The 230686-nt window shown below is 69.5% G+C and carries 199 protein-coding genes and 1 tRNA gene (2 of these 200 cut by a window edge); 71 read left to right on the forward strand and 129 right to left on the reverse strand.

Translation table 11 applies throughout. The annotated features are described in order from the left end of the window. Positions 1 to 140, reverse strand: partial view of a bifunctional nuclease family protein gene (locus VPH61_RS01320; RefSeq protein ID WP_332061719.1) — the beginning only. 364 nt of this gene lie to the left of the window's left edge; 140 of the gene's 504 nt are visible here — the first part of the coding sequence; its start codon is at positions 138 to 140; the stop codon falls past the left edge of the window. Positions 141 to 280: 140 nt separating this feature from the next. Here VPH61_RS01320 and VPH61_RS01325 point away from each other — a divergent pair, with 140 nt between their 5' ends. Then, positions 281 to 1420 carry an acyl-CoA dehydrogenase family protein gene (locus tag VPH61_RS01325; protein ID WP_332061720.1) on the forward strand — a complete coding sequence of 380 codons (1140 nt, stop codon included), beginning with the start codon at positions 281 to 283 and terminating at the stop codon, positions 1418 to 1420. Positions 1421 to 1441: 21 nt separating this feature from the next. Here the strand turns inward: VPH61_RS01325 and VPH61_RS01330 are convergent, their stop codons facing one another. The 4 genes from VPH61_RS01330 to VPH61_RS01345 are packed head-to-tail and all read right to left on the reverse strand — an operon-like array spanning position 1442 to position 5477. Next, positions 1442 to 2086, reverse strand: a complete 645-nt coding sequence (locus VPH61_RS01330) for a TetR/AcrR family transcriptional regulator (protein WP_332061721.1) — start codon at positions 2084 to 2086, stop codon at positions 1442 to 1444. Between the two features lies 1 nt (position 2087). Further along, complete coding sequence (locus tag VPH61_RS01335) at positions 2088 to 3698, reverse strand: cytochrome b/b6 domain-containing protein (protein WP_332061722.1); 1611 nt, start codon at positions 3696 to 3698, stop codon at positions 2088 to 2090. A 6-nt stretch (positions 3699 to 3704) separates the two neighbouring features. Next, positions 3705 to 4691, reverse strand: a complete 987-nt coding sequence (locus VPH61_RS01340) for an electron transfer flavoprotein subunit alpha/FixB family protein (protein WP_332061723.1) — start codon at positions 4689 to 4691, stop codon at positions 3705 to 3707. Positions 4692 to 4700: 9 nt separating this feature from the next. Further along, positions 4701 to 5477, reverse strand: coding sequence for an electron transfer flavoprotein subunit beta/FixA family protein (locus VPH61_RS01345; RefSeq protein ID WP_332061724.1), 777 nt, complete (start codon positions 5475 to 5477; stop codon positions 4701 to 4703). Between the two features lie 165 nt (positions 5478 to 5642). On the opposite strand from VPH61_RS01345, the gene VPH61_RS01350 reads away from it, so the two are divergent. From VPH61_RS01350 to VPH61_RS01360, 3 genes are all read left to right on the forward strand, one after another. Next, positions 5643 to 7439 (forward strand): acyl-CoA dehydrogenase, encoded by a 1797-nt coding sequence (locus VPH61_RS01350; RefSeq protein WP_332061725.1) that lies wholly within the window; start codon positions 5643 to 5645, stop codon positions 7437 to 7439. A 181-nt stretch (positions 7440 to 7620) separates the two neighbouring features. Then, positions 7621 to 7989, forward strand: coding sequence for a hypothetical protein (locus VPH61_RS01355; RefSeq protein WP_332061726.1), 369 nt, complete (start codon positions 7621 to 7623; stop codon positions 7987 to 7989). 131 nt (positions 7990 to 8120) lie between these two features. Beyond that, the gene (locus VPH61_RS01360; protein ID WP_332061727.1) at positions 8121 to 8936 is read left to right on the forward strand and encodes a TspO/MBR family protein; all 816 of its coding nucleotides are present in this window, start codon (positions 8121 to 8123) and stop codon (positions 8934 to 8936) included. Here VPH61_RS01360 and VPH61_RS01365 read toward each other — a convergent pair. The 6 genes from VPH61_RS01365 to VPH61_RS01390 all read right to left on the reverse strand — a co-directional run bounded on the left by VPH61_RS01365 (position 8933) and on the right by VPH61_RS01390 (position 13958). Beyond that, on the reverse strand, positions 8933 to 9847 hold the full coding sequence (locus VPH61_RS01365) for a lytic transglycosylase domain-containing protein (protein WP_332061728.1): 915 nt from the start codon (positions 9845 to 9847) through the stop codon (positions 8933 to 8935). The two genes, VPH61_RS01360 and VPH61_RS01365, sit on opposite strands and share 4 nt — an antisense overlap. Before the next feature lie 147 nt (positions 9848 to 9994). Further along, the gene (locus VPH61_RS01370) at positions 9995 to 10753 is read right to left on the reverse strand and encodes a PspA/IM30 family protein (RefSeq protein ID WP_332061729.1); all 759 of its coding nucleotides are present in this window, start codon (positions 10751 to 10753) and stop codon (positions 9995 to 9997) included. After that, complete coding sequence (locus VPH61_RS01375; RefSeq protein WP_332061730.1) at positions 10750 to 11385, reverse strand: hypothetical protein; 636 nt, start codon at positions 11383 to 11385, stop codon at positions 10750 to 10752. Before VPH61_RS01375 ends, VPH61_RS01370 begins: the two co-directional genes overlap by 4 nt. Positions 11386 to 11527: 142 nt before the next feature. Then, a complete protein-coding gene (locus VPH61_RS01380) occupies positions 11528 to 12457 on the reverse strand; it encodes a sucrase ferredoxin (RefSeq protein ID WP_332061731.1) in 930 nt (309 codons plus the stop codon). Next, complete coding sequence (locus VPH61_RS01385) at positions 12454 to 13695, reverse strand: JmjC domain-containing protein (RefSeq protein WP_332061732.1); 1242 nt, start codon at positions 13693 to 13695, stop codon at positions 12454 to 12456. Before VPH61_RS01385 ends, VPH61_RS01380 begins: the two co-directional genes overlap by 4 nt. Then, the gene (locus tag VPH61_RS01390) at positions 13695 to 13958 is read right to left on the reverse strand and encodes a BatC protein (protein ID WP_332061733.1); all 264 of its coding nucleotides are present in this window, start codon (positions 13956 to 13958) and stop codon (positions 13695 to 13697) included. The genes VPH61_RS01385 and VPH61_RS01390 overlap by 1 nt, the downstream gene beginning before the upstream one ends. Positions 13959 to 14076: 118 nt before the next feature. On the opposite strand from VPH61_RS01390, the gene VPH61_RS01395 reads away from it, so the two are divergent. Next, a complete protein-coding gene (locus VPH61_RS01395; RefSeq protein ID WP_332061734.1) occupies positions 14077 to 14268 on the forward strand; it encodes a hypothetical protein in 192 nt (63 codons plus the stop codon). Here the strand turns inward: VPH61_RS01395 and VPH61_RS01400 are convergent. Beyond that, positions 14244 to 14801, reverse strand: a complete 558-nt coding sequence (locus VPH61_RS01400) for a PadR family transcriptional regulator (RefSeq protein ID WP_332061735.1) — start codon at positions 14799 to 14801, stop codon at positions 14244 to 14246. The genes VPH61_RS01395 and VPH61_RS01400 overlap by 25 nt on opposite strands. A gap of 107 nt (positions 14802 to 14908) precedes the next feature. Between VPH61_RS01400 and VPH61_RS01405 the strand changes: the two genes are divergently transcribed. Continuing rightward, on the forward strand, positions 14909 to 15553 hold the full coding sequence (locus VPH61_RS01405; protein ID WP_332061736.1) for an NAD(P)-dependent oxidoreductase: 645 nt from the start codon (positions 14909 to 14911) through the stop codon (positions 15551 to 15553). Beyond that, positions 15550 to 15951 (forward strand): hypothetical protein, encoded by a 402-nt coding sequence (locus VPH61_RS01410; protein WP_332061737.1) that lies wholly within the window; start codon positions 15550 to 15552, stop codon positions 15949 to 15951. The genes VPH61_RS01405 and VPH61_RS01410 overlap by 4 nt, the downstream gene beginning before the upstream one ends. Positions 15952 to 15976: 25 nt before the next feature. Here VPH61_RS01410 and VPH61_RS01415 read toward each other — a convergent pair whose 3' ends face one another. After that, positions 15977 to 16933 (reverse strand): LysR family transcriptional regulator, encoded by a 957-nt coding sequence (locus VPH61_RS01415; protein WP_332061738.1) that lies wholly within the window; start codon positions 16931 to 16933, stop codon positions 15977 to 15979. A 107-nt stretch (positions 16934 to 17040) separates the two neighbouring features. On the opposite strand from VPH61_RS01415, the gene VPH61_RS01420 reads away from it, so the two are divergent. The 4 genes from VPH61_RS01420 to VPH61_RS01435 all read left to right on the forward strand — a co-directional run bounded on the left by VPH61_RS01420 (position 17041) and on the right by VPH61_RS01435 (position 20873). Next, a complete protein-coding gene (locus VPH61_RS01420) occupies positions 17041 to 17487 on the forward strand; it encodes a winged helix-turn-helix transcriptional regulator (protein ID WP_332061739.1) in 447 nt (148 codons plus the stop codon). 101 nt (positions 17488 to 17588) lie between these two features. Then, a complete protein-coding gene (locus tag VPH61_RS01425) occupies positions 17589 to 19340 on the forward strand; it encodes an L-aspartate oxidase (protein ID WP_332061740.1) in 1752 nt (583 codons plus the stop codon). Positions 19341 to 19491: 151 nt separating this feature from the next. Further along, positions 19492 to 20049 carry an HdeD family acid-resistance protein gene (locus VPH61_RS01430; protein WP_332061741.1) on the forward strand — a complete coding sequence of 186 codons (558 nt, stop codon included), beginning with the start codon at positions 19492 to 19494 and terminating at the stop codon, positions 20047 to 20049. 35 nt (positions 20050 to 20084) lie between these two features. Continuing rightward, positions 20085 to 20873 (forward strand): tyrosine-protein phosphatase, encoded by a 789-nt coding sequence (locus tag VPH61_RS01435; protein WP_332061742.1) that lies wholly within the window; start codon positions 20085 to 20087, stop codon positions 20871 to 20873. Between the two features lie 19 nt (positions 20874 to 20892). Here VPH61_RS01435 and VPH61_RS01440 read toward each other — a convergent pair whose 3' ends face one another. The 10 genes from VPH61_RS01440 to VPH61_RS01485 all read right to left on the reverse strand — a co-directional run bounded on the left by VPH61_RS01440 (position 20893) and on the right by VPH61_RS01485 (position 33564). Then, a complete protein-coding gene (locus VPH61_RS01440) occupies positions 20893 to 22989 on the reverse strand; it encodes an FUSC family protein (RefSeq protein ID WP_332061743.1) in 2097 nt (698 codons plus the stop codon). After that, a complete protein-coding gene (locus VPH61_RS01445) occupies positions 22970 to 23881 on the reverse strand; it encodes a multidrug DMT transporter permease (protein ID WP_332061744.1) in 912 nt (303 codons plus the stop codon). The genes VPH61_RS01440 and VPH61_RS01445 overlap by 20 nt, the downstream gene beginning before the upstream one ends. A 2-nt stretch (positions 23882 to 23883) precedes the next feature. Continuing rightward, complete coding sequence (locus VPH61_RS01450; RefSeq protein ID WP_332061745.1) at positions 23884 to 25545, reverse strand: cation:proton antiporter; 1662 nt, start codon at positions 25543 to 25545, stop codon at positions 23884 to 23886. Positions 25546 to 25557: 12 nt separating this feature from the next. Beyond that, on the reverse strand, positions 25558 to 26229 hold the full coding sequence (locus VPH61_RS01455) for a GAP family protein (RefSeq protein ID WP_332061746.1): 672 nt from the start codon (positions 26227 to 26229) through the stop codon (positions 25558 to 25560). Next, positions 26229 to 27275, reverse strand: coding sequence for a hypothetical protein (locus VPH61_RS01460; protein WP_332061747.1), 1047 nt, complete (start codon positions 27273 to 27275; stop codon positions 26229 to 26231). The genes VPH61_RS01455 and VPH61_RS01460 overlap by 1 nt, the downstream gene beginning before the upstream one ends. Beyond that, positions 27272 to 27910: a hypothetical protein gene (locus VPH61_RS01465; RefSeq protein WP_332061748.1), complete on the reverse strand. Its 639-nt coding sequence runs from the start codon at positions 27908 to 27910 to the stop codon at positions 27272 to 27274. Before VPH61_RS01465 ends, VPH61_RS01460 begins: the two co-directional genes overlap by 4 nt. A gap of 127 nt (positions 27911 to 28037) precedes the next feature. Next, positions 28038 to 29441, reverse strand: a complete 1404-nt coding sequence (locus VPH61_RS01470) for a glutamate decarboxylase (RefSeq protein ID WP_332062512.1) — start codon at positions 29439 to 29441, stop codon at positions 28038 to 28040. A 77-nt stretch (positions 29442 to 29518) separates the two neighbouring features. Continuing rightward, complete coding sequence (locus tag VPH61_RS01475) at positions 29519 to 31471, reverse strand: YhgE/Pip domain-containing protein (RefSeq protein ID WP_332061749.1); 1953 nt, start codon at positions 31469 to 31471, stop codon at positions 29519 to 29521. Then, positions 31468 to 32250 carry an ATP-binding cassette domain-containing protein gene (locus tag VPH61_RS01480; protein WP_332061750.1) on the reverse strand — a complete coding sequence of 261 codons (783 nt, stop codon included), beginning with the start codon at positions 32248 to 32250 and terminating at the stop codon, positions 31468 to 31470. Before VPH61_RS01480 ends, VPH61_RS01475 begins: the two co-directional genes overlap by 4 nt. 60 nt (positions 32251 to 32310) lie before the next feature. After that, a complete protein-coding gene (locus VPH61_RS01485; protein WP_332061751.1) occupies positions 32311 to 33564 on the reverse strand; it encodes a metal-dependent hydrolase family protein in 1254 nt (417 codons plus the stop codon). Positions 33565 to 33804: 240 nt separating this feature from the next. Between VPH61_RS01485 and VPH61_RS01490 the strand changes: the two genes are divergently transcribed. From VPH61_RS01490 to VPH61_RS01505, 4 genes are all read left to right on the forward strand, one after another. Continuing rightward, positions 33805 to 34053 (forward strand): LapA family protein, encoded by a 249-nt coding sequence (locus tag VPH61_RS01490; RefSeq protein WP_332061752.1) that lies wholly within the window; start codon positions 33805 to 33807, stop codon positions 34051 to 34053. A gap of 208 nt (positions 34054 to 34261) precedes the next feature. Beyond that, positions 34262 to 35827 carry a helix-turn-helix transcriptional regulator gene (locus tag VPH61_RS01495; protein WP_332061753.1) on the forward strand — a complete coding sequence of 522 codons (1566 nt, stop codon included), beginning with the start codon at positions 34262 to 34264 and terminating at the stop codon, positions 35825 to 35827. Continuing rightward, positions 35811 to 37136, forward strand: coding sequence for a threonine/serine ThrE exporter family protein (locus VPH61_RS01500; protein WP_332061754.1), 1326 nt, complete (start codon positions 35811 to 35813; stop codon positions 37134 to 37136). Before VPH61_RS01495 ends, VPH61_RS01500 begins: the two co-directional genes overlap by 17 nt. Beyond that, positions 37133 to 38254, forward strand: a complete 1122-nt coding sequence (locus tag VPH61_RS01505) for an AI-2E family transporter (protein ID WP_332061755.1) — start codon at positions 37133 to 37135, stop codon at positions 38252 to 38254. Before VPH61_RS01500 ends, VPH61_RS01505 begins: the two co-directional genes overlap by 4 nt. Before the next feature lie 54 nt (positions 38255 to 38308). Here VPH61_RS01505 and VPH61_RS01510 read toward each other — a convergent pair whose 3' ends face one another. Next, complete coding sequence (locus VPH61_RS01510) at positions 38309 to 39133, reverse strand: alpha/beta fold hydrolase (protein WP_332061756.1); 825 nt, start codon at positions 39131 to 39133, stop codon at positions 38309 to 38311. Positions 39134 to 39196: 63 nt separating this feature from the next. Here VPH61_RS01510 and VPH61_RS01515 point away from each other — a divergent pair, with 63 nt between their 5' ends. The 3 genes from VPH61_RS01515 to VPH61_RS01525 all read left to right on the forward strand — a co-directional run bounded on the left by VPH61_RS01515 (position 39197) and on the right by VPH61_RS01525 (position 43578). Next, positions 39197 to 41821: a winged helix-turn-helix domain-containing protein gene (locus tag VPH61_RS01515; RefSeq protein ID WP_332061757.1), complete on the forward strand. Its 2625-nt coding sequence runs from the start codon at positions 39197 to 39199 to the stop codon at positions 41819 to 41821. A gap of 102 nt (positions 41822 to 41923) precedes the next feature. Further along, entirely contained in the window at positions 41924 to 43105 is a 1182-nt protein-coding gene (locus tag VPH61_RS01520) for a hypothetical protein (RefSeq protein ID WP_332061758.1), read from the forward strand. An 86-nt stretch (positions 43106 to 43191) separates the two neighbouring features. After that, positions 43192 to 43578, forward strand: a complete 387-nt coding sequence (locus tag VPH61_RS01525; RefSeq protein WP_332061759.1) for a TIGR03618 family F420-dependent PPOX class oxidoreductase — start codon at positions 43192 to 43194, stop codon at positions 43576 to 43578. A gap of 9 nt (positions 43579 to 43587) precedes the next feature. Here VPH61_RS01525 and VPH61_RS01530 read toward each other — a convergent pair whose 3' ends face one another. After that, positions 43588 to 44187 (reverse strand): TetR/AcrR family transcriptional regulator, encoded by a 600-nt coding sequence (locus tag VPH61_RS01530; protein ID WP_332061760.1) that lies wholly within the window; start codon positions 44185 to 44187, stop codon positions 43588 to 43590. A gap of 62 nt (positions 44188 to 44249) precedes the next feature. Between VPH61_RS01530 and VPH61_RS01535 the strand changes: the two genes are divergently transcribed. Further along, entirely contained in the window at positions 44250 to 45047 is a 798-nt protein-coding gene (locus tag VPH61_RS01535) for an SDR family NAD(P)-dependent oxidoreductase (RefSeq protein WP_332061761.1), read from the forward strand. 71 nt (positions 45048 to 45118) lie between these two features. Here the strand turns inward: VPH61_RS01535 and VPH61_RS01540 are convergent, their stop codons facing one another. The 12 genes from VPH61_RS01540 to VPH61_RS01595 form a co-directional block, all read right to left on the reverse strand. After that, positions 45119 to 45598 (reverse strand): peptidoglycan-binding domain-containing protein, encoded by a 480-nt coding sequence (locus VPH61_RS01540; RefSeq protein ID WP_332061762.1) that lies wholly within the window; start codon positions 45596 to 45598, stop codon positions 45119 to 45121. 206 nt (positions 45599 to 45804) lie between these two features. Next, positions 45805 to 46860, reverse strand: a complete 1056-nt coding sequence (locus tag VPH61_RS01545; protein ID WP_332061763.1) for an ABC transporter permease — start codon at positions 46858 to 46860, stop codon at positions 45805 to 45807. Further along, positions 46857 to 47951, reverse strand: coding sequence for an ABC transporter permease (locus VPH61_RS01550; protein WP_332061764.1), 1095 nt, complete (start codon positions 47949 to 47951; stop codon positions 46857 to 46859). Before VPH61_RS01550 ends, VPH61_RS01545 begins: the two co-directional genes overlap by 4 nt. Beyond that, positions 47948 to 49579, reverse strand: a complete 1632-nt coding sequence (locus tag VPH61_RS01555) for a sugar ABC transporter ATP-binding protein (RefSeq protein WP_332061765.1) — start codon at positions 49577 to 49579, stop codon at positions 47948 to 47950. The genes VPH61_RS01550 and VPH61_RS01555 overlap by 4 nt, the downstream gene beginning before the upstream one ends. Before the next feature lie 263 nt (positions 49580 to 49842). Beyond that, a complete protein-coding gene (locus VPH61_RS01560; RefSeq protein WP_332061766.1) occupies positions 49843 to 50838 on the reverse strand; it encodes an ABC transporter substrate-binding protein in 996 nt (331 codons plus the stop codon). A gap of 189 nt (positions 50839 to 51027) precedes the next feature. Further along, on the reverse strand, positions 51028 to 52572 hold the full coding sequence (locus tag VPH61_RS01565) for a sugar ABC transporter ATP-binding protein (RefSeq protein WP_332061767.1): 1545 nt from the start codon (positions 52570 to 52572) through the stop codon (positions 51028 to 51030). After that, entirely contained in the window at positions 52569 to 53597 is a 1029-nt protein-coding gene (locus VPH61_RS01570; RefSeq protein WP_332061768.1) for a LacI family DNA-binding transcriptional regulator, read from the reverse strand. Before VPH61_RS01570 ends, VPH61_RS01565 begins: the two co-directional genes overlap by 4 nt. 186 nt (positions 53598 to 53783) lie before the next feature. Then, a complete protein-coding gene (locus VPH61_RS01575; RefSeq protein WP_332061769.1) occupies positions 53784 to 56135 on the reverse strand; it encodes a family 43 glycosylhydrolase in 2352 nt (783 codons plus the stop codon). A gap of 185 nt (positions 56136 to 56320) precedes the next feature. Further along, on the reverse strand, positions 56321 to 59254 hold the full coding sequence (locus VPH61_RS01580) for a carbohydrate binding domain-containing protein (protein ID WP_332061770.1): 2934 nt from the start codon (positions 59252 to 59254) through the stop codon (positions 56321 to 56323). Between the two features lie 41 nt (positions 59255 to 59295). Next, entirely contained in the window at positions 59296 to 60339 is a 1044-nt protein-coding gene (locus tag VPH61_RS01585; RefSeq protein ID WP_332061771.1) for a hypothetical protein, read from the reverse strand. Between the two features lie 98 nt (positions 60340 to 60437). Continuing rightward, positions 60438 to 61067 (reverse strand): hypothetical protein, encoded by a 630-nt coding sequence (locus VPH61_RS01590; RefSeq protein WP_332061772.1) that lies wholly within the window; start codon positions 61065 to 61067, stop codon positions 60438 to 60440. Between the two features lie 280 nt (positions 61068 to 61347). Beyond that, a complete protein-coding gene (locus VPH61_RS01595) occupies positions 61348 to 65568 on the reverse strand; it encodes a beta-L-arabinofuranosidase domain-containing protein (protein WP_332061773.1) in 4221 nt (1406 codons plus the stop codon). Positions 65569 to 65797: 229 nt separating this feature from the next. Between VPH61_RS01595 and VPH61_RS01600 the strand changes: the two genes are divergently transcribed. The 5 genes from VPH61_RS01600 (at position 65798) to VPH61_RS01620 (ending at position 71937) form a co-directional block, all read left to right on the forward strand. Beyond that, the gene (locus tag VPH61_RS01600; RefSeq protein WP_332061774.1) at positions 65798 to 68776 is read left to right on the forward strand and encodes an immunoglobulin-like domain-containing protein; all 2979 of its coding nucleotides are present in this window, start codon (positions 65798 to 65800) and stop codon (positions 68774 to 68776) included. A gap of 107 nt (positions 68777 to 68883) precedes the next feature. After that, on the forward strand, positions 68884 to 69915 hold the full coding sequence (locus tag VPH61_RS01605) for a hypothetical protein (protein WP_332061775.1): 1032 nt from the start codon (positions 68884 to 68886) through the stop codon (positions 69913 to 69915). An 82-nt stretch (positions 69916 to 69997) separates the two neighbouring features. After that, positions 69998 to 70423, forward strand: coding sequence for an ArsR/SmtB family transcription factor (locus tag VPH61_RS01610; RefSeq protein WP_332061776.1), 426 nt, complete (start codon positions 69998 to 70000; stop codon positions 70421 to 70423). A gap of 18 nt (positions 70424 to 70441) precedes the next feature. Beyond that, positions 70442 to 71119 (forward strand): SRPBCC domain-containing protein, encoded by a 678-nt coding sequence (locus VPH61_RS01615; protein WP_332061777.1) that lies wholly within the window; start codon positions 70442 to 70444, stop codon positions 71117 to 71119. Positions 71120 to 71187: 68 nt separating this feature from the next. Next, positions 71188 to 71937 (forward strand): SDR family oxidoreductase, encoded by a 750-nt coding sequence (locus tag VPH61_RS01620; protein ID WP_332061778.1) that lies wholly within the window; start codon positions 71188 to 71190, stop codon positions 71935 to 71937. A gap of 13 nt (positions 71938 to 71950) precedes the next feature. On the opposite strand, the gene VPH61_RS01625 is transcribed toward VPH61_RS01620, so the two are convergent. Both VPH61_RS01625 and VPH61_RS01630 read right to left on the reverse strand, forming a co-directional pair. Next, the gene (locus tag VPH61_RS01625; protein WP_332061779.1) at positions 71951 to 72697 is read right to left on the reverse strand and encodes a formylglycine-generating enzyme family protein; all 747 of its coding nucleotides are present in this window, start codon (positions 72695 to 72697) and stop codon (positions 71951 to 71953) included. A gap of 60 nt (positions 72698 to 72757) precedes the next feature. Then, positions 72758 to 73390, reverse strand: a complete 633-nt coding sequence (locus VPH61_RS01630; RefSeq protein ID WP_332061780.1) for an isochorismatase family protein — start codon at positions 73388 to 73390, stop codon at positions 72758 to 72760. Between the two features lie 127 nt (positions 73391 to 73517). Here VPH61_RS01630 and VPH61_RS01635 point away from each other — a divergent pair, with 127 nt between their 5' ends. Further along, positions 73518 to 74465 (forward strand): GlxA family transcriptional regulator, encoded by a 948-nt coding sequence (locus VPH61_RS01635; RefSeq protein ID WP_332061781.1) that lies wholly within the window; start codon positions 73518 to 73520, stop codon positions 74463 to 74465. Position 74466: 1 nt separating this feature from the next. On the opposite strand, the gene VPH61_RS01640 is transcribed toward VPH61_RS01635, so the two are convergent. From VPH61_RS01640 to VPH61_RS01650, 3 genes are all read right to left on the reverse strand, one after another. Beyond that, positions 74467 to 75339 carry a hypothetical protein gene (locus VPH61_RS01640; protein ID WP_332061782.1) on the reverse strand — a complete coding sequence of 291 codons (873 nt, stop codon included), beginning with the start codon at positions 75337 to 75339 and terminating at the stop codon, positions 74467 to 74469. Positions 75340 to 75422: 83 nt separating this feature from the next. Beyond that, positions 75423 to 76562, reverse strand: coding sequence for a peptidoglycan-binding domain-containing protein (locus VPH61_RS01645; RefSeq protein WP_332061783.1), 1140 nt, complete (start codon positions 76560 to 76562; stop codon positions 75423 to 75425). A 76-nt stretch (positions 76563 to 76638) separates the two neighbouring features. Beyond that, positions 76639 to 77115 (reverse strand): DNA alkylation repair protein, encoded by a 477-nt coding sequence (locus tag VPH61_RS01650; RefSeq protein ID WP_332061784.1) that lies wholly within the window; start codon positions 77113 to 77115, stop codon positions 76639 to 76641. 11 nt (positions 77116 to 77126) lie between these two features. Between VPH61_RS01650 and VPH61_RS01655 the strand changes: the two genes are divergently transcribed. Then, entirely contained in the window at positions 77127 to 77534 is a 408-nt protein-coding gene (locus tag VPH61_RS01655; protein WP_332061785.1) for a VOC family protein, read from the forward strand. Positions 77535 to 77774: 240 nt separating this feature from the next. Here the strand turns inward: VPH61_RS01655 and VPH61_RS01660 are convergent, their stop codons facing one another. From VPH61_RS01660 to VPH61_RS01690, 7 genes are all read right to left on the reverse strand, one after another. Further along, positions 77775 to 78653 carry a restriction endonuclease gene (locus VPH61_RS01660; protein WP_332061786.1) on the reverse strand — a complete coding sequence of 293 codons (879 nt, stop codon included), beginning with the start codon at positions 78651 to 78653 and terminating at the stop codon, positions 77775 to 77777. A gap of 2 nt (positions 78654 to 78655) precedes the next feature. Beyond that, the gene (locus tag VPH61_RS01665; protein WP_332061787.1) at positions 78656 to 79759 is read right to left on the reverse strand and encodes a ParB N-terminal domain-containing protein; all 1104 of its coding nucleotides are present in this window, start codon (positions 79757 to 79759) and stop codon (positions 78656 to 78658) included. 55 nt (positions 79760 to 79814) lie between these two features. Next, on the reverse strand, positions 79815 to 80837 hold the full coding sequence (nrdF, locus tag VPH61_RS01670) for a class 1b ribonucleoside-diphosphate reductase subunit beta (RefSeq protein WP_115958650.1): 1023 nt from the start codon (positions 80835 to 80837) through the stop codon (positions 79815 to 79817). A 72-nt stretch (positions 80838 to 80909) separates the two neighbouring features. Then, the gene (gene nrdE / locus VPH61_RS01675; protein ID WP_129231131.1) at positions 80910 to 83015 is read right to left on the reverse strand and encodes a class 1b ribonucleoside-diphosphate reductase subunit alpha; all 2106 of its coding nucleotides are present in this window, start codon (positions 83013 to 83015) and stop codon (positions 80910 to 80912) included. Between the two features lie 32 nt (positions 83016 to 83047). Beyond that, positions 83048 to 83464, reverse strand: a complete 417-nt coding sequence (gene nrdI, locus VPH61_RS01680; protein ID WP_332061788.1) for a class Ib ribonucleoside-diphosphate reductase assembly flavoprotein NrdI — start codon at positions 83462 to 83464, stop codon at positions 83048 to 83050. 60 nt (positions 83465 to 83524) lie between these two features. Further along, positions 83525 to 83758 carry a glutaredoxin-like protein NrdH gene (nrdH, locus tag VPH61_RS01685; protein WP_026481845.1) on the reverse strand — a complete coding sequence of 78 codons (234 nt, stop codon included), beginning with the start codon at positions 83756 to 83758 and terminating at the stop codon, positions 83525 to 83527. A gap of 364 nt (positions 83759 to 84122) precedes the next feature. Beyond that, positions 84123 to 86864, reverse strand: coding sequence for an AAA family ATPase (locus VPH61_RS01690; protein WP_332061789.1), 2742 nt, complete (start codon positions 86862 to 86864; stop codon positions 84123 to 84125). 105 nt (positions 86865 to 86969) lie between these two features. Between VPH61_RS01690 and VPH61_RS01695 the strand changes: the two genes are divergently transcribed. The 3 genes from VPH61_RS01695 to VPH61_RS01705 all read left to right on the forward strand — a co-directional run bounded on the left by VPH61_RS01695 (position 86970) and on the right by VPH61_RS01705 (position 89708). Further along, the gene (locus VPH61_RS01695; RefSeq protein ID WP_332061790.1) at positions 86970 to 87944 is read left to right on the forward strand and encodes a hypothetical protein; all 975 of its coding nucleotides are present in this window, start codon (positions 86970 to 86972) and stop codon (positions 87942 to 87944) included. After that, positions 87944 to 88819 carry a hypothetical protein gene (locus VPH61_RS01700; protein ID WP_332061791.1) on the forward strand — a complete coding sequence of 292 codons (876 nt, stop codon included), beginning with the start codon at positions 87944 to 87946 and terminating at the stop codon, positions 88817 to 88819. The genes VPH61_RS01695 and VPH61_RS01700 overlap by 1 nt, the downstream gene beginning before the upstream one ends. A gap of 91 nt (positions 88820 to 88910) precedes the next feature. Next, positions 88911 to 89708, forward strand: coding sequence for an alpha/beta fold hydrolase (locus tag VPH61_RS01705; protein ID WP_332061792.1), 798 nt, complete (start codon positions 88911 to 88913; stop codon positions 89706 to 89708). Here the strand turns inward: VPH61_RS01705 and VPH61_RS01710 are convergent, their stop codons facing one another. After that, positions 89709 to 92897, reverse strand: coding sequence for a family 20 glycosylhydrolase (locus VPH61_RS01710; protein WP_332061793.1), 3189 nt, complete (start codon positions 92895 to 92897; stop codon positions 89709 to 89711). Between the two features lie 151 nt (positions 92898 to 93048). On the opposite strand from VPH61_RS01710, the gene VPH61_RS01715 reads away from it, so the two are divergent. Next, positions 93049 to 96423 carry a glycosyl hydrolase family 95 catalytic domain-containing protein gene (locus VPH61_RS01715; protein WP_332061794.1) on the forward strand — a complete coding sequence of 1125 codons (3375 nt, stop codon included), beginning with the start codon at positions 93049 to 93051 and terminating at the stop codon, positions 96421 to 96423. A gap of 18 nt (positions 96424 to 96441) precedes the next feature. Here VPH61_RS01715 and VPH61_RS01720 read toward each other — a convergent pair whose 3' ends face one another. Beyond that, positions 96442 to 97017, reverse strand: a complete 576-nt coding sequence (locus VPH61_RS01720) for an HhH-GPD-type base excision DNA repair protein (protein ID WP_332061795.1) — start codon at positions 97015 to 97017, stop codon at positions 96442 to 96444. A 141-nt stretch (positions 97018 to 97158) separates the two neighbouring features. On the opposite strand from VPH61_RS01720, the gene VPH61_RS01725 reads away from it, so the two are divergent. Further along, on the forward strand, positions 97159 to 97542 hold the full coding sequence (locus VPH61_RS01725; protein WP_332061796.1) for a glyoxalase superfamily protein: 384 nt from the start codon (positions 97159 to 97161) through the stop codon (positions 97540 to 97542). A gap of 110 nt (positions 97543 to 97652) precedes the next feature. Here VPH61_RS01725 and VPH61_RS01730 read toward each other — a convergent pair whose 3' ends face one another. From VPH61_RS01730 to VPH61_RS01780, 11 genes are all read right to left on the reverse strand, one after another. Further along, positions 97653 to 98606, reverse strand: a complete 954-nt coding sequence (locus tag VPH61_RS01730; protein WP_332061797.1) for a type IV toxin-antitoxin system AbiEi family antitoxin domain-containing protein — start codon at positions 98604 to 98606, stop codon at positions 97653 to 97655. A 218-nt stretch (positions 98607 to 98824) separates the two neighbouring features. Next, positions 98825 to 99946, reverse strand: coding sequence for a LacI family DNA-binding transcriptional regulator (locus VPH61_RS01735; RefSeq protein ID WP_332061798.1), 1122 nt, complete (start codon positions 99944 to 99946; stop codon positions 98825 to 98827). 12 nt (positions 99947 to 99958) lie between these two features. Then, a complete protein-coding gene (gene araA / locus VPH61_RS01740) occupies positions 99959 to 101482 on the reverse strand; it encodes an L-arabinose isomerase (protein ID WP_332061799.1) in 1524 nt (507 codons plus the stop codon). A gap of 68 nt (positions 101483 to 101550) precedes the next feature. Further along, entirely contained in the window at positions 101551 to 103185 is a 1635-nt protein-coding gene (locus tag VPH61_RS01745; RefSeq protein ID WP_332061800.1) for a xylulokinase, read from the reverse strand. Beyond that, positions 103182 to 103922, reverse strand: coding sequence for an L-ribulose-5-phosphate 4-epimerase (locus VPH61_RS01750; protein ID WP_332061801.1), 741 nt, complete (start codon positions 103920 to 103922; stop codon positions 103182 to 103184). The genes VPH61_RS01745 and VPH61_RS01750 overlap by 4 nt, the downstream gene beginning before the upstream one ends. Positions 103923 to 104123: 201 nt before the next feature. Next, on the reverse strand, positions 104124 to 105386 hold the full coding sequence (mmsB, locus tag VPH61_RS01755) for a multiple monosaccharide ABC transporter permease (RefSeq protein WP_332061802.1): 1263 nt from the start codon (positions 105384 to 105386) through the stop codon (positions 104124 to 104126). A gap of 26 nt (positions 105387 to 105412) precedes the next feature. Next, entirely contained in the window at positions 105413 to 106942 is a 1530-nt protein-coding gene (gene mmsA / locus VPH61_RS01760) for a multiple monosaccharide ABC transporter ATP-binding protein (protein ID WP_332061803.1), read from the reverse strand. A gap of 96 nt (positions 106943 to 107038) precedes the next feature. Then, positions 107039 to 108115, reverse strand: a complete 1077-nt coding sequence (gene chvE / locus VPH61_RS01765; protein ID WP_332062513.1) for a multiple monosaccharide ABC transporter substrate-binding protein — start codon at positions 108113 to 108115, stop codon at positions 107039 to 107041. Positions 108116 to 108280: 165 nt separating this feature from the next. After that, a complete protein-coding gene (locus VPH61_RS01770) occupies positions 108281 to 109003 on the reverse strand; it encodes an L-ribulose-5-phosphate 4-epimerase (protein ID WP_332061804.1) in 723 nt (240 codons plus the stop codon). After that, positions 109000 to 109122 carry a hypothetical protein gene (locus VPH61_RS01775; protein ID WP_332061805.1) on the reverse strand — a complete coding sequence of 41 codons (123 nt, stop codon included), beginning with the start codon at positions 109120 to 109122 and terminating at the stop codon, positions 109000 to 109002. Before VPH61_RS01775 ends, VPH61_RS01770 begins: the two co-directional genes overlap by 4 nt. 156 nt (positions 109123 to 109278) lie before the next feature. Further along, positions 109279 to 110235, reverse strand: coding sequence for a LacI family DNA-binding transcriptional regulator (locus VPH61_RS01780; protein ID WP_442879036.1), 957 nt, complete (start codon positions 110233 to 110235; stop codon positions 109279 to 109281). A gap of 291 nt (positions 110236 to 110526) precedes the next feature. Here VPH61_RS01780 and VPH61_RS01785 point away from each other — a divergent pair, with 291 nt between their 5' ends. Next, a complete protein-coding gene (locus tag VPH61_RS01785) occupies positions 110527 to 111147 on the forward strand; it encodes a hypothetical protein (protein ID WP_332061807.1) in 621 nt (206 codons plus the stop codon). On the opposite strand, the gene VPH61_RS01790 is transcribed toward VPH61_RS01785, so the two are convergent. From VPH61_RS01790 to VPH61_RS01800, 3 genes are all read right to left on the reverse strand, one after another. After that, positions 111140 to 112606, reverse strand: a complete 1467-nt coding sequence (locus VPH61_RS01790; RefSeq protein ID WP_332061808.1) for an MFS transporter — start codon at positions 112604 to 112606, stop codon at positions 111140 to 111142. The genes VPH61_RS01785 and VPH61_RS01790 overlap by 8 nt on opposite strands. A 106-nt stretch (positions 112607 to 112712) precedes the next feature. Further along, entirely contained in the window at positions 112713 to 114077 is a 1365-nt protein-coding gene (locus VPH61_RS01795) for a phytase (protein WP_332061809.1), read from the reverse strand. 83 nt (positions 114078 to 114160) lie between these two features. Continuing rightward, positions 114161 to 114991, reverse strand: a complete 831-nt coding sequence (locus VPH61_RS01800; RefSeq protein ID WP_332061810.1) for an aldo/keto reductase — start codon at positions 114989 to 114991, stop codon at positions 114161 to 114163. Between the two features lie 144 nt (positions 114992 to 115135). On the opposite strand from VPH61_RS01800, the gene VPH61_RS01805 reads away from it, so the two are divergent. Next, a complete protein-coding gene (locus VPH61_RS01805) occupies positions 115136 to 115783 on the forward strand; it encodes a LysE family translocator (protein WP_332061811.1) in 648 nt (215 codons plus the stop codon). A 54-nt stretch (positions 115784 to 115837) separates the two neighbouring features. Here VPH61_RS01805 and VPH61_RS01810 read toward each other — a convergent pair whose 3' ends face one another. Together VPH61_RS01810 and VPH61_RS01815 are read right to left on the reverse strand one after the other, a co-directional pair. Then, positions 115838 to 116767, reverse strand: coding sequence for a cyclase family protein (locus VPH61_RS01810; RefSeq protein WP_332061812.1), 930 nt, complete (start codon positions 116765 to 116767; stop codon positions 115838 to 115840). Beyond that, the gene (locus tag VPH61_RS01815; RefSeq protein WP_332061813.1) at positions 116764 to 118173 is read right to left on the reverse strand and encodes an APC family permease; all 1410 of its coding nucleotides are present in this window, start codon (positions 118171 to 118173) and stop codon (positions 116764 to 116766) included. The genes VPH61_RS01810 and VPH61_RS01815 overlap by 4 nt, the downstream gene beginning before the upstream one ends. A 93-nt stretch (positions 118174 to 118266) precedes the next feature. Between VPH61_RS01815 and VPH61_RS01820 the strand changes: the two genes are divergently transcribed. From VPH61_RS01820 to VPH61_RS01830, 3 genes are read left to right on the forward strand one after another with little or no spacing between them, the layout of a single operon-like run. Further along, entirely contained in the window at positions 118267 to 119268 is a 1002-nt protein-coding gene (locus VPH61_RS01820) for a hypothetical protein (RefSeq protein WP_332061814.1), read from the forward strand. 15 nt (positions 119269 to 119283) lie between these two features. Then, the gene (locus tag VPH61_RS01825) at positions 119284 to 120456 is read left to right on the forward strand and encodes a sensor histidine kinase (protein ID WP_332062514.1); all 1173 of its coding nucleotides are present in this window, start codon (positions 119284 to 119286) and stop codon (positions 120454 to 120456) included. Then, entirely contained in the window at positions 120453 to 121103 is a 651-nt protein-coding gene (locus VPH61_RS01830) for a response regulator (protein ID WP_115958690.1), read from the forward strand. Before VPH61_RS01825 ends, VPH61_RS01830 begins: the two co-directional genes overlap by 4 nt. Positions 121104 to 121111: 8 nt before the next feature. Here the strand turns inward: VPH61_RS01830 and VPH61_RS01835 are convergent, their stop codons facing one another. The 3 genes from VPH61_RS01835 to VPH61_RS01845 all read right to left on the reverse strand — a co-directional run bounded on the left by VPH61_RS01835 (position 121112) and on the right by VPH61_RS01845 (position 124661). Continuing rightward, complete coding sequence (locus VPH61_RS01835; protein WP_332061815.1) at positions 121112 to 121903, reverse strand: slipin family protein; 792 nt, start codon at positions 121901 to 121903, stop codon at positions 121112 to 121114. Between the two features lie 134 nt (positions 121904 to 122037). Continuing rightward, entirely contained in the window at positions 122038 to 123252 is a 1215-nt protein-coding gene (locus VPH61_RS01840) for a cystathionine gamma-synthase (protein ID WP_332061816.1), read from the reverse strand. Between the two features lie 41 nt (positions 123253 to 123293). After that, complete coding sequence (locus tag VPH61_RS01845) at positions 123294 to 124661, reverse strand: cystathionine beta-synthase (protein ID WP_332061817.1); 1368 nt, start codon at positions 124659 to 124661, stop codon at positions 123294 to 123296. 235 nt (positions 124662 to 124896) lie between these two features. On the opposite strand from VPH61_RS01845, the gene VPH61_RS01850 reads away from it, so the two are divergent. After that, positions 124897 to 125580 (forward strand): DUF3105 domain-containing protein, encoded by a 684-nt coding sequence (locus tag VPH61_RS01850; RefSeq protein WP_332061818.1) that lies wholly within the window; start codon positions 124897 to 124899, stop codon positions 125578 to 125580. Continuing rightward, entirely contained in the window at positions 125577 to 126329 is a 753-nt protein-coding gene (locus tag VPH61_RS01855; protein WP_332061819.1) for a DUF305 domain-containing protein, read from the forward strand. Before VPH61_RS01850 ends, VPH61_RS01855 begins: the two co-directional genes overlap by 4 nt. A gap of 27 nt (positions 126330 to 126356) precedes the next feature. Here the strand turns inward: VPH61_RS01855 and VPH61_RS01860 are convergent, their stop codons facing one another. The 8 genes from VPH61_RS01860 to VPH61_RS01895 all read right to left on the reverse strand — a co-directional run bounded on the left by VPH61_RS01860 (position 126357) and on the right by VPH61_RS01895 (position 137745). After that, entirely contained in the window at positions 126357 to 127019 is a 663-nt protein-coding gene (locus VPH61_RS01860) for a response regulator transcription factor (RefSeq protein ID WP_332061820.1), read from the reverse strand. Beyond that, positions 127019 to 128314, reverse strand: coding sequence for a sensor histidine kinase (locus tag VPH61_RS01865; protein ID WP_332061821.1), 1296 nt, complete (start codon positions 128312 to 128314; stop codon positions 127019 to 127021). The genes VPH61_RS01860 and VPH61_RS01865 overlap by 1 nt, the downstream gene beginning before the upstream one ends. A gap of 147 nt (positions 128315 to 128461) precedes the next feature. Next, positions 128462 to 129889, reverse strand: a complete 1428-nt coding sequence (locus tag VPH61_RS01870) for a mechanosensitive ion channel family protein (protein WP_332061822.1) — start codon at positions 129887 to 129889, stop codon at positions 128462 to 128464. Positions 129890 to 129892: 3 nt separating this feature from the next. After that, on the reverse strand, positions 129893 to 132151 hold the full coding sequence (locus tag VPH61_RS01875) for an adenylate/guanylate cyclase domain-containing protein (protein WP_332061823.1): 2259 nt from the start codon (positions 132149 to 132151) through the stop codon (positions 129893 to 129895). Positions 132152 to 132261: 110 nt separating this feature from the next. Beyond that, positions 132262 to 134205 carry an ABC transporter ATP-binding protein gene (locus tag VPH61_RS01880; RefSeq protein WP_442879038.1) on the reverse strand — a complete coding sequence of 648 codons (1944 nt, stop codon included), beginning with the start codon at positions 134203 to 134205 and terminating at the stop codon, positions 132262 to 132264. 113 nt (positions 134206 to 134318) lie between these two features. Beyond that, on the reverse strand, positions 134319 to 135308 hold the full coding sequence (locus VPH61_RS01885; protein WP_332061824.1) for a carbohydrate ABC transporter permease: 990 nt from the start codon (positions 135306 to 135308) through the stop codon (positions 134319 to 134321). Then, a complete protein-coding gene (locus tag VPH61_RS01890; protein ID WP_332061825.1) occupies positions 135305 to 136270 on the reverse strand; it encodes a carbohydrate ABC transporter permease in 966 nt (321 codons plus the stop codon). Before VPH61_RS01890 ends, VPH61_RS01885 begins: the two co-directional genes overlap by 4 nt. Before the next feature lie 116 nt (positions 136271 to 136386). Beyond that, entirely contained in the window at positions 136387 to 137745 is a 1359-nt protein-coding gene (locus VPH61_RS01895; protein ID WP_332061826.1) for an ABC transporter substrate-binding protein, read from the reverse strand. Between the two features lie 268 nt (positions 137746 to 138013). On the opposite strand from VPH61_RS01895, the gene VPH61_RS01900 reads away from it, so the two are divergent. After that, on the forward strand, positions 138014 to 139036 hold the full coding sequence (locus VPH61_RS01900; protein WP_332061827.1) for a LacI family DNA-binding transcriptional regulator: 1023 nt from the start codon (positions 138014 to 138016) through the stop codon (positions 139034 to 139036). 112 nt (positions 139037 to 139148) lie between these two features. Here VPH61_RS01900 and rplL read toward each other — a convergent pair whose 3' ends face one another. The 3 genes from rplL to VPH61_RS01915 form a co-directional block, all read right to left on the reverse strand. Beyond that, positions 139149 to 139526, reverse strand: coding sequence for a 50S ribosomal protein L7/L12 (rplL, locus tag VPH61_RS01905; RefSeq protein WP_332061828.1), 378 nt, complete (start codon positions 139524 to 139526; stop codon positions 139149 to 139151). Positions 139527 to 139575: 49 nt separating this feature from the next. Continuing rightward, positions 139576 to 140061, reverse strand: a complete 486-nt coding sequence (gene rplJ / locus VPH61_RS01910) for a 50S ribosomal protein L10 (RefSeq protein ID WP_332061829.1) — start codon at positions 140059 to 140061, stop codon at positions 139576 to 139578. Positions 140062 to 140413: 352 nt separating this feature from the next. Next, a complete protein-coding gene (locus tag VPH61_RS01915) occupies positions 140414 to 142345 on the reverse strand; it encodes a M64 family metallopeptidase (RefSeq protein ID WP_332061830.1) in 1932 nt (643 codons plus the stop codon). A gap of 280 nt (positions 142346 to 142625) precedes the next feature. On the opposite strand from VPH61_RS01915, the gene VPH61_RS01920 reads away from it, so the two are divergent. From VPH61_RS01920 to VPH61_RS01935, 4 genes are all read left to right on the forward strand, one after another. Further along, positions 142626 to 144371: an MDR family MFS transporter gene (locus tag VPH61_RS01920; RefSeq protein ID WP_332061831.1), complete on the forward strand. Its 1746-nt coding sequence runs from the start codon at positions 142626 to 142628 to the stop codon at positions 144369 to 144371. A gap of 1 nt (position 144372) precedes the next feature. Further along, positions 144373 to 144825 carry a MarR family winged helix-turn-helix transcriptional regulator gene (locus VPH61_RS01925; RefSeq protein ID WP_332061832.1) on the forward strand — a complete coding sequence of 151 codons (453 nt, stop codon included), beginning with the start codon at positions 144373 to 144375 and terminating at the stop codon, positions 144823 to 144825. Positions 144826 to 145007: 182 nt separating this feature from the next. Beyond that, a complete protein-coding gene (locus VPH61_RS01930; protein WP_332061833.1) occupies positions 145008 to 146099 on the forward strand; it encodes a WxL protein peptidoglycan domain-containing protein in 1092 nt (363 codons plus the stop codon). Further along, positions 146096 to 146623 carry an OmpL47-type beta-barrel domain-containing protein gene (locus tag VPH61_RS01935; RefSeq protein WP_332061834.1) on the forward strand — a complete coding sequence of 176 codons (528 nt, stop codon included), beginning with the start codon at positions 146096 to 146098 and terminating at the stop codon, positions 146621 to 146623. The genes VPH61_RS01930 and VPH61_RS01935 overlap by 4 nt, the downstream gene beginning before the upstream one ends. A 121-nt stretch (positions 146624 to 146744) precedes the next feature. Here VPH61_RS01935 and VPH61_RS01940 read toward each other — a convergent pair whose 3' ends face one another. From VPH61_RS01940 to VPH61_RS01955, 4 genes are all read right to left on the reverse strand, one after another. Continuing rightward, positions 146745 to 148595 (reverse strand): Xaa-Pro dipeptidyl-peptidase, encoded by a 1851-nt coding sequence (locus VPH61_RS01940; protein WP_332061835.1) that lies wholly within the window; start codon positions 148593 to 148595, stop codon positions 146745 to 146747. A gap of 167 nt (positions 148596 to 148762) precedes the next feature. Continuing rightward, positions 148763 to 149977 (reverse strand): PucR family transcriptional regulator, encoded by a 1215-nt coding sequence (locus tag VPH61_RS01945; RefSeq protein WP_332061836.1) that lies wholly within the window; start codon positions 149975 to 149977, stop codon positions 148763 to 148765. 53 nt (positions 149978 to 150030) lie between these two features. Next, on the reverse strand, positions 150031 to 151596 hold the full coding sequence (locus VPH61_RS01950) for a sensor histidine kinase (protein WP_332061837.1): 1566 nt from the start codon (positions 151594 to 151596) through the stop codon (positions 150031 to 150033). Continuing rightward, positions 151593 to 152339, reverse strand: a complete 747-nt coding sequence (locus VPH61_RS01955; RefSeq protein ID WP_332061838.1) for a response regulator transcription factor — start codon at positions 152337 to 152339, stop codon at positions 151593 to 151595. Before VPH61_RS01955 ends, VPH61_RS01950 begins: the two co-directional genes overlap by 4 nt. 126 nt (positions 152340 to 152465) lie before the next feature. On the opposite strand from VPH61_RS01955, the gene VPH61_RS01960 reads away from it, so the two are divergent. Then, complete coding sequence (locus VPH61_RS01960; protein WP_332061839.1) at positions 152466 to 153164, forward strand: amidase domain-containing protein; 699 nt, start codon at positions 152466 to 152468, stop codon at positions 153162 to 153164. Positions 153165 to 153228: 64 nt separating this feature from the next. After that, on the forward strand, positions 153229 to 153954 hold the full coding sequence (locus tag VPH61_RS01965; protein ID WP_332061840.1) for an amidase domain-containing protein: 726 nt from the start codon (positions 153229 to 153231) through the stop codon (positions 153952 to 153954). Here VPH61_RS01965 and VPH61_RS01970 read toward each other — a convergent pair. From VPH61_RS01970 to VPH61_RS02005, 8 genes are all read right to left on the reverse strand, one after another. Beyond that, positions 153933 to 154379 (reverse strand): DUF1294 domain-containing protein, encoded by a 447-nt coding sequence (locus tag VPH61_RS01970; protein WP_332061841.1) that lies wholly within the window; start codon positions 154377 to 154379, stop codon positions 153933 to 153935. The two genes, VPH61_RS01965 and VPH61_RS01970, sit on opposite strands and share 22 nt — an antisense overlap. A 22-nt stretch (positions 154380 to 154401) precedes the next feature. After that, the gene (locus VPH61_RS01975) at positions 154402 to 155439 is read right to left on the reverse strand and encodes a sugar phosphate isomerase/epimerase family protein (protein ID WP_332061842.1); all 1038 of its coding nucleotides are present in this window, start codon (positions 155437 to 155439) and stop codon (positions 154402 to 154404) included. Then, positions 155436 to 156305, reverse strand: coding sequence for a sugar phosphate isomerase/epimerase family protein (locus VPH61_RS01980; protein ID WP_332061843.1), 870 nt, complete (start codon positions 156303 to 156305; stop codon positions 155436 to 155438). The genes VPH61_RS01975 and VPH61_RS01980 overlap by 4 nt, the downstream gene beginning before the upstream one ends. A 164-nt stretch (positions 156306 to 156469) precedes the next feature. Next, a complete protein-coding gene (locus VPH61_RS01985) occupies positions 156470 to 157675 on the reverse strand; it encodes a substrate-binding domain-containing protein (protein WP_332062516.1) in 1206 nt (401 codons plus the stop codon). After that, complete coding sequence (locus VPH61_RS01990) at positions 157675 to 158847, reverse strand: ABC transporter permease (RefSeq protein ID WP_332061844.1); 1173 nt, start codon at positions 158845 to 158847, stop codon at positions 157675 to 157677. The genes VPH61_RS01985 and VPH61_RS01990 overlap by 1 nt, the downstream gene beginning before the upstream one ends. After that, positions 158844 to 159926 (reverse strand): ABC transporter permease, encoded by a 1083-nt coding sequence (locus VPH61_RS01995; protein WP_332061845.1) that lies wholly within the window; start codon positions 159924 to 159926, stop codon positions 158844 to 158846. Before VPH61_RS01995 ends, VPH61_RS01990 begins: the two co-directional genes overlap by 4 nt. Continuing rightward, positions 159923 to 161521 (reverse strand): sugar ABC transporter ATP-binding protein, encoded by a 1599-nt coding sequence (locus VPH61_RS02000; protein ID WP_332061846.1) that lies wholly within the window; start codon positions 161519 to 161521, stop codon positions 159923 to 159925. Before VPH61_RS02000 ends, VPH61_RS01995 begins: the two co-directional genes overlap by 4 nt. Beyond that, complete coding sequence (locus tag VPH61_RS02005; protein ID WP_332061847.1) at positions 161518 to 162624, reverse strand: Gfo/Idh/MocA family protein; 1107 nt, start codon at positions 162622 to 162624, stop codon at positions 161518 to 161520. The genes VPH61_RS02000 and VPH61_RS02005 overlap by 4 nt, the downstream gene beginning before the upstream one ends. Before the next feature lie 115 nt (positions 162625 to 162739). Between VPH61_RS02005 and VPH61_RS02010 the strand changes: the two genes are divergently transcribed. The 3 genes from VPH61_RS02010 to VPH61_RS02020 all read left to right on the forward strand — a co-directional run bounded on the left by VPH61_RS02010 (position 162740) and on the right by VPH61_RS02020 (position 165527). Beyond that, positions 162740 to 163927: an ROK family transcriptional regulator gene (locus VPH61_RS02010; RefSeq protein WP_332061848.1), complete on the forward strand. Its 1188-nt coding sequence runs from the start codon at positions 162740 to 162742 to the stop codon at positions 163925 to 163927. Positions 163928 to 163993: 66 nt separating this feature from the next. Further along, the gene (locus VPH61_RS02015) at positions 163994 to 164644 is read left to right on the forward strand and encodes a YqaJ viral recombinase family protein (RefSeq protein WP_332061849.1); all 651 of its coding nucleotides are present in this window, start codon (positions 163994 to 163996) and stop codon (positions 164642 to 164644) included. Between the two features lie 82 nt (positions 164645 to 164726). Continuing rightward, positions 164727 to 165527, forward strand: coding sequence for an alpha/beta hydrolase (locus VPH61_RS02020; protein ID WP_332061850.1), 801 nt, complete (start codon positions 164727 to 164729; stop codon positions 165525 to 165527). Positions 165528 to 165557: 30 nt separating this feature from the next. Here the strand turns inward: VPH61_RS02020 and VPH61_RS02025 are convergent, their stop codons facing one another. Next, on the reverse strand, positions 165558 to 166244 hold the full coding sequence (locus tag VPH61_RS02025; RefSeq protein ID WP_332061851.1) for a Pr6Pr family membrane protein: 687 nt from the start codon (positions 166242 to 166244) through the stop codon (positions 165558 to 165560). Positions 166245 to 166345: 101 nt separating this feature from the next. On the opposite strand from VPH61_RS02025, the gene VPH61_RS02030 reads away from it, so the two are divergent. Further along, a complete protein-coding gene (locus VPH61_RS02030) occupies positions 166346 to 167308 on the forward strand; it encodes an NADP-dependent oxidoreductase (protein ID WP_332061852.1) in 963 nt (320 codons plus the stop codon). A gap of 105 nt (positions 167309 to 167413) precedes the next feature. On the opposite strand, the gene VPH61_RS02035 is transcribed toward VPH61_RS02030, so the two are convergent. Continuing rightward, on the reverse strand, positions 167414 to 168373 hold the full coding sequence (locus tag VPH61_RS02035; RefSeq protein WP_332061853.1) for an ArsR/SmtB family transcription factor: 960 nt from the start codon (positions 168371 to 168373) through the stop codon (positions 167414 to 167416). 95 nt (positions 168374 to 168468) lie between these two features. Between VPH61_RS02035 and VPH61_RS02040 the strand changes: the two genes are divergently transcribed. Then, entirely contained in the window at positions 168469 to 169866 is a 1398-nt protein-coding gene (locus tag VPH61_RS02040) for an MFS transporter (protein ID WP_332061854.1), read from the forward strand. Between the two features lie 64 nt (positions 169867 to 169930). After that, the gene (locus VPH61_RS02045) at positions 169931 to 171319 is read left to right on the forward strand and encodes an ATP-binding protein (RefSeq protein ID WP_332061855.1); all 1389 of its coding nucleotides are present in this window, start codon (positions 169931 to 169933) and stop codon (positions 171317 to 171319) included. 5 nt (positions 171320 to 171324) lie between these two features. On the opposite strand, the gene VPH61_RS02050 is transcribed toward VPH61_RS02045, so the two are convergent. From VPH61_RS02050 to VPH61_RS02075, 6 genes are all read right to left on the reverse strand, one after another. After that, positions 171325 to 171909: a GNAT family N-acetyltransferase gene (locus VPH61_RS02050; RefSeq protein ID WP_332061856.1), complete on the reverse strand. Its 585-nt coding sequence runs from the start codon at positions 171907 to 171909 to the stop codon at positions 171325 to 171327. Between the two features lie 164 nt (positions 171910 to 172073). Beyond that, the gene (aceB, locus tag VPH61_RS02055; RefSeq protein WP_332061857.1) at positions 172074 to 173783 is read right to left on the reverse strand and encodes a malate synthase A; all 1710 of its coding nucleotides are present in this window, start codon (positions 173781 to 173783) and stop codon (positions 172074 to 172076) included. A gap of 57 nt (positions 173784 to 173840) precedes the next feature. Beyond that, on the reverse strand, positions 173841 to 175163 hold the full coding sequence (gene aceA / locus VPH61_RS02060) for an isocitrate lyase (protein WP_332061858.1): 1323 nt from the start codon (positions 175161 to 175163) through the stop codon (positions 173841 to 173843). A gap of 401 nt (positions 175164 to 175564) precedes the next feature. Continuing rightward, complete coding sequence (locus VPH61_RS02065; RefSeq protein ID WP_332061859.1) at positions 175565 to 176284, reverse strand: hypothetical protein; 720 nt, start codon at positions 176282 to 176284, stop codon at positions 175565 to 175567. 399 nt (positions 176285 to 176683) lie between these two features. Then, positions 176684 to 177961, reverse strand: coding sequence for a sensor histidine kinase (locus VPH61_RS02070; RefSeq protein WP_332061860.1), 1278 nt, complete (start codon positions 177959 to 177961; stop codon positions 176684 to 176686). Then, positions 177954 to 178622: a response regulator transcription factor gene (locus VPH61_RS02075; protein WP_332061861.1), complete on the reverse strand. Its 669-nt coding sequence runs from the start codon at positions 178620 to 178622 to the stop codon at positions 177954 to 177956. The genes VPH61_RS02070 and VPH61_RS02075 overlap by 8 nt, the downstream gene beginning before the upstream one ends. A gap of 153 nt (positions 178623 to 178775) precedes the next feature. On the opposite strand from VPH61_RS02075, the gene VPH61_RS02080 reads away from it, so the two are divergent. From VPH61_RS02080 to VPH61_RS02095, 4 genes are read left to right on the forward strand one after another with little or no spacing between them, the layout of a single operon-like run. Then, the gene (locus VPH61_RS02080; RefSeq protein WP_332061862.1) at positions 178776 to 179357 is read left to right on the forward strand and encodes a hypothetical protein; all 582 of its coding nucleotides are present in this window, start codon (positions 178776 to 178778) and stop codon (positions 179355 to 179357) included. After that, the gene (locus VPH61_RS02085) at positions 179354 to 180517 is read left to right on the forward strand and encodes a peptidoglycan-binding domain-containing protein (RefSeq protein WP_332061863.1); all 1164 of its coding nucleotides are present in this window, start codon (positions 179354 to 179356) and stop codon (positions 180515 to 180517) included. The genes VPH61_RS02080 and VPH61_RS02085 overlap by 4 nt, the downstream gene beginning before the upstream one ends. Then, positions 180514 to 181239, forward strand: coding sequence for an ABC transporter ATP-binding protein (locus VPH61_RS02090; protein ID WP_332061864.1), 726 nt, complete (start codon positions 180514 to 180516; stop codon positions 181237 to 181239). The genes VPH61_RS02085 and VPH61_RS02090 overlap by 4 nt, the downstream gene beginning before the upstream one ends. Next, positions 181236 to 182423: an ABC transporter permease gene (locus VPH61_RS02095; RefSeq protein WP_332061865.1), complete on the forward strand. Its 1188-nt coding sequence runs from the start codon at positions 181236 to 181238 to the stop codon at positions 182421 to 182423. The genes VPH61_RS02090 and VPH61_RS02095 overlap by 4 nt, the downstream gene beginning before the upstream one ends. 60 nt (positions 182424 to 182483) lie before the next feature. Here VPH61_RS02095 and VPH61_RS02100 read toward each other — a convergent pair whose 3' ends face one another. Beyond that, the gene (locus tag VPH61_RS02100; RefSeq protein WP_332061866.1) at positions 182484 to 182966 is read right to left on the reverse strand and encodes a hypothetical protein; all 483 of its coding nucleotides are present in this window, start codon (positions 182964 to 182966) and stop codon (positions 182484 to 182486) included. A 165-nt stretch (positions 182967 to 183131) separates the two neighbouring features. Here VPH61_RS02100 and VPH61_RS02105 point away from each other — a divergent pair, with 165 nt between their 5' ends. Continuing rightward, the gene (locus VPH61_RS02105; protein ID WP_332061867.1) at positions 183132 to 183680 is read left to right on the forward strand and encodes a cysteine hydrolase family protein; all 549 of its coding nucleotides are present in this window, start codon (positions 183132 to 183134) and stop codon (positions 183678 to 183680) included. Between the two features lie 61 nt (positions 183681 to 183741). Here VPH61_RS02105 and VPH61_RS02110 read toward each other — a convergent pair whose 3' ends face one another. Genes VPH61_RS02110 through VPH61_RS02120 form a run of 3 tightly spaced genes read right to left on the reverse strand, consistent with a single transcriptional unit; the run spans position 183742 to position 185592 of the window. Beyond that, entirely contained in the window at positions 183742 to 184311 is a 570-nt protein-coding gene (locus VPH61_RS02110) for a DUF3618 domain-containing protein (protein WP_332061868.1), read from the reverse strand. Further along, positions 184308 to 184814, reverse strand: coding sequence for a phage holin family protein (locus tag VPH61_RS02115; RefSeq protein ID WP_332061869.1), 507 nt, complete (start codon positions 184812 to 184814; stop codon positions 184308 to 184310). Before VPH61_RS02115 ends, VPH61_RS02110 begins: the two co-directional genes overlap by 4 nt. Next, entirely contained in the window at positions 184804 to 185592 is a 789-nt protein-coding gene (locus VPH61_RS02120; protein ID WP_332061870.1) for a hypothetical protein, read from the reverse strand. The genes VPH61_RS02115 and VPH61_RS02120 overlap by 11 nt, the downstream gene beginning before the upstream one ends. 370 nt (positions 185593 to 185962) lie before the next feature. On the opposite strand from VPH61_RS02120, the gene VPH61_RS02125 reads away from it, so the two are divergent. From VPH61_RS02125 to VPH61_RS02145, 5 genes are all read left to right on the forward strand, one after another. Further along, positions 185963 to 186925 (forward strand): TIGR03557 family F420-dependent LLM class oxidoreductase, encoded by a 963-nt coding sequence (locus VPH61_RS02125; protein ID WP_332061871.1) that lies wholly within the window; start codon positions 185963 to 185965, stop codon positions 186923 to 186925. Positions 186926 to 187067: 142 nt separating this feature from the next. Then, positions 187068 to 188552 carry a helix-turn-helix domain-containing protein gene (locus VPH61_RS02130; protein WP_332061872.1) on the forward strand — a complete coding sequence of 495 codons (1485 nt, stop codon included), beginning with the start codon at positions 187068 to 187070 and terminating at the stop codon, positions 188550 to 188552. A gap of 119 nt (positions 188553 to 188671) precedes the next feature. Further along, positions 188672 to 190120, forward strand: coding sequence for an NAD(P)/FAD-dependent oxidoreductase (locus VPH61_RS02135; RefSeq protein ID WP_332061873.1), 1449 nt, complete (start codon positions 188672 to 188674; stop codon positions 190118 to 190120). Further along, the gene (locus VPH61_RS02140) at positions 190117 to 190491 is read left to right on the forward strand and encodes a cupin domain-containing protein (RefSeq protein WP_332061874.1); all 375 of its coding nucleotides are present in this window, start codon (positions 190117 to 190119) and stop codon (positions 190489 to 190491) included. The genes VPH61_RS02135 and VPH61_RS02140 overlap by 4 nt, the downstream gene beginning before the upstream one ends. Positions 190492 to 190515: 24 nt before the next feature. Further along, entirely contained in the window at positions 190516 to 191892 is a 1377-nt protein-coding gene (locus VPH61_RS02145) for an NAD-dependent succinate-semialdehyde dehydrogenase (protein WP_332061875.1), read from the forward strand. A 16-nt stretch (positions 191893 to 191908) separates the two neighbouring features. On the opposite strand, the gene VPH61_RS02150 is transcribed toward VPH61_RS02145, so the two are convergent. The 3 genes from VPH61_RS02150 to VPH61_RS02160 all read right to left on the reverse strand — a co-directional run bounded on the left by VPH61_RS02150 (position 191909) and on the right by VPH61_RS02160 (position 194910). Then, entirely contained in the window at positions 191909 to 192637 is a 729-nt protein-coding gene (locus VPH61_RS02150) for a winged helix-turn-helix transcriptional regulator (protein ID WP_332061876.1), read from the reverse strand. 11 nt (positions 192638 to 192648) lie between these two features. Further along, entirely contained in the window at positions 192649 to 193110 is a 462-nt protein-coding gene (locus tag VPH61_RS02155; protein WP_332061877.1) for a VOC family protein, read from the reverse strand. 114 nt (positions 193111 to 193224) lie between these two features. After that, positions 193225 to 194910: a PucR family transcriptional regulator gene (locus VPH61_RS02160; RefSeq protein ID WP_332061878.1), complete on the reverse strand. Its 1686-nt coding sequence runs from the start codon at positions 194908 to 194910 to the stop codon at positions 193225 to 193227. 111 nt (positions 194911 to 195021) lie between these two features. Between VPH61_RS02160 and VPH61_RS02165 the strand changes: the two genes are divergently transcribed. The 3 genes from VPH61_RS02165 (at position 195022) to VPH61_RS02175 (ending at position 199724) form a co-directional block, all read left to right on the forward strand. Further along, positions 195022 to 196602 carry a CoA-acylating methylmalonate-semialdehyde dehydrogenase gene (locus tag VPH61_RS02165; RefSeq protein WP_332061879.1) on the forward strand — a complete coding sequence of 527 codons (1581 nt, stop codon included), beginning with the start codon at positions 195022 to 195024 and terminating at the stop codon, positions 196600 to 196602. Positions 196603 to 196627: 25 nt separating this feature from the next. Then, positions 196628 to 198040 (forward strand): aspartate aminotransferase family protein, encoded by a 1413-nt coding sequence (locus VPH61_RS02170; protein WP_332061880.1) that lies wholly within the window; start codon positions 196628 to 196630, stop codon positions 198038 to 198040. A 157-nt stretch (positions 198041 to 198197) separates the two neighbouring features. Then, positions 198198 to 199724, forward strand: a complete 1527-nt coding sequence (locus tag VPH61_RS02175) for a flavin monoamine oxidase family protein (protein WP_332061881.1) — start codon at positions 198198 to 198200, stop codon at positions 199722 to 199724. On the opposite strand, the gene VPH61_RS02180 is transcribed toward VPH61_RS02175, so the two are convergent. From VPH61_RS02180 to VPH61_RS02215, 8 genes are all read right to left on the reverse strand, one after another. Then, positions 199621 to 200394: a Pr6Pr family membrane protein gene (locus VPH61_RS02180; protein WP_332061882.1), complete on the reverse strand. Its 774-nt coding sequence runs from the start codon at positions 200392 to 200394 to the stop codon at positions 199621 to 199623. The two genes, VPH61_RS02175 and VPH61_RS02180, sit on opposite strands and share 104 nt — an antisense overlap. Positions 200395 to 200403: 9 nt before the next feature. Further along, positions 200404 to 201219: an amino acid ABC transporter ATP-binding protein gene (locus VPH61_RS02185; RefSeq protein WP_332061883.1), complete on the reverse strand. Its 816-nt coding sequence runs from the start codon at positions 201217 to 201219 to the stop codon at positions 200404 to 200406. Continuing rightward, positions 201206 to 201868, reverse strand: coding sequence for an amino acid ABC transporter permease (locus VPH61_RS02190; protein WP_332061884.1), 663 nt, complete (start codon positions 201866 to 201868; stop codon positions 201206 to 201208). The genes VPH61_RS02185 and VPH61_RS02190 overlap by 14 nt, the downstream gene beginning before the upstream one ends. A 119-nt stretch (positions 201869 to 201987) precedes the next feature. Next, the gene (locus tag VPH61_RS02195; RefSeq protein ID WP_332061885.1) at positions 201988 to 202803 is read right to left on the reverse strand and encodes an amino acid ABC transporter substrate-binding protein; all 816 of its coding nucleotides are present in this window, start codon (positions 202801 to 202803) and stop codon (positions 201988 to 201990) included. Positions 202804 to 202993: 190 nt separating this feature from the next. Further along, positions 202994 to 208654 carry a LamG-like jellyroll fold domain-containing protein gene (locus VPH61_RS02200; RefSeq protein WP_332061886.1) on the reverse strand — a complete coding sequence of 1887 codons (5661 nt, stop codon included), beginning with the start codon at positions 208652 to 208654 and terminating at the stop codon, positions 202994 to 202996. Positions 208655 to 208942: 288 nt separating this feature from the next. Continuing rightward, complete coding sequence (locus tag VPH61_RS02205) at positions 208943 to 210490, reverse strand: aldehyde dehydrogenase family protein (RefSeq protein WP_332061887.1); 1548 nt, start codon at positions 210488 to 210490, stop codon at positions 208943 to 208945. A 24-nt stretch (positions 210491 to 210514) separates the two neighbouring features. Continuing rightward, positions 210515 to 211711: an acyl-CoA dehydrogenase family protein gene (locus VPH61_RS02210; protein WP_332061888.1), complete on the reverse strand. Its 1197-nt coding sequence runs from the start codon at positions 211709 to 211711 to the stop codon at positions 210515 to 210517. After that, positions 211708 to 212928: a CaiB/BaiF CoA transferase family protein gene (locus VPH61_RS02215; protein ID WP_442879039.1), complete on the reverse strand. Its 1221-nt coding sequence runs from the start codon at positions 212926 to 212928 to the stop codon at positions 211708 to 211710. Before VPH61_RS02215 ends, VPH61_RS02210 begins: the two co-directional genes overlap by 4 nt. 216 nt (positions 212929 to 213144) lie before the next feature. Between VPH61_RS02215 and VPH61_RS02220 the strand changes: the two genes are divergently transcribed. From VPH61_RS02220 to VPH61_RS02230, 3 genes are all read left to right on the forward strand, one after another. Further along, positions 213145 to 213915: a FadR/GntR family transcriptional regulator gene (locus VPH61_RS02220; protein ID WP_332061889.1), complete on the forward strand. Its 771-nt coding sequence runs from the start codon at positions 213145 to 213147 to the stop codon at positions 213913 to 213915. Further along, entirely contained in the window at positions 213896 to 214702 is an 807-nt protein-coding gene (locus tag VPH61_RS02225; protein ID WP_332061890.1) for a hypothetical protein, read from the forward strand. The genes VPH61_RS02220 and VPH61_RS02225 overlap by 20 nt, the downstream gene beginning before the upstream one ends. Positions 214703 to 214784: 82 nt before the next feature. After that, positions 214785 to 216149, forward strand: coding sequence for an NAD-dependent succinate-semialdehyde dehydrogenase (locus tag VPH61_RS02230; RefSeq protein WP_332061891.1), 1365 nt, complete (start codon positions 214785 to 214787; stop codon positions 216147 to 216149). Positions 216150 to 216246: 97 nt separating this feature from the next. On the opposite strand, the gene VPH61_RS02235 is transcribed toward VPH61_RS02230, so the two are convergent. The 6 genes from VPH61_RS02235 to VPH61_RS02260 form a co-directional block, all read right to left on the reverse strand. Further along, entirely contained in the window at positions 216247 to 216603 is a 357-nt protein-coding gene (locus VPH61_RS02235; protein WP_332061892.1) for an iron chaperone, read from the reverse strand. A 22-nt stretch (positions 216604 to 216625) separates the two neighbouring features. Continuing rightward, positions 216626 to 217390: an aspartate/glutamate racemase family protein gene (locus VPH61_RS02240; protein ID WP_332061893.1), complete on the reverse strand. Its 765-nt coding sequence runs from the start codon at positions 217388 to 217390 to the stop codon at positions 216626 to 216628. Between the two features lie 5 nt (positions 217391 to 217395). After that, positions 217396 to 218160: an amino acid ABC transporter ATP-binding protein gene (locus VPH61_RS02245; protein WP_332061894.1), complete on the reverse strand. Its 765-nt coding sequence runs from the start codon at positions 218158 to 218160 to the stop codon at positions 217396 to 217398. Next, the gene (locus VPH61_RS02250; protein WP_332061895.1) at positions 218157 to 219071 is read right to left on the reverse strand and encodes an amino acid ABC transporter permease; all 915 of its coding nucleotides are present in this window, start codon (positions 219069 to 219071) and stop codon (positions 218157 to 218159) included. The genes VPH61_RS02245 and VPH61_RS02250 overlap by 4 nt, the downstream gene beginning before the upstream one ends. An 80-nt stretch (positions 219072 to 219151) precedes the next feature. Further along, positions 219152 to 220114 (reverse strand): ABC transporter substrate-binding protein, encoded by a 963-nt coding sequence (locus tag VPH61_RS02255; protein WP_332061896.1) that lies wholly within the window; start codon positions 220112 to 220114, stop codon positions 219152 to 219154. A gap of 67 nt (positions 220115 to 220181) precedes the next feature. After that, positions 220182 to 221726: an amidohydrolase gene (locus tag VPH61_RS02260; protein ID WP_332061897.1), complete on the reverse strand. Its 1545-nt coding sequence runs from the start codon at positions 221724 to 221726 to the stop codon at positions 220182 to 220184. A gap of 158 nt (positions 221727 to 221884) precedes the next feature. On the opposite strand from VPH61_RS02260, the gene VPH61_RS02265 reads away from it, so the two are divergent. Then, positions 221885 to 222808, forward strand: a complete 924-nt coding sequence (locus VPH61_RS02265; RefSeq protein WP_442879040.1) for a LysR family transcriptional regulator — start codon at positions 221885 to 221887, stop codon at positions 222806 to 222808. A 13-nt stretch (positions 222809 to 222821) separates the two neighbouring features. On the opposite strand, the gene VPH61_RS02270 is transcribed toward VPH61_RS02265, so the two are convergent. Continuing rightward, positions 222822 to 224012, reverse strand: a complete 1191-nt coding sequence (locus tag VPH61_RS02270) for an amidase (RefSeq protein ID WP_332061899.1) — start codon at positions 224010 to 224012, stop codon at positions 222822 to 222824. Between the two features lie 221 nt (positions 224013 to 224233). Here VPH61_RS02270 and VPH61_RS02275 point away from each other — a divergent pair, with 221 nt between their 5' ends. After that, complete coding sequence (locus tag VPH61_RS02275; RefSeq protein ID WP_332061900.1) at positions 224234 to 225754, forward strand: APC family permease; 1521 nt, start codon at positions 224234 to 224236, stop codon at positions 225752 to 225754. 98 nt (positions 225755 to 225852) lie between these two features. Here the strand turns inward: VPH61_RS02275 and VPH61_RS02280 are convergent, their stop codons facing one another. Then, complete coding sequence (locus VPH61_RS02280; RefSeq protein ID WP_332061901.1) at positions 225853 to 226080, reverse strand: hypothetical protein; 228 nt, start codon at positions 226078 to 226080, stop codon at positions 225853 to 225855. 83 nt (positions 226081 to 226163) lie between these two features. On the opposite strand from VPH61_RS02280, the gene VPH61_RS02285 reads away from it, so the two are divergent. Next, positions 226164 to 226433, forward strand: coding sequence for an acylphosphatase (locus tag VPH61_RS02285; protein ID WP_332061902.1), 270 nt, complete (start codon positions 226164 to 226166; stop codon positions 226431 to 226433). Between the two features lie 139 nt (positions 226434 to 226572). Here the strand turns inward: VPH61_RS02285 and rplA are convergent, their stop codons facing one another. From rplA to VPH61_RS02310, 5 genes are all read right to left on the reverse strand, one after another. Next, complete coding sequence (gene rplA, locus VPH61_RS02290; protein ID WP_332061903.1) at positions 226573 to 227262, reverse strand: 50S ribosomal protein L1; 690 nt, start codon at positions 227260 to 227262, stop codon at positions 226573 to 226575. 99 nt (positions 227263 to 227361) lie between these two features. Further along, positions 227362 to 227790, reverse strand: a complete 429-nt coding sequence (rplK, locus tag VPH61_RS02295) for a 50S ribosomal protein L11 (RefSeq protein WP_022891467.1) — start codon at positions 227788 to 227790, stop codon at positions 227362 to 227364. A gap of 160 nt (positions 227791 to 227950) precedes the next feature. Then, positions 227951 to 228877: a transcription termination/antitermination protein NusG gene (nusG, locus tag VPH61_RS02300; protein ID WP_332061904.1), complete on the reverse strand. Its 927-nt coding sequence runs from the start codon at positions 228875 to 228877 to the stop codon at positions 227951 to 227953. A 64-nt stretch (positions 228878 to 228941) separates the two neighbouring features. Further along, entirely contained in the window at positions 228942 to 229217 is a 276-nt protein-coding gene (gene secE / locus VPH61_RS02305) for a preprotein translocase subunit SecE (protein WP_056007694.1), read from the reverse strand. Between the two features lie 40 nt (positions 229218 to 229257). Continuing rightward, positions 229258 to 229330, reverse strand: a tRNA-Trp gene (locus VPH61_RS02310). Between the two features lie 274 nt (positions 229331 to 229604). On the opposite strand from VPH61_RS02310, the gene dgt reads away from it, so the two are divergent. Then, positions 229605 to 230686, forward strand: partial view of a dGTP triphosphohydrolase gene (dgt, locus tag VPH61_RS02315; RefSeq protein WP_332061905.1) — the 5' portion only. 436 nt of this gene lie beyond the right edge of the window; the window shows 1082 of its 1518 coding nt (coding positions 1-1082); it begins with the start codon at positions 229605 to 229607; its stop codon lies off the right edge, out of view.

Below are 230686 nucleotides of genomic sequence, written 5' to 3' on the forward strand. Positions count from 1 at the left end.
AGGATCGAGGTCGCCTCCTGGAGGCCGATCCAGACCGGCAGCACTCGCCCCGTGCCCGGCTCGTCGAGCACCGGCTTCAGCAGCACGATGTGCTGTTGCGCCGCGTCGAGCGCGATCCCGAGCACGCGGACCTGGGCCATGGGCCTCCTCAAGGGTCGACACTGTCATCGTACGACGGGCGGCGTTGCGCGGCATTCCCGCGCACCTGCGAGCGCATCCGATACCGAGCAGGATACGTTGGGCTTGCACCGAAGCACTCACCCGCACGATGAGGTGAACCATGGCGAACGCACTCACCGAAGACCAGCTCGCGATCGTCGGCGCGGTCCGCGACTTCACAGCCGCCGAGCTCGCCCCCTTCGCGAACGAACGCGACCAGACGAAGACGTTCCCGGTCGAGACGCTCGAACACGCCGGCCGCCTCGGACTCGGCGGGATCTACGTGCACGAGGACGTCGGCGGCTCGGAGCTCGGCCGCTTCACCGCCGCACTGATCTTCGAGGAACTCGCCCGCGGCGACACCGCGATCGCGGCCTACGTCTCGATCCACAACATGGTCGCGTGGATGATCGACCGCTACGGCGACGAGCGGCAGCGCGAGCAGTGGCTTCCGGCGCTCACCACGTTCGTGAACCGCGGCAGCTACTGCCTCACCGAGCCGTCGGCGGGGTCGGATGCCGCGGCGATCACGACGACCGCCAGGCGCGAGGGCGATGACTACGTGGTCAACGGCGTGAAGCAGTTCATCTCGGGCGCCGGGGCGGCCGCGGTCTACCTGGTCTTCGCCCGCACCGGGGAGCGCGGGCCGCGCGGCATCAGCGCGATCATCGTGCCCGCCGCGGCATCCGGTCTCTCATTCGGCCCCGACGAGAAGAAGATGGGCTGGAATGCGCAACCGACACGGCAGGTCGTGCTCGAAGACGTGCGGGTGCCCGTGGGCAACCGCCTCGGCGCAGAGGGCGACGGCTTCGGGGTCGCCATGTCGGGGCTCGACGGCGGGCGCGTGAACATCGCCGCATGCTCGATCGGCGGCGCGCAGTGGGCGCTCGACCAGACGATCCGCTACGTGAAGGAGCGCGAGACCTTCGGGCACGCGCTCGCCGACCACCAGTCGGTCGTCTACACCCTCGCCGACATGGCGACCGAGCTGCACGCCGCCCGCCTGCTCGTGCACGACGCCGCCGACGCGCTCGATGCCGGGCATGCCGATGCCACCTCGAGATGCGCGATGGCGAAGCGCTTCGCAACGGATGCCTCGTTCACCGTCGCCAACAGCGCGTTGCAGCTGCACGGCGGCTACGGCTATCTCGCCGAGTTCGGCATCGAACGGGTCGTCCGCGACCTGCGCGTGCACCAGATCCTCGAGGGTACGAACGAGATCATGCGCATGATCGTCGGCCGGCGGTTGCTCGGCCGCTGAGGTCAGCCGACGGCGTCGGCGTCAGCCGACGGCGTGAACGCCGACGGCCGGCGATTCGGGCAACGGCGAGCCCGACTCGGGCTCGTCCGTGAGCATGCCGCGGTGCAGCAGGTCGAGATAGTTCGCGCTCACGCTCGCCGCGGTGTGGCTGCCTCCCGGCCGGAACCAGAACACCGTCGACCACACGGCGTCGCGGATGAACCGGAATGCGAGGCGCGGATCGATCGAGTCGCGGAACACGCCGGCGGCCTGCCCCTCGCGGATCTGCTCGAGCCAGATCTCCTCGATGCGCGCGGCCCCCTCGGCGAGGAACTCGAACCCCGGCTGGGTCATGAGGAACCCGGTCTCGTTCTGGTAGATGCGCACGTCGTCGGGCCGCTGCTCGATCGTGAGGAACGAATGGGTGATCAGCTGATCGAGCCGCTCGCGGGCGCTGCCCCCGCTCGCGGCGATGCGCTCGAACGCCGAGAGCGTGTCGTGCTGGAACCCGTGCAGGATCTCGTGCAGCACCGCCTCCTTCGAGGCGAAGTGGTGGTAGAGGCTGCCCGAGAGGATGCCGGCCTCGTCGGCGATGTCGCGCACCGTCGTCGCCGAGTAGCCGCGCGCGGCGATGAGCCGCGTCGCGATGACGACGATCTGGTCGCGCCGTTCGGAGCCGTCGCCCACTTCAGCGCCCGCTGACCTTGCCGAAGAGCCGGGCGATCGGCGCGAGCACGAGCGGCCGCGCGGCGACCCACACGGCGGCGATCACGACGAGCGAGGCCACGAAGATCCAGAACCCGGTCCAGTTCACGACGTCTTGACTCGCGTACATGTGGTTCAGGTTGCGCAGCGCCCCCGTCGCGAACACGAGGCCGACGTGCACGATGATGAACAGCACGAAATAGAGCATCACGGGGAAGTGCACGGCGCGCGCCCACTCCACCGGGTAGATGCGGTTCAGCGTCTTGGCGTTCTTCGGCCAGAGGCCCGACATGCGCACGCCCGTGATGACGGCGAGCGGTGCGGCGACGAAGACCGTGACGAAGTAGGCGATCTGCTGCAGGCTGTTGTAGTTCACCCAGCCGTTCTCGGTCGGCCAGTCGAGCGAGAGGTACTGCAGCATCGCCGACACCGCGTTCGGGAAGACCTCCCAGCTCGTCGGCACGATCCGCATCCACTGCCCGGTCACGAACAGCAGCACGACGAACACCGCGCCGTTGACGATCCACAGGATGTCGAGCGACTGGTGGAACCAGAGCGAGAGGCTGATCTTGCGCTTCGCGTTCCAGCGCGGAGACCAGAACGCGGTCGGCCGCTTCTGCGTGCGCACCTCGAGACCCGAGCGGATGATGAGCACGATCAGGAACACGTTGAAGAAGTGCTGCCAGCCGATCCACGCCGGAATCCCGACCGGCGCCGATTCGGGCAGGTGGTACTCGCCCGGGTAGCGCGCGATGAAGTCCTGCATCGGCGCGAGGCCGAGCAGCCAGTTGACGACGACGACCACGCCGGTCGCGGCGAGCAGCAGTCCGAAGCCGCCGATGACGAGCGCGCCGGCCCACTCCGCACGGGTGTACGGCCCGTACAGCTTGGGCCACGGCTCGGCGGCAGGGCGAGCGGATGCCGCGGCGACCGCGGCCGGGCGACGCGGCGGCTGCATCGGGGTGCGCCGAGGTGCCGGCGCGGCGGCGGCCACGGGCGCGGCGACCGGTTCGGGGATCGCGACCGGTTCGGGTGTCGCGAGCGGTTCGGGTGCCGGCTGTGGGGCTGCCGCGGCCACGGATGCCGCGGCCACGCGCTCGGGCCTCGCCGGCGCCGATCCGGCGGGCGGCCAGGGCTCGCCGTCGGGCGTGCGCGGGAGCCCTCGGCGGAGCGCAGCGCCACCGGCGGCCGACGACACCGGCGCCGCGGTCGCCGCTGCCGTGAGCGGTTCGACGGGCGCAGCGGCGGCTGGCATACCCGTTGCGGTCGTCACCGGTGCTTCGGCCGCAGCCACCGTCGCCAAGACCGGAGCCGCAGAGGCCGGCGGCCACGGCTCGCCGCCGGGCACGCGAGGCAGTCCGCGCCGCATCGCCCGAGCGGTCGGTGCCACCGCGTCGACGGCAACAGCAGCCGGAGCGACGGCGGCAGTCGCCGCCACCGTTTCCGAGACCTCCGCGACCGGCACCGGAGCGCTCGGCTCGGCGGGCGCTGCCGGAGCCGCAGCTCCGGCCTCGATCTCGAACACGGGGGGCCAGAGCTCACCGCCGGCGACGCGGGGCAGGCCCTGCCGTGTCGTTCGCCCGTACGTCGCCATCGCCCGCTACGCCTTCCGCGCCTCGAGCGCCGCGATCAGCTGCGGCACGACCGTGAACAGGTCGCCGACGATGCCGAAGTCGGCGATCTCGAAGATCGGGGCGTCGGCGTCCTTGTTGATCGCGACGATCGTCTTCGCGGTCTGCATGCCGGCACGGTGCTGGATCGCGCCCGAGATGCCGAGCGCGATGTAGAGCTGCGGCGACACCGAGACGCCGGTCTGGCCGACCTGGTGCGACTGCGGGATGTAGCCCGCGTCGACCGCGGCGCGCGATGCGCCGACGGCGGCGCCGAGCACGTCGGCGAGCTGGTCGACGAGTGCGAACTTGTCTTCCGAGCCGAGTCCGCGACCGCCCGAGACGACCTTCGCCGCACCCCGCAGCTCGGGGCGCGACGACGCCACGACCTCTTCCTCGAACGCGCCGATGACGGCGGCCTTCCGACCGGATGCCGCGACCTCGAGTCGCTCGACCGAGGCGGGCTGCGCCTCGGCACGGGCGTCGATCGAGCCCTCGCGCACGGTGATGACGGGCGCACCCCACGTGACGGCGGAGTCGACGTTGTAGGCGCCGCCGTACACCGAGTGGTGGGCGACGATGCCCTCGGCGTCGCGCGAGACCCCGACCGCGTCGACCGCGATGCCCGACCGCGAGCGGGCGGCGTAGCGAGCGGCGACCTCGCGGCCCTCGATCGAGTTCGACACGAGGATCGCGTCGGGTCGCACGAGTTCGGCGGCCGCGGCGAGCGCGTCGGCGCCCGGCACGGTGAGCGCGGTGCCGGCCTCGGCGTGCTCGGCGACGAGCACGTGGGCGGCGCCGAAGGCGGCGGCATCCGCTGCTGCCTGCTCACCCTCGCCCGGGGCCGCGACGATCAGGGCGACGGGGGTGCCGACACCGGCGGCGGCGCCGAGAAGGCCGGCGGCGCTCTTGGCGAGCGTGCCCGACGGCGTGACGTCGAGGAGCACGAGGATCGAGTCTGCGGAGTAGTCAGTCATCGTGGTCCCTTACGCGAGCCGGTTCTGGATGAGGTACTCGGCGAGGCGCTCGCCGGCGTCACCCTCGTCGACGATCTTGGTGCCCGCCGAACGGGGCGGCTTCTCGCCGAGGGAGATCACGATCGAACGCGACGCCTCGATGGTCTCGGCGTCGACGCCGAGGTCGGCGAGCGAGAGCGTCTCGAACGGCTTCTTCTTGGCGGCCATGATGCCCTTGAAGTTCGGGAACCGGGCGTCGGGCAGGGCCTCGGTGATGGAGATCACCGCCGGCAGCGACGCCGACACCTGCATCGTGCCGTGATCGGTCGCTCGTTCGCCGCGGAGTTCGGCGCCGTCGATCTCGACCGAGTTCAGGCTCGTCGCGTTCGGCACGTCGAGGAGCTCGGCGATCATCGCCGGGAGCACCCCGCCCGAACCGTCGGTCGACTGGTTGCCGGCGATCACGAGGTCGAAGCCGATGCGCTGCAGCGCCGCCGCGAGTACCTCGGCGGTGAGGCCGAGGTCGGCGCCGAGGAGCGCCTCGTCGACGACCTGCACGGCGCCGGCCGCGCCCATCGCGAGGCCCTTTCGCACAGTGGCCGCGGCAGACCCGGGCGACATGGACAGCACCACGACCTCGGTATCGGGGTGGGAGTCGGCGTACGAGAGCGCCACTTCGAGCGCGCGCTCGCTGATCTCGTCGAGCACCGTCTCACTCGCCGCGCGATCGGCGAGGCCGGTCTGCAGGTCGAGCTTCCGATCCCCGTACGTGTCGGGGACTTCCTTGACCAGGACGACGATCTTCATTCCGCTCCTTCGACGAGTTGCCTCATCCTAACCAAGCACTTGCTTGCCCGAAAGGAGGCCTGATTTGTGGGATGCCGCCAAACCGGCCCGCACACCGCTCGCTCGCGATCGTGGAACCCGCACAGTTCCCGCCGTGTTGCGAGGTGCCGGGCTTACGCTGCGGGCATGAGTGGATTCCGACCCCCTGTTGCAGATATCGCCTTCGCCCTCGAGCATGTCGTCGACTACGACGCCGTGGCACAGCTGCCCGGATTCGAGCACGCCGACCTCGAGACCGTCACCGAGATCCTCGACGAGGCCGGCAACTTCATGGCCGAAGTCGTCGCTCCGACCAACCGCGCCGGCGACCTCGAGGGGTCGAAGCTGAACCCCGACGGCACCGTCACCACGGCCACCGGGTTCAAGGAGGCCTACTCGGCCTACGTCGACGCAGGCTGGGGCTCGGTGCCGCTGCCCGAGGCGTTCGGCGGCGGCGGGTTCCCGCGCACCGTCGGCCTCGCGCTCCAAGAGCTCATGGCGACCGCCAACATGGCCTTCGCACTCGCACCGCTGCTCACGCAGGGCGCGATCGAGGCGCTGCTGCACTACGGCAGCGACGAGCAGAAGCAGCAGTGGCTGCCGAAGATGGTCTCCGGGGAATGGGCCGGCACCATGAACCTCACCGAGCCGCACGCCGGCACCGACGTCGGCGCCCTCACGACGAAGGCCGTGAAGCGCGACGACGGCACCTACGGCATCACTGGCCAGAAGATCTTCATCACCTTCGGCGACCACGACCTCAGCGAGCAGATCGTGCACCTCGTGCTCGCCCGCACCCCCGATGCGCCGGCCGGCACCAAGGGCATCTCGATCTTCATCGTGCCGAAGTTCCTCATGAACGCCGACGGCTCGCTCGGCGAGCGCAACGGCGTGCACACCGTCGGTGTCGAGCACAAGATGGGCATTCACGGCTCGCCCACGTGCGTGCTGTCGTACGAAGACGCGACCGGCTACCTCGTCGGCGAAGAGAATATCGGCATGCGCATCATGTTCGTCATGATGAACAGCGCCCGCCTCTCGGTGGGCATGCAGGGCCTCGCGGTCTCCGAGCGCGCCTACCAGCAGTCGCTCGACTACGCCCGCGAGCGCATCCAGGGCCGCGCGATCGGCGCGACCCAGGACTCCCCCATCATCGACTTCCCCGACGTGCGCCGCATGCTCATGACGCAGAAGGCGTACATCGCCGCGATGCGTCGCATGATGCTGCTGACCGCGACCTACACCGACGTGTCGACGCACCACCCCGACGCCGCCGTGCGCGCCCGGGCGACCGAGATCGTCGGCCTGCTCACCCCGATCAACAAGTCGTTCGGCACCGACCTCGGCAACGAGCTCACCTCGCTCGCGCTGCAGATCCACGGCGGCATGGGCTTCATCGAGGAGACGGGTGCTGCGCAGCACTACCGCGACGTGCGCATCGCGGCGATCTACGAGGGCACGAACGGCGTGCAGGCCGCCGACCTCGTCGGCCGGAAGCTCCCGGTTCGCGACGGTGCATCCGCTCTCGAGTTCATCGCCACCATGCGCGAGCTCGACGGCGAACTGGCCGGCGCGGGCGAGGAGTTCGCGTCGATCCGCACGCAGCTGAACGCCCAGCTCGACGCGCTCGAGCAGACGACGGCGTGGATGCTCCGCACCGGCGCCACCGATCCGAACGCCGTGCTCTCGGGCTCGACCCCGTACCAGCGCATCTGGGGCCTCGTCGTCGGTGGGTGGCTCATGGCCAAGTCGGCGCTCGCCGCTCGCGGCCTCGACGGCGACGGCATCGCCGAGACGCAGCTGCCGCTCGCCCGGTTCTACGCCGAGCAGCTGCTGCCGCAGGCCTCGGGCCTCGCCGGTGCAGCCACCGCCGGTTCGCGCGACCTCTTCGCCCTCGACGCCGACGCGCTCGGCAACGTCGCGGCTCGTGGAGCTCGCGTCTGAGTCGACGCGCGCCTCAGTCGCCGGCTCGTCCCATGGACGGGCCGGCGACGTGTTTCAGCCTCACGCACCGGATCGACCCGTTGCCGCTGCCGCCTCCCAGGTCAAGCCCCTGACGCATCGCGACTCGGCGTGTTGGACTGTTCTCGGCCCGATCGACGAGATCGAGCGCACGGGGGTTCACATGAAGTTGCTCATCAATCGGCTCGGTTCCTTCCTCACCGGTGATGATCTCGCCGACGCCGTTCTCGACTATGGCCTCGCCCTGGCGCGTCAGCGGCAACTCGATCTCGTCGAAGTCCCGTATCGCGGCGACGACGGCTCCATCGCCCGCGTGCGAATGACCGTCGGATGGTGCGCCGACACGACCTCGGTCGAGTCCGCGTCGTCGCGTGAGGCCCACGACGATGAGCTCGTCGAGCCCGACACGACCCTCGCGATGTACGACAAGGCGGCGAAGGCGGCGTCGGTCGGCGCGATCCGCGCGACGGCGTTCTCCACAGCGGATGCCACCCAACTCGACTGGGACGTGGATCTCTCGCAACAGCTCTGACACTCCGGGTCCTTGGCAGGCAGGGGCCATGTCAAGCCCCATGGTGTTGCTTGCGCACCCGTCGAACGGGCAATACGGTTCCTCCAACCGGCCCATCACGGTCGGGTACGCGTGACCCACCCGGAGCGACAATGACGAGCACCTCGGCAGAACTGTCCACGCCCCGCGGCGACCTCACGCGGCAGATCACGGTCGCGGCGAGTGCAATCCTCGCGGTGATCGGAGCGTTCGTGGGGTCGGGCGCAGCCGGCGGCACGCGGATCCAGGATGCCTCGGGCGGGGCGCTCGCCGCCGATGCGACGCTCCTCGCGCCGGGCGGCGGTGCCTTCAGCATCTGGTCGGTCGTCTACGTGGGGCTGGTGGCGTACGCGGTGTGGCAGTTCCTCCCGGCACAGCGCACCGAAGAGCGGCAGCGCCGTGTCGGGTACCTCGTCGCCGCATCGCTCGTGCTGAACGCCGCGTGGATCCTCGCGATCCAGTTCGACCAGCTCGCGCTCAGCGTTCCCGTCATCGTGGCGCTGCTCGTCGTGCTCATCATGGCGTTCCGGGGCTGCCTGGCGACCCGTGCGGCCGGCCTCGTCGAGATCGTGCTGACGGATGGCACGATCGGCCTCTATCTCGGCTGGGTCTGCGTCGCCACCGCGGCGAACCTCACCGCCGTGCTGGTGGCGGCCGGCTTCGACGGCTGGGGGCTCCCGCCCGAGGCGTGGGCCGTCGCGGTGCTCGCCGTCGTCGGCGTCATCGGGGCCTGGCTCGCCGTCTGGGACCGTGGCCGCATCGCCCCGACCCTCTCACTGGCCTGGGGCCTGTCGTGGATCGCGATCGCCCGGCTCACGGACGCGCCGCCGTCGACCTTCACCGCGGTCATGGCGATCGCGGCGGCGGTGGTCATCGTCGGCGCGACGATCTGGAGCCGGCTCGCCGCGATGAGGGCACGAGCCCGCTAGCCGACCGACTCCGCGAACTCGAGCGCGACGGTGGCGACTTGGTCGACGTAGTCGTTGTCGTGGTTGTACGAGTAGACGGCCGCTCGCCAGCCTTCGGAGCTCGTCATCGAACCCGACGCGCAGAGGTACCGCGCGGTCGACAGGGCCGCGTCGTCGATCTGGTGCGGGTCGGCGGCACCGTCGCCGTTCGCGTCGGCGCCCCACTTCTCCCAGGCCGACGGAATGAACTGCATCGGCCCGACGGCGCGGTCCCACGTGGTGTCGCCGTCGAGCGCACCCCCGTCGGTGTCTTCGATCTTCGCGACGTTCTCGCCGCCGTCGAGCGCGGGGCCGATGATCGCGGGCTTCGTGAGGCCGTCGTCGCCGAGCTTCGACGAGCCATGGCTGCCATGCTCCGATTCGATCGCTCCGATCGCGGCGATCGTCGCCCAGTCGAGGCCGCACTCGGCTTCCTCCTCGGCGATCATGACGTGCGCGAGTGCGTAGGCCGAGAGTGCTCGCTCGGGAATGCCGGTGGCGTCGGCGATGCTCGCGATCCACTCCGGATCGACCGACGACAGAGGTGCGAGCTTCGAACCCGAGAGCCCGGTCGGCTCCTCGAGCGTCTCGGTGCCGGTCGCGTCGGCGACTTCGGTCTGTTCGCCGTCGTCGTCGGCGCCGGACAGGGTGGTCACGGGCGGCATCGCGACCGCCGGTCCATAAGCGTCGGGCGCCGCGAACCCGGCGGGGTTCGCCGCCGTGCCGACGAGATTCACCGCGAAGACCGCACCGACCACGAGGGCGATGGCCCCGACCACGACGCCGATGTAGGCCGCGGCGCGTCGCACGAGCCGCCACTTCGAGACCGGCGCTCGATTCGGGCGACGCTCGCCGTACTCGTCGTCGTCGTCGAAATCGTCATGCCAGGACAAGGTGTCGCGCTCCGTTCAGGCGTGGGTGCAGGGTTCCCACCGGGTCGACGACCGTCGACTCGTTCGAGTCCGGTCGGCGACGACCCGCTCCTTCACAGTACCCGCGTGCAGCGACTGCCGCATCAGTCGTTCACGATGTGCAGACGATCATCCTGCTCGCCCGATGCTCAACCATCCGTCGGCCGCTGGCCGCTCGGTTGCGGTGCCGCCCTTCAGTGCCTGCAACTGTCGTTCGATCTCGGCCTGGGCCGAGACGGCGGCGAGCTGACGCTCGATGTCGGCGTCGGGCGCGGCCGTGAGGTCGGTCAGCGCGCCGCTGGCGAGCAGTTCGTCGGTCGCGGCCGCGCGGGCCTGCATCTGGGCGACGCGATCGCGCGCGCGATCGAGGCTCGAACCGACATCCGTGATCGTGTTGCTGATGCCCGACACTGACTCATTGGCGCGAACCTGCGCCTCGGAGGCCGTGTAGGTCGCCTTGATGGTCTCCTTCTCGATGCGGAACGCAGCCACCTGATCGGTCAGGCGTCGCTCCCGGTCTTGCAGCTGCGCCGTCTGGCGATCGAGGGCGGTGAACTGCTGCTGCAGTTGCGCGACCTGTCCTTCGAGCATGGCGCGACGCTCGAGTGCGGCTCGCGCCAGGTCTTCACGCCCCTGCGCGAGCGCTTCGGCGGCCTGCGAGCCGAGGCGCTGGTAGCGCGCGCCCATCTCCTCGCCCTGCAGCTCGATGCGCTTCTTCGCGGTCGCGACGTCGGCGACCGCCACCCGCACCTGCTGCAGCAGTTTCACCTGCTGGTCGTAGCTGTCGTCGAGCGTCTCCCGCGGATCTTCCATGCGGTCGAGCGCCTTCGTGGTCTTGCTGCGGAAGATCGTGCGCATCCGCGCCGAGTTGCTGTTGCTGGTGCTCATGGTCGGTTCCCCTCAGTTCGAACGGTGGAGGTCGTGGGTGGTCGCGGGGCGCCGACGCGGCCGTCGCGTCGGTTCAGTGCCTGCAGCTCGTCGATGCCCGCCTGCAGTGCCGCGACCTCGCGGTCGACATCGGAGCCGAGGGCGTGCAGTGCATCGTCGGTCGTGCCCGAGAGACCGGATGCCACGGCATCGCGCACCTGGCGGACGAGCGCCTCGACCTGTTCGACGCGGCGACGAGCCGCCGGGATCTCGTCGGCGAGCACGGCGGAACTCGTCTCGGACTCCATCAACCGCAGTTGCAGGTCGAGCACGCCGCCCTCGTCGTCGATGCGGCGGAAGAGTCGCAGCAGCTCGCCGCGCGAGCCGCGTGCCCCGCGCGGCTGACCGGTGAGCTCGACGGCGGCGCGTCCGCTGCTCAGCGCGTCGTCGAGTCGCACGCGCAACGCGAGCACCGATCGTGCCGGTCCGTGACTCACTCGGGCGCGGGCGCGAAGCGTCGTCGCCCCGAACGTTCGACTCCGGCGAACCCGGCGCACGAGTGCCCGCACGACGAGCACGACCGTCACCATCACGCCGATCGAGAGCAGCACGATCGCTCCGAGCCCGATCATGATCGCTTCGATGCCGGTCACGTGCATCACCCCGCCCCGTTGGTCGCCTTCGTCTACAACGCGATATAACGCGTGTCGCCAAGATACTCCGGAAATGCGGGAAACGTGAGTGCGGGGGCCGGATTCGCAGGCGGCACGCAGGAGCGCGGGCGGATCGACCGGCTCACGCAGCCACGCCGATCGAACGAAGCACGTACTGCCGCACCCGCACGAAGCGCGTCGCGGCGCACGTCGACAGCAGGGGTTCCGACTGCGCCTCGTCGACCTCGACGATGATGTCCTCGACCTCGCCGGCGGCGCCGTCAACCGCACTGGCGGCGCCGCCGGCGCCGGCCAGCCGAACCCGCCACCCCGTCTCGGTCGCCTCCTCGGCGATCGGCGTGTACGCCTCGATCCGCTCGTCGCCGTACGCCTCGCGGGCGAAGTGCTGCGCGGCCTGCACCGGATGCGTCAGGGAACTCCGCCCTCGATACCGCTCCGGCACGAGGCGGCCCGCGTCGAACGCGTCGGCGATGCGCACGGGGTCGCCGTCGTCGGCGTACCCGTAGTAGAGGCCGTGCGGGAAGACCACCATGGTTCCGGCGAACCGGTCGCCGCCGAGGTGCGAGCACTCCCACGTCTCGTCGGGGCGCGCCTCGGCGAGCGCGGCGACCACCCGCCGGCCCCGCACTGCGCAGCATCGGTCGTGCCGGGCGTGCGTGCAGACGCAGTAGACGGGCCGCGTCGAGATCGTGCCCGTCGATCCGTCGAGCGGCACGTCGAGCAGCGCCGCGGCATCCGCTACCTCGCCCCATACGACGCGCTCGTGACCCGGCCGCGAATCGACGATCGCCCATCGCTGCGTCGTCGGGGCGGCGCGCCGACCGGTGCGGCGGATCGCGAGCGGCCGCATGCCGGCGCCCTCGATGCGCCGCACCAGGGCGCGCCCGAGCTCACGGTCGAAGGGAGCGTCGAGCAGGGCGTTCTGCCCCCAACTGCCCGCCACCTCGATGAGGAACCAGCGCAGGCCGCGCGGGCCGGTGCCCACGAGCGGGTCGTGCCGCTCGCGAGCGCGATCGCTGCACGGGGCCCAGTGCTCGACGGCGAGGGTCACGCGGGCGCCACCACGAATCCCTCGCGCACGAGGCGGCGCACCACGACGATCGCACTCTCGGCGTCGAGGCCGGGCAGGTCGCCGGGCGTGACCGGTTCGCCCGTCGCGAGTCGGCGCACGGCCGGCTCCGCCTCGACCGGCAGCGACACCGTCTTCGTGCGCCCCACGATGCGCACCCGGTCGTCGAGCGTCGTGACGCGCACGGGCAGCGAGCCGCGCCACCGCACGGGCGTCGTCGCGGCGACGGTTGCGAGCGCGTCGAGCGTCGCGAGCGGTGCCACCGGTTCCGCTCGGGTCTCGGTGTCGAACCGGTTGCCGAGTACGACGGCCGGCCGCGCGGCATCCGTCTGCCGCAGTGTCTCGATCAGCGCCTCGACGGTCTGCGCGACGATCGGCGCGAGCGCCTCGGGGTCGCGCACGTCGATGCCGAGCGGCAGCGACTCGCGGAGCGCGGGGTTGTCGCCGACCTGGCGGAGCAGCGCGTCGACGAGGTCGGCACGCGTGTACGCCGACATGCCGACGGTCAGGTGCACGGATGTCGCGCCGAGCGCGGTCGCCGAATGGATCCAGCCGCGCGGCAGGTACAACGCGTCTCCGGGACGCAGCACGGCATCGATGACGGGCTCGCCCGCGGCCGCCCGCGCGACGGCGCCGCGATGCTGCTCCCACGGCTGGGTGCGCAGCGGATCGACGTGCACGGGTGCGTGGATGCGCCAGTGCTTCTCGCCCGAGATCTGCAGTACGAAGACGTCGTGGGTGTCGTAGTGCGGGTCGAACCCCTGCGACGACGGCGGGGTCACGTAGGCATTGACCTGCGCCGGATGACCCAGCTCGTCGACGAGCTCGCGCGTAAAGTCGATGATCGGCGGCCACAGCCGGTGCAGCCCCTGCAGCACGATCGTCGCGCCGCCGGCGAACTCGTCGAGCACCTTGTCGCTCGAGACCTGGTCGGCGATCTCGGCGCCGAAACCACCCGAGGCGGTGTACGCGGATGCCGCGAGCACCGAGCCCTCGTTCGCCATGCGGATGAACGGCGTGCGAACGCCGCGACGCGTGATGAGCTCGTCGACGGCGGCGACCGAGAAGAGGTCGTCGAAGCCGCGTTCGCCGTCGAGTTCGTTCGCCACCGAGAGCAGCGGCGCGCGGCCCCAGTGCCGTTCGGCGAACTCGTCAGCCGGCACCCGGATGCAGCGCGAAAGCGCGGGCCGCTCGACGGGCCCGCGCTCCGGCCTGTTCACTACGCCGAACCGTCGGCGCCGCCGTCGTGCCCGCCGGGGTTCGCGCCGCCGTCGGCGACCCCTTCGCCCGCGGAAGCGGACCCGTCGGCGCCGCCGTCGTGTCCGCCGGGGTTGGCGCCGCCGTCGGCCGTGCCTTCGCCGCCTTCGCCGCCGGCCGATCCGTCGGCCCCGCCGTCGTGACCCTTCGGGTTGGCGCCGCCGTCAGCGGTGCCTTCGCCCTCGGCGCCGGGCTCGAGGGTGATGTCGTCATCGTCGATCGTCATGAGAATTCCTCTCTTCGCCTGCACGCTCAGCGTATCGAGGCGACCCCCTCGGCGGAATGGGTTGACGGATCGCGTTCGACGCGGCCCGACCCGGCGCCCGGCGCACGACGAGGGGCGGATGCTGCAGGAGCGGCACCGTGCGCTCATCTCGATCCTCGCCGCGACGATCCGGAACCGGCGCGAGAGCGGGGCCGCGGCCGACGACGGCCTCACGCCCGAACACGCCGCCGCGGTCGTGGTCGCGACGTGGGAGGGCCTTGGCGAGGCGACGCGTCGCGTCGATGGTCAACCCTCACCTGCCATGACGTAAGCGCCAGATTCCAGTCGCCCGATGAGCGCCCGGGTCCAATCGAGGGCGCTGTCGGCGGTGTGGGCCCAGAGACGAATCGCCTCCACGTGGTGCTGCCAGTCGTCATCGGGCGCCCGCTCGTACGGTTCGACGACACGAGCTCGCCACTCCAGATATGAGCGCACGCGCGTGCGCAGCAGTTCCAGTGCGTGTTCCCGGGTCAGTTCCGTCATGAACCCGATGCCGGCGATCGTCATCGGCAGGTCTGCCTTGTCGGAGCTGAGGGCAGTTCCCAGGAGTTCTCGGAAGGCCTCTTCGCCGCGCGGGGTGAGCGTGTAGCTCGTGCGCGCCGGCCCGGCATCACCGCGCTCCGTCTCCGCTTGCCGCAGGAAGCCGTCGTCATGCAGCTTCCGGAGTCCGTGATAGACGGAACCCTGCTGAACACTGCCCCAGAGCTGCACGCCCCATGACTCCAGGTCGCGGCGGACCTGGTAGCCGTGCGCGCTCCCGCGCTCACGCACAGCTCCGAGGAGCAGCAGTCGAGTTGCCGTCATTTCCTCATCCTGATCTGCTCCCCGGTCGACGTCAAAAGCGATGTCAGTAGTCAAACTGTACTATTCGAATGAATGCCGTCGCATTCCTGAGCACCCTGGAGGGAAGAATGCATATCGTCGTCATCGGCGCGAATGGAAGAACCGGTCGGCTCGTCGTGGAACAGGCGGTGGGCGCGGGCCACCGGGTCACCGCGGTGTGCCGCAGCGCTCCAGGCGACCTGGCTGTCGAGGCTGAGATCCTGCACGCCGACGTTGTACGAGACGATGGCTTCACCTTGCCCTCCGGCACGGATCTCGTCATCTCCACTCTCGGGAAGAAGTCGAATCGCGACCGCACTCCCGTCTGCGCCGACGGCATGAAGCACGTGATCGCCGCAATGCGTCGAGCAGGGGCACGCAGGCTGATCGCCGCGTCGGCATCCCCAGTGCTCCGCACCGCCACCGGCGAACCCGTCTGGTTCAGAGCGACCGTGCGCCCCCTCGTCAGATGGACGGGACGGCGGTTGTACGCAGATCTGGAGCAGATGGAGGCGACCCTCAGGAGCAGCGCAGACGACATCGACTGGTCCGTCGTGCGACCCGGCTATCTGGTCGACCGCCCAGGCGGCGCCTACGAACTCGTGCAGGGCGCGAACGCGATGGGCGTGGTGCACCGGGCAGACCTCGCGAGCGCCCTTCTCGCCGTTGCCGATCATCCCGATGCCGCGGGCGCGGCGTATGGGCTCGCCAGCCGACCGAAGGATCGCTCATGAGCACTCGCGGCCCCGTCCGTGGCACCGCCAGTGGCCCACGAGCGATTGGCGCCGGGGTTCTCGCCGACGGATGCTTCAAGCTGGCGCTCGCCGCGGCCTATGGCGTGTTCGCGGTTCCGTTCGCCGGCTGGCTGGCCGCGCCGTACTGGCTCGTCCTCGTCACCGCACTCCTGCTTGTGACCTCCGGAGTCACCGAGATCCTCGCGAGCAGGCGCCCGGAGCGGAGGCACGTCGTCCTCCTTGCGACTTACGACATCGCATGGCTCGCCATCTCCATCGCGACGCTCATCATGGCGAGCCTGGGCGCCTCCGCAGCCGGGAGCGTGTGGCTCGCCTTCCAGGCCGTCGCCTCGGTCGCCCTCGCCGTGCTGTTCAGCGCCCGCCGTTCCGGGACGTAGCCAGCACAGGTCACCGGGAATCGCGTCAAGAACCGGCAGGCTGAGCCGCGAGCCGCATCGTCGCCCCGGCCCTGGCCGCGAACGCCGTGGCACTCTCGGTGATCGTGCGTCGCATGACCTCGACCGCCGCGGTCGGCGCGACATCGGCCGGGCGAGCGACGCTGATCGTGCGGTCGAGCGACGGCCGGTCCGGCGCAGGGGCACCGAGCCGCACCGAGCGCAGGCCCGGACGGTCGATGAGCACCATCGCCGGCACGACCGCGACGCCGAGGCCTCGCTCGACGAACCGCAGCACGGCGTCCATCTCCGCCCCCTCGAGCACCACGTCGGGCGTGAGCCCCGCCGCACGGAACGCCGCGTCGGTGGCGCTTCGCAGGTCGTAACTCGAGCTGAAGACGATCTGCGGCAACGCCGCGACATCCGCCAGCTCGATCGTGTCGCGAGTCGTGATCGGCGGCGCACCGGCAGACGAGATCACCACGAGCTCCTCGACGAGCAGCGGCGTCACCGTGAAGCGATCAGCGGAGGTCGCATCCGACGTGGTGATGAGCGCGAGGTCGAGCTCGCCGCTCGCGAGTTCGTCGAGCAGTCGTCGCGAGCCCTGTTCCGAGAGGTGCAGTTCGATGGCCGGATGCTCCGCGTGGAACGCGCTCAGCACCTCTGCGACGAGGCTGATGCAGAGGGTCGGCGTGGCTCCGAGCCGCACCCGACCGCGCTCGAGCCCGGCGAGCTCGGCGAGCTCGCGGCGCACCGACTCGGCGTCCGCGAGCATACGGCGGGCGAGGGGCAGCAGCGACTCCCCCGCCGTCGTCAGCGTGCTGCCGCCGCGGGCGCGGTGGAAGAGCTCGGCGCCGAGATCGTGCTCGAGCGCGGCGATCTGGCGGCTGAGCGAGGGCTGGGCGAGGTAGAGCTCTTCGGCGGCCCGCGTGAAGTTGCCGAACCGGGCCACCTCGACGAAGCTGCGCAGTTGCTCGAGGTTCATATCGACAACGTACGCGCATCGACACCGAGACATCCATGCGGTCGGCGGATGCATCGCCCCTCCGGTTACTCAGCGTGCGTCACGCACGAGCTGATAGCGTCCCGCCCATGACCACAGAACCCGCCAGAGCGCTCTCGACCGCACCTGTCGGGGCCGAGCCGGGGCACGAGGGCGTCGAGGCGTGCAGCGTCGACAACCCCGCGAGCCGCGTCATCCGCGAGACCCTCGCCCGCGTCGGCGATAAGTGGAGCATGCTCGTCATCGGCGTGCTGCACGACGGGCCGCTGCGGTTCACCGAACTGCAGCGCAAGATCGACGGCATCTCGCACCGCATGCTCACCCAGACTGTGCGGAGCCTCGAACGCGACGGGCTCGTCACGCGCACGAGCTATCCCGAGATCCCGCCGCGGGTCGAGTACGCGGCGACGGAGCTCGGCCGCTCGCTCTCGGTGCCGGTCATCGAACTCGCACGCTGGGCGGCCGCGCACCACGACGACATCCTCGACGCCCGCGAGACGTTCGATGACGAGCGCGAGGCATCCGCAACTCGTTGAGAGCGCCGGCAAGGAGCGCACCCGCTCGATAGCCGTTGCGCATCGACGCGACGACATATATGCATTGGAGTAATCCAATGCGCGAACCTAGCGTTGTCGGCATGAGCACCTCAGGCAATGTCCCGTCAGAACGCCAGATCTCCACGACCGTCCTCGTGATCGGCACGGGCGGTTCGGGCCTTCGCGCCGCCATCGAACTCGCCGAAGCCGGCGTCGACGTGCTGGCCCTTGGCAAACGCCCGAAGCAGGACGCCCACACCTCGCTCGCGGCCGGCGGCATCAACGCCGCACTGTCGACGATGGACCCCGACGACAGCTGGCAGCAGCACGCCGCCGACACGCTGAAGGAGAGCTACCTGCTCGCCGACCCGCGCACCGTCGTCACGGTGACCGAAGGCGCAGCGCGCGGCATCGACGACCTCGAGCGCTACGGCATGCCGTTCGCCCGTGAAGACGACGGCCGCATCTCGCAGCGCTTCTTCGGCGCCCACACCTATCGCCGCACGGCCTTCGCGGGCGACTACACGGGGCTCGAGATCCAGCGCACGCTGGTCAACCGCGCGGCACAACTGAACGTGCCGATCCTCGACACGGTGTACGTCACGCGCCTCCTCGTGAACGACGACGGCGCGGTCTTCGGCGCCTACGGCTTCGACCTCGAAGACGGCACCCGCTACCTCATCCACGCCGACGCGGTGATCCTCGCCGCGGGCGGCCACAACCGCATCTGGCGCCGCACCTCGTCGCGCCGTGACGAGAACACGGGCGACTCCTGGCGCCTCGCGGTCGAGGCGGGCGGCCGGGTGCGCGACCCCGAGCTCGTGCAGTTCCACCCGTCGGGCATCATCGAGCCCGAGAACGCGGCCGGCACCCTCATCAGCGAAGCGGCCCGGGGCGAGGGCGGCATCCTCACCAACGGCCTCGGCGAGCGCTTCATGGCGAAGTACGACCCCGAGCGCATGGAGCTCTCGACGCGCGACCGCGTGGCACTCGCCGCCTACACCGAGATCAAGGAGGGCCGCGGCACCCCCAACGGCGGTGTCTGGCTCGACGTCTCGCACCTGCCGCGCGAGACGATCATGCAGCGCCTCCCCCGCGTCTACCAGACGATGCTCGAGTTGCAGATGCTCGACATCACGAAGCAGCCGATCGAGATCGCGCCGACCGCGCACTACTCGATGGGCGGCGTGTGGGTGCGACCCGACGACCACGGCACCGACGTGCCCGGCCTCTACGCCATCGGCGAGGCATCCAGTGGCCTTCATGGCGCCAACCGACTGGGCGGCAACTCGCTCATCGAACTGCTCGTCTTCGGACGCATCGTCGGGCAGGCCGCGGCGTCGTACTCGCGCTCGCTCAGTGCGCAGCAGCGCTCGGCCGCCGCGGTGCAGACCGCTCGTGACGAGATCGACTCGCTGCTCGACTCCGACGGCACCGAGAACGTGCGCGCCCTGCAGCGCGCCATCCGCGACACCATGACCGAGCACGCCGGCGTCGTGCGCGACGAGCAGGGTCTCGTCGCCGGCCTCGCCGAGCTCGACGCGATCGAGGCCCGCATGGCCGAGATCGGCGTGCATCCCGACATCGCCGGCTACCAGGACCTCGCGCACGCCTTCGACCTGAAGTCGGCTGCGCTCGCCGCCCGCGCCACGATGGAGGCGGCGCGCGAACGGCGCGAGACCCGCGGCGCCCACAACCGCAGCGACTTCCCCGAGACGGATGCCGCGCTGCAGGTGAACCTCGTGTGGTCGCCCTCGACCGGCGTGACGCGCGAGGCGATCCCGCCGATCCCCGAGGAGATCGCGGCGCTCATGCGCGACGAGGTCTCGGTGGCGGGCAAGCTCGTCGAGTGACGCCCGAGGTGACGGGCCGGGTGATCTTTCACCCGACCGGGTGCGCGGTCACGGTTCGCTCGCCAAGCTGTCGTGACACGCCGCACGCGTGATCGACCCATGCGTGGTCCCCACGCCTGATCGGCTCGCTGAACCCGGAAGGACGTCACGAATGACGACAACGACCGACACCCCCGCCGCCGCCAACGTGGTCCGCACGTCCCTCGGCATCGCCGGAGTGCTCGCCCTCATCGTCGGAGTCCTGATCCTTCTCTGGCCCGCGAAGACGGCGATCGGCGTCACAGCGCTCATCGCCATCTACGCGATCGCCGCGGGGCTCGTCTATGCGGGCATCGGCATCTTCGTCCGGGGCAGGGGCGGCTGGTCGCGGGCCGGTCACATCGTGCTCGGCATCGTCTTCGTCCTCGCGGGCGTGATCGCCTTCATGAACCTCGCGCAGACGAAGGCCTGGCTCGCCGTGTTCCTCGGCATCGTCGTCGGCATCATGTGGATCGTGGAGGGCATCGTCGCACTGTCGTCGCTCCGTGACTCCGCGTCGAAGGGCTGGTCGGTCTTCTTCGCGATCGTCAGCATCGCCGCCGGCATCATGCTGTTGTTCTCGCCCATGTGGGGTGCCGCGGTGCTCTGGTGGCTGCTCGGCATCTCGCTCGTCGTGCTCGGCATCATCAACATCGTCCGGGCCTTCTCGTTCGGCAAGCAACGCGCCTGATGAGCCAGGCATCGCCCGATGAAAGGATGATCGCCATGCCCATCGACGGACTGTACAACTTTCGCGACACCGGCGGCATGCCGCTCGCTGCAGGCGGCACGACCCGCTATGGCGTGCTCTTCCGCTCCGAAGCCCTCGGCACCCTGACGCCGGCCGGAATCGACGACCTCGCGGCCACCGACATCGGCGTGATCGTCGACTTCCGCACACCGGGCGAGCGCGAGGCGGCACCTGACCGGGTTCCGACATCGCGGCCGTTCGAGCTCGTCGACCTGCAACTGCTCGAGGGCGCCATGGCCGACATGGCCCAGCAACTCCTGAAGGGCGGCGCCTCGACGTCATCGACACCCGAGATCGCCGACGCGATGGCGTCGCTGCCGACGCTGGGCGAGCTGTACGTGGGAATGCTGCAGCACGGCGCTCCCCAGTTCGCCGAGGTCGGCCGCCGCATCGCGGCATCGACGGATGACTCGCCCACCGCGGTTCTCGTGCACTGCACCGCCGGCAAGGACCGAACCGGTGTCGCCACCGCACTCATGCTCGATGCTGCCGGAGTCGAGCGCGCCGCCGTCGTGGCCGACTACGCGGCTTCGCAGGACAACCTCGCCGGGCCGTGGGCCGACGGAATGCTGCACATGGTCGCGTCGTTCGGCCTTCCCCTGACTCCCGAGCTGCGCACGTTCGTGACCGGCACCCCGCCCGAAGCGATCGAGCAGGCGCTCGCATGGATCGACGGCGAGCACGGAGGCGCAGCGGGCTATCTCCAGTCAGGCGGGCTCTCGGACTCCGAGCTCGCGGGGCTCCGCGCACGGCTCACCGACTGAGCCTCGGTACGACACTGCATCAGGCGGCCCCGTCCGGGGCCGCCGTTCCGTGCCGGTGATGCGTCCCCGACGTTCGGCCGTGAGGCGGCAACACCGCACGTGCCGTCGAGAGCGCGTCGCCGAGGCCGGTCAGAGGGCCCGTCGTCGGCACGGACACGGCGCCGGGCGGACGAGCCTCGACGATGGCAGCCGCCAGGTCGGCCAGCACCCTGCGCGACCCCTCGACGTCGCTTCGGTCGACCGCTTCACCTGTGGCCGCCGTGGTCGTCGCCGCCGCGGTGACGGCATCGGTCACCGCCTCCAGCGCCGTGATCTCCGGCATCCACGAGGCAGCGGCCGAGCTGATCGCCGGCGGTTCGGCCAGTGACTTCGCGACGCGCGTTCGGAGGTCGGACAGTTCGCGGTAGGTCGCCCGGCGGGCTGCGAGGCGCGCACGGTCGTCGTCTGGCCCGCCGGTCGCGGGAGCGTCGCTCACCGTGCCGGCTGCGGCCATCTCGGCCGGTCGACGGCCAAGGGCGATCCCCAGGTAGCGCTCGATCGACTGAACGGCGTCGGCGACCCCGGCGGCGAGGTGACGCGGCGCATGCCACGTCGACGGCCACAACAGGTACCCGAACACGAGCACGATGACGCACCCCACGAGCGTGTCGAGCAGCCGGGCCCCGACGATCTGGGCACTCGCACCGGCATGCACCTCGACGAGGATGACGGCGAGCGGTGTCGTGACGATCGAGTACAGGCCGTAGTTGCGCGGCATCATGATCGGGATGGCACCGGCGAGCACCGCGATCACGAGCACCTGCCATCCACCGCTCGGCACTACGACGACGACGAGGGAACCGATGACCACCCCGACCACCGTGCCCGACCCGCGCTGCACGGCGCGAGCGAAGACGGAGCCGAAGTCGGGCTTCATCACCTGGGCGACCGTGAGCATCACGAGGTACGGGCGATCGAGGTGCAGCACGAGGCACACCGCCTGCGCGAGCGCCATGCAGAGCACGAGCCTGAAGATCGCGAACCAGGTCTCGCTTCCGGTCGTGAGCGAGCGTTCCGCCCTGCGCAGTCGTTCGACGACCGACGGCTTCGTCGGGAGAGGGATGTCGCCCACCCGCCCATACCGTCGGCCGCTCGCCGCGGCGAGCTGTGCGGCGACGCGCACGGCACGGTCGACCGACGACCCGAGCAGTGCACGATCGGCGGTGGATGCCGCGAGCTCGAGCGAGGCGGGAGGATCGGGTGGCTCGGGCACTGGGCCCGTCGGGTTCTCGACCCAACGGGCGAGGGCCCGAAGGCACCCGATGGTCGCCTCGTCGGCGGGCGTCCCGTGCTGCGTCGACGCGATCATCGCGTCGACGACGGGCGCCGAGGCGTTCAGCATCGTCACGAGGGACTGCCAGCGCACATCGCGAGCCGCGATCGCCGTCTCGGCCGCGACCATGACGTCGTACGCCTCATCGAGCGCCGCGGTCACGGCGGTCGCCGCCGCCCGTCTCTCGCTCGCGCCGGTCGCCCCGAGTTGCCCGGCGATCGCCAGGTAGACCGCGGCGACGGCACGCCGCTCGGGCGAGAGCGTCCTCCCGACCGCGCCGGCGACCGCGACGGTCAGCAGCAGTCGCCACATCGCGCCGGCGAAGAAGATGAGGGGCGCCACCCACGGCGATCCGAGACCGAATTCGGCATTCGCCGCGGTGACCGCGTACATGAGGAAGAAGAGCCCGGCCCTCGACGCGGTGGCACTGATCGCACCGGAGAGGCCCGAGACCAGTGCGGCCCCGACCACCGCGATGAAGGTCGCCACCGAGTGACCGTAGACGAGCGTGCCGAGGGCGAATCCCAGCGCTGCCGACACGGAGGTCAGCGTCATCCGGTGCACGCGCTCGATGCCGACCGCGCCGACGTCGGTCGCTGAAGCGACGAGCGCCCCCATCGATGCGAGCGAACCCGCGCCCACGACGGCAGGCTCGTGCGGGGCGATGAGGAGTGCGATGCCGACCGGCGCGGTGATGCCGATCGAGGTGAGCACCACCCGATCCCATACGATGGGCGCGCGGTTCGAGCGAACGAGGGCGCGGAGCCATCCGCCCGCCGTGCCGTCAGCCTGGGGCGGCGACACGGCCGGCCTCCGCTCGCGACAGGGCGAAGACCCCGCCGATCGACACCGCACCGGCGACGACGAACGCGACGATCGCCCACGCCGGTGCGGAACTGGCCTCGCCGAGGATGGTGATGCCGAGCACGACCGCGACCGCGGGGTCGACGACGGTCAGGCCAGCGACGACGACCTCGGGGCGATTGGAGGCGTGCGCGCGCTGCACGAAGTAGATGGAGAGCGCCCCCGCGACGCCGATGCCGATGAGGCAGCCGATGGTGAGCAGGTTCGTCACGTCGAACGAGATCTCGCGCGAGGCGAGCGCCGCCTGCACCCGCAGGATCACCGTCTTGCCGAGCGTCGCGACGAATGCCGAGAACACGCCGCCGAGCAACACCCAGAAGACGGGTGGCGTCGGGCGGTTTCGGCCGACCACCAGCACGAGGCCCGTCGCCGCGAGCACGCTGACGAGCACCACGAGCACCGCGATGAGCTGCACGTCGGTGATGGAGTGCTGCGTGCTGACGAGTGCTGCGACGGTGACGAACGCCGCGACGCCCAGTACGCAGGTCGCGATCGCACGCACCACCTGCACGGTCGGTGCCCGCTTCGCGGCGATCGTGGTCAGCAGCACCGTGAAGACGAGCGCCGCGACCCCGATCGGCTGCACGATGATGAGGGGCGCGAACGAGAGACTGCCCATCTGCAGCACGATCGCCACGATCAGCATGAGCCCGCCGAGCACCCAGGCATGGTTGCGCACGAGTTCGATCACCTTGGACCCGTCGACTCCGCGGGCTGCATCGGCCTCCATCGAGCGCACACCTCGCGCCTGCAGCAGATTGCCGATCGAGAGTGCCGCCGCCGACACGACCGCGAGTCCGATGCCGATGAGCGGCGCCGAGTTCGGTTCCATGGTCACTTCTCGCTCTCGAGGTGGAGTTTCACGCTGATCTCGTACGCATCGAGCTCGTCGAGCACGTAGCGCAGCGCGGTCGTGCTGTGCCGCCCCGATCGGCCGAGCTCGTGGAGTCGTGCGCGCATCACCCCCACCACGGCGAGCTCGAACTCGAGCGCATCCGGCGCACCCTGTGCGTCATGCGGGTCGAGGGGCACGACGAATCGGGATCGCGGGAGCGAGTAGAGCTCGTCGGAGAATCCGGTCCGGTCGCCGCTCAGCAACGACCTGCTGTCGATCGCCGCCTCCGCGGCGTCGCGAAGCTGACCGTCGAGCGCACGGATCTCCTCGCGGGGCAGCCCGCTCCCTCCCGCCGAGCGGAGCCGCAGCAGGCGCGCGAGCACAGGAAGCGTGAGCCCCTGCAGCAGCAGGCTGCCCGCCGCCACGAGAAAGGCGATGAACACGAGCAGGTCCCGGGCCGGCGTGTCATCCGGCAGCGTCTGGGCCGCAGCCAGCGTGACGGCGCCGCGCATCCCCGCCCAGATGATGATCGTGTTGTGCTTCCATGTGAGCGGCGAGGAGTCGAAGTAATCGATGTCGGCACGCATCCGCCCGATGCGCTTCGGGCTCCGCTTTCGTTTCGCCGTGGTCGAGACGGCATCGAGCCGGCTCTGCACCTGGCGCGTCACTCGCTCGGAGTGTGCCCTGAGCATCGGGATGACGTAGGCGGCACGAACGACGATGAGGATCACGAACGCGAGTGCCGCGATCCAGACGCCGCGCAGGAGCCCCTCGTCGGCGGCGAGGTTGTTCTCCACGATGCCGTAGAGCTCGAGGCCCATCACGAGGAAGACCGCGCCCTCGAGGAGGAACTCGATCGTGCGCCAGTTGAGCTTGTCGGAGATGCGTTGCTCGGGTGTGAGCCATCTCACCGCCCCCTGGCCGCAGACCACGCCGGCGGCGACCGCCGCGACGAGACCCGAGCCGCCGACGGCTTCGGTGGGCAGGAAGGCGAGATAGGGAACTGTCAGGCCGAGCGCCGTGTTGGCCGTGGCGCTCGTCGTCCAGGCCCGCAGCCGCAGGGCGAGGAGGCCGGCCAGCGTTCCGATCACGAGCGCGGAGATGACGGCCCAGGCGAACGAGCCGAGGGTGGCCAGCAGTGAGAATCCGGATGCCGCGGCCACGATCGCCGTGCGGAGCAGTACGAGCGCCGTGGCGTCGTTGAGGAGGCTCTCGCCCTCGAGCACCGTCACCACTCGTCGAGGCACGCCGAGCTTGCGCACGATCGAGGTGGCGACCGCGTCGGTCGGGCTCAGGATCGCGCCGAGCGCGACCGCGAGCGGGAAGCCGATCTCGGGAATCACCCAGACGAACACGCACCCGAGCACGAGGGAACTGATGATGACGAGGAGCACCGACAGGCCGCTGATCGCACTGAGATCTCGGCGGAACTCGATCGCGGGAGCCGAGACCGCCGCCGAGAAGAGCAACGGCGGCAGCACTCCCGTCAGAACCAGTGCCGGCGCGATCGAGACCGCCGAGACCGCGGGTATGAAGCTGACCGCAACGCCCACGGCCAGGAGGATGAGCGGACCGGCGACGCCAGTGCGCTTCGAGAGCGAGTTCGCGAAGACGACCACGAAGACGCCCGCGATGACGACGACCAGCAGTTCCACCGACATCCTGAGCCTCCCTCAGCCGGCGAGATCGGCCACGCCGGAGCCGATCAGCTTGAAGCCGAGAATGACGAACAAGACGGTCATGATCACCGCGTGGTTCGAGACGAGCCAGGTGCGGGGGCCCGTCAGCCGCGCCTCAACGGTGCCGGGTGAGATGACGCTGAAGAGCCATGGCACCGCGACCGCAGCCACCCCGATGACCCCGAAGATGAGGATGACCCCCACCACCTCCTCGATCGGGAGGGCGGCCTGGGAGATCCGCCCTCCGGCCGCGGCGAGCAGGGGCAGGTCCTTCGGCGAGAGCGGACCCGAGATCAGGATGCCGACGAAGAACGCCTTCCACAGGGTCAGCCCGTCGAGGCTCTCCATCCATTTCGGGGTGCCGGTCGCCGACCTCTGCCGCCACTGCATGATGGCCAGCACGAGCAGGCCGACGCCGAGGACGATCTCGATGACGTCGATGGTGACGTGCGGGCCGCTGTCGGGTTCGTCGGCGCCGGCGGCACGTCCGATGATGACGAGCAGGCCGACGAACACGATGGCGAAGGTGTAGCAGCCGAGGATGAACGCCGTGCCGTTCGTGCGCCCCTTCCCGGCGGTCGCCATCAGGATGACGGCGACGATCGCGAGCGGGCTGATGGCGATCGCGATGCCGATGGTGAGCAGTTCGGCGAGCACCTGGAGCATCAGCGCACCTCCTCGAGCTGGGCGTTCGTCTGGACGTTGCGGAGGAACAGGATGATCCAGCTGAAGATCAGGAGCGAGGACACGAGCTCGACGGCGGTGAGGTTGTAGATGCCTGCCGCGAAGAGCACCGCCAGCACGACGACCACACCGACGTAGACGAAACCGAGCACCACGAAAGCCCTCGGCATGGTCGGGATGAGCCACGGCAAGCCGATGACCAACGCCGCGAAGGCGACGGCCATCCCGGTGGCGACCGTGTTGTGGATGAGGAAGAACCGGTCGACCGGGAAGATGCCGACGCAGGCCAGGAGCACGCCGATGAGCACGAACAGCACGCGGATCGTGGCTCGCCGACGACGCTGCACCGTCGTGCCCGACGGCAGCGTCGCCGTGCCGAACCTGGCGATCGTCGTGATGATGACGCCCGACACGATCAAGGTGAGATTGAAGGTGAGTGACGAGATGTCGTGGGTGATGCCGAGCGCGGAGAGGTTCATCTGCCACCAGAGCGGGTCGGCGGAGCTCAGCATCGCCGTGGTCACGCCGACGACGAGGAACACGGCGAGCACGAGCGAGAGCTGGCGCGGGGAGAGGTTCACTGCGCTCAGCACCGAGAGATAGGCCGACAACGCGGTCGCCGCCGAGGTGATCACGACCGCGGGCGAGGCGTAGACGGTCGCTCCGATGAAGCTGTGCTCCATGATGGTCGCGATGCCGATCCATCCGAGCAGTGCGATCGCGCCGTGGGCGAGCGAGAGCGCGACGAGGTCGAACCAGCGATAGCGTTCACGGCGGGCTACGGCGACGCCGGCACGCTCGCCGCGACGTGGCACCATTCGGGCGACGGCGAACGCGATCGAAGCCGCCGCGGCGCCGGCGATCGCCGTGAAGTCGCCCAGCGACCCTCGCCCGTCGATCGGGAGCTCGCGCCCCCAGAAGACGAACGCAGCGACCACCGCGGTGATCACGAAGGCGACCGCCCCCACGGCCAGTGCGAAGGACTCGTCGTCGAGGCCCCGACGACGCCGGTTCCTCAGCACGTTCATGCGATGGACTTCGAGCGGCGCCACTGCGGCAGCACGACGAGCGAGGCGAGCAGGAAGCAGATCGCCCCGATGAACGTGCCCCAGCTCGCAAGCGGACCGCTGAGGGAGCTGCCGTTCGCCAAGATGTACGAACCGACGGCCGAGATGCCGAACGCGACGCATCCGATGAAGTTGATGAGCACGGACCACCACCCCACCTTCCCCGGCTCCCAGAGGCGAGACACGCGTGAATACGCGACGAAGGCGAAGAAACCGCTCACGAGGAACGCGACCGAACCGCCGGCGTCGGGGTTCCAGACGAAGTGCTCCTGCGAGGAGATCGCCTTCGCGTACAGCGCGGCACTGGTGCTCACGTTGAACATGAGCGTTCCGAAGGACTGCGTCGCGGCGGTGAGCCATTCGGCACGCACCATCCGCCCGGGCGGGTACGGCACCGGTACCGCGACGGCCCCGCTCAGGAACAGCTGGATCAGACCCGCGGTGGTGAAGAACCACGCGCCGATGAAGAACAGGATGTTGGAACCTGCGGTGCCGAGCGCTTCGCTCAGGCCGGGCGCGGACCCGAGCGCGAAGAAGGCGGAGCCGATCATGAACCCCCAGCACTGCTTCGTCAGTGTCGGGATGAGGAACGACATTCGGTGCCGTTCCGTGCTCGTCGCTGCCACGCTCATGGTCGCGTGCTCCACCTCTCTCAAGTGCGTACCGTTCTCGATCCACCATGCGCGGGGAGGTCGTCGCGTCGACGCCTCCCCGCACCGGCGATCAATGGTGGAAGTGCGACCCGCTGCTCGCCTCCCGAGGCAGCGGCGCGGTCAGCGCCTCGAGGAACGCCACCTCGCCCCTGATGTCCGCGAGGAGGGCGGATGCCAGGTCTCGACTGAGTCCGACCTTGACCACGATGCGCTGCAGGGTCATGTCCGACAGGTTGTCGGCCATCGGATAGGCGGGCACGAGCCAGCCCTTCATCCGCAGTCGGTCGGCGAGGTCGTAGAGGCTCCACGTGTCGGTGTAGCCGTCCTTCAGCACCCATGCGAACACGGGGATGGTGTCGCCCTTGCTGACGAGCTCGAACGGACCGATCTTCTCGATCTCCGACGAGAGGTAGGTTGCGACGTCGATCGAGTTCTGCTGCACTTCCCGGTAGCCTTCACGGCCGAGGCGGAGGAACTGGTAGTACTGCAGCAGCACCTGCGCGCCGGGGCGGGAGAAGTTCAGCGCCAGGGTCGGCATGTCGCCGCCGAGGTAGCTGACGTGGAAGATCATGCTCTCGGGCAGCACGGCGGTGTTGCGCCAGATGACCCAGCCCACACCGGGATAGACGAGCCCGTACTTGTGGCCGGACGTGCTGATGGAGTTCACCCGGTCGATCTGGAAGTCCCACTTCAGCTCGGGCTGGCAGAACGGGGCCACCATGGCTCCGGATGCCCCGTCGACGTGGATCTTGACGTCGAGGCCCGTGTTCGCCTGGATCTCGTCGAGCTTCGCCGCGATGGCCTCGACCGGCTCGTAGGCACCCGTGAAGGTCTGGCCGAGGATCGCGACGACGCCGATCGTGTTCTCGTCGACGTACTTCTCCAGCTCGAACCCGTCGAGCACCATGTGCTCACGGGTGACCGGCACGTACCGGGGTTCGATGTCCCAGTAGTTGCAGAACTTCTCCCAGACCACCTGCACGGCGGCCGACATGATCAGGTTCGGCTTCTCGGTCGATTTGCCCTCGGCCTTGCGCTTCTCCTGCCACAGCCGCTTGAGCGCGAGGCCGCCGAGCATGCACGCCTCGGAGGACCCGATCGTCGACGTTCCGATCGTGTCGCTCGTGTCGGGCACGTGCCAGAGGTCGGCGAGCATCCGCCAGCAGCGATCCTCGATCGCCGCCGTGGCGGGGTACTCGTCCTTGTCGATCATGTTCTTGTCGGCGGCTTCGGCGTAGAGCTTCTTCGCCTCGTCGTCCATCCACGTCGAGACGAACGTCGCCAGGTTCAGCCGCGAGTTGCCGTCGAGGATCGCCTCGTCGTGAACGATCTGATACGCGGTCTCGGGCAGGCTGGGCTGCTCGGGCATCACGAACTTGTCGAACTCGGTAGCCTCACCGGGGCGGACGAATACCGGGTTCACACTGATCGTGGGGTCGATGTTGGTGTTCTGGCGCGCCTTGCTGGTGTTGATGGTCACTTTTCGCTCCTGATCTTGCGTGTACGACGTGCGTGGTTCGTGCGGATGGTCAGTTGTGCCTGATCGCCCTCCTAGACCTCGACCGGCGGGTAGAGGCGGTCCATGTTGTATTGGCGGTTCCGGCGGGCAGCCCACGTCGAGACGGCGATGAAGGCGACGGTGAGCACCAGGATCACGACGATCGACGTCCACAGCCTGGAGTCGACCCCGCCGAGGATCAGCTGCCGGAGACCCGTCACGGTGAAGGTCATCGGGTCGATCCAGTGCAGGTACTGGAACGGCACCGAGGTCACGGGAACCGGATAGATGCCGCCGGCCGACGTCAGCATGATCATGAGGAACACGAGTGTCGCCACCCTGCCGACGGCAGGACCGAACAGTGCGTTGAACATCTGTATCAGCGCCAGGAACATCGCGACCATCAGGAACATGAACGCGAGCGTTCCCCCGGCGTGCACCGGATGCAGCCCGAGGCCGAAGTACAGCACCAGGAACAGGATGAGTGCCTGCAGGATGCCGACGAACAGCGTCGGCGCGTAGGAGGCGAGCACGACGCGGAACGACCCGAGCCCCTGCGCGAGCGGTCGCGCCTGCAGCGGCGTGAAGAGCATCCACGCGATGAGCGAACCGACGAACAGCCCGAGTCCCATGAAGAACGGTGCGAAGCCGTACGCGAAGGTCTTCGCCTCGTTGTTGGTCACCTCTTCGAGCGCGACGGGATCGGCGAGCGCCTTGATGAAGTTGCCCTGCTCCTCTTTGCTCCAGGACGGGATGAACTGCATGCCCTCGTCGACCGCACCGGCGAGCTGGTCGGTGCCGGCCGCGAGGAGCGGCGTGCCTGCCGCGAGCTGGCTCGCGCCGTCGCTGAGCTGGACGAGCCCGGACGACAGCTCGTCGGCGCCCGAGCGAAGCTGACCGGCGGCGGCCCGCACCTCGCCGAGGTCGCGCTGCACTCCGCCGTTCTCGACCGAACGGAGGATGACGCTCACCCGGCTGTTCGGGTTGTCCAGCTCGGAGGCGATGAGGTCCACATCCTGCTGGATGGCGGCGAAGGTCAGCGCCAGATCCTGCGAGATCCAGTTGTCGAGGATGAAGTCCCGAACCTCCGTGAGGCGGTTCGCGACGTCCTGCTGCACCTCGTCGCCTGCGGCGAGCTCGGCGATGATCGTGTCCAGCCGATCGACGGCCTCATCCCTCGCCGAAGCGACCCGGTCGAGTGCGGCAGCAGCCTGATCGGTGTTCGCGGTCACGCGCTGCACGACCTGTCGCAGTTCGGTGCCCGTCATCCCCGAGCTGTCGACGATCGACTCGGCGCGGGTCACGGCGTCGTTCACGGCGTCGTCGAGCTCGTCGAGTGCGCCCGCGAGGGTCGCAGAGCCGTCCTTCGCCGTGACGAGGTTGTCGGCGAGCTCCTGCGCGCCCTCGTTCGCCGTCTGCATCCCGGCGTTGAGCTCGTCGACCTGGGCGGCCGCTTCCCGCAGCTTCGGAATCGTGCCCTCGGCGAGACCCAGCACGGTCTGGAAGACCTGCTCGCCGACCTGTGCGCTGACCTGGTTGATGGCTTCGGCCGCGGCATCCTGACCGATGACGGTCGCGAGGTAGTTGTTCGCATCGTTGTAGGTGAAGATCAGCTTCGCCTGGTGCGCATTGTCGGTCGCCGCCGAGGTCACCGATTCGCTGAAGTCCTCGGGAATCGTGATGGTGAAGTAGAAGCGCCCGTGCGCCAGGCCGTCGACGCCCTCCTGCTCGTCGACCTCGTGCAGATCGAGCTGCTTCGACGCGATGAGGCCCGTGACGACGTCGGCACCGGCATCGGTTCGTTGTCCGTCGACCGTCGCGCCCTCGTCGAGGTTGATGATGGCGACCGGCAGCTTGTTCACCTCGCCGAACGGGTTCCAGAACGCCCAGAGATAGAGCGCGCAGTACATCAGCGGCATGATGATGATCACGATGAGGGCGAGCCGGGGCATGCGGCCGCGGTAGTAGCGCTTGAAGTCGCTTCCGGGTGAGAATGCGGCGATCATCGGCTGAGAGCCTCCTGCTCGAGGGTGGCGAACTCCTGGTCCGTCAGATTCGGGACGTCGATGTACTCGCGCGCTCCGCTGCCGGGGAAGGCACCGTTCACGTCGGCCGTGATGACGGTCTGCTCGTGGCCGAGGGCCACGAGCCGTTCGAGCAGCTTGTGCGCGTTGCGAACGCTGTGGAGCGTGTCGATACCGCCGACGACGAGGATCTCGGGCTTCCTGATGTTCGCGACCGCGATACGGAAGAGCGCGGCGGTGAACTCCGGCAGCTCTTCGACCATGGCGTCCATCGTGGGGAGTGTGTAGTCGCCGAACACCGGGCGGCAGATGCGCTCCAGGTCGTCTTGCGTCGACTGCGGCACCCACCCGTACCACGGCGCAGCCCAGCGCACCTGCTCGGTCACGATGTCGTGGACGCGGATCGTCTGCGTGATCCCGTCGACCTCGTCGATGTTGGCCACGTTCGCCTGGTCGAAGAGGTGATGGGCGTCGTTCTCGCGGCCGAATGAGGTCAGTGTTCCGGTCGAGGGCTTCATCCGCCCGGCGAGGGTGAGGAGGAGCGACGTCCTGCCTCGCCCGCCGGCCCCGACCAGAACGGTCACGCCCTTCGCGCGAACGGTCAGGTCGATGGGGCCGTAGATGTGCCCCCACGACGCGTCGACGCCGATTCCGGATGCCTCCAGCAGCACGTCACCCGCCGCGACCCCCCGCCGCGTGGTGGCCTGCGAGCCGTTTCGTTCGATCGGGTCATCCCCTGTGGACCCTGTGGACGATGACATTCACTCTCCCCCTTCGAGCACTCGCCTGAGGGCGTTCGACGGCGTCGAACGCCCCCGGCGTCACAACGTGTTCTTGACGATCTGCCCGTTCTTGACGATGAGCTTGAAGTTCGTGTCGGGGTCGCCGATCAGCGAGATGTCGCTGGTGGGGTCGCCGTCGACGAGGATCATGTCGGCCCACGCGCCCTCGGCGATGACGCCGAGCTTGCCGCCGCGATACGTGTTGCGCTCGCCTGCGAGCTCGAAGAGCGACGCGTTGCCCGAGGTGAGCATCTTCAGCGCTTCGACGTTGCTGTAGAACTCGCCGAGACGAGCCGCCATCTCGCTCTGGCGTGGTGCCGATTGCGGCTCGAGCAGGAGGTCTGTTCCCCACGCGGTCTTGACACCGTGCTGCTTCGCCCAGCCGTAGACCTGCTCGGTCCCGTGGCAGATCTCGGTGTTCTTGCCGGCGCGCACGGGATCGGGATAGTGGTGGTCGTCTTCGGCGAACGGCTGCATCGAGAGCCAGATGTTCGCGTCCGCGACGCGTTTGATCGTCTCCTCGTCGGCGAGATGACCGTGCTCGATCGAGCTGACGCCGGCGTCGATCGCCCGGGCGATACCGGCGGGCGTGTACACGTGGGTCGCGACGTAGGTGCCGTAGTCGCTCGCCGCCTGCACGGCCGCCCGGATCTCGTCGGGAGTGTACTGCAGGGTGTTCAGCGGGTCGTACATCGAGGCGGCGCCGCCGCCGAGCGTGAGCTTGATCTGCGTGGCGCCCTGGCGAAGCTGTTCGCGCACGGCGGCGAGCACGCGCGGAACACCGTCGGCGATGCGAGTGAAGTGGATGTCATCGGTGCGGCTCGGCTTGCCGCCGAACTCCTCCGGCACGTCGTAGACGAAGGAGAAGTCCGCGTGGCCGGAGGTCTGGGAGATCATGGCCTGGCTCGGGAAGATGCGCGGGCCCTCGAAGCTCCCCCGATCGATGAGCGCCTTGATGGGCGCCGTGTCGCCGCCCATGTCGCGAACGGTCGTGAAGCCGCGGAGCAGCATCCGCTTCGCCTCGGCGATCGTGTTGCCGTAGAGCACGCCGGTCGGGCCCTGCAGGAAGTCCATCATGTTGTTGGCGTTGCCCATGAGGTGCACGTGGGCGTCGCTGAGCCCCGGCATGAGGAGCTTTCCGTTGCCCTGGATCTCGATGACGCCGTCGGACGCGTCGCCGGCCACGGGCGAGGTGGAGACTGCGAGGATGTGTGCACCCTCGACGAGCACATCCACGTTGTCGAGCGTGCGATCGCTGATTCCGTCGAAGACACGGACGTTGCGAACGATCATTCTCTGAGGCGCATGCGTTCCAGTGGTCATGGCGGCGACACTATGCCGGGGCGAAGAGGGCTTTCGGGAATCGCAACCGAATTCCCCCTGGGCGTCATCCGACGCGTCACCCCCCTCTCACCCGGCCTTCACCCGCGCAATTCCGGGGCTGGACGCCGGACGGCAGCGCGTTGATAGACTGCGCCGCAGGGCCGGATATACGCCCGGCGTTACGTCAGCAGAAGTGTTTCGGGGGGAAACATGAACAGCAAGGAACCTGTCATATCGGGGACGGGTAGTCAGAGCGCTTCGTCCAACGGCAAGGTCATCATCGCGATCATCATCGCCGTGGCTGCACTCACCTTCGTGTTCTCGAACGTTGCGCCCGCCACACTGAGCTTCCTCTTCCTGAACTTCACGATGCCCGCCTGGGGATGGTTCCTGGCAGTGCTTCTGGCCGGGGTTGCGATCGGATCGCTCTTCCCGTGGTTCCGACCGAGGAAGAAATAGGCCGGAGCCCGAGCGCTCAGCACTCGACGAGCTCTGCTCGCCCGAGTGGCTCATCTGTACCTTCTCCGCGGCGTATTCGAGGGAGCGGACCGGCCGCGGGGCTTCGCAGGATCGATGGTGTGAACCGGGGGAAGCACGAATGAATCTGACCGATGAAGTCAAGGCGCTGGACGAACTGGAACGAGCCACAGCCTCCGGTAACCCGGACATGATCGCGAGGGTCGCGGTGGCGAACATCCTGCCGCTGTACCACGAACACTACGAAGTGCTCGCGTCAGCGGTGGACGGGCTGCCCAGCAAGGTGCTCGAACGCTTCCCGATCCTTCGGTTCGGGCACCGCATGACCCCGGTGCTTGCTCGAACGACTCGCCCGTTCAAGCCGCTCATCGATCCCGATTCGGCGCGAACCATGAGCGCAGACGAACTCGACGTGTTCACGCTCATGCAGATGATCTCGTTCCGGTTCAGCGGCGACGTGGCGGCAGCACTCGTCTACGCCCGACGGCTCGAGGATCGAATCCTCGACATCCGCGTGGAATCGCGTGAACGAGCCGACGGACAGCTCTGGTTCTACCACTACGAGATCGGCTCCACCCTGCTCGCCTCGGGCGACTCCGCTCGCGCGCTGCTCGAATTCGGCACGGCACGCCAATTGGGCAAGCTGTCGAACCAGCGCCACGCCGAGCGGCTCGCGATCGGCCGCGCCGCGCTCGCCCACGCGCTTCGCGGCTCGCTCGACGAAGCGGACGTGGCTCTCGCCGAGGTCGCCGAACAACCGCCCCCGACCGGGTCGCACCGCACCGCGAGCGCGATGACCGAAGGAGTCGCAGCGGCGCTCATCGCGGTCGAGCGCATGTCGGATGACGTCGATCAGCGGCTTGCGGAACTCGAGCGGTACGACAGTGTGCTGATGACCTGGCCCTTCGCCCTCCTTGCTCGAGCGCGCTCCCTCTTGGCCGCGCAGCGGCCGGGCGAGGCCCTCGAAGCGATCCGGCTGGCCAATGACGCCCACCCGGTCCAGCATGGTTCCGTCGCCTCCGACGTGATCGCATCGACCTTCATCGAGGCGCTATGCGCCCTCGGCGACTCGACGGCCGCATGGGACATCGCGACGTCGAACGCGCGAACCGGCAACATGACGAGGTTCGCCGTCATCCGTCTGGCATTGCACGACTCGCGCTTCGATGTCGCAGCGAACGAGATCCGGCGGCTCGCCGGCGACCGCGCACTCAGCCCGAGCCAGCGCGCCAAGGCGACGTTGTTCTGGGGTTGGCTCGAAGTGGCGCAGGGCGCCGACCTCGATCAGCGCACCGCCGAACAGATCCAACGTCTGGCCGTCACGGGAAACATCCGCAGACTGCTCGCAACCATGCCGCGGCAGCTCATCGAGCACGTGAGGGCGCACCTCTCGAGTACGGAGCTCGCCGAGTTCGACTCCGCGACGCATGACCTCACGACCTTCGACCTGAAGACGCGCCCGATCCTGACGCCCGGCGAGCTCCGGGTGCTGAACGCACTGCCCACCCACCCGACAACGGCGGCCATCGCCTCCGCGTTCCACGTCTCCCCGAACACCATCAAGTCGCAGCTCAAGGCCCTGTACCGCAAGCTCGGGTGCTCCACGAGGGACGACGCGATCAGGGTCGCCAGCCGGCACCGTCTGTTCATCGGCGAGAATGCGGGTGTCGGCCTCGGGGCGAGCGGCAACGGTGACGACTTCGTCCGGCTCGCGCTCGGGTCGCAGAACGAGAAGCTGGATGTCGGGACTCGCTGATCGCATTCGTGCGGCAGCCTCCGCCTTCCGCAACGAGCCGGCGATCGAGGTCTCAGCGGGCGGCGTGATGGGCGTGCCCGAGATGCTCGGGGAGATCGGTGCAGCGCTGCTGGATTCATCGCAGGCCACGAGCGACGTCGAGGACATCCTGAAGCGCATCGCCGATCGCTATGGCCGACCCGAGCTCCGCGTGTTCGTGCTCCCGACACTGGTGCTCGTCGAGGACCCGAGCACGGCGCCGTCGCAGACCTCGATCTTTCCCGCGAACGAGAGTGCACTGCGGCTCGACCAGGCCGACGCCGTCGAGCGGCTCGTCCGGCACTCGGTCAGGGATCGCGCCGGTCCCGAGTCCGTCATCTCGTCGATCACGCAGATCAGGAGGGCGGATTCCCGGTTCGGCCCGGTACTGACCGTCGTCGGCTACACCCTGCTCACCGTCGGCTTCGGCTTGGTGCTCAACCCGACGGTGAGCGCCCTGCCGATCTACGTCGCGCTCGGAGCGGTCGTCGGCACCATCGTGCAGGTGGGTAGCCGAATCTCGACGCTCTCGCTCATCCTGCCGGCGTTCACGGCATTCGCCGTCACGCTGCTCGTCTCGCTGCTGATCGGCCCGCTCGTGCACGACGACGTGATCAGGCTCGTCGCACCTTCCCTCGTCTCGTTCCTGCCCGGGCTGACGCTCACCGTTGCCGCCGTCGAACTCACCTCCGGGCAGATGATGGCGGGCGCCAGCCGACTGGTCTTCGGCATCGCCCGCCTCGGGCTGCTCGTCTTCGGGGTCTTCGCGGGCATGTCAGTGGCGGGCGTCTCAGCTCCGAGCGGCGACACCCCGGTGCAGCTCGGCGCATGGGCGCCGTGGGCCGGCATCGCGCTGGTCGGGCTCGGCTACTACTTCTTCTCTGCCGCCCCTCGTCGTTCGCTCGCCTGGATTCTGTACGCCCTCGTCGTCGCCTACTCGGCCCAACTGCTCGGCAATCTCGTGCTCGGGCCCGAGTTGTCGGGATTGGTCGGCGCGCTCCTCGTGATCCCGGCCGTCAACCTGGCCGGACGACTGAAGGGCGCTCCTTCGAAGGGCATCATGCTCACGTGCGCGTACTGGCTGCTGGTTCCCGGTTCCATGGGCTTCATCGGCCTCAGCGAAGCGGCCTCGGGCACGGCCGGCGCGATGAGCACCATTCTCCAGACGTTCGCCTCGCTCATCGCGATCGCCATCGGAATGGTGCTCGGGGCCGGATTGAGCCGCGATGCCACCGCCATCGCCCGAGGCTGGCACTCGGTCGCGAAACGAGACGAGGATCCCCCGCGATGACTGACCCCGAGACCGTGGCTCCATCCACGATCACGACCGACACCGCTCCCGCCACGACGAAGACGACCACGACACTCAATCGCCCCTTCACCTCGGGTTTCATCGTGACGCTCGGCGGCCTGGTCGCCATCGCGGCGGGTACGGCGTTCTCCCAGTTGTCGACGGTGCTCATCTACGTGGCATTCGCCCTGTTCGCCGCCCTCGGGCTCGACCCCGTCGTGCGCTGGCTCGAACGACGCGGCGTGCGCCGCCCGTGGGGCATCGTCATCGTCTACGCCACGTTCGCGCTCATCGTCGTCGGGGTGACGTTCCTCATCGTGCCGACCGTGGTCGATCAGACCACGCAGATCATCGCCGACCTTCCGAAGACGATCCACGCCTTCGAGCAGTCGAGCGTCTACACCTGGCTGCACGACACCCTCGGCACCGAGGCGAGCAGCCTCATGCAGCAGGTCACCGCGTTCCTCACGCAGCCGACGCACATCGCGACGATCGGCAAGGGCGTGCTCCAGGTGGGGATGACGATCGCCTCGACCCTCTCGGGAGTGGTCATCGTGCTGGTGCTGAGCCTGTACTTCCTCGCATCGCTTCCGGCGATCAAGGCCGGTTTCAATCGCTTCGCACCCGCATACAGTCGAGAGCGCGTCGCATCGATGACCGAGCAGATCACCGATTCGGTCGGCGGCTATCTCATGGGCATGGTGGCGCTGGCATTCTGCAACGCGATCGTCGCGTTCGTGCTCCACCTCGTGCTGCAACTGCCCTTCCCGATGCTGATGGCGGTCATCGCGTTCTGCATCACCCTGATCCCACTCGTCGGGTCGGTGCTGTACTGGGGTCTCGCCACGGTGCTCGCGCTCTTCTCGGGCTGGCTGCCTGCCCTGATCTTCGCCGCGGTCTACTTCGCGTACATGCAGCTCGAGGCCTACGTGCTCACGCCGAAGGTCATGAACCGCGCGATCTCGGTGCCCGGCGCGCTGGTCGTCATCGGGGCGCTCGTCGGCGGCACGCTCCTCGGGCTTCTCGGCGCCTTGATCGCGATTCCGGTCACCGCCTCCGTCCTCCTCATCGTCAAGCAGGTCGTCATCCCGAAGCAGGATGCCAAACTCACGGAATGAGCCGCCATCGGCACCATGCGACGGATGCCTCTCACCCCGAGCCGTCGCACGGCATCACAGTGAGTCCCAGAACGCCTCCACCGCGTTCGCCGTGGCCTCGGGCTGCTCGACCTGCACGAGCGTTCGAGCGCCGTTGACGACCGCGGTCCTGGCGTTCGGGATGCGATCGGCCGCCTCCGCCATGATCTCGGGCGACCACTCCCCTCGGTCGTCTCCCGCCACCAGCAGGGCGGGCACGTGGATGCGCGGCAGGCGGTGCGTGGCATCCGTTCGATTGATGATGAACGAGGTCACGGTTCGTGCGAGCGCTTCGGGTTCGACGCCGGTCATCGCGTCGTCGATGATCGCGGTCATGTCTGCGTTGTGCTGATTCGCCTTCGTCAACTGCGCCCCGTGCACCGCGTGCCGCAGGTGCGCGATCGGTCCGAGGCGCGCCAGCGCGCCGCTCGCGATGATGAGCTTGAGTCTGAAGAAACGATCGATCGGCTCGACCGGCGAGCTGATCGCCACGAGTGATCGGAGCGAGCCCGGGAACAGTGCGGCCGCGGCCATGCCGACGTGCCCGCCCCACGCGGCGCCGAGCCAGTCCACCGGCCCGGTGCCGGGCAACTGGTCGACGATCTGCACGGCGACCTCGGCGCACTCCTCGATCGTGGAGAGGCGTTCGAGTGCGTCGCTCGCACCGTACCCCGGCGCATCGAGCACGACGAGCCGGCGACGCTGCCGCAAGCGGGGAATCACGGGATCCCAGCTTCGGCCGTCGACGAACATGCCGTGCCACAGCACCGCGATCGGGCCCTCGCCCGTCACACGGGCGACAACGCGGCCGAGCGACGTGTCGAAGGAGACGGCGGTTGTATCGTCATGAATCATCTGCATGACCACAGCCTGCGCGCCGGTGCTCCATTCGCGGGCGAACGAAGGCTCTGCAATGATTCTGCAATGATTCACGCGTCGCCCGCCACCGATCCGATCGTGCGCGTGCGCGCGTTCGGGACATTCTCGGCGAGTGTCGACGGCGACGACATCCCCCTCGGCGGACCCCGCGCCCGGGCGCTGCTTGCGGCCCTCGTGGCAGCGCGGGGCCGGCTCCGACCAGCCGAGACGCTGCTGCGCGAGGTCTGGGGTGAGTCATCGCCCGGCGTGCGCTCCGCCCTCCGTGCGAATATCTCGCGCCTGCGCTCGACCCCGCTCGGTCCGCACCTCCGGGGCGGGCGCCAGGGGTACCTGCTGCACGCGGGCCCGACCCTCGAGGTCGATCTCTGGTCGGTGCATCGGATCGCCGAGTCGTCCGCTGCACCTGGTGACGATGCGCTCGACGATCTCGTCACCGTGATCGGCGCGGTGGCGTTCGAGGGAGCCGGCACTTCGCCGTTCCTCCACGACGCGCGCGCCGAGGCGCGGACGGCGCTGCGCCGGGCCGTCGTGCGAGCGGTCGACGCGCACCCGGGCCATCCGCTCGCACCCGTCGTCGTGGAGCGTGCCCTGGCGCACGATCCCGATGATCCGGAGCTGCGAGCGCTCCTCCTCGCCGGTCGGGCGCAGGTCCGGCAACGAGGCATCGCGACCGGCGCGAGCGCGCACGATCTCTCTCCCGCAGCGGCCACGCGACGCATCGGGGTCCCGGCCCCGCTCGCCGCGTACCAGTCCCGACCGGAGGACGAGGCCCGCCTGGCCGCGGCCCTGCGGCTCTCGCGGCTCGTCACGCTGGCCGGGCCGGCCGGCGTCGGCAAGACCCGGCTCGTCGTCGAGTGGGCCCGCGGCACTGCTGCAGCCACGCAGGAGCACGTCTGGTTCTGCGCCGGCGGCGGGTGGTTGCGAGACCTGTCCCTCGCCGTCGGCGCTCGCGACGAGACGCTCGACAGCGTCGCCGCACGACTGAGACCGCTTCGCGGCACCATCGTCCTCGACGGCGCCGACGACGACGTGGAGACCACCGCTGCCGGCCTCGCCAGCCTGCTCGAACGATCGCCGGAGGTGACCGCCGTGGTCACCGCGCGCCGATCGCTGGGCGTTCCGGGCGAGAGCGTGCACCGCGTCGGCGCGCTGAGCCCCGCCGATGCGCGGGCGCTGTTCGCCCTTCGGTCGGGCCACGCCGCATCCCCCGGCGAGGCCGCCGAACTCTCCGAGCTGATGGCGGCGCTCGGCCACCTGCCGCTCGCGATCGAACTCGCGGCAGCGCGCGCGGCGCAGGCGCCGTTCGCTTCGGTGATCGACGAGCTGTCGCCGGCAGCCGGCGGCGATCGCGGCCCGCTGGCGACGGCACTCTCGGCCACGCTCGCCCTGCTCGCCCCCGGCCAGCGCGAGACGCTCGAACGCCTCTGCGACTTCCGCGGGCCGTTCACCCGCGAGAGCGCCATCGCCATCGCCGGCCCGACCGCACCGGCCGACCTCGACGCGCTCCTCGGCTGGTCGCTCGTGGCGGCCGAGTCGCGCGGCGACCTCGCGCTCTTCCGTGTCCCCGAGGTCGTGCATCGGCACGTGCATGCGCCGAACGACGACCCGACGAACGCAAACGGCCCGACCGGATCAGACGACTCGAGTGGCGCACGGGAGCGTCATACGAGGTGGTTCGCCGAGCGAACCCTCGCCGCATTCCACGAACTGACGACGAACGAGGCCGATGCGGCCAGGCAACGCATCGAGGCGGAGCGGGCCGACATCGCGGCGGCGTTCGAGCATGCGATCGACGACGGCGATCGCACGAGTGCGCTGTGCATCGCCGCGGGTATGGCGTGGATGGGTCTCACCTCGGGCGCACAGGCATCCGCTCTCACCGATGCGAGGCGAGCCGCCTCGGTGCCGGGGCGCGCACCGGCATCGGTGGAGTCGCAGGCACGACTCGGCCACGGAATCCTCGCGTACCAGCTCGGTTCGATGGACGAGGCGGCCACCGTGCTCGAAGAGGCGCTGGAGTGCTCGCGGGAGGCGCACGACGTCGGCCTCGTCGCGTTGTCGTTCGCGTTCCTCGCCTACCTCGCCACCTTGACCCCCGACGGCACCCGAGCCGCGGTCGAGCGCATCCGCAGCGCGCAGGATCATCTCGACGGAGCTCCGCCGAGCACGCAGGCGATGGTCGCCCTGATCGCCGCCCAGGTCTACCGCTCTCGCGGTGATCACGACGAGGCCCTGCGGTTCACGGCGTCGGCGCACACGCTCGCGGAGCGGTCGGGGCACGGCTGGGTGCTGCTGATGTCGGGAGTGGTCGCCGCGAAGGTCCACCTCGACGCGCGGTCTCCGCGCCGAGCGCTTGCGACGCTGCGGGCGGTGCTCACGTCACCGCATGTGCTCGCCGATCCGATCGCCGTGCTCATCGCGTCATCGGTCGCGGCCGGCGCGGCAGCGGGCACGGGGGCGGATGCCGCAGGCGCACGCATCATCGGCGCCGTCGACGCGATCGGCGCACGGTACGGCTTCGACCCGCGGGCGAACGAACCCGCCGACTTCGACCGCTATCGCGACCGGGTGCGACAGGGCCTCACGAGCGAGCAGTGGCGGGATGCCTCGACGCGCGGCGCCGCCTTCACCCTCGCCGAGCTCGTCGAGGAGGCGGTGCGGCTGGCCTGAGGCGATCCCGCTCCACCGCCCCATGCCGGCGGCATGATCTACTGGACGTTCGCCCCGCGCCGTACGCGACCTCACGGCCGTACGCAACCTCAGGACTGAGACATGAGCCACCCGCCGACTCGCGCCACCGAACTCGCCGCCACGATCGACGTGCGCTGGCTGCACGCTTCGGACGCGGAGGTGGCCGCCGCGATGGCGACCGTGCGGCGCGAGTCGCGGCCGAAGTGGGTGCCCACGAAGCGTCAGGTGCTCGTGCACGTCAACGACTGCCTGATCCTGTGGTTCCTCTTCATCGCCTTCGTGCGCACCGGTATCCGCGTCGACGTGTTCCAAGACGGTGCCGCCGGCGCCGCCGACATCGGTGAGCTGATCGCCACGGTCGCCGTGCTCGCCGCCTGGCTCTTCGGCGCGTTCCTGCTGCGGCGATGGGCATCCCGGCCGCCGTCGCCGCGAGCGCGGATGAGGGAGTGGCGGCAGACCCTGACCGCACTCGCCAACGGTTTCGAACCGAAGCCGAGCCCCGTGGCGACGTTCTCCTCGATCATCACGGTCGAGCGCACCGCCGTTCGCGAGTACCCGCGATTCGTCGCGCCGGGTGTCGAGCTCGGCAACCTCACCTCCCGCCGCTCGGGCCGCTCGGCCACCTGGCACTACCTCGCGGTCCGGTTGCCGGCACCGCTGCCGCACCTCATCCTCGACGCGACATCCGATGGCCGCCTCGGCGGCGACCTGCCCGTCGGCTTCGAACGCGAGCAGCGGATGTCGCTGGAGGGCGACTTCGACCGGTGGTTCCGGGTGTATGCGCCGCAGACGTACGGGAAGGAGGCGCTCTACGTGCTGACTCCCGATGTCATGGCGGCCCTCATCGACCGCGCCCACCTGTACAACGTCGAGATCGTCGACGACACCCTCGTCTTCTTCAGCCCGCGCGCCGCCGACTTCTCCGAGGCGGAGGTCTGGGAGTCCGCGCACGCGATCCTCACGGCAGTGGCTCCGCGCATCATCTCGAAGTCGCGGCGCTATCTCGACGAGCGCGTGCCCGGGCAGGACGTTCCGAGGGTGCTCGCCAAGATCGCGGCGAACCGCCAGAACCCGAAGATCGCGTGGGTCGAACCGCGACCGATCATCGGACCCGACGGCCGACGGCTCGGCATCCGCGATCGGCGCACCGGCGTGTGGTCGGTGCTCGGCGCCGTCGGCTGGTACGCCCTGCTCGCCTTCCTCTACGTCGTGCCGGGCCTCTTCGCGTTCGCGGGGTTCATGTCGGTCATCGACGGCTGGTGACGGCGGGTGCTCCGCGGCATCCGCTCGTTCGTAGACTTGGTGGGCGGGGCTGATCTCCCGCGATCCCCCTGCCTGAAAGGCGCGAAGTGCTGACCGACACCGCTCGAGAGTTCCTCTCGGAGTACCACCTCGCGACGCTCTCGACCCTCGACCGGCAGGGGCGCGTGCACTCGGTGCCGGTCGGCATCACCTATCTCGACGGGGTCGTGCGCGTCATCGGCGGTCGTGGTTCGCAGAAGTTCCTGAACGCCGAGCGCAGCGGGCGCGCCAGCGTCAACACGGTCGACGGCGGGCGCTGGATCAGCTTCGAGGGCCCGGCGCGCGTGCACGATGATCCTGAGGCGGTCGCGCTCGCGGTCGAGCTCTACGCCGCGCGCTACCGGCAGCCGCGCCCGAACCCGCAGCGGGTGGTGCTCGAGCTCACGGTCGAGCGGGTGCTGGGCTCGGCGGGCATGCGCGCGACCGACGCCTGACGGCGCGGGTCACGGCGCGTCGACACCGGTCAGCGAGCTGAGCACGGCATCGATCGTCGCCTCGGCGGCGTCACGCCAGTGCACCCCGTCGAGCAGGTCGTCGGTGGCGAGCGCGGCGACGCCGTGCACCGCGGCGAAGACGACGAGCGACTGGCGTTCGATGTCGCCCGATCGAACCTCGCCCCGCGCCTGCGCCTCGCCGACGAGTTCGTTCACGACGACCATGCTCGCCCGGCTGAGCGCAGCGAGTTCGGGCGATGCATCGGGGTGGTGCTTCGCCTTGTACATGAGGTCGAGGATCGCCGGGTGATCGACCGCGAACCCGATGTAGGCGAGGCCCGCGGCATGCAACTGCCCGGCGAACGTCGTTTCGCTCGTCACCGCCGCGGCGAGCGCGTCGTTCATGCGCGTGAAGCCCGTGACCGCGATGGCGTCGAGCAGCGCGGTGCGATCGGCGAAATGGCGAGCGGATGCCCCGTGGCTGACGCCCACGTCTCGTGCGAGCTGGCGCAGCGACAGGGCGTCGAGGCCGTCGCCGTCGATCGTCGCCCACGCGCGCTCGAGGAGCTCCTGACGCAGGTTGCCGTGGTGGTACGCACGTTCGGTCACTCGTGCACTCTATCCGAAAGTAGACATTGACAACAATGCTGTCACTGTCTACATTGGCTCACATGACCACTGACTTCACCGGAACCACTGCCCTGATCACCGGCGCGAGCTCGGGCCTCGGCGCCGAGTTCGCGATCGCCTTCGCTCGTCGTGGCGCCGACGTCGTGCTCGTCGCCCGCCGCGAAGCACGACTCCGCGAACTGGCCGAGCGCATCGAGCGCGAGCACGGCGTGCGCGCTACGCCGATCGCACTCGACCTCGCGCAGCCCGACGCCCACACCGCGCTGCGAGCGGCACTCCACGACCGGGGCATCCGGATCCAGACGCTCGTCAACAACGCCGGCTTCGGCGTCAAGGGTGCCTTCGTCGAGTCCGATGCGGGGCGCATCGCCGAGATGGTGCAGCTGAACATCGCCTCACTCGTGGCGATCACCCGCGAGTTCCTGCCCGACCTCGTCGCCGACGGGCGAGGCGCCCTCGTGAACGTCGCGAGCGTCGCCGCGTACCAGCCGTGCCCCGACATGGCGGTCTACGGGGCATCCAAGTCGTTCGTGCTGAACTACACCGAAGCGCTCGCCCACGAGACCCGCGCATCGTCGTTGCGGGTGCTCGCACTCAGCCCCGGCGCGACGAGCACCGAGTTCTTCGACGTCGTCGGCACCCGCGATGCCGCGGTCGGCCGCTTCCAGACGCCCGAGCAGGTCGTGGCACTCACCATGCGCCGTCTCGACCGGCGGCGGCCGCCGGCGAGCGTCGTCTCGGGCCGGGCCAACGCCCTCACCAGCACCCTCGTGCGGTTCATGCCGCGAAGCCTCGCGCTGGCCGTCAGCGGCCGGGTGCTCGCGGAGCCGGCGCGATGAACGCGTCGCTCGGTTGAACGCCGGAGGGCGGGTGGCGCGCGCCACCCGCCCTCCACACGTCGACGTGGCGACTAGTACTTCGAGATGGTGACGTACCCGGGCGATCCCGAGGCGGGCTTCTCGACGTAGCATCCGGCGTCGTACGCGGCCTGCCACGCCGTGCGCTTCGCCGCACTCGAGCCCGCGTAGGCGAAGTTGACCTGACCGGCGTACGAGCAGAGCGTGTTCCACGTGTTGCGTCCGACGATGCCGTCGGAGGTGATGTGCACCCAACTCTGGAACCTGCGCACCTGCGAATCGGTGGCGGGGCCGAACGAGTTGTCGACGGCGAGGGCGCTGCCCAGGCCGTACGCCGACTGCACTCCGTTCAGCATCCGCTGGAGCTGACCGACGCACGTGGCGTAGCCGCCGCGCGAGTACTGATAGGCCGTGCAGCCCTTGCCCGTCGTGCCGCTGTAGGCGGTCGCAGCGGTCGCCGGCGCGATGGCGCAGAGGCCTGCGATCGCGAGCGCCACCGCGCCTCCGGCAATTCCCCGTCGGAACTTCTTCATGTTCGCATTCCCCAATCTCGAGCGCCGGAGCGGCGCCGGCGTCTGTTGCGCCCCTTTCGCGCACGCCGATCACACCACGCGCAGCGGCGCCGGGAGAATGGGCAGCACTCCCCATCGATCGCGGTCGTCGAGTCGCCCAGTCGCCGTGGTTCGACGGAAGGGCCGGATGCCACGAGGCATCCGGCCCTTCTTCACGGGAACTGCGGCTAGGTATGCCGCTTCGACGTCACTGCACGCTGCAGCAGCACGAAGACCAGCAGGATGCCGCCCGTGATGATCGTCGTCATCTCGGGCGGGATGCCGCCGTCACGCGTGATCAGCACGTTCATCAGCCCGAGCACGAGGGCGCCGACCACCGAGCCGAGCACGTACCCGTAGCCGCCGGTGAGCAGCGTGCCGCCGATCACGGTCGCGGCGATCGCGTCGAGCTCCCACCCGATGCCGGTGATGTTCTGCGCGATGCCGAGCCGCGAGGTGTACACCACGGCGGCGACGCCCGAGAGCGTGCCGCTGATGACGTACACGAGCACCTTGGTGCGCGGCACCGCGAGGCCCATGAGCGCCGACGAGCTCTCGGAGCCGCCGATCGCGTACACGGTGCGCCCGGTGCGTGTGCGGTGCAGCACGAAGAACGCGGCGAGCACGACGAGGAGTGCGATCACGACACCGGGGGTGACCACCAGGTCGTTCACCTTCTCGCCGTCGACCACCTTGAACTGCTCGCCGAGCCACCGGATCGGCGAATCCTCGGGCAGCCGCTCGGGCTGGGTGCTGAGCAGGGCCGCGAGGCCTCGGCCGAGGAACATCATCGCGAGCGTCGCGATGAACGGCTGCACGTTGAAGTACTGGATCAGGATGCCGCTGGCCAGCCCGAACACCGTGCCGATGACGATCATCAGCACGATCACGACGAGCGGATCCCAGCCGGCGTTGGAGAGCATCACTCCGGCGACGCTCGAGAGCGCGATGATCGAGCCGACCGACAGGTCGATGCCGCCCGTGAGGATCACGAACGTCATCGCCACCGCGAGGATGATGAGGTGCGCGTTGTTGATGAGCAGGTTCGACAGCGTGTTGGCCTGCACGATGCGGCCGTAGGCCACTTCGCCGTAGATCACCATGCTGATGAAGATGACGATCGCAGCGACCGTCGGCAGCACCGACGGGTTCGATGCCACGACGCGCTTCACGCGGGCAACGAGCTTCGAGACTGCGGATGCCTCGGCGGGCGCCCCGGCCCGCGGGGTCTGCACGGCGGTCATGCCGTCACCTCCTGGTTCTCCTGCTTCACCGGGGCGGGGATCGGCGTCATCCGCCCCTGCGGGGGCCTACGGCGTTGCACGAACCAACTGCGCACCCGTTCGGACTGCAGGAGGCACAGCACGACGATGACGATCGCCTTGAAGGCGGGAGTGGCCGACGACGAGATGCCGAGGAAGACGATGGTCTTGTCGAGGGTCGCGATGAGGAGGCCGCCGACGACCGCGCCGGTGATCGAGAACTTGCCGCCGGCGAGCGAGGTGCCGCCGATGACGACGGCGAGGATCGCGTCGAGCTCCATCTGGTAGCCGGTGCGCGAGACGTCGACCGTCATCACGGTGCCGACCGACATGATGCCGGCGATGCCGGCCAGCACGGCGCTCAGGATGTAGACGGTCAGCAGCAGGCCGTTCGGCTTGATGCCCGCCATGCGGCTCGCCTTCGGGTTGATGCCGATCGCCTCGATCATGAGGCCGAGCGCGCTGCGGCGAACCACGAAGCCGACAACGAGCACGATCGCGATCGCGAGGAGGAAGACGACGGGAAGGCCGAAGACGAACCCGTTCGCGATCCAGCGGAACGGGTCGTTCGTGGCCGAGGTGTTCTGCCCCTCGGTGATCACCTTCGCGATGCCGCGGCCGGCGAGCATCATGATGAGCGTGCTGATGAACGGCTGCAGGCCGACGTACGCGACCAGCACGCCGTTCACCGCGCCGAGCACCGCGCTGACGAGCAGGGCGAGGCCGATCGCGCCGAGCGCGACGCCGAGCGAGCCCGACTCCCCCGCCTCCTTCATGAACACCATCGCGACGGCGCCCGAGACGGCCATCACCGAGCCGACCGAGAGGTCGATGCCGCCGGTCGCGATGACGAGCGACATGCCGACCGCGATCATCAGGATCGGCGCCGACGCCCGCAGGATGTCGATGACGTTGCCGACGAGGTGGCCGTTGACCGGATTGACGGTGATCGCCAGGTAGTTGGGGTCTTTCAGCACGTTGAGGGCGAGCAGCGCGACGATCGCGATCAGCCCCCAGAAGAACGGCTTGCGAATGAGTTCGCGCAGCCATGACCATCGAGCAGCGGTGCTCATGATTCCTCCTTCGCCGCAGTGAGCGCATGGGCGCTCTCCTGCGTGCCGTCGCTCGAGTGCAGACCTGCCTCGGCATCGATGATGCCACTGTGCGACGCCGCCTCGACACCATGTGCCGCGATGACATCGACGACCTGCTGCGCGGTGACCGTCGGGCCGTTGACGATCTCGCCGATCTTCTGGTGGTCCTTCAGCACGATGATGCGCTCGCTCAGGCGCACGACCTCCTCGAGTTCGGAGGAGATGAAGACGACCGAGACGCCGTCTTCGGCGAGCGCCGCGACGGCCTCCTGGATCTCGGCCTTCGCGCCGACGTCGATGCCGCGCGTCGGCTCGTCGAGGATCAGCAGCTCGGGCGTGGTCGCGAGCCAGCGGCCGAGCAGCACCTTCTGCTGGTTGCCGCCGGAGAGGTTCTTGATCAGCCGGTTCGGGTCGGCGGGCCGCACGTTCAGCGCGGTGATGTACTTCTCGACGAGTTCGTCCTGCTCCTTGCGCGGGATGGGCCGGGCCCACCCGCGCTCGGCCTGCACCGCGAGGATCATGTTCTCTCGAACGGTCAGGTCGCCGATGATGCCCTCGTCTCGGCGATTCTCGGTCGAGAACGCGATGCGCTTGCCGAGGCCGTCGGCCGGGCTCTTGATGTCGACGCGCGCGCCCTGCAGGGTGATCTCGCCCTCGTCGGCGCGGTCGGCGCCGTAGAGCAGGCGCGCGAGTTCGGTGCGGCCCGAGCCGAGCAGGCCGGCGAAGCCGATCACCTCGCCGCGGTGGATGTCGAGGTCGGTGGGTTCGATGGAGCCGCGCCGGGCGATTCCCTTCGCCGAGAGCAGCGGCTCTTCGGCGGCGTAGTCGCGATCCTCGGCGCGGCGGTTGCCGCCGAGGGACGAGAGCGTGCTGAGATCCTTGCCGATCATCTTCGAGATCAGCTCGTGACGGTCGAGTTCGCGGGTGAGGTACTCGCCCTCGTAGCGACCGTTCCGCAGGATGGTGAGCCGATCGCTGATCGCATAGATCTGGTCGAGGAAGTGCGACACGAACAGGATCGCGACGCCCTGGTCGCGGAGCACCCGCATCACGCGGAAGAGGCCCTCGACCTCAGCTGCGTCGAGGCTCGACGTCGGCTCGTCGAGGATGAGCACCTTCGCCTTGATGGCCATCGCGCGGCTGATCGCGACGAGCTGCTGCATCGCGATCGAGAGCGTCGACAGCGGCTTGTGCGTGTCGAGGTGCTCGAGGCCGAGCGTCGCGAGCGCTTCCGTCGCGGCCCGGTGTGTGGCTCGCCAGTTGACGCCGAACGCACCGCGCACCTCGTGGCCGAGCATCACGTTCTCGCCGATGGAGAGGTTGGTGACGAGATTGACCTCTTGGTAGACGGTCGAGATGCCGGCGCTCTGCGCGTCGCCGGTGCCGTGGAACTGGCGCTCCTGGCCGGCGACGACGATGGAGCCGCCGTCGATCTTGTAGACGCCGGTGAGCGCCTTGATGAGCGTCGACTTGCCGGCGCCGTTCTCGCCCATGAGCGCGTGGACCTCGCCCTGGAAGAGGCGGAAGTCCACGCCGTCGAGCGCTTTGACGCCCGGGAATTCGATCGAGATGTCGCGCATCTCGATGAGGGGCAGTGCTTCAGTCATGACAGTCGCATTTCTGTGCTCCGGCCGGGGGGGGGGGGGGGGGGGGGGGGGGGGGGGGGGGGGGGGGGGGGGGGGGGGGGGGGGGGGGGCGGGCCGGGGGGGGCGGGGGCGGGGGGGGGCGCCCCGGCCGCCCCCGGGCCCCCCCCGCCCCCCCCCCCCCCCCCCCCCCCCCCCCCCCGGCCGTGGGACGACGATGCGGGGCCGCTGTGGCAGCCGGCCCCGCACCTCAGTCGTCGTTCACCGCGAGTGCGGTGCGGCGACCGTCAGTACTTGCGGTCGGCGAGCACGGCCTGTGCTGCCTCGGCCGAGTCGAACGCCTCGCTCGGCACGATGATGTAGGACTCGACGGAGTCGCCGGCGAGCGCCTTCTCGACGACCTCGAGCGCGGTCTCACCGAACAGCGGGTTGTACTCGTGCACGTAGCTGAGCTGACCGTCGGCGAGCGCCTCCATGGCGGCGAGCGTGCCGTCGATCGTCGCGATCTTCACGTCGACGCCCGGCGTGAGGCCGGCCTCTTCGACGGCCTGTGCCGCGCCGAGACCCATCTCGTCGTTCTGGGCGAAGATCAGCTGGATGTTGTTGCCGTTGGCCTTGAGCAGCGTCTCGGTGACGCTCTTGCCCTCTTCGGCCGACCAGTTCGCCGTCTGAGCTGCGACCTCGACGAGGCTGGAGCCGTCGACCGAGGCATCCCAGCCCTTGTTGCGCTCGTTGACGACGCCGACGCCGGCGGGGCCTTCGAGGGTGATGTAGTTGCCACCCTCGGGAAGGGCCTCGACGGCCCAGGCGCCGACCTCGGTCGCGACCTCGACGTTGTCGGGGGCGATACGGGTCACGTAGAGGCTGTCGTCGTCGGGCTCGATGCCGCGGTCGAGCAGGATCACGGGGATCTCGGCCTCCTGGGCGCGAGCGAGCGAGTCCTCCCAGCCGGATGCCTCGGTGGCCGAGAGCAGGATCACGTCGACGCCCTCGTCGACGAACGACGTGAATGCGTCGATCTGCGACTTCTGGTCGAGGTTCGTGGCCGGTGCGTACTTCAGGTCGAAGCCGGCTTCCTTGGTGAAGGTGTCCTGGATGTTGGTCTCGTTCGCCTCGCGCCAGGCGCCCTCGGGGCCCACCGCGACGAATCCGACCGTGGTGAGGTCGCCCTCGCCACCACTGGAACCGCTGTCGCCGCCGCTCGAGCACGCGGCGAGGCTGATGCTGATCGCGCCGACGGCCGCCAGGCCGAGGATCTTCGCGAATCGCCTCTGAACTGACATGTGATCTCCTCCTTGAGATCCGGCACTGCTGCCGGCTTCCACCCGCTTGCGCGGTCTGTGTGTGATTGCAGCTCCGCTCGATGCGTGCCGCTGCCAGAATGTTACCGGGAACAATTGGAGAAGCGCAAGACAGATTGTTCCCGGAAACATAACGTTCCGGAAACGGCGGCGCAAGCGCTCGACGCCGCGCTACGCGTCGTCGTCGTCGGCCGCCGCGATCATCTCGATGATCGTGTCCACGCTGAGCCCTGGCCCGTTGCTCACCTCGCCGATCTTGCGGCGGTCCTTGAGGATCGCGATGCGATCGCTGAGCCGCACCACTTCATCGAGCTCGGAGGAGATGAACACGACGGCCACACCGTCCCTCGCCATCTCGGCCACACGGGCCTGGATCTCGACCTTCGCCGCGATGTCGACACCGCGCGTCGGCTCGTCGAGCACGAGCACGTGCGGCCGCGTGGCGAGCCATCTCGCGAGCAGCACCTTCTGCTGGTTGCCGCCCGAGAGCTGCTTGGCCGGTGCATCCGGCCCGGGCGCGACGATGTCGAACGACTCCATGAACCGGTCGACCAGCGCGTCCCGCTCGGCGTGCGAGATCGGTCGCGCCCAACCCCGGATCGCCTGCAGTGCGAGCACGATGTTATCGCGCACGCTCAGCTCCTCGATGATGCCCCCATCACGGCGGTCTTCGCTCGCGAACGCGATGCGGTGACGCAGCGCCGCCGCGGGGCTCGACAGCACGACCTTGCGGCCATCGATCTGCACCGTACCCGAGTCGCCCCGAACGACGCCCCCGAGCAACTGGCCGAACTCGCTCCGACCCGACCCGCGAAGGCCGCCGAGCCCGACCACCTCGCCGCGGTGCAACTCGAAGTCGGTGGCGTCGAAGTCGCCCCGACGGCCGAGGCCGACCACGCGGTACACGGGCTCGCCCGTCGGCTCCGCACGGTGGGCCCGCCGCTCCGACCCGATGCGGCGCAGCTCGGTGAGGTCCTTGCCGATCATCTTCGAGATCAGTTCGGCCCGGTCGAGTTCTCTGGTCGGGTACTCCCCCTGACCCCGGCCGTCGCGCAGCACCGTGATGCGATCGCTGATCGCATAGACCTGCTCGAGGAAGTGCGAGACGAAGAGAATCGCCACCCCATGCTCGCGCAGGCGCCGCAGGGCGCGGAAGAGGGTGGCCACCTCGTCGGCGTCGAGACTCGAGGTCGGCTCGTCGAGCACGAGCACCTTGGGCTGGGTCACGAGCGCCCGCGCGATCGCGACGAGCTGTTGGATGGCCGGTGGCAACGCCGCCACCGTCAGCTTGGGGTCGAGGTCGCCGAGCCCCAGCTCGTCGAGCACCTCCACGGCCCGCAGCCGCGTTGCTCGCCACGAGATGCCGTACCAGCGCCGCTCCTCGTGACCGATCATGATGTTCTCGGCGATCGAGAGGTTGCCGCACAGGTCGACATCCTGGAAGGCGGCGGCGACGCCGGCTGCTTCGGCCGCGGCGGGTCCGGAGAGCGCGACCGGCTCGCCGTCGATGCGCACTTCGCCGGAGTCGATGCGGTACGCACCGGTGAGCGCCTTCACCATCGACGACTTGCCGGCACCGTTGCCGCCCATGAGCGCGTGGATCTCGCCGCCGAACAATCGCAGGTCGACGCCGTGCAGCACCGGGGTTCCCTCGATCACCACGGTGATGCCGGTCATCTCGACGACGGGTCGCGCCGCGGCATCCGTCGCCCTCATGATGCCCTCGGCGGCGCGGTCGACGCGCGCACGACCAGCTCGCTCGGGATCTTCGAGCGCTGCGGGATCTCGCGGCCCTCGAGCGCGGCGCGCAGCACCTCCATCGCCTTCACGCCGAGCGCGTGGAAGTCCTGGCGCACGGTCGTGAGCGGCGGCAGGAAGTGGCGTGAGAGCGGCAGGTCGTCGAAGCCGACGACGCTCACGTCTTCGGGTACCCGGATGCCGCGATCGTGGAAGCCGTGCACGACGCCGAGCGCCATCTCGTCGTTCGCGACGAACATCGCCGTGTACTCGGGCACGCCCTTCAGGCCGACGGCGTAGTCGTAGCCGAAATCGCTGGTCCAGTCGCCCACGACGATGGGCCGGGCCTTCAGGCCCCACTGCTCGATGCGGGTGTGGAAGGCGCGCTCGCGACCGCGGGCGTCGAGCCAGTCGAGCGGGCCGGCGAGGTGCAGGATGTCGCGATGCCCGAGTGAGACCAGGTGGTCGACCGCGAGCGTGGTGCCGAGCTGCTGATCGACGCTGACGGTGAGGAAGGTCGGGTCCTTCGCGGCCTTCACGACGAGCACCGGCACGTCGATCGAGATGCGCCGCAGCGCCGACACCGACGACGAACGCGGCGCGACGACGCAGAGTGCGTCGACGCCCTCGGCGATCAGGTGGCCCACCGCCGTCTCGGGCGTCAGGTTCGCGTCGTCTTGCAGTGCGACGGATGCCACGGAGTAGCCGCTCGAGCGGGCCGCGAACTCGAAGCCCCGCAGCGTGCTGGTCGGCCCGAACTCGACGGCGCTGTCGACGATGACGCCGATGCGCTGGGTGCGCTGGGTCGCGAGCGCACGCGCCGCACTGTTGGGCTTGAAGTCGAGTTCTTGAATGACGTCGAGCACGCGCTGGCGGGTGGCCGGGCGGATGTTGGGGTGCCCGTTCAGCACGCGCGAGACGGTCATGTGCGAGACGCCGGCGAGCGCGGCGACCTCGCGGATGCCGAGCTTCTCGGGGCGCTCCCCAGTCTCGACGTCACTCACGGCCGTCTCCTGTCTCGCGGATGTCTCGGCGCACTCGTCGTGCTCCGGCCAGTCGGTCCCGCGCGATCCGGCACGACCGACGGGCAACAGCCTATTCGCCCGGCGCACGGAGACGCGGCGACCCGCGCCTTCGGGCTCCCCTCATTCGATGAGCGAGAGCGCGAAGGCGCGGGCCGCCGTTCTCACTCAGCCACAGGACCGCGCGTCGTACGGCGCGCTCAGCGACACGGCCGTCGCCACACCGTCGACGGTCGCCGTCGCGTCCACGGCGACCGCGGCAGCCGGCACGGCCTGCTGACGGGTGGTGAACACGTGCACCGCGTTCTTGCCCGGAGCGACCGACGCGAACGACTTGGTGCCGAACGACGACTCGACGACGAGCGAGACCGGCACCTCGTCGTTGTTCCTCGCCTGCACCGTCACGACCGCATTGCCGGCGATGCATCGGGTGCCTGCGGTCACCGCGACGTCGAGCGACGGGGCTGCCTCGCCCGCGGTGAACGCCAGGGTGTCGAGCTCGAACAGGTCGCCGGTGGCACCGCTGTAGGTGAAGTAGACGTCGTGCGTGCCCGTCGCCCCCTCGAGGTCGGCGGTCACCTCCGCCCACGCGCCCGTGGCGCCGTCGACATCGATCGTGCCGACCACGGGCCCGTCGTCGGAGTCGAGGCGCACCTGGATCGCGCCGCCGGACTGCAGGGGCTTCATCTTCGCCGTGACCGTCGCCGCGCCGTTCTCACCGAACGCCACCGACGACAGGCCGGTCCAGTCGCCGGCGTCGATGTCCGTCACCACGAGGTTCGGGGCCGAGGCGCCGAACTCGGTGGATCCGCCATCGGTCTTGGCCGTCGTGACGCCCTTCGTCCAGCCGAGGGTCTCGCCTTCGAACACCCGGTAGGGATCGAAGTCCCGCACCTGATCGACACCAGCGTAGGTGCCGACGACCTGGTTGACGGTGCCGTCCTCCTTGAACGTCAGCTCCTCGATGTGCGGGCTGCGGTACCCCTGCGTGGAGTCGCCGTTGATGCGCTTGTTCAATGTCGGTGCGTGGTAGGTGAAGTAGTACTTGCCCTCGTACTCGAAGACGGACTGGTGGTTGTTGCCGCCGGTGCCCGATCCGAAGAACTGGGACTGGTTCGGGAACATGACGCCGGCGTAGGCCTCCTTCGGCCACGACATCGGATCCTCCGACATCATGTAGCCGATCTGGCCGCCGCCCGGGTAGCCGGGCAACGGCGTCTGGCTGCCGCCGAAGTCGGTGCCGCCGAAGTGCGACGAGTACGAGAGGTAGTACTTCTCGCCGCGCTTGAACACCTGCGCCGCCTCGAAGGCCACCGGTGCGTCGACGACGGCCGCTGTACCCTCCGTCGAGACCATGTCGTCGCCGAGCTCGATGACGCGGATGTTCTTCGGATTGTTGAAGCGCTCCGCAGCCGGCATGCTCGTCGACGCGGGGCCGCCGCCGAAGAAGAGGTACTCCTCGCCGTCGTCGTCGACCAGCGGTGCCGGGTCGAAGAGCCAGGAGACGCCCTGTGCACCAGGGGTGCTGCCGTTGATCAGCGTGCTCGTGCGCTCGCTCGTCCACGGGCCGAGCGGGCTCGCACCCGTCAGCACGTTGCTCGATCCGCCGCCGTTGGCGTAGTAGAGGTAGTACTTCTCCACGCCGTCGACGACCTGCTTGGCCATGCCAGGGGCCCACGAGTTGTTCGTGAACGGGGCGACGCCGTTCGGCCCTGCGACCTGGATCTCGCCGTGATCCGTCCAGTTCACCATGTCGGTCGACGAGATGAGGGTCACCTGGTTGATCGCACCGTAGTTGATCTGCGGAGAGACACCCGTGGCCGGGTTGGGTGCGTAGCCCTGGGTGTCGTTCGTCATGTACATGTACACGCGACCCTTGTCGACGAAGCCGAAGCCGTCGGCTCCGAACTTGTGCCCGAGCAGCGGGTTGTGGTCACCCGGCAGCCGGCCCTCGACCTCGACGGTCCTTGACGCCGGCGGGGGCGGCGGTGCGCCGACCATCGAGACGTCGTCGAGGGTGAAGTCCATCAGGTGCGTGTCGGGCGCCGTCGACGGCGTCTGCGTCCACGGCGTCTCGAAGAAGACGCGGGCGGTCGCCACGCTCTGCCCGGCGGGGATCGTGAAGCTGCCGTTGATGAACGCCCACTGCCCCTTCGTCGCCGTGACGCTGACGAGGTTCGTGTACGTACTGCCGCCGTAGTGCATCGTGGCGAAGAACTGCTTCGTCGCGGGCCCGTTGGCGTTGTCGTACTTGATCCTGGCCTTGAGCGTGTAGGTCTGACCTGCCGCCACCTTGCCGGTCAGGTCCTGCATCGGTCCGGAGCCGGTGGTGGCGCGCCCGGTGATGACGGCCGCGCTCGATCCCGAGTAGGCATCCGTCGTCGTGGCGAGCGTGCCGCCGTCGGTTCCGTTGCCGTTGTTCACGATCCAACTGGTCGTGCCGTTCTCGAAGCCGCCGTTCAGGATGAGCTCCTCGTCGGCGGCGTACGATGTCGTCGCCGCAGCGAATGATGCGGTCATGAGCGCTGCCAGGGCGAGTCCGGCCAGGGTCCGCCTCGGCACGCGTCTGCGCCGTTCCTGTTGCAGTTCCACGAATCCTCCTTGATGTTCGTGTCGTGGGACGTTCGAGCCCCGGTCCCGAGGTCGGCCTCGGGACCGGGTTCCGAGCGGTACGGACCCGGATCGACCGGGTCCGCCCGCCCAGATCAATTGCACGCGCGGGCCGGGTACCCGGCCTCGCTCTCTGCAGAAACGGTTTCGCCGTCGATGGTCGCCGAGAATCGAGCGGATGCCGCGCCCTCGGGCACGCTCGTGAGGCGTGTCGTGAACGCGTGCACCGCATTCCCGCCGGGGGCGACCGAGGCGAAGGACCTGCTGCCGTACGCCGTCTCGAAGGCGACCGTGATCGGCACCTCCTCGGCGTTGCTCGCGCGCACGGTGACGACCGCCTTTCCCGCCACGCAACGGGTGCCGGCCGTCAGCTCGACGTCGAGTGACGGTGCGGGCACCTGCAGCGTTGCGAGCCGGGCGAGCTGCAGGCTGAGCGCCCGCTCGGGGGCGTCGAGCTGATTCTGCGTGCCGACTGGGGCGGCCGCTGCCGATCGGGCGTCGGCGAGCGCGGCGAGCATCGATGCCCACGCCTCGGCGGGGTAGTCGATCGAGTCGAGCGACTCGGCGTGGGCGATCGCGGCATCCAGGTCGCCGTCGTCGAGCGGCTGGTTCTGCGACGTCAGCGTGTCGCTCAGCAGGAAACGGTCGACGTCGACGTGACCGCCGGCCTGCTGGGTCGCGTAGTTGAAGAGGCCGACCCGGTGGCCCATGAAGTGCGTCAGTCCTCCGTCGAGCCGGAGCGGTCCGACGGGGTCGCCGAGGCTGCTCCACGTGAGCCCGTCGAGGCTGTAGCGGAAGGTCGTGAACAGCTGCCCCGGCGTGCGAGCGAAGTCGAGGTCCGCCTTGAGGTGCACCTCTGACGCATCCCCGAGTGCCGCGGTGCGACCCGGTAGGAAGCTCTCGATCGCCGACTGGTCGATCGACGCCGCGAAGGGCTGGCCACGATGGACGACCCCCACGGTGTTCACACCTTCGACGCGCTTGACCGCAACGTACGAGAAGTCCCGGTTGTATGCCGCGAGACCGGCGACGTCGCCGTCGTTCATGCCGGAGATGTCGAGCTTCGTCTCGACCGACTGCCGGGGGCCGAAGGTGCGCTGCGACAGCGTGTTGCGAGCTTCTTCGAGCCAGGTGAGCTCGCCGGCCGAGCCGCGGTGCGTGTATGCACCGGTCACGACCTTGCCGGCCGTCATCCGCAGCCAGCCCTCGCGATCGGTGAGCGACCAGTACCGATTGTCGGGCGCGTGGTTCCACTCCCACGCCAGGTCGAGGTTCGATCCGTTCGGGGCGATCTCGTCGGGATGCGGCAGCTCGGTGGTGACGGGGCGCCCGACGAGTGACGCGTCGTCGACCGTGAAGTCCATCAGGTGCGTGTCGGGATCCGTCGACGGCGTGCTCGTCCACGGGGTCTCGATGAAGATGCGCACATCCGAGAGCGCCTGCCCCGCCGGAATCGTGAAGGAGCCCGAAACCTTGCCCCAGGTGCCGCGAGTCAGTGTGGTCGCCGAGGTGAGGTTGGCGTACGTCGTACTGCTCCCGCCGTACCGGGCGGTGAGGTAGAACGGCTTGGTCGCCGGGCTGGCAGGGTTGTCGTATCTGACCCAGGCCGAGATGTCGTACGTCACGCCGTGCTGCACCTTGCCGGTGACGTTCTGCGCCGGACCGGAGCCAGTGGTCGAGCGCCCGGTGACCGCGATGGCCGTCGAGCCGCTGTGCGCATCGGTGGTCGTCGAGAGTGTCGCGGTGTCGTTGACGGTCCAGCCGTCGGTGCTTCCGGACTCGGCCCCCGGATTGCCGAAGAGCTCGACGCCGAGGAGCGACTCGTCGAGGTCGGGCGGCGTCGGCAGCGTCCATTGCTCGTCCTGGTACGCACGATGCGGTGCGTCGTTGTCGAAGTCGTCGGACGCGACGATGCTCTTGAGCCGCTCCAAGCGCTCCTGCTCGGGGGTGAGCTCGATCGGCTTCTCGAAGACGCCGTCGACCGGCACCACGCCGTTGTCGCCGAACGTCGGCCACCCGTCGCTCCACGTCGCCGGGATCAGCGCAGGGATGCGGCCGATCGGAAAGGTGTCGCGGAAGAAGAACCCGTACCAGTCGTCATCGCCCGCGTCATTCGCGATGGGCACGAGGCTGCCCTGGGCGAATCCGTTCGAGTTCAGCGCGCCACGGGACTCGTAGGGCGCGGGCGTGGCGGCGAGTCGTCCGAGCAGCTCGCTCGAGCGGAACATGGCCACCTGGCGGCCCGTGCTCGGCCAGGTGATCATCACCACGTAGTACTGGCCGTCGATGTAGAACGCCTGGGCGCCCTCGAAGAGACCGCTGCTGCCGACGTACGGGTGGCTCGCGTAGTCGCTGCGCTGGATGAAGTTCGGAAAGTCCTGCTCGATCGCGGTCAGCGTCGGGTTCAGCCGCACGGCGCTGACGCCGCCGTAGATGATGTACGGCGTTCCGCCTTCGGCGTCGTCGAAGAAGAGCGACGGGTCGTGGAGGCTCCGGCCGAGTGCCGTCCTCGTCCACGGTCCGTTCTCGATGTCGTCGGTGCGGTAGATGTAGGCGCCGCCCAGGTTCAGCGAGTTGATGAGCACGTAGAAGGTGCCGTCGTGGAAGCGCAGCGACGAGGCCCACTGCCCCTGCCCGTATGAGTTCGAGCCGTTGCGGAGCGAGGCGGCGTCGCCGATGTCGAGGCGGTCGAACGCGTAGTTCACGATCTCCCAGTTGACGAGGTCGTACGACTTCATGATCGGTGCGCCGGGGCTCAGCTGCATGGTGGTGCTGATCATGTAGTAGACATCGCGCCCCTCGTCGTTCTGCGACGCCGGGACCCGCTCGACGCTGACATCCGGCACATCGGCGTTGAGCAGCGGAACCGAGTAGGTGCCGTCACCGTTGTCGGTCGTCGTGTACGACGACTCGGGATTCCATTCGTCGGCCGCCTGCGCGACGCTCGTCGTCGCGAACACGCCGATGCCGGCCAGCAGGCCCGCGGTGATGAGTGATACCGATCTGAGTGCGAACTTCGTTTCGAACACGCGTTCTCCTTTGATACGCAAATGGGACGAGACCGGCCGGCTCAGGCTCCGCTCTCGGGAACCGCGTCGCGACGGCCTGCTTCACGCGCCTGCCTGACCAGTTCCTCGACGCGACGTACCGAGCGACCGCGGCGCCAGACGACGGCCATCGTGATGAGTGCGAACCCGGCGAGCACGAGCAGCTGCGGCCACGGAATCGCCCAGACGAACACCGGCGTGGATGCCGGCGCGACCTCAGTCGACTGACCGTCGGCCGTGGTGATCGAGGGTGCCAGGGCGATCTCGCCCGGGAAGGCGAAGAGCGGCCACACCTGGTCGACGACGAGCGAGAAGGTGTGACGCTCCCCCGGCAGGATCTCCTGCGGACCTGCGCTCTCGTCGGGGAACGGGACGTGCTGCCCGGCGAGATCGAGCACCCCACCCACCTCGAGCCGCGTGTTGCCCTCGTTGACCACGTCGAAGGAGACGTCGATGCGTCCGGGTTCGAGCGGGTTCCACGAGGTGCGGTAGTCGGTGCGCACGTCCTGAGCCGAGAAGGCCGGGGCGAGCTCGCCCGTCACGCGGGTCATCACGCGGAACCCGACGCGGCTCTCCACGCCGACCTCTGCGCCCTCGCCCTGCTTGAGCGACAGTACGGAGGCGGCGATGCCTGCAGCGTGGTCACCCGGCTCCGCGTTGTCGGGAACCGAGATCGTGAAGGGAACGACGACCGTGCCACCGGGCTCCACCGTGACGCTTTCGGCAAGGGTGATCCAGGTGCCGGCGTCCACCGACTCCTGGTCGGACGGCAGCATGTCGAATCGGCCGTTGCGGTTGTAGAACCCGTCGGCGGCCGCGACCCGGAACGAGACCGCCTCGGTGCCGAGGTTGCGCACCGCGAAGTGATCGTCGATCGTCGCACCAGCGTCGAGCGAGTGCTCGATGGCCACTCGCCCGTCAGGCCCGGATGCGTCGGCCGGCGTGACCGACCACGACACCGCGGCGGCCTCGTCGGCCGCTGCCGGGGTCGCGGTAGCGATCAGCGCGACCGCGCCGGCCGCGGTCGCGAGGGCGGCGAGCGCGGCTCGAAGTCGAGTTGTGTTCACGGCGAGTCCTGGTCGGAGAGAGGCGGTCGGTGAGATGGGGGCCGAGGGTGCGGCCGGGCCGGCGATGTCGCGCCGACCCGACCGCGTTCCGGGCCGGGTCAGAGGGCGTCTTCGAAGAGCGACAGCGTCAGCAACGACGTGTAGCCACCCGGAGCGACATCGACCGGCGTCTTCAGCACGAGGTTCGCGCCGGCCGTCCACTGGCCGGACGCCGCGGTCGCACTCGCGGAGTCGAGCGCGAGGGCGAGCAGTTCCTCACCGGTCAGGCCAACGTTGTTCGGCGCCGCATCGAGCGATGTCTTCACCTCGTCGCCCGCGGCGACCTCGCCGTTGCCCGTGGTCACGAGCGCCGGCGACCAGCCGAGGTGGTCGGGGGTGATCGACGGCTGACCCGCCGCACCCACGAAGTCGCTCGCCTGGCCCGTCACGTACCAGAAGACGCCCGAGGGCACCTCGGTGCGCGTGTCGGTGACGGTGACGTTCGGGAGGGCGCCGGTGAACTGGCGGTACTCCGCCGTCGAGCCGGTCTCGGTCAGTGCCGTCTCGGTGTTCTCCACCGTCAGGCTCAGCGCGCCGTTCTGCACCTCGGCGATGTCGACCTTGACGTCGACGCCCGAGCTGCCTTCGGGGTCGGGGTAGGCGGCGAACGCCGCGGTTCCGACCCCGACGAGCATGAGCCCGCCGAGCACGCCCGCAGCGCAGCGCGCTGCAGCACCTTTGCTGATCATGATTTCTCCAGTTCCTCGGCCGGCGTCGGCCGAACCGAATCGGCGTGCAGCGGGGGTGCTGACACGTTCGCTTTCAGGCTCGAGAGCATGACCGGGGTCGGCTCCTCGCCTCTCACGGCCCTTCGGGGGGCCATGGTCTCGCCCGCAGCACCTGCGGGACGATCGTGAGGATGCAGGTGGCTCCGAAGGGCGTCGAGGTGCGGCGCCCTCGAACGCGACCGTCGTGCTCCCATGCCGATCACCCCTGCCATTCGCGCCATCTCCATGCTCCAGTTCGCGTTCAGCCGCAGTCTCGGGCCGCGTATGCGGCTGCGATCTCGGTGGAACGGGGCACGCCGTCGACCGTCGCGGTGGCGGTGACCGTCGCCGCACCGGCGTCGATCGACGCTGCTCGGCTCGAGAAGGCCTTCGTCACCGAGGCGCCGGCTGCGAGGGTTCCGGTCGCGGTGCCGTGAGCGGATGCCGCGACGTATTCCACCGGCACTTCGCCCCCGTTGCTCGCCTTCACGACCACCACGACCTTGCCCGCCACGCACCGGGTGCTCGCTACGCCCGACACCGCGAGTTCGGGCTCCGGTGCAGCGCGCACGATCTGCAGGGCGTAGGTGACCTTCGTCGTGTGATCCTGCGCGGACGCCTCGATCGACACGATCGTGGGGGCGTCCCCCGAGGCGAGCGTCACCGTGCGCGGCTCGGTGTCGTCGATGAGGATGCCGTCGACGGAGACGAGCCCGCTCGCCACGGCCGGGTCGAGGTCGAGCTGCACAGTCGCCGCGTCGAGCGGCACGGTCGCGGTGTACTCGTGCGTGCCCGCGGCCAGTTCGGGCGACAGCGTGCCGCCGGCGACCTCGAGCTTCGAGAGCTCGGCAACCGCGTCGTAGTCCTTCGTCGACGAGGTGTACAGGCCGAACAGTCCGCCGACGTAGCTCGTGCCGTTGCTCTGGAAGCGAACGGTGACGACGGGGATCTTCTGCCCCGCGGCATCCAGCACGTATTCGCCCGCCTGGTCGCGCTTGTAGCTGTCTTCGGCGGCGATGCCGTCGAGGATCCCCTGCGGGATCTCGTCGTACTGGAGGTACCAGCTCGTCGCCCCGTTCGCGTTCGTCACCCGCTCGTGCTTCAGCAGCACGTCGTTGAGGTATACGTCGAAGGTGCGCCCGTTGTCGCCGCCGTAGTACCTGGCGGCGAGGTAGTTCGCCGGCAGCGAGGGGTCGACGACCATGTCGTACTGGAAGAACGCCCCGGCGGCAGGCGGCGCGTGCCGGAAGCTGTTGCCGTTGAACACGCCGACAGTCGAATTCGAGAACTCGTAGTTCTTGTCGGCCTCGCTGTTGTTGTCGTCGAACGAGGTGAGCGAGTCGATCGTCGTCTCGTCGACGCGCAACTGCTGCTTCTGCTTCAGGATCAGCGCCTGCGCTTCGGCCGAGTCGGGTTGCACAAGGGTCATGTAGGTCGCGTAGCGGGCGCCGTAGAGGCTGTAGTACGGCTCGAAGGTGAGCGCGGCCGAGGTCGCGTCGACGCCGTGCAGCTTGAACCGCATCGTGGTCATGCCGTTCGCGTTCACCCCGTCGGCGATGCGCGCGATGTTCGTCACCGCGTTCGCCTTCCACGCGGCCGCGTCGGCCACGACGACGTCGGAGCTCAGCGACTTGTCGGCGACGCCCATCTGCACGAGCACGCCCGCGGTGTAGCTCGCCGCGACGTTGTTGCGGCTGAGCTCGGTCGCGAGCAGCACGGGGCCGTACTTGAAGGCGACCCAGTTCGGGTTCTCGGTGCCGTCGTCGACGGTGACCTTCGCCTGCAGGGCGTATTCGATCTCGTCTCCGGCGGCGACGGGCAGCGTGACGTAGCCGTCGCTCGTGAGCGCCGAGGCATCCGTCACCTCGCCGTTGACCGTGAGGGTCGGTGCCGAGGCGACCCAGCTCGGCACGCGCAGCTTCAGCATCGTGCCCGCGCCGACCGCCCCGCCGTCGAGGGCCGCGACCGACAACCGCACGGTCGGGCTCGCCGGCACGTCGGCCGTCTGCGTGAGGCGCAGGTTCTGCGGCTCAGAGCGCAGCTCCGAGCTGCGGAACTGATTCACGTAGACGGATGTCTCGTCGCTGAAGTAGATCGAGTCGCCGAGCTTCGTGAAGCTCTCGATGCCCGTGCCGTGGTCGCACCAGAACTGGTCGAGCGGCGTGCCGAAGATCTTCGCGTAGCCCGAGGTCTGCGGCTGGAAGTAGGTGACCATGCCCGTCTCGGGACTCTGCGAGGCGAGGATCGAGTTGATGAACGTCGACTCGTAGTAGTCGGCGTACTTCACCTCTTTCGTCACCGCGAACAGGGCATGGCTGAGCTTCAGCATGTTGTACTCGTTGCAGCCCTCGGCGGTGGAGTTCTCGCCGTAGCCGGAGGTGACGCCGTTGGTCGCGAACTGGTACAGCGTGTCGGCCCCGTGGAAGTGCTCGGAGTGGCTGTTCGCCCCGTTGGCGTAGGTGTGGTCGTCGATCACGATCTGCCAGAAGTTCTCGGCCGCGGCACGGTACATCGGCAGCGCGTCCTTCTCGGCCTGCGTGAGGGTGGCGTAGAGCGCTTCATCGTCCATGAAGAGGGTGTAGCGCTTGAGTGCGCCGACGAGCTTCGGGATGGTCGTGTTGGCGTGCTTGCCGTTCAGCACGTCCTGACCGTTCGCGAGCGCCTGGAAGAGCGGCACCTCGTCGAAGTACTCGGCCGCGCGCTTGTGGTCGGGGCTCCTCGTGATGCTGAAGAGCTCGTAGAGCGCCTCGTTCATGCCGCCGTACTCGGTGTTCAGGATCACGGCGGGGTTCGCGAGTGACGCCGCGTAGTTCTTGACCCAGGAGCCGAATCCGGATGCAACGGAGAGGGCCTTCGACGAGACGTCGGCGGGCGCGTACTGGTGCGCGTCGATGAGCCCCGCGAGCACCTTGTGCAGGTTGTAGAACGGCACGAGCAGTCCGTCGCGGCCGCTCGGCAGCGCGTTCAGCGGGAACGGCGCGACGTACCCGGCGCTGGCGGGATTCGCGGCCGCCCAGGCATCCTGACAGCGCTCGAGGCCTTCGATCGCGTCCGTGAGCTTCGCGAGCAGTTGCGCCTTGATCGAGGCATCCGTCGTGGTCGCGTAGGCCTGCGACAGCGAAGAGATGTAGTGGCCGAAGAAGTGGCCCTGGAACCGGGTGCTGGTCGAGCGCTCCCACCCGCCGTATCCGGTCGCGGTCGTCGGGGTGAGCCCGGCCTGCACGTACCAGGAGTAGAGGAACTTCTCCGGATCGAGGCTCAGCAGGTAGTCGATCGTCTTCTGGTTCGCATTCAGGAGGTAGTCGTCGGCGAGCGTCACGTTCTCGAGGCCGGCATCCGAGAGGTACTGGGCGGATGCCTCGCCGGCGGGTTGCACGACGAGATCGAAGTCGCGCGTGACCGCTGCGCTGCCGCCGTAGCTGGCGCTCGCGCTGAGCCGCACCGGAGCTGCGGCGCCGTCGGGGCGGGTGACGCGCGCCATGTCTCCGTCGATCGAGATGACGGATTCGTCGGAGGAGGTCCATTCGATCTCGCTGCCACCGGCGCCGGTGCTCGGCACCGAGAAGTCGACGGCAGCGCTCTCGGGGAGTTCGACCGCGTCGAGATCGCCGCGCGCGACGGTGGCCGGGTCGAAGCCGGGAGTGCCCCGCTGCGTGAGCGTCACGACGTCGGCGACGGTGGCGACCCCGTCGAACAGCGCGTACTCGTCGAGAAGACCGTTCAGGTGCGAGCCGTTGTAGGTCGGGCCGTTGTAGCCGATGGTCTTGGTGCTCGTGCCCTCGGCGCCGAGCACTCCCGAGGCGGTCTCGCTGACGGCGACCTTCACGATCGCGGGCTGGCGGATGCCGTTGCGGTAGAAGGCGACGGCCTTGCTCTCATGGTCGTAGCTCGCGACGACATGCGTCCACTGCCCGGCCGGGAAGAAGGCCGCGCGGTCGGCCTCGACGGCGACTTTGTAGGGCTGGCCGGCCGAAGGGCCGATGGAGAGCGCGAGCGGCGTGGTGGCGTTCTCGGAGGTGAGGTACCAGCCATCGGAGTTGTACGTCGTCTTGCTCCAGGCGAACGTCTGCTCGCCGCTCATGGCGGCGCTCGGGTTGTACCAGAACGAGACGGTGAGGTCCTGCGGCTGAAGGTACGAGGCCGTTCCGACGTTCAGCGCCGTGGCGCCGTTGAACGAGAACGCCTGGCCGTCGATGCCGGCGGCGTAGCCGGCGACGCCCTTCTGCAGGCCGACGTTCGCGGCATTGGTGCTCGAGTCGGCGAGGTCGCCGTCGAAGTTCAGCTCGAGCACCTTGGATGCCTCGATGCTGAGTTCGCTCGTCGCGGCGGCGGCCGGCGCCGCCGACGTGACGAGCCCGCCGATGAGCGCGCCGATCGCGGCGATCGCGGCGACGGCGGTGGTGCGAGCCGGTCTCGGCTTTGCACCATTGAGGGCGGGGGTGCCTGCGCGGAACGCGCGGACGGTGGCGGCATGCGTCGACATTGACAGCTCCTCGGACCTACGGCTTCGGTGGCGGGGCGGACCGGCGATGGCGCTCTTGTTACCGGTAACGCCAGACCGTAGCACAGAGTCGAGAAGTGGTGCCAGAAGATTTCGGCACACGGTCGCTTCGTCATCGATCCTTGGATTTCCGGCAATGTGTCCGGTAACATTCTCGCGATCCGGCGTTTCTCTTCGTCGGCCTCCGTCAATGGCGACTGCAAGGAGACCCATGCGCCCGTCTGCCGTCCTCTCCCGATCTCGTGCCGGGCGGCTGCTCGCCGCAGCCCTCACCGGCACCCTGGTCGCCGGCCTGTGCGCGACCGCGCCACTCGCCGCATCCGCCGCAGAACTGCCCCCGGTCACCGCTCATTACGACATGTCGCATGCGGGCGGCACCCTGCTCGACATCTCGGGCAACGGCCGCAACGCCGCACTCACCGGGCTCGCCGACGGCTCGTTCGCCGATGCCGGCGGCGACGCCGTGCTCCGGTTCGAGAGGAACGGGTACGCCGCGCTGCCCAAGGGTCTCGTGACCGCTTCCGACAACGACTTCACGGTCGAGTACACGGTCTCGAGCCAGACGGCAGGCAACCAGTTCGGCTGGGTGATCGGCGACGGCGTCGGCGCCTGGAACACCACCGCGCTCGGCAACCACGTGTTCGTGAACCCGCGCTCGAGCGAGTCCTCCTATGCCAACGCGGTGCTCTCGGGAATCAGGGTGAAGACCGGCACGAGCAACGGCGAGGTGCGCCTGCCGAACGGCGGCGGCCCCAACCGGGGCTTCACGACGCTGACCTTGGTCGGCAGCGGCAACGCCCTCACCCTGTACCGCGACGGCGTGCAGATCTCGACGACCACGCACGCGTACTCGCTGAGTTCGATCGTTCCGACCGGCACGACACTCGGCTACCTCGGCCGCTCGCTCTACGCGCCCGACCCGATGCTGCAGGCGGATGTCACCGACGTGAAGTTCTGGGACGTCGCCCTGAGCCAGGCGCAGGTCTCCGAGAGCATGCCGACGGCGGCCGCGAAGTCGGCGACGACCGATGCCATGCTGCGCGCCGACCTGCTCCCGACCGTGCTCGCGGGCAACCCCTCGGCCGATGCCGTCTCGCAGAACCTCTCCCTGCCTGCCTCCGTCAACGGCGTCACGCTGAGCTGGGCCTCGAGCGACCCGTCGGTGATCTCGAACACCGGCGTCGTCTCGCGCGCCGTCACCACCGACACACCCGTGACCGTCACGGCCACGACCTCGCTCAGCACCACGATCGCCTTCGACCTCACCGTGCTCGCCGCCTCGGCGTCGGCCGACCTCGAGGCGATCTCGCTCGCGGCCCGCACGACCGAGAACCTGCCGCTCGCCACGACCGGATCGGTCAACGGTGCGACCATCACGTGGGCGTCCTCCGACCCCGCGCTCGTCTCGCCGACCGACCCCGGCTACACCGCTCCCGCGGTCGGCGCCCCCGACCCGTTCGAGGGCGGCGGTCTCGTCGATCGACCCGCCTACGGCGCCGGCGACCGCGAGGTCACGCTCACCGCGCACGCGGTGCTCGGCCAGTCGACGGTCGAGAAGACCTTCACCGTGACCGTCGCCGAGCACGCGCGCTCGGCACCCGACGCAGGGTACGCCGCCGCCTACTTCAAGTCCGACAGCGACGAGAAGATCTACCAGGCCGCGACCTCGGGCAACGACTTCTTCACCTTCTCGCCGGTCAACGGCGGCGCCGCCGTGATCACCTCGACGACGGACACCACGGGACTGCGCGACCCGTACATCCTGCGATCGCACGACGGCGACAAGTACTACATGGTCGCCACCGACCTCTGCATCGGCTGCGGCACGGGCTGGGGCCCCGCCCAGTCGGCGGGCAGCCTCAAGATCGAGGTCTGGGAATCGGTCGACCTCGTGCACTGGACGCGCACGAACGGCATCGACACCGGCATCACGATCAACCAGCCCGAGGCCGGCATGACCTGGGCGCCCGAGGCGTACAGGGACGACGAACTGCAGTCGTACGTCGTGTTCTTCGCGTCGCGCCTCTACTCGGATGCCTCGCACACCAACACCGACAAGCTTTACGCCCGCATGTTCTCGGTGCTGACCCGCGACTTCAGAACCTTCACCTCACCGCCCGCGACGTGGCAGGACACGGGGTACGCCCGCATCGACTCGACGGTCACCAGGATCGGCGACTACTACTACCGCTTCACGAAGAACGAGGAGGGCGGTGCCGCAGGCACGCTCGAGGCCGGTAAAGACATCTTCCTCGAGCGCTCGAAGGTGCTCACCGCGCCGACGACCTCCTCGAGTTGGAGCGCCGACCCCGAAACGACGTGGCAGCTCACCGACACCCGCATGACGAGCCTCGAGACCGGCCAGTCGGGCGAAGGACCCGAGATCGTGAAGCTCAACGAGGGCGACCCCAACAACGCGTCGGGCGACGGCTACGTGTTCCTCGTCGACAACTACGGCGCAGGCGGCTATCGCGCCTTCGCGACGACGGGCACCGAGATCGCCTCGAGTTCTCAAAGCGACCGCATCTCGCAGCGCTCGAGCTGGAACGTGCGCCCGGTCGGCGGACTGCCGGCGAGCCCCCGGCACGGCGCGTTCGTCAGCGTGCCGCAGACGGTGCTCACGGCCATGCACGACTGGACCGGCATCACGGCCGTCGCGTCGACCACGACGCTGACCGCCGACGGCCGTGACGTCACGGCCGAGGTGGTCGCCGCCGACGACGGTGAAGTCACGGGGACGGTCACGTTCTCGGGCGGCGACTGGAGCACCACCGTGCCGCTGCAGAACGGCACGGCCGCCGTCACCGCTCCCGCCGGCATCGCATCGGTCACCGCGAGCTACGACGGCTACCGCGATGCCCTCGTGGCCACTTCTGCCTCGGAGCCCGTCGAACTGCACGGCGACCTCGAGCTCGACGCCGCGGCCACGACCCGGTGCGTCGCCGGCAAGGTGCAGCTCGTCGTCACGGTGCAGAACGCCGGCGACCAGCGCGCGGCGGTCGCGATCCAGACCCCGTACGGCGGCAAGAGCATCTCGATCGCCGCCGGCGCCTCCGCCTCGGCCGCGTTCGCGACCCGAGCGGCGTCGATCGCCGCCGGCACACTCGCCCTGACCGGCAGCAGCGCCGACGGCAGCACCTTCGAGGGTTCGTTCAACACCCCGGCCGCCAACTGCGGCGATCTGATGTAGTCACGCCCCTGCGGCGAGCGGGCCGGATGCCCCGCGGCATCCGGCCCTCTCGCATGGTTCTGCCGGTGTCGCGCAAATGGCATGCTTGTCGCCATGGTCAGGGCTCGATGAAGCAGGCGTTCGCGACGAAGATCGTCGGTCGATTCAGGGCGTACCCGACCCGGGTGAAGGTCGCGGCGGCCGCGGCCGGCGCCGTCATCGTGCTCGGTGCCATCTCCATCCCGGTCGGCGCGGTCGCCGTCGATGAGCACAACCGGCAGCTCTCCCTCGAGGTCGCGGCGAAGCAGGCTGCCACCGAGCAGCAGGCGGCGGCTGAAGCCCTCGCCGGGGCGAAGAGCTCGGCGGCGCAGCTCAATGCCGGATACGCCGGACTCACCGGCTCACTCGCTGCCGCCGTGCATCCGGATGCCGCCGCGACGTTCGACGCCGCGCGCGTGACGCTCGCCTTTGCGATCGCCGACGGCGACCTCGATGATGTGGCGACGGCCGTCGCTGCCGTCGCCGACGCTTTGGAAGGTCTCGTGGCCAGCGCCGAAGCCCAGGCCGGGGCGCTCATCAGTGCGAGTCCGCTCGCCGGCACGTCGAGCGAATCGCTCGCCCAGGCGGTCGCCGATCTTGCCGCGGCGGATGACGTCGCGGCGGCGCTCGCACTCGTGAAGACCGCCTCCGACGCCGTCGTCGCGGCCCAGGCGGCCGGCCAGGCGGCGGCCGACGCCGCCGCGGCCGCCGCGAAGCAGGCTGCGGAAGCGCAAGCGGATGCCTCGGGCGGAGGCGGCCCTTCTGGTGGCGACCCTTCCGCTGGGCCGGTCTGGAGTGCGCACCCTGACAGCCCCGGGATCATCGGGATGCATCCGGGCGAGCGCGGGAGCTGCGGGGAGAACCCGACCGGCCAGACCGTCTGGCTCGACTTCGGCTGGCAGGCGCGTGAGGGCAACACGGTCGAGATCTTCTACGCCCTGACCGACGGCGACTACCAGGCGAGCGGCGGCTACAGCCTCATCGCATCGGGCGGCTCGTCGGGCACCGCCAGCATTCCGGTGCCGTGCCCAGTCGGCCCCGGACCCTGGTCCTATGTCTCTGTCAGGGCGGTCGCGAGCAACGCGCAGGGGTCCGCCGCGGCCCACTACTGGGGACTCTGAGGGTTACTGGGGACGCTGAGAGCCGTCGCCGCAGCATTCATTAACCGTTGACTTATATAAGTCAAGATGCAATCATGCTCGTATGCACGCGCTCGATGTCCTCGGAGATCCCGTGCGACGCCGCATCCTCGAACTGATCGCCGATGGAGAAGCGCCGGCCGGTGACGTCGGCCGCGTCATCCAGGCGGAGTTCGGCATCTCCCAGCCTGCCGTGTCGCAGCACCTGCGGGTGCTGCGCGAGTCGGGCTTCGTGACCGTGCGACCCGACGGGGCACGGCGGCTGTACGCCGTCGACCCCGCGCCGCTGGCCCAGGCCGACGCCTGGTTCGACACCTTCCGCGGCTTCTGGCAACCGAAGCTCGACGCTCTCGGCACCGAGCTCGCACGCGGCCGGCTGGCGCAGCGGAAGGCAGCCGATGCCGACCGACAGGCCGACGGCGAGCCCGAGCGCAGCGACCCATCCCCGAGCGACGGCCCGACGACTCCCGTCCACCCGCCGCGACCGTAAAAGCGAAGGAGCATCGAAATGGTTGACGTGAACGCGCAGATCGACGCCGTCACCCGCAGCATCGAGACGAAAGAGGTCGACGACGCGCCCGCCTACGTGCAGACGCTCGCCCAGACCTATCCCTCCCCCATCGACGACGTGTGGGATGCCGTGACCTCGGCCGAGCGCATCCCGCGCTGGTTCCTGCCGATCAGCGGCGAGCTGCGGCTCGGCGGCAGCTACCAGTTCGAAGGCAATGCGGGCGGCGAGATCCGCCGCTGCGATCCGCCCGCGGGCGGCCGGGCCGGCTACACCGTCACCTGGGGCATGGGCATGGGCGAGCCCGCGATCGTGAACGTCAGACTCGTCGCGGTGGATGCCTCGTCGACTCGCCTCGAACTCGAGAACATCGCGACCGCGGCGAGCATCCCCGAGGGCTTCTGGGAGCAGTTCGGCCCGTCTGCGACCGGCATCGGCTGGGACCAGGGCCTGCTCGGCCTCGCCCTGCACTTCGCCGGCGGCGAGGCAGGCATCGCCCCCGAAGAGGCCGCGGCGTGGGTGGCGACCGACGAGGGCAAGGCATTCATGCGGCGCTCGGCCGACGCGTGGGCGGCAGCGCAGCAGCACGACGGTACCGCAGCGGATGTCGCCAAGGCCGCCGCCGACCGCACGTACGGCATGTACACCGGTGAGGCGCCGCCGCCCGAGATGGGCTGACTGTCACAAGTCGCCCCGTTCGTGGGTCTTTACTGGTGAAGGTCGAACTGAATCGAGAGGACGCACGAATGAGAATCGCCGTCGCCGGGGGAACCGGAACCGTGGGCCGCCATGTCGTCGCTGTCGCGCGCGAGCGTGGACATGACGTCGTCATCCTCTCCCGCTCGACCGGTGTGGATCTCATGACCGGCTCCGGCCTCGCCCGCGCGATCGACGGAATGGCGGCGGTCATCGACGTCGCTTCCGTGTCGACGCAGTCGGCGAAGAAGTCGATCGAGTTCTACGAGACCACGACGAACAACCTGCTGTCCGCGGAGAAGACCGCGGGTGTGCCCCACCACCTCGCGCTCTCGATCGTCGGCAGCGACCGAGCACCCTTCGGCTACTACGCCGGGAAGCAGCGGCAGGAGCAGGTCGTGAGCGCCGGCCCCGTGCCGTGCACGATCCTTCGCGCCACCCAGTTTCACGAGTTCGCCCAGCAGCTCTTCGGGCAGATGCGGTTCGGTGCGATCACGCTCGTTCCCAAGATGATCTCCCAACCGGTCGCCGCCCGCGAGGTCGGTGAACGCCTCGTGACTCTCGCCGAGGGCCAGCCCGCCGGGCGACCTGCCGATCTCGCCGGCCCCGAAGAACTCCGTATGGCTCACATGGTGCGGGCGTATGCCGAGGCGATCGGAGCCAAGGGCCCGATCTTGGAGGTTCCGCTCCCCGGCGGCTTCGGCAAGGCGCTCCGCGACGGCACCATCCTTCCGGGGCCGTCCGCTGACCACGGCGTTCAGAGGTATGCCGACTGGGTCGCCGCCGTTCGACGCCGCTGACCCGCCGAAGACGTCACGCGCCGCGCGGCGTCCACCCCGAGGGCAGCGGCCCGTCGACGGCTGCCCGCTCGAGGTCCGCAGCGGCAGACCAGCCCTGCGCGGCATCCGTTGTCTCGAAGCCGCCGCGCGCGACACGGAACCCGACGTCGGGGTGGTGCATGCGCGGGGCGCCGCCGCGGCGCACTGAGGCGCGCACGCTCCACGCGTCGTCGGCGAACCCGCCGCCGCGGAACACGCGGTACTCGTCGTAACGGGCGGGGTCGAGCAGGTCCCAGCACCACTCCCACACGTTGCCGAGGGTGTCGAAGAGCCCATTGAGGTTCGGATGCTTGCCGCCCACGTCTTGCGGTGAGGTCACGCCGTCGGCGCTCGTCCAGGCGACCTCGTCGAGCGGACCGTAGTGCGGGCGCGTCGAGCCGGCCCGGCACGCGAACTCCCACTCGGCCTCGGTCGGCAGGCGGAACCCGTCGGAATCGACGTGCCACGTGACCTCTTCGCCGTCGTACGTGTAGGCGGGCTCGAGCCCCTCCCACTCGGATGCCGCGTTGCAGAAGCGGATCGCCCGCAGCCAGCTCACGTCGGTCGCCGGGCGCCGGGGATGCGTCGCCGTCTCGCCGAGCAGCTCGGCGAGTTGCTCCTGCGTCACCAGGTACACCCCGATCTCGAACGGCTCGAGCTCGACGCTCCAGCGCACCTTTCGGCGGGCATCGTGCAGGGCGACCGTGCCGCCGTCGATGCTCGCCATCTCGATGTCCGTCACCGGGGCAGTCTCGCACGTGCGGGCCGAGCCGTCAGGAGTGTGACCAACCCTGGCCGTGCCTCAGCCGGCCATCTGCGCACCGCGCAGCGCGGAACCGGGCAGGTTGTCCTTCGGGAGGGCCGTGCCCTCGCCGAGGGCATGAGTCCAGTCGTCGGTGGTGGCGACGGCGGCGAAGTTCGAGTTGAGCAGGGCCATGAGCGTGGTGTGCACCGTCTTGGCGTCGGCGAAGCCGGCGTCATTCGCGATGTTGATGGCACCGGTGGCGTCCGAGAGCACTTCCGCGGCCAGGCCGTGGGTCTCCGCCTCGGCAGCCGAGGCGAGGATGCAGTTGTTCGTCATGTACCCGACGAGCGTGATCGTGTCGACGTCGTGCTCGCGCAGCCACTCGAGCAGGTCGGTGCCGGCGAAGACGGTACCGAACTGCTTGGTCATCGCCTTCCAATCAAGGCTCTGGCGCTGCGCGACCTCCGGGTGCAGCTGGAACCCCTGCATGGTCGGGTTGAACACCGGCGCGTCGTCTCCGGACGCGTGCTGGAATACGGCCACGGGAATTCCCGCAGACGTCGCCGCGTCGATCGCTGCGACGATCTTCGGCAGCGAGTCCGCGTGCGGCGGGTACTGGATCTCCAGCGGTCCTTCGAAGTACTCCTGCTGCACGTCGACGAGGATCAGTGCGCGGCGGGGGGTGCTCATGGTCATCTACTCCTGGTGATCCGGGGAGTCGCGATTGCCGCGACCTTACGATCCTGATGCGTCGCACCCCCGAATGCCATTGGCACGAATGCCGCGTTATGATGAAAACAGGCCAAACGGAGGAACCATGAAGATCGCGATCTATGCCTTCGACGGCATCACCATGTTCCATCTGGCGGTACCGCAGATGGTGTTCGACGAGGTCGCTCGCCAGGGCCTCGCCGAATGGCAGACCGTGCTGTTTTCAGACCGCGCCGGATCGATTCAGACCGCCGAGGGCTACAGCATCGGCGGCATCCGAGGGCTGAGTGCCGCCGAAGATGCAGACGTCGTGGTGGTGCCGTCCTGGGTCGACGACGGCCGCGCCCCACGCCCGGCATTCCGCCGGACGCTCGTCGACGCACACGATCGTGGGACCACCGTCGCCGGCCTGTGTCTGGGCGCCATCGCGGTGGCCGATGCGGGCCTGCTTTCAGGGCGCAGTGCCGTGACGCATTGGCACTCCGCCGAGCACCTCGCCGCCCGCCATCCCGACATCACGGTCGATGCATCAGTGCTCTACCTCGACCACGGAGACGTGCTCACCTCCGCCGGCACGGCGTCGGGCCTCGATGCATGCCTGCACGTCGTTCGCACCCGCCTCGGAGCCGATGCCGCCAACCGAGTCGCTCGCAGTCTCGTCGTGGCGCCGCATCGTGAGGGCGGGCAGGCGCAGTACATCGAACGGCCGATACCGGTCGGCGCCGGCAGCGACCCGATCGCTGCGACCTCCGCCTGGGCGCTGTCGCACCTCGACGAGGAACTCAGCGTCGAACGACTCGCTGAGGTGGCGCACATGAGTCGTCGCTCGTTCATTCGGGCTTTCCGGGCCACGACCGGCTCGACACCCGCAGCATGGGTGCGGTCCCGGCGTCTCGATGAGGCCCGCCGCATGCTCGAGACCACTGACCTTCCGGTCGACCAGATCGCTGCCTCGTGCGGCTTCGGCAACCCGGTCACGCTTCGCCAGAACTTCGCTTCAGCATTCGGCAGCACACCGTCGAGCTACCGGCGCCGTTTCGACGCGCGCCCCTGACTCAGCGACGGCTGAGTGCGCGATCCCAGCTCTCGAAGCGGCGCTGCGCCACGATCGTGCTGAGCTCCTTGCGCAATTCGGGATGCTCGGCGTAGAAACGCACCGCACAGTAGAGCAGCACCGCGTCCTGCTCGAAGACGCCAGCGGTGAACTCCAACGGCTCGGCCTTGCCGATACGCCTGATGCTGATGCGAGAGTGGATCTGCGCCTCAACGCCGGCGATCGTCTCCCATGGCACCCATCGCACGCCCCCGGCGACCAGATACCGCGCCACGCCATGACGGCTGAGGGTGAGACCGACTGGGATCCTGCCGAACGAGGAGTTCTTGCCGTCGAGTACGAGCTGGAGCACCCCGGCCCCGATGGGCACGAGGCAGAGCACGAGCAACGGAACGAACAGGAACAACCACCAGAGGCCGCCGGGTGCGCCCAGCACGCCCGGCATCGCGAGCCCGAGCAGCACACCGGTGCCGAGCCCCATCAGGATCAGCCACAGCACGCTCCAGATCCGCACTGGGCGTTCACGGCAGAAGTGCACCCAGTCGTCGACCGGCTTCACCGTGGCTCGACCGAGCGTCACGGCATTGATCAGCTGCGGAGGGCTCCGGCGCACGGCGAAGAGGCCGAACACCATCGCGGTCAGCGCCAGCAACCCGAAGACCACAGCGAAGACGACACTCCACACCAGTGAGCCGACCACTGTGAACTGCACCGAGCCGATGCCGACCGCTACCGCGAGACCGCCCGTGGCCCACATCGCAGACGTCGGGAAGTACTGCGCATCGGGCAGCCATCCTTCAGGCGAAGGGTACGGGAGCGCCTCCGGCGTCGGATCGGATTCGTGCGTGTGACCGCTTCCGGTAACTGAGTTCATTCGGCCTTACCTGATCTGGAGTGATTCATACGCGACGCCGTACTTGGTCCAGCGAGAACGTTCAATCTCGTTGATCGCGCGCCTCAGCCGGCGGGCGGACTCGTCGGTGTCGCCGACGGGCTCGGCGAGGCTTCCGGAGCAGTGAGCTCGGCGAGCGCGCGGTTGAATGCCGTGATCGTCGCCGCGTCGACCGCGCCGGTCGACTCGACGCCGAGCTCGGTCTGCAGCGCCTGCAGCGCCGCGGTGAGCTCGTCGGTCCACACGCCGTCGACCGGTCCGTCCCAGAAGCCGGCGAGCTTCAGCGTCTGCTGCACGGCAGCCGTCGACGCCAGCGACTCCTGCGCGGCAGCGCCGCCGAGCGCCACCAATTCGGCCTGGAGCGCCTCGGCGGTCGCCTTGTCGACCGTGCCCGTCACCGGCAGTCCGTTCGCCTCCTGCAGGTCTTCGATCGCCTGCACGGTCAGCGGCCCCGACACCCCGTCAACGGCGCCGGTGTAATACCCGGCCGTGGCGAGGTCCTGTTGCAGTGCATATGTGTACGCGCTGACCGCCGCGATGGCCTGCACCTGCTGGTCGTCGGTGAGACAGCCGGCATCGGCGAAGAGCCTGAGCCACGCCATCTCGAGGGCGACGACCGCACTGTTGAACTGCTCGGATGCCTCGACCAGCGGTGTCTGCGGGGTGACGGCTGCTTGCGCGTCATCGAAGTCGGCTTCGGCCTGCTTCACCCGGTCGACGGAGGAGGCAGGTGCCAACGGCGTGCTGGTCGGAACCTCGGTCGGAACGACAGACGGCGTGCCGGTCGGCCCGGCCTCGGCCGCGGCGAGCGCGACCTGCGCGTCGACGAGTTCCTGCTGGGCGGTCACGAGGGCCTGCTGCGCATCGACCGCGGCTTGGGCGCCTTCGAGTGCTTCATCGCGAGGGTCGGCGAGGTCGGTGCCGGCCGTCTGCACGTCGCCGACGGTGGTCTCGGTGTCGTGCAGCACGTCGCCGTACACATCGAGCGCGTCGATGTAGTCGCGGCTCGCGCCGCAGAACTCCGCGGATGCCGCGTCGAACTCGGCTTGGGCGTTCACCACCGCCTTCTCCTTCGCGGTGACCTGCGCCTGGGCCCGATCTACTGGGTCGGTGCCCTCGGCGCATCCCGCGAGCCCCACCACGACGACGATCGACACCATGGCCGTAGCGAGGAGCCCCGACACCCTCACGCGATCTCTGTTCACGTATATCCCCCGATTGTGTTCTGAAACGTGCTCACATCATGGCATCGGGGCTGGTCGCGGCGCGGGACATCCGCGGTCATGATTCCGGCGTCAGGCCCTCGCTCGCCCACCGATCGACGATGCGTCGCGCACGCTCCGCATCGGCGCCATCGAGGCGTTCGAGCAGCGGCCTCACGACGTCGGCGACGAGTGGATCGACGAGCTCTCGCGTGCCGGCCGACCGCAGCAGCTGCTCGAGGCGGGTGAAGTCACTGACGAGCAGCGTCGGCACCTGCCCCTGCAGCAACACGACCGCGGCGAGCCGGCGCTCGTACACCGGCTCGGCCCACAGCTCAGATGCGAGTGCGGTGACCTCGTCATGAGACAGTTCCGGATGCCGCCGCCACGCGTCTCTCACGGCGCCCCGTACCGCTCCTACCGATGCGCCGTAGAACCGCAGGCCGCCGGAGATCCTCGTGGCATCCGCGCTCGCGCGCTCGTCCGATCTCTCGGCTCGGAGGGTGCGGTCGATGAACGCTGCGGCAGGGGTTTCCACTCTGAAATCGTGCCTCATAGGATGGCCGGATGCGCCTCTTCGACCATCTCGGACTCTCCGTTGAAGACCTGCCCCGCTCCATCGCCCAGTTCGATCCGGTGATGGTCGCGCTCGGCTGCACGCGGCAGGACGCCGACAACAGTGTTTCCTCGTCCCTGGGCGAAGATGAGCTCATCCTCTTCCCGACTCGAGAGCCGGGCAGCGGTCCGCACCACCACGGCAAGGTCGGATGGCAGCACCTCGCCTTCCCCGTCGATTCACGCGAGACCGTCGACCGCCTGCACGCGATCGCGGTCGACGCCGGCTGGACGGCGGTCAGCGGCCCGAAGGTGTTCACGCGCTTCAGCGACCGCTACTACGCGTCGTTCGTCGAAGACGACAACGGCATCCGCATCGAGTTCATGTTCAATCCGCCGAAGGAAGCGGTTAGCGACTGAGCAAGAGGCGATCAGCGTTCCACTCAGCGAGATGTGCGGACGTGGTCGATACGCTCGCCTCATGAGCAATCGACGGGGCCAAGCTCTTGCCGATATGAATCTCCTTGTTCACCGCCACGGCTGGGCCACTTGGCATGTGCTTACCGACGCGGAACTGGCGTAAGCGGCATTCTCCTACACAGCCGGGCTCGCGGCTCCAGGGTGGCCGGAGCTCATCACCATTCCCTATCGAGGAGCTCCCTAGCTAAGTTGAGCGCCAATCCACCTCATGGCTTCGTTGGAGTCGTACTCTCCTTCGACAACCCCAACGCCCGAATCGGCAAGAAGGGTCGCGACGCTCTCACCATCGAGAGCGATGATTCCTGAGCGGGAGGCCAACCGACGGCTGTCCGCACTAAGGGGGCCGGCTGCTAAGAACAAATAGAAGACCGGATCAAAAACGCGGACATCGAGTCGGGTGAGGGCCGACCCGTCATCCGCGAATGTGCTGGCTCGCGCCAACGCAACAGCGCCTGCAAGCTCGCGCAGCTCCGGCGTCGAGACAGCGGCCGAATACTGCTTAGCTTGTCCGACCAGCCATACGCGGAAGTTCTTATCGACGGACGGCAACCCGAGGCCTTTGATCATGCGCCCTTCGAGCGAAAGTGTGCCGAAGAAATCAATGCCCTGATCGTTCGAGGCGCGTGTGAGGACGGGGTCTTCACAGCCGAGCAGAGACAATACCCCGCGGCAAACGCCTTCAAACTCGCGCGGCGTAACAGACCTGAGTAGCTCAAGATATGCACCGCCCGACGCTCGCCGGACCTTGGCTGCCTTCAGCTCAGGAGAGTCGGACGGCTCCGGGAAGCAGGCTCCCTGAACGTGCATTTCTGAAGAGGAGTTGAACTCAAACCGCGTCGGCCTGCCATCTTGGATCCGAGTGTTGTACTCGCGTCGTAGCCGATCGAGAAACCGCGGTGCCCAGTTGGTGCACTTCTCTGTTGCCTCGGCGTCGGATAGATCGACGAGCCATGACTGCGAGTACGCGATCTCAAGCAGAAGCTCTAGCGCGCTCACCGGCGACCGAGTCACTTCGAATTGCTCGACAACGATCATCGCTGCTGCGGCCGGACCCTGCATAGCTACTTGGACGTGAGCTTCTTGTGCAGCCCGATAAGAGATTCGGACAGGGATTTGACCTTCTTGAGGCTCTCAACGTCCGTATCGGTCATCGCCGCAAGTTCCAAGGCTCCGATGGTGTTCATCACGGAGATAGCTTCCGCAAGCTGCGTCCTCCAGGACTGCGAGATCTCTTCCGCCTTTGCAATCCCCAACGCGTCGTTGAAGCTTCGATCCCTATCGAAGAGAACTCGCTTCGCCTCGCCGTTGTGAAGAATCGACTTGAGTTCACGCACCTGAAGGTAGGTGGGCATTTTGGCCGGCTGCGGATCCCCTGCGTCCTCATCGTCCTCGACGGGCGTTGGAGTAATGAGGTCGTAGAACAGATGCAATTGTTCGTCCGAGGCGAATTGCGACTTCGATTCGTTCCATTCGAGCCACTCACGAACCGCGGGGATAGCGAGAGCTTCATGAAAGATTGGATACATGGAGGACGATGCAAGCTCTCCATACTCCTCATCGTTCTGCATTTGTTGCAACGCTTTGAACGCGCGGTAACGGCGGTTGACCTCGTGGGCCGACATTCCGAGACGACTGGCGACCTCTTGAGTGTCGAACTCGTGACTGTCGCGCAGCTCTGTTACTAGTTTCGCTCGCTGATATCCGCCCCACTCTTTGATGCCGCCGACATGACGAACGCCCATGATCGCCAGATACGCGCTTTCGGTGTCTTGCGACGTGATCTCAAGAACGGGGACGGCGCCAAATAACTCGACGAGCTCGGTGCTGACCGGCACCCCCGCGTCATAGTCGTCTCGGATCCATTTCAGCGCGGCCAGCCGACGGTTTCCTTCGACAACGAGGAATTTCGATGCATCCTCGCCGTAGGCGCGGACGACAATCCGTTCCACGGTCAAGAATCCGTTGGCGAGGATCGAGTTCTTTAGCTCAACGATGCCTTCGCTTCGCAGGCGCTGAGCAGCTCGGTCCTGAACTTTGCGCTCGGCGAATCTAGTCGGATCCGCGGCAATATATCCGGGTTCATCTTGGAACCGAAAGTTGTTCGGATCGAAGAGCAGATCGTCTAACGCAACTTCGATGGTCTTGAAGTCGGGAGTCACATCCACGCCTCATCTTTCGAATACGGGCTTACCGAACGACGGAAAATAACCGCAAAGCCAACTAGAAGTCCCAGTCCTCGTCCTCAGTCACGACGGCCTTGCCGATCACGTACGACGAGCCCGACCCCGAGAAGAAGTCGTGGTTCTCATCTGCGTTGGGCGAGAGCGCCGAAAGGATCGCCGGGTTCACGTCGGTGACGGTCTTCGGGAACATCGGCTCGTAACCGAGGTTCATGAGTGCCTTGTTGGCGTTGTAGTGCAGAAACTTCTTGACGTCTTCGGTCAGGCCGACGCCGTCGTAGAGGTCTTGCGTGTACTGCACCTCGTTGTCGTAGAGCTCGTAGAGCAGCGAGAACGTGTAGTCCTTCAGGTCGTCGCGCTCGGCCTGCGAGAGACCTTCGAGACCCTTCTGGAACTTGTAGCCGATGTAGTACCCGTGCACGGCCTCGTCGCGGATGATGAGGCGGATCATGTCAGCGGTGTTGGTGAGCTTCGCCCGCGACGACCAGTACATCGGCAGGTAGAAGCCCGAGTAGAACAGGAAGGACTCGAGCAGCGTCGAGGCCACCTTGCGCTTCAGCGGGGAGTCGCCCTGGTAGTACTCCATGACGATCGCGGCCTTCTTCTGAAGGTTCTCGTTCTCGACCGACCAGCGGAAGGCGTCGTCGATGTCCTTCGTCGAGCACAGCGTCGAGAAGATCGACGAGTAGCTCTTCGCGTGCACCGACTCCATGAACGCGATGTTCGTGTAGACGGCCTCTTCGTGCGGCGTGATCGCGTCGGGGATGAGCGAGACCGCGCCGACCGTGCCCTGGATCGTGTCGAGCAGCGTGAGCCCGGTGAACACGCGCATCGTGAGCTGCTGCTCGTCGGGCGTCAGTGTGTTCCACGACTGGATGTCGTTCGACAGCGGCACCTTCTCGGGCAGCCAGAAGTTGTTGACCAGACGGTTCCAGACCTCGAGGTCCTTGTCGTCCTGGATCTTGTTCCAGTTGATCGCGTTGACGTGGCTGACGAGCTTCAGCTTGCCGCCCGTGTGCGCGGGGTCGTTCTGAGCCGAGTTCACAGGATCGGTGAGAGTCATTTCAAGTCCTTCTGAAAGGGTGCGGATGCCGCGCGGCGGCGGGTCTCGATACGCTTCGCTACTCGACCGGCGTCACAGGGCACATGAGACGCACATTTCCAGCTCAGTCCCCTCGAGGGCCATCTGACGCAGGCGGATGTAGTAGATCGTCTTGATCCCCTTCTTCCATGCGTAGATCTGCGCCTTGTTGATGTCGCGCGTCGTCGCCGTGTCCTTGAAGAACAGCGTGAGCGAAAGGCCCTGGTCGACGTGCTGCGTCGCCGCGGCGTAGGTGTCGATGACCTTCTCGTAGCCGATCTCGTAGGCGTCCTGGTAGTACTCGAGGTTGTCGTTCGTCATGAACGCAGCCGGGTAGTACACGCGACCGAGCTTGCCCTCTTTGCGAATCTCGATCTTCGAAGCGATCGGGTGGATCGAGGCGGTCGAGTTGTTGATGTACGAGATCGAACCGGTCGGCGGCACGGCCTGCAGGTTCTGGTTGTAGATGCCGTGCTCCTGGATGGAGGCCTTCAGCGCCTTCCAATCCTCCTGCGTCGGGATGTGCACGTTGGAGTCGGCGAAGAGCTGCGTGACCTTGGCGGTCGCGGGCACCCACGCGGCATCCGTGTACTTGTCGAAGAACTCGCCCGAAGCGTACTTCGAGTCTTCGAAGCCGACGAAGGTCTCGCCGCGCTCCTTGGCGATGGCGTTCGACGCCTTCAGCGCGTGGAACAGCACCGTGTAGAAGTAGATGTTCGTGAAGTCGATGCCCTCTTCGCTGCCGTAGAAGATGCGCTCACGAGCGAGGTAGCCGTGCAGGTTCATCTGGCCGAGGCCGATGGCGTGCGACTTGTCGTTGCCGTCTTCGATCGAACGCACCGACGTGATGTGACTCATGTTCGACACGGCGGTCAGGCCGCGGATGGCGGTGTCGACCGTCTTGCCGAAGTCGGGCGAGTCCATCGTGAGCGCGATGTTCAGCGAGCCGAGGTTGCACGAGATGTCTTTACCGATCTCGTTGTAGCTGAGGTCTTCGTTGTACGTCGTCGGCGTGTTGACCTGCAGGATCTCGGAGCACAGGTTCGACATGTTGATGCGGCCCTTGATGGGGTTCGCCTTGTTCACCGTGTCTTCGAACACGATGTACGGGTAGCCGCTCTCGAACTGGATCTCGGCGATCGTCTGGAAGAATTCGCGCGCGTTGATCTTGGTCTTCTTGATGCGCGGGTTGTCGACCATCTCGCGGTACTTCTCGGTGACCGAGATGTCGCCGAACGGCTTGCCGTAGACCTTCTCGACGTCGTACGGCGAGAAGAGGTACATGTCTTCGCCGTTCTTGGCGAGCTCGAACGTGATGTCGGGCACGACAACGCCGAGCGACAGCGTCTTGATGCGGATCTTCTCGTCGGCGTTCTCGCGCTTGGTGTCGAGGAACCGCATGATGTCGGGGTGGTGCGCGTTCAGGTACACCGCTCCGGCGCCCTGGCGGGCACCGAGCTGGTTGGCGTAGCTGAAGGAGTCTTCGAGGAGCTTCATCACGGGGATGATGCCGCTCGACTGGTTCTCGATCTGCTTGATCGGGGCGCCGGCCTCGCGGATGTTCGAGAGCGAGAGCGCCACGCCGCCGCCGCGCTTCGAGAGCTGCAGGGCGGAGTTGATGCCGCGCGAGATCGACTCCATGTTGTCTTCGATGCGCAGCAGGAAGCAGGAGACGAGCTCGCCGCGCTGGGCCTTGCCCGTGTTCAGGAAGGTGGGGGTGGCCGGCTGGAAGCGGCCGCCGATGATCTCTTCGACGAGGTTGACGGCGAGCTTCTCGTCGCCCTGGGCGAGGCCGAGGGCCGTCATGACGACGCGGTCTTCGAAGCGCTCGAGGTAGCGCTTGCCGTCGAACGTCTTCAGCGTGTAGCTCGTGTAGTACTTGAACGCGCCGAGGAACGTCTCGAAGCGGAACTTCTTCGAGTACGCCAGGTCGTTGAGCTTCGTGATGAACTCGAACGAGTACTGGTCGAGCACGGCCTGCTCGTAGTACTCCTTCTCGACGAGGTAGTCGAGGCGCTCTTTCAGCGAGTGGAAGAAGACGGTGTTCTGGTTGACGTGCTGCAGGAAGTACTCGCGCGCCGCCTCACGGTCTTTGTCGAACTGGATCTCGCCGTTCGGGCCGTAGAGGTTCAGCATCGCGTTGAGCGAGTGGTAGTCCATGCCGCTCGCCGATCGCGGTGCGTCGATGAGCGCTACGCCGTCAGTTGTCGCTGTGTTTGCCAAAATGCGTCCAATCCATCGTTGACGGCGCGAACGTCGTCTGGTGTTCCGAATACTTCGAAGCGGTAGAGGTGCGGCACCCCGGTCTTGGCGGCGATGATGTCGCCGGCCAGACCGAAGGCCGTACCGAAGTTGGTGTTGCCCGCGCTGATGACGCCGCGGATGTTCGAGCGATTGTCGGGGTCGTTCAGGAAGCGGATGACCTGCTTCGGAACGGCACCCTTGCCGTCGCCGCCGCCATAGGTCGGCACGACGAGCACGTAGGGCTCGTCGACGTGCAATGCTGCTTCACGCGCATGCAGCGGGATGCGGGCCGCAGAGCGGCCGAGCTTCTCGATGAAGCGCTTCGTGTTGCCCGAGACGCTCGAGAAGTAGACCAGATTCGTCATGGTGCGTCCTTCGCGACTGCGTTCTCCACCGGTTCACTCCCCCGAGTTCACCGGCGCCTCTTATGCGAGGCGAGAGGCGAGTTCGTCGATCTTGTCGGGACGGAATCCCGACCAGTGGCCTTCGTCGGTGATGACGACCGGGGCCTGCAGGTAGCCCAGCTCTTTGACCTGCGCAAGGGCGTTCTCGTCGACAGAGAGGTCGAGCACTTCGTACTCGATGCCCTTACTGTCGAGGGCGCGATACGTCGCGTTGCACTGGACGCAAGAAGGCTTGGTGTAGACCGTGACCGTCATTGTTTTCCCCTCGTTCTCAGGCTCTGGAGGAGCCCGTCCCCCGGTGTTGCATTTCGTACTTCAATACTACATCTAGTGTTCGTAGAACTCGACTGCCACAACATGCTGTAGTTACATTCGTGTAGTTATCCACGGGGTTATCCACGGGTTATGAACAGCGGATGCCTCGGTGACCGGCGGATTCTCGCGGCTTCGCCCTGGGTTATCCACAACCGCCGTCATCGAAATCTCTTGCCCTGTGGACGAATGCCGGGCGTGTCGCGAATCGGAACCCTTGGGGGTGCTACGCCCGACCGACCCCTACATATGGTGTTGTGACCTCAATACTGCCACCACCCACCGACACTGCAGCGGATGCCGGCGCTCACCGCCCGACGAACTCCACGAGCCCCGCTCGCCCATGCACGCCGAGCTTGCGGTAGATCGACGCGAGGTGCGAGTCGACGGTGCGCACCGAGACACTCAGCCTCGCCGCCGCGGCCGCCGACGAGAGGCCCGCCGCGATGAGCCTCGCGATCTCGTTCTCGCGTAGCGTCAGCTCGGCGAGCGGGTCGCCCGGCGTGGTCGCGGGCCGACGCTCGCCGCACGCCGCGAGCTCTGATCGCGCACCCGCCGCCCAAGCGAACGCCCCCAGCGCATCGAAGGCGTCGGCCGCCTCGCGCAGCGGCCCTCGGGCATCGGCCTTGCGTCGCGCCCGGCGCAGCCGCATGCCGTAGAGCAACGTGGTGCGCGCCGCCTGGTACGGATCGCCGAGCCGATCGTGCGCACCCAGCGCAGCGTCGAGCGCCGCCCCGAACGCCGCGTCGACGTCGGCCACCGGCGCGAGCAGTGCCCGGCAGCGCAGCGCGATCGCGGTCGCGGGGTTGTCTCCGGCATGGATGCGCGACTCGAAGCGCTCGAGCGCGCGGCGCTGGCCCGCGACATCCGGATCGCGATATCGCCACCGCGCCTCGAACCAGTCGCCGAACCGCGAGCTGTAGCCCGGCTGCACGATGCCGACGCGCTCCTCGAGCTCGGCCGCCGCGTCGAGCACGGCGATCGCCTCGGTGAGCTCCCCGGCGCTGAGCTTCGCGAGACCCTGCGCGCACCACAGCATGTGGCGGAAGAGGGGTGTCGTGCGCTCGGCATCGGGCACCGCGAGCTCGCACAGCGCGAGGGCCTCGTCGGTGGCGCCCCGCGCCGCGAGCAGCCACGCGTGCCGCAACCGGATGTAGCTGAGCGGCCCGAGAATGCCGGTGTCGATGCAGAGCTGCTCGCACTCCGCGAACCGGGTAGCCGCGGCATCCCACCGCCCGGTGACGACGTCGACGACCGCCTCGACCGCGAGCGCAGTGGTGCGCGGGCCGGCGACGTTCGTGGCTGCGGCGGCGGCGGCGAAGTGGGCGACGAGGGCGAGGGCGTCGTCGGTGCGCCCGTGCCACGCGAGCTGCAGGGTGATGAAGGGGAACGCCCCGCTCGCCGTGCCGGGGTCGGCGCGCAGCATCCGCTCGCGCCAAGAGCCGAGATCGAGGCCCGCGTCGTCGGCGAGCATCACGCGGATGAACTCGTCGACGAGGCTCGGCGCGGCGTCGGTGCGGGAGCGGTCGATCACGCCGGCGGCGTGTGCGCGCTCGAGCAGCTCGGCTGCGGCGGCGAACTCGCCGAACACCGCGAGTTCGATCGCGTGGGTCACGACGAGCTCGGCCGCGACCCCGGGTTCGCGCGCGGCCGCCGCGGCCGCGAGCTCGACGCTGCGGTCGTCGCGCGACCGGTCGGCGTCGGTCCAGAAGCCGAGCCGCAGCTTGTCGATCTGCCAGCGGGCGAGCTGCACCGCGTCATCGCTCGAGGCCATCATCGCCTCGACGAGTCGCAGCGCCGGGGCGCGCGCGCCGATGCGCGAATACGCCTCGAAGGCGGCTGCCTGCCACTCGGGCACCTTCGGGCTGTCGGATGCCGCGGCGATCGCCCGCTCCCAGAACTCGGCGGCCTCGGGGTAGGCGAACCGCGCGGCTGCGCTCTGCGCCGCCGCGTCGAGCGCACTCGCCACCCGTTGCGGGTCGGCCCCGGGCTCGGCCCAGACGTGCAGCGCCACTCGCTCGACGTCGCCGGCGAAGACGGTTGCGAGCGCGCGGTGCGCCGCCGCCCGCTGCTCGTGCGTAGCGGCGGCGATGAGCACGGGCCCGAGCGTCGGATGGCCCGGTTCGAACCGATCACTGCGAACCTCGATGAGCCCGAGCCGCTGCGGCTCGTCGAGCGCCGTCGCGTCGAGCCCGAGCTGCGACAGCACCTGCTCGGCCTCATCGCGGTCGAGCGGCGCGAGGCACACGGCGAGCGCGGCCATCGTCGCCGGTTCGTCGAGCGCAGCGAGGCGGGTGGCGTAGAGCTGCGCGAGGCGGTCGCCGGTGGGCAGCACGTCAGGCAGCGGCTGCTCGTCGCGCCGCTGCTGCGGGTCGAGCTCAGCGGGCAACTGCACGAGCGCGAGCGGCAGTCCGCGAGCGAGCGAGAGTACTCGGCCGGCCGCGATGGTGCCGAGCTCGGGGTAGCGCTGCCGCAGCAGCTCGCGGCTCTGCGCGTCGTCGAGGGCGGTGAGCGGCATGCGTCGGTCGAAGGCGTCGGCGACGTCGAGGTCGACCGGCGGCCGGGCGGCGCACACGAGCGACACCCGCGTGCCCTGCAGCCGCCGAGCGAGGAAGAGCAGCACCTGGCGCGTCGACTCGTCGACCCAGTGCAGGTCGTCGACGACGAGCACCACGGGTCGCTCGACCGCAGTGGCCTCGAGCAGCGTCTTCACGCCCAAGGCGACCGCGAACCGCTCGTGCGGCGTCGCGACCTCGAGCGCGAGCGCCCCGGCGAGCGCGAGCCGCTGCGGTTCGACGAGGGTGTCGAGGTTATCGAGGCAGGGCTCGAGCAACTGGTGCAGTGCCGCGAACGGCAATTGCTGCTCGGCCGCGTGGCCGCTCGCCGTGAGGAGGAGCGGTGCGCTCGGCCCCGCACCGAGCCGGTCGCGCAGGCATTCGAGCAGCCAGCTCTTGCCCGCCCCGGCCTCGCCGGTGACGAGCACGCTCTGCGCGTCGGCTCCCGAAACGGCCTCGATGAGCGAGGCGAGTTCGAGCGGCCTGAGGTGCATCTTCGCTCACACTCCCGTAGTCGCTACGGATGACAGCCGCCCGCCGGGCTGGTGGCATCAAGCGTAGGGCACCTGTGCCCATCGACCACCTGAGGAACGGAACCCATGCGACCCCTACGACTCGCCACCCTCGGTGCAGCCTCTGCGCTCGCGCTGGCCGCAGTGCTGCTCCCGGCGCAGGCCGCGATGGCGGCGCCGACCGCATCGTTCACCCCGACCGTGGTGGTGCCGGGCGGCACCATCGATGTGACCGGTGCCGGATGCCCCGCCGGCGGCGAGGTCGTCGTGGGCACGTGGATCCCGGCGATCGGGGGCGCCTCGAGCTCGAAGACGACGACGGTGACGGCCGACGGCACCGGCGCGTTCAGCGCCACCGTCGCGGTGCACGGCGCCCCCGGTGAGCTGCCCGAGATCACCCCGCCGATCGCCCAGTTCGGCGTGACGGTCACCTGCGACGGCGCGCAGACCGTCATCGGCTTCGGCGCGCTGACCTACGCCGGAGCACCGCTCACCGCCGTGCTCACTCCCTCCGCAGGGGTCGTGCCCGGCGAGTCGTTCACGGTGAACGGCAGCGGATGCGACGCGGCCGAAGCCGTCTTCATCGCCGTCGACTTTCCGGGCCCGCCGGCGGTGACCCACTTCGACGACACCGCTGCCGACGCGAGCGGCAACTTCTCGTTCGTCGTGCCGACCCCGGTCGCGAGTGAGCCCGGCGACGTCATCGTGATGGCGGTGAGCTGCGGCTCGGGGGCGCCGGTCGAAGATCCCGCCGACTACATCACCCGCACGCTGACCTTCGCCGGCGAGCCGGTCGATCCCGTCGACCCGGTCGATCCGATCGAGCCCGTCGACCCGCCGGTGCCGCCGGCTCCCGGTGCGGCCCCAGCCGGCGCCGCGCCGGCACCGGCCGCCGCGGGCGAGCGGCTCGCCGAGAGCGGCACCGACCTCGGGCCGGCGTCAGCGGGTCTCGCCCTGCTGCTCGCGGGTGGCGCCCTCGTCGGCCTGCGCCGGCTGCGACGCGGCCCCGTCATCGCGGCCTCCGCGGGCCTCGACGCGGCAACCCGAACAGAGGAACGCTGATGCGCACCGCCACGGCAGCGCTGCTCGGCCTCGCCGTGCTCGCACTCACCGCCTGCAGCAGCGGCTCGCCGGCCGCAACTCCCGGGGCGAACGAGTCGCCCGCGAGCTCAGCGCCGCCCGAGGCATCCGTCGACTCGTCGTGCGCCGGGCTCACCGAGCTCGCCGGCACCCTCACCGAGCTCAACGCGAACTTCGACCCGAACACGCTGCTCGACTCCGCACGCACGATCGATGCGGGCTTGCAGTCCCTCGACCCGCCGCCGACGGTGACCGAGGAGTGGGCGGCCGTCGCGAGCATCTTCGGCTCGGCGGTGACGGCAGCGGATGCCGCGGGCGTCGACCGTGCGGCACAGGAGGAGGCCCTCGCCGAGGTGCTCGAGACGCAGGCGAAACCCGAATCGGTCGCTCATCTCGACACCATCGCGGCGGCGATCGGCGAGCAATGCGGCGAAGCCGGCGCCGGCGCCGCGCCGGCGGGCGCGAGCGAGGCCTGCGCGCTCGTGTCCGCCGGCGAACTCGCCGAAGTGTTCGGCGCGGCCGTGCCGGCGCCCACCGGCTCCGACTTCGGCGAGGGCTTCGCCGAATGCGAATGGGAGTCGGGCGGCACGACCCTGCTCGTCTCGGTGCTGCCCGCCGGCGAGTTCACCGACGACTACCTGAACGGCGTGCACGAACCCGTCGCCGCGCTCGAGCAGGGCACCGCGCTGCCCGCCTTCGTGGGCATCGGCCGGGCCGGCACCACCGGCGGCACCGTCGTGCAGATCACGGGCGGGAGCGCCTACCTGTTCGCGGTGATCACGCCCGACGAGTCGGTCGACACCGCGCTCGCGGCGGCCGAGACGCTCGCGGTCGCGGCATCCGCTCGCCTCGGCTGACCTCTTGCGGGGCCTGCTCGCGAAGGGCGTCGACGGATGCGGCGATCGCACGTGCTCGGTAGCCTGACCCCACGGAAGTGAGGAGTCGACGATGACCGAATACGTGACCTCTGCCGACGGCACGCGCATCGCCTACGACCGTCAGGGCGCAGGGCCGCCCGTCATCCTCGTCGACGGGGCGATGGCGTTCCGCGCATTCGACCCGGCGAGCGTCGAGATGGCGAAGGAGCTCGCGCGCCACGGGTTCACCGTCTTCCACTACGACCGGCGCGGGCGCGGCGAGAGCGTCGCCTCGCCGCCCATCACGCTCGAGCAGACGCTCGACGACCTGCGCGCACTCATCGATATCGCGACCGAGGGCGCCGACGACGCCGTCGCCCTCGTCGGCAGCTCGTCGGGCGGTGCGATCGCACTCGCGGCCGCGGCATCCGGTCTCGCGGTCTCGAAGCTCGTGCTGTGGGAGGTGCCGCTCGGCCCCGAGCTCGGCACCGACGGCACCGAATTCCTCGCGGGGCTGCGCGAGCGCATCGCGGCCGGCGACGGCGACGCGACGATCGAGTACTTCATGAAGGACATGCCGCCCGAATGGCTCGCGGGCGCGAAGGCGAGCCCCGGCTGGCCGACCATGACGGCGATGGGGCCGAGCCTCGAGCCCGACGCCGAGGTGCTCGCCTGGACGCAGAGCGCCGCGCGGCCGGCACTCTGGGCGGGCGTCACGCAGCCGACGCTCGTGCTCGTCGGCGAGCAGGCGATCGACCTGATGACGCCCGCCGCCGACTCGCTCATGGCGAGCCTGCCCCACGCGTTCCGCGGCACGGTGGCCGCGGCCGATCACGCCTGGGAGCCGAAGCCGATGGCGCTCGCGGTCGCGGGGTTCCTCGTCGGGTGATCAGCAGGAGTGCTCGGGGTACTCGACCCTGTACTCGCCGCTGACCGGGCCGCTGCCGTCATCGAGGGTGGCGGTGACCACCACGGCGCCGGCGTCGATCGAGGCCGAACGGGTGTTGAACGCGTGCGCGGCGTTCTTGCCGGCAGCGACCGCCGCGAACCGCTTGTCGCCGTAGGCGGTGCTGATCACCACGCCGATCGGCACGCTCTCGAGGTTGTGCACTCGAGCGGTCACGAAGACCTTGCCGCCCAAGCAGCGCTGATCGACCTCGACCTCGACGCCTGGTTCGAACTCCACGACATCCTTCAGCTCGGCGGGAGGCTCGGGCACGAATCGCGGCTGGCAGTTCGCCTCGGGCACCACCGGCACGCCGGTGCCGTACTGCGCGGCCACCTCGTCGCTCGACAGCGCCTCGGCGTAGACCTGCATGCCCTGCAGCTGCACGAGTCGCGGGGCGGCGAACCAGGCGCGTGGCAGCGGCAGCGTCGAGCCCACGGAACCGACCTGGGCGCCGTTCGCGTACAGCACGCTCGACCCGGCCGACGAGACGAACACGAGTTGCACCCACTGATCGCGCGGCGCTGCGTACGAGAACGGGACCGCGTTGCCGTTGTTCACGAAGCCCACCTGACCCGAGCCGGCGAGCGCGAAGTCGATCGAGCTCGCCTGCGTGCCGAGCAGGCCGTCGGCGTCGGGCTTCAGCCACGCGCCCGAACGAGAGTCGAGCAGCTGCACCCGACCGGTGACGGATGCCGGCACCTTCACGTTGACCGCATAGCTCCAGTCGCCCGAGACCTCGGCGGCGCCCATGTGCCAGCCCGCGGCGGCACCGTTTCCGCCGAGCTGCTTCACCGCGCCCTGCACGGGATCGGTCGCGTTCGAGACGTTCGAGAACAGCGGCGTCATGCCGTTGAGCCCGCACACCTCGGTGAGCGGCCGACGGTTCGACGTGGAATGCGCATCGAACGTGCCGGCCGGGAAGGCCGTGTCGGCGGCCACCCAGTCGTGGATGGGCCGGCCGTCGTCGGTCGGCGAGACGGGCACGACACCGGAGTAGTCGGGCGCAGTGCCGATCGCCGCCAGCCGTGCCGTGAAGGTCGCGAGCGTCTCACCGGTCGCGGGCGGGCCGGCGTTCCAGGTGCGCTCGGCCGTCGCCGACCTCGGTAGGTAGGCGATGCTCTCGAGGTACTGCCCCTCGGCCCAGCCGAGGTCGTCTCCCCAGATGTGCATGCCGAGCCCGAGGTGCCTCGGGTTGGCAGGGTCGACGTGCATCGCCGCCGCGGTGGCGCTGAAGATCGCTCCCACGTTCGGATACGTCGAGCCGCCGACTCGTGCGGGCACGAGGTAGTAGTGCGACCCGTTGCCCATGATCTTGTCGTAGGCGGCGAGGCTCGCGGGGTTGTTCGGGCCCGTCCACAGTTGCACGATCACATCGGTGTCGACTTTCGGCCGGGTGCCGGCCGGCACGCCGTTCTCGAAACCGTTGTAGGCGACCGTTCGCTTGCCCATGCCCTCGAGGTGCGCGTCGAGCTCGTTGATGAACGAGGCCTCGACATCGGCGAGCGTCTTGATGTCGGGCTGCTGGGCGAACCACGCCTGCAGTGCCGGGCAATTGTTCAGCTGGCTCGGCACCTCGTCGCCGCCGATGTGCACCCAGGGGGCGTCGAACCACGGCACGAACTCGTCGAGCATCTCCTTCGAGACGCGCATCGCCTTCGGGTTCATGAAGTTCAGCGTGAAGTCGGGCTCGAGGTGGCTGTGCGTGTAGGGCTGCCCGCACGTGTTCGTGGCATCGGCACCGGTGTCGCGCTCGCCGTAGCCGGGCTCGACCTCGAGCGGGCCGTCGCCCATGCCGATGTGGAAGTAGGAGGCTTTGGCCGACACGTGCGCCGGGTACTCGAACGCGGGCACCACGGTGACGTTGTGCTCGGCGCCGAGCTCGACGAAGCGCTGGATCTGTTCGCGGTCGTAGCTGAACGCGGGGTCGGCGAGGCCCGGATACGCCGGGCTGTTCAGCCGGAAGTACTCGGCGTCGTCGAAGTGGAAGATGAGCACGTTCTGCTTCTGCCACCCCATCTGGCGAATCACGTCTTCGACGTTGCGCGGTTCCCAGTACTCGCGCGACACGTCGATGGTGTTGGCGCGCAACGCCATGCTGGGCACGTCGAGGCCGCTGCCGTTGCCGAGCGTGCGGTGGTCGTCATGGGCGCGAAGCGCCTGCAGGACGCTGCGACCGCCGTAGTACAGGCCGCTCGTGGTGTTCGCGCTCACCCGAACGACGCCGTCGGCGATGCGCAGTGCGTAGCCGTCGCGTCCGGTCGACTGCTCGGTGCCACTCGTGTCCTCGAGGTCGAAGACGACGTCGCCGGCACGCGGGGTGCCGGTGCCCACCTCGGGGTCGAGTCCCGACACCTCGGCGAGGTCGCGGGCGAAGACCTGCGCGGTCTCGGCGGTCGTCTTCTTCGACGCGAACTCGGCGTCGCCGAACGCGACCGCTGCGAGATCGCGTGAGGCCGGGTCGATCACGACACGGGTCGACTCGTCGAGGGTGAGCGACCCCGCGGCATCCGCCCACGTGTCGAACGCCGGCACCGTGGTGCGGCTCATCGACGTGGAGTGACCGGTGGGCAGCAACTGCACCTCGGCGAGCGACAGGATGCCCTCTCCCTCGATCTGGATTCGCAGGTAGCGGGCGTCGAGCTCGACCGGGATGGTGACGAACCGCGACGGCGCCGTGGTGATCCTGTGCTCCTCGATGCCTGGCTGTGCGCGCACGACGTCGGGATCGGTCGACGTGAACGGCTCGGCCGAGAGGAACACCGAGAAGGAGGCGAGACGATCGGTGCAGCAGTCGGTGCGGTTCCACACGACGACGCTCTCGACGTCGTGCACGGAGCCGAGGTCGGCCTGCCACCACGGGTTGGCCTCGAACGCGGTGTGCGTGATCGCCGGCGAGACGCCGCTCGTGTCGCCGTCGATCGCGAGCTCGGGTCCCCAGCTCGGCGAGGCGTCGCCGTCGAGCTTCGAGCTCTGCGAGACAGTGGCGTTCGCGAGGGGGTCGACGTTCGACGCGGCGGCGGGCGGCGGCTCGGCCGCGTTCGCACCCGGCGACGCGACGAGGGTGAGGCCTGCGATGACGGCCACGGCTGCGATGGTTGCCGTGAGACGGCGCGGACGGTTCAGCTGCACGCTGGGACTCCTTCGTCTGAGCACTGCACGCTGCACGCTGCAGCGCAGTGCGGCGGAGGTGGAACTCGAGTTTCCTCGACCTCGGCCGACTTTGTTTATATGCTCTACTAACTCGGCCGGTACGTCTAGAGGTCAGACGAAGGAGTCTCCCATGCACGCGCGTCATTCCCGAAGAATCACCGCCACTGCGGCGGTCATCGCACTTGTGAGCGGTTTCGCCGTCATCGGCGCACCGGCCGCGAGCGCCGAGACATCCGATGACCGGATCTCGATCTCGGCGTCAGACCTGCCCCAGGCCGATGGCAATGCGCTGCGCATGTGGTACACCAAACCGGTCGCGAACTGGGAGAACGAGGCCCTGGTGCAGGGCAACGGCTCGACCGGGCTGATGGCGTACGGGCAGCCGAGCAAGGACCGCCTGCACGTCAACGAGAAGACCCTCTGGCGGGGCGGGCCGGCGGCCGGCCGAACCTACATCGGCGGCAACCGGGCGACCGCCGTCACGCCCGAGCAGCTCAACAGCTACCGTGAGGCGCTCGACGACAAGTCGGCCTACGTCTTCGGCCTTCCGGCGACCGGAACCGGCGGCGCGAACCAGCAGCTGACGAGCCTCATGTTCGGCAACGGCACGGGCATGGGCCAGTACCAGGACTTCGGCGACATCTCGCTCGACTTCGCCGCGGCCGGCATCGTCGACACGGCGGTCTCGAACTACGTGCGCGACCTCGACCTGCGCACCGGCGTCTCGTCGGTGAACTTCGACCACGGAGGCGTGCACTACGAGCGCGAGTACTTCGTGAGCTACCCCGACCAGGTCGCGGTCGTGCGCCTGCGCGCGTCGGAGGCCGGCAAGCTCTCGTTCACGACCTCAGCGACGGCCGCGGCGGGCCTCACCACGACGAGCACAGCGGATGCCGGGGAGCAGCGCATCACGCTCGCCGGCCAGGTCGACGACAACCAGATGAAGGCCGAGATGCAGGTCAAGCTGGCCAACGAGGGCGGCACCGTCACGAGCAGCGACGGCACGACCCTCACCGTCACCGGCGCCGACACCGTCACCCTCGTGTACTCGACGGGCACGAACTACGAGAACGTGTACCCCTCCTACCGCGGCGACGATCCTCATGGCGAGATCACCCAGCGGGTCGACGCCGCGACAACGAGCGGCTACGGCACGCTGCTCGAGCGCCACCTCGCCGACTACCGGGAGCTCTTCGACCGGGTGCAGTTCGACGTCGGCGGTGAGGTACCCGACGTGCCGACCGATCAGCTCATGCGCAACTACCGTGCGGGCGAGTACGACCTCGCGGTCGACGAGCTGGTCTACCAGTTCGGTCGCTACCTGAGCATCGCCGGCTCACGGGCCGGTGACCTGCCCACGAACCTCGTCGGCCTCTGGATGGTCGGCGATGCCGGCCGGTTCTGGGGCGGCGACTACCACTTCAACGTCAACGTGCAGATGAACTACTGGCCGGCCATGACGACCAACCTCGCCGAGACGCAGGTTCCCTTCAACGAGTACGTGGAGTCGCTCGTCGTTCCCGGCCGACTCACCGCCGAACGGTCTGCTGCCGTCGCGACCGAGGACTTCGCAACGACGCCCGTCGGGTCCGGCAAGGGCTTCCTCATCAACACCCAGGTGAACCCGTTCGGGCACACGGCGCCGATCGGCTCGCAGGAGTACGGCTGGAACGTCGGCGGCTCGTCGTGGGCGCTGCAGAACATCTACGACTACTACCGCTTCACGGGCGACGAGCAGTTCCTGCGCGAGAGCGCCTACCCGATGCTCAAGGAGATGGCCGCCTTCTGGAACGAGTACCTCTGGTACAGCGACACTCAGGGCCGGCTCACGGTCGCGCCCGGCGTCTCGGCGGAGCACGGGCCGACTGCGGTCGGCACCGCCTACGACCAGTCGATCGTGTGGGAACTGTACGACATGGCGATCGAGGCATCCGAACGCCTGGATGTCGACGCCGACCTGCGAGCCGTGTGGCAGGAGAAGCAGGGCCAGCTCGACCCGATCCTGATCGGCAGCCAGGGCCAGGTCAAGGAGTGGTTCGAGGAGACGACGCTCGGCCGGGCCCAGGCCGGAAGCCTGCCCGAAGAGGCCATCTGGAACTTCGGTGCCGGCGGCAGTGCGAACCAGGGATCGGTGCACCGCCACACCTCGCAGCTCATCGGGCTGTTCCCGGGCACCCTGATCAACCAGGACACACCCGAGTGGATGGACGCGGCCATCACGTCGCTGGAGCAGCGCGGCTTCAACGGAACCGGGTGGTCGAAGGCGATGAAGATCAACATGTACGCCCGCACCGGCCTCGCCGACGACACCTACTCGATGGTGCGCGCGATGTTCGCAGGCAACACCAACGGCCTGCTCGACAACCTGCTCGACTCGCACCCGCCGTTCCAGATCGACGGCAACTTCGGTCTCACCGCGGGCATGACGGAGATGCTCGTGCAGAGCCAGGCCGGGTACACGCAGTTCCTCCCGGCGCTGCCGAGCGCATGGCGGAGCGGTCAGGTCGACGGGCTCGTCGCCCGCGGCAACTTCGTGGTCGACCTGGCGTGGACCGACGGGTCCGCCACCGAGTTCGGGGTGACTGCGCGAGGCGGCGGCGAGTTCACCGGCCACTACCCGGGCCTCGCCGAGGCGACGGTGAAGGATGCCGACGGCAACGTCGTCGCCGTGACGGCTGACGGCGCCGACAAGGTCTCCTTCCCGACGACGGCGGGGCAGAGCTACACCTTCACGTTTCCCGAGCAGCCGACGAACGTGGCCCTCGACAAGACTGCGACGCAGTCGTCGACGTGGCCGCTCGACGGCGGCTTCACCTACGGTGCCGAGAAGGCGATCGACGGCAACACCATCGGCACGGGCGCGAATCTGTCGAACACCGCCGGCAACGAGCCCAGCCCGTGGTGGCAGGTCGACCTGGGCGCGCAGTACGACCTGACCGAAACCGCGGTCTGGAACCGCGTCGACTGCTGCACCGCCCGCCTCACGGACTACACGATCGCGGTCTCGCCCGAGCCGTTCCCGAACCGGCCGCTCACGGCCGACGACCTCGCCGCCGACGGCGTCTGGTCGACGGTGGTGAACTCGCAGGCGGGCCGCCCGACGACCACGCCGACCGAGGCGACTGGCCGCTACGTCAGAATCCAGCTCGACAACGTGACCTACGCGCTGAACCTCGCCGAGGTCGAGGTCTTCGGCCTGCCGGCCGCAGCGCCCGCGCTGGAGCTGGCGGTGACGGCGGAGCCGCGGTGCATCGGATCGAAGGCCTACATCTCGGTGCGCGTCAGCAACGACGACGACGTTCCCGTCGACCTCGTGGTGCAGACGGCGTACGGAGAGAAGTCGTTCACGGGCGTGGCCCCGGGCAAGCACGCGTTCCACACCTTCAGTACGCGGCTCGCGGAGGTGCCCGCCGGTGAAACGACGATCAGTGCCTCGGCCGTGATCGACGGTGAAGTGGTGACCTCGACCAGCGCGGCCGACTACGGCGCCAAGTCGTGCAACTGACGCGCGAGGGGCCGCGGCTCAGGCCTTCGAGGCCTTGGCCGCGGCCTTCGCGGCCTGCTTCGTCGCCCGTACCTTGGTGAGCGACTCGGCGTCGACGATGTCGGCGACCGAGCGGAACGCCCCCTCTTCGCCGTAGGCTCCGGCGGCCTCGCGCCAGCCCGGCGCCGTGAGACCGCACTGCTTGCCGAGCAGCGCGAGGAAGATCTTCGCCTTCTGGTCGCCGAACCCCGGCAGCGCCTTCAGCCGCTTGAGCACTTCAGCGCCCGACGGCTCGCCCTTGGTCCAGAGAGCGGATGCCTCGCCGCCCCACTCCTCGACGATCGCCGCCGCGAGCGCCTGCACTCGACCGGCCATCGAGCCCGGGAAGCGGTGCACCGCCGGCGTCTGCTTGAACACCTCGACGAAGGCCTCGGGGTCGTAGCCCGCGATCGTCTCGGGGTCGATCGAGCCGATGCGCGAGCGGATCTTCTCGGGCCCGGCGAACGCCGACTCCATGGTCACCTGCTGGTCGAGGAGCATTCCCGTGAGCAGCGCGAACGCGTCGTCGCTGAGCAGCTCGTCGGCGGCCTGCTCCCCCGTGATGTGCAATGCCATGCGTCCATCCTTCCACTCGGACGTCGCGGCATCCGCTGGTCGTTCGATTGCGGACGGAAACTGACCGCTTCGTTGCCTACCGTCGAAGCAGGCGATTCGATGGAACGGATCGCACCACCCGCACCCCTTTGAGGAGTCACCATGGACTGGAAGATCGAGCTCATCTTCGTGCCCGTCACCGACGTCGACCGCGCGAAAGAGTTCTACGTCGACAAGCTCGGCTTCAACGCCGACCATGACCAGCGCGTCAACGAGAGCCTGCGCTTCGTGCAGCTGACGCCGCCGGGGTCGGCCTGCTCGATCGCGATCGGCGAGGGACTCGGGAGCGAGGTGCAGCCGGGATCGCTCGACGTGATCCAGGTCGTCGTCGCCGACGCCGACGCGGCGCTCGCCGAGCTCCGCGCCAGGGGCGTCGAGGCCGACGGCGTCGACGACCAGGCCTGGGGCCGCTTCGTCACGCTGAAGGACCCCGACGGCAACCGCTGGACCCTGCAGGAGCTGCCCGACTACAGCCAGCAGGCGTAGCCGCGGGCCGGCTCCGCCGGCCCGGCTTCCCGTTCGGGACCACTCGTTTCGCACGGGACGCACGATGTCGTGTGTCCGGTGCGAAACGAGTGGTCCCGAACGCCGCCGTGTCACCGCCGGGTCGGCACGCCGAACCCGGTGAGCAGCCGGTGCAGCTCACGCGGCGCCCACGCAGTCGACCAGCCCCAGCGCGCCATCCGCTCGCCGACTCGACGCAGCGCATCTTCGCGCAGCTTCTCCTCGTAGACCACCTGCGCGGGGTCGAGTCCGCTGACCGAGCGACTGCGCGAGTACTTGAGCCGCCCATCGAATTCGCCGATCAGCCGGATGCCCCGCCAGTAGAAGTCGACGAGCGCGTACGAACCGAGAATCTTGTCGAACCGCACCTGCAGCTCGGGCGCCTCGAAGCCGAGCTCGTGGATGCGCACCCTGCTGACGGATTCGCCGGGGCTGCCGGCGCGATGATCGGCGAACGCGATCGCGTGCTCCGCCTTCGCGCGGCCCCTCGTCGGGCTGACCCGCTCGAGTTCGAGCGCCAGCGCCCGCCTCGTGATGTCGGGGCGCGCGAGCGCGACATCGAGCATCGGCACCGAATGCACGAGCGGCTCGCTCACGGCGACATCGACGAGGGTGCGCAGCAGCGACGTGCATGCCACGCCGTCGATCATCGTGACGGTCGGCGGCGGCCCGGCCCTCCGCGTCGCGACGTGGGCGGTGCGGCGACCGCCGGTACGGCCCTGGGCGGCCGTCTCGACGAGCGTCGGCGCAGGGCCGAGCATCGGCAACCGGTGCATGGCCGCAGCGGCACGGTGCGAGACGGTGAGCGGATGCCTCGCGGCTCCCGCCGTCGCGACGATGAGCCGGCGATATCGGTCATCGGGCGTCAGGGCGTTCCACTCGTCGCGCTTCGCATACACACCGGCGCGAACGCGCACGAGGACTCCGGCACGCTCGAGCCGTTGCACGCTCGACGGATGCACGCCGAGCTCGCGCAGGTCACAAGCACGGATGAGTCCGTCGCCGACCACGGCAGCGACGTCGAATCGTTCGTCGAGTTCTTGCATGAAGAGATGATCTGGGGTCGCGGCGACGGTAGCCGGGGCGACATCGGTGCCTGTGTGGGCGCTGGGTCGCCCGACGCGTGTGGAGGACGAGTCGGGACCGCTCGTGTCGCACCGGATCAACGACATCCATGTTCCGTCGCGACACGAGTGGTCCCGACCCCCGATGGGGCGGCGGCCGCGGCAAGCGTGCGGCCGCGGCGGACGCGCGCGAGCGGGCGTCAGCCGCGGGCGGGCGGCGCGGTGCTCGCCCGGGCAACGAGTTCGGGCACGCGCGACGTGCGGTCGGCGGCATCCGCTTCGCCGCGGAGCACGGCGAGCACGGCGGCGAGCACGTCGCGCCCGAGCACGTCGAAGTCCTGCCGCATGGTCGTCAGCGGCGGGGCGAAGTGCGCCGCCTCGGGGATGTCGTCGAAGCCGATGACGCTCACGTCGCCGGGCACCTGCACGCCGGCCTCACGGTAGGCGTGCAGCAGGCCGAGCGACATCTGGTCGTTGGCGCTGAAGACGGCGGTCACGTCGCGGTCGGCGGCGAGGCGAAGGCCGGCCTCGTATCCGGATGCCGCGAGCCAGTCGCCCTCGATCGGCTCGTGCGCCGCGAGCCCGTGCTCACTCATTACGTCGGCCCAGCCGCGGCGTCGCTCAGCGGCATCCATCGACTCGGGCGGCCCGGCGATGTGGCGGATCTCGCGATGGCCGAGCTCGATGAGGTGCCGCGTGGCGAGGCGCGCACCCTCGTACTGGTCCATCGCGACCCGGTGCAGCCCGGGCGCCGGCTCCGAGGCGACGACGACGAGCGGCACGCCCGCGTCGATGCCGCTGAGCACGCCGACGCCCTCGCGTTCGCCCGAGATGAGCACGATCGCCTCGACCCGCTGCAGCGCGAGCCGGTGCACGGCCTGCCGCAGCACGTCGGGGTCGAGGGAACGCATGCTCGCCTGGCTGACCGTGTAGCCCGCCTCGTGCGCCGCCTCGTTGAAGCCGAGCGCGGCGCTCGACGGCCCGTAGTCGGGCCTCCCCGCCTGGATCAGCCCGAGGTTGCCCGAGCGACGCTTCGCCATGGCCCGCGCCGCCGGCGACGGCGTGTAGTTGAGCTCGGCGATCGCCTGCTCGACCCGCGCCTTCGTCGACGCCGCGACGCCCGTGAGGTCGTTGAGCACCCGCGACACGGTCTGGTGCGAGACGCCGGCGCGACGCGCGACGTCGAACATCGTCGGCACGCCGGTGCCGGGAGCCTCGGCGGGCGGCGCGTCGGGCGCGGCATCCGAGCCCGGCACGACCTCGCCCGGCGCGCCGACAGCGTCACCCGCCGCCTCACTCCCCCGCGATGCCCGCCCAGCCATGAATCGCCCCGATCAGAGGCCCTGCGCCAGTCGGTAGTAAGCCTGGTTCCAGCGTACTTCGTGCTGGAAGCCGGGCAGCGTGGTCGACTCGTCGATGACGAGCAGCTCGGTCTTCGACATCTCGGCGAAGTCGCGGAACACCTCGACGCCGACGGCGGTCGACATGACCGTGTGGTGCGCGGCGCCAGCCGTGAGCCATGCCGCGGCGCTCGTGGCGAAGTCGGGGGCGGGCTTCCAGACGGCGCGTCCGACGGGCAGGTTCGGCAGCGGATGCCGCGGCGCCACGTTCTCGACGACGTTCGCCGTGAGGCGGAACCGGTCGCGCATGTCGCTCATCGCGACGACGACGGCAGGGCCGGGGTCGGCGGTGAAGACGAGACGCACCGGGTCCTCCTTGCCGCCGATGCCGAGCGGGTGCACCTCGAGGCTCGGTCGGGCAGTTGTCAGCGACGGCGAGACCTCGAGCATGTGCGCGCCGAGGATCAGCTCGTCGCCGGGCGTCATGTCGTAGGTGTAGTCCTCCATGAGCGAGGCGCCACCGGGCAGGCCGGCGCCCATGACGCTCGCGATGCGCACGAGCACGGCGGTCTTCCAGTCGCCCTCGGCGCCGAAGCCGTAGCCCTCGGCCATGAGCCGCTGCACCGCGAGACCCGGCAGCTGCCGCAGCGCGCCGAGGTCTTCGAAGCTCGTCGTGAACGCGCCGAACCCGCCCTCTTCGAGGAACGAGCGGAGGCCCAGCTCGATCGCCGCGCCGTAGCGCAGGCTCTCGTGACGCTCGCCGGCCTTGCGCAGCTCGGGCACGACGTCGTAGAGGTCTTCGTACTCGGCCGTGAGCAGGTCGATCTCGGCATCGGATGCCGCGTGCACGGCCTCGGCGAGCTCGTTGACGCCCCACGTGTTGACCTGCACGCCGAACCGCAGCTCGGCCTCGGTCTTGTCGCCCTCGGTGACGGCAACGTAGCGCATGTTGTCGCCGAAGCGAGCGAGCTTCAGGCTGCGGGATGCCGCGAGGCCCGCCGCCGCCCGCTGCCAGGTGCCGATCTCGCCCTGCACGCGCGGGTCGGTCACGTGGCCGACGACGGTCTTGCGGGCGACGCCGAGCCGGGTCTGGATGTACCCGAACTCACGGTCGCCGTGCGCGGCCTGGTTGAGATTCATGAAGTCGAAGTCGATCTCGCCCCACGGCAGTTCGACGTTGGCCTGGGTGTGCAGGTGCAGGAGCGGCTTCTGCAGGGCGTCGAGGCCGGCGATCCACATCTTGGCCGGGCTGAAGGTGTGCATCCACGTGATGAGGCCGATGACGTGGTCGGCGGCGTTGGCCTCGAGGGCCATGCGGCGGATCGAGTCGGAGTCCTTCAGCACGGGCTGCCAGACGACCTTCACAGGCACGCCGGCGGCATCGCCGAGCGTCTCGGCAATCTGCTGCGATTGCGCGGCCACCTGGCGGAGCGTCTCTTCGCCGTAGAGGTTCTGGCTGCCGGTGAGGAACCAGACCTCGTAGCCGTCGAGCGAAGTGGTGAGCGGGGTGCGGGTCATGCGGTTCTCCCTGGTGCGAGGTTCGTGAGTGAAGTTGCGAGGTTCGTGAGTGCGGGTGATGGAGTGCGTCAGAGCGCGTCGACGGCGGCGGCCTCGACGGCCAGCCCCGCCCGGTAGCGGTCGAGGAAGGCGGCGAAGCCGGCGACATCCGCCGGCTCAGGGTCGACGGTCTCGAACTCGGCGTTCGCGAACACGCGCTCGTCGAGGTAACCGGCCAGGTCGATCTCGGCGGCCGACGACAGGTACGACGCGAGCACGGCGATGCCCCAGGCCCCGCCCTCCGACGCCGTCTCGCCGACGGCGACCGGCGCGTCGAGCGCTCCGGCAAGGAACCGCTGGGCGACGCCCGCGGTGCGGAAGATGCCGCCGTGGGCGAGCATGCGGTCGAGTTCGACGCCCTCGGAGGCGAGCACCCGAATGCCGAGGCTGAGCGTGCCGTAGACGCCGTAGACCTGGGCGCGCATGAAGTTCGCGAGCGTGAGGCGGCTGTCGGGCGTGCGCACGACGAGCGGTCGCCCCTCGGTGAGCCCTGCGATCGGTTCGCCGGCCAGGTGGTTGTAGGCGAGCAGTCCGCCGGCGTCGGCCTCGCCGTCGAGTGCCTGCCGCAGCAGCACCTCGAACACCGTGTCGGTGTCGACCGAGAGCCCGGCGGCACCGGCGAACTCGCCGAACAGGCCCGCCCAAGCCGCGAGCTCGCTCGCGCCGTTGTTGCAGTGCACCATCGCCACGGGGTCGCCCGCCGGGGTGGTCACGAGATCGAGCTCGTGGTGCGCGTGCGCGAGCGGGCGCTCGAGCACGACCATCGCGAAGATCGACGTGCCGGCGCTGACGTTGCCGGAGCGCGGGGCGACCGAGCCGGTCGCGACCATGCCCGTGCCGGCGTCGCCCTCGGGCGGGCAGAGCGGCGCGCCGGGTCGGAGCGCACCCGTCGGGTCGAGCAACGAGGCGCCCTCAGGGGTGAGTTCGCCGGCCGCGCGGCCTGCGGGCAGCACCGCGGGCAGCAGGTCGGTGAGTCGCACCTCGGGTGCGCGCTCGGCGACGAGCCGCCCGTAGACCTCGATGAGCGAGGCGTCGTAGTCATACGTCGCCGAGTCGATCGGGAACATGCCCGAGGCGTCGCCGACGCCGAGCACCTTGCGGCCCGTGAGGCGCCAGTGCACGTAGCCCGCGAGCGTCGTGACGAAGTCGAGCTGCCCGACATGCGGCTCGTCGTCGAGGATCGCCTGGTGCAGGTGCGCGATCGACCAGCGCAGCGGGATGTTCACGCCGAACTGCTCGCTGAGCTCGGCCGCGGCCGGCCCGGTCGAGGTGTTGCGCCACGTGCGGAACGGCACGAGCAGCTCGTCGTTCGCGTCGAAGGCGAGGTAGCCGTGCATCATCGCCGAGACGCCGATCGCGCCGAAGGTCGACGGCGTGACGTCGTAGCGGCGGCGCAGGTCGGCGACGAGGTCGGCGTACGCCGCCTGCAGGCCCGACCACACGTCGTCGAGCGAGTAGGTCCACACGCGACCCTCGAAGCGGTTCTCCCACTCGTGGCTGCCGACAGCGAGCACGACCGTGGGATCTTCGCCGACGAGGCAGGCCTTGATGCGGGTCGAGCCGAACTCGATGCCGAGCGAGGTGCGTCCCTCGAGGATGGCGGCGCGTGCACCAGCGATCGCTTGCTGCGCCGCCTGCGCCTGCGGGTCGGTGGTCTCGGTCATGAACGCGCCTCTCGGGTCTGCCCGTAGACGTTCTGGTACCGGTCGTAGAGCCGGTCGATCGTCTCCTGCGGAATGGGGATCAGGGGCCCGGCCTCACGGGCGAAGTGAACAGTGCGCGCGACATCCTCGACCATGACGGCCGACTTGACCGCGGCCTTCGCGTCGGCGCCGATCGTGAACGGTCCGTGGTTCTGCATCAGCACTGCGGGCGAACGGTGGCCGCTCAGCGTCTCGACGATGCCGCGCCCGATCGAGTCGTCGCCGATGATCGCGAACGGGCCGATCGGAATGGGGCCGCCGAACTCGTCGGCCATCGCGGTGATCACGCACGGGATCTCTTCACCGCGTGCGGCCCACGCGACGGCGAAGGTCGAGTGCGTGTGCACGACGCCGCCGACGTCGGGCATGTTGCGGTACACGTAGGCGTGCGCCGCGGTGTCGCTCGACGGGCTGCGGTCGGAGCCGGGCGTGCCCGGGATCACGTTGCCGTCGAGGTCGCAGAGGATCATGTTCTCGGGCGAGAGGTCGTCGTAGGAGACGCCGCTCGGCTTGATCACGAAGAGCTCGGCGCCGGGCACCCGGCCCGAGACGTTGCCGCCCGTCCACACAACGAGGCCGTAGCGGGTCAGCTCGCCGTGGAGGCGCGAGACGTCGTCGCGCACCTTCGCGATGGCCGCCTCGATCTCCGGCGCGAACCCGTCGACGCCGCCGGCGTGCTGCTCGATGGCATCGGGCATGGTGACTCCCCTGTCGGTACGTTCTGGCGCCTGCTTCGTTAGCGCTAACGGAGTCCCATGTTAGCGTTCACGAACTCGTGTCTCAACCCGTGAGGTCGAGATTCGAGCATCGGATGCCGCGGCATCCGCTGACCTGCAGAGACGACGAACGGGCGGCTGCCGCGTGACCTGCACGCGACATCCGCCCGTTCGCGGGTACTGCTACTGGCCGCCGCCTGCGCGACGCTTGTTGTAGACGTCGAAGGCGACCGCGAGCAGCAGCACGAGGCCCTTGACGGCCTGCTGCCACTCGATGCCGATGCCCATGATCGACATGCCGTTGTTGAGCACGCCGATGATCAGACCACCGATGATCGCACCGCCGATGGTGCCGACACCGCCCTGCACGGCCGCGCCGCCGATGAACGCCGCCGAGATCGCCTCGAGCTCGAAGCCGTCACCGGCCTTCGGGCCGGCGAGGTTCAGTCGGGCGGTGAAGATCAGGCCGGCGAGCGCCGCGAGGGTGCCCATGTTGACGAACAGCCAGAAGTCGACCCGACGGGTCTTGATGCCCGACAGCTCGGCCGCGTGGCGGTTGCCGCCGATCGCGTAGATGTGACGACCGAAGACCGTGCGGTTCATGACGATGCCGTAGACCAGCACGAGCACCGCGAGGATGATCAGCGTGATCGGGATGCCCTTGTACGAGGCGAGCGAGTAGGCGAAGAAGCCGATCGCGGCCGAGACGAGCACGAGCTTGATGATGAACCAGGCGATGGGCTCGACCTCTTGGCCGTACTTCTGGCGACCGCGACGGGTTCGCACCTGCTGCACGATCAGGGCGATGATGGCGATCGCACCCACGCCGAGCGTGAGCGGATCGATCTCGAACTCCCCGAAGACGTCGGTGAGGAACCCGTTGCCGAGCGCGCGGTACTCGACCGGGAACGAACCGATGTTCGCGTTGCCGAGCACGACGAGGGCGAGGCCGCGGAAGATGAGCATGCCCGCCAGCGTCACGATGAACGCCGGGATGCCCACGTAGGCGATCCAGAAGCCCTGCCAGACGCCGACGAGCGCGCCGATCGCGAGCGACAGGATGACCGAGAGCCACCATGGCAGGCCCCACTGCACGGCGAACACGCCCGAGCAGGCTCCGACGAACGCGGCCACCGAACCGACCGAGAGGTCGATGTGGCCTGCGATGATCACCATCACCATGCCGATCGCGAGCACGAGGATGTACCCGTTCTGCACGATCAGGTTCGAGATGTTCTGCGGCCGCAGCAGGATGCCGTCGGTGAGGATCGCGAACAGCACGACCACCGCGATGAGCGCGATGAAGATGCCGTTCTTGCCGAGGTCGGCGAGGATGTGGCTGAGCCACTGCGTGAACCGGTTGTCGGTCGGGTTGATGTTGCCTCCGACGGCGTTCGATTCGCCGGTCGGCCCGGTGGGGGTCTGGGTCGGTGTGGGATTCGACATGGGATTCTCCTGGTGGTCCGCCGGCGTCAGCGGGGCTTTTCCATGGTCATGAGCTTGAGCATCGCTTCGGGCGTGGCCTCGGCGATCGGGAGTTCACCCGTGATGCGGCCCTCGGAGAGCGCGTAGACGCGATCGGAGATGCCGAGGAGTTCGGGCAGCTCGGACGAGATCACGATGATGCCCTTGCCCTGTGCCGCGAGGCGATTGATGATCGAGTAGATCTCGTACTTGGCGCCGACGTCGATGCCGCGGGTGGGCTCGTCGAGGATCAGGACGTCGGGGTCGGAGTAGATCCACTTCGACAGCACGACCTTCTGCTGGTTGCCGCCCGAGAGCTTGCCGGTCTTCACGAGCACGTTCGGCGCCTTGATGTTCATCGAGGTGCGGTACTCGTTGGCGACCTTGAACTCCTCGTTGTCGTGCACGAGGCCGTACTTCTCGAGCTTCTTCAGCGACGCCATCGAGATGTTGCGCTTGATGTCCTCGATGAGGTTGAGGCCATAGGTCTTGCGGTCTTCGGTCGCATAGGCGATGCCGTGCTCGATCGCCTCGGCGACCGTGCGCGTCTTGATCTCCTTGCCGCGCAGGAACACGCGCCCCGAGATCTTCGAGCCGTACGACTGTCCGAACAGGCTCATCGCGAACTCGGTGCGCCCCGCGCCCATGAGTCCGGCGATGCCGACGATCTCACCGGCGCGCACGTTGAGGTTGACCTTGTCGACCATCACCCGCGACGTGTCCTGCGGGTGATGGGCCGTCCAGTCCTCGACCCGCAGCAGTTCCTCGCCGATGTGGGGCGTGTGGTCGGGGTAGCGGTGCTCGAGGTCCCGGCCGACCATGTCCTTGATGATGCGGTCTTCGGTGACGTCGTTCTTCGCGATCGTCTCGATGGTCTTGCCGTCGCGGATGACGGTGACCGAGTCGGCGACCTTCTTGATCTCGTTGAGCTTGTGGCTGATGATGATCGACGTGATGCCCTGGCCCTTGAGGTGCAGGATCAGGTCGAGCAGGTGATCGGAGTCCTCGTCGTTGAGCGCCGCGGTCGGCTCGTCGAGAATGAGGAGCTTCACCTCTTTCGAGAGCGCCTTCGCGATCTCGACGAGCTGCTGCTTGCCGACGCCGATGTCCATGATCTTCGTCGTCGGGTTCTCGCGGAGGCCGACGCGGGCGAGGAGCTTCGAAGCTTCGAAGTTCGTCTTGTTCCAGTCGATCAGTCCGCCGCGGCCCTTCTGCTCGTTGTTGAGGAAGATGTTCTCGGCGATCGAGAGGTAGGGGCTGAGGGCGAGCTCCTGGTGGATGATGACGATGCCCTTGGCCTCGCTGTCGGTGAGGTCGCGGAACTCGACCGTCTCGTTCTCGAAGACGATGTCACCGTCGTAGGTGCCGTGCGGATAGACGCCCGAGAGCACCTTCATGAGGGTCGACTTGCCGGCGCCGTTCTCGCCGCAGATCGCGTGCACTTCACCGCGTGCGACGGAGAGGTTGACGTTGGCGAGCGCCTTCACGCCCGGGAACGTCTTCGTGATGCCGCGCATCTCGAGAATGTCTGTGGTCATCTCTGCTCCTGCTGCTCCTGCTCCATTGCCGGGTGACGGGACCTGCCGGTGGGGATACCGTAGTACCCCCACCGGCCGGTCGCCATGCCGAACCGACTAGCCGTTGATTTCCTCTTCGGTCCAGTAGCCGCTGTCGACGAGGACCTCGGTGATGTTGTCCTTGACGACGATCTGCGACTCGAGGAGGTACGACGGGACGACCTTCACGCCGTTGTCGTAGTCCTCGGTGTTGTTGACCTCGACCTCTTCACCGTTCAGGATCGCGGCGGCCATGTCGACGGCGACCGAGGCGAGCTGGCGGGTGTCCTTGAAGATGGTCGCGAACTGCTCACCCGAGTTGATCGCCTTGACCGAGTCGATCTCAGCGTCCTGGCCCGAGATGATCGGCCATTCGGCGCCGACCGTGTAGCCGGCGTCGGTGAGAGCCGAGATGATGCCGCGCGAGATTCCGTCGTACGGCGAGAGCACTGCGCTCACCGTCGAGCCGTCGGAGTAGTCAGCCGTGAGGATGTCCTCCATGCGGCTCTGAGCGGTCTCGCCGTCCCAGCGGAGCGTCGCGACCTGCTCGATGTCGGTCTGACCCGACTTCACGACGAGCGTTCCGTCATCGATGAGCGGCTGGAGCACGTCCATCGCGCCGTCGAAGAAGAAGAACGCGTTGTTGTCGTCGAGCGAGCCGGCGAACAGCTCGATGTTGAACGGCCCGGCGGGCGCGCCCTCGATCGGGGTGCCGTCGAGCTCGGTCAGGCCGAGGCCGTTGAGCACCGACCACGCCTGCTGCTGGCCGACGACGAAGTTGTCGAACGACGCGTAGTAGTCGACGTTCTCGGTGTCGCGGATGAGGCGGTCGTAGGCGATGACGGGGATCTCCGCGTCAGCGGCGTCCTGCAGCACGCTCGTGAGCGTGGTGCCGTCGATCGAGGCGATGATCAGGGCTTCGGCACCCTTGGTGATCATGTTCTCGATCTGCGAGACCTGGGTGGGGATGTCGTCCTCTGCGTACTGCAGGTCGACGGTGAAGCCCTGCTCCTCGAGCTGCTCCTTGACGGCGTCGCCGTCCTGGATCCAGCGCTCCGAGCTCTTGGTCGGCATCGCGACGCCGATGAGGCCGCCTTCGCCGCCGCCGTCGCCTTCGCCGCCGGCGCCGCCCGAGCATGCGGCGAGCGCGAGCATCGAGCCGGCCGCGAGCGTTGCGAGAAGCACCTTCTTCGTGTTCTTCACGGTGTTTCCTTTCACTGTGTCATTCATTGGGACGTCGTTGTCTTGGTGACAGTCGGAGTCGGCCGCGTCCTCATCGGTCGTCTCCCTCGCGCCGGCCGCAGAAGGCGGTCGCAAGTCTCAGGTTGGGTGTTTCTGGCGACGGGCATCGATCGTCTGCCCGTAGACGTTCTGGTAACGGTCGAAGAGCCGGTCGATCGACTCCTGCGGAATCGGGATCAGCGGGCCGGCCTCGCGAGCGAGGTGCACGGTGCGCGCGACATCCTCGACCATGACCGCGGCCTTCACCGCGTCCTTCGCCGAGACGCCGATCGTGAACGGGCCGTGGTTCTGCATCAGCACGGCGCGGCTGCGGTGACCCGTCAGCGTCTCGACGATGCCGCGCCCGATCGAGTCGTCGCCGATGATCGCGAACGGACCGACCGGAATGGGGCCGCCGAACTCGTCGGCCATCGCCGTGATCACGCACGGGATCTCTTCGCCCCGCGCCGCCCAGGCGGTCGCGTACGGCGAGTGCGTGTGCACCACGCCGCCGACCTCTGGCATGTTGCGATACACGTAGGCGTGCGCCGCGGTGTCGGAGGACGGGCTGCGCTCAGCGCCCGGGGTGCCCTCGATGACGTTGCCGTCGAGGTCGCAGAGGATCATGTTCTCGGGCGCGAGGTCGTCGTAGCTCACGCCGCTCGGCTTGATCACGAAGAGCTCCGCGCCGGGTACCCGGCCCGACACGTTGCCGCCGGTCCAGACGACGAGGTCGTAGCGGGCGAGCTCGGCGTGCAGGCGTGCGACGTCGGCGCGCACCCTCGCGATGGCGACCTCGACCTGCGGCCCGTAGGTGCTCATGCGCCCTGCCCCGATGCCGTCGTGCATCCGCCGATCGAGCCGGCGCGCGTGTCGCGGCGCGGCGTCGGAACGGCGGCGGTGTGCACTGGAGACTCCTTCGTCAGGGTTCGGCGGGCCATGTTCCGAATCGATGTGACCGTTCACATGGCGTTGCTCATGTTAGCCCGATCCCGGATCGTCCTGTCAACTCCGGTTGGTCACGGAATCGTAACGACGGCGAAATCTGCCGGGAGCGGCCGTCGGATTGCTGAAGTGCCGGATTGCCGAAGCGCCGGTCAGAATGCCGGAGCGCCGGTCGAGCCCCGGATGACGAGCTCGGGCGTGATCGTGGCCACGTACTCGGGGGCGGATGGATCGCGATCGCCGAGCAGGAGCGCGACGCACCGGCGCCCGAGCTCCGCGAAGTCCTGGCGCACCGTGGTCAGGGGCGGCCAGAAGTGCGCCGCCTCGGGCACGTCGTCGAATCCGATGATCGAGACGTCTCCGGGGATGTCGAGCCCGGCATCGCGCACCGCGTGCATGAGCCCGAGCGCCATCTGGTCGTTCGAGGCGAAGATCGCCGTGAAGTCGCGCACCGTCAGCAGCTCGCGGCCGGCATGGTAGCCGAAGTTCGCGGTCCAGTCGCCGAGGATCGGCGCGGTCGTCGGCACGTCCTGCGCGCTCATCTCCTCGAGGAAGCCGCGCATGCGCGCCTCGGCCTCGATCCAGTCCTGTGGCCCGGCGAGATGGTAGATGTTGCGGTGGCCGAGCTCGATGAGGTGGCGGGTGGCGAGGCGAGCGCCCGCGATCTGGTCGACGGAGAGCGTGCGCCCGACCTCGTGGCCGGTCGACTGCATGGTCACGTACGGCACGTCGATCGAGAGCTGCGCGATGGTCTCGAAGACGCGCACCTGCGGCGCGATCACGACGAGCCCTTCGATGCCCTGGGCCGCCAGGTGGGCGAGCCCGTCGGAGATCGACGCGGCATCGGAGGAGTCGATGTTGGCGGTCGACACCCAGTAGCCGGCCACGCGAGCCGCCGCCTCGATCGCGGCGATGCTCGACGCCGGGCCGTACTGCGTGCTCGACGCGGAGAGCACGCCGATCGTGCGTGAACGACTCGTGACGAGGGCCCTCGCCGCCCGGTTGGGCTTGTACTGCAGCTCGGCCATGACGTCGAGCACGCGCTGCTTCGTCTCGGGGCGGATGCTGGGATGGTGGTTGAGCACGCGGGAGACGGTCTGGTGCGACACCCCTGCGAGGCGCGCGACATCGCGAATGCTCGGTGCGCGCCCACGCGGGGCCTGCGGCTCGGACACGTTCACCCTCGATCATGTTCTCGGCATGTGCACGGTCACACGCGACCGCGCATCCATTATGCACATGCCCGCACGGAATGTGACCGTCACACGTGTGACGGTCACATCGGGTCTCGGGCCTGCCGATCGCTCCGATCGACCCTCGACGGAAGCCGCAGCATGCTGGTCGCGGTATCGTGCTGCCAGCACCGCTCCGGTGCGGACGCCGACCGTTGAGGATCCGAAGTGGCCGACTTCATGCGCTATCTCCCGCTCAGCCAGGGCGACCGCGGGCGGGAGTCCGACGTGTCTTCCGACTGGCGCGACGCGACCGCCGACGTGATCGATCGCTCAGCGTCACTGCTCGACGCAGCCGACCTCGATACGGCCACCGGCGACCGCCTCGCAGCGGCGTTCGCCGCGAGTGTGCGCAGGCGCCGCCATCCCGAACCCGAGCGGCCCGCCGACGACGACCAGACAGCCGCCGCACCACGCGAGCCCGCCGCCGACCGACTGCGCGCTTTCGCCGTGGCGATCCGTCTCGGCCAGCCCGCACGCGTCAGCCTCCTCTCCCGAGCGGTCGCGGCCCACCTGCTCCTCGCACACGAGATCGGAGCCGAGCCCGCCCTTCCCGAGCGCACGAGCGGCGCGGTCGCGCTCTACCTCGCGGCCAAGGCGCCGACCCCGATCCGGGCGGTCATCTCAGGGCACACGCTGCGCGCCTCCGATGCCGACTGGGAATTCGGGCACGGGCCGATGCTCGAACAGCCTGCGATCCCGATGCTCGAGTTCCTGCTCGGGCGCGGACTCGAGGCGCCGCGCCCGCCCACCGGCGACAGACCCACCGGCGACACCGACGTCAGCTGACGGATGCCTCGCCGCGGGGCCGCACGCGCGACGCGAGCAGCACCGCCACGATCGCGATCACCACGGTGACGGCGAAGTCGGCCGCGAACATCCCTGCGCCGAGCGCACTCGAGACGAGGGCGGTGATCGCGAGTGCGACGGCGGCGCCGAGCGACTCGGAGATCGTCAGGGCCGCGCTGTTGAAGCCCTGCGCCGAGACCGGCGAGAGGGCGAGCACGGCGACCGAGAACCTCGGGTACATGAAGCCCATGGCGCCGCCCGCGAGGGTCCACGCGACGAAGGCGATCGCCGGTGCGAGCGTGAAGAATGCCACGACGAACACGATCGCGAGCGAGATCGCGAGCAGCACCGTTCCGATCACGACGGCCTGCGTGTTCGACACGCGGTCGAGCCGCCCCTGCAGCCATGACGCAGCCGCCCACGAGACACCGGCGCCCGTCAGCACCGCGCCGGCCAGGCTCGGCGAGAAGTCGTAGTTCTCGATGAAGAGGTAGGGCAGGTAGATCTCGCTGCCGAAGAACGCGCCGGCCACGATGAGCTTCAGCAGCACGGTCGCCGGCATGCCGCGCGCGGCGCTCAGGGTGCCCTTCGGCAGCAGCGGCCGGGCGGCGTAGGCGGCGAGGGCGATCGCGGCGATCGCGACGACCCACCGCCACGGGTCGCCGAGCTCCTTCGCGAGCGACACCCCGAGGGCCGCGGCCGCCACGAGCACCGACCAGCCCACGCGGCTGATGCTCCACTGCACCGACGGGTCGCCCTGCACCTGGTCGCGCACGCGCAGCACGGGCGGCAGCATCATCGCGGCGGCCGGCACGACGAGCACGATGACGCCGAGGAACACCCAGTGCCAGCTGATCGCCTCGGCGACGACTCCGGCGAGCGCCGGGCCGACGATCGAGGGGATCACCCAGGCCGCGGCGAAGCCCGCGAACACCCGGGCCCGCAGCGCCTCGGGGTAGACCCGGCCGACGATCACGTACAGCGGCACGATGACCGCGGCACCCGAGAGGCCGTGCACGAAGCGGCCGACGATGAAGACCTCCATGTTCACCGCGGTGCCGGCGATGACGAGGCCGACGACGAACAGCGCCGCCGAGACCAGCAGCGACGGGAGCGGCCCCGACCGGTCGGTCCAGTTGCCGGCGATGACCATGCCGATGATTCCGGCGGCGAGCGGCACGGCGAAGGCGAGGGCGAAGAGCGACTCGCCGTCGAGCTGCTCGGCCACGAGCGGCATGATCGTCGTCACGGCCATCGCCTCGAACGCCGCGAGGAAGATGAGTGAGAACATGCCGATCGAGAGCCAGCGGTAGGGCTTCGACAGCGGCCCAGAGGCCGGCACCGGGCCCGTCGGCACGATCGGCGCAGCGGATGCCGCGGCGCCCGGCACGGCCGAAGCCGCCGTCACCTCGTGGTCGGTCGAGGGCGGCGCAGGCGTCGGAGCTGTTGGTTCGGTCACTCTGTCGAGCCTACGACTTCAAGGGGACTTGAACTCAAGCGGACCGAATGCCGGAGAGCGCATGCTGGATGCCCCGGGCCGCTGCCCGGGGCATCCGCTCGCTCGACTACCGGAACCGCGGGTCGTTGCCGGCCGCGGTGCTGACCTTCAGGTACAGCGCCTCCGCGATGTCGGCCCAGTCGACGTACGAGAAGTTCGTCGCGTCGCGGTCGCCGTCGACGCCGTCGCCGGTCTCGGGCTCGTCGTGGGTGACGAGCAGGCCCTCTCGGTAGTCGCCGACGACGCGGTTGGTGACGGCGAGCCCGTCGGAGCCGTTGATCGCATCGGCACCCTCCACGCCGTCGATGCCGAACGTGCCGACGAGGCGGTTGCGTCCCTGCCGCTCGTACACGGCGAAGGTGTCGTCGCCCTGGCTCGAGACGATGAGGTACCCGGTCGCACCGGGGCCGTAGTAGAGATCGACGCCCTCGGCGTCGGCTTCGAGCACCGAGCCGCCGAAGCCCTCGTCGTCGGCGTCGACGGGCGCGCACTCCTCGGTCTCGGGGTCGTACACGTCGTGGATGCCGTAGTCCGTCACCCGGTCGATGAGCCGCGGCTCGGCCGAGCCGAGCGGGAGCTGCAGGCGCCAGAGGCCGACATCCTCCTGCGCCGCGTACAGCACGCCGGTGCGCTGGTCGACCGTGAGGCCCTCGAGGTGCGGTTCGATGCCCGGCTCGTCGCACGGGGTCCAGACGGTGCCGTCGGGCAGCGGGAACGAGGCCGGCATGTCGGTCGTGGCGATCTCGTCGTACCCGAGCGCGCCGTCGATCTCGACGATGCGGGCGGTCGCGAGCGTCGTGGCGCCCTCCTGCGTGATGACGGCGCGGGCGTCGGCACCCGCGACCGGCTGCCAGACGGCGACGCCGTAGGCGGTGTGCCCCTCGTCGACGGTCGCACGGTCGGCGCTGAAGAGGAACGGCTGCTCGGCGGCGGTCACCTCGACGAGCGGGGTCTCCGCCTCCGCGCCGTCGGGATCGATCGCGAAGAAGCGCAGCTGGTCGTTGTAGCGGTCGGAGACGACGGCGACGTCGACGAGCTCACCGCCGAGCTCGATGCCGTAGGCGATGTCGACATTGTTGTAGCGGCCCTCGGTGCCGTCGGCGCGCGGCGCGACGGTGGCCGGCAGCGACTGCAGCTCGTCGGTGCCGAGGTCGTACACGCGCAGGCCCCCCTCCTTCGCCGTGACGATGACGATCGACTCGTCGGCGTCGCCCGGGTGCACCCAGATCGCGGGGTCGTCGCCGACGGCGTTGCCGCCCGCCTCGTCGTCGTAGAGCACAGGCGTCTCGTTGTCGGTCGTGACGACGGCCGGCGCGTCACCGGCCGGGGTGCTGCCGGCGTGGCCGGGCGAGGCGGCCCAGGCTGCGGGCGCGGCGGCGAGGAGCAGGGCGGCGACGGATGCCGTCGCGGCACCCTTCAGCAGTGGTGTCATGCGACGAGACTCGCGGATGCCGCGAAACGGCAGCTTGACGCGAGGTGAATTCGGCCCGACGGGCGACGCTCGGCGTCAGCCGCTCAGAACTCCTCGTGCGTCTCGGGGTCGCCGCCCCAGATGCGCCCGCGCGACAACGCGGAGATGGCGTCGACCTCTTCGGTCGTGAGCGAGAACCCGAAGACGTCGAGGTTCTCACGGCGGCGCGCGGCATCCGACGACTTCGGAATCGGCACGGCCTCGAGCTCGACGTGCCATCGCAGCACTGCCTGCGCCGGAGTGACGCCGTGTGCGGCGGCGACCTCGGCGACGACCGGTTCCTGCAGCAGCTCGGTGCGCTTGGCGAGCGGACTCCAGCTCACGGTGCGGATGTCGTGCGCGTCGTGGAAGGCGCGCAGCTCCTCCTGCGGGAAGTAGGGGTGCAGCTCGACCTGGTTCACGACCGGCACGATGCCCGTGCCGTCGATCAGCCGGGTCAGCATCTCGGGCGTGAAGTTCGAGACGCCGATCGAGCGCACGAGCCCCTTCTCGCGCAGCGAGATCATCGCCCGCCAGCTCTCGACGTACTTGCCGAGGCGCGGCAGCGGCCAGTGGATCAGGTACAGGTCGACCCAGTCGAGGTCGAGCCGCGAGCGCGACTGCTCGAAGCTCGCGATCGTCTCGTCGAAGCCGTGGTGCTTGCCCGGCAGCTTCGTCGCGATCACGAGGTCGCTGCGATCGACGTCGGTACGGCGGATCGCCTCGCCGACGGCCTCTTCGTTGCCGTAGTTGAAGGCCGTGTCGATGAGGCGGTACCCGTCGGCGATGCCGGCGGTGATCGCGTCGATGCCGGCCTGGTCGTCGAGCCCGTAGGTGCCGAGTCCGATCGCGGGAATCGTGTTGCCGTCGCGGAGTGCGTACGCGGGTGCGATCATCTGTCCATCCTCACGCACACGGGCGCCGGATGCCAGACACGACGCCCCGCGGACTTTGCGCGGCACCGACCCGTGCCATAGCTTGGGCGAACAGCAGTGCGTCGAGGGAGATGCCCGCAGCATCCGTCACACGAAAGGCCGTCTGTGATCTCGCTCGCCGCCGCCTCGGGCATCGCGCTCGTCGAACTGGGAATGGCGCTCACGCCAGGGCCCAACATGGTCTATCTGGTGTCGCGCAGCATCAGCCAGGGGTGGCGTGCGGGCATGATGTCACTCGCCGGCACTGCGGTCGGATTCGTCGTCTACATGACGATGGCGAACCTCGGGCTCGCGGCGATCTTCATCATCGTTCCCTGGCTCTACACCGCGCTCAAGGTGGCCGGTGCGGCCTACCTGATCTGGCTGGCGTACAAGACCCTCCGCCCCGGTGGCATGTCGCTGTTCGAAGCACGAGAGCTTCCCAGGGATTCGAGCGGCAAGCTCTTCCGCATGGGGCTCGTGACGAATCTGCTGAATCCGAAGGCGGCGCTCATGTACCTCGCGCTGATCCCGCAGTTCATCGATCACGGCGCGGGCGACGTGATCGCCCAGGGGTTCCAGCTCGGCGCCATCCAGATCGTGGTGGCCGTGGCCGTGAACGGGGCGATCATCCTCGCGGCGGGCTCGGTCGCCGTGTTCCTCCAGCGCAGGCCGTCGTGGATTCGCTGGCAGCGGTGGGTCACCGGGACCCTGCTCGGCGCCGTCGGCGTGAAACTGGCGATCGATGCACCGACGCCGGCCGCGGCGAGCTAGTCACCCACCGCTTCCGTGGCACCGGGTGCTGCCGGTGGCCTCAAGCCGAACCGGCTACGACGCGGCCGGCACCTCCGCGAACGCGCGCACCGGGAACGTGCCGAACCCGGCGACGCGCGGCGGCACCGCCGTGAACCGGGCGCCGCGAACGGGAACGTCGCCCAGCGCCGTGAGGTGCTCGACGACATGGATGCCCGCCGCGAGCAGGATCGAGTGCGCCGGCCGCGTGCCGCCCGACTCGGTGTCGTCGATGTTGAGCGAATCGATGCCGACGATCGCGACCCCGGCGTCGGCGAGGTGCTGCGCGCCGGCCTCGCTGAGGAACGGCGCGCCGTGCCCGTACTCCGGCGTGCCGAAGTGGCGGCTCCACCCCGTGTGCAGCAGCACCGCAGTGCCCGCGAGCTCGCGATCGAAGAAGACCTCTGCGGGAATGCCGCGCTCCGCGGCATCCGTCACCCTGAAGACCTCGGCCGGAATGCCGACGAGCGTCTCGAGCGACAGGCTCGCGAGGTCGCCGCCGCCCTCGTAGCGGTGGAACGGGCTGTCGAGGTAGGTGCCCGTGTTGCCGGCCATCGCGATGACGTCGATCTCGAACTCGGTGCCCGCCGCGTAGTGCTCGCGCGACGCCTCGCGCGTGAGGTGCGGCGTGATCACCGGCGCCGGGATGCCCGGGTAGGTCACGAGCCCCTCGCTGATCACGTGGCTGAGATCGATGAGGCGGCCGCGCTGCGAGCCGTCTCCTGACCCAGCGGATGCCGCGGCGCCCACGCCCCGCGAACCCCGGTGCGCCTCTTCGACGATCTCGAGGTTCGAGAGCGTGACGTTGCCGACGAGCGCGAGCCCGAGGTGGCGCACGAGCAGCTCGCCGATCTCGGCCTCGGTGAGCTGCGGCGACGGCAGGTCGAGCCGGAACGCCTCGGCGCGGAGCCCGCCCCCGTTGACGAAGGCGATGTCGGCGTCGAAATGGGCGCGGTACTCGGTCATGCGTGCTCCTCGGAGCTGTGGTGGGCCGTCTGGGCGGGGTGGATGAGCGGTGCCGTGATCGGTACGCCGCGTCGGCGAGCGCGCAGCCGGCGCACGACCGTCACGAGCACCGCAGCGGCGGCGAGCACGAGCGGCACCAGGAGGTTCGCCCACGCGAGCACGAGGAGCCCGGCCGTCATGATCGTTGCGACGACCGCGAGCCACCAGCCGAACGACCAGCGCTTCAGCAGCAGGGTCGCGGCGAGCATTCCCGCGGCGTAGATCGCCACCATGTTGCTCGTGTGAATGAGGATGAACCCGGTGAGGTCGAGGTCGTTCAGCAGCATGAGCCCGAAGTAGACGACGATCAGCACGCCGGTGAGCGCGAGCGCCCGGCGCGGCACCTCGCCGTCGGCTGCACCCCTGGCGAAGAACCTCGGCAGGTCGCCGTCGCGCCCGAGCGCGGCGCCGAGCTTGCCGAACGCCGGCAGGTAGGCGTTCATGACGCCGACGGTGACGATGGCTGCGATGATCGCCACGAGCACCGGACCGATGCCGGGCGCGGTCGTCTCGACGAGATCGAGCAAGGGCACCTGGCTGTCGCCCGCCCGATCGCCGAGCACCGCGACGGTGACGAACTGCAGCGCGAGGTAGGCGACACCCACGACGGCCACGGCGATCGCCGTGGCGAGCGGGATGGTGCGCCGAGGGTTCCTGAACTCCCCCGCGATGTGGGTGCCGACCTCCCAGCCGGCGAACGCCCAGACGAAGAGGCTGATCGCGACCCCCACCCCGCTCCAGCCGTTGGGCAGGAACGGTTCGAAGTTCGAGACCTCGACCGCGGGGAACGTGGCTGCCACGACGCCCACCACGACGGCGATCAGCAGGCCGGTCAGCACGAACTGCACCCACCCGGCGACGCGAACGCCGAACCAGTTGATGACGAACGGGGGCACGAAGACGGCGAAGCCGATGATCGGCACGGCCGACCGGTCGATGCCGAGCACCGCGACGACGTACTCGCCGCCGAGCACGGCGAGCACTGGCGCGCCCACGCAGACGCCGAAGTAGAACCAGTACCCGGTCATCCGGGCGGCGGTGCCGCCGAGCGCACGGCGAACGAAGCTCGCCACGCCGCCGGCGTCGGGGTAGCGCGCGGAGAGCGCAGCGAAGGTGCCGGCGAGCGGAATCGACAGCACGAGCACGGCGGCGACGGCCACGATCGAGGCCGGGCCGGCGGCCGATGCGGCGAGACCGGGCAGCACGAGGATGCCGGTGCCGAGCACGCTCGCGATGTAGAGCGCCGTGCCCTGCACCAGCCCGAGGCTGCCGCGGTGCGGTACGGATTCAGCGGTCGCCGAGGTGCCGGATGCCGCGGGGCCGGCGGGTGCCGCGCCGGCGGCGACGGCGGTCTGGTTCGAAGTCACTCGCTCATTCTGGGGTATGCCGCCGACGCTCACCGCTGGCAGGAATGACACACATCGTCGAATTACTGCCACGAGCTCAGCTACCAAGGTCGCATGTCGCCGCGACCCTCGGTGGATGTGCACCGGGTCGGCATCGGCTGGGCTGGGCGCATGATCACGAAACGCACTCGAACGGCGGGTCCGATCCTCATCGCCGCCACGATCGGCGCCGCTGCCGTTGCCGCGCTCGCCGCCGCCGCAGCCCTCACGATCGGCCCCACCGACGACTACGCGCGGATCTTCCCGCCTCGTTGGCTCGCCCTCATCGCCGTGACCCTGGTGCTCGCGTCGCTGCTCGTTGCGCGGATGACGGGCTCGACGAGCGGAACGCGTGTGGCGGGCATGCTCGGCTGGGCCGCGGCGGTGTTCTTCTTCGGCGCATCGGGAGGGGTCGTCCTCGACGGGTTCCGCGCCTTCTTCTGGGCAACGGGCATCCCGTCCGGCGACTTCGCGACCGTCGACTGGCCCGGCGCGACCGCACGGGCCGCGAGCCTCCTCGCCGCACTCGTCACCGTCGCCTGGGCATGGCGACTCCCCGCCGGTCGTTTCCACGACGCCGCCGGCCCCGCGGCATCCGCTCGCACACGAGTCGTTGTGGCGTGGTGCGCCGTCGCCTTCGCCGTTCCCTATCCCCTCCTGAAACTGGTGTGGTGGATACAGGGTGACTCGAACCCCGGGGTCGACTCCGCCGCCGGCTTCCCGGTGATGGAACTCGTGTCGTTCGGGGCAGCACTCGTGCTCGTGCTGCTCTTGACCTCGTCACGGCGCGTGCCCCTCCCTGCATGGCTGCTCGTCACCGGCGGCTGGTGCGCGTCGATGGCGCTGCTCAGCATGGGGTTCCTCATGGTGTTCGGGTTGCTGGCGCAGGCGACCGGAGTCGCGGCGGGTTCCGTCGTGTTCGCAAGCGATGGGGCGACCCTGATGGTGCTCTGCGTCTACGGCACGTGGCTCGCGCTCGGAGTGGTGATGCTCACCGCGACCCTCACCTTCATCGACGCTCGTGGTTCGACTCGCGATGCCGAGCATGCTCGCGCCTCTGCGAATGTCGCCCCATAGGTTGGAGGTGTGACCATGACACCGATGCGCCACGACGTACTCATCGCCGCCGTTGCCGCGACGGTGCTGCTGCCGCCGACGGCGCTGGTCGCGTTCACATCGATCCCGGCCCCGGGCGCCTGGATCGTGGTCGCGCTCGCCGTCGTCGGACATGCCGCACTGCTGTGGCGGCGCTCGCACCCGTCGGCTGCACTGCTCGTGATCGCGGCGTGCGTCGGCGGCGAGGCCGTCGTCACGGGCCTGTTCTTCGTCCTGCCGTCGTCGCTCGTGTTCGTGATCGCGGTCTACGCCGCGACCGCGTACGCAACACGCTGGATGCCGCTCGTGATCGGGCTCGTCGGGTCCGTCGCCGCGGCGGGCCGCTACGCCGCAGACCCGATCGTCGTCGACTCCGGATTCGGGCCGTCGCCGTGGCTGCTCTTCGTGCTCTTCACCGCGGTCGTGCTGTGCGCGTGGACGATGGGCCTCCTGCGACGCTCCCAGCTGCTGGCGACAGAACTCGCCGAACAGCGGGCCGAGAGCGAACGCCGCGAGCGCGCACAGCGCGAGGCGCTCGCTGCGTTCGAGGAGCGTGCTCGCATCTCGCGCGACATGCATGACGTGCTCGCCCACTCCCTCGCGGTGATCGTCGGGCAGTCACGGGTCGCCAGGTTCGACGCGGCGCGAGCGACCTCGGCGCTCACCGTGATCGAAGACACCGCACGCGATTCCCTGCACGAGATCAGGGTGCTGCTCCGAGGCATCCGCGACGACGAGGCTTCGCCCGATGCGCGGCCGCTCCCGCAGCCGACCCTCGCCGAACTCCCCGAGCTGATCGAGCGGGCGCGTTCGCTCGGTTTCGTCATCGCGCCTTCGTCGGAGGGCACGGCCACTCCGATCGGGGCGGCCGCGCAGGTTGCGATCTACCGTGTCGTGCAGGAGGCGCTCACCAACGTCGCCAAGCACGCGCACCCCGGCGCGACCGTCGACCTCTTGATGAGGTGGGACGACGATCGACTGTCCGTGATCATCACGAACGATCGGGTGCGCGTGCGGGGCGGCGCCGAGACGATCGAGCCCGGGCTCGGGCTGCTGGGCATGGGCGAACGACTGCGTGCGGTCGGCGGCAGCCTCACGACCGTCGACGCAGATGACGGCAGCTTCACGGTGACCGCCACGGTGCCGACGCGGGCGGAGCCCACCCCATGATCCGCGTGCTCGTCGTCGACGACCAGGACCTCGTGCGAGCCGGCATCGTCGCGAGCGTCGATGCCCAGGCCGACCTCGAAGTCGTCGGCGAGGCCGCGACGGGTGCCGAGTCCGTGCGCGCGACGGCGCGCCTCTCCCCCGATGTCGTGCTGATGGACATCAGGATGCCGCAGCTCGACGGCGTCGACGCGACCCGCGAGATCCTCGAACATCACGCCCACACACGGGTGCTCGTGCTCACGACGTTCGATGCCGACGAGTACGTCTTCGGGGCGCTGCGCGCCGGGGCATCCGGGTTCCTGTTGAAGGACGCCTCGGTCGACGAGCTGGCCGCGGCGATCCGAGCAGTGCACCGCGGCGATGCCGTGCTCGCCCCATCGACGACGAGCCGGTTCGTCGAGCTGATGCTTCCCAGGATCCCCGATCCCGGTCGGCGCGCGGCCGCCGAGGCGAGCCTGACCGAGCGCGAACTCGAGATCGTACGGCTCGTGGCGCAGGGCCTCGGCAACGCCGAGATCGCCCGATCCGTCTACCTCGCCGAGGCGACGGTGAAGACGCACATCGGCCGGGTGCTCACCAAGCTCTCGCTCCGCGACCGGGTGCAGATCGTCATCTGGGCGTACCGGAACGGCATCGCGCCCGTCTAGCTGCGTGCCTAGTGTCCGTGAGACTCTGCGACCGCCGCCTCCCGATCGATGAAGCTCGTGAGCTCCCCGATCGAGGCCAGGAGCGGCGCCGGGAAGAGAACGAGCGTGTTCTTGTCGACCCCGACCTCGACGAGGGTCTGCAGGGTGCGCAGCTGCAGGGCGAGCGGATGCGACATCAGCGTGTCGCTCGCGACGCCGAGCTGCACGGCCGCGAGCGACTCGCCCTCGGCGGCGATGATCTTCGCCCGCTTCTCGCGCTCGGCCTCGGCCTGCTTCGCCATGGCCCGCTTCATCGAGTCGGGCAGCAGGATGTCCTTCAGCTCGACGAGCGTCACCTCGACGCCCCAGTCGAGCGTCGTGACATCCAGGATCTCGCGGATGTTGGCGTTGAGCGCGGCCGTGTCGGCGAGCGTCTCGTCGAGGTGGTGCTGACCGACGACACGTCGGAGCGTGGTCTGCGCGATCTGTTCGATCGCGGACTTCACGTTCTCGATCGCGATCACCGACTTCACCGCGTCAGCGACCCGGTAGTAGGCCACGGCCGAGACCCCGACCGTGACGTTGTCCTTCGTGATGATGCCCTGCGACTGAATGGGCAGCGTCACGATGCGCAGCGACACCTTCGTCATCACGTCGACGATCGGGATGATGAAGCGGATGCCGGGTTCGCGCACGCTGTGCAATCGGCCGAAGCGCAGCACCACGCCCCGCTCGTACTGCTTCACGACCTTCACCGACATGAAGAAGAGGACGATCGCGAGGATCGCGACGACGACCACAGTGATCCAGAACCAGACCATGAGAGTTCATCTCCCGAGGCGCCGGTTCGTGCCGTGCGCCTGCTCCCATTCTCCCACCGCGAACGCCGGTCGAGGGGGTCGGCCGGCGTGATGAACGCCGGTCGAGTACCGACCACCGGGAGCGACTCGAACCGCTACAGCCGGGCGAGCGCCCCGTCGATGTCGGCGAGCAGGTCGGCGACGTCCTCGATGCCGACCGACAGGCGCACGATCGATTCGGGCACCTCGGCGTCGGTGCCCTTCACCGAGGCGTGCGTCATCTCCGACGGGTAGTTGACGAGCGACTCGACCCCGCCGAGCGACTCGGCGAGCTGGAAGAGCTCGGTCGACTCCGCGAACCGCCGCGCGGCCTCGCCGCCGGCCGCGAGCGAGATCGAGAGCATGCCGCCGAAGCCCGACATCTGCCGAGCAGCGAGCTCGTGCCCGGGGTGCGACTCGAGGCCCGGGTAGAAGACGCGCTCGATGCCGGCGTGCTCCTCGAGGCGTCGCGCGATCGCGAGGGCGTTCGAGCTGTGCCGCTCCATGCGCACCCCGAGCGTCTTGATGCCGCGCGAGGTGAGGAACGCGTCGAACGGGCCCGAGACCGCGCCCGCCGCGAACTGGGTGAACGTCACACGCTCGGCGAGGTCGGCGAGCTCGGTACGACCCGAGGCGCCGCCGGCCGTGGCCGCTGCGGATGATGCGTCGCCGAGCCTCGCACCGAACACGAGCGCACCGCCGACGACGTCGGAGTGGCCGCCGAGGTACTTCGTCGTCGAGTGCACGACGACGTCGGCGCCGAGCGCGAGCGGCTGCTGCAGCGCGGGCGAGGCGAAGGTGTTGTCGACGACCACGAGCACGCCCGCGGCGCGGCCGAGCTCGGCGAGCGCCGCGACATCCGAGATCTTCATGAGGGGGTTCGACGGGGTCTCGATCCAGAGCACCTTCGTCGACGGTTCGATCGCGGCTTGCACCGCGTCGAGGTCGCTCGTGTCGACGGTCGTGTGCCGCACACCCCAGGCGCCGTGCACCCGGCGAATGAGCCGGTGCGTGCCGCCGTAGACGTCGTTGCCGATGACGACGTGGTCGCCGGGCGCGAGCACGGTGCGAAGCAGCGCGTCTTCGGCGGCGAGGCCCGAGGCGAACGACAGGCCCGTCTCGCCGCCTTCGAGAGCCGCGAGCTGGGTCTCGAGCGCGGTGCGCGTGGGGTTGCCGCCGCGGGAGTACTCGTAGCCGCCGCGGAGCCCGCCGATGCCGTCTTGCACGTACGTCGAGGTCTGGTAGATCGGCGGGATCACGGCGCCGGTGGTCGGGTCGAACTCCTGCCCCGCGTGGATCGCGAGGGTGTCGAAGCGAGCGTGGTCGTGCATGTCGAATCTCCTGTGAAGCGTCTGGTGCTGTGCCCGGCCGGTCAGGCCGAGAGGTAGGCGAGCAGGTCGGTGCGGGTGATCACGCCGAGCGCCTTGCCGCCGTCGGTCACGAGCATCGCGGGCGTCGACGAGAACGACGAGCGAGCGGATGCCACGGGCTCATTGACCCCGATGAGCGGCAGCGACTCCCCCACGACTCCCGAGACCTTGTCGGTGAGTTTGACCTGCCCCGAGAAGACGAGGTCGAGCAGCGCTTCCTCATGCAGCGCGCCGAGCACCTCGCCGAGCACGACGGGCGGCTCGGCGGTCAGCACGAGCAGCTGCGAGACGCCGGTCTCGGTCATGCGGTCGATGGCCTCGCGCACGGTGTCGTTCGGGTGCACGTAGACGAGGGGCGCCGTGCGGTCGGCCTTCGCGGCGAGCAGTTCGGCGATCGTGTGGCCGGCGGGCGCGTTCGAGAAGCCGTAGGCGCGCATCCACTTGTCGTTGAATATCTTGCCGAGGTAGCCGCGACCGCCGTCGGGCAGCAGCACCACGAACACGTCGTCGGGGCCGGCGGATGCGGCGGCCTTCAGTGCGGCGACGACCGCCATGCCGCTCGAGCCGCCGACGAGGATGCCCTCTTCACGGGCGAGGCGCCGGGTCATTGCGAACGACTCGGCGTCGGAGACGGCGATGATCTCGTGCGGCACGGCGGGGTCGTACGCCGTCGGCCAGAAGTCCTCGCCCACGCCCTCGACGAGGTAGGGGCGGCCGGTGCCGCCCGAGTAGACCGAGCCCTCGGGGTCGGCGCCGATGATGCGCACACGATCTTCGGACACCTCACGCAGATACCGACCGGTGCCGGTGATCGTGCCGCCGGTGCCGACGCCGGCGACGAAATGCGTGACCTTGCCCTCGGTGTCGCGCCAGATCTCGGGGCCGGTGGTCTCGTAATGCGAACGCGGGCCGTTGGGGTTCGAGTACTGGTCGGGCTTGAACGCGCCGGGGATCTCGCGGGCGAGCCGGTCGGAGACCCCGTAGTACGACTCGGGGCTGTCGGGCGCGACCGCGGTCGGCGTCACGACGACCTCGGCGCCGTAGGCGGTGAGCACGTTGCGCTTGTCTTCGCCGACCTTGTCGGGGCAGACGAAGATGCACTTGTAGCCGCGCTGCTGCGCCACGAGCGCGAGGCCGACGCCGGTGTTGCCCGAGGTCGGCTCGACGATCGTGCCGCCCGGCTTCAGCTTGCCCTCGCGTTCGGCGGCGTCGATGATGCGCCCCGCGATGCGGTCCTTCGAGGAGCCGCCGGGGTTCAGGTATTCGAGCTTGACGAGCACCGTCGCCTGCGTCACGCCCTCGGTGACGTGGTGCAGCTTCACGAGCGGGGTGTCGCCGACGAGATCGACGATGGTGTCTGCGTACTTCATGGTGAGGTCCTTCTGTCGGCTCGTTCGGCGCGGCCGGCGAACGGGAGCGGCGAACGGAGTGCGTGCGTGGGGTCGGTCGTGTCAGCGACAGGGACAACACAGCGAGAGGATCACGTGGCCACTCTATCCCGTCGGGCGACCGCGACGAAGGGGCGAGCGGATGCCTCGACCCGGCATTCTCCCAGCGTGTACCTTCATAAGATTGAAGCGACAACCATGCGAGAGAGGCCTACGTGTGAGCGCGACCCCGCCCGTTCCCCCCAAGGTGAAGCAGCAGAACACCGTCAAGCAGCAGCGCGCCGCTGAACGCGAGCGCAAGCTCGCCGAGTTCAAGAAGCGCGAGGCCAAGGCGAAGCGCAACCGTCGCATCGGCATCTGGTCGGCGGTCGTCGGCGGCGTCGCCGTCGTGGGCCTCATCGTCGCGGCGATCGTGCTGACCCCGCAGCCCGTCTCGTACAGCGCGGGCGGCGACGGTTCGAAGATCGAGGGCGTCGAGACCTTCGAGAACGGCGCCGGTCACGTCGAGGGCGTCGTCGACTACGCCCAGACCCCGCCCGCCGGCGGCGAGCACAACCAGGCGTGGCTGAACTGCGGCGTCTACGAGCAGCCGGTGCCGAACGAGAACGCCGTGCACTCGCTCGAGCACGGCGCGATCTGGGTGACCTACGACTCCGAGCTGCCCGCGGCCGAACTCGAAGCGCTGAAGTCGCACCTGCCGTCGACGTACGTCGTGCTCTCGCCCTTCGAAGACCTCCCCTCGCCGATCGTGCTGAGCGGCTGGAACACGCAGCTCGCCCTCGATAGCGCCGACGACGAGCGCATCCCCGCCTTCTTCGAGGAGTACTGGAAGAGCCAGAACGTGCCGGAGCCCGGCGCGCTCTGCACCGGCGCCTTCGACGCCCCCGGCAAGGTGTCGTGACGGGAGTCCCCGATCCGATGACCGCCGGCGACGTCGACCACGACGCCGCCGACGCGGTCGCCGTCGATGAACCCGTCGGCCCTGCGTCCCCGCGACGCCGGGGCGGCCGGGCGGTCGTCATCGCCGCGGCATCCGTCGCCCTCGTCGTCGTGGCCGCCGTAGCGTTCTCGATCGGCCGCCTCTCGACGCTCGCCGAGCCGACGCCCACGACGACGAGCGCCGAGGCCGGCTTCGCCCGCGACATGCAGGTGCACCACCTGCAGGGCGTCGAGCTCGCGATGATCGTGCGCGACGCGACCGACGACGACGAGGTGCGACTGCTCGGCTACGATATCGCGACGACGCAGGCCCAGCAGGCCGGCCAGATGTACGGATGGCTCGCCGAGTGGGGCCTCTCGCAGGCCGGGTCCGAGCCTTCGATGACGTGGATGACCCGCCCCGCGATCGACGGAGCGATCGGTCACGGCGACCACGCGGCATCCGACCCCGACGCGCACGTGCCCGGTGCGCCCATGCCGGGCCTCGCGACACCGGCTCAGGTGGAAGAGCTTCGCGGTCTCACGGGCGTCGACGCCGAGCGCCGCTTCCTCGAGCTCATGATCGCCCACCACCAGGGCGCGGTCGAGATGGCCGACGCGGTGCTCGCGCGCTCGACGAACCCCGTCGTCGTCGCCCTCGCCCAGTCGATCGTCGACAGCCAGACCTCGGAGATCGACCTCATGACCGGCATGCTCGAAGAGCGCACGTAGCGAGCCGCCCGTTCGAACGGCGCCGGCTCACTCGGCCGCCGTGTGTCCCGCGGCGAGGTAGCGGAGCACCGCGAGCACCCGGCGGTGGTCATCCGACGACGCCGGCAGCGCGAGCTTGCCGAAGATCGAGGTGATGTGCTTCTCGACGGTGCCCGGCGAGAGGAAGAGCGCGACGGCGATCGCCGAATTGGATCGCCCCTCGGCCATCAGCCGCAGGATCTCGAGCTCTCGTTCAGTGAGCATGGCGAGCGGGCCGTCGGCGCGCCGCCGACCGAGCAGCGAGGTCACGACCTCGGGGTCGAGCACGACGTGGCCGGCCGCGACCTGGCGCACCGACTCGATGAAGGTCGAGACGTCGGCGACCCGGTCCTTGAGCAGGTACCCGACCCCCTCGGAGCTCGCGTCGAGCAGCGTGCGCGCGTACCGGGTCTCCGCATACTGCGAGAAGAGCAGCACCCCGGTCGCCGGGTGCTCGCGCTTGATGCGCAGCGCCGCGCGCAGGCCCTCATCGGTGTGGCCGGGCGGCATGCGGATGTCGGAGATGACGACATCTGGCGGATCCTGGGCGACCAGGGCGATGAGACTGTCGCCGTCGCCGACGGCCCCGGTCACCTCGACGCCGCGGCCGACGAGCAGGGCCACGAGTCCGTCGCGGATGATCGCGGAGTCCTCGGCGACGGCGACGCGCATCAGGCGACCACCATGGGCAGGTCGATCGTCACGCGGGTCGGGCCGCCGTCGGGGCTCTCGACGGTGAGCGAGCCGTCGACCGACCGGGCTCGACCGGTGAGGCCCGCGAGGCCGGTGCCGGAACCCGACTCGTCGCGGAACCCGACGTGGGCACCGCCGCGGCCGTCATCGGCGACCGTGACGACGAGACGGTCCCCCCGCTGCACGACGGCGACCTCCGCGCGCCCGGCGCCGGAGTGCTTCACGACGTTGCCGAGCAGTTCGAGCACGCTGAAATAGGCGATCGTCTCGACGACGGCCGACGGCCGGCCCTCGATGCGGCAGTCGAGCTCGACCGGCACCGGCGAGCCCGCCGCCACCGAGGCGAGCGCGGCCTCGAGCCCCGCGTCGAGCACGGGCGGATGGATGCCCTTCGCGAGGTCGCGCAGTTCGGCGAGCGTCGAGGTGGCGGCGGTGCGCGCCGACTCGACGAGCGCGACGACCGTGGCGGGGTCGTCGCCGCGAGCGAGCCGCTCGTGGGCGTCACCGAGCGACATCGCGAGCCCGACGAGGCGCGCCTGGGTGCCGTCGTGCAGGTCGCGCTCGATGCGGCGCAGAGTGGCGTCGGCGTCGGTCACCGCAGCGCGGCGCGAGTCCGTGAGCTCCATGATCCGTTCCTCGGCGGGCGTGCGCCCGAGCATCCGGGCGATCACGTTGCCGTGGAAGCCGGCCAAGCCTCGGTTCACCGCGGGCCAGACGAAGAGGAGGATCAGCACGCCCGAGACGGTGAACACGACGTGCATGAGCGGCGTGTCGGCCACGTAGCCGAAGATCTGCACCTGACCGGGCCCGACCAGTTGCACGAGCCACTCCGTCGAGAGCCCGGCACCGAGCGCCAGGACGATCGTCGAACCCGACCAGCTGAGCACCGCGAGCGGCAGGTGCAGGAGCGGGAACCCGATGGTTCGCGAGGTGGCGAGATCGCGCATGCGGGTGCTCCAGTCGGCGTCGGACGCGTGCGTCACCGACGACGGCGGGTCGGCGATCTCGAGGCCCAGCTGACGTCTCGCGAGCCGGATCGACAGGGTTCCGAGCTTTCGCGAACCGGTGGCGAACGCCTCGGCGATCGAGATGCCGACATAACTGAGGGCGGCCAGTAGGCCCAGCAGGAAGGCGAAGGAGAGGTAGGTGAGCTCGAGCATCGCCACCGGCAGCGCCGTCCAGATGAAGGCGAACTCCTTCCAGGTGCGGCGGGCGAAGAGCGCCGTCGCCAAAGGCGGGCGCGGCCCTGCGGGCGCGGTCGACGTGCGTGACATTCTCAGTGATTCCAATCGAGCGGAGGTCGCGACGGGCGGCGGCTCGTCTCCAACCATATTTGCGAGCGAGGGCTCGCCGGCCCACGGGGCTCACCCGACACCGGGGAGGGTTCTCCCCCCGATGCGGATCGGGATGTCGCAGCGCGCCTACCGTCGTCCGCCCAGCGCCCCGCGCACGATGCCGGCGGCCGCGAGGGCATCGGATGCCGCGCGCCGCCGATTCTCGATGGCCTGGCCGATGTCGCGCGCCACCGCCGGGTTCGACCGCACGATCTCGTCGATCACCGCGAGCGGCATCACGAGGATCGTGGTGACCTCGGCCGCGACGGCCCGCACGAACGACGGCTCGCGGGTGAGCACCGTCTGCCCGACCGACTCGCCGACGTCGGCGCTCCCCGACTCGATCGCGCCCCGATCGGTGACGATCGACAGGGCCAGCCGCCCGTCGACGACGACCTTGAGGAGGTCGGGCACCCGGTCGGGCTCCTGCACGATCTCCCCCGTGCCGTACCGCTCGAGGCGACACGATGGTGCGAGCCGCTCACGGTCGTCGGGGCTCAACCGGAACGCCGGCGCGATGAGCTCGAGCGCCTCCGCGAGTCGCGACGGCTCGGCGACGGGATCGGTCGAGTCGCCGTCGAGCGAAAGGCCGCGCCGCCGCGCCGCGTACCAGAGCCACGCGAGCAGGAGCGACACCGCGTCATCCGCTGCCGCCGGACCGGAGACCGGAACCTCGACCTCGTACTTCGCCGCGCCCAGGTAACGCGCGGCGGGCTGCTCGCCCGGTGCCGCCATCGGCAGCCCGCGCGCCACATCGACGACGAGGTCGATGACTTCGTGCGGCGGATCGTCGGTCGAAAAAGTCACCGTCGCGATGGCGCGGTGCAACTCGGTCGGCAGGCTGAGGTTCGTGAACGAGGCGTTCGCGAGCGAGGCGTTCGGTACGATCTGCACGCCGGCGCCGGTGTCGATGTGCACGGCCCGCCAGTTCACCTCGATGACCCGTCCGCGCACACTGCCGGTGTCGAGCCAGTCGCCGAGCTTGAACGGCTGCTCGAACAGCAGCAGCAGGCCCGAGATGATGCCGCCGACCGCGTTCTGCAGGGCGAGGCCGATGACGATCGACGTGACGCCGAGCGCGGCGATGAGCCCGCCGACATCCGCGTCCCACACCCAGGAGAAGAGCACCGCGACACCCACGACGATGAGCACGAGCCGGCCCAGGTCGACGAAGATCGACGGGATGCGCTCGCGCCAGCTGCCGGGCTTCGCGTTCGCGAAGAGGGCGACGTTGAGCGCGCTCAGCACCAGCAGGATGACGAGGAAGCCGAGCACCGTGGCGACGACGCGGGCCCACACCTGCTCTGCGGGCGACTGGAGCGCGAAGACCAGCAGTCCGAAGAGGGCACCGACCGGCACCACCCAGTTGCGCAGGAGCCGCACCGGACCGGCGGCCGCACTGCCCCGCCGCGTCAGCCAGCCGAGCACCTCGGTGAGCACGACGAGCAGCACCGGCACGCCGAGGGCGAGCACGATTCCCCAGACCAGCCAGCCCTCTCCGAAGAGCTCGTCCACGGGCTACTCCACCCGCCACACGGTCTCGGCGCCGCCCGCGGTCTCGATCGTGCCCGCCGAGACGATGCGCACCCCGTCCTGCAGGCGGTCCTTCACCGCCTGGCTCACGTAGATGCCGGGCCTGCCGTCGACGCTGCGCACCCGATACGCCAGGTTCACGGCGTCGCCCCAGAGGTCGTAGGCGAGGCTCGTGCGCCCGACGAGCCCGCTCGTCACGGTGCCCGTCGCGATGCCGGCGCGCAGCTCTACGGATGCGTCGTTGCCCGCGTTGAACCGCTCGATGACCGAGCGCAGCTCGGTGGCGAACTCGACCGCCCGCCGCACGTTGTCGACCCGCGGCACGATGAGACCGGAGCTCGCGAGGTACCCGCCTCGGAGCGTCCGCACCTTCTCCACTCCCGTGCGCTCGGCCGCCTCGTCGAAGCCGCGCATGAGCGAGTTGAGCTGCGCGAGCTCCTCCTCGCTCGACAGCGATGCCGTGAAGTCGTCGAAGCCGATGAGCTCGGCGAAGATGACCGAGACATCCTGGTGCACCTCGGAGATCGTCTCCTCGCCGTCCTGATAGCGCTTCGCCACGGTCTCTGGCATGAGCGTGTGCAGCAGGCGCTCGTTCTCAGTGCGCTGCTCGTCGATGAGCTCCTGCTTGATGCGCAGGCTCGAGCTCATGTCGTTGAAGGCGTTGCCGAGGTCGCCGAACTCGTCGCGCGACCCCGCGGGCACCTGCACGGTGAGGTCGCCGCCCGCGACCCGGCGCACCGCATCGGAGAGATGGCGCACCGGCCGGGTGAACACCTGGGCGAGCAGCATCGACAGCACGCTCACCGCGAGCAGGATCGCGAGGGTCGAGATCACCAGGTTGCGCGTGAAGTCGGCCACCGGCGCGAACGCCTCTGCGGTATCGATGCGGGCGACTGCGACCCAGTTGAGCCCGTCGATGTCGACCGGGGTGTACGCGGTGATGTTCTCGCGACCCAGGTACCCTCTCGAGATCGTGGTGCCGGACTTGCCCTGCTGGGCGAGGCGCACCGATTCGGTGGTGACCGGTTGCAGCAGCACCGTGCCGCCGACCTCCACCTCGCGTGCGGCGAGATCCGCCGGAGTTCCGTTGGCCACCGCGGCCTTCTCGAACTCCTCGGGGTCTTCGATGAGCAGGCGCGAGTTGCTGCGCATCAGGTCGTCGCTGCCGACGATGTAGACCTCGCCGGTGTCGCCGAGACCCTGCTCCTTCCAGCGCTCGTCGCCCGTGAGCACGTCGTTGATGATGTTGATGGGAATCTGCACCGCCAGGGCGCCGGTCACGCTCTCCGAATTGCCGACGGGCGAGACCACCCAGATCGCGGGCACGTTGAGCGACGGGATGTACCGCTCGTAATCGGTCGTCGCGAGCGCGTTGACCGAGTTCGTGGCCATCACCTCTCGGTACGCCTCGGCGAGTCCGGAGTCCTTCAACGGCCCGGTCGTGATGTTCATGCCGAGATCGGGACCGGAGTAGGCGGTGTAGACGACATTGCCCTCGGTGTCGAGCAGCAGCACGTCGTCGTAGCCCGACGCGGCGATGATCCGCTCGAAGTAGTCGTGGTACCGCTCGCGCGCGGCCGACCACGGGCTGCCGTCGCCGGCATCTCCGGCGGCGATGGCCGCCTCGAAGTCGAGTTCGCCGCCCGGGAATCGGTAGACCTTCGAGGTGTACTCGTACTGCAGGTACTGGCCGGCGACCGACTCTGGGATGAATGCGCCGGCCGCATAGGTGCCGCCGGCGCGAGCCGACAGCGCGGCATTGAATTCGTCGTCGTAGTACGCCTCGAGCTCCGCCCGCTGCGCATCGCTGAGCGGGCGCGACTGCGCCTCGGCGAACGCCGCGTTCAGGGCGACCGACGCGTTCTGGGCGCTGAGGTTGCGCGAGTCGAGGGTGACCCCGGTCTGCACACCTCCGAACACCCGCTCGAGCTCGCCAGTGCGCAGTTCGCGGATCGTGGTGAGCTGGTCGACCGCGGCGGCCCGCAGCGACTCCCGCCCGCTCACGAAGCCGATGATGCCGACGATCACCGACGAGACGAGGCTCACCCCGAGCAGCATGATGAGCAGCTTCGACTGGATGCTGAGGCCGACCCTGCGCGGCTTCGAACCGCGCAGTTTCCGCTCTCTCGGCTCGCGCGGCTCCCGCGAATCGCGGCTCCGCCCGGGCGGAGCCGCCGGTGGCGGTGCTGCGGCATCGGCGTCCGACGGCATTTCAGGAGGCGCGTCTCGTTCCGTCGTCGACACGTCGCCCCCCTCAGCCCCCCGGCAATTGCTCCACACTCTAGCGGCGCAGGGTGCACCGGTCGCAAGAGGTACGAGCGAATCCGTGTCCCCCGAATCGCGGATTCAGCCGCTCAGGGCTCGAGCACCGAACGCTCCTCCTGCTGCCGGTACAGCGAGGCGTAGACGCCCTCGGCGCCGACGAGTTCGGCGTGCGTACCCTGCTCGACGATGCGGCCGGCGACGACGACGAAGATGACATCGGCCGAGACGACCGTCGAGAGCCGGTGCGCGATCGCGATGGTCGTTCGCCCGCGCGAGGCGTCGTCGAGCGCCTGCTGCACGACGCGCTCCGAGATCGTGTCGAGCGCGCTCGTCGCCTCGTCGAGCACGAGCACCGCGGGATCCTTCAACAGCACCCGTGCGATCGCGATGCGCTGCTTCTCGCCGCCCGAGAGCCGGTAGCCGCGTTCGCCGACGACCGTGTCGTACCCCTCTGGGAATGACGCGATGGTCTCGTGGATGTTGGCCGCCCGTGCCGCCACCTCGAGCTCGGCATCGCTCGCATCGGGCCGCGCGTACCGCAGGTTCTCGCCGATCGTCGCGTGGAAGAGGTACGTCTCCTGGCTCACGATGCCGATGTGCGAGATGAGCGACTCCTGATCGAGATCGCGCACGTCGACGCCCGCGAAGCGCACGACACCGCCGGATGCCTCGTACAACCGCGGCACGAGATAGGAGACCGTCGTCTTGCCCGCGCCCGACGGCCCCACGAACGCCGCGAACTGACCGGGTTCGATCGTGAAGCTCACGGCATCGAGCGTGGGGCGCGAGTCGTCGTCGGCGTCGGGGTAGCGGAACGACACCTCGTCGAACTCGACCCGCCCGAGCGCCGAGCCCGTCGGCACCGGCACCGCGTCGGGCTTGTCGACGATCGCCGGCTTCAGGTCGAGGTACTCGAAGATGCGGGCGAACAGGGCGCTCGAGGTCTGCAGGTCGAGCGCGACGCGCATGAGCCCCATGAGCGGGAACAGCAGGCGCGCCTGCACGGTCGTGAATGCGACGATCGTGCCCGCCGTGACATCCGCTGCCCCGCCGGTGACGAGCCAACCGGCGACCAGGTAGACGATCGCGGGAATCGACGACATGAAGATGTTGACCATCGCGAAGAACCACTGACCGGTCATCTGCTGCTTGACCTGCAGGTGGATCTGGTTCTGGTTCTCGTCGGCGTAGCGCTCGATCTCGCTCTTCTGCCGGGTGAAGCTCTTCGACAGCAGGATGCCCGAGACGCTCAACGTCTCCTGCGTGATCGCCGTCATCTCCGACAGCGACTCCTGCGTCTTGCCCGCGATGCGCGCCCGCACCTGGCCGACCCGGCGCTGCGCGATCACCATGAACGGCATGAGCACGAGCGCGATGATCGTGAGCTGCCAGTTGAGGATCAGCATCGCGATGAACGCCGAGATCACGGTGACGGTGTTGCCGAGCACGCTCGACACGGTGTTCGTGAGCACGCCGGCGACGCCGCCGACGTCGTTCTGCAGTCGCGACTGGATGACGCCCGTCTTCGTGCGCGTGAAAAAGCTCAGCTCCATGGCCTGCAGGTGCGTGAAGAGACGCACGCGCAGCGCGCCCATGACGTTGTTGCCGATCGTCGCGGTGAGCCACGTCTGCCAGACGCCGAGCAGCGCCGAGACGATGAAGACGGCGATCATCGCGATGACGAGCCACGTGAGCACCGGCAGGTTCGGTCCGGATGCCTCGCCGCTCGCGTCGACCGGGAACAGCCCGTCGTCGAACGCGCGCTGGGTGAGCAGCGGCGGGATGATGGCGAGCGCCGCCCCGACGAGCACGAGCGCGATCGTCGTGATGAGCGCGGCCTTGTGCGGAGCGAACAGTTCGGCGATGCGGCCGAGCAGATTCGGCACCTGCGGCGCCTCGGCGTTCGCGGCGCGCTGCGCCTCCTCGTCGGCGGCGAACACCCGGCGGGAACCCCCTCCGGCGCTGCCGCCCCCGCCGCCGCGACCGCCGCCGCCGGTTCCGCCGCCGCGTGGCGCTCCCCCGTGCATGCTCATGGCATCACCCTATGCCGCCCCTCGCACACGTCACCCGTCGTTCGCCGCGAGCAGAGCAGAGCGCAGCGGATGCCGCGGCTCTCGTCCACGACATCCGCCGGCGCCCGAGCCGGCTACCCCTTCGTGGAACCCGCGAGCAGGCCGCGCACGAAGTAGCGCTGCAACCCGAAGAAGACCGCGAGCGGGATCACGATCGAGATGAACGCGGCCGCGGTGAGGCGCTGCCAGTCCTGACCGCGCGTGCCGACCATCTCTGCCAATCGCTGGGTGAGCGGGGCGACGTCTTGCGTGCCGCCCGAGAAGATCAGCGCGACGAGCAGGTCGTTCCACACCCAGATGAACTGGAAGATCGCAAACGACGCGAGCGCGGGCGTCGCGAGCGGCAGCACGATGCGGAAGAAGATCTGCCCGTGCGTCGCGCCGTCGACCCGTGCGGCCTCGATGACGTCGGAGGGAATCTCGGAGATGAAGTTGTGCAGCAGGAAGATCGCGAGTGGCAGGGCGAACATCGAATGCGCGAGCCACAGGGGCAGGTAATTCTGCTCGGGGATGATCGGCACCACGTCGTGCAACCAGGCCTGCATGGGCCGGAGCCACGTCGAGAAGATCTGCAGCAGCGGCACGAGCGCCATCTGCAGCGGAATGATCTGCAACGCGAACACGAAGATGAACAGCCAGTTGACCCATTTGAACCGGATCCACGCGAACGCGTACGCGGCCATCGAGGCGAAGACGAGCGGGATCAACGTGGCCAGCACGGCGATCGCGATCGAGTTCACGATGTACGCGCCGAGCTGCGGCGACGACGACGATGTCGAGAGCAGCACGTCGCGGTAGTTGTCGAGCGTGAACCCCGGGTTCTGGAAGATCGTCCACCACCCGGTGGTGCGGATCAGCTCTGCTGGCCGGAACGACGAGACGAGCAGGCCGAAGGTCGGGATGGTCCAGAGCACCGCGATGATGAGCGAGATGATCGTCGCGGTGCGCGAGGTCAGCCGTTTCTTCACACGGGCCGTCTTGGGGCCGTACTCACTGCGCTCGGCGGCCTCGATGGAGCCGAGGTTCTCACCGACCGGGAGATCGGCGGGGGCGACGCTGCTCATCGGATCTCCCTCTGCTTGCGGAGCACGTTGACGTTGTAGATGACGATCGGGAGCACGAGCACGAAGAGGATCAGCGCGAGTGCCGAACCGCGCCCCACCTCGCTCGCCCGGAACGCCTGGGTGTACATCTCGTTGGCGATGACGCTCGTGTTGAAGTTTCCGGCGGTCATCGTGCGGACGATGTCGAAGACCTTCAGCGTCGCGATCGAGATCGTCGTGAGCACCACGACGAGAGCACCGCGGATTCCCGGAACAGTGACGTTCAGGAAGCGCTGCCAGCCGTTCGTGCCGTCGAGCTGCGCCGCCTCGATCTGCTCGGTCGGCACTCCCTTGATGGCCGCGCTCAGGAGCACCATGGCGAAGCCGGTCTGGATCCAGATCATGACGACGATCAGGAGGAAGGTGTTGATCGGATCGGTCTGCAACCACTGCACCGGTTCGCCGCCGGCCGCGACGACGAGGGCGTTCAGCAGGCCGATCTGCTCGCCGACTCCGTTGTAGTCGTACACGAAGCTCCAGATGACGCCCGCGCCGACGAATGAGATCGCGATGGGCATGAAGAGGATGACCTTGTAATAGCGCTCGCCCCGTGACTTGTCGATGAACACGGCGTAGGCGAGACCGACCGCCGTCGAGATGGTCGGCACGAGCAGCACCCAGATGATCGTGTTGATCAGCGTACGGATGGCCGCCGGCTGCGTGAACGTCCAGACGAAGTTGTCGAGGGTCCAGTCACCGCTCGCGTCTTGGAACGCCAGGAGGCTCGTGCGGATCGCCGGGTACACGAGGCCGATCGCGATGAAGAGCATCGCCGGCAGCAGGAAGAGCCCGAGCTGCCAGTAGTCGCGGCCCTTCTTCGGGGCCTTGTCGATGAAGAAGATGAGGAGGCCGATGACCGCGGCGAACACCGCGAGCCCCATCACCACCTGAAGGAGCTTGCCGAGCAGATCGGCGGTGGTCATCGTGCCTCCCAATGTTCGTCGTTGAAAACCGGAGTCGGGTCGAAGGCGGGTGACGGAGGGCGGGGACTTCGAATCCCCGCCCTCCGATCATGCCCCTCGGGCGTGAGTCGCGCCAGCTAACCCTGCGGCCAGCTCGACTCGATGGTGTCGAGCACTTGCGCGGTCTCTCCACCCGTGACCCAGGCGACGATGCCCTTCCAGAAGGAATCGGCGCCGACGGCACCCGGCATCAGGTCGGAACCGTCGAACCGGAACGTGGTCTCGGGGTCCTGCAGGATCTCGATCGACTGCGTCAGCAACTCGCTCGATGCGACCTGCGGGTCAAGACCCTTGTTGGCGCTGATGACGCCGCCGAGGCTCACCCGGTTGTTGGCCCACGTGTCGCTCGAGAGGTAGGTGCGGAACGCCTCGACCTCTTCGGCGTCGCGGAACGCGACCGGGAACTCGCCGCCGCCCGTGACGGACAGCGGGTCGTCGGCGTTGACCGGCGGGAGGAGGAACGCGAACACGCTGCCGTCGGACGCGACGGTGTTCTCGTCGCCGCCCTCGGGGTTCCAGAAGGTCTCGTAGAACGAGGCCTGGTGGTGCAGCGAGCACTCGCCGTCGAGAATCGGCAGGCCGGCGGTCTGGAACGCCTCGGTGACCTGCGTCGACACGTCGCCGATGCCGCCGTTGACCATCTCGTCGTTCTTCAGGTATTCACCGACCGCGTCGAAGGCCTCGGCGACCTGCGGGTCGTTGAACGGGATGCCGTGGGTGACCCACTGGTCGTACACGTCGGCGCCGTGGAGGCGCAGCATGTAGTCCTCGATCCAGTCGGTGCCCGGCCAGCCCGTGGCGTCGCCCGACTCGAGGCCGACGCACCAGGGCTTGTGGTCGCCCTCGGCCGCGATCGTCGCGGAGAGCTCGGTGAGCTCGTCGAGGGTCTTCGGGATCTCGTAGCCCTTCTCCTCGAACTCCGCCGGCGAGTACCAGATGTAGCCCTTGATGCTGGCCATGAGCGGCGCTGCGTAGAAGGTGCCGTCGTGGGTTCCGTACTGCTTCCAGTCTTCGGACCACCACTCGTCGACGTTGGCCTCGACCGACTCCGAGGCCGGGATCAGCCAGCCGCCGGTGGCGAGCCGTGCGAGCAGACCGGGCTGCGGCACGATGCCGACGTCGGGGGCGTTGCCACCCTCGGCGAGCACGGCGATCTGCGCCTCGAACTCACTCGATCCCTGATAGTCGACGGAGATGCCGGTGCAGGTCTCGAAGTCGGCCCACGACTCGATGAGGCGATCGGCCTCGAGGTCGAGGATGGTGCCGGCGACGCTGACCTCGGCGTCTTCGAAGGTGCCGTACTCCTCGTAGTCGGTGCAATCGACGTCGGCCGCGTCCTCCTCCGCGATGTCTCCGGTGCAGCCCGTGAGGGCGAGTCCAACCGCCGCGGCCGCCACCACGGGGGCCATCCAACGGCGATGCCGTCTGATTCTCATGTCATCTCCTCGTCGAGTGAATGTGGTGCAGGCGAAGCCGGGAACCGGTTCCAGCCTCAACGCTAGAACACCCTCCGCCCTCGTCACAAGGGATCGGAGGTCACGGTTCGGCCACTCCCGCGCACTGCCGCATGAGCTAGCCGAGAGCGCTCTCACCGTGCCGATCGGTCGCTGCGTCGGATTGGGGGCTCGAGCAGGAACCGGTTCCACATCGACCACACCGGGCAGTACACTCTGCTTCGAACCAGCCCGACGGAGGGAGGCTCGCATGGCCGCCATCGGCGATGTCGCACGCCTCGCCGGCGTCTCGAAGGCCACTGCCTCCCGCGCGCTCTCGGGCAAGGGCTATGTCGCCGACGCGGCGCGCCGACGGGTCGAGTCCGCCGCAGCGGAGATCGGCTACATCGCCTCCCCCGACGCCGCGAGTCTCGTCACCGGGCGAACCAAGAACATCGGGGTCGTCATCCCGTTCGTCAACCGCTGGTTCTTCGGCGAGGTGCTCGAGGGCATCGAGCGCGCCCTGCTCACGGCCGGCTACGACCTGACCCTCTACAACCTCTCCGAGCGCGGCCCCGAGCGCACTCGGGTGTTCGAGTTCTTCCTCGCCCGCAAGCGGGTCGACGCCGTCATCGCGGTGGGGGTCGATCTCGACGAGAGTGAGGTCGCCGCGCTCGAGCGCCGCGAGAAGCCACTCGTGTGCCTCGGCGGCACGGGGGGCACTTCGGCGCGGCTCTCGGTCGATGACCGAGCGGTCGGCCAGCTCGCGACCGAGCACCTGCTGCACCTCGGCCACACCCGTATCGCGCACCTCGCGGGCAGCGGAGCCCGCGCGCACCCCGACTCGGTGCCGGGCCGGCGACGACACGGGTTCCTCGACGCGATGGGCGCCGTCGGCAAGGTGCCGTCGCCCGCCGACATCGTCGAGACCGAGATGACCATGCCCGGCGGCTATCGCGCCGCCCTGCAGCTGCTCGGGCACCCCGGCCCTCGACCGACCGCGGTGTTCGCGGCATCCGACGAGGTGGCGTTCGGCGCCATGCGCGCGGCCGAGCGCCTCGGCATCGCCGTGCCCAGGGAGCTCTCGGTCGTCGGCGTCGACGGACACGAGTACGCCGAGATGTTCGACCTCACGACGATCGAGCAGTACCCGGGCGAGCAGGGCCGGTCGGCGGTGGAGGTCGTGCTGCGCCTCCTCGGCGAGGGCGAGGTCGCCGACCCGCTCCCCGACTCGGGCGCACCGATGCCGACCCGCCTCGTCGTTCGCGCGAGTTCGACGGCCGCTCCGCGCTGAGCGGGCGGGCGCAGAACGACGGATGCCCCGTGGCTCGTGAGCCACGGGGCATCCGTGTGATTCAGGTGACGCGAGTCACCTCAAGCAGGTGCGCTCGAACGAGCGCGCCGGATTACTTGAGGGTGACGGTGGCGCCGGCGGCCTCGAGGGCCTCCTTCGCCTTGTCGGCGGTCTCCTTGTTCGCGCCCTCGAGCACGGCCTTGGGAGCACCGTCGACGACGGCCTTGGCCTCGCCGAGACCGAGCGAGGTGAGCTCGCGGACGGTCTTGATGACCTGGATCTTCTTGTCGCCGGCAGCCTCGAGGATGACGTCGAAGGAGTCCTTCTCCTCAACCTCTTCAGCAGCAGCGCCAGCGCCACCGGCAGCGGCGACGGGAGCGGCCGCGGTGACCTCGAACTTCTCTTCGAACGCCTTCACGAACTCGCTGAGCTCGACAAGCGTCAGACCCGAAAACTGCTCGAGCAGCTCTTCAGTGGTGAGCTTCGCCATGATGTATCTCCTAGATTTCTTGGTGTTGTAGAACGAGAACGTCGGGCGCTTACGCGGCCGCGGTCTCCAGCTTTTCGCGAAGCGCGTCGATGGTGGCGGCAGCCTTGCCCATCGTCGCCTTCATCATTCCCGCTGCCTTCGCCAGCAGAACCTCACGGCTCTCGAGCGAGGCGTACTTGTTGACCTCGTCGGCGTTGAGGGCCTTGCCCTCGAAGACGCCGCCCTTGATCACAAGATTCGGGTTTGCCTTGGCGAAGTCACGAACGGCCTTGGCGGTGGCGACGAAGTCGCCGTGCACGAAGGCGACGGCGGACGGACCGACGAGGTCGGCGTCCAGCGTCGAGATACCCGCGTTGTTCGCGGCGATCTTGGTCAGCGTGTTCTTCACCACGGCGTAGTTCGCGTCCTGACGGATGTCGTTGCGCAGCTGCTTGAGCTGGGCAACCGTCAGGCCGCGGTATTCGGTCAGCAGAACGGCGGTCGAGCTCTCGAACAGGTTCGTGAGTTCGGCAACCGAGGCTTCCTTGTTCGCCATGGCCACTCCTTGTGTCTCAACATGCATCGCGATGGCGGTGCACGGCTTCGGATCGCGGCTCAAGTGGCGAGGTGCTGCGGGCAACAAAAAAGCTCCGGCGCAGTTGCGCGGAGCTCGGCCGGTCTCCCGGAAGTCTTCGTCACACCTGCGCGGGCCCTTGCTTTCGCAAGACTTCGGTCGCGTCACGCTGTGATCAACACAGCGGGCGCACGACAACCAGCGGTCTTCGGCTCCGTACAGGCTAACGGATGCCGCGGCATCCGCCAAATCGGCAGGGCGCCCGGGTCGTCTGACCCGGGCGCCCTGTGCGATCAGTCGCGCGACGATGCGCCGGCGCGGCGCATCGGCCAGCTCAGGGGCGCACCTCGACGGTGAACGCCTGCACCGGACCGATGTTGCCCGCGGCATCCGTCGAGCGGTACTCGACTCGGTGCGCGCCGTAGCCCGGCTCGCGCGGCTGGAACGGCGAGAGCGACATGCCGCCCGTGCCGAGGTTGCCGTAGACGAGGTCGTCGACGTTCGTGCCCGTGGGGGTGAACAGGAACGGGGCGTCCGCGTCGGTCGGCCAGCCGTAGTAGTTGTGCCAGCCGTCGCCGTCGAGGCGGAACTCGGTGACGAGGGCGCCCGCCTGGTCGTCGGTCGCGGTGAGCTTCATCGTGAACGACTCGTCGACGACGTAGTGCGGCTCGCCGTTGTCACCGACGGTCGTCTCGACCGGAGCGGAGATGACCGCCTCGACCGAGGGGCCGGCCGCGTCGACCGTCCAGGTCAGCGTCTCGGAGGCCGCGCCGTGGCGCTTCGAGTCGGAGACCGTCGCGGTGACCGTGTGCGTGCCGGCAGCGAGCCCGAGGTCGGCGAGCTCGAGGGTGCGCGCGTCGTGCGGGTTGCCGACGCGCTCGCCGTCGACGGTCCACGTGACCTCGAAGAGGCGGTCGGGGCGGTGCGTGGTCTCGACGTAGAGCACGTCGAGCGAGCCGACGGGGCGGTCGGTGCGGGTCGACTCGGTGAAGGCCGGCTCGACGTCGCTCGACGCCGGCGCTTCGGCGCCGACGGTCCACGTCCGCGTCTGGGTCATCGACGGGGCGTCGCGGAGCGCGGGGTCGCGCACGAACGGCGTGTTGTCGACGACCGTGACCGTCACGACGTCACCGGGCTTGGCCGGCGTCTTCTTCAATTCGAGGTGCGTGGTGTTGTGGGGGTTCGGCACGGCCTTGCCGCCGACCGTCCACTCGATGTCGAGCTCGTGGTAGACGGGGTGGGCGACGTCGATGGAGATCACGCCGTCGTCGGGGACCGACGCGCCGTCAGCGGGCGCCGCCGCGATGAGCGGCACCTTGGAGGAGATGCGCTCGGTCATGATCTCGCGGCCCACCTGGTCCATCTGGTAGCCGAGGGTCTTCATCATCGAGTGCCGGCTGGGGCGGAAGACGCCGGTCGAGTAGTACATGCCGCCCTCGTGGACGCCGATCGTGCCCCCGGCCTCGCTCGGCTCGCCGAGCCAGCGCCACCACTTGACCTGCTGTGCGGCCATCTCCTCGGCGGTCAGCAGCGTGTGCGTGGCCGACCGGGGTTCGGGGCCCGTGTAGTCGCCCGTGGTGACCCCGCGCGAGTAGTAGTCGTACTCGTCGGCGAGGCCGCCGAGCGAGTGGCCGATCTCGTGGGGCGAGATCAGCGCGGAGAGGGAGTTGCCGCCGCTCGCGGTCGCGTAGCTTCCGCCCGCGCCACCGTAGGTGTCGCTGTTGGCGATCGCGAGGATCTGGTCGACCTCGGGCGCCGCCGCCGCGTACTGGCGGGCGAGCGAGTTGTTGACCGTGAGCAGTCGCTGCACGCTGTTCGGGTTGCATCCGCCCCAGAACGCCATCTTGAGCGGTGTCGTACGCCGCGGCGAATCGAGCGAGGAGTCGCAGCTGACGCCCGACTCCCCCGAGATGATCTCGACCGCGTACACGTTGAAGTAGTTGCGGTAGCTCTTGTACGGCTCGATGCTCCACATGGTCTCGAGGTGCTCCTCGATCTGCTCGCGGAACAGCGGCTGCTCCTCGGCCGTGTAGCCGTCGCCGAGGATGACGAGCGAGAAGCGCTCGGACGGGTCGCCGGTGACCTGGATGGGCACGAGCGTCGAGCTGCCGACGGCGGGCTCGTCGGCGTTGGCGGCCTGGGCCGCGGTGACGGTCAGGCCGGTCGTCAGCACTGCGGAGAGCGCGAGGGCGGCGGCGCGACGGCCCCGCGCACGCGGCGTGGAGGCCCGGGGCGTCAGGGGCGGGGCGAGGGGTCGGGCGTTCATGCGATGGTTCCCTTCATCTGGATGGCCAGCGGCGCTGCGTTGCGTCGTGGGCTGAGGATCGCCGCATGGGTGGCGCGGTGCCTCACAGCCTAGGAACCAGCTCGGCGACCAGTCATCGACCAAGTGTCGAGCAACCGCGCATGATCCTTCGACAGTTGTCGAGGGCCGCTTCGTCGAAGGTCGAACGGCGCGGGAATAGTTGACCGAGGTCCAAAGTTGACTCAATGCAACCAATTATATATAGTTGACGAATATCAACTTGTATGACGTAAGGAAACACGTGACTTCAGTGGCAGAAAAGCCAGCGACCGGTGCAGTGCCGGCCGTGCCGGCACAACGCACCCCGCGCGAGGTGATCATCGCCATCTCGGGCCTCGTCGTGGCGATGTTCGTCGCCGTCATCTCCGGCACGGTCGTCTCGACCTCGATGCCGCTCATCATCGCCGACCTCGGCGGCGACCAGACCGCCTACACGTGGGTTATCACCGCGAGCCTGCTCGCCATGGCCGTCTCGACCCCGATCTGGGGCAAGCTCGCCGACCTCGTGAACCGCAAGGCGCTGCTCATCACGTCGATCGGCCTGTTCGTCGTCGGCACGGCGATCGCGGGCTTCGCACAGGACACGTCGACCCTCATCGCCGTGCGCGTGATCCAGGGCCTCGGCGCGGGCGGCCTCATGTCGCTCGTCATGATCCTCATCGCCGTCATCATCTCGCCGCGCGAGCGCGGCAAGTACATGGGCTTCGTCGGCGGCATCATGGCCGTCGCGACCATCGGCGGCCCGCTGCTCGGCGGCGTCGTGACCGACGCCTGGGGCTGGCGCGCCAACTTCTTCCTTCCCGTGCCGCTCGCGATCATCGCCCTCATCGTCATCCAGCGCACGCTCCACCTGCCGCCCATGCCGAAGCGCGCCGTGAAGATCGACTACCTCGGCATCGCACTGCTCACGGTCGGCGTCTCGCTGCTGCTCATCTGGGTCTCGCTCGGCGGCAGCCAGTTCGACTGGGACTCCATGACGAGCTTCGTCATGATCGGCGTCTCGGCGGCCGCCATCGCCGGCTTCATCGTGACCGAGTTCTTCGTGGCCGAGCCCATCGTGCCGATGTCGCTCTTCAAGAACCGCACCTTCACGCTCTCGGTGATCGCCTCGGTCTCGATCGGCGTCGCGATGTTCGCGACCAGCGTCTTCCTCGCGCAGTACTTCCAGCTCGCCCGCGGCGCGACGCCCACCGAGTCCGGGCTCATGACGATCCCGATGATCGTCGGCCAGATGGGCGCCTCGATCCTCATCGGCGCACTCATCAGCAAGTTCGGCAAGTGGAAGGGCTTCATGCTCTTCGGGTCGCTGCTCGTCGTCGCCGGCAGCTACCTCATGACGACGCTCAGCTACGACACCGACTACCTCTGGGTCAGCGTCTACATGGTCGTGCTCGGCGCCGGCCTCGGCATGGTCATGCAGAACCTGACGCTCGTCGTGCAGAACGACACTCCCGCCTCGCAGCTGGGTGCCGCGAGCTCGAACGTGAACTTCTTCCGCACGATCGCGGGCACGATCGGCGTCACCATCATGGGCTCGCTGCTCGCCACGCAGGTCGGCACGCACATCACGTCGGGGCTGAAGGGCTACACGCCCACCTCGCCCGAAGACGTCGAGGCGCTGAAGGGCCTCGCCGGCGGCGGCATCCCCCACGTCTCCGAACTGCCCGAGGGCATCCGCGTCATCATCGAGAACGCCTACGGCAGCGGCATCGCCGACGTCTTCTGGATCGCCGTGCCGCTCGCGGTGCTGAGCGTCATCGCCATCGCCTTCCTGCCGAACAAGGCGCTCTCGACGAAGACCTCCGCCGAGCAGCTGAAGGAGGAGTTCGAGCAGGTCGCGATCGACCTCGCAGAGGCCGAGATCGGCGCGCCCGTCACCTCCTCGATCCAGCTCGTCGAAGCGGATGCCGCGGCCGCGCGCCCCGCGACGACGGCCCCGCGTCAGCGCGGCGCCGACGACACCTCCGCCACGGGCGGCGGGCGATAGCATGACCATCGTGACCGAGGCTTCCACACCGCTCGACGAGGCCATCGCCGACGTCGAAGTGCAGATGAGCGTGCTGTTCAGCAAGGCCCGTCTCGTCTGGAAGGAGGCGGCGCAGCAGGTGCACCCCGACCTGCAGCCCGCGGCCTACAAGCTGCTCTCGACGATCGTGCGACTCGGGTCCGCGAACGCGCACGTGCTCGCCGACATGTTCGAGATGGACAAGTCGGTGGTCAGCCGTCAGGTGCGCCTGCTCGAGGAGCTCGGACTCGTCGAGACCCGCGCCGACGAGCGCGACGGGCGTGTGCGCGTGCTCGTCGCGACTCCGGTCGCCGAGGCGCGGATCCGCGAGGTGCGCGAGCGCAACCAGCAGCGCCTGCACGCGGTGCTCGTCGATCATCCCGAGGCGGAGCTGCGGGGCTTCGCCCAGCTGCTCCGGCGCATCGCCGAAGCCTGAACCCTCAGTCGCTGATCACGAACGAAGACCCGCACCCCGAGGGTGCGGGTCTTCGTCGTCACCGCGGCGCCGAGCAGGTCACGACGTAACCTCACCATCTCCCCCCTCGAATGAACTAGGGTCGGGATCGAGGCGTCGACCAGCACCGACGCCCCCGTCCCGCTCGGAGAACACGTCGCGCCATGAAGCACTTCCGTCTCGTCATCGCCAGCCTCGCCCTGCTCGGGATCACCGCACTCGCGCTGCCCGCGGCCGCGGCCGCCGAAGAGACCGAGACCGAGTCCTCGGTGACCTGGGCGATGAGCCCGGCCGACGAGTCGGGCCCCGACGGCAGGTCGTGGGTCGAACTCGAGCTCGACCCCGGTGCCACCGCCACCGAGCACCTCGCGGTTCGGAACTTCGGCGACCGCGACGTCACGTTCGCGATCACCGCCGCCGACGGGTACTTCACTCCGACCGGCCGGTTCAACATGCTCCCGTCCGACGCGGAGTCGGTCGACGCCGGCACCTGGATCTCCGTCGACGAGCAGGTCACGGTCGCACCCGGCGGCACCGCCGTGCTGCCGTTCACGATCGAGGTGCCGGGCGACGCGACCCCCGGCGATCACGCCGCCGGCATCGCCGCATCGATCTACACCGAGAGCGCCGGCGACGGCGCCGGCCTCGGGGTGGAGAGCCGCGTCGGATTCCGCGTGATGACGCGCGTGACCGGCGTCGTGCAACCGGGCCTCGTGGTCACCCCTGCTCCCGACTACGTCACCTCGTGGAACCCGTTCGAACCGGGTCGGGTCGAGCTCGAGTACCTGCTCGAGAACACCGGCAACGTGCGGCTCACGGTCAGCGGGTCGGTCGAGCACGGCGGAGCCGTCTACCCCGCTCCCGACACCGAGCAGGCCCAGCCGATCGAGCTGCTCCCCGGCGACCGACGCACTCTGAGCATCCAAGTGCCCGATGTCTGGCCGACCGTCTTCGTCGCCCTGCCGTTGACGATCACCCAGGGCGTCATCACGCCCGACGGGGAGGCCTCGGAACTCGACCCGATGGAGGTCGAGGTCGCGGTCTGGGCGATCCCGTGGCCGCAGCTCCTCATCGTGCTCGCACTCGCCCTCATGATCACGGGCCTCTTCTGGGGCCGTCGTCGCCGCACGAAGCAGATCGAGCACCTCGTCGACCAGGCCCGTGAGGCGGGCCGTCGCGAGGCCGAGCAGACCGTCAGCGCCGGCGACGCCGGCGGCACCGGCGCGGAGAGCCCTGTGGCGGAGGTGCAGCGATGACCCCCGGGCGGCGCACGCCGCGACGCACGCCCCTGCGCTCGTCGACGCTCGCCTCGGCCGCGGCGCTGGGACTCCTGCTCGCACTCGCGCCCTCACCGGCGTTCGCCTCGGAGTCCGATGACGGCACCGGAGTCACGCTCGACGTTCGCATCAGCCCGGTCGACACGACGGCGCCGACGGTCGAGATCGTCTTCGACTCGAGCACGGGCGCCAACAACGGCAACGGCAACGGCAAGCCGAAGGGCGATCGCCCCGGCAAGGCCAACGGCAAGCACGACGAGTACACCGCCAAGGGCGAAGTGCGCGTGACGGTGAACTCGAACGACCCCGACCCCCAGCCCGCCTCGGGCGTCGCCCTCGTCGAGTACTCGATCGACGGCGGCCCGTGGCAGACCTACACCGAGCCGTTCGCCATCCGGGCGCACGGCAAGCACAAGATCTCGGCTCGCGCCGTCGATGTCGCCGGCAATGTCGGCGACATCGATCTCCGCTCATTCAAGATCACGGGCAAGCCGCAGGGCTGAGCCGACGGGCTGAGCCGACGGGCTGAGCCGACGGCGACGAGAAGGCCCGCACCCGGATGCTTCCGGGTGCGGGCCTTCGGCCGGGCGCGGTGCGAGCCGCGCCGGTCACGCGCTGCGGCTGCTATCCAGCCGCGCGGAGCGAAGCCTGCAGCGCGTCCATCCCGCCGACGAGCGGCAGGTGCACCGTCGAGGCCGACGGCTGGAGCGTGAGCTCGGTTCCGGCCGCCGGGCGCACGGTGTACTCGAAGTCCGACGACATGATGACGACGCCGATCCGCGATCCGGCCGAGAACACGTAGTCCTTCGGCTCGAAGTCGAAGTCGTAGCCGTAGGCGGTGCCCGGCGTGATCGGCTCGGTCACGGCAGACGAACTGCGGTTCTCGACATCGGCCCAGCCGCGCGTGATGATCTTCGGCGCTCCGGTCGCGGGGTACTCGACGAGCAGTGCCGTGAGGTTGGCCTTGGTGCGGTCCACCGACAGCTTCAGCGACACCGACGGCGTGCCTGAGAGGCGCAGCGGCTCACCGAGTGCCTCGGTGCGGTACGCGAGCCGGTTCGGCGACGTCTCCGCCGCGGCGAGGGCGTTCGCGCGGATGCTCGCGTCGTCGACCAGGTTCTCGGTCGCGCGGGAGCCGTCACGCGAGACGGCGAGGCCACCGACCCCGTCGGCCGCGGCGGCCGGGCTGAACTTCAGCTTGACCTGCTCCATGGCCGGGTCGGGCCACTCGGGGTACTCGGTGAGCGTGCGGTCCTCGCGGACGACGTACGCCTTCGGCAGCTGCTCCACGCCGTTCTCGACGTCGTAGAGGTAGCGCGTGAACCAGCGGTTCAGGAGCGTGTCGTTCGGGTTGCCGCCGTGGCCTCCCTGGTGGAGGTAGAGCTGGTGGGGCACGCCGTTCGCCTTCAGCGCCTCGTACAGGTCGGAGGCGTTCTTCGTCATCACGTTCCAGTCGTTCTGCCCGTGGGCGACGAGCGTGGCGGCCGTGATCTTCTCGGCGTCGGCGAGGTAGTCGCGCTCGTCCCAGAACGGGCTGGAGTCGCCGGTCGCACGATCTTGGTTTGCGCGGAGTTCGTCGATGACGGGCTGGCAGATCTCCTGGTCGAATCGCGTGTAGACGTAGTCGGCCAGCACGTCGAGGTCTTCGCCCTGGTAGCCGCCGGGCGCCCGGACGGCGCCGTTCGAACGGTAGTAGTTGTACCAGCTCGAGATCGCCGAGACCGGCACGATCGCCTCGAGACCCTCGACGCCCGTGCTCGCCACGCCGATCGGCAGCGTGCCGTTGTACGAGGTGCCGATCATGCCGACCCGACCGGTCGTCCAGTCCGCGGTCACCTCGGTCGCACGATCGATGCTCGTGTACGCGGTGGCGCGTCCATTCAGCCAGTCGACCACGGCCTTGCCCGCCAGGGACTCGTTCAGGCCGCCCGAGGTCGGGCAGCCCTCCGACCAGCCGCTGCCGAAGCCCTCGGCATGCACGACGGCGTAGCCGCGCGGCACCCATGTGTTCTCGAGCGACCCAGAGATGCGCGGGCTCGTGCGATTTGTCGGCGTGAAGGCGGGCCACGCGTCCTTCTCCGTCGGCGGCGCGCCGATCTCGTGGTCGACGCCCCAGTTCGTGACCTGCGTGCCGCCGGCGTAGTACGGGCTCATCTCCATGAGCACCGGCACCTTGAGGCCGTCGGCGGTCTGCGGAACCCGGCTCACGTCGATGTGCACGAGGTCGGGCTTGCCGTCGCGATCGGAGTCCACGTCGCTCTCGACCCACGCCTCCTCGTTGATCCACTCGGACGCGACCTTCGTGAAGACGGCCTGCGAGAGGCCGTCCTGGAAGGTCGGCTCGATCTCGGGCGCCGAGGCCGCGTACGCCGGCGACGCTGCGACGACGAGTCCGCCGGCGAGCACCGACGTCAATGCCACGGCGACGGCACGATTGCGCCGTCGCCGATCCGAATGGGGGGCCGCTGAGGTCATGTGGAGCTCCTTCGATCGTGATCGGGGCCCTTCGGCTCGCCGTTGCGTTCGGTCGAGCGAGCACCCGCTGGCTCACAGGCTAGGCACAGCCGAAGCACGGGTCACGCGTCAGGCGTCGCGCCGGAGCGGCGGGCCGATCGACAGATGTCGAGGTCGGCCTCGGGCGGTCACCCGGCTTCGCGGGCCCCGTCGCTCTTGCTCGCCTCGCCGGCGCGCAGCAGGAGCGAGATGTGCACGCCGAGACGGTCGAGACCGTCGTCGAGGTCGATGCCGAGGATCCGCTGCGCGCGATTCAGCCGGTTGTAGAGCGAGGTGCGATGCACCCCCAGTCGCGCGGCAGCGGTCTGCACGTGTCCGGCGGCCGCGAGGTACGACTCGAGCGTCTCGATGAGCACGTCGCCGTCGCGCTCCGCAGCGAGTCGCTCGAGACCGGGCTCGAAGTCTCCGGAGCGGAGGCCTGCCGCCGATGCCGAGTCCAGTCCGCGGTACACGCCGAGCCGGTCCCAGTGCAGCACGCGCTCCTGCAACCGGAACGAGGCGGCGATGCCGAGTGCACGGCGCGCCTGCCGATAGCTCTCCCGGGCCATGGCGACGGATGCCTCCCCGCCGACGGCGACCCGCAGGGAGACCGCGAGCGCTCCGCCCGCCGATTCGGCGATCACGCGGGCGATGCGGTCGGTATCGGCGAAGCGTCCGGTCGACGACGGAACGACGACCGCAGCATGGTCGCGTCTGGCGAGGGTGAGCACGCCGCGACCGCCGAGCGCACGACGCGCCTTGCGCGCCCAGCGCTCGACCGACTCGTCGGCTTGGGCCGCCGGCGACCCGGGCAGTACGTCGGTCGTCAGCACGTAGACGCGCAGCAGCCCGCTCTCGAACCGTCCGGATTCGACGAGCTCGTCTGCCGCACGGCGTCGCCGCACCTCGGCGCGGCCGAGCACGAGTTCGCGGGCGAGCTCGGCCTCGCGGGCCGACTCCCCTTCCTCGGACATCCTGACGCGAGCCCATTCGTCGGCGACCAGCTCTGCGGAGGCTCGCGCGCGAGCGAGGTCGAGCGGCCGCACGACCTCGGCCGGCTCGATGAACCAGAGGTGGCCGAACACGACGCCCGATCGGCCGATCGGCACGCAGACGCGCGGCAGCATGCCCAGTTCGGGATTGCCCGGGACGCGCACCGCGGAGGTCGCGGCGTAGACGCCGAGCCGGCTGAGCCACGTGTGCACCGCCGGATCGGCGCGGTGCTCGAGGATCGAGCGGCGACGCACCTCGTCGATCTCGTCGGGGTGCGGGCTGTAGGCGACGACGGAGCGTCGATGGTCCTCGACGAGGGCCGGGCGCCCGAGCTCGGCGGCGATGCGGGTGATCGTCTGCTGCAGGCTCATGGGCGTCTCGGGGTAACGGCTGGTGGTGCGGGTGGGGGTCGGTGGCTCCCAGCCTATGCTGACGGGGCGAGCGGCAGCGCGACGACGAACGCCGTTCGGCCGGGCTCGCTCGAGACCGACACGTCGCCGTGGTGGGCCTCGACGACGGCCTTCACGATCGCGAGTCCGAGACCGGTGCTGCCGGCGATGCGCGATCGCGAGGAATCGCCCCTGGCGAAGCGTTCGAAGAGCGAGTCGGCGAGCGCCGGCGCGATGCCGGGGCCGTCGTCTTCGACCGTCAGCACGACGTGGTCGCCGTCGCGTTCGAGCGAGGCCACGATCGACGTGCCGTCGGGCGTGTGCACGCGCGCGTTTGCGAGCAGGTTCGTCACGACCTGCCGCAGGCGCGGCTCGTCGCCGACGACGACCGCCGCGGCATCCGGAAGCCGTACCTCCCAGTCGTGGCCGGGGCCGGCGGCCTGCGCATCGCCGACCGCCTCGACGACGACCCGGCCGAGATCGACGGGCAGGGCCGCGAGCTCGCGCCCCTCGTCGAGCCGGGCGAGCAGCAGCAGGTCTTCGACGAGCTCGGTCATGCGCACCGACTCGGACTCGATGCGGCCGATCGCGTGCACGACGTCGGGCGGCAGTTCGCCGCCGTGCAGCCTCGTGAGTTCGGCGTAGCCGCGGATCGACGCGAGCGGCGTTCGCAGTTCATGGCTGGCGTCGGCGACGAAGCGGCGCACCTTCTGCTCGCTCTCCTCGCGAGCGGACAGAGCGGATGCCACGTGCCCGAGCATGCGGTTGAACGCACCGCCGAGGCGCCCGACCTCGGTGTGTTCGTCGTCGACGGATACACGCTCGGCGAGCGCGACGTCGCCGCGGGCGAGGGGAAGTTCCGAGACGTGCAGCGCGGTCTCGGTCATGCGCGAGAGCGGCGCCAGCGCACGTCGAACGATGAGTGAGCCGAATCCGAGCGCGAGCACCAGGCCCGCAAGCGCGACGACGGCGATCGTCACGGCGAGCTCCCTCGTGGCCGCCACCACCTCGGCGAGCGGCAGGGCGATCACGACACGCGTCTCGGGAGCGATGTCCTTGCGCTCCGACAGCGCGCGGAACTCGCCGAGCCCACGTCCCATGTCGATCGTGTGGGGCTGCCCGTCGTCGGGAACGGCGGCGAGCGTCGACGTCGCGCTCGACGGCAGCTTCAGGATGCCCTGCGCGTCCTCGGCGATGTAGGCCGCGTCGGCCTGGCCGGAATCGGGGACGACCGCCGCGAGCGTGCCGGCCGATTGGCCTGCGACATCGAGCAGCGGCGTCGCCGCCTCACCGCTGCCGGGGAACGGCACCGGGCCTTGGAGGTTCAGTTCGGCCCGGTCCATCGCCGAACGCAGGTCGGCGTCGACTGCGGCCATCGACGAAGTGTGGAAGACGCTCACGCTCACCACGCCGACCACGGCGCTGACGGCCGCGAGGAGCCCAGCGAGCACCAGCAACAGCCGACGCTGCAGCGTCCATTCGCGTCGGCGCGGAAGGTCGGCCTCCACGGGAAAGTCCGGACCCGCGTCGACCGCCGACACCGCGCCGGTCGCGTTCGCCCGGGCCGACGCCGCGTAACCGGGATCGCCCGGCTGCGTCATCCGGCGGCCTTCAGCATGTAGCCGGCGCCGCGCACCGTGTGGATCATCGGGGCGCGTCCGGCGTCGATCTTCTTGCGCAGGTACGAGATGTAGAGCTCGACCACCGACTCCTTGCCGCCGAAGTCGTAGCTCCAGACGCGGTCGAGGATCTGCGCCTTCGAGAGCACGCGGCGGGGGTTGCGCATGAGGAAGCGAAGCAGCTCGAACTCGGTCGCGGTCAGCTCGATCGGCGTGCCGCCGCGGCTGACCTCGTAGGAGTCCTCGTCGAGGGTCAGGTCGCCGACGACGAGCACCGGGTCCTTCGCCTGGGCGAGGGTGAGGGTCGAGCGGCGGATGAGTCCGCGCAGGCGCGCCACGACCTCCTCGAGGCTGAAGGGCTTCGTGACGTAGTCGTCGCCGCCCGCGGTGAGGCCCGCGATGCGGTCGTCGAGGGAATCTTTCGCGGTGAGGAAGAGCACGGGGGTCTCGGTGCCCTCGGCGCGCACGCGCGAGAGCACCTCGAGGCCGTCGATGTCGGGCAGCATGATGTCGAGCACGATCGCGTCGGGCCGGAACTCGCGGGCGATCTTCACCGCCGACTGGCCGTCGCTCGCGGTGCGCACGTCCCACCCCTCGTACTTGAGGGCCATCTTGAGCAGCTCGGTGAGCGAGTGCTCGTCGTCGACCACGAGCACGCGCACCATCGAGCCGTCGCCCTTCGCGATCGCGGGGGCGCGGTGGGGGCTGGCCGGGGCGTTGCTCATATCTCCAGTATCCGCGTCGAGCTATGCGTTCCCTATGACTTCGGCGAGCGGATGCTGCATGCGTCTGCACTGCGCTGCGGGCGGGTAGGCGCACAGCACGTCAGAACAACGCTTACGGTGGAGGAGATGAGCACGACGCCCCCACGCCCCGCGCCCGCGACCTACCTGCGGCGGCGCCTCGTCGTGGGCGGCGCAGCGCTTGTCGCCGTCGCGCTCGTGGTCTGGCTCGTCGTGTGGCTCGTCATGGTCGCCGTCGCTGCGGCGGCACCGAAAGGCCCTGGCACGCAAGGGGGCGACGGCAGCGACCCGAATGCGGCGGCGCTCGAACTCGATCCCGAACTGCCCGCGCCCGTGCTGCGCCAGCTCGAGTACGTGCGCGACCGGTGGGATGCCGACTCGAGCGAGCGCTACGGCGTGCTCGGCGTCGACGACTGCGTGAACTTCGCGTCGCAGTCGCTCATCGAGCGCGGCTGGGAGGTCGACGACGAGTGGTGGTACTCCGAAGACGGTGACGCGTACGCCCACTCCGCCGCGTGGCGCTCGTCGACGGTGTTCCGCGACTACCTCGCCTCCCGTCCCGAGCGGGCCACGGCGCTGTCGGACTCGCAGCGCGCGAAGGTGAAGCCCGGCGACATCGTGCAGTTCGACTGGGACGACTCGGGCGATCGCGACCACACCGCCGTCGTCACCGCCGTACGCGAGGGCGACGACGGGGAGATCGACGTGTACTACGGCGGCCACACGGATGCCACGTGGGACCGCTCGGTCGACGACCACCCGAATCATCCCGAGACGAAGGTCTACTACTGGAGCGTCGCGGACTGACCGTCGCAGCCTGAACTGCCTCGCGGTCGGGGTTTGCTCAGGCGGGCTTCCTACGCTGGAACCGATGTCCCCCTCCCCCGCGCAGCCCGATTCCCGCCGCCGTCGTACCACCGTTCTCGCAGCGATCGCCGTCGTCGCCCTCGTCGTGAGCGGCGGAGCCGTCGCCTGGTGGACCGTTCAGCAGAGCGGCGACGCCTCAGCGGCGAATGCCGCCGACAGCGTCTCAGGCGCCCGCGACGCGGGCGGCGCGGGCCGCGAGGCATCCGATGCCGACAGCGGTGTCGCCGACTTCTCGGCATACTCCGACGGCGTCGCCGCCCAGCTCTCCTACGCGTTCGAGCACTGGGACGACACCGCGAGCGACACCTTCGGCTACCTCGACGACAACGACTGCGTGAACTTCACGAGCCAGACCCTGCTCGCGCGGGGCTGGGCCGAAGACGAGGAGTGGTGGTACGACGAGTCAGGCGACGCCTACGGCCACGCCGACGCCTGGATCAGCTCCACCGCCATGCGCGACTACCTCGAGGAGCACCCCGAGCGGGCGACCGCACTCACCGACGCCGAGCGCGCATCGGTGAAGGTCGGCGACGTCGTGCAGTTCGACTGGGACGACTCGGGCGACCGCGACCACACCGGCGTCGTGACCTCGGTCGAGACGGAACTCGACGGGTCGATCACGATCCTCTACGCGGGCCACACCGACCCGACGTGGGACCGCTCGGTCGACTGGGCGATCACCGAGCTGCACCCCGGAGGCGTGGCGTACTACTGGAGCATTCCCGAGTAGTCGAAGAGGCCGAGGCCCGCCTTCAACAGGGCGATGAACGCGGCGAGCACGAGCACGTTGACCACGACGCTGAGCCAGAAGGCACGGCGGAAGCTGCGCTTGCGCGTCTTGTGGCGAAAGAACTGCTGGGCGACGAGGGCGCCCGGCCAGCCGCCCACGAACCCCATCGTGAGCAGCGCCGACTCCGAGGTGCGCGGCGCACAACGCTTCGCCGCCCGCTTGTCGAGGCCGTAGGCGACGAAGGCCACGAGGCTCACCGCGCCATACCAGGCCGGAACCCACCAGGGCAGGCCGACGGCGACGACCGCGACGGCGAGCGCCGCGGCGAAGACCACCAGCACCGTCCAGCTCAGCGCCGACGGCAGCGGCCGTGAGAGGTCGCGGTCGGGGCGCGGGGCACGGGTCTGGTTCGGAGCGGGACGCACAGGCCCGATCGTACGGGGTCGGCTACTGGTTGGAGAACGCCGCGTCGAACGAGGCGGTCGGCTTCGGCCAGAGCAGCGAGCGGATGAATCCGACCGCCTCCGCCGCGCCGTGCAGCCGGTCCATGCCGGCATCCTCCCACTCGACCGAGATGGGTCCGGCATAGCCGATCGCGTCGAGCGCGCGGAACGAGTCCTCCCACGGCACGTCGCCGTGCCCCGTCGAGACGAAGTCCCAGCCTCGACGCGGATCGCCCCACGGTAGGTGCGAGCCGAGCACGCCCGCGCGGCCGTTCTGCGGACGCATCCGCGTGTCCTTGCAGTCGACGTGGTAGATGCGGTCCTTGAAGTCCCAGATGAAGCCGACCGGGTCGATGTTCTGCCACATCATGTGCGACGGGTCCCAGTTGAACCCGAACGCCTCGCGGTGCCCGATCGCCTCGAGCGTGCGCACCGAGCTCCAATAGTCGTACGCGATCTCCGACGGGTGCACCTCGTGCGCGAACCGCACGCCCTCGGCGTCGAAGACGTCGAGGATCGGGTTCCAGCGCGCGGCGAAGTCCTCGAAGCCCGCGTCGATCACGGATGCCGGCACGGGCGGGAACATCGCGACGTACGGCCAGATCGAGGAGCCCGTGAATCCCACGACCGTGTCGACCCCGAGGGCGCGGGCCACGCGCGCCGAGCGCTTCATGTCCTCCGCGGCGCGCTGCCGGACCCCTTCGGCGTCGCCGTCGCCCCAGGTGTAGGGCCGCAGGATCGCCTCGTGGCGGAAGTCGATGGGGGCGTCGCACACGGCCTGCCCCGTGAGGTGGTTCGAGATCGCGAAGACCTGCAGGCCGTGACGGTCGAGGATCTCGCGGCGCTCATCGAGGTAGCCGGGCTCCTCCTCCGCGCGCTTCAGGTCGAGGTGGTCGCCCGAGCAGGCGATCTCGAGCCCGTCGTAACCCCACTCGGCGGCGAGACGGGCGACCTCCGCGAACGGCAGGTCGGCCCACTGCCCTGTGAAGAGGGTGACCGGGCGGGTGGCAGATGCCGCGGCATCCGTTGCTGAAGGGGTCATGCTCGCTCCCGTTCGTCTTGCAGGGCGGTCAGGTAGCGGATGCTCCGTGCCGCCAGTTCGTCTTGCGATGCCGCGAGCGGTCGCCAGACCGAGGCGGCGACCGCGATCGTGTCGTTGTCGCCCGTGAAGGACTCGAGGCCGAGGGGTCCCGAGTAGCCGACGTCGTCGAGGGCGTCGAGAAAGGCCGGCCAGTCGATGTGGTCGTCGCCCACCGCGCCGCGGTCGTTGCCGCAGACCTGCACGTATGCGAGATGCTCGCCGGCGAGGCGGATCGCGTCGCCGACGCGCTGCTCCTCGATGTTCAGGTGATAGCTGTCGAGGGCGAGTCCGAGGCCGGGACCGAGCAGCGGCCCGAGCGCCTCGAGCGCCTGCTCGACGGTGTTGACGAGGCTCGTCTCGTAGCGGTTCAGCGGCTCGATCGCGAGTCGCACGCCGCTGCGCTCCGCCGCCCGCACGACCGGACGGAGGCTGTCCTGCAGTTCGCGGTACCGGGCCGCGCGCTCCTCGGCGTCCATGCGCCAGGTGCGGCCGGTGGCGGCCGTGAACGGGCCGGCGACCACGCGGGCGCCCAGTTGCTCAGCGACGCCGACGCAGTGCACGAGGTAGTTCTGGGTGGCGACGATCTCCGAGCCGGGCGCCGCGATGAGGTTGCGCCCCGGGCCCATCGCCCCGACCACCACGGGGGCGAGTCGGTGTTCGCGGAGCACGTCGGCCGCGGCATCCGGTGACCAGTCGCCTGGCGTCTCGACCGGCAGTTCGATCGATCCGAACCCCATGCCCGCTGCCTTCGCGGCGATCTCGGCGAGCGAGTCGTCGTCGAGCGGTGAGGTCCAGACCCAGGTGTTGACGCCGATGATGCGGCGCATGCTGCCTCCTTGCGGCGGATGCCGGGCTTCCGACGGTCGTTGGACCCGCAGCAATTCAGGTTGGCATGGGCGTGTCGCGGACCGCAATCGGGTGATCGGGCCCGCGACACGCCTCCGCTCCTGAATTGCTGCGGGGGTACTACGGGTGGTACTGGTGGTGCTGGTTACGGGATGATGCGGTCCTGCCAGACCTGCGGGTAACCCGGCAGGTCTTCGCCGCCGAACTTCGCGTAGTGGCCGTCGGGCATGCCGTCGTTCGCCTCGAGGTACTGGTCGACCTCTTCAGCGGTGATCGGCGACTGCGGCAGCACCCACTCCTTGGGGATCTCCTCGCCGGCGAAGATCTTCTGCGCGGCGAGCAGCGGGGTGCGCCACTGGAAGTTGGAGTACACCGGTGCAAGACCCGTGAGCCCCGTCTCCTTCCACTTGCGCAGGAAGCTCATCTCGTCTTCGCCCGTCATGACGGGGTAGTCGACGCCGGCGTCCTCGAACGCCTCGATGGCGGCGACGGCGCCGTCACCGGCGTCCATCCAGATGCCGTCGACATCGCCCTTGGCGAGCTCGTCGGAGATGATCTTCTTGATCTCGGTGGGGTCGGCTCCGGTGAAGTAGTCGACCGCCTCGATGTCGTTCTCCGAGAAGAGCTTCTCGGCCGCAGCCCAACGCTGTTCGAGCACGTCGACGCCCGGGAGGATCCGGAGCGCGACGACCTTCGAACCCGGCTCGAGTTCCTCGATGAGGAACTCCGCGGTGTCGATGCCCCACGCGAATCCGCCGATGGGGTGGATGAACGTGACGGGGCAGTCGGTCTGCACGCCGCGGTCGAAGACCACGACGGGCTTGCCGGTGTCGCACGCACGCTCGACGGCCGGGGTCATGGCCGCCGTGGAGTTCGGCGAGATGAGGTAGATGTCGCAGTTGCCTTCATTGATGAAGTAGTCGATGTCGGCGATCTGCGTGTCATCCGAGTCCTGCGCGTCGCGGGTCTCCATCTCGGAGATCGCTCCCGCTTCCTGCAGCACCTTCAGCTGTTCGTTCATCGTGATCCAGCCGGTCTGGCGCCACGGGTTGGAGATCGAGGCGTTCGCGAAGCACGCCTTCTTCGCCCCGGTGGACGCGTAGGCCGACGTGTCGGTCATCTCGGCGTTGATGTGCTGCAGCCACGGCTGGCCTTCGGGCCCCTCGGGCACGACGGACCGTTCTGCGTACTGCTTGTCGTAGAGCTCCTGGTCGAACCACTCGACCGCTTCCTCCGTGGCTCCGGCGTCTTCCGACGGCGCGGCCACGTTGGGGTCGGTGGTACATCCTGCCAGTGCCATGAGCGCGAGAGCGCCGACCATGGCGGATGCCACTGTATACCTGCGTCGCATCACGAACCTCCCTTGGTTTCGTTGTCAGCCCTCTGCGTCGAGGGAATGGGTGCAGGGCGAGCGGATGCCGCGGCATCCTGCTCCTCCGCCGGTGCCGGCGAAGTCTCAGTCGACGGCCCTGATGAGGGGTCCGGCGAAATCAGTGGGGCGGGCGCCTCGAGGGCGCGGCCCTTGCGACGGGCGCGAAGGGTGGTCGCCGAGTACGCGACGGCGAGGATGATGATCGCACCCTGGACCGCGTCGCGGTAGGTCGACGGCACCCCGGCGAAGTTCAGCAGCGTGAAGAGCGCCTCGAGGGCGAACGCACCGGCCGCAGCGGCGACGACCCAGCCGCGGCCTCCGCCGAGCACGACGCCGCCGAGCACGACCGCGGTGATCGCGGTGAACTCGTAGCCGCGGCCGACGCTCGGGTGCACGCCGGCGTAGCCGACGAGCAGCACCCCGGCGACGGTCGCCGAGAGCGAGGAGATCATGAACGTCGACGTCTTCACCCACCAGTTGCGGGTGCCCGAGAAGCGGGCGGTCGTCGGGTTGTCGCCAAGGGCGATGATTGTGCGGCCGAACGGGCGACGGGCGAACCAGATCGCGATGACGAGCACGACCACGAGCACCACGACCGACCAGGGCAGGATGTCGATGACGGGCAGGTCCCTGATGCCGCCACGACCGATCTCGCGGAAGCCGTCGGCGGGGTTGCCGGTCGCGGCACCGCCCGTCCAGTAGAGCGTCGCGCCGAGCAGGGCGAGCATCATGCCGAGCGTGGCGATGAAGCTCGGCACCTTCAGCATCGTGACGATGAGGCCGTTGACGAGGCCGATGAACGCGCCGAACACGAGCATGAACAGCAGCACGGGCAGCGACTTCGACTCGTCTTGTCCGATGAGGTTGCCGGCGATCACGACCTGGGCGGTGACGACGGAGCCCATGGAGAGGTCGAACTCGCCGCCGACGATCACGAAGTACTGGCCGATCGCGACGATCGCGACGGGGGCGACGCGCTGGATGAAGCGGATGAACTGCGAGGGCTCCGCGAACGACGGGTTCAGCAGCGTGATCGCGATGAGCAGCACGATCAGCAGCAGGAAGACGGCGCCCCTGGGGCTGATCAGCGTGCGGCCGAAGCCGGCGAGACGCTGTCCGACCGAGGGCTGCTGGGTGGTCACGGCGGTCATGCCGATGCCTCCTTCTCGTGCGCGACGGCGGGCGGCGGAGCACTCCGGTCGGCCGGTGTGTCGGGCGCCGCCGATCCGGTGCCGAAGCGCGGCCGCCTGCGGTCGAGCGATCGGCTGGTGTAGACGGCGACCGCTGCGACGATGACGACACCGCGCACGACGTCCTTCAGGAAGGGGTTCACCTGCATGACGCTCATCACGTTGTCGACGACCGCGAAGATCGCGACGCCGCCGATGGTGCCCCAGATCGAGCCGCGACCGCCCATGAGCAGGGTGCCGCCGAGCACGACCGCGGCGATCGAGAGCAGGTCGTAGCCGCCCTGGATGCCGACGGTGGGGCTGCCGACGCCGAGCCGGCTCGCGAGGAGGAGCCCGGCGAACGCCGCCGTGATCGAGCACAGCACGTGGGCGACGATGATGGGGCGGGCGGTGCGGATGCCGGAGAGGCGCGCGACCTGCTCGTTGCCGCCGACGGCGAACATGTGGTTGCCGACCCGGGTGCGGGCGAGGAAGAACGCGCCGAGCACGGCCACCGCGAGCATGATGAGGGTCGACACAGGCACGGGTCCGACGCCGGTCGCGCCGATCAGCTGGAACTCCCACGGCACCTCGCCGCTCGTGCCCTTGTAGTTCGAGTCGAGATAGCCCTTGATGATGAGCCCGGTGCCGAGCGTCGCGATGAAGCCGTTGACCTTGAGCTTGGTGACGATGAGGCCGTTCGCGAGGCCGATGAGGCCCGCGACGATGACGACGACCAGCACCGCGAAGGGGATGTTCGCCGGGTTGCCGGCCATGAGGTCTGCGGCAATGAGGCTCGAGAGGCTGATGACGTACGGCACCGACAGGTCGAGCGAGGCGCACAGGATCACGAGCGTCTGGCCGATCGCGACGAAGCCGAGCACGCTCATGCCGGTCAGGATGTCGCGGATGTTGCCGGCGCTGAAGAAGTTGCGGCCGACGCTCGCGACGAGGATCGCGCCGATGATGATCACGCCGACGAGGGCGATGCCCACGATCAGACTCGCGTCGAGGCGACGACGACGGCCTCGGCGAACGGATGTCGCAGCAGCGGTGCTCATCGGCCCGCCTCCTCTTCTGAACTGTTCGCTGAGCCTGTCGGAGCGCCGCCGATCGCCGTGCCGCCGACCTTGAGCGTTCCGGTGGCAGCCGAGAGGATCGTGGCCTCGTCGCTGCGGGCCGGCAGCTCAGCTGAAGCGCGGCCGTCGTGCATGACGATGATGCGGTCGGACATGCCGATCACCTCGGGCAGTTCGGAGGAGATCATGAGGATGGCGACTCCTTCCTTCGCGAGTCGGCGCATGAGCGTGTAGACGGCGACCTTCGCACCGACGTCGATGCCGCGGGTCGGTTCGTCGAGCAGCACGACTCGGGGCTTGGTGGCGAGCCACTTCGCGAGCACGACCTTCTGCTGGTTGCCGCCCGAGAGATACTGCACTTCTTGGTCGACGCCCTGGGACGCGACCTCGAGCGAGGAGAGCACGCCGGGGAGGTCGCGCCGAGCCTCGGTGGTGCGCCGGGCGAAGACCGAGCGGATGACGAGGAGGGCGTTGTCGGCGATCGACTGGTTGAGGGCGAGGCCCTGGGCCTTGCGGTCTTCGGTGATGAGCGCGACGCCGGCCTTGACGGCCTGCCGCGCCGAGGTCATGTGCACGGGCCGCCCGTCGAGCCGCAGCTCACCCCGCGTGAACGGTGCGATGCCGAAGAGCGCCTCGACGAGCTCGGTGCGACCCGAACCCTGCAGGCCCGCGATGCCGACGATCTCGCCGGCGCGAAGCTCGAGGTCGATGTCGTCGACGTAGGCGTTACCCGCGCCGCGGAGTTCGAGCCGAGGCTCCCCCACGACCGTGCCCTCTTCTGCTGCCGGGAAGTAGGCGGAGATCGGCCGACCGACCATGCGGCGCACGAGCTCGTCGGTGTCGAGCTCGGCGGCGGGGCCGCTCGAGACGAGCGCTCCGTCTTTCAGCACGGTGATCGTGTCGCAGAGGTCGAAGATCTCCTTCAGCCGGTGCGAGACGTAGACGATCGCGACGCCGCGCTCGGAGAGTCGGCGCACGATCGTGTAGAGCAGCTCGACCTCGTGGTCGGCGAGCGCGGCCGTCGGCTCGTCCATCTGGATGACGCGGGCGTCGACCGAGAGGGCCTTGACGATCTCGACGATCTGCTGCTCGGCGACGGTGAGCGTGCGCACCGGGGCACCCGCGTCGATGGAGTCGATGCCGAGGTCGGCGAGCAGCGTCTGCGTCTCGGCGATCATCGCCTTCTTGTCGACGAAGCCGGCGCGGCGCGGCTCGCGGCCGAGGAAGACGTTCTGAGCGACGGTGCGCTCGGGCAGGAGGTTGAACTCCTGGAAGACGGTGGCGAGTCCGGCCTGCGCGGCCTGGACGGGGTGGCTGAAGGCCACCTCGTTGCCGCCGAGCGTGATGCTGCCGCCGTCGCGTTCGTAGACGCCCGCGAGGATCTTCATGAAGGTCGACTTGCCGGCGCCGTTCTCACCGACGAGCCCGTGCACCTCGCCCGGGTGGAGCGTGAGCCCGACCCCGCGAAGCACGGTGACGCCGAAGAACGACTTCTCGAGTCCGGTGGCGACGAGCACGGGCTCGCCGTCGAGCACGGCACCGCGGCCTGCTGCGGCCTGCGACTGCTCTGCGGTCATGCGGGCACCTCCACCCAGTTGCCGCTCGCCGCTGAGGCGAGCACTGCCTCGGTCACGCGCACCGCGCGCAATCCGTCGTCGAATCGGGGAAGCCCCTCGGGCGTCGGCCCGCCGATCGCGGCGTAGGCGTCGGCGACGAAGGCGTTGAACGCGTCCTGGTAGCCCATCGGGTGACCGGCGGGCACGAGCGAGAGCCGTGCGGCGTCGTCGGCGAGCCGTGCCGGGTCGCGTTCGATGACGCTCGAGGCGTCGGTGCGCCCGAGCCAGAGGATCTCGGGGCGCTCCTGCTCGAAGCGCACGCTCGCGTCGGTGCCCGCGAGTTCGATCGTGAGGGCGTTCTTGCGCCCGGGGGCGACCTGCGACACGAGCAGCGTGCCGACGGCGCCGGATGCGAGTTCGACGACGACGGCGACGAGGTCTTCGGTGGCGATGTCGTCGTGCATGGCGCGGGCCTCGTAGACGGTGCGCGTCGAGGCGTTCAGTCGCGTGATGCGCTCGCCCGAGACGAACTCGAGCAGGTCGACGAGGTGCGAGCCGATGTCGGCGAACGCCCGCGAGGGCCCGCCGAGCGCGGTGTCGACGCGCCAGTCGTCGTCACGGGGGCCCGCGAGCCAGTCCTGCAGGTAGGAGCCCTGCACGCTGAGCAGGCGCCCGGTCTCGCCGCGGGCGACGCGCGCCCTCGCCTCTCGCGCCATCGGGTGGAAGCGGTACACGAAGGGCACCGCGGCCACGAGCCCGAGTTCATCGGCGAGTGCGGCGAGCTCCGCGGCATCCGTCGCCGAGGTCGCGAGCGGCTTCTCGCAGATCACGTGCTTGCCGGCCTCGAGCGCCGCGCGGGCGATCGCCGCATGGGTCGTGTTCGGCGTGCAGACATGCACGACGTCGATGTCAGGGGCTGCGAGGAGATCGCCGAGGGAGTCGAAGGCGGTGGCGAATCCGAGGCGTTGCGCTGCGTCGCGAGCACGGTCCGCCGATGAGGACGCACCGCCCGTGAGTTCGGCCCCGGCGGCGCGAGCTGCCCGAGAATGAACCGTGGCCATGAATCCGCCGCCGACGAAGCCGGCACGTATCGTGCGGGCTGGGGCGATGACGTCCGTTGTCATGGGGACATCGTGGCACACGTCCTGCATCTTTTGCTAGTCCTTCGGCAAAAGTTGCCGGAGTCGTTACATCTTCGAGATACAGCTGCAAGACAAGGTGGTGTGCTTTACTCAGAGCATGGTCGACATCAGCCGCGGCTCGGCACTCGGCGCCTCGGGCGCGAGCGAGCTCTTCCAGTTGCTCCGTGACGGGGCGCCGCGAACGCGCGCGTCACTCGCCGCGAGCACGGGCCTCGCCCGTTCCACCATCGCGGCGCGAGTCGACGAGCTCATGGAGCTCGGCCTCGTCTCCCCGGTCGCCGACGCCGCCTCGACCGGCGGAAGGCCGCCGTCGCAGTTCGCGCTGAACCCCGGCGCCCGCATCGTGTTGGCCGCCGACCTCGGCGCCTCGCACGCCACCATCGCCGTCACCGACCTCGCCGGCACCGTGCTCGCCGAGCACAGCGAACCGCTCGACATCGCGCAGGGCCCCGAGGCGGTGCTCGGCTGGTTCGTCGAGTCGGGACTCGACCTCATCAAGGGACTCGGACGCAGCCGGCAGGAGCTCGTCGCCATCGGCATCGGCGTGCCCGGCCCCGTCGAGCACTCGACCGGCCGCCCCGTCAACCCGCCCATCATGCCCGGCTGGGATCGCTTCGACGTGCCCGGTTGGGTGCAACAGCACCTCCAGGTGCCCGTGCTCGTCGACAACGACGTGAACATCATGGCCCTCGGTGAGCGCGCGCTCGCCTGGCCGCAGGTCGAGCACCTCATGTTCGTGAAGGTCGCGACCGGTATCGGCTCGGGAATCATCTCGGGCGGCCTCCTGCAGCGCGGCGCGCAGGGCATCGCGGGTGACATCGGTCACGTGCGCGTCGCGCGCGGCACCGACGTGCCCTGCCACTGCGGCAACCGCGGATGCCTCGAGGCCCTCGCCTCGGGCCCGGCAATCGCCCGGGCCCTCCGCGAGCAGGGCATCGAGGCGAACTCCAACGACGACGTCATCGAACTCGTCAAGCGCGGCGACATCGACACCATCCAGGCCGTGCGCCAGGCGGGCCGCGACATCGGCGAGGTGCTGACCGCCTGCGTCAGCCTCGTGAACCCCTCGGTCGTCGCGATCGGCGGCTCCATGGCGCGGGCGGGCGAGCACCTCATCGCCGGCGTGCGCGAGGTCGTGTACACCCGCTCGATGCCGCTCGCGACCGAGCACCTCACGATCGTGCAGTCGGCCGCCGCGGCGAACGCCGGCGTGCTCGGGGCGAGCATGCTCGCGATCCACCACGTGCTCTCGCCCGAGGGCATCGACGCGCTCGCGGCACGCTGACCGACGGGCCGCGCACACGCGCGCGGGCCTCGGCTCGTTGACGGGGCGGAGCGGTACGCTCGAGAGGTGCCCGACACCCCGTTCGCCCTCTTCGACCTCGAGGGTCCGGCGACGGCCGTCGCGGTCGACGAGCGCCCGCGGCATCCGTGCCATTCGCGTGTCGTCGCCGATTCGAGCGACCGGGTCGCGTGGCTCCGGGCCCGCTCCCGAGGCATCACCGCGACGGATGCCGCGAAGCTCGCCTCCTTCGCCTCGGTGCGCTCCGCCGCCTGGGAGAAGCGCAACGGCAGCTCGTTCGGCGGCAGCCGGTACACCGATCACGGCAAGGAGCGCGAGCCCGTCATCGCCGAGTGGGCCAGGCGCACGCACGACATCGAGCCGTCGAGCCTGCTCTTCCACGCCGAGTTCGAGCGCCGCCACCTCGCGACGCCCGACGGGCTTCGGGTGACGCCCACCGGCGCGCTCGAACTCTGCGAGATCAAGACGACCTCCCGCGCGTGGCGTGGCATCCCCCGCGGCTACCTCCGGCAGGTCTGGTGGCAGCAGTACGTGCTCGGCGCCGAGCGCACGCTCGTGGTGTGGGAGCAGCACGACGATTTCATTCCCATTCGCGAGGAGCCCGAGTACCGTTGGGTCGATCGCGACGACGACCAGATCGCGATCCTCGTGAGGCTGGCCGACGAGCTCATCGCCGAGCTCGGCGGGCGCCGCACGTGATCACCGAGCACCGTCGTACGATGCACCACCAGCACCACCGCGCACGGCCCCCGCGTTCCCCATTGCCGGGAGGTTCCACCATATGACGACCGTTCTCCTGCACGGCCTCGGCGCCGATCGACGCCAGCCGCTCGATCTCTTCACACCCGCGGTGCACGCCGCGGTCGGCCCCGACGAACTCATCGTCGCGCCCGACATCCGCGCCCACGGCGGGTTCCTCACCGTCGGCGAACCGGCCGACTTCGACCTCGACCGGCTCGCGGCCGAGGTGGCCGCTGCCGTGCGGGAGGCCATCGACGATGCGGGTGCGCCGACGCCCGAGGCATCCGCACCCCTGACCGTCATCGGCGTCTCGCTCGGCGCCGCACTCGCACTGCGCATCGCGCTCGACGGCCTCCTGCCGATCGAACGCGCCGTGTTCGTGCGGCCATCGTTCAGCGACCGGTCGCTCCCCGACCATCTGCGCGTCTTCCCGGTCATCGGGCAGATCCTCGCCGACGCCGGGCCTGCGGGCGCCGATGAGTTCCGCGAACGGGCGATCTTCCAGCACGTGCTCTCGGTCTCACCCGCGGGCGCTCGCGGCCTCTTGTCGCAGTTCACGGCGCCCGACGCCGCACGGCGGGCGATGCGGCTCGTCGAGATCCCCCGCAACCGCGCGTTCCGTGACGACGCCGAGCTCGCGGAGCTCGAGCCCCGCGGCATCCGCTCGCTCGTCATCGGGGCGCCGCGCGACCCCGTGCACCCCTACGCGCTCGCCGAGCGCTGGGCGGCGGGCCTCAATGCGCCGCTCGTCGAGCTGCCGGCACGCGACGACGGGCTGCCCGTGCAGACGGCGCTGCTGCGCGAGGGCATCGCGCGCTGGCTGCAGCACACCCGCGCCTGACCCGGCGCGAGCGGTCGGCCGATCGGTCGGTCAGCGCGCGACCGGCGCCTCCACTGGAGCGGCTTCAGGCTGCTCGGCCACGGCGCGGTACGGCCATGCGCTCCGGCTGATGCCGATGATGCCGGCACCCACGAGCAGGATGAACGCGGCGATCGCGATGACGTAGACCGTGACCCCGTCGTAGCCGACGCCCGGTGAGACGGCGGGGTTCAGGAACGGATACGGGTACCACCCGGTGATCGCGCCGCGGATCATCGTGTAGACCACCCAGACGATCGGGAAGATCGCGATCGTCCAGATGCGCTGCCACGCGATCGTGCGACGGCCTGGTGCGAGCACCCAGTCGAGCACGACGTAGAGCGGCGCCCAGACGTGCAGGATCTCGTTCGACCACGGCAGCGTCGTCGCCTGGTCGAGCGAGATGTCGCGCAGGAGCAAGTTGTAGACGACGAACGTGGTCGCCATGTAGGTGACGATCGAGGCGCGCGTGAGGTTGAACCAGGTGGGGTCGGCCGGCGCGCGGAACGCCAACCACGCCCCGATCAGCAGCACGATCGCCGCGAGCGCGTTCGAGAGGATCGTGAAGAAGCTCAGGAAGTTGACGACGAAGAACGTCGGATCGGGCACCATCGACAGGCTCTTCGCGAACTGGCCCACGATCGCGATGATGATCCCCGCCGCCGCCGCGACCCTGATGACGCCCCAGACCGTTCGCATTCGCTCTCCCCATCCTGCGCTCGCCACCGGACATCCGACGGTCGGTGCGATCATAGCGAGGACGGGTACGGTGCGAAGAGCAATCTCGGGAGGGTGTGTCGATGCGGGCATTGGTGATCGATCAGACGGGCGGGGCCGACGAACTGCACATCGCCGAGGTGCCCGACCCGATCCGCATCAGCGACGAGGTCGTGGTGCGGGTCGTCGCGGCCGGGGTGAACCCGATCGACGTGAAGACCAGGGCGGGTCGCGGCGTCGCCCGCGCCATCCCGTCGTACCCCGCCGTGCTCGGCGGCGATTTCGCCGGCGTGGTCGAGTCCGTGCCGTACTCGGCGCACCCGCTGCAGCCCGGTGACCGGGTCTACGGCATGGGCCGGGTGCCCCGTGTCGGCGGCACCTACGCCGAGCTCGTCGCGGTGAGCTCGCTGAGCCTCACCCGCATGCCGTCGACCCTCTCGTTCGCCGAGGCCGCCGCAGTGCCGCTCGCCGCGCTCACCGCGTGGGGCGCCGTCGTCGACACGGCCCGCGTGCACGACGGGCAGCGCGTGCTGATCCACGCCGGCGCCGGCGGCGTCGGCCATTTCGCCGTGCAGTTCGCGGCGTACTTCGGGGCGGTCGTCACGGCCACCGGCTCCGCCCGCAACGCCGAGTTCCTGCGCGACCTCGGCGCCCGTCGCGTCATCGACTACACGGCCGAGCGCTTCGAGACGGTCGCGACCGATCACGACGTGGTCATCGACCTGATCGGCAATGTCGCGGATGACACGGGCACCCGCTCGCTCGACGCGCTGCGCCCCGGCGGACTGATCGTGACGGTGCCCACCGGCGCCTGGCCGACCATGGCCGAGGAGGCGGCGGCTCGGGGCATCCGCTCGACCGGTTACTCGGTCTCGCCCGACGCCCGCACCCTCTCGGTGATCACCCGGCTGATCGACGACGGTGCTGTGCGGGTGCACGTCGAGCGCGAGTTCCCGCTCGAGGAGGGTGCCGCGGCGCACCGGCTGCTCGAGGCCGGGCACGTGCGCGGCAAGGTCGTGCTGCGGGTCATCCCAGACCCGGCCTGATCACATCGTCGGTTGAGGAGGCGCGCCAGCGCCGTCTCGAAACCCACCCCGAGCAACAGGTTTCGAGACGGTCGCTCCGCTCCCTCCTCAACCCACAGGAGCGCGTCAGCCGGCGCGCGCGTCGAGCAGGGCGCTGCCGAGTTCGCTCCGGAGGTAGAGCACGCTGTGCCCGTACCGCGTCGAGACGAGGAGCCCGGCGTCGCGGAGCGCTCGCAGGTGCTGGTTGACGGCCGACGGCGTGACGCCGAAGCGCACCCCGAGCTCGGTCGACGAGGCGGGATCGCCGAGCGCGGACAGCAGGCTCGCCCGGGTCTCGCCGAGGATCGCGGCGACCGCCGCGGGATTCGCCACGCGCTCGTTCTCCCAGAGCGCTCCCTGGCCGCGTGCCGGATACATGATCATCGGCGGCCCGTCGCCGACCGGCGCCGAGCCGCGACGCGTGAACATCGTCGGCACCAGGGTGAGCCCGAGTCCGTCGATCGCCTGCACCCGATCGGCCGGGTCGCGCAGTCGCACCGAGACGATGCCGCCCTCGTAGTCGACCGTCGACGAGATGCCGTTCAGCATCGTCGACAGGCCGCTCTGAGCGATCTGGCGGCCGCGGTGCACGACGTCGGCCTCGAGCACCGCCCGCATGCGCGGCCAGTACGGAGCGAACGAGGCATCCCAGAGCTCGTGAAGCGCACGCACGATTCGGCGGAGGGCGACCTTCGGCGACCCCTCGAACACGGCGGGCACGTGCCCGTGCACGGCGACGAGGTCGCCGATGAAGGTCGCGGCAGGCGTCGCGAGCAGCTGCTCGAACTCGTCGTCGAGCCGCGTGAGCGGCGACTCAGGTCGAGGGTTCAGGAAGTCGGGAGTCCAGAGTCGATCGTCGATGAGGCCGGCGAGCGCCTCGGTGTCGAGGTCGGCTCGAGCAGCCTCCGTGCGGCGCAGCCATGGCAGTTGCAACGGGAATCGCGACGGGTCGTCGATCGCGCGCAGCGACAGGCCGAGCTCGCAGAGCGGCGAGATGCCGAAACGCACGGCCGCGACATCCCCCTCGTTCAGCACGTATCGCAACATGTAGTGAAACGCTACATCAATTTCACGCCGTCGACGGATCTGACAGAACTGTACGAGTGAGCCCTACCTCTCCCCCGACATCCGACACCGGAACCGTGCCGACGGTCGACCCGGAGGCGGCCGCCGAGGCCGGCGCCGCGAAGGGCGGCGCTCCGTCGTTCATCGCCCGCCTCGCAGCATCCGTCTCCGACCCGGTGCTGCGCATCCTCGTCGGCGCGACCCTGATCTCGCGCGTCGGCCGGGGCATCTTCCTGACCGTGACGGTGCTCTACTTCACCTTCATCGTCGGCCTCGCGCCGCACGAAGTCGCCATCGTGCTCTCGGCCGCGAGCGCCGCCGGCGTGATCGCCTCCCTCGCGGGCGGCTGGCTCGCCGACCGGTACAGCGCCAAGCGCCTCATCGTGCTCTTCACGACGATCGAGGGCGTCGCGCTCATCGCCTACGTCTTCGCGGGCGACTTCGTCACGGCGCTCGTCATCGCCGTCGTCTGCGGGCTCTTCGAGCAGGGCGCGAACTCGACCCGCTCGGCGATCATCGCCCGCGCCTTCACCGGCGAGAGCCGGGTACACGCCCGTGCCGTGCTCCGCACCGTCACGAACGTGGCCATCGCCGTCGGCTCGGGCCTCGGCGCACTCGCCCTCGCGATCGGCACCGCCGAGGCGTACCGCGTGCTCATCGCCGGCGCCGGCGTGCTCTACCTGCTCGGCATCATCCAGCTCGTGCGCCTGCCATCGCGGGTCGACGCCCCCGCGCGGGTGCCCGCCGAACCGGTGACGACCGAGACCGGTTCGGTCGACGCCGAGGCGAGCGCCGAGGCAGCAGCCGCCGACCGGCGCGCGTGGCGGCGGCACTCGCCCTGGCGCGACCCGCGCTATCTCGTGCTCACCGCCCTCAGCGCCGTGTTCGGCATGCAGTTCGGCGTCGCCGAACTCGGCGTGCCGCTGTGGATCGCCCGGGAGACCACGGCGCCCGAAGCGGTCGTCGCTGCGCTGCTCATCCTGAACACCGTGATCGTCGTGATCTTCCAAGTGCCGCTCTCGCGGGGCACGCACGACCTGCGCGTCGCCGCGCGTGTCTCGGGAATCGCGGCCTGGCTCATGGCTGCCGCGTGCCTCGTGTACGCCTCGGCAGCCGGGCTGCCGATCGGCTTCGCGATCACCGTGCTCGTCATCGCCGCGACCGTGCACGCCTTCGCCGAGGTGCTCTCACAGGCCGGCGGCTGGGGACTCAGCTTCGAACTCGCCGACCCGGTGCAGGCCGGCAGCTACCAGGGCGTGTTCGGCATGGGCTACACGGTGGGCGCGCTCGCGGCACCGCTCGTCGTCAACGCGACGGCGATCTCGCACGGGTTCTCGGGGTGGGCCGTGCTGGCCGCGATCTTCCTCGCCTCGGGCCTCGGCACGTGGTGGCTCGCGCGGCGCGCAGCACGCACCGTGGAAGCCGCGGCAGCGGCAGGAGCGGCGACCGGAACGGGCGTGACCCCGGCCGCCTAGCGACACGCCGAGGCGCGGCCGGTCTCTCCTGTCTCGGACCCGTCTCGCGTGGGAGGATCGGCGCATGACCGAGCACCGTACGCAGCATCCTGCGCACTCAGAAGACGGCCGATCGTTCACGGTTCCGGATGCCGCGGGCACGCCCTTCATCGCCGGCACGCTGCTGCTGGTCAGCACGCCGTCGGGGCGCCAGCTCGCGCTCGTCGAGGAGCGGGAACAGAGCGTCGACGGCGGGCCGGAGGCGCTGCGCGGGCGCCTGCTCGGCACGGTCGAGGGCGCGCGATTCGATCCGCGCGGCGGCGGGCCATTCGTCGCGGCCGAGGTCGAGCTGGCCGACGCCGAGACGCTCGACCTGGTGCACACCGCCATGGGGGCCGCACTCGAGGTCGGCGTGAACCTCAGCCCGCCGATGCGGCCCGCGCGGCTCCTCGCCCATCGCTTCAACCGGCACACCTTCTGGTGCGGCCAGAGCGGCTCGGGCAAGACCTACGCCCTCGGCGTCGTGCTCGAGCAGCTCATCGCCCACACGGCGCTGCCCATCGTGGTCTTCGATCCCAACTCCGACTTCGTGCGGCTCGGCGAGCTGAACGCCGACGCGAGCGGCCCGACCGCAGAGCTGCTGCGGCAGCGCGACATCCGCGTGCTGCGACCGAACACCGCGGGTACCGACCCGCTGCGTGCCCGCTTCACGTCGATGACGATGGAGGCGAAGGCCGCCGTGCTGCGGCTCGACCCCGTCGTCGACCGCGAAGAGTTCAACGCCGTCGTGCACCTGAGCGACTCGTTCAGCTCCATCGAGACGCACGAGCTGCTGCCCGAACTGCTCGGCTCCGACGACCGGGCACGGCGCGCGCTGGGCCTCCGCATCGAGAACATGGGCCTCTTGAAATGGGAGGTCTGGGCCGGTCACGACCGCGACGCGACGTCGGTCATCGACGAGCGAGCGGATGCCACGGTGCTCGACCTCGGCGGATTCTCGACGCCCGACCAGCACCTCGTCGTCGCCCTCTCTGTGCTCGACGAGCTGTGGGCTCGCCGCGAGGAGCGCCGCCCTGTGCTGCTCGTGATCGACGAGGCCCACAACCTCTGCTCGCCGACGCTGACCTCGCCGCTCGCCGTCGCGGTGCGCGAGCGGCTCGTGCAGATCGCCGCCGAGGGCCGCAAGTTCGGCCTGTGGCTCCTGCTCTCGACGCAGCGACCCTCGAAGGTCGCGCCCGGCATCATCTCGCAGTGCGACAACCTAGCACTTATGAAGATGAGCTCCCCCGTCGACCTCGAGGGGCTCGCGACCTACTTCGGCTACGCGCCGACCGCGCTCATCGCCCGGTCGCCGTGGTTCCGCCAGGGCGAGGCGCTCTTCGCCGGCGGCTTCGTGCCCGCCCCGACACTGCTGTCGATGAACGCCCGGCTCACGCCCGAGGGCGGCAGCGACGTGGGCGTGCCGCTGCGCTGACGCGGCTACTCGACCGGCGACGGCGCGGCGGCGAGCGGTTGCTCCATCACCCAGTCGTCTTCGACGCGGCCGCCGACGACGAAGTGCTTGTCGCCGACCTTCGCGAACCCGTGGCGCTCGTAGAACGCGATCGCCCGCGCATTCTCCTCGTTGACCCCGAGCCAGATCGTCGCCGCTCCGGCAGCACGCGCCGCGTCGAGCGAGCCTCGCATGAGCGCGGCACCGGCGCCCGTGCCGTGCGACTCCGCGAGCACGTAGACCTTGCTGAGCTCGATCGTCGGGCGTGCCGTGACGGCCCGTGCCGCGTCGGCATCGGCGGGCTCGCCGCCGACGAGCATCGTGTAGCCGAGGAGGCGCGGCGCCTCGGCCCCAGGCAGCTCCGCCACGAGCAGGATGCGCTCAGGGTCGGCGAGGTAGGCCTCGAAGTGATCGACGCCGAAGTTCCTCGCGATGAAGTCGGCGATCGCCTCGGGCGTCGTGTGCGGCGGGCACGCGAGCGGGAACGTCGCCGCGGCGAGCGACGAGAGCGCAGCGGCATCCGCCATCGTGGCGGGCCGGATGCGAACGGTGGAGGTGGTCGACTGGGTCACGAGCACCGATTCTGGCAGAACCGGCGCACACGGCGAAGGGGCCGCCCCGACCGTGGCACCTCCGGGATCACCGGATGCGGTCGGGACGGCCCCCTCGGGCCCTGGCTCACAGGAAGTTCAGTACGACATGATCGTCCCGATTCGGGACTTCCGCGTACTGCCCCTCAGAGGAAGCGCGCGTACGCGCCGACGGTGAGGAAGGTCGGGAACTCGGGCTCGAGCGCGACGCTACGGAACACCGAGATGGCGTCGTCGAAACGGTCGCCCTCGAAGCGCGGCAGGGCGGCGACCGCCTCGGCCATGAGCCGCACGATCGAGGTCTGGTCGATGCGCGTGCCCTCGGCGGTGACGGTGTTCTCGTTCAACCACTGCCAGATCTGCGAGCGCGAGATCTCGGCCGTCGCGGCATCCTCCATGAGGTTGTCGATCGCCGCTGCACCCGTGCCGCGCAGCCACGACTCGATGTAGCGGATCGCGATCGAGACGTTGTCACGCACGCCGCCCTCGGTGACCTCGCCACCGATCGACGGGATGTCGAGCAGCTCGGCCGCCGTCACGTGCACGTCGTCACGCAGGCGGTCGACCTGGTTCGGCCGGTCGCCGAGCACGGCGTCGAACTCGGCGCGGGCCGTCGGGATCAGGTCGGGGTGCGCCACCCACGTGCCGTCGAAGCCGTCGCCCGCCTCGCGGCGCTTGTCGGCCGACACTGCGGCGAGCGCGCGCTCGGTGACCTCTGGGTCGCGGCGGTTCGGGATGAACGCGCTCATGCCGCCGATGGCGTGCGCCCCGCGCTTGTGGCACGTGGCGACGAGCAGTTCGGTGTAGGCCCGCATGAACGGCACCGTCATCGTGATCGCCTTGCGGTCGGGCAGGACCCAGCGGCGGCCCCGCGAACGGAAGGTCTTCACGATCGAGAAGATGTAGTCCCAGCGGCCGGCGTTCAGGCCCGCGCAGTGGTCGCGCAATTCGTAGAGGATCTCGTCCATCTGGAACGCGGCCTGGATCGTCTCGATGAGCACCGTCGCACGCACCGTGCCCTGCGGGATGCCGAGCCGGTTCTGCGCGTAGACGAAGATGTCGTTCCAGAGCTTGGCCTCGCGGTGCGACTCGAGCTTCGGCAGGTAGAAGTACGGCCCGCGGCCGGCGGCGATGAGCGCCTGCGCGTTGTGGAAGAAGTAGAGGCCGAAGTCGACGAGCGAACCCGAGGCGTGCATCGCGCGCCCCGCCCGGTCGTGGAACTTCAGGTGCTTCTCGACGAGGTGCCAGCCGCGGGGGCGCATCACGATCGTCGGCGTCTCCTCCGCCGTGACGCGGTACTGCTTGCCTTCGGGGCTGGTGTACTCGAGCCGGTCGCGCAGCGCGTCGAAGAGGCTCAGCTGACCCTCGATGACGTTCGCCCAGGTGGGGCTCGTGGCGTCCTCCTGGTCGGCGAGCCACACCTTCGCGCCCGAGTTCAGCGCATTGATGGCCATCTTGCGGTCGGTCGGGCCCGTGATCTCGACCCGGCGGTCCTCGAGGCCCGGGCCGGCGCCGGCGACGCGCCAGTCGGCGTTGCTGCGGATCGACTCGGTCTCGGGCAGGAACTTCGGGTCGCGGCCGTTCGCCGCGTCGACCCGGGTCTGCAGGCGCACGGCGAGCAGTTCGTGCCGGGTGCCGGCGAAGCGGTCGTGCAGCTCCGCGAGGAACTGCAGCGCCTCGGGCGTCAGGATCTCGTCGTACCGCTCGCCGAGCGGGGCCGTGACCTCGATGCGCGGTTCGACGGTCTGGAAGCTGCCGGCGGCACGCTTCGGCTGCGAGGTCGAACGGTTCGATGCAGCGGATGCCGCGGCATCCGTTCGCTCTCGTTCGAGCGTCATGCTGGGTGTGGTGTTCATGGTCGTTGCTCCTCTGAGTTCGTAGCCCGCGAGCGGGTCAGTAAGCCCGCGAACGGGTCAGTGGTTGAACTGTTCTTCCTCGGTCGATCCGACGAGGGCGAGGGTTGCGCTGTTGGGGTTCAGCGCGGTGGCGATCTGGTCGAAGTAGCCGGTGCCCACCTCGCGCTGGTGGCGCGTGGCGGTGTATCCGGATGCCTCCGAGGCGAATTCCGCCTCCTGGAGCTCGACGTAGGCCGACATGTGGCGCTCGCTGTAGTCCTTCGCGAGCGTGAACATGCCGTGGTTCAGGGAATGGAAGCCCGCGAGGGTGATGAACTGGAACGCGTAGCCCATCGACGCGAGCTCGCGCTGGAACTTCGCGATCTGGTCGTCGTCGAGGTGGCGCTTCCAGTTGAACGAGGGCGAGCAGTTGTAGCTGAGGCGCTTTCCCGGGAACTTCGCGTGCACGGCTTCGGCGAAGCGGCGTGCGAGGTCGAGGTCGGGCTCGGCCGACTCGACCCAGAGCAGGTCGGCGTACTCGGCGTAGGCGAGACCGCGGGCGATGACCGGCTCGATGCCGTTCTGCACCTCGTAGAAACCTTCGGCCGTGCGCTCGCCGGTGACGAACTGCCGGTCGCGCTCATCGTGGTCGCTCGTGAGGAGGGTCGCGGCGAGGGCGTCGGTGCGGGCGATGATGATCGACGGCACGCCCGCGACATCCGCTGCGAGGCGCGCGGCGTTGATCGTGCGGATGTGCTGGCTCGTGGGAACCAGGACCTTGCCGCCCATGTGGCCGCACTTCTTCTCGCTCGCGAGCTGGTCCTCCCAGTGCACGCCGGCTGCTCCGGCCTCGATCATCTGGTGCATGAGCTCGTAGGCGTTCAGCGGGCCGCCGAAACCGGCCTCGGCGTCGGCGACGATCGGCGCCATCCAGTCGCGGTCGTCGGTGCCCTGCTCGATCTGGCCGGCGCGGAGCAGCGCGTTGTTGATGCGGCGCACGACGGCCGGCACCGAGTTCGCGGGGTAGAGGGACTGGTCAGGGTACGTCTGGCCGCTGAGGTTCGCGTCGGCCGCGACCTGCCAGCCGCTCAGGTAAATCGCCTTCAGGCCCGCGCGAACCTGCTGCACGGCCTGGTTGCCGGTGAGGGCTCCGAGTGCGGCCGACCACTGCGGGTCCTCCTGGGGTGCGAACGCCGTGCCGGTGTTGCGCTGGATGTCCTGCCAGAGCTTCTCGGCGCCGCGCTTTGCGAGCGTGCGCTCCTCGCGGACCGGGCCGCGGAGGGCGATGACGTCTTCCGCGGTGTAGTCGCGGCTGATGTCGTCCCACCGCGGGTTCGCGTCCCACTCGAGCTGCAGCTCGGCTGCGGACTGGGTCTGGTCGCCGGGGCGGTTCGTGCTCATGGTGTTGCTCCTTCGGTGCAGCGGGCGGATGCTTCGTGGTGCTCCCTTCGGCGTCTCACTCGGTGCCGTCGGGGTGGCTGTGCATCAACTCTGCGCTCGCTCGGAGGGGCCCACTCGACGATTGAGGGGGTGAACATTCGGCGTTCTTCTGCGCCCCAGAAGTTCCGCGCTCTCCCTCCCCCCACGCCCATCTCCTACCTGCCCCTCCCTTTCCAGCACCCCTCCCTCAGCACCCCTCTTCCCAGCACCCACCCCTCCCTCCCAGCACCCCTCCCTCAGCACCCCTCCTCCCAGCGCCGAGAGGACGCATCTTGTCGGAACCGCGGCGTCGTTCCGACAAGATGCGTCCTCTCGAACCCCTGCGCGGGCGCGCGCGGCGCGGGGCGGGCGGGCGGGGTCGGTCAGCCTCGCCAGCCACGGTCGCGCAGCGCTCGCTCGGCGCGGGCGACGACCTCGGCGCGCGGCATCCGCTTCGTGATGCGGATGACTCGCCAGTCGTCTTCTGCGAGGTCGTTCAGCCTCGAGACATCCGTCGCCCATTGCTCGGTGTCGAGGAGATGCTGCTCTCCGTCGTATTCGACGAGCACACGGTATGCACGGAAGACCAGGTCGCCGCGAGTACGTCGACCCGACCGGAGCACGATGACGCCGTTCGGCTCGGGCTCGGGCAGGCCGGCGCGCACGAGCAGCAGCCGCATGAAGGTCTCGCGGCGGGAGTACACGTTCGGGCGCATCTGGGCCCGCGCCAGACGGAGGCGGGTCACCCCGCGCCGCCGCCCGTGGCGCGCGATGGCGGCGTCGACCTCGGCGGCCGTGGCAAGTGGTCGCGGCAGTCCGAGCAGACGATCGCCCGCCGCGATGAGGTCGTCGAGCGAGAGCACGCCGGCCAGCTCGCACCATGCATCGGCCGGAGCCGTCATCAGCCTGCCGCGCAGCCCTGCGACGCGTAGCAGTCGGGGGTTCAGCTGCGTGCTCCTGCCGATGACACCTCGGCCGCGGGGCGCTCGCTGACCGTCGAGCGCGGTCACCTCCACCCTGAGGTCTCGTTCGATCGCGGCTGGGAGGGGGATGCCGCAGAGCGCTGCAGCGGTGCGCCCCGAGAAGACGTGGCCCGGCGGCATGATCGTCGCGTACGCGCGGCACCGCCCGAGGAGCGAGTCGGCATCTCGCGGGGAGGAGCGAACACCTCGGAACGGCGTGACGAGCTCGATCGATCGCACGCGGCGTGTCGTCGCACCGGCCTCGAGTGCGGCTCGGACCGTGAAGGGAGCGTTCGTCAGGGCACGAGGAAGCGGGGTTGGCCGACGCATACGCACATCATGCGGGGCTGCCGCGCTCCGGGGTCGTGCAGGCAACCGAACTGTGAGTCATTCGACGTGCTGATGCCCTGGGGAGGCTTCATCACCCCCTCACGCGCCTCGCGAGCGGACGCTACGTGCCGGTATGCGCAGATAGTTCCGACAACTTGCGTCGTCTCGACGAGCGTGCGGCGAGGTGAGGGGTGGGGGTGCGGGGCAGGCTCAGCGCGGGAAGCGCACCGAGGCGCGCAGACCGCCGCCGGCCCGCGGCGAGAGCTCGAGCACCGCATCGTGGCGAGCGGCGATGGCCGCCACGATCGAGAGTCCGAGACCGCGGCCGCGATCGGATGCGTCGCGCGTGCGTCCGCCGCCACGGGTGAAGGGCGCGGTGAGGGTCGCGACCGTCGCGGCGTCGAGCTCTGGCCCGCCGTTCTCGACGACGAGCGACGAGGTGGAGCCCGCGGCATCCGTCTTCACCGTCACGAACCCGCCGGGCTCGTTGTGGCGGATCGCGTTCTGCACGAGGTTCGCCACGAGCTGCCGCAGCAGCACGTCGTCGCCCTCGACGATCACCGGCGCGAGCGACGACGACATCGACGGCGACGGGCTCACCCCTGCCTCCTCGGCCTCCCCCTGCACCTCGTCGATGATCGACGCCGCGACGACGGCGAGATCGACCGGCCCGATCGCCCCCGTCTTCGTCGATTCCACCTCGGCGAGGTCGAGCAGGGCTTCGACGGTGGCGATGCTGCGTTCGTTCATCTCGCGCAGCCGTTCGAGCAGTCGTGAATCGCCGGCCGCGCGCGACGTGATCGCCACATCGAGCATGGTGCGTGTCGTCGCGAGCGGGGTCCTGAGTTCGTGCGACGCGTTCGCGGCGAACCGTCGATCGGCATGCGCCGAGCGTTCGAGCGCCCCGAGCATGTCGTCGAAGGTGTCGGCGAGGTCCGTGATCTCGTCGCGCGGCCCGGCGAGCGAGATGCGGTGGTCGAGGTGGCCGTTCGCTGCGAGGTGCGCCGCACTGTTGACCTGCTGAAGGGGGCGAAGCATGCGCCCGGCGACGAACCAGCCGGCCCAGGCGCCGCCCGCCGCGAGCAGTGCGAGCGCCGCCGCGGAGACCCAAAGCAGCAGCTGCAGGATGTCGGCGCGCGAACTCACGGTGACCGCGGTGGTGCTCGTCGCGGCGAGGAGACCGGGGTCGTAGCTCGGCTGCCAGTACCCCGATGCCATATCGCCGTACACCGCCTCGCCGGACGACACCGCCCCGCTCGTCGCCCCGGGCACCGCGTACAGAGAGTCCGGCGCTGTCGCCGCCGTCAGCGGCACGGCCTCGGCGAATTCGTAGGTCGGAACGAGCCCGACGAAGAACGCGATGATCGCGAGCAGCACGGCGCCGGCGACGGTGAGGAGCACCGCGTAGGTCAGGGCGAGCCGAGCGCGCACGGTGAGGCGGAACGCTCGGGGCACGGATGCCGCGGGGTCACCCACGAAGTCAGCCACGGGCGACGTCGATCGCGTAGCCGGCACCCGGGTCGGTGCGGATCATCCACGGCTCGCCCAGCTTTCGCCGCAGGGTCGAGATCGTCACCTTGACCGAGTTCGTGAACGGGTTCGCGTTCTCGTCCCACGCCTTCTCGAGCAGCGTCTCAGCGCTCACCACGCCGCCGCCGGCGCGCATCAGCACCTCGAGCACCGAGAACTCCTTCCTGCTGAGCCGGACGAATCTCCCCTCGCGGAAGACCTCGCGCCGAAACGGGTCGAGGGTGACGCCGGCGGCCTCGAGCTGCGGCGGCAGCGCGGTGAACCGACGTCGACCGAGCGCGCGAACCCGCGCCACGAGTTCGGGGAACTCGAACGGCTTCGCAAGGTAGTCGTCGGCGCCGAGTTCGAGCCCGCCGACCTTGTCGCCGGTGCGTCGTGCCGCCGTGAGCATGAGGATCGCGGGCCGATGCTCCCGGGAGGCGAGCGCACGGCACACGTCGTCGCCGTGCATGACGGGGAGGTCGCGGTCGAGCAGCACCACGTCGTAGTCGTTGACGTCGACGTTGAAGAGGGCGGCCTCGCCGTCGGCGGTGACATCCGCTGCGATCGCCTCGAGCGCGAGGCCCGCGCGTACGGCTTCGGCGAGGTAGGGCTCGTCCTCCACGATCAACACGCGCACGTCCCGGCCCCTTTCGATTGCGGCATCCGGATCACCAGTGAACCCCGCCGAAGGTAAGGAAAACGTCAGCGCTGCCTTTTACTCCCCTACGACCGCGCTGTGAGTGTGCTGGGTATCGCGTCCACTCGGCGCGATCGAAAGGAAACTCCGCACATGACCACACGCACCCCGCACCGTGCTCGAACGGGCCTCGCGCTCGCGGGCATCGGCCTGCTGCTCGCCGCTCTCACGGCGTGCGCCCCTGACACCGCGGACACGCCCGAGCTCGCCTCGGGCGATTCGGACGCGGCCTACGAAGACTGGTCGATCGACTTCACCGCCTGCATGAAGGGCGAAGGCGTCGACATGAGCATGACCTTCGCCGATGCGAGCGGGAGCGCGAGCAGCGGCGCTCCCAGCGGCGACGTCGAGGTCCACCAGCCCGACCCCGTCGACCCCGGTGAGGTCGACCTCGAGGCGATGGAGGCGGCGCACGAGAAGTGCATCGACGAAGTCGGCGAACCGCCCGTGCCGCCCGGCATGCCCGATGCCGACGAGATGAACGAGGCGATGCTCGCCTTCGCCGCGTGCATGCGCGAGGCCGGTTACGACTACCCCGACCCCGAGATCTCGAACGACGGCGGAGTGGTCGCGATGCAGGCGATGCCCGCCGACGACATCGACCCGGCCGTGATGGAGGCCTGCAACGAGGAGGCCGGATTCCCCGACATGCAGGTCACGGAGTCGAGCGAATGACCGGCGCAGAGCACCCGACGAGCGAGCAGCCGGTCGACACCGTGCATGGCGTCGATGAGGCACCGGATGCCGCGGCTCGCGTTCGCCCGCCGCGGCGCCGCACCCCATGGCTCATCGCCGGGGCGTGTCTCGCCGTGATCGGCCTCGCGGCGACGACGTTCGCCCTGACGCGCCCCGAGGCCTCCGCGTCCGATGGCGGCAGCAGCCGCGGCGGCGGCGGCGACACCGATCTCGCAACGGCGACGGTCGGACGCGGCGACCTGACCGAGCGAGTGCGCCTGAGCGGCAAGCTCGGCTACGGCGATGCCCGCGAACTCGGCACCGGGCTCGGCGGCACCGTCACGTGGCTGCCCGAGCCTGGCACCGCGCTCGACCGCGGCAGCACGCTCTTCCGCGTCGACGACCAGCCGGTCGTGCTGCTCCTCGGCGAGCTGCCCATGTGGCGTGGGTTCGCCGCGGGCATGGACGACGGCCCCGACGTGCTGCAGCTCGAGCAGAACCTCGCCGCGCTCGGCTTCTTCGACCGCGAACCCGACCAGGAGTTCGCGGCGTCGACGGCGTCGGCCATCGAGCAGTGGCAGGAGTCGCTCGGACTCGAGGAGACCGGTGCGATCGAGCCAGGCCGCATCGTCTTCGCGCCGGCGCCGATGCGCGTCGCGGCGCGGAAGGCCTCGATCGGCGACCCCGCCGGCGGCGCGGTCATCACGGTCTCGGGCACCGAGAAGCGCGTGAGCGCGTTCCTCGCCCCGAACCTGAAGGAGATCGCGGTCGTCGGCACCGTCGTGCAGCTCACCCTTCCCGGCGGCCGGGCGACGACCGGCACCGTGACCGCCGTCGGCGCGCCCGTCGAACAGGACGACGGCCAGGGCGGCTCGAAGCTCAAACTGCCCGTGACGATCACGCTCGACGACGCGGCAGCCGCCGACGGCCTCGACCAGGTGACGGTGAGCGGCGAGATCACGGCCGTGAAACGGGAGGACGCACTCGTCGTGCCCGTCGTGGCGCTGCTCGCGCTGCCCGGTGGCGGCTCGTCCGTCGAGGTGGTGCGCGACGGCGAGGTCGAGCAGGTCGTCATCGAACTCGGCGCGTTCGCCGACGGCATGGTCGAGGTCACCGGTGGCGATCTCGAGGCCGGCGACGAGGTCGTGGTGCCGGAATGAGCGGCCCGCTGATCAGCATGTCGGCGGTGACGCGTTCGTACGGGTCGCCGCCGACCGTCGCCCTCAGGCATGTCGATCTCGAGGTCGAGCGCGGTGAGATGCTCGCCATCGTGGGGCCGAGCGGTTCAGGAAAGTCGACCCTCTTGAATCTGATGGGCACGCTCGACCGGCCGAGCTCCGGTGACATCCGCATCGCCGGACACGACACCGGAGCGATGAACGATGCCGAGCTCTCGGCGCTGCGTGCCTACACGATCGGCTTCGTGTTCCAGCAGTACCACCTCGCCGAGGGCGTCAGCGCACTCGACAACGTCGCGACCGGGCTGCTTTACACCGGTGTGCCACTGCGCGAGCGGCGCGCCCGAGCGACCGTCGCGCTCGAGCGCGTCGGACTCGCGGCGAGGGCGCGTCACCGCCCGCGGGAGCTGTCGGGCGGCGAGCGCCAGCGCGTCGCGATCGCGCGCGCCGTCGTCGGCGAGCCGCCGCTCATCCTCGCCGACGAGCCGACCGGGGCCCTCGACACCCGCTCGGGCGCCGGCGTCGTCTCGATCCTCGCCGAGTTGAACGCGGCGGGCACGACGGTCGTCGTGATCACGCACGACCCGCAGGTCGCCGAGCGGATGCCGCGGCAGGTCGCGATCCGCGACGGTGAGCTCGTCGGCGACTCGCGCCCAGACGCTGCACCGGGCTTCGCCGACCGTCTCGTGGGAGCGGCGTCGTGAGCGGCGCCCGTTCGCGCCTGCGCACCGGCGACCTCGTCGGTCTCGGCTTCCACGGGCTGCGGGCGCGGCCGCTGCGCGCGGCCCTCTCGGCGCTCGGCATCGCGATCGGCATCGCCGCGATGATCGCGGTCGTCGGCATCTCCACGTCGAGCGAGGCGCTCGTGAAGGAGCGCCTCGCGTCGCTCGGCACCAACCTGCTGACGGCGTCGGCGGGCTCCGACTTCTTCGGGGAGGACACGGAGCTGCCGGCCGACGCGATCGACCGCGTGCGCCGCATCGCCGGCGTCGAGCAGGCGAGCTGGACGGCGAAGCTCTCCGGCGTCAACGTGTACCGCAGCGCCCACATCGACCCCGGAGCGACCGCCGGCCTCTCGGTCGCCGCCGCCGACCTCGAGCTGCTGGACGCCACGGGTGCGACCGTCGCGGCCGGCGCGTGGCTGAACAGCGCGAACGAGCGCTACCCGGTCGTCGTGCTCGGGGCGAAGGCCGCCGAACGGCTCGGCATCGTGACCATCGGCAGCCAGGTGCTGCTCGGCGGCGAGGAGTTCACGGTCGTCGGCATCCTCGATCGCTCCCCGCTCGCGCCCGAGCTCGACTCCGTCGCGATCGTCGGCGAATCGATCGCGGCTGAGCTCCTGGGATTCGAGGGCTCACCGACGATCATCTACGAACGATCGGCCGACGACCTGGTCGGCGAGGTCCGGGAACTCCTGCCCGCGACGATCGATCCGGAGTCGCCGCACGAGGTGAAGGTGAGCCGGCCCTCCGATGCGCTCGCCGCGAAGAACACGATCGACCAGGCCTTCACGGGCCTGCTCGTCGGCGTGGGCTCCATCGCACTGCTGGTCGGCGGCATCGGCGTGGCGAACACCATGGTCATCACGGTGCTCGAGCGGCGTCAGGAGATCGGGCTCCGCCGCTCGCTGGGCGCGACGCGCGGTCACATCCGCTCGCAGTTCCTCGTCGAGGCGATGCTGCTCGCGCTCTACGGTGGCGTCACCGGCACGGCGATCGGCTGGGCGATCACTGCGGTCGTCGCCGGGGCGAACGGATGGCTCGTGGCGGTGCCACCCGCCGTGCTCGCCGCTGGCGTGGTCGCGACGGTCGTGGTCGGCGCGGTGGCCGGTGCGCTGCCCGCGGCTCGAGCCGCTCGCACCTCGCCGACGGCGGCGCTCAACGCCTGAGCGCACAGAACAGGGGCGGGAGCAATGCTTCCGCCCCTGTTGCGTCAATCAGCGCGAGCGTCAGCCGACGGTCGAGCAGACGGTGACCAGTTCCGTCATGGACGTCTGCAGCGCTCCGGCCTGCTCGCCGATCTTCGTCATGTCGGCGCTGGCCGGGTCGGCCGAGATCGCCGCGATGGTCTCGGAGTAGGCGGTCACGGCTTCGGCTGCGCCCGCAGCCAGCGGCGCGACCTCTTCGTTCGAGATCTGGGCCGATGCCTCGGTGAGTGAGGCCTTCACCGAATCGAACGCGGCGAGCGCGGCCCCGGGGTCGCTCGTGTCGACGCTCGCCAGGCCGGTGAGCTCCTCCATGCTGGTCTTGACGACCTCGCATGCCTCGTCCTTGGTCTGCTCGGCCGGCGCCTCGGCCTCGGGCTTCGTGGCCTCGGCAGAGGTCGCGCCCTTCGTGTCCTCGCCGCCGGCGGTGCCTTGGGCGGCGCAGCCGGTGAAGAGCAGGGCCAGCACGGCGAGCGAGCCGGCGGCGATCAGGCGTGTGGATGTCATCTGTATGGTTCCCCCTCGAATGCGGGTCGATCCGACCCCCGGCCATCTAACCAGTCCCCGCAATCCCCCGACATGGGGAGGGCTCCCCATTGACGCCGTCGAGAACCGCCTACGCCGTGTCGGCAGGACGCCCACGCTCTCCTCGAATCGGCTAGCGTGACTCGCGTGACCCGGACACTCGTCATCATCGACATCCAGAACGACTACTTCGAGGGCGGCGCGCACCCGCTGGTCGGCCCGGATGCGGCCGCCGCCAACGCCGCCCGCCTGCTGGCGTCGCACCGCGAAGACGGCCAGCCCGTCGTGCACGTGCAGCACGTCTGGGATGCCCCCGACGCGACGTTCTTCGCGCCAGGCACGCACGGCGCCGAGATCCACCCGCTCGTCGCGCCCATCGGCGGCGAGCCCGTCGTCGTCAAGGCGAACCCGAATGCCTTTCTCGGCACCGACCTCGACACGCACCTCCGCGCGGCCGGAGCCGACGTCGACGGCGTCGTCATCGTCGGCATGATGTCGAGCATGTGCGTCGACGCGACCGTGCGCGCCGCCGCCGACGCCGGGTACTCCGTGACGGTCGCCCACGACGCGTGCGCCGCTCCCGACCTCAGCTTCGGCGACACTCCGGTGCCCGCTGCGCAGGTGCATGCGGCGTTCATGGCCGCCCTCGATGGCAACTACGCCGAGGTGCTCAGCGTCGACGAACTGCTCGGCTGACCACGACGGGCCCGATGCCGGTCCGGCACCGAGCCCGTCGCGTCATCCGCTCGTCGTCGGCTCACTCCATGCGACGCTCCGCGGCGTGCTTGGCTTCGGCCTGCACTGATGAGGCCGCTGACGCTCCCTCGTCACGCACGGCTTCGACCGCCTCGGCCGCGCGTTCCTTGACGGCCTCGGCTCCTTCCATGGCCGGTTCGCGCAAGTGCTCGACCGACTCCTGGGCCATGTCTCGCGCCTCCTCTACGAGCGGGGCCGCTGCCTCCTTCGCCTTCTCCGCGAGGTCCCGCTCGGGCTTCGATGCCGGGATGAGGGAGGAGGCGAGCCATCCGACACCGAAGGCGATGAGGCCGACGGCGATGGGGTTGCCCTGGGTGGCCGACGCGACCTTCCGCGGCGCTCCGGCCACGGCCTCGCCGGCCGAGTCGACCGCCGACTCGGCCGAGTCGACCACGTCGGATGCCGTGCCCATGACCCGGTCGGTCAGTCGGCCGATCGCGTTTCGCATCCGGTCGCCCTGGCGGTGGGCCATCTTCGCCGGATTCACCTTGTCGGCGAGCGCATCGACGTCGCTGCCGAGTTCTCGTCGCGTCCGCTCGATGTCCGAGCGGATCAGTTCGGGGTCGCTCATCGGTTCTCCTCATTTCTCCTCAGCGTCTCGGGTATCTTCTTGACGCTCTCGACGGTCTCGGGGATGCCCTCGACGCTGTCGAACTCCTTCTTGCCGACGACCACCAGCACGACGGCCACGACGGCCCAGATGGCGGCGACGACGACGGCCGACCAGGCGTTGCCGATCCAGTAGCCGAGTCCCCACCAGAGCGCGATCGAGAGGAACAGCACCGCGAGCAACCCGGCGATGCCGGCGCCGCCGTACATGCCGGCACCCTTGCCGGCCCGCTTCGCCGACCGCGAGATCTCAGCCTTGGCCAGTTCGACCTCCTGCCGCATGAGCAGGGAGACGTCGCGGCTGATCTCAGCGAACAGATCGCCGAGCGAGGTCGTCTCAGCGTGCACTTCGGAGGGCGTGGGCGACGATGAGGGCAGATCGGCGGATGCCGCAGGCTCGCCCGCTCTCGGATCGGCCGAGCCCAACCGCGCATCGTGCGCGCCGATGCGACGTTCATCGGTCATCGTGCCCGCCTCCTCCAGTTGCGCCGACCGAAGGTGCACCCACCGGTTCGGCCTGGTCCGAGCCGAGCGTTCGAGCTCCCGGTGTGGCGGCGGGCGCCGCGCCCGAACCCGGTGCACCCGAGCCGGCCGTTCGTGACGCCGACGCAGCGGACCCATGCTCGGGCGGCGTCGCGAGCGCCCGCGTCAACCGTCCGACGATGACGCCGGCTCCGACCGCGATCGCGAGGAAGGCTCCCGGTCGCCGGCGGGCGAACGACTTCGCTTCCTGTACGAGGGAACCGGGGTCGCGTGCATCGAGCCATCGGGCGACGTCGTCGGCCCGCCGGCCCGCTTGCCGCACGAGGTCGGTGGCGTAGCCCGGCTCGCTGGAGTCTTCGGCCATCTGCGTGAACTGTGCTCCCGCGGTGCGAAGGCCGCCCGCCACCCGCTTCTGCTGCAACGACGCTTGCTCGCGCAACTCGGTGGTGACATCGTCGGCGAGGCGGCGAGCCTGCTCCGCGGTCTCCTCGACGACGGCCTTGCCTTCCTCCTTGGCGACGTCGGCCACGTGGTGGCCTGCGTCGCCGGCATCGGAGACGACCGAAGCTGCATCGTCGGCAAGCGACGACGACGTGCCCGCGGCAGTCGAGCCGTCAGAACCGGTGGTGGCCGCTCCCGAGTAGCCACGGCTCGTGTCGGAACCGCCTCCGGGGCTCCTTCCGGCACCGGCGTCGACATCACTCGTGGAGCGGATCGCCTCCGAGCCGTCCGAGTGCTGGGATGGGGTGTTCTCGGTCATCTTGCTCTCGCTTCCGTGGTGTCGGTGCAGCGTCGATCGATGCCGGTTCGGCGTCGGTTCGGGCCGTCGGGTGGGCCGGCATCGGAAGGGGTGACGGGGTCGACACCGGCTGATGCGCGCAACGTTAGATCGGTGGTCCTCTCACGAGAAGGGACTTGCGCGGCCGACCCCCGCGGCGTATAACGCAGGCGACCGCGCGATCGTGTTCGGGTCGGCCGGGCGCGGCGCGGCGCGGCCGACGCATTGTCGTCGCTGCCGGTGCCGGGCGCAACCGCCTTCCAGGCAGTCCCGCGCCCGCGTAGCGTCGCCCACATCGACGGCAGGGTCGCGCGCGCCGGCTCGACAGCGCAGCGTCCAGCGAGGAGAAGCGATGATTCGATACGGATACAAGCTGTCTGCAGAAGGCTTCGCTCCGGCAGAACTGGTTCGCCAGGCCGAGCTCGCAGAGCGGAGCGGATTCGACTTCGTCGAGATCAGCGACCACTTCCACCCCTGGCTCGACTCTCAGGGGCACTCGCCCTTCGCGTGGAGCGTGCTCGGTTCGATCGCGGCGAAGACGACGCGGCTCGGGCTCGCGACCGGGGTCACGTGCCCGACCGTGCGCTACCACCCGGCGATCGTCGCCCAGGCGGCCGCTACGCTCGGGCTCCTCTCCGACGGCCGGTTCACACTCGGCCTCGGTTCCGGCGAGCGCCTGAACGAACACGTCGTGGGGCGCGGCTTCCCGGCGGTGGCCGAGCGGCAGGACATGCTGCGTGAAGCGATCGAGATCATCCGCCTGCTGTGGTCGGGCGGATACCGATCCTACCGAGGCGAGTACCTCGATCTCGAGGACGCCCGCGTCTTCGACCTTCCCGACCCGCTTCCCGCCATCGCGGTGGCGGCAGGCGGACCTGACGCCGCAGAGATCGCCGCCGAACTCGGCGACGGCCTGTTCGGCACGGAGCCGAAGTCGGCGCTGCTGGAGGCGTACCGTGCGGCCGGCGGCAGTGGGCCGAGGTACGGCGAGGTGGGTCTCGCGTGGGCGGAGACCGAGGAGGCGGCGGTCCGGTCGGCCTTCGAGACGAGCCGCTGGTCGCTCACCGGCTGGAAGGTCATGAGCGAGCTCCCGAATCCCGCCAACTTCGAGGCGGCAGCGCAAGTCGTCAGGCCTGAGGATGTGGCGAGCGCGATGCCCTGCGGCCCCGATGTCGCGAAGCACCTCGACGCGATCCGCGGGTACGAGGAGGTCGGCTACGACCACGTCGTGCTGTCGAACAACGGGCCCGATCCAGACGGGTTCATGGACTTCTTCGCGAACGAGTTGAAACCGCGGTTGAGTCCGTCTGCCTGAGCCGCATCCGTCGCAGAATCTCGGTCTTTCACCGTCAGAATCGACGTGGCCGAGGCTGAATCCGCGAAACCGCCGGCGAATGGCGGAACTTTCGCGGTTTTTCCGTTTGCGGCATCCGATCGCCCGTGTCACCATCGAAGGCATGATCACCGCGGATCGCAGCGCGAACCCCTCCCCCGACCTCGCCGAGTCGAGCGCCGACGAGGTCGACGCGCTCACGCTCGGCCGCCGCATCCGCGACCGCCGAACGGCTCGCGGCATGACCCTCGGCGAGCTCGCCGCCGCGATCGACCGTGCACCGTCGCAGGTCTCCGCCATCGAGAACGGCAAGCGCGAGCCGCGGCTCTCGATGCTGCGCACGATCGCTCTCGCCCTCGGTACGAGCGTCGATGAACTGCTCCGAGCGGATGCCCCTTCTGAGCGCGCGGCTCTCGAGATCGCCGTCGAACGCGCTCAGCGCGGGCCGGTGTTCGCGGCGCTCGGCCTGCCGTCGTTCCGCGTGGCGAAGGGCATGAACGACCAGACCCTGCAGACGATCCTGAGCCTGCACAACGAGATCGACCGACTGCACCGCGAGCGCGCGGCCACTCCTGAAGAGGCGCGCCGCGCGAACGCCCAGCTGCGCGACGAGATGCGGGCCCGCGACAACTTCTACCCCGAGCTCGAGGCGAAGGCCGCCGAGCTGCTCGAAGCGGTCGGCCACACGGGCGGCCCGGTCTCGCACCAGCTGGTCGCCGACATGGCGAGCCACCTCGGCTACTCGTTGCACTACGTGGGCGACCTGCCGCACTCCACGCGCTCGGTGACCGACAAGCGCAACGGCCGCATCTACCTGCCGACGCAGCAGTCGCCGTCGCGCGACTCGCGCTCCCCGATCCTGCAGGCGCTCGCGAGCCACCTGCTCGGTCACGAGGAGCCCCGCGGCTACGCCGACTTCCTGCGCCAGCGCATCGAGACGAACTACCTGACCGCCGCGATCCTGCTGCCCGAGCAGGCCGCCGTGCGCTTCCTCACCGAGGCGAAGAACCTGCGTCGCATCTCGATGGAGGAGCTGCGCGACGCCTTCGCCGTCTCGTACGAGACCGCAGCGCACCGGTTCACCAATCTCGCGACCGCTCGGCTCGGCATCCCCGTGCACTTCACGAAGGTGCACGAGTCGGGCACGATCATCAAGGCCTACGAGAACGACCGTGTGCGGTTCCCGAGCGATGCGCTCGGCGCGATCGAGGGAACGACGATGTGCCGCAACTGGACGGCCCGCACCGTCTTCGACGTCGAGGACCGCTTCAGCCCTTGGTACCAGTACACCGACACCCCGTCGGGCACCTTCTGGTGCACCTCGCGCATCGAGAAGGCGAAAGAGGGCGAGTACTCGGTCTCGGTCGGCGTGCCGTTCGAGCACGTGAAGTGGTTCCGCGGGCGAGAGACACCGCATCGTGCGGTTTCGCGATGCCCCGACCCCGCATGCTGCCAGGCGCCGACCGGGCTCGCCGATCGATGGGCGGATGCCTCGTGGCCCGCCGCGCGCACCCCGACGAGCCTGCTCGCGGCATTGCCGACCGGCACGTTCCCCGGCGTCGACCAGACCGAGGTGTACCAGTTCCTGGAGGCGCACTCCCCGAGCTGAGCCGGTCGAGGAGCGGGCAACCTGTCCGGCCGCGAACCGATGTCGAGACACGCCGAACTGGCGCACGCGCAACCCCCGCGGAAGGATGGAAGCACCACAACCGCATCGGAGTGATACCCGTGGGCACCACCGTCTTCGAACGACAGAAGCCGCCGGCATCCGTCATCGCCCGTTCGCTCGAGAACACCGCCCGGTCGGTGTTCTGGCTCGACGACCTGCCCGAGGGGGCTGTCGGCGGTCGACCGAAGCTCACGGGCGACCACGTCGCCGACCTCGTGATCGTCGGCGGCGGGTACACGGGCCTCTGGTCGGCGGTGCTCGCGAAGCACCGCAACCCCGGGGCGCACATCGTGCTCGTCGAGGCGAAGAGCATCGGCTGGGCGGCATCCGGTCGGAACGGCGGGTTCTGCGAGGCGAGCCTTACCCACGGCGACGAGAACGGCCAGGCTCGCTGGCCGAAGGAGATGCCGACGCTGCACCGCCTCGGCATGGAGAACCTCGACGCGATCGAGGCCGCAGAGGCCGAGTACGGCATGGACTTCCACTTCGAGCGCACCGGCATGCTCGCGCCCGCGATCGAGGAGCACCAGGTCGAGTGGCTGCGCGACTGGCACGCCGAGGCCGTGAAGCACGGTGAAGAAGGCGTCGTCTTCCTCGACCAGGAGGCGATGCAGGCCTCGGTCGCCTCGCCGACCTACCTGGCCGGCATCTGGGAGCAGCGCACGAACGCGATGGTGCACCCGGCACGACTCGCGTCCGAGCTCGCCCGCGTCGCCGAAGAGCTCGGTGTCGAGATCTTCGAGCACTCCCCCGTCAAGCGCATCGACACTCCCGGCTCGACCGGTGCCGTCTCGGTGATCACCGAGGGCGGCCACGTCGACGCCGCGCACGCCGTGCTCGCGACGAACGTCTTCCCCTCGCTCCTGAAGCGCAACCGGCTCATGACGGTGCCGGTCTACGACTACGTGCTCATGACCGAGCCCCTGTCGGAGCAACAGCTCGCCGACATCGGCTGGAAGGATCGCCAGGGCATCGGCGACATGGCCAACCAGTTCCACTACTACCGGCTCTCGAAGGACAACCGCATCCTCTTCGGCGGCTACGACGCGATCTACAACTACGGCCGCAAGGTGCGCTCGGAGTACGAGAACCGGCCCGAGAGCTGGCAGAAGCTCGCGAGCCACTTCTTCACGACCTTCCCCCAGCTCGAGGGCCTGCAGTTCAGCCACCAGTGGGCGGGCGCGATCGACACGAGCACCCAGTTCACGGCGTTCTTCGGCACCGCGCGCGACAACCGTGTCGCGTACGCCGCCGGCTTCACCGGCCTCGGCGTCGGCTCGACCCGCTTCGCGGCCGAGGTCATGCTCGACCTGCTCGAGGGCCGCGACAACGAGCGCACGCAGCTCGAGATGGTGCGGAAGCGCCCGTTGCCCTTCCCGCCCGAGCCGGCCGCGTCGATGGGCATCAACGCGACCCGCTGGTCGCTCGACCGTGCCGACCACAACCGCGGCAAGCGCAACATCCTGCTGAAGACCCTCGACGCACTGGGCCTCGGGTTCGACTCATGAGCGACGACCTGCGCCTGCTGGCCGGCGCGTTGACGGATGCCGCGGGGCTCGTGCTCGACCACGAACCCGTGCCGGCCGACCAGGTCGTCGCGGGCGCGCCCGCGACCGGATACGTCGCCCTCGACTCGTCGGATGCCGGCGAGATCGGCGTGTGGGAGATGACGCCCGGCGCGATGCGCGACGTCGAGGTCGACGAGGTCTTCGTCGTGCTGTCGGGCGCCGCCACCGTCGAGTTCGAGACGGCGCCGACCGGGCGCGGTCACCTCGACCCGATCATCCTGGCCCCGGGCGCCGTCGTGCGACTCGAGGCGGGCATGAAGACGATCTGGACCGTGCGCGAGACGCTGCGCAAGGTGTTCATCTCGCGCTGAGGCGCAACCGAAAGGGATCAGGCAATGGCGAAGTACCGAGTTCAGAACCCCGCGACCGGCGAGCTCGTCGAGTCGTTCGACGTGGCGACCGACGTGGAGATCGAGCAGACCCTCGCGACGGCGGATGCCGCGTACCGCGAGTGGCGCGATCGCAGCGTGCAGGAGCGCGCAGCGGCGGTCAAGCGAGTGGCGGAGCTGTTCATCGAGCGCAAGGACGAACTCGCGCGGCTCATCGCCGTCGAGATGGGCAAGTCGCTCGCCGAGTCGGCCGACGAGGTCGAGTTCGCCGCCTCGATCATCGACTACTACGCCGTCTACGGCCCGGGTCTGATCACCGACCAGGAGATCCCGAGCACGATCCCCGGCAAGGCGACCATCGAGCACCTGCCCGTCGGCGCCCTGCTCGGCGTCATGCCGTGGAACTTCCCGTACTACCAGGTGGCCCGGTTCGCGGCGCCCAACCTCGTGCTCGGCAACACGATCATCCTGAAGCACGCCGACATCTGCGCGCGCTCGGCGCTCGCGGTGCAGGAGATCATGGAGGAGGCCGGAATCCCGGTCGGCGGCTACCAGAACGTCTTCGCCTCGCACGACCAGATCGCGACGATGATCGCCGATCCCCGTGTGCAGGGCGTCTCGCTCACCGGCTCCGAGCGCGCGGGCGCCATCATCGGCGCGCAGGCCGGGCAGCACCTCAAGAAGTGCGTGCTCGAGCTCGGCGGCATCGACCCGATGGTCGTGCTCGACGCCGACGACGTGGCGAGCGTCGCGAAGGCGGCCTGGGACTTCCGCGTCTACAACGGCGGCCAGGTGTGCAACTCGAACAAGCGCCTGATCGTGATGGACGACATCTACGACGAGTTCGTCGCCGAGCTCCGCCGTCTCGCCGATGGGCTCGAGCCGGGCGACCAGCTGAACCTCGGCGAGGGGCAGTTCGTACCGATGTCGTCGCGCGCGGCCGCCGAGACCGTGAACGCCCAGGTGCAGAAGGCCGTCGCCGCCGGCGCGTCCCTCGAGGCGGGCGGCGTGCTGTCCGACGGCCCCGGTGCGTACTTCTCCCCCGCCGTGCTCACCGGAGTGCCCCGCGACTCCGAGTCGTACCGCGAGGAGATCTTCGGCCCGGTCGCCACCGTCTACCGCGTGCACAGCGACGAGGAGGCGCTCGAACTCGCGAACGACTGCGACCTCGGCCTCGGCGGCTCGGTGTTCTCGACCGACGAGGCACGCGCGGCCCGCGTCGCCTCTCGGCTCGAGGTCGGCATGACGCACGTGAACATCATCGCGGCCGAGGCGGCCGAGCTGCCCTTCGGCGGCGTGAAGCGCTCGGGGTTCGGGCGCGAGATGGGCCCGGTCGGCATCGGCGAGTTCGCCAACCGACGTCTGTCGTTCGTCGCGAAGTAGCCGCGGTGGCGTGGTTCTACGCCGCCGCTGCGGCCGCGTCGCCGGCGGGCCCCGCCGGTTCGATGCGAAACGTGAGCCCGAATCGCGCGAGCAGTTCCGCGTCGCCGGCGAGCACGACTGCGCCGACACCCGCGCCCGCACTCGCCGAGTCGCCGGCGAGCACTCCACGGAGCGCTGCCGGTTCGACCTGCAGCTCGAGCACGGCCGACGGCACCGGCTCGAAGGCCGACCGCCGTCGCGGTTGCTGCAGCGCACCGGGCCCGACCGGCACGACGTCGAGCGTGGCGCCGACGACGATTGCGGACACCGAGACTTCGCCCACGTGCAGCACGTACTCGGTGGGTGGGAGCGACGCCGCGGCATCCGCTCGGAATGCGGCGCGCAAGCCGACCACGAGCGCGTCGTGCGTGACCGTCTCGCCCTCTGCGGGCTCGCCGAGCACCGACCAGCCCCAGCGCGCGAGGGCGATGACGACCGGTTCGAGCTCACGCCCGAGCGGGGTCAGCTCGTACCCGCCGCGCACGGTCGGCACGCGCCGCACGACGCCCGACTCCTGCAGCTCTTTGAGCCGGTCGCTCAGGATGTTGGTCGGGATGCGCGGCAGACCCGCCTTCAGGTCGCCGTAGCGGCGCGGCCCCACGAGCAGGTCGCGGACGATGAGCAGCGCCCATCGATCCCCGACCCGCTCGAGAGCACGAGCCACTCCGTCGTACTGGCCGAAGCCGCGCACCCCGCGTGTCGCCATGCGGTCGCGCGTCAGGCCGTGGCCGACGGCGCAACGGCGCCCTGCTCGGCCAAGTGGGCGTCGGGCCCCTGCTCTGCAGCCGACGGGTCCATGTAGAGGAACCCGAGGATGTTGCCGTCGGGGTCTTCGAGGTCGCGCGAGTACATGAAGCCGTAGTCCTGCGCCTCGCGCGGCTCGGTGCCGCCGGCGGCGAGCCCCGTGGCGAGCACCGCGTCGACCTCGTCGCGCGAGTCGCGGGTGAACGCGATGCTCGTCTGCGCGTGCGTCTTCGGGTCGATGATCTGCTTGTCGGTGAAGGTGCCGAGGTACTCGCGCGTGAGCACCATGAAGTAGATGTTCTCGTCGAGCACGACGCAGGCGGCGTTCTCGTCGGTGAAGTTCGGGTTGATGCTGAACCCGAGCGCCTCGTAGAAGCTCTTGGAGCGCTCGAGGTCGGTCGTGGGCAGGTTCACGAAAATGCTGGTCGCGGTCATGATCGCCTCCATGGGATCGTCGGTGGTACCGGATGCTTCGCCACTAGCTTGCTCTTTGCAAGTGCACTTGTCAATAGCAAGTAGAACGAAGATTCCATCCGCTCCGGAATCCGCTCAGCGCACGACGCTCCGCCGCACGAGCAGAGCCAGGTGCAACGCCGTCAGCGTCTCACCGTCGTCGAGGTCGACGCCGAGCAGGTCGCCGATGAGTGCGAGCCGCTGATAGAACACCGAACGCGAGAGATGCGAAGCGGATGCCGCGGCCGTGCGGTTGCCCGGATGCGCGAGCACCGCGCCGAGCACGTCGAGCAGGTCGCCCTTGCGCGCGAGGTCGTAGTCGATCAGCGGCTCGAGCATGCGCTCGCCGTGCTCGAGCAGCCGGTGGTCGTCACGGAGCGCGGTCACGAGGCGCATGAGCGGGCGGTCGTCGGAGCGTCGCACGATCGGTCCGCGCGCAGATCGGGGCGCGGGTCCACGGGCCAGGTCGATGGCCTCCTGCACCGAACCCAGCAGCGCGTCGAGACCGCTCGCCTCGGAGCCGACCGCGAGCACGAGCCGATCGAGCACCGCCGCGTCGCCGGCGGCGAGTGCGGCCGCGAAGGCTCGCACTGCGGCATCGTCGAAGCTGCGAGACGCCGGCAGCGACAGCAGCACGATCGTCGCCGAGGGTGTCGCAGCACCCTCGGGAGCCGCCCCGGCGAGCGCCCGCCCGCCGAGGTCGCGAGCCGCGGCATCCGCTACCGAAGCCGTGATGACGCCGCCGGTGATCACGACGCCGAAGAGTCGCGCTCCTTCGAGCGGAAGGCCCGCGGCCTCGATGCGCGCGGATGCTGCGGGCAGTCCGGCGAACCGCCCGTCGAGCAGGCCGTCGACGAGTCGCTGACGCCCGATGCGCACCCACTCGTCGGCGGCGCCGTCGGCGAGCCGCCCGAGGGCGAGTGCGATCGCGCCCTGCTCGAGCACACTGATGCTGCCCGCCGGATGCGCCGGCCCCGGCAGCGCGATGAGATGACCCCAACGGATGCCGCGTGCCTCGACCGGCACGATCAACCACTCGTCAGCGGCGGCGGCGGCGCCCGCGCCCGAGCCGCCGAGGCGCCGCTGCTCGTCGTGACGGCGATGCGCCGCCCTCGACCGGGTCTCCCAGCGGGTGAAGAGCTCGACCTCGGCGGCGAGCGGCACCTCGGCAGCGACGACCTCGTGGGCGAGGTTCTCGAGCACGACCGCGGCGCCGAGCGTCTGGGCGAGCTGCTGCACGATGAAGTCGGGCGGCGATCCGCGGAGGGCGAGCGCGGTGAACCGCTCGCGCACCTCGTCTCGGGCCCGGAGCGCGGCGGTCTGCACCGAGATGATGCGACTGTGCACCGCCTCGGTCAGGGCGACGAACTTCACCTCGCGGTGCAGGGCGACGAGGGCGAGTCCGTGCTCGCGAGCGGCCGCCTCGACCACGGCCGGCACGTAGCGGTAGTGCACGCCGAGCTCGAGCACGAGGCCCGCGACACCGACGTCGACGAGACCGGCGATGAAGGCCGCGAGCTCGCGGGGGTCGGTCGGCCACCCGGATCCGGTCGAGAGCAGCAGCTCCCCGCCGTTCAGGAGTCGGGCAACGCCCGCACTGTCGGAGACGTGCGCCCAGCGCACGTGCGCGTCGAGCGCGTCACCGCCCGAGAGCACTTCGGGGATCCCCTGCGCGACCGCAGGAATCGTGAGGATCTCGCGCACGGTCGGCAACCCGTCGTCGGCCGGATCGAGCACCGGACGGTTCGTCTGAATCGCCTCATCTTCGCGACGATCTGCCACCGGATGCACCATTCTTCCTCTGTCACACTGGGAATACGAAGCATAGTCGACGTCGGCCAGTCTGTCCGGCTTCGGCGAGAACCGACCGCCGCCCAACCGAAGGAACCGCCAATGAGCATCACCGAGACCGCCTCTTCGCCGGCATCGGCACCCGACGTGCCACTGATCGGCCACTGGGTCGACGGTGCGCTTCGCGCATCGACGTCGGGCCGCACCGCTCCGGTCTACAACCCCGCGACCGGCGCCGTGCAGGCCGAGGTCGCGCTCGCCGACCAGACGGAGATCGACGCGGCGATCGCGTCGGCGCAGGCCGGGTTCGCGGTGTGGAGCAGCTTCTCGATCGCGAAGCGGCAGGGCGTGCTGTTCGCCTTCCGCGAGCTGCTGAACTCGCGCAAGGGCGAGCTCGCCGCGATCATCACCGCCGAGCACGGCAAGGTCGTCTCCGACGCGATGGGCGAGATCCTGCGCGGCCAGGAGGTCGTCGAACTCGCCACCGGTTTCCCGCACCTGATCAAGGGCGCCTACTCCGAGAACGTCTCGACCGGCATCGACGTCTACTCGCTGAAGCAGCCGCTCGGCGTGGTCGGCATCATCAGCCCGTTCAACTTCCCGGCCATGGTTCCGATGTGGTTCTTCCCGATCGCGATCGCCGCGGGCAACGCCGTGATCCTGAAGCCGAGCGAGAAGGACCCTTCGGCCGCGCTCTGGATCGCACAGCTCTGGGCCGAGGCCGGCCTGCCCGACGGCGTCTTCACCGTGCTGCAGGGCGACAAGCTCGCCGTCGACGGACTCCTCACCTCCCCGGTCGTGCAGTCGATCTCGTTCGTCGGCTCCACCCCGATCGCCCAGTACATCTACGAGACCGCGTCGAAGCACGGCAAGCGGGTGCAGGCCCTCGGCGGCGCCAAGAACCACATGCTCGTACTGCCCGACGCCGACCTCGACCTCGTCGCCGACCAGGCCGTGAACGCCGGGTACGGTGCCGCCGGCGAGCGCTGCATGGCGATCTCGGTCGTGCTGGCCGTCGAGCCCGTGGCAGACGAGCTGATCACCAAGATCAGCGAGCGCATCGCGAAGCTGAAGATCGGCAACGGCGCAGGCATCGATGCCGGCGACGGCACGCTCAGTGAGCCCGACATGGGCCCGCTCATCACCGGGGTGCACCGCGACAAGGTGTCCTCCTACGTCGACATCGCCGAGAGCGACGGGGCGAAGATCGTGGTCGACGGCCGCGGTTTCACCGTCGACGGGCATGAAGAGGGCTTCTTCTTCGGCCCGACCCTGATCGACGACGTGCCCACCACTTCGCGGGCGTACACCGAGGAGATCTTCGGCCCGGTGCTCTCGATCGTCCGCGTCGCCACGTACGACGAGGGTCTCGACCTCATCAACTCGGGCCAGTTCGGCAACGGCACCGCGATCTTCACCAACGACGGCGGTGCTGCACGCCGGTTCCAGAACGAGGTGCAGGTCGGCATGATCGGCATCAACGTGCCGATCCCGGTGCCCGTCGCGTACCACTCCTTCGGTGGCTGGAAGCAGTCGCTGTTCGGCGACGCGAAGGCCTACGGCACCCACGGCTTCGACTTCTTCACCCGCGAGAAGGCCGTGACCGCCCGCTGGATCGACCCGGCCACTCGCAACGACGCAGCCCACGGCGGCATCAACCTGGGCTTCCCCCAGAACCACTGATCGTTTCGCGCTGAGGAGCAACCGCATGACCGACACCATCACCGCCGAGACCGAAGCGGTCTACACCGACCGCTTCGGCACGGTGCATCCGCTGCCCGACGCCGCAGCCGAGGCGCAGGTGCGCGCCGAGGACCGCACGCACGTGTTCCACTCCTGGAGCGCGCAGGCGCTCATCGACCCGCTGCCCATCGCCGCGGGCGAGGGCTCGACCTTCTGGGACTACCAGGGCAACGCCTACCTCGACTTCTCGTCGCAGCTCGTGAACCTGAACCTCGGACACCAGCACCCCGACCTCGTCGCCGCGATCCAGCAGCAGGCGGGTCGCCTCGCGACCATCCAGCCGTCGATGGCCTCGGATGTGCGTAGCGAACTCGCTCGTCGCATCGTCGAGGTCGCCCCGGGCGACCTCGACAAGGTGTTCTTCACCAACGGCGGCGCCGACGCCAACGAGTACGCCGTGCGCATGGCCCGCGCCGTCACCGGTCGCCGCAAGGTGCTCTCGATGTACCGCAGCTACCACGGCGGCACCGCGACCGCGATCTCGCTCACGGGCGACCCGCGCCGCTGGGCGAACGAGCCGAGTGACGGCAGCGTCGCTCACTTCATGGGCCCGTACGCGTACCGTTCGTCGTTCCACTCGGAGACCCCCGAGCAGGAGGCCGAGCGCGCGCTCGCCCACCTCGAGCAGCTCATCGTGCTCGAGGGCGCCAGCACGATCGCCGCGATCATCATCGAGACGATCGTCGGCACCAACGGCGTGCTCGTGCCGCCGCCGGGCTACCTGCGGGGTGTTCGTGCATTGTGCGACACGTACGGCATCGTCTACATCGCCGACGAGGTCATGGTCGGCTTCGGCCGCATCGGCGAGTGGTTCGCGGTCAACGCGTTCGACGTCGTGCCCGACCTCATCACCTTCGCGAAGGGCGTGAACTCGGGCTACGTGCCGCTCGGCGGCGTGGTCATCTCGCAGAAGATCGCCTCGCACTTCGACACGGTCGCCTTCGCGGGCGGGCTCACGTACTCGGGCCACCCGCTCGCGTGCGCCGCCGGCGTCGCGACGTTCGAGGTGTTCGAGCGCGACGGCATCCTCGAGCGCGTGCGCGACCTCGGCTCGCGCGTCGTCGAGCCGCGTCTTCGCGAGATCGCGGCGAAGCACCCGTCGGTCGGCGAGATCCGCGGTGCCGGCCTGTTCTGGGCGATCGAGCTCGTGCGCGACCCTGCCTCGCGCGAGCCCCTCGTGCCCTTCAACGCGGGCGGGGCGGATGCCGCGCCGATGGCGGCCGTCGCCGCCGCCTGCAAGCAGGCGGGCCTCTGGCCGTTCATCCACTTCAACCGGATGCACGTCGCACCGCCGCTCGTCATCACCGAGGACGAGCTCGTTCGCGGGCTCGACATCATCGATGAGGCGCTGACGATCGCCGACGGCTACGTCGTCTGACGCACGCTCACGCGCCCTGCACGATGCAGGGGATTCTGCGGCACAGGGGCTCACCAGCTCCCATGTCCGGGAATCCCCTGCATCGCGTCGTTTCAGGGCGGAACCGACCCGGCGCCCGGCACCTCCGCCCACAAGGCCGTCGGCTAGCCTGAATCCCATGGACTCACGGGGGGCGCCCGGCGGCATCGGCCGGCGAACCTTCATCGCCGCCTCGCTCTCGGGCGTCGCGGCGATCGCCCTCGCGAGCTGCACCTGGCCCGAGCCGAGCCCCAGCCCGCTGCCGACGACGACGACGCCCACCACTGCGCCGCCCACGCCGACGAACGGCGTGCCGCTGCCGACTGCGCTCCGGCGCTCCCGCTGGGGCGCCGAGCCGTTCTCGCGCGGCGCGTTCAGCTTCGACTCGGTCGGCAGCACGCCCGAGCTGCGCCGGGCGCTCGCCGAACCGGTCGCGGAGCGCCTCGTCATCGCCGGCGAGGCCACCGACCCTGATCGGCCCGGCACGCTCGCGGGCGCCCGGGCCTCCGGCATCCGTGCCGCCGCCGACATCGCCCGGCTCGGCTCGGCCGGCGAGCGCGTGGTCGTCGTCGGCGCCGGACTCGCGGGATTGACGGCGGCGCGCGACCTCGTCGACGCAGGCTTCGAGGTCGTCGTGCTCGAGGCTCGCGACCGCCTGGGCGGACGCATTCACAGCACGGATGCCACCGGGTTCGACGCCCCCGTCGAGCTCGGCAGCGTGTTCACGGGCGACGACGACGAACTGATCGACATGCTGCACGAGGCATCCGTCGACACCGAGCCGTTCACCGCAGAGGTCTCGGCGACGACGCCGGCGGGCCTGCAGTTGCCGATCCCGACGACCGGCCCCGACGCCGTCGAGACCGCGCAGGAGTGGGCGGCGACGCAGCCGCACGATGTCTCGCTCGCGACGGCGCTGACCGGCTCGGGCGCCACGCCGCTGTCGGCGGTGCCCGACGCGACGGGCGTGAGCCCCGCCGATTGGCTCGCCCACACGATCACCAGCGAGGTCGCTCCGTCGACCGGCGCCATCACCTCCGCGATCTCCGCCGGGCAGTACGACGCGAACCGCGCCGATCAGCTCGGCGACCTCGTGACCGGCCGGCTTTCCGACCTCATCGACGCGCTCGCCGAACCGCTCGAGATCGCCGTGTCGAGCGTCGTGACGAACATCGCCGTCACCGAGCGCCGGGTCAGTCTGCGGCTCGACTCGGGTGAGTCGCTCACCGCCGACCGCGCCGTCGTCACGATTCCGCTCGGCGTGCTGAAGACCGACACCGTGCGCTTCAAGCCGGCGCTGCCGCTCATGCACCAGCGCGCGATCTCACTGCTCGGCATCGGCGTGGTCGACACGGTGTGGCTGCGCTTCGACGAGGCGTTCTGGCGAGCGGATGCCGCGGGCCCGACGGATGGCTCCGAGGACGCCGCCCCCGACAGCGACGACCAGGCCGACCCCGATGCCCTCGCCACCCCCAACGTGCTCACCGTCGTCGGCGATGCCTCCCCCGTCGCCGCCTGGATCGACATCGGCCTCACGACCGGCGAGCCGATCCTCCTCGGCCTCATCGCCGCAGTGCAGGCGACTCGACTCGAGGGGCTTGACGATCCGTCGTTTCAGGAAGAGGTGCTGGGCGCGCTCGCGCCCTTCGCCACAGCGCCCGGTTGAGCCCGACGAGGCCCGCCGTGAGCGTGACGAAGATCACGAGCACGAGCAGGCAGTAGAGCGCGACGCCGACCGCGCCGCCCACCTGCGCCTCGTCGAGGAAGAAGTACGGATACCACCCGACGTCCGCACCGCGGAACAGCGTATAGACGAGCCAGATCGACGGGAAGACGAGCACCCAGCCGACGGTCGACCACGGCACGCGCGGATTCACTGCCATGACCGCATCGACCGTCCACGCCGTGAGGGCGAGCGCCGGCACGACGAAGTGCAGCACCGTGTCCGACCACGGCACCTCCATGCGGTAGTCGCGGGTCGAGGCCTGCGCGACGATGACGGCGAACACGATGCCCGAGATGAGCACGTACACCGTGACCATCGTGCGGAGGACGCCGAGCCACTCGGGGTCGCGCGGCGCGAACAGGGCGAACGCCGCCGCGATCGCGAGCGTCGCGACCGCGGCGAAGGCCGACTGCACGGTGAAGTAGCTGAAGAAGTTCGCGGTCGCGAAGAGCCGGAAGCCGAGCACGTACTGGAAGTTGCCGATGAGGGCGACGATCTCGAGGGCCGCGATCAGCAGCCGGAACACGCCGAGGAAGCGCCGCGCCCGCTGCATCCGCTTCGCCTCGTCGGCGCTGGTCTCCTCAGCGCGGGTGCGTCGCGGGCGGGCCATGCTTCAACGCTAGCCGCCGTCGTCGTCCTCGAGCGGCCGCAGGATGCGGTCGAGGAAGCGCCGCGTGCGCTCGTGCGTCGGGTTCGTGAAGATCGCACCGGGCGAGCCGCGCTCGACGACGACGCCGCCGTCCATGAAGAGCACCTCGTCGGCCGCCTGCCGCGCGAAGCTCAGTTCGTGGGTCACGACGACCATGGTCCAGCCCTCGTCGGCGAGCTCCTTGATGACCTGCAGCACCTCGCCGACCAGTTCGGGGTCGAGCGCGCTCGTCGGCTCGTCGAAGAGCAGCAGCTGCGGCTTGAGGGCGAGCGCCCGCACGATGCCGACGCGCTGCTGCTGCCCGCCCGAGAGCTCGAAGGGGTAGGCGTCGCGCTTCTCCGCCAGACCCACGCGATCGAGCAGAGCGGATGCCTCGGCGACAGCCTGCTTCTTCGGCACCTTCTGCACGCGCACCGGGCCCTCGATGACGTTCTCGATGACCGTCATGTGCGGAAAGAGGTTGTGCTGCTGGAACACCATCGCGGAGCGGTCGCGGAGCGCGTAGCGCTGGGCCTTCGGCACCGGCGACGCGAAGTCGATGACCGGGCCGCCGGCGAAGTCGATCGTGCCGGCACTCGGCGTCTCGAGTCCGTTGAGCGAGCGCAGCACGGTCGTCTTGCCCGAGCCGCTCGGGCCGATGAGCACGACAACCTCGCCGCGCCGCACCTCGAGATCGATCGAGCGCAGCACCTCGTTGTCGCCGAACGACTTGCGGATGCCGCGTGCCGACAGCAGCACCGAATCATCCGGCATCGCTGCAGGGGCGAGCGGATCAGTGGGCGACATAGCGGTCCAATCGCTTCTCGAGCAGGTTCTGTCCGCTCGAGAGCACGAGGCAGAACAGCCAGTAGATGAGCGCCGCCTCGATGTAGATGAGCAGGAACTCGCGGCTGAACGCGGCGATCTCCTGCGCCACCCGGAACATCTCGGTCACGAGGATCAGCGAGGCGAGCGAGGTGTCCTTCACGAGCGAGATGAAGGTGTTCGACAGCGGCGGCACCGAGACGCGGGCGGCCTGCGGCAGGATCAGCCGGGTGAGCGTCGTGCCGGGCGACATGCCGATCGTGTATCCGGCCTCCCACTGCCCCTTCGGCACCGAGAGGATCGCCGCCCTGATCACCTCGGCCGCGTACCCGCCGACGTTCAGCGAGAACGCGATGATCGCGCTCGGCCAGGGGTCGATCGTGATGCCGATCGACGGCATGCCGTAGAAGATCACGAACAGCTGCACGAGCAGCGGCGTGCCGCGGATCACCGAGATGTAGAACCTCGCGATTCCGCTGACCACCCGGTTGCGGCTGAGGCGCATGAGCGCGACGCCGAGTGCCAGTACGAGACCGAGTGCGAAGGAGGCCACTGCGAGCGGGATGGTGCCGCTGATGCCGCCCCAGAACAATGGCCAGAACGAGTCGAGCGCGAGCTGCCACTCGGTCATCGCCTCACCGCCTTCCGGTATACGGCGGATGCCGCGTCCCCCATGATTCCACTCGGGCAGTGCTCCGAGTGCGAATCAGGGGCGGAACGCGGCATCCGCCGTGGTGGTGCTGTCGAGCGCTACTGCGAGACATCCTCGCCGAAGTACCTCTCGCCGAGTTCTGCGAGCACGCCCTCCTCGCGGAGTTCGGCGAGCGCCTCGTCGACGGCCTTCACGAGTGCGGTCTTGTCCTTCGCGAAGGTGAGGGCGCTCTCGGTCGGGTCGGTCTCGGCGGCGACGGCGAGCTTCGCGTCGGGCGTCTGCTTGAGGTAGTCGAGGTAGGTGAGCTTGTCGTTCACGGTCGCATCGACGCGGCCCTGCTCGAGGAGGGCGACGGCCTGCGCCCAGCCCTCGACGGCCTCGACGTTCGCGCCCGCGTCGACGGCGAGCTGGTAGAAGTTGCTCGTGAGCGACTGCGCCGTGGTCTTGCCCGCGAGGTCGTCGAAGCTCGAGATCGAGTCGTCGCCCTCGTTCACCACGATGACGCTCGGCGACACCGTGTACGGCGTCGAGAAGAGGTAGCTCTCCTCACGCTCGGGGTTGATCGACACCTGGTTCGCGATGACGTCGAAGCGGCCGGCGTCGAGGCCCGCGAAGATCGCGTCCCACTGGGTCTCCTCGAACTGGATCTCGAGGCCGAGCTTCTCGGCGACGGCCTCTGCGACCTCGACGTCGTAGCCGACGAGCTCGCCCGCGCCGCCCTCGTGGTAGGTGAAGGGCGGGTAGGTGCCCTCGGTCGCGACGGTCAGCGTTCCGGCCTTCACCAGTCCGTACTCGTTGTCGTCGGCGGCCTCGCTCGACGCGGGCGAACCGCTCGAGCAGGCGGCGAGTGCGACGACGGCGGCGGAGGCTGCGGCGAGGCCGAGCAGGGTGCGGACCCGGGGGGCGCGAGACATGTGGAGCTCCGTTCGTGGGGAGTGCTGAGCGGCTCGTGGTTCCGTGCCGCGTGGTCGAGTCCATCACGGCCTCGCCCGTGAGGAAAACGGCGTTACCCCGCGTTGCATTCCCACAGCGGCGCGGATGACGGCGGGGCCGGGGCATTCGCCCCGACCCCGCCGTCATGGATTCGCTCCCTGATTTCTCCGACTACTGCTTCCGGCCCGTGCAGGTCCATCCGTTCCGCAGGTCGAACGGGTCGGCAAGCACGGGCTTCCCGGCGTGTGCAGAGCACGCGTTCGGCGAAGCCTTCACGATGACCTGCATCGTGACCGTGGGCGATGCGAGCTCTTCCGACGACTCCATGTCGAGCACCGGGATGCCCTCGGCGTCGAAGTGGACCCGGCGCACGAACATGTCGCGTCCGACCGTGTACTCGCCGAAGCCCGCGTCGGTCTTCGCGTGGAAGACGTGCACGATGTTGCCGTCCTCGTCCTCCGACCACATGCCGTGCCCGGTGCCGAGCTGCCACTCGCCCTCGAACTCGCCCGACTTCAGCAGCGGGTAGTTGAGCTTCTTCCACGATGCAGGATCGAGGAGGTTCGCACCCGAGGTCGGCGCGACCGCGAGCCCCGTGGCGTAGGTGTAGCCGACCTGCGATCCCGCGTACGTCATGAGCAGCTTCCCCTCGCGCGTGAGCACGTTCGGACCCTCGGCGCAGGAGTTGTCCCAGGCGTACTCCGGCGAGACGATCCGCGCGGGGTCGCTCGTCACGCGGTTCGGGTGTGCGGGATCCATCGTCGCGATGTACGTCGAGCAGTTCGACTGCCACGCGTAGTACGACTGCCCCGCCGCGTCCTGGAAGTAGGTCATGTCGAGCGAGATCTGGTTGCTCGCCGGCACGTCCGTGTTCAGGTTGGTGGTGCCGTCGGCGCGGAGGATCCACTCCGGCTTCGACCAGTTCGCCGGATCGGCCGGGTCGAGGTCGTCGCCGGCGTCGTCCTGCTGCAGCTGCATGATCGACGCGCGACCCGTGATGTAGTCGGGCCCGCCGTTCTGGTCGTAGCAGGGCATGAAGAGGATCGACAGCTTGCCGCCGATCACCTGGAACTCGGGCGCCCAGAAGCAGCCGGTCATCGCCTTGCCCTGCGCGTCGAGGTCGCCCTTCTTCAGCAGGTGGATCTCCTCCGTCTGCGGATCGTTCGGGTCGGGCTGCGCAACGTCGGCGAGCTCGGTGAGCGTGTCGCCGATCCTGACCGGCATGAACGCGTTGCCGTACTGGTCGACATGGCGCTCGTTCAGGTCGTTCGTCGCGATCATCAGGTACTTCGTCCGACCGTTCCAGTCGTACTTGAACGCCGAGGGGTCGGCGCGCTCCACCGCGAACGGCTTCGGGTACTTCTTCTGCTCGACCGTGCCCGTGACCGTGTAGGTGCCCGGCTTCTTCAGGTTGAGGTCACCGAGATCCCAGTCGGAGATCGGCAGCTTCGCAGTCGAGCCGTCCGAGTAGTCGAGCGTCACCTGTTCGGGCAGCCCGAGGTCGTCGACCGGCGTCTTCTTGATGACGGTCAGGTCCTCGAACCCCTGGTACCCCGTGTTCGTGATCCGCCCGAGGCGGTTCTCGAGCCGGTGCGCGACGCTCTCGGGAACGGTCAGCACGGTGCCCGCGGCGAAGTCGTCGATCTCGAGGTCCGTCGTGCGATGCGAACCGGTGGCCCGGCCCGACGCTGACTCGCCGCCGGCTCCGCCGCCCGTGCCGGTCACGGCCGCCGCGAGGTCGGTGAAGACCTGGTGCCGACCGGCGCCGGAGTCGGTCGTCCACGACACGACGTAGGCATCGCCCGACGCGTCGTACACCACCGTCGGCGCGTTGACCCCGCCGGCCTCGTCGAGCGTGAGCAGGCCCAGCTCGGTGTAGTCGAGCAGGTCGGGCGTGGTCGCCACGAGCACCTGGTTCGCCTGCGTGCCGTCGGCACCGCCGCCGCGCCGCACCCGCGTGCTCACGACGCCGTAGCCCTCGTCACCGCGCAGCTGGAACACCGCGGGATCGATGAGGCTGCGGGTGAAGGTGTTCGGGTTCGGCCCCGTCATCGGGACGGGCGCGGAGGTCTTCGGGAAGAAGACACCGTAGTTCTCGTTGAGCGGCGTCCACCCGTTCGCGGCCGACGTCGAGTCGCTCTGCAGCGCGAGGTGCATGCTGAGCGCGACGTCGGCGTTGTTCGCCTCGAACTCGCTCGTCGGCGTGCGGTGGTAGCCGGCGAGCTCCCGCGCCTTCGACTCGGGCAGCACCCGTACGGAGAACGTCTTTTCGATGGCGACCTCCGGCGCGGATTCCCGGGCGACCGAGACGGTCACTTCGGTGTCGGCGGCCGTGCTGCCGTCGAGCACGAGCGCGCCGTCGTCGAGGGACGCGCCACCGGTCACGGAGACGGGCGTCACGATGACGCCCTTCGGCGCCGCGGGCAGCTTCGTGCCCGAGCGCACCAGGGGCGGGATCACGTAACGCTCGGCCGCCGTCGCCGCCTGCTCCTCGGCGCTCGCGCTCGTCGGCAGCACCGTGACGGTGATCGTGCGCTCGGCTGCGAGACCGCGGAAGGTGTAGCTCGCCGTCAGGTCGACGGCGACGGGCGCAGCGCCCGCGTCGGGCTGAGTGACCGTGCCGTCGGCATCGATCACGGAGGGCGTGCTCGACGCCCAGGCGACACTGCCGCCGGCCGTCGGGAGTGCGACGTAGTCCGCGTCGATCTCCCCCTCGGGCACGGTGAGTCCGTCGACCTTCGCCTGGGCGACTGCCTGGAGCTCGTCGTCGTGCAGCAGTGCGTCCTGATCGCTGATCTGGCGCACCTCGTCGGCGTCCATCGCCCGGTCGTAGACCCGGAAGGTGGCGATCTCCCCCTTGAAGAGCGGGTCGGGCCACGGGGACTTCCCGATCGTGTTCATCGTCTGGTCGGCGATGTCCTTCGGTTCGAGCGTCGTCGCAGCCTTCGCCACGAGTTCGCCGTCGAAGTACAGGAGCAGCTCGTCGGTCGCGCCGTCGATCGTCGTCGTGACCGACGTCCACCGGCCGAAGTCGATGTCGCCGCTCGTGGCCGCGATCGCCTCCGCACTGCCGTTCCTGATGTCGGCGCGGGGCGGGAACACCTCGTCATCACGCAGGCCGACGAAGAAGTAGTGGGCCTGGTCGTTCTCCGCCCCGATGTTCCAGAGGAAGTTGTGCAGGTGCTTCATCGACGGGTCGATCTTCACCTCGGTGGTGATGGTCGCCGCGTCCGCTCCGGTGAGCAGGTCGTTCGGCAGACGAACCCAGTTGCCCGGGCCGCCCTTGGCGCCGCCCGTGAGCTTCAGCGAGTGGCCCGTCCACTGGGCATCATCCTGGTTCTGCACTCGCGCGGGCCCGGCGTTGCCGCCGTCGTTGGTCACAGCGGCACCGGTCGTCTGCGTGAACGCGTAGTTCGCGAGCAGCCCGTCGACGGCCTCCGCCTTCTCGGTGACGGTCACCGTCACCTCGATCGGGAAGTGCGACGCGTCCTTCGCGGCGCCCTTCACGACGAAGCTCGTGCCCGCCTCGGCGTAGTCGGCAGCCGGCACCGCGTTCCAGATCGTGCCGACCTCTTTGGTCTCGCCGCTCTTCATGTGCAGCGCCACCGTGGCCGGCAGGTCGGGCGTGACGCCCGCCATGGTCTCGACGGCGAGAGGTTCGAACGACTCGACCTCGATGTCACCGAGGTACTCGTCGAGCAGGGCGTCGTGCTCCGCCTTCGTGACGGGGAGGATCGTGCCGTGGCGGGGCATGCCGCCGTCGGAGTTCGAGGGGAAGGCGGCCTTCGGCATCTCGTCGCCGATGACCTCCCACTGGGCGGCGTCCATGATGTCCTCGGTCGCCATCGGCACGTAGTGGTTCGGGCCGTCGTGGTAGCTCGGCTGGTCGGCGAACAGGTAGTACTGGTAGCCGTTCACGTCTCCCGGGTTCGCCTTGAACAGCGAGGGACCCTCGCCACCGGTGAAGGTGCCGCCATAGCCGTTGTCGCTGCCGTTGCCGATCTCGGTGCCCATCTGCGACCAGCCGCTCGTGGCGCCGACCGTCGAGGAGTAGTCCTTCGCTCCGGATCCACCGACGGTCGCGAGCAGGTCGCTCGACTTCTCCTGACGGAGCGACATCGTGTTCTCGTCCTTGTAGACGCGCACGTACTCGTCGCCGACCTTCTGCACCGAGACGTCGATCGATCCCGAACCGGCTTGGCCCCGGCGGTCGACGTCGATCCAGACCTGCGGCTCGGAGAAGCTCACGAAGTCGTCGGTGGTGACGTACATCATGCGGTTGTAGTTCGGGCTGGCGGGGCGCGCGGCTGCGTTCTCGGTGTCGTAGAGGTTCGACGCCCAGTACACGACGTAGGTGCCCAGCTCGTCGTCCCAGTACGCCTCGGGGGCCCAGGTGTTGCCCGCGAGCGGGGTGTTCACGACCGCGTGGCGCTGAGCCGTCCAGTCGACGAGGTTCGTCGACTCCCAGACCTCCATGCCGAGCGAGCCGTTGACCTGCGCGGTCATGAAGCCGTTGCCGGCGCGCCCGGCGATCTTGAGGTCGGTGGCGAGCATGTAGAACTTGTCGCCGTCGTGCGAGCGGATGATGAACGGATCCCGCAGGCCCTGCTCGCCGAGCGTCGAGGTGAACAGCGGCTCGCCCTCGTTCAGGGTGTACCAGTCGAGCGCGTTGTTGCCCTTCGAGGCGGCGAGGCTGATCTTCTCACCGCCGAGGCCCTCACCGGTGAAGAAGGCCCAGACGTAGGCCTCGGGGTCGCCCGCGTCTGCGGGCTTCGGCGCGACCGACACGGTGACGTCCTTCGTCGCCGTCGCGCCCTCGTTGGTGACCGTCGCCTGCAACTCGACGCTCGCGGCGGAGCCGCCGGCCGCGGGTCGGGTGACGACCACGCGCTGCGTGCTGTCGTTGACGCCGTTCTCGAGTGTTGCGAACTCGCTGCCGCTCGTGACCTTCCACGCGATGGTGGAGCCCTGTGCTCCCGTGAGCGGCAGGGAGAAGTTGCCGCGGATGTCGTCGGCGTTCACGATCGCGATGCCGTCGGCATCCTGCTGCGCGAGCACCTCGCTCGGCGGGCGCAGTTCATCGTCGCTGAGCGCGCGCGGAGTGATCGTCAGGTTGTCGATGAGCCCGGTGAAGTACTCGCCGGCGCCCCAGTTGGCCTTGCCGACCTGCAGCACGCCGCCCGTCTCGCCCAGGATGCTGGTGAGCGTATGACCGGTCGTGTTCTCGCCGACGAGCTTGTGGTCGACGTAGAGCTTCGCCGTGGCACCGTCGATGACGAGGTCGACGTGCTTCCAGTCGGCCAGGCTCGCGGCGGCCGTGATGTTGCCGTCGACGTTGCGGAACCCCGCGTTGTTGTAGCGCTCGACGGTGATGGCCGATGCGGTGTCGATGGCGCCGAGGTAGGTCTCGCTCTCGAAGACGTTCGGGGCTGCAGAGCGAGAGGCGAAGATCGTCCAGCCCTGGTTGCCGTTCTCGGGCTTGCGGTCGTACGAGAACGTGACGGCGTCGAGCCCCTGCAGCACAGGCGACCCGTCGGGCTTCGCGAGATCGAGCCAGAATCCGGCGCCGATCCGGGCCGCGGTGCCCTGTCCCTCCTTGCCCGCGACGAGCGAGGCATCGCCCCGGACCGTCGCGCGAACCTCACCCGAGGTGAACGCACCCCCGGTCGGTGCCTCGTCGAAGGTGAAGTTCGCGACCGCGTCGGTGGGCGTCTCCGCATGCGCCGCGGGAGCGGCGAGGCCGAGCACGAGCGCCCATGTGGCGACGATGGTGCCGAGGCCGCGGAGCACCCCGCTGCGCGGCCGGGGAGTCGATCGGTAGGGATCGTGCACGGGACATCCTCCTCGATGTCTGGGATTACGGGGGCGCATCGGGGTCGTCACGAGCGAAGACATCCGCCTTCGCCTCAGAAATGTTCCCGGTAACACTGAGCGCTTTGAGAGCGTAACCCAAGATCGGTCGGCGCGCCAGACGCGCGTCAGGGCACTCGCCGTTTCTCAGGAGGCGCCGCCGCATTCCGGCCGCAGCCGAGGAGATTTCGGCTCGAACGAGACCGGTGCGCCTGAACAGTCCTAGACCACTGCGCCCGAACACTCCTCGAAGAGTGCCGGCGGCGGTCGTCAGGCGACGAGCACGCCGTCTTCGCGGCGCGGGATGCCGAGCGGGTTGCCGTCGGTGAGCTCGGGCGGAAGCACGGCGGCCGGGGCGTCCTGGTAGGCGATCGGCGTGAGCCAGCGGCGGATCGCGGTGGCGCCCACCGAGGTGTGCACCGACGCGGTCGTCGCGGGCCAACCGCCCCCGTGGTGCTGCGCCCAGGCGATCGCGACGCCCGTGGGCCAGCCGTTGTAGACGACGCGTCCGGCCACCCGGGCGAGGGCCTCGGTGAGCTCGACGACGTCTTCGCCCGGCGCGTGGTGGATCGTGCCGGTGAGCGAGCCCTCGAGCACGGCGAGCGCGGCGACGAGCGAGCCGCCGAGCGCATCCGCGAGCGGGGCGCCGGGCGCGGCGGAACCCTCGGCGGGGTACCGCACGAGCAACGTGAGCGGGCCGAAGCACTCCTCGAGGAACGCCTCGTGTGCAGCGACGAAGCCCTCGACCGTCGTGGCGATGACGACGGGCGCCGCGGCATCCGTCGCCCGTTCGCCGGCGAAGACGACCTCGACGTCGTCGCGGGCGGAGAGGCCCGCCGAGCCCGAGTCGAAGGCGCTCGCGATGCCGTCGGTGAGCAGCGCCTGCGACGGGGCGTCGGCGAGCGCGGCGACGAGCGCCGCCTCGAATCCCGAGCCCTCGGGCACGAAGACGAGCCCCGGCTTCGTGCAGTACTGGCCGCCGTCGCGGGTGAACGAGCCCGCGAGCCCGGCCGCGATCGCCGCGACGTCAGCTGCGGCGTCCGGCGTCACGACGACCGGGTTGATCGAGCCGAGCTCACCGTAGAACGGGATCGGCGCGGGCCGTGCCGAGGCGAGGTCGAAGAGTGCGCGGCCGCCGCGGGTCGAGCCGGTGAAGCCGACCGCTGAGACGAGCGGATGCCGCACGAGCGCGGTGCCGGCCTCGAAGCCGTCGACGAGGGCGAGGGCCGACGAGGGGGATCCGGCATCGGTAAGGGAAGCGCGGGCGATCTCGACGACGCGTCGCGAGAGCCGCGGATGCCCCGGGTGCGCCTTCACGACGACCGGGCAGCCCGCGGCGAGTGCCGACGCGGTGTCGCCCCCGAGCACCGAGAACGCGAACGGGAAGTTCGACGCGGCGAAGACCGCAACCACACCGAGCGGGCGGAGCATGCGGCGCAGGTCGGGCCTCGGCGGGGTGAGCGAGGCGTCGGGTGCGTCGAGCGTCGCCTCGACGTACGACCCCTCGAGCGCGACCCCGGCGAAGAAGCGCAACTGCGTCGCCGTGCGGGTGACCTCGCCCGTGAGCCGTGCCGGGCTCAGGCGGGTCTCTTCGGCGGCGAGCGCGACGAGTTCGTCGCGGTGCGCGTCGAGCGCTTCGGCGAGCGCGGTGAGCCACCGGGCGCGATCGGCCCGCGAGCTGCGTTCGAATCCGGATGCCGCGGCGAGCCGCACGGCGACCTCGACGTCGGCCGCGGCATCCGTCACGATCACGTCGTCGTCGTGCCGCTGCTCGTCGCGCGGCGCGATGCCCGCGGCATCCGCTCTCGTCTCACCCATGTCGTCCTCCTGCTGCTCTCGAGCTCAGAACGCGTTCAGTCCCGTGAGCTCGCGCCCGAGGATCAGCTGGTGGATCTCGTCGGTGCCCTCGTAGGTGCGGACCGACTCGAGGTTCGCCGCATGGCGCATGACGGGCCACGCGTTCGTGATGCCGTCGCCCGCGAGGATGGCGCGCGCCTCGTGCGCGATCGCGAGCGCCTCACGCACGCTGTTGAGCTTGCCGACCGAGATCTGCGCGGGCGTGAGCGTGCCACGCTCCTTCAGGCGCCCGAGGTGCAGGGCGAGCAGGATGCCCTTCTCGACCTCGAGGAACATGTCGGCGAGCTTCGCCTGGATGAGCTGGTTCGCGCCGATCGGCTTGCCGAACACCTCACGCGACGTCGAACGCTCGATCGCGGCCTCGAGGCACGAGCGCGCCGCACCCATCGCGCCCCACACGATGCCGTAGCGCGCTTCGTTGAGGCAGCCGAACGGGCCGCTCAGCCCGCGTGCCCCCGGCAGGATCGCATCATCGCCGACCCGCACGCCATCGAACGAGATGTCGCACTGCACCGAGGCGCGCATCGAGAGCTTGCCGTCGATCGGCGTCGCCGTGAAGCCCGGCGTCGAGGTCGGCACGAGGAACCCGCGCACCGCGCTGCCGCCGTCGCCGAACGCGCCCGACGGGTCGTCGACCTTCGCCCAGACCACGGCGACATCGGCGAGCGAGGCGAGGCCGATCCAGCGCTTAGTGCCGTCGATCACCCAGCCGTCGCCGTCGCGGCGCGCGGTCGTCGTCATGCCCGCGGGGTCGGAGCCGCCCTGCGGTTCGGTGAGCGCGAAGCATCCGATGAGGTCGCCGGCGGCCATGCCCGGCAGCCACTGCTGCTTCTGCTCCTCGGAGCCGTACTTGTGGATCGCGCTCATCGCGAGCGAGCCCTGCACCGACACGAAGGTGCGCCAGCCGCTGTCGGCGGCCTCGAGCTCGAGGCACACGAGGCCGTACGACACGGCGCCCGCGCCGGCGCATCCGTAGCCCTGCAGGTGCATGCCGAGCAGGCCGAGCTCACCGAGCTCCTTCACGAACTCGCGGCGGAAGTGCTTGGCCTCGAAGTCGTCCTCGATGACCGGGAGGATGCGCTCCTGCGCGAATGCACGCGCCTTCAGCTGCCACTCGCGCTCCTCGGCGCTCAGCAGGGCGTCGAGGTCGAACACGGCGTCGATGGAGGGTGCGTGGGTCACGGGTGCGTTCCTTTCGAGGGGGTCTGGTGCCAATCGGCGCCGGCGTGTGCGCCGAGCGCGGGCGGCGGAGTTCGGTAGACGGCGGGGCTCGCCGAGAGGCCGATCGGGTTCGCGATCGTGCGGCTCGTGGCGGTGCCGTTCGCGATGGGCCCGGCGCCGATCTCCGCCACGGGGTCGAGGCCGAGCGCTTCGCCGAACGCGATCGCCTCGGCGACGTCGTTCACGAGACCGGCGGGAACACCGGCGGCGCTGAGCGCCTCGATCCAGTGCGCAGCGGATGCCGCGGCGAGCCGCTCCTCGATGAGCGCCGTGAGCTCGGCGCGATGCGCGACCCGCTCGCCATTGCTCGCGAACCGCGGGTCGTCCGCGAGCGACGGAACATCGAGCACCGCGGCGAGCGCCCGGAACTGCTTGTCGTTGCCGACGGCGATCACGAGCTCGCGGTCGGCCGCACGGAACACGGCGTAGGGCGCGATGCTCGGGTGCGCGTTGCCGAGGCGCTGCGGCGGCACGCCGGTCGCGAGCGTCGAGGCGGCCTGGTTCGTGAGCGCCGAGAGCAGGCCTTGCAGCAGGTTCACCTCGACGCGCTGGCCGAGCCCCGTGCGGTCGCGTTCCCGGAGGGCGAGCAGGATGCCCGCGACGGCGTTCTGCCCGGTGAGCACGTCGACAAGCGCGACGCCGGCCTTCGCGGGCTCGCCGTCGACGGCCCCGGTGATCGACATGAGCCCGCCCACGGCCTGCACGAGCAGGTCGTATCCCGCGAGCGCGGCGCCCTCGCCCGTGCCGAAGCCCGTGATCGAGCAGTAGACGACGCCCGGGTTCATGGCGCGCACCGACTCGTACGAGAGCCCGAAGCGGTCCATCACGCCGGGGCGGAAGTTCTCGACGACGACGTCGGCCGAGGCCGCGAGTCGTTGCGCTTCGGCGAGCCCCGCGGCATCCGTCAGGTCGAGGGCGACCGAGCGCTTGTTGCGGTTGACGCTGCCGAAGTAGGTGGCCTGGCCGCTCGCGTCGACGGGCGGGCGCCAGTGCCGGGTGTCATCGCCGGCCGGGGATTCGATCTTCACGACGTCGGCGCCGAAATCGGCGAGCATCATCGTGGCATAGGGCCCGGCGAGCACGCGCGAGAAGTCGGCGACGCGCACGCCCGAGAGCACTCCGGTGCGCATCTCCGTGCGCACATCGCCGGTCGCATCGTCGGCCCGTCGCTCGTGCATCCCATCCGCCTTCGCATGTCGGCGGCGCTCCGGCCGCGCAATCATCCTATATCGATTCTTTTTCGAATCGCCGCCCCCACCTCAGCCTGCCACCTGCAACCGGAGGAGAAAGTGCTGTTGGGAGGAGATTCACCCCGAACTCGTCCTCCCGAAGCCCCGATCTCCTCCCGACCCGGCACGACTGCACCCCGCGACTCACGCAGTAAGGTTGCGGTCATGGAATCGAGGGTCGGGCCGGGGGCGCGCGAAGCCGTGTTCGCCCAGCTCGCCGATGCCGGCCGCGCCGAGCAGGTCGCACAGCGCCTCACCGACGGCATCGTGCTCGGTGTGCTCGGCGCCGGCGAGCGCCTGCCGAGCGAACCCGAGCTCGCCCGCCGCTTCGGCGTGGCCCTCATCACCGTGCGCGAGGGTCTCGGCATCCTCCGCGAGGCCGGACTCGTCGAGACCCGCCGCGGCCGCGAGGGCGGCAGCTTCGTCGTCGCCGACGACGCCGACCACCGCTCGCTCATCACCACCCGCCTCCGCGGGCTCGCCCAGGTCGAGCTCAGCGACATGGCCGTCTACTTCGGCGCCATCCTCGCCGGCACCGCCGAACGGGCTGCCGAGCGCGCGTCCGTGGGCGACGCCGAGCGCCTCGACGCGTGGCTCGCGGCGGCCGACTTCGGCACCGCCGCATCCGCTCGCACGAACCAGGGCGGCTTCTTCCTCGAGGTCGCCGTGCTCAGCCAGTCGGCCCGACTCGTGCGCGAGCAGATCCGGCTGCAGGCCGAGTTCGGTCCGCTCCTGCTCCTCGGCCTCGACGACGGCGAACAGCGAGCGGATGCCGCGGCGCACGACCGCCGCATCGTCCGCGCCGTCGCGGCGCACCGCCCAGCCGAGGCCCGCGAGGCCGCCGGCGATCTCGTGCGCGGCCTCTCGGTGCCGCTGCTCGCGGCGAAGGCCAGGATCGAACGGGGAGGTGCGCTCGATGAGCCGGTCAGCGCCTGACGTCGCCGCCGCGGTCGGCGCGGTCTTCACGAGCGTCTTCGACCAGCTCGCCGCGTGGCGCACGCCGGTCGAGCAGCTCATCGACGACGCGCCGGCTGTGCACCCCGCGGCGCTCGACTCCCTCGTCGCGGGGCTCGTGCTCCCCCGGCTCACCGAGCCCGAGCCGCTCCTCGTCGGCGCGGGGTTCATCGCCGACGGCGAGATCGTGCGCGGCCGCGACGTGCACTTCGCCTGGTGGCTCGGACCGCTCGACGCGAACCCGGTGCTCGGCTCCACGACCGAACCGACGCGTCTCGACCTCAGCACTCGCGGCTACACCGAGTACCTCCGCGACTTCCGGGCGCTCGAGTGGTACCGCATCCCCGCGACGACGCGTCATGCGCACGTGACCGGGCCGTATGTCGATCACCTCTGCACGTGCGACTACATCCTGACGATGACCATGCCGGTGCACGCCGCGATCGGCACCAGCACCGGCACGGGCTCGGGCACGGGCACGGGCACGGACGACGGCGCCGGCACGCCCGCCGCCACCCGCATGGTCGGGGTCATCGGCGCCGATGTCTCGGTGCGCCGGCTCGAGAACGAACTGCTCGCCGCCTTCCTCGACGTCGACGCCCCGCTGGCCCTCGTCAACGAAGAGGGCCGCGTCGTGCTCTCGACCGAGCCGAAGCTGCAGGTGGGCCAGTTGACCGACCCGGGCGGCCCCGGCGAACCGTGCCCGGGCACGCCACTGCGGGTACTCGTCGACCCCGCGGCATCCGGGTCGATTCGAATCATCCGCTGATATATCTTTAAGTCGAGCGTATGCACGGCGGCAGACGAGCTCTGGCGTGAGTGCAGTGTCTGCACCCGAGAAGGAGAACCCCATGAGCTATGCCGTGATCAACCCCGCCACCGGTGAGACGGTGAAGTCGTACGAGACCATCACCGACGAGGCACTGCAGGCGGCCATCGCCAAGGCGAGCGAGACGCACCGCACCTGGTCGAAGACGTCGACGGTCGCCGAGCGCGCCGCCCTCATGCGCCGCGTCGCCGAACTGCACAACGAACGTGCACAGGAGCTCGGCGAGATCATCGTGCGCGAGATGGGCAAGCCCATCGAGCAGGCCGTCGGCGAGGTCGAGTTCGCGGCCGCGATCTACGAGTACTACGCCGACAACGCCGAGTCGCTGCTCGCCGACGAGAAGATCGACCTGCTGGCCGGCGAGGGCTCGGCCCTCATCCGCCGCTCGTCGCTCGGCCCCCTGCTCGGCATCATGCCGTGGAACTTCCCGTTCTACCAGGTCGCGCGCTTCGCCGGCCCGAACCTCATCATCGGCAACACGATCCTGCTGAAGCACGCCGAGCAGTGCCCCGAGTCGTCCGCCGCGATGGAGCAGATCTTCCTCGACGCCGGCTTCCCCGAGGGCGCCTACACGAACATCTACGCCTCGCACGACCAGATCGGCGAGGTCATCGCCGACCCGCGCGTGCAGGGCGTCTCACTCACGGGCTCCGAGCGCGCCGGCGCAGCGGTCGCCGAGATCGCCGGCCGCCACCTGAAGAAGGTCGTGCTCGAGCTCGGCGGCTCCGACCCCTTCATCCTGCTCTCGACCGACGACCTCGACGCCGCAGTCGGCGCCGCCGTCTTCGCCCGCATCGACAACAACGGTCAGGCCTGCAACGCCGCCAAGCGCTTCATCGTCGTCGAAGACCTCTACGAGCCCTTCCTCGAGAAGTTCACCGCCGCGATGAACGAGGTCGTCGAGGGCGACCCGGCCAAGGAGGGCACCGCCCTCGGCCCGCTCTCGTCGGCGAAGGCCGCCGACGGACTCGCCGAGCAGGTCTCACGCGCCGTCGACCAGGGCGCGACCCTGCACTCGGGCGGCACGAAGAACGGCAACTACTACTCGGCGACGATCCTGACCGACGTCAAGCCCGACTCCGACGCCTTCCACGAGGAGTTCTTCGGCCCGGTCGCGCAGGTCTTCAAGGTCGCCGACGAAGACGCGGCCGTCGAGCTCGCGAACAACACCCCGTTCGGCCTCGGCTCCTACGTCTTCACGACCGACTCCGAGCAGGCCCTTCGGGTCGCCGACAAGATCGAGGCCGGCATGGTCTTCGTGAACGTCGTCGGCGCCGACGGCGCCGAGCTGCCCTTCGGCGGCGTGAAGCGCTCGGGCTCGGGCCGCGAGCTCGGCCGCTTCGGCGCCGACGAGTTCGTCAACAAGAAGATGATCCGCATCGGCTGATCAGCGCGAACGCAGTGACCGGATGCCCCGGGGCCGCGCCCCGGGGCATCCGCTCGTTCTCAGTGCTTCTGCTCGTTCTCAGCGCTTCTGCTCGTTCTCAGCGCTTCTTCTTCTCGTCGATCTCGTCGCGGCGCAGCAGGATGATGCGATCGACGAGCGACTCGGGCAGCGGATGCTCGGGCGTGAACCTGATCGTGCCCTTCGCCCACGAGTACCCCTCGAGCTCCGAGGCGACCGCCTCGATCACGGGCGGACTGTACGGATAGAGCCCGATGTGCGCCTTGGCCTTCATGATGCTGAGCAGCGGCGAGTCCCGGTACCGCAGCGCGGGCATGCCGTAGCTCACCCCCTCGACCGCGTCGGGCACGAGCGAGACCGCCCTCGCCCTGATGCGCTCCATGACGTCGCGCTCGGGCGCGTCGAGACCGGCGATATAGTCGCTGACTTCCCCCATGCCCGCCATGGTACGCCGCAGCTCAGGCGGCGTGCGGGCGCCCGACTGCAGCGACCACCGCTTCGGCGAGCACCTGGGTCGGGTCGATCACGGGCACGTCGAACTCGGTGGCCTCGAGCGCCATCGGCAGCTCGGTGCACCCGGCGACGAGGGTCTCCGCCCCGGCGTCGATGAGTTCCAGGGCAGCGGATGCCACGAGCCACGCCGTGCGCTCGTCGACGACCCCCGCCTTCACCCGGGCGATCCCCGCCATGACCCGTGACTGGGCGGCCGCCTGCGGAACGACCGGCTCGAGCCCGTGCCTGCGGAGCGCCTCGTCGTAGAGCGCGCTCGCCTGAGTGCCAGTCGTCGACAGCAGGCCGACGCGGCGCACTCGCGGAAGCCTCGACCGGATGTGGAGGACTGTCTCTTCGATCATGTGCACGAACGGCACGCCGACGTCGGCCTGCACGGAGGGGAGGAACGCGTGCGCCGTGTTGCAGGGCACGGCGATCACGCCCGCTCCGGCCGCCCGCAGCATGCGGGCACCCGCAAGCAGCCAGGGCGTGGGATCCGTGCCGCCCGACAGCAGGGCGGCGGTGCGGTCGGGGATCGTCGGATCCGACCAGATGATCGTGCGGAGGTGATCCTGGTCGACGCGCGCCGGCGTCGCCCGCACGAGCTTCGCGAAGAAGTCCGCCGTGGCGGCCGGGCCCATTCCTCCCAGCACGCCGACGATCTCGCGTACGCCGTCACCCGACGCCGGGGCCCCGGCCACCGTGCCGAGGTCCCGGAGCGTGGTCTCCACCGCCCTCAGAGCACCTTGTCGAGGAAGGCGCGGGTGCGCGGCGATGACGAGTGCGAGAGCACCCGATCGGGCGTTCCGGACTCCACGATGACCCCCTCGTCGAAGAAGCTCACCGTGTCGCCGACCTCGCGCGCGAAGCCGATCTCGTGGGTGACGACGACCATCGTCATGCCGCCGAGGGCGAGCGCCTTCATCGACTCGAGCACCTCGTCGACGAGTTCGGGGTCGAGGGCCGATGTCGGCTCGTCGAACAGCATGAGCTGCGGGTCCATCGCGAGCGCCCGCGCGATGGCGACGCGCTGCTGCTGGCCGCCCGAGAGCTGGTGCGGGCGCTTGGTCGCGTGCGCCGCGAGTCCCACCCGGTCGAGCTCCGCCATGGCGCGTTCGCGTGCGGCATCCTTGCTCATGCCCGCGACGTTGACGAGGCTGCAGGAGACGTTCTCGACGGCGTCGAGATGGCCGTAGAGGTTGAACCGCTGGAAGACCATGCCGATGCCCGACCGGAAACGGGCGAAGTCGCGGTCGCGCCACGGGCGGTAGGTGCCGCCCCGGAGTTCGTAGCCCACCTGCGACCCGGCCACCTCGAGGCTTCCCCCGTCGACGGTCTCGAGCGCGTTGATGCAACGGAGGAACGTCGACTTGCCGGAGCCCGACGGGCCGATGATGCAGCTCACCTCACCGGGGCGCACCTCGAAGTCGACGCCGTTCAGCACCTGATGGTGGCCGAAGCTCTTGGTCACGCCGCTGGCGCGGACGAGTGATGCGTTCATCGTTTCGTCGCCTTCTCTTCGATGCTCGCCATCGCTTCGGTCGCGGTCTGCGCCTGCTGCGCCGGCGAGCCGCGTTTCAGGAGCGTCTGGGCGAAGGTCGGCCCGCGCACGAGGCGCACCGCATCCGCTCCGAACCGTCGCTCGAGCCGCGACTGCGCGAACGTCGCGATCGCGGTGAGCACCATGTACCAGATGCTCGCGACGATGAGCAGCTCGATGATGAGGTTGTTCTGCTTGTAGATCTGGCTCGCGTTGGTCATGAGGTCGTTGCCGGCCACGACGATCACGAGCGACGTGGTCTTCAGCATCGAGATGAACTCGTTGCCGGTCGGCGGGATGATGATGCGCAGCGCCTGCGGCAGCACGATGACGCGCATCGTCTGCATCGACGTCATGCCGCCCGCGAGCGCCGCCTCGGTCTGGCCTCGGTCGACCGCCTGGATGCCGGCGCGCACGGTCTCGGCGAAGTACGCCGAGAGGTTCAGACCGAGACCGAGGAGGGCCGCCGTGAAGCCCGTCATGATGTCGTTCGTGTCCCAGCGCACGCCGATCTGCGTGAAGGGCACCTGCAGCGTGAGGAACGGGAACAGGAAGGCGAGGTTGTACCAGAAGATGAGCTGCACCAGCACCGGCGTCCCGCGGAAGAACCAGATGTAGCCCGTGGCGATCCACTGCAGAACGCTGTTGCGCGAGAGCTTCATGACCGCGAGCACGACGCCGAGGCTGAGACCGATGACGGTCGCGAGCACGCTCATCCAGATGGTCACGAACACGCCGTTCAGGATCTTCGGCGAGAACAGGTACTCGAACACGCGGTTCCAGCGGATGTTCTCATTGAAGACGACGGATGCCACGAGCCAGAGCACGAAGGCGACGGCGAGCGCGCCGATCACCCAACGGCCCCAGTGCATTCGCGGAGTGATGGGTATCAGGGCGCCGTCCGGTCCGGGGAGCGGTTCGGTACGCCGATGCGGTGCAGCCATGCTGGTGCCTACTGCCCGTCGTTGACGACGGCGGAGTCCACGGCCATCTGGCCGACGCCCCAGGCATCGAGGATCTCGAGGTACGCGCCCGAGTCGATGAGCTCCTGCAGCGCCTGCTGCACCAGGTCGACGAGTTCGGTGTTCTTCTTGTCGATGGCGATGCCCCACGGGCTCTCCCCGCCCTCGATCGCGATGGCCTCGAGTTCGGAGTCCTCGGTGTCGGCACGGTAGACGGCCACGGGGTAGTCGGTGATCGTGGCAGCAGCCCGGCCGCTCTTGACCGCCAGGATCGCCTCGGTGTCGCCCTCGAACTTCAGGATGTCGACCGCGGCCTCGCCGTCGGTCGCGCACTGCGCGTCGATCTCCTCGGCGAGGAACATCGACGAGCCGTTGTCGACGACCGAGACGATCTTGCCGCAGAGGTCGGCCGGCACGGCGACGCCGCCGGGGTTGCCATCCTGCACGAGGAAGCCGTTGCCGGCGCGCACGTAGTCGACGAAGGTGACGGTCTCGCGACGCTCCTCGTTGTCGGTCATCGACGAGATCAGGAAGTCGAAGCGGCCGGTGAGCACGCCCGGGATCTGCGCGTTGAACTCCTGGTCGGTGATCGTGAGGTCGACGCCGAGCGTTCGGGCGATTGCGCGGGCGATCGACGGGTCGACGCCGACGACGACCTCGCCGTCGGCCCCGAACATCTCCATGGGCGGGTAGCCGACGGAGCTCGTGACCTTGAGCCCCTCGGAGCGGAGGGAGGCGGGCACGAGGTCTGCGAGCTCGCTGCTCGGCTCGATGGAGTTGATCACGCCCGCGGCGAGGTCTTCGCTCGGCGCCTCGATGAGCACGACCTCGCCCCCGACCTCGTCGTTCTCGGCGGCGTTCAGGCTCTGCGCGCCGCAGGCGGTGGTTCCGAGCAGTACGGCACCCATCACGAGTGCGAACGCACCGCGGGTGGTGTGGGACTTCTGACGCATCGTGTGTCGCTCCATTCTTGGTTCCGGACGGATCCGGGGCTGTGTTGTGTGGTGCAGTCGTCTCGCGCTAGCGCTGGTGGCGCACTCGGCCGCCGACGACGGTGGTCGAGACGCTGATGTCGCGGAGCTCCTCCGCGGCGGCGGTGAACGGGTCGCGGTCGACGACGATGAAGTCGCATGCCTGGCCGACGGCGAGCCGTCCGACGGTGTGTTCGGTGCCGGCCGCGAAGGACCCGCCGACGGTGAACGCCTCGATCGCCTCGGCGACGCTCACTCGTTCCTCCGGTTCCCAGCCGCCGGGCGGCCGACCGTGCTTGTTCCGACGGGTCACGGCCGCGTGGATTCCGTGGAACGGGTTGGGATCCTCGATCGGGGCGTCGGATCCGAACACCACACGTGCCCCGGCGTCGGCGAGGGAGCGCCAGGCGTAGTTGGCGAGGGGGCGATCGCCGAGGAGCGCCTCCGCGATCGCGATGTCGGAAGTGCAGTGCGTCGGCTGCAGCGACGGCAGCACGCCCAGCGCCGCGAAACGGGCCACGTCGTCGCGACGGATGTGCTGGGCGTGCTCGATGCGGTGCCGGAGTCCCCGCGATCGCGAGACGGCGAGGTGCTCCTCGTAGGCGTTCAGCACGAGGTGGTTCGCCTGGTCTCCGATCGCGTGGGTCGCAACGGCGATGCCCGCCGCTGCTGCTCGCCCCACGAGTTGCACGAGATCCGCGTACGGCACGACCTCCATGCCGTGATTGCCGTGCTGGCCGACGAAGTCCTCGCTCATGTGCGAGGTGTGCGAGCCGAGTGCGCCGTCGGAGAAGATCTTGACGGGGCCGGTCGTGAACCACGCATCGCCCTGGCCCGTGTACCGGCCTTCGGCGATCGCCTGGTCGAGGTGCTCGAGCGGAATCGACTTGTGCACCCTGAGGTCGAGTTCGCCCCGCTCGTGCATCTCGAGGTAGGCCGCGCGCACGTCCTCGCCGTCGAGGTCGTGGATGCCCGTGAGCCCGATCGAGAGCAGGTGCCGCTGCGCCGTGCGCAGCTGGGCGAGGAGATCGCCGGCCAGCGGCGAGTACATGAGGTCCTTGAACGGGTAGCGCGCGGACTCCCGCAGGATGCCGGTCGGTTCGCCGCGCTCGTCGCGCACGATCTCGCCGCCGATCGGGTCGGGCGTCGCTGCGCTGACGCCTGCGACCTGGAGGGCGAGGGTGTTCGCCCAAACCGTGTGGCCGTCGATGCTCGGAAGGGCGATCGGGCGATCGGGGCTCACCCGGTCGAGGCTGTGCCGATCGGGCTGCACCGGTACGTCCCAGGCGTTGGAGTCCCATCGCCCGCCGATGATGAGCGCGCCCGGCTCGCGCGTCGCCGCGTATCGCTGCACTCGCGCGAGCGCCTCGTCGAGGCTCGACGCCCCGCGGAGGTCGAGCGCGTCGATCTCACGCGCGAACGCTCCCGTGTGGATGTGGGCATCGATGAGCCCGGGGAGCACCGCCGCTCCGTCGAGGTCGATGGTCTCGACCGCGCCCTCGACTCGCGCCACGACGTCCTCGTGCGCGCCGATGGCGGCGATCACCCCGTCGACCGAGAGGATCGCATCGGCGGGCGCGGCCGTCCCATCCATCGAGTGGATGCGGGCGTGACGAAATAGCGTTGAAACCAACAGTTTTCCTTGCGATAGCTCGTGAAGACGTGCGAATGTCATGCAAGATTATGGGAAACGTGATGCAACATACAGAGCGCGGCCTCGACACCTTGCCGCGCTGAGCATAAGGAATGCTGTTGGTCAATCCGATCCACCTCCGCACTCTGCTTGAGACCGTTCGCCTCGGCTCCTTCGCCGCGGCCGCGAACCGCCTCGGCTACACGGCCTCCGCCGTCTCCCAGCAGATCGCCGCCCTCGAGCGCGAGGTGGGCGTTCCGCTCTTCGAGCGTTCCGCACGAAAGGCGCACCCGACCGACGCCGCGACCGCGATGGCCCGGCACGCCGTGCGGGTCCTCGCCGACATCGATGCGCTGCTCGCCGCGACGGTGAGCGCCCACTCGACGATCACGCAGGAACTCAAGGTGGCGGTCTTCCCGAGCCTCGCCACGCCGCTCGTCTCACGCCTGCTGCGGCTGCCCGAGTGGCAGGGCGCCGACGTCGACCTGCAGTTCTGGATCGCCGACCCGTCTCCGACCATCCAGCAGGTGAGTTCCGGCCGCGAGTTCGACGTCGCCCTCGTCTACCAGGTGGGTGACACCGTGCTCTCGTGGCCGCAGTCGATGAGCCGGGAGTGGCTCGGCGACGATGAGTACCGCGTCGTCGTTCCGGCGGCGTGGGGATTCGTGCCCCGCGAGCAGGTGCCCCTGCACCGCCTCGCCAACCTGCCCTGGGTCGTGCACCATTCCGGCACGAGCGATGCCGCGGTCATCGACCGGATCTTCCGCGGCCGGGACCTCCGGCCTCGCACGGTCGCCCGATCAGACGACTACACCGTGAGTCTCGAACTCGTCGCCGGCGCCTTCGCGGCCTCATTCGTTCCCGAGCTCGCGCTGCACCGGCTGCCGGAGGGGGTCGTCGTACTCGACGTTCCCGAGATCCGGCTCGCCCGCAAGGTGTTCGCACTCGTCGACGCCACGCGGCAGGGACCGCAACTCGACCCGTTCCTCGACGCGGTGACCGGCATCCTCACGGAACTGGGCATCTCCCGCGGCGACCGCTGAGCGCGAGCGCCCGTCACCAGGGCGGCGGGATCTCGCCGACCTCCCGTTCCCACGCAAGTCCGGCCGCAAGCGCATCGGCCTCGGTGCGAGCCACGATCTGCAGGTTGCCGATCGCCAGCGCCGGGAGATCGAGGGCCGAGAACGGGGCGACGAGGCGGCCGAGGTCGTCCCTGATGGCGACCTCGTCGCACCCCACGGGCGGCGCCGCGCACCCGAGCGTGTCGCTGACGAGCAGGTCGAGTCCGTGCATCCGCCGGGCCACCTCGCCGCGCAGGGCGTCGATCTCGTCACGGGCGCGTTGGTAGCCCCCGGCATCGACACCGGAGGCGTTCTCGAGCTTGGCCCGCACGTTCGCGCTGTAGTCGGCGGCGTTGCGCGGAAACGTGCCTTCGTGCGTACGCGTCGCCTCGGCACGGAACATCGTCCAGAACGGGTCGAGCAGATCCCCCGGCAGCTCGAAGGAGCGGATCTCGGCACCGAGGGCCCGCAGCCGATCCGCGGCGGCGCATCCCTCGATCACGCCGATGACGAGGCCGTGCAGTGCAGCGGCATCCGGCACCGGCTCGCCGCTCAGCACCGCCCACGTCCGCGCCGTGTCCTCGACGGTGGCGGCCATCGGGCCGACGACGTCGAACGACGGAGCGAGACCCGCGACGCCGCGGCCGGAGACGCGACCGGTGCGCGGCCGGAGTCCGACGACGCCGCAGCACGCGGCGGGCATCCGGATGGAACCCGCAGTGTCCGTTCCGAGCCCGACTCGCGCGATGCCCGCCGCGATCGCCGCGGCCGTGCCGCCGCTCGATCCTCCGGCGATGAGATCCGGATGCCGGGGGTTCACCACATCACCCCAGTGCGGGTTCTCGTTCGTGACGCCGTACGCGAACTCATGCAGGTTGACCTTGGCGACGATGACGGCGCCGGCCTGCTGCAGCGCGTCGACGCACGGCGCCGTCGCGAGCGCGTCGAGGCCGCCGTAGAGCGCCGACCCGCGGGTGGTGGGCAGCCCGGCCACATCGATCATGTCCTTGAGCGCGACCGTGAAGCCGTCGAGCACGCCGCTGCCGCTCGAGACGTCGCGTGCTCGGTCGATCGCGTTCGTGATGACGATGTTCGCGTCGGCGTGCTGGCGCATGGCCGCCTCGGCTCGGTCGATCGCCTGCGCACGGGCGTCGCCCGACGATGTGGTGTGCGGGGCCTCGATCATGTTCTCCTTCGTGGCGTGCGGCGCTGTCTCGATCACCGGCGGGCGCGGCGGCTGACCTCACTGTCTATCACGTGCATCGTGTGCGTGCCTGCGCCCCGCGAATTAATCATCCGGTGCTATAGCTTTACGACCGCATGTATCGCTAGGCTGGCGCAGCACCACGACGACGTGGTGCCTTCGGCGGGGGCGGCCGGAGTCGCAGCAGCATCGGAAGGCAGCTCATGTCAGAAGATCGCGGGCCCGCAGCGGCCCTCTCCGACGGCGAACACCTGAGCGTGCTCGGCTACGAGGACACGTTCAATCGATCCATGAGCCTCTGGGCCAACTTCGCCCTCGGCTTCACCTACCTGTCGCCGCTCGTCGGCGTCTACTCGCTCTTCGCGGTGGCGCTCACGATCGGCGGCCCGCCCTCGATCTGGTGGATCGTCATCGTCGGGGCAGGCCAGCTGCTCGTGTCGCTCGTGTTCGGCGAGGTCGTCTCCCAGTACCCGATCCACGGCGGCATCTACCCGTGGGCCCGGCGACTCTGGGGCCGGCGCTACGCCTGGATGGCGGCGTGGGTCTACATCTGGGCGATGATCGTGACGATCACCTCGGTGGCAGAGTTCGGCTCCGGATTCGCGGCGAGCCTCTTCGCAATCGAGGTCACCGACGCGTCGACGCTGTGGATCACGCTCGCATTCCTCCTCGTCGCCCTCGCGATCAACTTCACGGGCACGAAGTGGCTCGCCCGCGTCGCCCGTATCGGGCTCGCCGCCGAGCTCATCGGCGTCATCGGCCTCGGCCTCTACCTGCTGATCTTCCAGCGCAAGCAGGAGTTCCGCGTCTTCTTCGACACGATGGGCGTCGAGGGCGACGGCAGCTATGCGGCGGCCTTCATGGGCGCCGCCCTCGCCGGCCTCTTCCTGTTCTACGGCTTCGAGGCCTGCGGCGATGTCGCCGAAGAGGTCGCGAACCCCGCGCGCCGCATCCCGAAGGCGATGATGATGACGATCCTCGTCGGCGGCGTGTCAGCGCTCTTCTCATTCGGCGGCTACGTGCTCGCGGCCCCCGACCTCGCGTCGATCGTCAGCGGCGAAGACGCCGATCCCATCCCCGGCATCCTCGAGGCGACCCTCGGCCCCGTGGGCGCGAAGCTCTTCCTCGTCATCGCGATCACCGCGTTCCTGTCGTGCGTGCTGAGCCTGCAGGCCGCGGCGAGCCGCCTGCTGTTCTCCTTCGCCCGCGACGGCATGATCCCCGGTCACCGCTGGCTGGCGAAGGTCTCGCCGACCACGAAGGTGCCGACGAACGCGCTCATCGTCGCGTGCACCGTCCCCGCGCTCATCGCCGTGCTCATCTGGGCGAACAGCGACCTGCTGGTGCCGGTCACCTCCTTCGCGGTGCTCGGCATCTACGTGGCGTTCCAGATGGTCGTGCTCGCCTCGCTGCGGCAGCGGTTCAAGGGCTGGCGACCGGCCGGACCGTTCTCGCTCGGCTCATGGGGCGTCATCGTGAACGTCCTCGCGCTCGCCTACGGGGTGTTCGCGATCGTGCTGCTCTCGCTGCCCGGTTCGACGGGAGACTTCTTCACCGACTTCGTCGTGCTGATCGGCCTCGGCGTCGTCATGGTGACGGGCCTCGCGTATCTCTTCCTCGCGCGCCCCGACCGCAAGTCGGATGCCCCGTCGGATGACGCGATCGTCGTCGCCGACGAGATCCGCCTGCGCACCGGGGCGACGCGGGCAGTGGACGTGCACTGACGAAGTTCGCTCATCACCCGGGTGGCGGGCAGGCGGGCAGCGGCTCCCCTGCCCGCGCCACCCGGCCGCCCGGGTTCGCGTCGCTGAGCTCTCAGGGTCTACGGCGACCATTCCCAGCCGTGGCGCCGATCGGCGTCATCCTCCGCGTGGTGAACCTCGGGCCGATGCCGCTCGTGGCGCACGAGCATCCAGAGGATCAGGCTCGCCAGCACGACCGTGAAGGCGACCAGCCCCCACGCGCCGAGTCGTGCGAGCCAGATGCCGACGCCGATCGCGACGACGGCGACACTGCCGCCCGCGATGATCGCGCTCGTTCGCTCGCTCATGACTGGATGCTACCGCCGTCGACGACGCGGCGGGTGGTGGGAACGCCTTCCCCCTGCGAGCAGGGGCGGCCTACGCTGGTCGGATGATCCGTCGACACGTCGTGGTGCACGGGCACGTGCAGGGCGTGGGCTTCCGCTACGCCGCGCGCCGCGAGGCCGAACGGCGGGGTATCACCGGCTGGGTGCGCAATCGCCCCGACGGCGCGGTCGAGGCCGAGATCGAGGGCGACGAGGCATCCGTCACCGCCATGCTCGATTGGCTCGCGACCGGGCCGCCGGGCTCGATCGTCGAGCGCACGGATGTCGCGGAGCACGAGCCGACCGGCGAACCCGGGTTCACCATCACCGCGTGAGCTGCCCTGCCCCGATCCGAACGGAGCACCTCCGGTGCGAGCTTCGGAACCGTCCCGACGCGCGGTCGCAGGTGGGCTCGTCGACGACGAAAGGGCCCGCCGGCGAACCGGCGAGCCCTTCGTGCAGTCTGCGGTGAGACTAGATGGAGTTGACGTCCAGCGGGATGCCGGGGCCGAACGTGGTCGACACGGCGCCCTTCTGGATGTAACGGCCCTTCGAGCTCGACGGCTTCAGACGCAGAACCTCTTCGAGGGCCGCGTTGGCGTTCTCTTCGAGCTGCTCCTGCGTGAACGATGCCTTGCCGACGACGAAGTGCACGTTGGCGTGCTTGTCGACGCGGAACTCGATCTTGCCGCCCTTGATGTCGGAGACGGCCTGGCCGACGTTCGGGGTCACGGTGCCGGTCTTCGGGTTGGGCATGAGGCCGCGCGGGCCGAGCACCTTGCCGAGACGGCCGACCTGGCCCATGAGCTCGGGGGTCGAGACCGCCGAGTCGAACGCGGTGTAGCCGCCGGCGACCTTCTCGATGAGCTCGGCGCCGCCGACCTCGTCGGCGCCGGCTGCGATGGCAGCCTCAGCGGCGGGGCCGGTCGCGAACACGATGACGCGAGCGGTCTTGCCGGTGCCGTGCGGGAGGATGACGGTGCCGCGCACCATCTGGTCGGCCTTGCGGGGGTCGACGCCGAGCTTCAGCGCGACCTCGACGGTCGAGTCGAACTTCGCCGAGCCGGTCTCCTTCGCGATGGCGACAGCCTCGCTCGGGGTGTAGAACTTGCCGTCTTCGATCTTGTCGGCCGCGGCGCGGTAGGCCTTTGACTTCTGTGCCATGTTGCTTCTCCTTGAGAGAGTGTGGTCATCTGCGCCTGGCGGGCGCTGCCACTGATGCTGAGTTCTGGTGAACGGATGCCGCGTGGCATCCGCCGGGGCCTATTCGACCGTGATGCCCATCGAACGAGCGGTGCCCGCGATGATCTTCGACGCTGCGTCGAGGTCGTTGGCGTTGAGGTCGACCATCTTCGACTCGGCGATCTCGCGCACCTGTGCCTGGGTCAGCTTGCCGACCTTGGTGGTGTGCGGGACGCCGGAGCCCTTTGCGACGCCGGCAGCCTTCTTGATGAGCTCGGCGGCGGGCGGGGTCTTCAGGATGAAGGTGAACGAACGGTCTTCGTAGACCGTGATCTCAACGGGGATGACGTTGCCGCGCTGGGCTTCGGTCGCCGCGTTGTAGGCCTTGCAGAACTCCATGATGTTCACGCCGTGCTGACCCAGGGCCGGGCCGATGGGCGGGGCCGGGTTCGCGGCGCCGGCCTTGATCTGAAGCTTGATCAGACCGGTGACCTTCTTCTTCGGTGCCATGATTTCTCTCTTTCTGTTCGAACGCCCCGGTTGCCGGGGCACTCTCCCGCAACCCGGCCGTTCCGGGATGCGGTGATCTGTTGTGTTGCACGAGCACGTGCCTGACGCAGCACAACCCTCCGAGTGTACCGGAGGGCCGCTGCGTGCTGTCTGGGAGGTGTTAGAGCTTGGTGACCTGGTCGAAGCTGAGCTCGACCGGGGTCTCGCGCTCGAAGAGCGAGACGAGCACGATGAGCTTGCCGCTCTCGGGCTTGATCTCGCTGATCGTGCCGGGCAGGCCCGCGAACGAGCCGTCCTTGATCGTGATGGTCTCGCCGACCTCGAAGTCGACCTCGGCGGGGATCGCACGAGCAGCACCGGTCGCGGCGCCGCCCTTCGCACCCTTGACCGGAGCGACGTCCTTGATCTCGACGAGGCTCTTCAGCATGCCGAAGGCCTCTTCGAAACGGAGGGGTGTCGGGTTGTGCGCGTTGCCGACGAAGCCGGTGACGCCGGGCGTGTGGCGGATGACCGACCACGAGTCCTCGTTGAGGTCCATGCGCACGAGCACGTAGCCGGGGATGCGGACGCGCGTGACCATCTTGCGCTGGCCGTTCTTGATCTCGACGACGTCTTCCATCGGCACTTCGACCTGGTAGATGTAGTCGGCCATGGCCATCGACTCACGGCGCTGCTCGATGTTCGCCTTCACACGGCGCTCGAAGCCCGCGTAGGAGTGGATGACGTACCACTTGCCGGGGAGGAAGCGGAGCTCGGCGCGGAACTCCGCGTACGGGTCGGCCTGCTCCTCGTCTTCTTCGATGACGGCCTCGACGGCAGCCTCGGCCTCTTCGGCCGAGTCGATGTCGAGTGCGTCGTCGACCACGGCGTCAGCCTCGGGGTCGCTCGACTCGGCGATCGCGTCGAGCACTGCGTCGAGATCGACGTCGTTGCCCTCGTCGTCGACGACGTGCACGGCACGGTGCTCGGCCGGCTCGACCGAGTCCTCTGCCTGCTCGAGGGTGTTGCCCGTCTGCGCCTCGTCGTCTTCGGCCGACTGCTCGGCAGCCGTGGCCCAGTCGACGTCGTCGCGCTCAGTCCTTGACACTTCTCTCAATCCTTTTCTCCGGTGCGCCAGCGGCGAACCGGATCCGTCGAACCCGAAGGCCCGATCAGACCCCCGGTGTTCCGAAGACGTACAGCACCAGCCAGCCGAACACCTGATCGAACGCCCACACGATCGCCATCATGATGATGACGAACACGAGCACCACAGTCGTGAAACTGAGGAGCTCCTTGCGGGTCGGCGTGACGACCTTCTTCAGCTCGGCGATGACCTGCCGGATGAACAGGGCGACGCGCGAAAAGGGGTTCCGACGCGCGGCGCGATCACGCTTCGCGTTGGCGACGACGTCTTCACTCGGTTCGTCGATTACTTTTCGTGCCACCTCGTACACCTTTCGTGGGCCGGCAATCGCTGCCGGCTCGCAGGGCGGACAGGACTCGAACCTGCAACCTGCGGTTTTGGAGACCGCTGCTCTACCAATTGAGCCACCGCCCTATGGAAACGACCGGGTGACCGGGGCTGTTCCACCGATTCTCGAAGCACCCGGATTCGCTGCGTTTCTTCGCGGGAAAACCCCGAAAATAGGCGCAGAGAATCTTGGTTGACTTCAACAACCTCACCAAGTGTATGCGACGCCGCAGGCAGAGTAAAGCCGAGCGGATGCCCCGCCCTCACCGCCTGCCCCGCGGCATCCGAGTCGCCCGTGTCGATGGGCCGCGCGACCTGCTGCTTCTCCGCATCGAGCGGCCGATCGGCTTAGATTGAGCGCATGACGATCGACCGCGCATCGCGCCTCGTACCGGAGCCGCGCAGCAGCGCGGAGGTCACCGGCGAGCACTCGCAGTACCGACTCGATCTCGAGCGGATCCGCTTCTCGCCGTACTTCTCCCGCCTCTCCGCCGTCACGCAGGTGATCGCGCAACCGGGCGCCGGTCCGCTGATCCACAACCGGCTGACCCACTCGATCAAGGTCACGGCGGTCGCGCGGGCGATCGCGGTCAAGCTGACGGATGCCGCGTCGCCGGCGCGCGACCTCGCGCTCGAGCACGGCTGCGACGCCGTCGTGGTGCAGGCGGCGGCGAGCGCCCACGATCTCGGGCACCCGCCCTTCGGCCACCTCGGCGAGCGGGTGCTCGACCGGCTCGCCCGCGAGACGCTCGGACTCGTCGACGGCTTCGAGGGCAATGCGCAGAGCTACCGCATCCTCACCGCGCTCGACGTCAGCGAGGCCGCACCGCGCGGGCTGAACCTCACGGCCGCGGTGCGCACGGCCGTCGCGAAGTACCCGTGGACCCGCTACATCGATGCATCGTCGTTCGGCGACGGCCCGCTGCCGCGCGGCCTGCGGCGCACCGCGCAGGGCATCGAGGTGCCGAAGTACTCGGCGTACGGCATCGACGCCCTCGACCTCGAGCAGGCGCGGGCCGGGCTGCCGCCGATGCAGCAGTCGCTCGAGTGCTCGATCATGGACATCGGCGATGACGTCGCCTACTCGATCCACGACGTCGACGACTTCTATCGGGCCGGCGTGCTCAGCCAGGGCGCCGTGGCGCGGGAGTTCCGCGGGTGGATCGAGGGGTGGACCGAGCTCCGCGAGCTCGACGACGCGGCGCTCAGGGCCCGCACAGCCCCCGCGGGCAGCGCGCTCGAGGCCCTGCGTCGCAAGTTCGCGCGCGACGACCCGTGGGTGGCCGACGACGACGCGTTCGCCGATGCCGTCGACGTCGTCGCCGACGACCTGGTCGACGGCCTGCTCGCGACCCCGTTCGACGGATCGATCGCCTCGGAGCGCGCGCTCTCGTCGTTCACGAACCGCTGGATCACCCACCTGCAGTCATCGGTCGTGCCCGC

This window comes from Agromyces sp. CCNWLW203 (assembly GCF_036576125.1).
Lineage (GTDB): Bacteria > Actinomycetota > Actinomycetes > Actinomycetales > Microbacteriaceae > Agromyces.

Coding starts and splice junctions, on each gene's coding strand:
- VPH61_RS01325 (WP_332061720.1), top strand. CDS start 281: ATGGCGAACGCACTCACCGAAGACCAGCTCGCGATCGTCGGCGCGGTC.
- VPH61_RS01335 (WP_332061722.1), bottom strand. CDS start 3,698: ATGGCGACGTACGGGCGAACGACACGGCAGGGCCTGCCCCGCGTCGCC.
- VPH61_RS01340 (WP_332061723.1), bottom strand. CDS start 4,691: ATGACTGACTACTCCGCAGACTCGATCCTCGTGCTCCTCGACGTCACG.
- VPH61_RS01345 (WP_332061724.1), bottom strand. CDS start 5,477: ATGAAGATCGTCGTCCTGGTCAAGGAAGTCCCCGACACGTACGGGGAT.
- VPH61_RS01350 (WP_332061725.1), top strand. CDS start 5,643: ATGAGTGGATTCCGACCCCCTGTTGCAGATATCGCCTTCGCCCTCGAG.
- VPH61_RS01355 (WP_332061726.1), top strand. CDS start 7,621: ATGAAGTTGCTCATCAATCGGCTCGGTTCCTTCCTCACCGGTGATGAT.
- VPH61_RS01360 (WP_332061727.1), top strand. CDS start 8,121: ATGACGAGCACCTCGGCAGAACTGTCCACGCCCCGCGGCGACCTCACG.
- VPH61_RS01370 (WP_332061729.1), bottom strand. CDS start 10,753: ATGAGCACCAGCAACAGCAACTCGGCGCGGATGCGCACGATCTTCCGC.
- VPH61_RS01390 (WP_332061733.1), bottom strand. CDS start 13,958: ATGACGATCGACGATGACGACATCACCCTCGAGCCCGGCGCCGAGGGC.
- VPH61_RS01395 (WP_332061734.1), top strand. CDS start 14,077: ATGCTGCAGGAGCGGCACCGTGCGCTCATCTCGATCCTCGCCGCGACG.
- VPH61_RS01400 (WP_332061735.1), bottom strand. CDS start 14,801: ATGACGGCAACTCGACTGCTGCTCCTCGGAGCTGTGCGTGAGCGCGGG.
- VPH61_RS01405 (WP_332061736.1), top strand. CDS start 14,909: ATGCATATCGTCGTCATCGGCGCGAATGGAAGAACCGGTCGGCTCGTC.
- VPH61_RS01410 (WP_332061737.1), top strand. CDS start 15,550: ATGAGCACTCGCGGCCCCGTCCGTGGCACCGCCAGTGGCCCACGAGCG.
- VPH61_RS01415 (WP_332061738.1), bottom strand. CDS start 16,933: ATGAACCTCGAGCAACTGCGCAGCTTCGTCGAGGTGGCCCGGTTCGGC.
- VPH61_RS01420 (WP_332061739.1), top strand. CDS start 17,041: ATGACCACAGAACCCGCCAGAGCGCTCTCGACCGCACCTGTCGGGGCC.
- VPH61_RS01425 (WP_332061740.1), top strand. CDS start 17,589: ATGAGCACCTCAGGCAATGTCCCGTCAGAACGCCAGATCTCCACGACC.
- VPH61_RS01430 (WP_332061741.1), top strand. CDS start 19,492: ATGACGACAACGACCGACACCCCCGCCGCCGCCAACGTGGTCCGCACG.
- VPH61_RS01435 (WP_332061742.1), top strand. CDS start 20,085: ATGCCCATCGACGGACTGTACAACTTTCGCGACACCGGCGGCATGCCG.
- VPH61_RS01445 (WP_332061744.1), bottom strand. CDS start 23,881: ATGGAACCGAACTCGGCGCCGCTCATCGGCATCGGACTCGCGGTCGTG.
- VPH61_RS01450 (WP_332061745.1), bottom strand. CDS start 25,545: ATGTCGGTGGAACTGCTGGTCGTCGTCATCGCGGGCGTCTTCGTGGTC.
- VPH61_RS01455 (WP_332061746.1), bottom strand. CDS start 26,229: ATGCTCCAGGTGCTCGCCGAACTGCTCACCATCGGCATCGCGATCGCC.
- VPH61_RS01460 (WP_332061747.1), bottom strand. CDS start 27,275: ATGAACGTGCTGAGGAACCGGCGTCGTCGGGGCCTCGACGACGAGTCC.
- VPH61_RS01465 (WP_332061748.1), bottom strand. CDS start 27,910: ATGTCGTTCCTCATCCCGACACTGACGAAGCAGTGCTGGGGGTTCATG.
- VPH61_RS01475 (WP_332061749.1), bottom strand. CDS start 31,471: ATGATCGCCGCATTCTCACCCGGAAGCGACTTCAAGCGCTACTACCGC.
- VPH61_RS01480 (WP_332061750.1), bottom strand. CDS start 32,250: ATGTCATCGTCCACAGGGTCCACAGGGGATGACCCGATCGAACGAAAC.
- VPH61_RS01485 (WP_332061751.1), bottom strand. CDS start 33,564: ATGATCGTTCGCAACGTCCGTGTCTTCGACGGAATCAGCGATCGCACG.
- VPH61_RS01490 (WP_332061752.1), top strand. CDS start 33,805: ATGAACAGCAAGGAACCTGTCATATCGGGGACGGGTAGTCAGAGCGCT.
- VPH61_RS01495 (WP_332061753.1), top strand. CDS start 34,262: ATGATCGCGAGGGTCGCGGTGGCGAACATCCTGCCGCTGTACCACGAA.
- VPH61_RS01500 (WP_332061754.1), top strand. CDS start 35,811: ATGTCGGGACTCGCTGATCGCATTCGTGCGGCAGCCTCCGCCTTCCGC.
- VPH61_RS01505 (WP_332061755.1), top strand. CDS start 37,133: ATGACTGACCCCGAGACCGTGGCTCCATCCACGATCACGACCGACACC.
- VPH61_RS01510 (WP_332061756.1), bottom strand. CDS start 39,133: ATGCAGATGATTCATGACGATACAACCGCCGTCTCCTTCGACACGTCG.
- VPH61_RS01515 (WP_332061757.1), top strand. CDS start 39,197: ATGATTCACGCGTCGCCCGCCACCGATCCGATCGTGCGCGTGCGCGCG.
- VPH61_RS01520 (WP_332061758.1), top strand. CDS start 41,924: ATGAGCCACCCGCCGACTCGCGCCACCGAACTCGCCGCCACGATCGAC.
- VPH61_RS01535 (WP_332061761.1), top strand. CDS start 44,250: ATGACCACTGACTTCACCGGAACCACTGCCCTGATCACCGGCGCGAGC.
- VPH61_RS01540 (WP_332061762.1), bottom strand. CDS start 45,598: ATGAAGAAGTTCCGACGGGGAATTGCCGGAGGCGCGGTGGCGCTCGCG.
- VPH61_RS01545 (WP_332061763.1), bottom strand. CDS start 46,860: ATGACCGCCGTGCAGACCCCGCGGGCCGGGGCGCCCGCCGAGGCATCC.
- VPH61_RS01550 (WP_332061764.1), bottom strand. CDS start 47,951: ATGAGCACCGCTGCTCGATGGTCATGGCTGCGCGAACTCATTCGCAAG.
- VPH61_RS01555 (WP_332061765.1), bottom strand. CDS start 49,579: ATGACTGAAGCACTGCCCCTCATCGAGATGCGCGACATCTCGATCGAA.
- VPH61_RS01560 (WP_332061766.1), bottom strand. CDS start 50,838: ATGTCAGTTCAGAGGCGATTCGCGAAGATCCTCGGCCTGGCGGCCGTC.
- VPH61_RS01565 (WP_332061767.1), bottom strand. CDS start 52,572: ATGAGGGCGACGGATGCCGCGGCGCGACCCGTCGTCGAGATGACCGGC.
- VPH61_RS01575 (WP_332061769.1), bottom strand. CDS start 56,135: ATGACCGCATCATTCGCTGCGGCGACGACATCGTACGCCGCCGACGAG.
- VPH61_RS01590 (WP_332061772.1), bottom strand. CDS start 61,067: ATGATCAGCAAAGGTGCTGCAGCGCGCTGCGCTGCGGGCGTGCTCGGC.
- VPH61_RS01595 (WP_332061773.1), bottom strand. CDS start 65,568: ATGTCGACGCATGCCGCCACCGTCCGCGCGTTCCGCGCAGGCACCCCC.
- VPH61_RS01600 (WP_332061774.1), top strand. CDS start 65,798: ATGCGCCCGTCTGCCGTCCTCTCCCGATCTCGTGCCGGGCGGCTGCTC.
- VPH61_RS01605 (WP_332061775.1), top strand. CDS start 68,884: ATGAAGCAGGCGTTCGCGACGAAGATCGTCGGTCGATTCAGGGCGTAC.
- VPH61_RS01610 (WP_332061776.1), top strand. CDS start 69,998: ATGCACGCGCTCGATGTCCTCGGAGATCCCGTGCGACGCCGCATCCTC.
- VPH61_RS01615 (WP_332061777.1), top strand. CDS start 70,442: ATGGTTGACGTGAACGCGCAGATCGACGCCGTCACCCGCAGCATCGAG.
- VPH61_RS01620 (WP_332061778.1), top strand. CDS start 71,188: ATGAGAATCGCCGTCGCCGGGGGAACCGGAACCGTGGGCCGCCATGTC.
- VPH61_RS01630 (WP_332061780.1), bottom strand. CDS start 73,390: ATGAGCACCCCCCGCCGCGCACTGATCCTCGTCGACGTGCAGCAGGAG.
- VPH61_RS01635 (WP_332061781.1), top strand. CDS start 73,518: ATGAAGATCGCGATCTATGCCTTCGACGGCATCACCATGTTCCATCTG.
- VPH61_RS01640 (WP_332061782.1), bottom strand. CDS start 75,339: ATGAACTCAGTTACCGGAAGCGGTCACACGCACGAATCCGATCCGACG.
- VPH61_RS01650 (WP_332061784.1), bottom strand. CDS start 77,115: ATGAGGCACGATTTCAGAGTGGAAACCCCTGCCGCAGCGTTCATCGAC.
- VPH61_RS01655 (WP_332061785.1), top strand. CDS start 77,127: ATGCGCCTCTTCGACCATCTCGGACTCTCCGTTGAAGACCTGCCCCGC.
- VPH61_RS01660 (WP_332061786.1), bottom strand. CDS start 78,653: ATGCAGGGTCCGGCCGCAGCAGCGATGATCGTTGTCGAGCAATTCGAA.
- nrdF (WP_115958650.1), bottom strand. CDS start 80,837: ATGACTCTCACCGATCCTGTGAACTCGGCTCAGAACGACCCCGCGCAC.
- nrdE (WP_129231131.1), bottom strand. CDS start 83,015: ATGGACTACCACTCGCTCAACGCGATGCTGAACCTCTACGGCCCGAAC.
- nrdI (WP_332061788.1), bottom strand. CDS start 83,464: ATGACGAATCTGGTCTACTTCTCGAGCGTCTCGGGCAACACGAAGCGC.
- nrdH (WP_026481845.1), bottom strand. CDS start 83,758: ATGACGGTCACGGTCTACACCAAGCCTTCTTGCGTCCAGTGCAACGCG.
- VPH61_RS01690 (WP_332061789.1), bottom strand. CDS start 86,864: ATGCACCTCAGGCCGCTCGAACTCGCCTCGCTCATCGAGGCCGTTTCG.
- VPH61_RS01695 (WP_332061790.1), top strand. CDS start 86,970: ATGCGACCCCTACGACTCGCCACCCTCGGTGCAGCCTCTGCGCTCGCG.
- VPH61_RS01700 (WP_332061791.1), top strand. CDS start 87,944: ATGCGCACCGCCACGGCAGCGCTGCTCGGCCTCGCCGTGCTCGCACTC.
- VPH61_RS01705 (WP_332061792.1), top strand. CDS start 88,911: ATGACCGAATACGTGACCTCTGCCGACGGCACGCGCATCGCCTACGAC.
- VPH61_RS01715 (WP_332061794.1), top strand. CDS start 93,049: ATGCACGCGCGTCATTCCCGAAGAATCACCGCCACTGCGGCGGTCATC.
- VPH61_RS01720 (WP_332061795.1), bottom strand. CDS start 97,017: ATGGCATTGCACATCACGGGGGAGCAGGCCGCCGACGAGCTGCTCAGC.
- VPH61_RS01725 (WP_332061796.1), top strand. CDS start 97,159: ATGGACTGGAAGATCGAGCTCATCTTCGTGCCCGTCACCGACGTCGAC.
- VPH61_RS01730 (WP_332061797.1), bottom strand. CDS start 98,606: ATGCAAGAACTCGACGAACGATTCGACGTCGCTGCCGTGGTCGGCGAC.
- VPH61_RS01735 (WP_332061798.1), bottom strand. CDS start 99,946: ATGGCTGGGCGGGCATCGCGGGGGAGTGAGGCGGCGGGTGACGCTGTC.
- araA (WP_332061799.1), bottom strand. CDS start 101,482: ATGACCCGCACCCCGCTCACCACTTCGCTCGACGGCTACGAGGTCTGG.
- VPH61_RS01745 (WP_332061800.1), bottom strand. CDS start 103,185: ATGACCGAGACCACCGACCCGCAGGCGCAGGCGGCGCAGCAAGCGATC.
- VPH61_RS01750 (WP_332061801.1), bottom strand. CDS start 103,922: ATGCCCGATGCCATCGAGCAGCACGCCGGCGGCGTCGACGGGTTCGCG.
- mmsB (WP_332061802.1), bottom strand. CDS start 105,386: ATGTCGAATCCCACACCGACCCAGACCCCCACCGGGCCGACCGGCGAA.
- mmsA (WP_332061803.1), bottom strand. CDS start 106,942: ATGACCACAGACATTCTCGAGATGCGCGGCATCACGAAGACGTTCCCG.
- chvE (WP_332062513.1), bottom strand. CDS start 108,115: ATGCTCGCGCTCGCCGCATGCTCGGGCGGCGCCGGCGGCGAAGGCGAC.
- VPH61_RS01770 (WP_332061804.1), bottom strand. CDS start 109,003: ATGAGCACCTACGGGCCGCAGGTCGAGGTCGCCATCGCGAGGGTGCGC.
- VPH61_RS01775 (WP_332061805.1), bottom strand. CDS start 109,122: ATGGCCCGCCGAACCCTGACGAAGGAGTCTCCAGTGCACACCGCCGCC.
- VPH61_RS01795 (WP_332061809.1), bottom strand. CDS start 114,077: ATGACACCACTGCTGAAGGGTGCCGCGACGGCATCCGTCGCCGCCCTG.
- VPH61_RS01800 (WP_332061810.1), bottom strand. CDS start 114,991: ATGATCGCACCCGCGTACGCACTCCGCGACGGCAACACGATTCCCGCG.
- VPH61_RS01810 (WP_332061812.1), bottom strand. CDS start 116,767: ATGACCGAGTACCGCGCCCATTTCGACGCCGACATCGCCTTCGTCAAC.
- VPH61_RS01820 (WP_332061814.1), top strand. CDS start 118,267: ATGTCGCCGCGACCCTCGGTGGATGTGCACCGGGTCGGCATCGGCTGG.
- VPH61_RS01825 (WP_332062514.1), top strand. CDS start 119,284: ATGACACCGATGCGCCACGACGTACTCATCGCCGCCGTTGCCGCGACG.
- VPH61_RS01830 (WP_115958690.1), top strand. CDS start 120,453: ATGATCCGCGTGCTCGTCGTCGACGACCAGGACCTCGTGCGAGCCGGC.
- VPH61_RS01835 (WP_332061815.1), bottom strand. CDS start 121,903: ATGGTCTGGTTCTGGATCACTGTGGTCGTCGTCGCGATCCTCGCGATC.
- VPH61_RS01840 (WP_332061816.1), bottom strand. CDS start 123,252: ATGCACGACCACGCTCGCTTCGACACCCTCGCGATCCACGCGGGGCAG.
- VPH61_RS01845 (WP_332061817.1), bottom strand. CDS start 124,661: ATGAAGTACGCAGACACCATCGTCGATCTCGTCGGCGACACCCCGCTC.
- VPH61_RS01860 (WP_332061820.1), bottom strand. CDS start 127,019: ATGCGCGTCGCCGTCGCCGAGGACTCCGCGATCATCCGCGACGGACTC.
- VPH61_RS01865 (WP_332061821.1), bottom strand. CDS start 128,314: ATGTCACGCACGTCGACCGCGCCCGCAGGGCCGCGCCCGCCTTTGGCG.
- VPH61_RS01880 (WP_442879038.1), bottom strand. CDS start 134,205: ATGAGCATGCACGGGGGAGCGCCACGCGGCGGCGGAACCGGCGGCGGC.
- VPH61_RS01885 (WP_332061824.1), bottom strand. CDS start 135,308: ATGAGCAGCGTCGCCCCCGCCGATCTCCCGGTCGGTGAGAACCTCGGC.
- VPH61_RS01890 (WP_332061825.1), bottom strand. CDS start 136,270: ATGACCACCGCCGATCTGCTCGGCAAGCTCCTTCAGGTGGTGATGGGG.
- VPH61_RS01895 (WP_332061826.1), bottom strand. CDS start 137,745: ATGAGAATCAGACGGCATCGCCGTTGGATGGCCCCCGTGGTGGCGGCC.
- VPH61_RS01900 (WP_332061827.1), top strand. CDS start 138,014: ATGGCCGCCATCGGCGATGTCGCACGCCTCGCCGGCGTCTCGAAGGCC.
- rplL (WP_332061828.1), bottom strand. CDS start 139,526: ATGGCGAAGCTCACCACTGAAGAGCTGCTCGAGCAGTTTTCGGGTCTG.
- rplJ (WP_332061829.1), bottom strand. CDS start 140,061: ATGGCGAACAAGGAAGCCTCGGTTGCCGAACTCACGAACCTGTTCGAG.
- VPH61_RS01915 (WP_332061830.1), bottom strand. CDS start 142,345: ATGAACGCCCGACCCCTCGCCCCGCCCCTGACGCCCCGGGCCTCCACG.
- VPH61_RS01925 (WP_332061832.1), top strand. CDS start 144,373: ATGACCATCGTGACCGAGGCTTCCACACCGCTCGACGAGGCCATCGCC.
- VPH61_RS01930 (WP_332061833.1), top strand. CDS start 145,008: ATGAAGCACTTCCGTCTCGTCATCGCCAGCCTCGCCCTGCTCGGGATC.
- VPH61_RS01935 (WP_332061834.1), top strand. CDS start 146,096: ATGACCCCCGGGCGGCGCACGCCGCGACGCACGCCCCTGCGCTCGTCG.
- VPH61_RS01940 (WP_332061835.1), bottom strand. CDS start 148,595: ATGACCTCAGCGGCCCCCCATTCGGATCGGCGACGGCGCAATCGTGCC.
- VPH61_RS01945 (WP_332061836.1), bottom strand. CDS start 149,977: ATGAGCCTGCAGCAGACGATCACCCGCATCGCCGCCGAGCTCGGGCGC.
- VPH61_RS01950 (WP_332061837.1), bottom strand. CDS start 151,596: ATGACGCAGCCGGGCGATCCCGGTTACGCGGCGTCGGCCCGGGCGAAC.
- VPH61_RS01955 (WP_332061838.1), bottom strand. CDS start 152,339: ATGAGCAACGCCCCGGCCAGCCCCCACCGCGCCCCCGCGATCGCGAAG.
- VPH61_RS01960 (WP_332061839.1), top strand. CDS start 152,466: ATGAGCACGACGCCCCCACGCCCCGCGCCCGCGACCTACCTGCGGCGG.
- VPH61_RS01965 (WP_332061840.1), top strand. CDS start 153,229: ATGTCCCCCTCCCCCGCGCAGCCCGATTCCCGCCGCCGTCGTACCACC.
- VPH61_RS01975 (WP_332061842.1), bottom strand. CDS start 155,439: ATGACCCCTTCAGCAACGGATGCCGCGGCATCTGCCACCCGCCCGGTC.
- VPH61_RS01980 (WP_332061843.1), bottom strand. CDS start 156,305: ATGCGCCGCATCATCGGCGTCAACACCTGGGTCTGGACCTCACCGCTC.
- VPH61_RS01985 (WP_332062516.1), bottom strand. CDS start 157,675: ATGCGACGCAGGTATACAGTGGCATCCGCCATGGTCGGCGCTCTCGCG.
- VPH61_RS01990 (WP_332061844.1), bottom strand. CDS start 158,847: ATGACCGCCGTGACCACCCAGCAGCCCTCGGTCGGACAGCGTCTCGCC.
- VPH61_RS01995 (WP_332061845.1), bottom strand. CDS start 159,926: ATGAGCACCGCTGCTGCGACATCCGTTCGCCGAGGCCGTCGTCGTCGC.
- VPH61_RS02000 (WP_332061846.1), bottom strand. CDS start 161,521: ATGACCGCAGAGCAGTCGCAGGCCGCAGCAGGCCGCGGTGCCGTGCTC.
- VPH61_RS02005 (WP_332061847.1), bottom strand. CDS start 162,624: ATGACAACGGACGTCATCGCCCCAGCCCGCACGATACGTGCCGGCTTC.
- VPH61_RS02010 (WP_332061848.1), top strand. CDS start 162,740: ATGGTCGACATCAGCCGCGGCTCGGCACTCGGCGCCTCGGGCGCGAGC.
- VPH61_RS02020 (WP_332061850.1), top strand. CDS start 164,727: ATGACGACCGTTCTCCTGCACGGCCTCGGCGCCGATCGACGCCAGCCG.
- VPH61_RS02025 (WP_332061851.1), bottom strand. CDS start 166,244: ATGCGAACGGTCTGGGGCGTCATCAGGGTCGCGGCGGCGGCGGGGATC.
- VPH61_RS02030 (WP_332061852.1), top strand. CDS start 166,346: ATGCGGGCATTGGTGATCGATCAGACGGGCGGGGCCGACGAACTGCAC.
- VPH61_RS02035 (WP_332061853.1), bottom strand. CDS start 168,373: ATGTTGCGATACGTGCTGAACGAGGGGGATGTCGCGGCCGTGCGTTTC.
- VPH61_RS02045 (WP_332061855.1), top strand. CDS start 169,931: ATGACCGAGCACCGTACGCAGCATCCTGCGCACTCAGAAGACGGCCGA.
- aceB (WP_332061857.1), bottom strand. CDS start 173,783: ATGAACACCACACCCAGCATGACGCTCGAACGAGAGCGAACGGATGCC.
- aceA (WP_332061858.1), bottom strand. CDS start 175,163: ATGAGCACGAACCGCCCCGGCGACCAGACCCAGTCCGCAGCCGAGCTG.
- VPH61_RS02065 (WP_332061859.1), bottom strand. CDS start 176,284: ATGCCGCCGGGCCACGTCTTCTCGGGGCGCACCGCTGCAGCGCTCTGC.
- VPH61_RS02080 (WP_332061862.1), top strand. CDS start 178,776: ATGACCACACGCACCCCGCACCGTGCTCGAACGGGCCTCGCGCTCGCG.
- VPH61_RS02085 (WP_332061863.1), top strand. CDS start 179,354: ATGACCGGCGCAGAGCACCCGACGAGCGAGCAGCCGGTCGACACCGTG.
- VPH61_RS02090 (WP_332061864.1), top strand. CDS start 180,514: ATGAGCGGCCCGCTGATCAGCATGTCGGCGGTGACGCGTTCGTACGGG.
- VPH61_RS02100 (WP_332061866.1), bottom strand. CDS start 182,966: ATGACATCCACACGCCTGATCGCCGCCGGCTCGCTCGCCGTGCTGGCC.
- VPH61_RS02110 (WP_332061868.1), bottom strand. CDS start 184,311: ATGAGCGACCCCGAACTGATCCGCTCGGACATCGAGCGGACGCGACGA.
- VPH61_RS02115 (WP_332061869.1), bottom strand. CDS start 184,814: ATGACCGATGAACGTCGCATCGGCGCGCACGATGCGCGGTTGGGCTCG.
- VPH61_RS02120 (WP_332061870.1), bottom strand. CDS start 185,592: ATGACCGAGAACACCCCATCCCAGCACTCGGACGGCTCGGAGGCGATC.
- VPH61_RS02125 (WP_332061871.1), top strand. CDS start 185,963: ATGATTCGATACGGATACAAGCTGTCTGCAGAAGGCTTCGCTCCGGCA.
- VPH61_RS02130 (WP_332061872.1), top strand. CDS start 187,068: ATGATCACCGCGGATCGCAGCGCGAACCCCTCCCCCGACCTCGCCGAG.
- VPH61_RS02140 (WP_332061874.1), top strand. CDS start 190,117: ATGAGCGACGACCTGCGCCTGCTGGCCGGCGCGTTGACGGATGCCGCG.
- VPH61_RS02145 (WP_332061875.1), top strand. CDS start 190,516: ATGGCGAAGTACCGAGTTCAGAACCCCGCGACCGGCGAGCTCGTCGAG.
- VPH61_RS02150 (WP_332061876.1), bottom strand. CDS start 192,637: ATGGCGACACGCGGGGTGCGCGGCTTCGGCCAGTACGACGGAGTGGCT.
- VPH61_RS02155 (WP_332061877.1), bottom strand. CDS start 193,110: ATGACCGCGACCAGCATTTTCGTGAACCTGCCCACGACCGACCTCGAG.
- VPH61_RS02165 (WP_332061879.1), top strand. CDS start 195,022: ATGAGCATCACCGAGACCGCCTCTTCGCCGGCATCGGCACCCGACGTG.
- VPH61_RS02170 (WP_332061880.1), top strand. CDS start 196,628: ATGACCGACACCATCACCGCCGAGACCGAAGCGGTCTACACCGACCGC.
- VPH61_RS02175 (WP_332061881.1), top strand. CDS start 198,198: ATGGACTCACGGGGGGCGCCCGGCGGCATCGGCCGGCGAACCTTCATC.
- VPH61_RS02180 (WP_332061882.1), bottom strand. CDS start 200,394: ATGGCCCGCCCGCGACGCACCCGCGCTGAGGAGACCAGCGCCGACGAG.
- VPH61_RS02185 (WP_332061883.1), bottom strand. CDS start 201,219: ATGTCGCCCACTGATCCGCTCGCCCCTGCAGCGATGCCGGATGATTCG.
- VPH61_RS02190 (WP_332061884.1), bottom strand. CDS start 201,868: ATGACCGAGTGGCAGCTCGCGCTCGACTCGTTCTGGCCATTGTTCTGG.
- VPH61_RS02195 (WP_332061885.1), bottom strand. CDS start 202,803: ATGTCTCGCGCCCCCCGGGTCCGCACCCTGCTCGGCCTCGCCGCAGCC.
- VPH61_RS02205 (WP_332061887.1), bottom strand. CDS start 210,490: ATGGGTGAGACGAGAGCGGATGCCGCGGGCATCGCGCCGCGCGACGAG.
- VPH61_RS02215 (WP_442879039.1), bottom strand. CDS start 212,928: ATGCACGAGCGACGGGCCGACGATGCGACCGGCGATGTGCGCACGGAG.
- VPH61_RS02220 (WP_332061889.1), top strand. CDS start 213,145: ATGGAATCGAGGGTCGGGCCGGGGGCGCGCGAAGCCGTGTTCGCCCAG.
- VPH61_RS02225 (WP_332061890.1), top strand. CDS start 213,896: ATGAGCCGGTCAGCGCCTGACGTCGCCGCCGCGGTCGGCGCGGTCTTC.
- VPH61_RS02230 (WP_332061891.1), top strand. CDS start 214,785: ATGAGCTATGCCGTGATCAACCCCGCCACCGGTGAGACGGTGAAGTCG.
- VPH61_RS02235 (WP_332061892.1), bottom strand. CDS start 216,603: ATGGGGGAAGTCAGCGACTATATCGCCGGTCTCGACGCGCCCGAGCGC.
- VPH61_RS02245 (WP_332061894.1), bottom strand. CDS start 218,160: ATGAACGCATCACTCGTCCGCGCCAGCGGCGTGACCAAGAGCTTCGGC.
- VPH61_RS02250 (WP_332061895.1), bottom strand. CDS start 219,071: ATGCACTGGGGCCGTTGGGTGATCGGCGCGCTCGCCGTCGCCTTCGTG.
- VPH61_RS02255 (WP_332061896.1), bottom strand. CDS start 220,114: ATGCGTCAGAAGTCCCACACCACCCGCGGTGCGTTCGCACTCGTGATG.
- VPH61_RS02260 (WP_332061897.1), bottom strand. CDS start 221,726: ATGGATGGGACGGCCGCGCCCGCCGATGCGATCCTCTCGGTCGACGGG.
- VPH61_RS02270 (WP_332061899.1), bottom strand. CDS start 224,012: ATGATCGAGGCCCCGCACACCACATCGTCGGGCGACGCCCGTGCGCAG.
- VPH61_RS02275 (WP_332061900.1), top strand. CDS start 224,234: ATGTCAGAAGATCGCGGGCCCGCAGCGGCCCTCTCCGACGGCGAACAC.
- VPH61_RS02280 (WP_332061901.1), bottom strand. CDS start 226,080: ATGAGCGAGCGAACGAGCGCGATCATCGCGGGCGGCAGTGTCGCCGTC.
- VPH61_RS02285 (WP_332061902.1), top strand. CDS start 226,164: ATGATCCGTCGACACGTCGTGGTGCACGGGCACGTGCAGGGCGTGGGC.
- rplA (WP_332061903.1), bottom strand. CDS start 227,262: ATGGCACAGAAGTCAAAGGCCTACCGCGCCGCGGCCGACAAGATCGAA.
- rplK (WP_022891467.1), bottom strand. CDS start 227,790: ATGGCACCGAAGAAGAAGGTCACCGGTCTGATCAAGCTTCAGATCAAG.